Genomic DNA, 230,686 nt, shown 5'->3' on the forward strand with positions numbered 1-230,686 from the left:
GACGATGACTTCGAGGTCTTCATCGACCCCAACGGAACGACGCACAACTACTACGAGGTGGAGGTGAACGCGCTCGAGACCGTGTGGGACCTGATGCTCCTGAAGCCCTACCGCGACGGCGGACCGGCCGTCGACGCCTGGGACGTACGGGGCATCGACGCGGCCGTGCACGTGCAGGGCACACTCAACGACCCCTCGGACACCGACGACGGGTGGACGGTGGAGATAAAGCTGCCGTGGTCGTCGTTGGAAGAGGCCGCTCCCGGCGGACGTCCGCCCCAGGCCGGCGAGCAGTGGCGCCTCAACTTCTCGCGGGTCGACTGGCCCCTTGCCGTCAAGAATGGCACCTACGAAAAGGACCTCGACACCACGAAGGCGCATCCGGAGCGCAACTGGGTGTGGTCGCCGCAGGGAGCCATCGACATGCACCGGCCCGAACACTGGGGCATCGTGCAGTTCGCGGACGCCGAGGTCGGCACCGCGACCGTGTCCGTCGACGAGCGCCCCAATCGGCGCGTCAAGGCGGCCCTGCGGCGCCTCTACCACCGTCAGCGGGCGCACCACGAGGCGCATGGCACGTACGCCGGGTCCCTCGCGGCCCTCAACGCCTCGAACGTGCAGCTTCCCGAGCGCGATTTTGCCCCCACGCTCCGCACGACCCAGACGATGTACGAAATCGCGGCGCCCGGGGCGGAGGGAACGACCGTGCACATCCGTCAGGACGGAAAGGTCTGGGTGACCGGGGAGTGAGGCCGGAGGAGGACGGCGCCCACACGTCGAACTGAGCAGCCGTTTTGCGTCTCGCCATGACCAGTTGGCAGCGATCTTTGGACCCCACTGTGGAGCCGGCTCGGACTGTGAAACTCGGGGCCCGGACCGATCCGAATACCCGAAATCGAGCGGAGGAAGAGGGCGTTGAGTCACAGTCGTCGACCGGCGGGCCCTGGGCGCGCCGCCGTGGACGCTCCCGCATGGGACGGCCCGTGCCCGAGGCCGCCTGACCCCTCCGCCCGCGCCGTCTCTCTGTTTGTTTTTCCTGGTTGGCCCCGCCCCTGTCCGTGACAAGCTTCGACTGGTTTTTTGTCGCCGCCTACCTGATCCTCTCCTTTGGCATCGCGCTCTACTTCTACCAGCGGGCCGGGGAGGACACCTCGGAGTTCTTTCTGTCGGGCCGCGCGATGCCCTGGTGGCTGGCCGGGACGAGCATGGTGGCCACCACGTTTGCCGTCGACACGCCGCTTCTGGTGACGGAGATTGTGGCCCAGAACGGCATCGCGGGCAACTGGCTCTGGTGGAACGCCGCCATCGGGGGGATGCTTACCGTCTTCTTCTTTGCCCGCCTCTGGCGCCGAAGCGGCGTCATGACGGACGTGGAGTTCGTCGAATTCCGATACAGCGGGCGGGTGGCCGCGTGGCTGCGTGGCCTGAAGGCGCTCTTTTTCGGCCTTCTGCTGAACATCCTCATCATCGGGTGGGTGTCGCTGGCGATGGAGACGGTGATCGACCGGCTCTTCCCCGACCTCACCCTGTTCGGGCAGGCGGCGTTTTCGGTGCTGGGGCGGGAGATGAGCGCGGCGCTCGTGGTGACGGGCGGGCTGATCCTGCTGGTGGCCGTCTACGCGCTGCTGTCGGGGCTCTGGGGCGTGATGGTGACGGACCTGTTCCAGTTCGTGGTGGCGATGGGGGGCACGATTGCGCTCGCCGTGCTCGTGCTCGACATGCCGGAGATTGGCGGGGTGGCGGGCCTTCGCGAGCAGCTTCCGGACGAGACGTTCAACCTGCTGCCCACGATCGGCGGGGCGGCGGAGGGGGCCGCCACCTTTTCGCTCTCGGCGCTGGCCTTCGCGGCGTACGCCGGGGTGCAGTGGTGGGCCAGCTGGTATCCAGGGGCCGAGCCGGGCGGCGGCGGCTACATCGCGCAGCGCATGATGAGCGCGAAGGACGAGCCGAATGCCCTCTTCGCCACGCTCTGGTACACCATCGCCCACTTCTGCCTGCGCCCCTGGCCCTGGATCATCGTGGCGCTGGCCGCACTGGTGCTGTACCCGGACCTCGACGAGCCGCGCGCCGGGTTCGTCCTGGTGATGAAGGACGTGCTGCCGCCCGGCCTGCTCGGGCTCCTCTTCGCGTCCTTCCTGGCGGCGTTCATGAGCACGGTGTCCACGCAGCTGAACTGGGGCGTTTCGTACCTCGTCAACGACTTCTGGGGGCGCTTCGTGCGGCCCGACGCGGACGAGGCCCACTACGTGCGCGTCTCGCGGGTCCTCACGTTCGGGGTGGCCCTGCTGAGCCTCGTCGTCACCCTCTTCCTGGACACCATCGCCGAGGCGTGGGGCCTGCTGCTGTCCGCCTCCGCCGGGCTGGGGCTCGTTCTCATCCTGCGCTGGTACTGGTGGCGCGTAAATGCGTGGAGCGAGATGGCGGCCACCCTGGCCCCGATCGGGCTGACCGTGACGGCCCTCGTGCTCAACGTGTTTGGGGTGCAGGTGCCGGGCCTGCAGGCGGACTTTCCCCTGAACCTCTACTCGGTGGTCGGGTTTACGACGGTCGTCTGGCTCGCGGCCACCTTCCTCACGCGCCCGACCGACGCGGAGACGCTCGATGCGTTCTACCGGACGGTCCATCCCGGCGGGCCCGGCTGGACGCCCGTGGCGGAGCGACACCCCGACGTGACGCCGGACTCCGGGCTCGGGCGCCTAGCGCTCGACTGGCTCGTGGGGGTCGTGCTCGTGTACAGCACCCTCTTCGGCACCGGGTATCTCATTCTGGGGTGGACGCTCTGGGGCGCCGGCTGCATCGCGGTCGCGCTGACGGCGGCGGCGTACCTGTGGCGGGACCTGCAGCGGGACGAGATCTCGCTGATTGAAATGAAAGAGGAGAAGGACGCGACGGAAGAACGATAGGGGGAAAGAGGGGGAGTCTGCGTGTTTTCTGAACGGCTTGTGCCACCATGATGTCTTCGTCTCGACGCTCGTTCATGGCCGCGGGGCTCGTGGTCATTCTCGCGGTCGCCGCTCTAATTTTTGGGGCGCCGGGCCCGGTCCCCCTCTCGGCGGGGCCCTCGATGTCGGATCGGGGGGCTGCGGACACGGCGGAGGCCCCGCCCAAATCGAGCTGGGCCGGGCGCCAGTTTCGGGACATGACGCTCGACGAGAAGATCGCGCAGCTCTTCGTGGTCCGGATCGACGGGGAATTCCAAAACGCGAATACCCCCTCGTACCGCGAGACCGTCGCGCTCGTCGAGGAGTTTGGGGCGGGCGGGCTCATCTTCGGGCCGGGCACGCCGATGACCCAGATTGCGATGGCCAACGACCTGCAGGCGAAGGCCGAACGGCCCCTCCTCGTGGCGCAGGACACGGAGTGGGGCGTGGGCATGCGCATCGACGCGGCCACCTCGTTCCCGCCGGCCATGGCGATCGGGGCCACGCGGGACGCGTCCCACGCCTACCGGGTGGGCTACGCAACGGCCCGGGAGGCCCGTGCGCTCGGTGTGCACCAGCTCTACGCGCCGGTGGCGGACGTCAACAACAACCCCAAGAACCCCATCATCAACGTCCGCTCGTTCGGCGAGTCGCCCTCCCTGGTGGGGACCATGGCGTCGGCCTTCACCCGGGGGGCGCAGCGCGGCGGCACCCTCGCGACGGTGAAACACTTTCCCGGCCACGGCGACACGGACGTGGACTCGCACATCAATCTGCCCGTGCTCCGCTTCGACCGGGGGCGCCTCGACACCCTTGAGTTGCCGCCGTTCCGGCAGACGCTCGACGCAGGGGTGCGGAGTGTGATGACCGGGCACCTCGCGCTGCCGTCCCTGGCGCAGTCGGACAGTGTGCCCGCGACGCTTTCGCGACCGGTCACGCACAATCTTCTGCGGGAGGAGCTCGGGTTCGACGGGCTCGTGGTGACCGACGCCCTGAACATGCAGGCCGTCACCCGCACGTTTGGCGTCGGCGAGACGGCGGTGCGCGTGCTGGAGGCGGGGGCGGACCTCGTGCTCATGTCCACCAACCCGCACGCGGCACACCAGGCGGTCCGGCAGGCGGTGACCAGCGGGCGCATCGACACGACCGAGATCAACGACTCGGTGCGGCGGCTCCTGAGGGTGAAGCAGGACCTCCGCCTCCACGAGACGCGGCGGGTCTCGCTCGACACGACCCGGCACCGCGTGGCGCAGCGGTCCCACGAGGTGCTGGCCCGCACGGTGGCCCGCGAGTCGCTCACGCTCCTCGCCAACGCGGATTCCCTCCTGCCCCTCACGCCGCCGGAGCAGCACGACGCCCTCGTCGTCACGCTCAGTGACAGTGAATATCCGGGGACGGGCGACACGTTTGTCGACCGGCTTCGGGCCCAGCCCGCCATCGAAACCCTCGACACGCGTCGTCTCGACCCGCGCTCCGACTCGACGGACGTAAACGACCACCTGGCGGACGCCGCAGACTACGACGTCGTGGTCGTGCCGTCTTTTCTCCGCGTGCAGGCGTGGAGTGGGTCCATCGGCCTCAGCGACATGCACCACGACTTCCTCGAGGACCTGGCGGGCACGGACACGCCGGTCGCGTTCGTAGCCTTCGGCAACCCTTACGCCCCGACGGGCTTAGAGCCCGCCCCCGGCGCCATCCTGGCCGCCTACGGCTCCGGCGAGGCGTCGCAGCGGGCCGCCGCGCAGGCGCTCGGGGGCGGCGCCGGCACGCCGGGGCGTCTGCCTGTCACCATTCCGGGGGTGGCCGAGAAGGGAGAAGGGCGTCGGCTCGCCCCGGTCGCGCCCCGTGAGGGCCCCCCTGAATCGGTGGGCATGGACGGCGCGCAGCTTGCCCGCCTCGACACGCTGCTCCGCTCGGCCATGCTCGACGGCGCGTTTCCGGGCGCCGCCGTGGCCGTGGGGCGCGGGCCGGCCCTCGCGCGGCTCGACGCCTACGGCTACCATACCTACGACGAGACGAAACCGGTCCAGACGGGCACCCAGTACGACCTCGCCTCGCTCACGAAGGTGGTGGCCACCACCACCGCCGTCATGAAGCTCTACGAGGCCGACTCGCTGGAACTGGACGCCCCGGTCGCCCGGTACCTCCCCGACTTCGCCCAGAACGGCAAGGAGGCGGTCACCGTGCGCCAACTGCTTGCCCACTCGTCGGGCCTGAAGCCGTACCTGGACCCCGACGAGCGCGGCCCGACGCGCGCGGCGCTCCTCGACACCCTCATGGCGCAGCCGCTCACGTACACGCCCGGCACCCGGTCCACCTACAGCGGGCTCAACGCGATTGCGCTCATGCGCATCGTGGAAACGATTAGCGGCCGGCCGTTCGATGCGTTCTGCCGAACGCACATCTTCGAGCCGCTCGGGATGGACCAGACGGGGTTCTACGACACCGATGTCACCCGGGCGTGGGTGGCGCCCACGACCGACACCGCGGGCACGCGGCGCCGGGGAAGCGTCCACGACCCGATGGCCCGCGACATGAATGGAGTCTCGGGGAACGCGGGGCTCTTCTCCACGGCCGCCGATCTGGCCCGGTTCGGGTACATGCTGACCCACGAGGGGCGAATCGATGGACGACAGTTCCTGGAGCCCAAGACGATCGAGACGTTCACCGCCCAGGCCGACGTGCCGGGCAGCACGCGGGCCCTCGGGTGGGACACCAAAAGCGCGGAGGGATACTCCTCGGCCGGGGACGAATTTTCGGCAGCGAGCTTCGGGCACACCGGCTACACGGGCACCTCGTTCTGGGTCGATCCGGCGGAGGACCTCTTCTTCGTCCTGCTCACGAACCGCGTGTATCCGGACGACACCGCCGATCAAATCACGCAGGTGCGTCCGCGGGCGGCCGACGTCGTGCACCGCGCGATCGACGGGCCGCCCCGCCCGCTGCTTCCCGGCCCCGCGCCGGAACAGTGACGGTGCGACTGCGGGCAGGCGCCCGCGGGGGGCGACCCCTGAGGGCGCGGCTCCGGTGTTGGACGGCGGCTCAATGGGAAAAACGGCGACTTGAGAGACGGCCGGCGGAGGAGCCCGCCTGGAACCGGTCCCTGTTTTGCTTTCCGTTCCCGCCCAGGCCGGCCGAGACGGCCCTTTGAGCGAAAGGGGGGGGGTGGAACCGCTTCCATCTTCCACGGGGGCGTTCCAGTTCTATGCCCCAGTGCCTATACTGACCCCCGTTGTAACAGAACCGTTGACTAGACGGTGGCTGTGGGCGGAGCGCCCGCACGCACCCCGCATCTCACTTTCGACACTGGCCCTCTCTCCGTGTCTGCCAATCCCTTCTTCGTCGGCCTTGACGCCGGTGGCTCCACGACGCTGTTGCTCGCCGAGTGCGAGGAGTGTCCGGGACGGATCGACCGTCATGGACCCGCCGCCAACCCGCAGCGGGTCGGGATGGACCAGTCGGTCCAGGTGCTGTCCGCCCTGGTACAAAAAACCCTTCGGGCCCAACGGCCCGTCGATCACCTGTCGGTCTGTGCGGGCGTGGCCGGGGCCGGCCGCCCCGACGAGCAGCAGGCCCTCGCCGACCGGCTCCGCCGAACACTTGGGGACGACGCCCGGTCGGTCTCCGTCGAGGTCGTGCACGACGCCTGCATTGCCCTGGACGCGGCCTTCGGTGCGGAGAGCGGGCTCGTGGTCATTGCGGGCACCGGCTCCGTCGTGCTGGCCCGGACGCGGGGGGGACGGCCCGTCGGGTTGGGGGTGGGGGCACCTTCTGGGGGATCCCGGCAGCGGGTACGCCGTGGGCCAGGCGGGCCTGCGGGCCGTCGCGGAGGCCCTCGACGGCGGGGCCGACACGATCCTGCGCCCCCGCGTCGCGGAGGAGTACGGCGTCGACGAACGGGCCGCCCTCATTCATTGGGTGTACCAGGACCGGCCCCCTCTCCAGGACGTGGCGCCGCTCGTGATCGAGGCCTCGGCGGACGGGGACACGGTGGCGACGGACATTCTGACCGCTCAGGTGAACGAGCTGGTGCGCCAGGTCGAGTGGCTGCTTGGTGAGACGGACGACGTGGCCCCCCGCATTGCCCTGCTCGGGGGGATGCTCCAGAACGAGCACTACGCGGCGGCCCTCCGTCGCGCGCTTGCCGACCGGGTCCCGGACTGGTCCGTGGAGGTGCTCCGCCACGAGCCGGTCGTGGGGGCCCTGCGCCGTGCGCGCCGCCTGGACGAGTGAGAAAATTCGATGCGTGCGCCCGGTGGGGGAGACGCACGATGGCGCCATCCGGTGCCCCTGGTCCGACGAGGGGGCGGTGGCACTGCCGACACGCGGGACGGCCTGCCACATCGGCCACAACGGGAGGCGTGCAGAACCGGCGTGAGCCCACCGGGCCCCACCGCCCAGTCCGCCGTGTGGTGCCGCGGCGTGCAGGCGCGCGAGTCAGAGTCGGGCGGAGGAGGCTGGAGGGCGGCCAGGAGGATAGGAGGCCGTGTTCGCGCTTCTGCGCTCTCACCGTGACGTTGTCCGATGCGAGAAGAGCCCCGCGTCCATCGCTCCTGAGTTCCCACGTGCCGCTCCGGCCTATGCTTACGACGCTCGATTTCGTCGTCCTGACGGTATACCTGCTCGGCGTGGCGGCCTTCGGCGTCTGGGCGGGCGGGGCCCAGGAGTCCACCGAAGATTACTTTCTCGGGGGGCGGGACCTGCCGTGGTGGGCGGTGTGCTTTTCCGTGGTGGCCACGGAGACGAGCACGCTTACGGTGGTGGGGGTGCCGGCCGTGGCGTACGGGGGCACGCTGACTTTCCTGCAGATTACGCTCGGGTACCTGGTGGGGCGCATTCTCGTCGGGGCGTACGTCCTGCCCCGCTACTACGCGGGCCAGTTGGAGACGGCCTACGCGTTCCTTGGTGACCGCTACGGCTCCACGATGCAGGGGGCCGCGTCGGTCACGTTTCTGGGAACGCGCCTGCTGGCCGACGGCGTGCGTCTCTTCGCCACGGCCATCCCGCTGAAGGTGATTGCGAACATGTCGGGGTTGGACGCCACCTACTTCCAGATCATCCTGGTCATCGGCGTCGCGACGGCCGTCTACACGTTGGTGGGCGGCATCCGGGCGGTCGTGTGGATGGACGTGGTGCAGATGGGGCTCTACGTGGGCGGGGCGCTCGCGGCCATCGGCTTCCTGCTGGGCGACGTGCCGCCGGGGTGGTGGGGAAAGGCGGCGGCGGCCGGCAAAACCAATCTGATCGACCTCGGCCTGGATGCGTCGTTCGGGCGCTGGTGGACGCAGCCCTACACGCTGGGAACGGCCGTGGTCGGCGGGGCCATCTTCTCGATGGCCTCTCACGGCACCGACCAGCTCATCGTGCAGCGCCTGCTGGCCTGCCGAAGCGAGGCGGACAGTCAGAAGGCGGTCGTCGGGAGTGCCCTCATCGTCATGGTGCAGTTTGCCCTCTTCCTGGGGGTGGGCCTGCTCCTCTGGGCCCACTACGACGGCGCGCCGGTGGAGGCGCTCGGGCTGCAGCGGGGCGACGAGGTCTTTCCCAAGTACATCATCGAGGGGCTGCCGGCGGGCCTCTCGGGGCTCATCCTGGCCGGCATCGTGGCGGCGGCGATGAGCTCGCTCTCCTCCTCCCTCAACGCGCTGGCGTCCTCCTCCGTCAACGACCTCTACGAGCGCATCTCGGGCCACACCATGAGCGCGGGCCGCGGCCTGCGCGTCTCGCGGCTGCTTACGCTGTTCTGGGGCGTCGTCTTCATCGGCTTCGCGAGCCTCTTCCAGGACAGCAGCAACCCCGTCGTGGAGCTGGGCCTGTCGATTGCCTCGTTCACGTACGGGGGCCTGCTCGGCGCCTTCCTGCTCGGCCTGTGGCACCGCGGCACGCGTCAGGTCGACGCGCTCGTGGCGTTCGTCGTCTCGATTGGCGCGATGGTGCTCGTCATTTTCGGCGTGTGGCACAGCCCCACGGAGGGATGGCTCTTTGTGCTGAACCCGTCGGACGCCCGTGTGGAGGCGAGGAGCCTGCGCACGATCGGCTGGCCCTGGTACACGGCCCTGGGCACCGCCGTCAACCTCGTGGTTGGAAGCGTGCTGGCCCTCCGCCACCGAGACGCCACCAGCGAAGGGGCCGGGTAGAGCACCCGTGGGCCGGCACAATGTGGAACGGCTGCAACAATCTGCGGGGGGCGGATCCTCTGTGTGTCGGCTGCCGTAACGGAATCGGAACGATAAGATAGCGTACGATAAGACAGCGTCTCAAAGGCAGTAGGTTTGTTCTCCTATCTGCCTCCCGCACATTGCGTCTCCCAGAATCCCGATCGGTTCATGACCAATAGCAAAGGGTGGATTTTTGCCGCCGGTGTCGTGGCGCTCGCCCTCTCCCTTTATCTCTGGTTCAGCGGCAGCGATCAAGCCGCAATCTTTGTGGGCCTATGGGTCCCGTCGCTCTGGATTTTAGCTGATCTCGTTGACCAGGCCGAGACCGCCGCTGCCTAATGAAGGTACTCGTCGAGTACTTCGGAATGTTCATTTTCGCGTTCGTCGTCTTCGTTGGGGGGCTCGTGGCCCTTCCGGAGATCGGGGCCCCGGAGACCTCGCTCGGGGAGATGGGAGGGCTTGCCCTCGCGTTTATCGTGATCGCAGGGGGGTTCTCCTGGTTCTACAGCGCCGAGCTGCCGTCGGAGACCCAGAGGCGACCCGGCCGGCGGTCGCGGTCGGACGAGCCGCCCCGGTAGGCGCTAGTCCGTGTCGCCGGTCTCGACCCCCAGCATGAACTCCTCGCCGCAAAAGTCGCACCGCAGCTCGATGGCCTTCTGGGGGCCGCCCTCCATGCCCGTCTTCTGAAACTCCGGCGAGCCGTCCGGGCGGGTCGTCTTGGGGGTGACGTCGTTGAAGGTAAAGTCCCCGGTAAGAACGTTCGCGTGCCCGACGGTCCGCTCACACTCCGGGCACGAGAAGGGCTGCCGCGCAGACCCGTCGCCGGTTGAGGATCGTTCAGGAAGCTCCATGGAGGGAAGGGGAAGATTGGAGAGGACGGGGAACGGCGGCACGTGCAGCTGCAGGGCGAGGCCTCGAATGTCTCGTGTGCCGTTGACTGCAAGAGGGGGGCGGTTAGAAGTGCGGATGGAGCTGGTCGTGGCCCTCGGACGGAACGCCGAGCTCCGCCGTGTTCTGCGTGCCCAGGTGAGGCACCTTGCTCACACTGACGGGGAGCGACGAGACGGGCTCGTCGACGCCCTCAAGATGGAGGGTCATACGGGCCGGGTCCACGTCCAGGAGGGCGTCCTGGAGGGCGTCGGCAAGGGCGGTGCTGTCGGGGGCGAGGGTTAGGCGAACCGAGTAGCCCTTCGGACGGTCGATGGCATCGTCCGGATGGGGGGTAGCGGCGAGCACGCCCTCGTCGACGGCGTCGGTGATGTCGGTGTACGAGTCGGCCGATGCACGTTTCCACTTGGCCTGTTGGATGGAGCGGGGCATGGGCGACCGCGCTGATGCGAAAGAGGAGCCGAGAGGCGTGGTGCCCGGAGGGCCTCGTGGTGCCGTCGGGCACGAGGGGTGGGCCCGGCAGGGCTCGAACCTGCGACCAGCCGATTATGAGTCGGCGGCTCTAACCAACTGAGCTACGGGCCCCGGTCGCCGTAGCTGTGCCCACGAAGTGGGGCCCAGTGGGTTCCGTTTTCTGGGGGGACGGGTACATGGGCCGCAAGAATTCGCCGCCGATCCACGCGGCCCATGCAACACGGGGGTGGGCGACCAATAGGGATACTGTCATACGCACTCGGATCTCTTTCCCACAACCGTTCTTTCGCCTCTCATGAAGTGGAACAGCGCCAAAGACTTGATGACGGCGGACGTGCAGACCGTTGATGCCAGCTGGCCGATCGACCGGGTCGCCCAGTTCTTGACCGACCACGGCATCTCCGGCGCGCCCGTCGTGAAGGACGACCAGCTCGTCGGCGTGATTTCCCTGACGGACATCGCGCGTCACAACGGCACGGCGGGCGAGCCGGCCTCCGACCGGCCCGCCTCGTTTTACCGTTCGGAGCTTGAAACCGAGTATGCTGAGGAGGACCTCGAGAACCTACAGATCAGTGAGGGGGGCGAGACGACCGCCGAGCACGTCATGACCCCGCAGGTCTACGACGTAAACGAGCACACCTCCGTGCAGCAGGTGGCGCAGGTGATGCACCGCGGGGGCATCCACCGCGTCTTCGTCACCACGAACGGGGAGGTGCGTGGCGTCATCACGGCGCTCGACATGCTGGAGGTCGTGGCGGCGATGTAGCGGGCACGGGCGGCGTGTGTTCGCCGCACGCCCGTCCGCCTCCCTACTGGTTTCGGCCGTACCGGGCGGGCGTGCCCTCGTCCGGGATGGACTCTTCGATAAACGTGCGGATGTCCTCATTGGAGGTCGCCAGGTCCTCCGAGCGCAGGTACATCATGTGGCCGCTCCGGTAGCCCTCGAAGCGGAGCCGGTCGCGCATCGTCTCCCGCGTCCCAAGGTTCCACATCACGTACTTGGCCGAGAAGTAGTCCGTGGCCCCGTCGTAGTAGCCGGACTGCACCATGACGTGGAGGTAGGGATTCTGGGCCATCGCCTCGCGGAGCTGCGCGCCGGTGTTGTTTTCCGTCTCGTCCCACGGGTAGACGTTGCCGAAGGTGTTGTACTGCAGGTCCGTCGTGAAGCCCAGGTCGTCGCGGAGGTAGTGGTTGATGGCGGGCGTGAAGGCGTGGTTCCAGGCCGTGAGCTCCGCCGGGTAGTCGTACTCGCTTCCGGCGTTCGTCACGTCGATCCCTTCGTAGCGGGAGTCGAGGCGCCCCACCGTACGCCCCTCGTCCTGGAGCAGCTCCTTCCAGAAGGCATCCGAGGGAACGGCGAGGTTGTGGTCGAGCACGAACGGCTCGGAGAGCCCCGAGTAGCGGGCCACCTGCTGGGCCACGGCCTGCCGCCGGGCGTCCTCGACGAAGCCGCCCCGGGTGACGGCCGGAATGTATTCCTCGATGGTATAGTCCTCCACCTCGGACAGCAGGGCCTGGAGGTCCCGGCTCTGAAGGGCGTCGGGCAGCTGCTCGTGGTACCAGGCCGTCGCCGCGTAGTAGGGCAGCTTGAGCGCCTCGGAGCGCGGGGAGGGGCCGGCCGGCTCCATGCCGAGGCCGGTGGGGGAGACGAGGATCACGCCGTTCAGGTACGTCCAGTGGCTGTTCTGGAGCTCGCCGGCCAGGCCCGCAACCCGGGTGGTGCCGTAGCTTTCCCCAATCAGATACTTCGGGGAGCGCCACCGGCCGTGGCGGGAGATGAACGTGTCGATCCAGTCCGCCAGGTAGTCCACGTCGGCGTTGACCCCAAAGAACTGTTCCGCGTCCGTGTCGTCGTCGATGACGCGGGAGAAGCCGGTGTTGACGGGGTTGACGTACACGATGTCCGCCACGTCGATGATGGACTGGTTGTTGTCCTCAACCCCGTAGGGCTGTACGGGATAGCCCTCGTCGCTGATGAGCAGGTGCTTGGGGCTGGTGTAGCCGAGGTGCATCCAGAGGGAGCCGGAGCCGGGGCCGCCGTTGAAGGAAATCATGAGCGGGCGCCCGGAGCGGTCGTCGACGTCCGACCGGCGGTAGTAGGTATAGTGGAGCGAGGCGACGGCCGTGTCGTCGTCGCCGTACACCGGCTGCGTGCCGGTCGTCACCTCGTAGGGCACCTCTTCGCCCTTTACCGTGACGCGATCGGTCTTCGTAATCGCCGTGTCGGGCGGGAGGCTGCGCTTGAGTTGTTGTTCATTCGTAGTCTGGGCCTGGGCCGGGTCGGTCGGAACGGCCAGCAGCAACAGGGCGATGAGCGTGCCGAGAAGAGTCGTTTGAATCTGATTCATCGGTAGAACGCGAGAGTTGTGTTGGTGGGTGTTGGGGGGCAGGTTGAGGGTTTGGGGGTTGAGGGTTTGAGAGTTGTGGGCTGGTTTGATCGGGACTCGGAGGTGCGAACAGGCGATCCCTCCCCCACAACGCCGGACGCTCAACCACCCCTATTCGATCACGTCGTGCGCGCGGCCGACCTCCGTGAACGCGTCGATGGCGCGGTCGAGCTGCTCCTTGGAGTGGGCGGCGGACATCTGGACGCGGATGCGCGCCTCCCCCTCCGGCACCACGGGGTAGCTGAAGCTAATGACGTAGATGCCGCGGTCGAGCAGCTCGTCGGCGATGGCGCCGCTCGTCTTCGCGTCGTAGAACATGATGGGCACGATGGGATGGTCGCCCGGCTTGATCTCGAAGCCCCGTTCCTCCATCTCGCTCCGGAAGTAGCGGGCGTTTTCCCAGATCTGCTCGCGCCGCTCGCCGCTTTCCTGCAGCATCTCCAGCACCTTGAGGCTGGCGTTGGCGATCATCGGCGCGATGGCGTTGGAGAAGAGGTAGGGGCGGGACTCCTGCCGGAGCAGGTCGATGATCTCCTTCCGCCCCGTCGTGAAGCCGCCGGTGGCGCCGCCGAGCGCCTTGCCAAGCGTGGAGGTGATGATGTCCACCTCGTCGAGCACGCCTTTCGCCTCGCTGGCGCCGCGGCCCCCCTCGCCCATGAAGCCGGTGGCGTGGCACTCGTCCACCATCACGAGGGCGTCGTACGCGTCGGCCAGGCGGCACATCTCGTCGAGCTTCGCCACGTCGCCGTCCATCGAGAAGACGCCGTCGGTGGCGATCATGCGGGTCTCCGCGTCCTGGGCCGCCTGCAGCTTCGCCTCCAGGTCGGCCATGTCGCTGTGCTCGAAGACGTGCAGGTCGGCCTTGCAGAGCCGAATGCCGTCGATGATGGAGGCGTGGTTCAGGGCGTCGCTGATGATGGCGTCGTCCTCGCCCAGAATCGTCTCAAACAGCCCCGTATTGGCGTCGAAGCACGAGTTGTAGAGGATCGTGTCGCCCGTCTCGTGGAAGTCGGACAGGGCGTGCTCCAGGTCCTTGTGCACCGACTGGGTGCCGCAGATGAAGCGGACACTGGCCACGCCGAAGCCGTACCGGTCGACGCCCCGCTTGGCGGCGTCCATGATCTCGGGGTGGTTGGCGAGGCCGAGGTAGTTGTTCGCGCAGAAGTTGATGACGTGCTGGCCGCCCTCAACTTCAATGTCGGCGTCCTGCTGGGAGGTGATCACGCGCTCCTCGTTGTAGGTGCCGGCGTTCTTGATCTCCTGCAGCGTCTGCCGAAAGTCGGCCGCAACGTCGTCGGTCATGGGCATGGCGGTGTAGGGGGGTTGGTTCAGGTTCTACGTGAGCAATCAGGGGGGCGAGGGGGGGCACACGCGGCCGCTTCGAGGGCAGAGACGGCAGCGGCTCGTGGCACGTCGGCGCACTCGACCGCGTGTCTCCTCGCGCCTCATGCGTCCACGCTGCCACTTTTCCTTGTCTCCGCCCGCAGGTGAGAGAGCATGTCTTCGGTCGTCGCCTCCAGGTCGTACTCCGGCGCCCAGCCCCAGTCGGTCCGGGCCGCCCCGTCGTCGACCGAGGACGGCCAGTTCTCGGCGATGTGCTGCCGCTCATCCGGCTCGTAGTGGCAGTCAAACGTGGGCACGCGCGCCCGGATCGTCGCGGCCAGCTCCGCCGGGGAGAAGCTGAGGGCGCCCGCGTTGTAGCTGTCCCGCACCGACAGGGCGTCCGCGTCGGCGTCCATGAGGGCGAGGGTGCCCTGAATGGCGTCCGGCATGTACATCATCGGCAGCCGCGTGCCCGGCTTCAGGAAACATGTGTAATCTTCCCCCGCCGCGGCCCGGGTCAGCATGTCGATGGCGTAGTCGGTGGTGCCGCCGCCCGGGGCCGTTTTGTAGCTGAGGAGGCCCGGGTAGCGCAGGCTCCGCACGTCGAGGTCGTAGCGGCGGTGGTAGTAGCGGCACAGCAGCTCGCCGCTCCGTTTGGTGACCCCGTACATGGTGGTCGGGTCGAGCACCGTGTTCTGGGGCGTGTCCTCCCGGGGGGTGGTGGGGCCGAACACGGCGATCGAGCTGGGCCAGAACACCGTATCGACGGGGCGGCGCCGGGCGAGGTCCAACACGTTCTTAAGCCCGCTCATGTTGACGTCCCAGGCGCGGTCGGGGTGCTGCTCGCCGGTGGCGGAAAGCAGGCTCGCCAGGTGGTAGATCGTGCCGATCTCGTGGCGGTCGAGGACGCCGGCCAGGGCCTCCCGGTCGCGCACGTCCATCACCTCGAAGGGCGCGGCGGCGGACGGGCCGTTGGCCGTCGGGGGCGGATTCAGGTCCAGGCCCACCACCTGCTCGGGGCCGTGCCGCCGGCGCAGGGCCTCAACGAGTTCGCTTCCAATCTGGCCGTTGGCACCGGTGACCAGGATGCGCATGTGCTCGGGCGTGTGCGGCAATTGAACGAGGCTTGTGCGAGGCGTGTCGTACTTGCCCCCGAATCGCGGGTTCGGCGCAGTTTTTCCCGGACGCCTCCTTCCGCAGGGGAAAGAGGGGCCCGCAATTACGCTCGTGCCGTACGGACCGTGTGCCCGTGCGTTCGGAACCGCTTTCAGCCCGTCCCCGCCATTTTCGTAGATGCACGAAGCGCTTCCACCGCGGATCTTTACGGGTTTTGTAAAATTATTTGTCCGTACTGCTTGACAAACCAAAGAAAGTGGCGTAACGTAGAGCCGTAGCAAAAAGAGATAGCGACAGCGAGGCCATGTCACATCGCATCGACGAAATCGACGCGAAAATTCTGGAACTGCTTCAGCGCGACGGGCGCATGCAGCGCAGCGACGTGGCCGAGGAGGTGGACCTCTCCATCTCGGCGGTCAGCGAGCGCATGCGGAAGCTTGAGGAGCGCGATGTCATCGAGGAGTACCGGGCCGTCGTTGACGCCAAGCGACTGCGGCTCGACATCACGGCGTTCATTCGCGTGTCCGTGGACGGGTCGGAGCACTACCCCAACTTCGTCGATCGGGTGGAGGGCATGGAGCAGGTGCTGGAGCTGCACTCCATCACGGGGGCCGGGTCGCACCTGATGAAGGTGCGGACGACGGACACGACCGCCCTGGAGGGGTTCCTCTCCGATATTCAGGCGATCTCCGGCGTCAGCAAGACGACCACGAGCATTGTGCTGAGCACCTTCAAGGAAGAGCGGACCGTGCCCACCGAGCCGATGGAGCTGTACGACTACGACGCGTCGTCCGACGAGTAGGCCCTGGACGGCCGGCGGCCCCGGGGCCCGACCGGTGCGGGCCGGGCCTCCCTCATTCTTCGTTCCCACGAACCAATCCTTCCGACCATCAATGCCGACCAAAACCGACGTCCTTGAGCAGATCGAGGCCAAAGGGGTGGACTTCCTGCGCCTCCAGTTCATCGACATTCTGGGGACGGTTAAAAACGTCTCCGTGCCGGCCCACCAGGCCGAAAAGGCCTTCGAGGAGGGCATCTACTTCGACGGCTCCTCCATCGAGGGCTTCGTCCGCATCCAGGAGTCGGACATGCGCCTGGATCCGGACCCGGACACCTTCGCCGTGCTCCCCTGGCGCAGCCAACGCGGGGACGACACCGTCTCGGCCCGCCTCATCTGCAACATCATCGACACCTCCACCGGCGAGCCCTTCGTGGGGGACCCGCGCTCCGTGCTGCAGCGCGCCATCGACCGGGCGGCCGACATGGGCTTTGAGCTGAATGCGGGCCCCGAGCCTGAGTTCTTCGTCTTCGAGAAGGACGAGAACGGACGGGCCACGACCGAGACCCACGACGCGGGCGGCTACTTCGACCTCGCGCCGAAGGACCTCGCGCAGGAGATCCGGGCGGAGGTGATCTACACGCTCGAAGCGATGGGCTTTGAGGTGGAGGCGAGCCACCACGAGGTGGCCCAGGGCCAACACGAGATTGACTTCAAGTACGACGACGCGCTGACCACGGCGGACAACATCGCCACCTTCCGCTCGGTCGTGCGGGCCATTGCGGAGCTGCACGACGTGCACGCCACGTTCATGCCGAAGCCGATCGCCGGCATCAACGGGTCGGGCATGCACACGCACCTCTCGCTGTTCGAGGACGGGGAGAACGTCTTCCACGACGGCGACGACGAGTTCAGCCTGAGTGACACCGCGTACGACTTCCTCGGCGGCATCCTCGAGCACGCGCCGGCCCTGACGGCCATCTGCAACCCGACCGTCAACTCGTACAAGCGGCTCGTGCCCGGGTACGAGGCGCCGATCTACGTGGCCTGGAGCGACGTCAACCGCTCGGCCCTCGTGCGGAAGCCGGCGGCCCGCGTCCCGGCGGCCTCCCGCATCGAGCTCCGCTCGCCGGACCCGTCCAGCAACCCGTACCTGGCGCTGGCGACGATGCTGCACGCCGGGCTCGACGGCATCGAGAAGGGGCAGTCTGCGCCCGACCCGGTCCGCGAAAACATCTACGAGTTCACCGAGGCGGACCGCGAGGCGCGCGGCATCGAGACGCTCCCGAGCACGCTCGGCCAGGCGGTGACGGCCCTGCAGCAGGACGACGTGGTCCTCGACGCCCTGGGGCCGCACGTCAGCGAGAAGTTTACCCAGGCCAAGACGCAGGAGTACACCGAATTCCTCGCGTCGGTCTCCGAGTGGGAGCTCGACCGCTACCTGGAGACGTTCTAACGGAAAGCGATTTGGGGAGACAACGAGCGTTGAGGCGGCCGGTGCCCCGAGCGGGGCATCGGCCGTTTCTACGGCGGAGGAGGAGACCCGTCGGGCGAACGACGGGCGGTCGACGCGGCGGCGGTTCCCGCGCCCTCGCCGTCCGGGGAGAGCCGGAGCCCCCCGCCCCCCTGCGGGCCCGTCAATTTTGAAGGCCCGCCAATTTTTTGCCTCCGTGCGTTGGTGGGCCCACTCGTCCTGGCATTCCCCGCCTCCGGACCGTTACCTTACGTGCAGAAGCAGCGCCGCGCCGTTCTGTGCCGAGCTTTCCCCATCCCCGAATGATTGACCGCTATACCCGCCCGCCGATGGGCGACCTCTGGAGCGAAGAGCAGAAGTTTCAGTCCTGGCTCGACGTGGAGCTGGCCGCCTGTGCCGCGTGGAGCGAGATCGGCGCCATCCCGCCCGAGGACGTGGAGACCCTCTACGACGAGGCCGACTTCGACGTCGACCGCATCCACGAGATCGAGAAGGAGACGAAGCACGACGTGGTGGCCTTCACGCGGGCGGTGAGCGAGACGCTGGGGGAGGAGAAGAAGTGGGTCCACTACGGCCTCACCTCGACCGACGTGGTGGACACCGCCTACATGGTGCGCATCAAGAAGGCGAACAGCCTCATCCGCACCCAGCTCGACGGGATGATCGAGACGCTGGCGGAGAAGGCGCGGGAGCACAAGCACACCCTCACCATGGGGCGCACGCACGGGGTGCACGCCGAGCCCACGACGTTCGGCCTCAAGATGGCGCGCTACTACGACGAGATGACCCGCCAGAAGGAGCGGTTCGAGCGGGCCGCCGAGGAGATGCGGATGGGCAAGCTCTCCGGGGCCGTGGGCACGTTCGCCCACATCCCGCCCGAGGTGGAGCGCCTCACGTGCGAGCGTCTCGGCCTTAAGCCGGCCCCCATCTCCACGCAGGTCCTCTCGCGCGACCGCCACGCGAACTACCTGAGCGTCATCGCGGGCATCGGCGCCACCCTCGAAAAGATGGCCGTGGAGGTGCGGCACCTCCAGCGGAGCGAGGTGCGGGAGGCGGAAGAGGCGTTTAGCGCCGGGCAGAAGGGCTCCTCCGCCATGCCGCACAAGCGCAACCCCGTCGGCTCCGAAAACATCACCGGCTGTGCGCGGCTCCTGCGCGGCTACATGAACAGCGAGTTCGACAACGTCGCCCTCTGGCACGAGCGCGACATCAGCCACTCCTCGGTCGAGCGCATCGTGCTGCCGGACGCGACGACGCTGCTGCACTACGCCCTCCGCCGCTTCCGCGGCATCATCGACGGCCTCGTGGTCTACGAGGACACGATGCGGGAGAACATGGAGGAAACGCATGGCCTCTACAACAGCCAGCGCCTCATGTTGAAGCTCGTCGACGAGGGCCTCAGCCGCGAGGAGGCGTACGATCGCGTGCAGCCCCTCGCGATGACGGCGTGGGAGGAGGAGCGGCCGTTCCAGGAGGTGGTGGCCGAGTCGGACGCCATTACGGAGGTGCTGTCCGACGACGAGATCGAGGACGCGTTCGACCCGACCTATCACGTGCGGAACGTGGACCGGATCTTCCGGCGGGTGGGGCTGGAGGAATGAGGCAGAGAAAGGCCTGTTGCCGGCCCCGTTTCCGTGGGGGGCGGGACCGTGCCGTGGCACCCCGATATTGGAACGTGGACGACCGCCCGGCCCCGCGGGACGGCCTTCTTCGAGGAGAACGGAGCGGATGGGGGGCGTTCGCCCGGTGGTACAGATCTTGTGCGAGTGGTAGGTAGGAGACGCACGGGCCCCACAAGCAGGCCCGAAGAGGAGCAAATACGCGCCGTGCTTCGTCATTGTCCTGTTCTGAATGCACAGCCCCGACGACCAGTACGCCCCCATCGAGGACTACGCCGTCATCGGCGACTGCGCGAGTGCCGCCCTCGTCGGCACGGACGGGGCGATCGATTGGCTCTGTTGGCCGCGGTTCGACAGCCCGTCCATCTTCGCCGCCCTGCTGGACGCGGAGCGTGGGGGGCGCTTTCAGGTGCGGCCGACGCAAGACTTTTCGGTGGAGCGGCGGTACATGGGGGACACGAATGTACTGGAGACGACCTTCACGACGGACACGGGGGTGCTTCGGCTGACGGACCTGATGCCGGTGGGGCCGCCGGAGGCGTACCGGCGCGAGTTGTGGCCGACCCACGAGATTCTGCGCCGGGTGGAGTGTGTGGAGGGCACGGTCCCCGTTCAGGTGGCGTGCGAGCCGCAGGTGGAGTACGCCCAGCTCGACCTGTCTTTCGAAGACCGCGGGGCACACGGGTTTTTCTACAACTACGACGGGGCCGTCCTCATCGCCCGGAGCGAGGTGCCCCTCACACCGTCGCCCGGGCAAAACGCCCTCCATGCAGAGCAGACGCTCCGGGCGGGCGACCGGCGCTTTCTCTCCCTCACGTACGACGACGAGGCGCCGGCCACACTGCCGCTTTTGGGGGACCACGCCCAGCGAAAGCTGGCCCGGACGATCAACTACTGGCGCGACTGGGCGGGGCAGTGCGAGTACGACGGGCCCTACCGCGACGCGGTGGTGCGGAGCGCCCTCACGCTCAAGCTCATGACCTTCGCCCCCTCGGGTGCCATCGTGGCGGCGCCCACCACCTCCCTGCCCGAAGCGATTGGGGGCGAGCGGAACTGGGACTACCGCTACTGCTGGCTCCGCGACGCGGCCCTGACGCTGCGGGCCCTGTACGAGCTGGGCTACGAAGACGAGGGGCGGGCCTTCTTCTCGTGGCTCCTGCACACCACCCGGCCGACCGCGCCGGAGCTGCAGGTCATGTACGACGTGCACGGCAATACCCACCTGACGGAGCGGACGCTGTCCCACCTGGAGGGCTACCGGCAGTCCCCGCCGGTGCGGGTGGGCAACGGCGCGCACGACCAGCTCCAGCTCGACACGTACGGGGAGCTCATCAGCGCGGCCTACGAATTTGTGCGGCGGGAGCACGAGCTCGACCCCTGGCACCGCCGCCTCCTCGTCAGCCTGGGCAACGAGGTGTGTGCCCGCTGGACGGAGCCGGACGAGGGCATCTGGGAGGTGCGCTCCGGACGCCACCACCACACGTTTTCGAAGGCCATGTGCTGGGTCGCCCTGGAGCGCCTCCTGGCGCTGCACGAGGAGGGATACGTCACCGTCCCGGTCGACCGCTACCGGACGGAGGCCAAGAACATCCGCGCCGCGGTGGAGACGCAGGGCTACAACGAGGAAAAGGAAAGCTACGTCGCCACGTTTGGCGGGGACCGGCTGGACGCAAGCCTGCTCCTGCTTCCCACCTACGGGTACGAGGAGGCGACGAGCCCACGCATGAAATCGACCTTTGCCCGCATCCACGAGGAACTGGCCCAGAACGGGCTCCTCCACCGGTACCCCCCCGACACCGACGACGGATTTACGTCCGAGGAAGGGGCCTTCGGCCTCTGTAGCTTCTGGGACGAGGAGATGTTCGCCCGGCTGGGGCGGCTCGACGAGGCCCGCGAAAAGCTCGGCGAGACGATCGGGTACGCGAACGACCTTGGGCTCTTTGCCGAGGAGATCGATCCGGAGACCGGGGCGTTCCTGGGCAATTTTCCCCAGGCGTTTACGCACGTCGGGCTCATCAACGCCGCCATCACCATCACGAAGGCCGAGGAGGAGGCCCCTACCGCCCTACACGAACAGCCCGATCCACAATGACGTCCCTGCTCGCCCTCAATGCTGGCTCGGCCCTCCTGTGGGGCCTCTTCGCCACAGGCCTGCTCACGCTGCTGATGTCGGGGAGCCAGGGCCTGGGGTGGTCCCGGATGAGCTTCCCGTACATGATCGGGAGCATGTTCACGTCCCACCGGGGACGAGCGATGGGGATTGGCTTCGGGGCGCACCTCGCGTTCGGAATGGGCTTCGCGGTCCTCTACGCGCTGGTCTTTGAGAGTTGGCAGTGGGCCACGTGGTGGCTCGGGGGGCTGCTCGGCGTCTTCCACGGGCTGTTTCTGCTCGCCGTCCTGATGCCCGCCCTGCCGGACCTCCACCCGCGCATGGCGAGCATCCACCACGGGCCCACGCCCACCCGGCAGTTGGAGCCGCCCGGCTTTCTGGCGCTGAACTACGGCCGCAGTACGCCGGTGCTGACGATCGTGGGGCACATCGTCTACGGCATGCTGCTCGGGCTTTTCTATCCGCTCGGGGGTGGGGGGCTGCTGTAGCGACTGCGCGATGCGGCGCGGGGCGGAGTGTCCCGGATGAACCGTTGCGGGGAAAGAAAGGTAGAGATAGTCCCCTCCCCGGCCCCGTGACTGTTTGCAATCTGCCCTGCATCCGTGCTCCGCCTTGGCCTCTACGTTCTTGCCGGGCTTCTTGCCCTCGCCCTCGTCGGCTACTTCGTAGGGGCGGCCCCCATCGCCGACGCCCGGTACAACACCGTCCAGGCCGAGCCGCCCTACGATCCTTCGGGGCGGGCACAGGCCCTGCACGACACCCTGATGGTTGCGGATCTCCACAACGACCTGCTTCTGTGGGGCCGGGACCCGCTGACGCGCCACGACCGCGGCCACACCGACGTGCCGCGGCTGCGGGAGGGTGGGGTGGGCCTCCAGGTGTTTGCCGCCGTCACGCAGGTGCCACGAGGGCGCAGCTACGCGGGGACGGACGCCGATGCCCTCGACCAGATTCCCTTCCTCGCCGCCGCCCAGCGCTGGCCCGTGCGGACCTGGACGAGCCGCTTCGAGCGGGCCCGGTACCAGGCCCGGAAGCTCCGTCGCGCCGCGGCCCGAGACGGGGCCCTATTTCTGCTCCGTACCCGGGCCGACCTGGACGCCCTGCTGGCACGGCGGCGCGAGGCGCCGTCGGCCATGGGCGCCCTGCTGGCCGTCGAGGGGCTGCACGCGCTGGAGGGGAACGTCGCGAACGTCGACACGCTCGTCGACGACGGCTACCGCATGATGAGCCTGACCCACCTGCACGACAATGCCCTCGGCGGCGCGTCGACCGGGCTCGTCAACGGGGGCCTCACCGACTTCGGGGCCGCAGTGGTCGACCGGCTCGCGGCCCGCGACGTGACGATCGACCTCGCCCACGCCTCCGAGGCGCTCATCGACGACGTGCTGGCGCGGACCGACGGGCCCGTGGTGGTAAGCCACACTGGGGTCCGCGCCACCTGCGACAGCCCGCGCAACCTGAGCGACCGGCACGTCGAGGCCATCGCCGCGCGGGAGGGCGTCATCGGGGTGGGGCTCTGGGAGACGGCGGTCTGCGGGACCGGCCCTGCCGCGGTTGCCACGGCGATGCGGCACGTGGCCGACCGGGTGGGCGTGGAGCACGTGGCGCTCGGCACCGACTTCGACGGCACCGTCTCGGTCCCGTTCGACGCCACGGGCCTCCCGCTCCTCACGGAGGCCCTCCTCGACGAAGGCTTCTCGGCGCAGGACATTGAACAAATCATGGGAGGGAACGCCGTGCGCGTGCTCCGCCAGCGCCTCCCTTCTTCCGAGTAAAAGTGCCTCCAGGATTGTGCTGCTGAGCCTTGTGCCCCTGGGGGCAATGGCGCAGGGCACAGGGGGCGTGACGGGCACTACGAGTGGCGCGACGACGTTTTCGTGCCGGTGGGGCGCCCCGTTCAGTACCGGAGCGGGGGCGACATCGAATACTGGGGGCTGGACGTGACGTCGGAGCTGCGGGCCACCGACGCGCTCACCGTCTTCGGCACCACGTCCATCGTGAGTGACGACGCGTTCGACGGGGGGGCCAGGACATCGCCCTGAACGCTCCTGCCTTCAAGGCAAAGGGGAGCGTGGACTACGGGCTTCCACGGAGCAGTACCGTCGGGGCCACCGTCCACCACATCGGCGCCTTTCCCGTCCGCTTCGGGCCCTGCACGGGCGCGGTGGACGATTACACCCTGCTCGACGTGCGGCTGCGGTCCTCCCTCCCGGCGGTGCCGGAACTGAGCGTGAACGTCACGGCCCAGAACGTGCTCGGCATCGACCACCGCGAGTTCGTGGGGAGCCCCGCGCTGGGGCGCATGGTCGTTGCCCGCCTCACCTGCGAGCTTCCGTCGCCTTGAGGGAACGGAGTCCCGAAACGCCCCCCTTGAGATAAATGTGCGCTCGTGCGCAAGGCCGTGGGGGATAGTTCACCGGCTCTTTGGGCGGCTGAGCAGGCGCATCGTTGCATCCGCAACACCTGATCTGTACCGTACACTACCCCCACATCTCGTTCTCAGCGAGACCCTCGTTGCTCCTTGATCGTTCACCCGTGACCGGCCATGTTTGGCGACTTTGTGCCGCTGTTCCTGATGATTGCGCTGGCCCTGGGGCTGGCCCTGACCCTGTTGGCCGCGGCCGCCTACATTGGGCCGAGCCGGCCCAGTGGAACGAAGACCATGCCTTACGAGAGCGGCATGGACCCGGTGGGCAGCGCCCACGAGCGGTACTCGGTCAAATTTTACCTCGTGGCCATGATCTTCATCGTCTTCGACGTGGAGGTTGTCTTCATGTGGCCGTGGGCCGCCAGCTTCCACAGCTTCGTCGAGAGCGGCGCGGGGCTGGGGGTGATCGCCGTCATCTCGCTGTTCACGCTCATCCTGCTCGTCGGCCTGCTCTACGACGTGAAGAAGGGCGGGTTGGACTTTGAACAGTAGCGCCCGGCGGGGCCGACGAGAACGTGACATCTTCCGTACGTTCACGTGCGGTGGGGCGGGGGGGAAACAGGGGGAGACCCGCGTCATTTAACGCGGTGCATCGGAAGCACACGGTTCTATGATCCCGATTGGGTGCACCGTGTGCTCCGTTTCCGAACTTTTCTGAACCGCCCGACTCTCTACTGTCATGGCTGGATCCTCCGGAACCAACGGGCAGGGCTTCTTCACGACCCGTGTGGACACCTTCCTCAACTGGGCCCGCTCCAACTCGCTCATGCCCATGCCGATGGGGCTGGCCTGCTGTGCCATCGAAATGATGGGCTTCGCGGGGCCGAAGTACGACTCGGCCCGCTTTGGCAGCGAGGCCATGCGCTTCTCGCCGCGCCAGGCCGACCTCATGATTGTGGCCGGCTGGTGCTCCTACAAGATGAGTCACGCCATCCGCCGCGTGTGGGACCAAATGGGCGACCCGAAGTGGTGCATCGCGATGGGCGCCTGCGCCTCCACCGGCGGCATGCACCGCTGCTACGGCGTGGTGCAGGGGGTGGACAACTTCCTGCCGGTCGACGTCTACATCTCCGGCTGCCCGCCCCGTCCGGAGTCGGTGTTGCACGCCCTGATGGACATCCAGGAGAAGATCCGCAACGAGTACTCGGTGGTGCAGGACTACGAGTTTGGGAAGGCGCGGGAGCGCGCCCCGATCATGCCGGAAAACACGAACAGGTTTCCGGGGCAGCTTGAGAAGCCGAAAACCTCGACCCTCACCCTGGAGGCCCCGGACGCCGACGACGCGGAGGAGGGCTCTGCGCCGGAGCCGGTCGCCGCGTAGGCAGGCCGCCGTCCCGCCCGCTGCGTTTCCTCTTGCACAATGGCGTCCGAGCGCCCGCGACGCCCCAACACGACGGAGTGCCGATGAGCAAGCCCGACAACCCCCGCGACGAAAACCCCAAAAACCCGGAGGAGCTTCGGTTCCACTACACCCCGACCGATGAGCCCGGGGCCGAGCAGGAAACGCAGAACGCCCACGCGAAGGACACGACCCGCGTCCCGGCGGTCATCGACGCCCTGCGGGAGGAGTTTGGGGCGGTAGTCCTCGACGTGGAGCGCTACGCGAACGAGGATACCATTTACGTCGAGAAGAGCCGCATTCGAGAGGTCTGCCGCTTCCTCAAAGAGGAGGAGGGCTTCGACTACTTCGTCGACCTCGGCGGCATCGACAACTTCACCGCGGAGGACCGCTACGAGGTCTTTTACAACCTTGTGAGCACCGAGCGGCAAAAACGCCTCCGGTTGAAGGTAAAGGTGGACGAGGGCGACATGCAAGTGCCGAGCGTGACGGAGGTCTACCGGGCGGCCAACTGGAACGAGCGGGAGGCCTACGACATGTTCGGCTTCTCCTTCGTCGACCACCCGGACCCCCGGCGCATGTACATGCCGGAGGACTTCGACTACCACCCGCTGCGCAAGGAATTCCCGCAGCTGGGCATTCCGGGCTCGTTGCCGCTTCCCCCGCAGACCCCGGATGGGGACCTGACGATGGATCCCTTTGCCGCCGCTCACGGCTCCCAGCCGGTCAAGAGCTACGAGGAGCCCGCCACCGACCCCGACTCCGAGTAGGCGCTGGGACGCCTCAACGCGGCCCGTTCGGACGCTCTAACGCACAGACGCATACGCCATGCCCCAGACCCACAAGCCCGACTTCCCCGGGAACGACCTTGGCGACCAGTTTCGGTTCTGGCCGAAGCACAACGAGAAGATCTACGAGCGGCTGGAGAACAAGCACGCCTGGCTCGAGGAGAAGCGCGCCGCCGCACAGGGGGACGGGAAGCCGCCGGCGACGCAACGGTCGGAGGTGGACCCGCTGGAAAACGAGATGATCCTCAACATCGGGCCCCAGCACCCGGCCACGCACGGCGTCCTACGCTGCGTCGTGAAGATGGACGGGGAGACGATCGAGAAGTCCGTCCTCGACATCGGGTACCTGCACCGCGGCATCGAGAAGCTCGCGGAGCACAAGACGTACCAGGAGTTCATGCCGTATACCGACCGCATGGACTACCTGTCGCCCTACTCCAACAACGTGGCGTGGTGCCTGGCCGTGGAGAAGCTGGCCGACATTGAGGTGCCGGAGCGGGCACAGTGGATTCGGATGATCATGAGCGAGCTGGCGCGCATCTCCTCGCACTGCCTCTGGCTCGGGGTGGGGATGATGGACGCAGGGGCGGTGTCCGGGTTCGTCTGGACCTTCCAGGAGCGGGAGGAGATCTACTCGATCATGGACGAGGTGGCGGGGGCGCGCTTCACGGTGAGTCACAGCCGCATCGGCGGGGTGGCCAACGACTTTTCCCCCCGCGCAATCGAGATGATTCGCGACTTCGTCGACACGTTCCCGGACCGGATTGCGGGCTGGGAGGGCCTGCTCAACAAGAATCGCATCTGGGTCGAGCGCAACAAGGGCGTGGGCCGCGTGACGAAGGAGGAGGCGCTGGAGCTCGGCCTGACGGGCCCGAACCTGCGCGGCTCCGGCGTGCCCTACGACGTGCGCCGCTTCGAGCCGTACCTGAAGTACGACGAGGTCGACTTCACCATTCCGGTGCGCGAGGAGGGGGACTGCCTGGCCCGCTACTTCCTGCGCCTCGACGAGATGAAGCAGAGCGTGCGCATCATCGAGCAGTGCCTCGACCGGATGACGGAGGGGCCCATCCGCGCCGACGACGCGAAGGAGGCCTACCCCTCGAAGGAGGAGGTCTATTACTCGATGGAGGGCATGATCCACGACTTCATGTACACCGACGTGGGCACCGTGCCGCCGAAGGGCGCCCACTCCTACCACGCCATCGAGGGCCCCAAGGGCGAGCTCGGGTTCTACCTGACGTCCGACGGCACCGGGCGGCCCTGGCGCGTGCGCATCAACGCCCCGTCGTTTACGAACCTGCAGGCGATGGAGCACATGCTTGAAGGGGAGATGGTGGCCGACACGGTCGTCATCATCGGCTCCCTCGACCCGGTCATGGGGGAGGCCGACAAGTAGCCCACGTCCGATCGGCGAATGCCGAGCGTCGAGGGGCCCGGCATCCCGCATCGCATTCGCTCCCTGGTACTTGCCATTCGAAAACCGACACCCGAACATGTCCAGTTTCGACGTTCAGCAGCCCATTGTCGAGCTTCCGGATCAGGACCCCGACCCGGCATTCTCGGACGACGAGCTCGTGTGGACCGACGAGGAAGAGGCACAGATCGAGGCCTGGAAGGGCCAGTATCCGGAGGACCAGGCCGCCATCATGAAGGTGCTGTGGCTGGCCCAGGAGAAATTCGGCTACCTGGCCCCGGAGGTGATTCAGCTCTGCGCGGACACCCTCGACATGACGTTCACGCAGGCCTACGGCGTTGCGACCTTCTACCACCAATACTTCAAGGAGGAGAAGGGCACCTACGTGCTCGACGTGTGCACGTGCTTCACCTGCCAGGTGTGCGGGGGCTACGACGTGTTGCACTACCTGGAGGAGAAGCTGGGCGTTCACGCCGGCGAGACGACCGACGACGGGATGTTTACGATCCAGGAGGCCGAGTGCCTGGGGGCCTGCGGCTCGGCGCCCATGATGGAGATCACAAACGGCGTCTACGTCCACAACCTGACCCCCGACAAGATCGACGACCTCGTCGAGAGCCTGCGTGCGGGGGAGGTACCCTCGTTCACGTCGATGACGCTGCCCCAGGACGAGGAGGAGCTGGACGGCAACCGCCGCACCGACGTCGAGAACACAGAGACGTACCAGACGCAGCCCCGGGCGGAGCACACGGAGTGAGACGTGATGCGTGAGTCGGGAGGCCTGAACGGAGGGCCCTGCCCTGCTTCGCGGGTCCCGCCCCGTCCCTTCGCACTTTCACCTTCGCAACCTGAGACTGCATATGGAAACGAACGGAACGCCCCAAAGCCCGGCCGGCGACTGGCGCTCGTACGAGCGGATGCTGCTGCCGCCCATTCAGGACCTCCACAAGCTGGGGGTGTACGAGGAGCACGGCGGATACGACCGCCTCCGGCGCGTCCTGGAGGACGACGCGTTCGCGCCGAGCGACGTCACGGACGCGGTGAAGACCTCCGGGCTCACCGGGCGCGGCGGGGCCGGCTTTCCCACCGGGATCAAGTGGACCTTTATGCCGGAGCCGGACGAGCGCCCGCGCTTCATCGGGGTCAACGCGGACGAGAGCGAGCCTGGCACCTTCAAGGACCGTCAGGTGATGGAGTACAACCCGCACCTGATGCTCGAAGGCATCCTCCTCGCCGGGTACGCCCTCCACATCGACACGGCCTACGTGTACATCCGAGGCGAGTATACCGACTGGATCGTGCACCTGAAGGAGCAGCTGGAGAACGCCTACGAAGCGGGCTACGTGGGTGAGAACATCATGGGCTCGGACTTTACGATGGACATCGTCCTCCACAAGGGGGCCGGGGCCTACATCTGCGGAGAGGAGACGAGCCTGATGGAGAGCCTGGAGGGCAAGCGCGGATACCCCCGCTATAAGCCGCCCTTCCCGGCCCAGAGTGGCATCTTCGGCTCCCCCACGACGATCAACAACGCCGAGACGCTGGCGCACGTCCCGCTCATCGTGGAGCAGGGGGGCGAGGCGTACTCGAACATTGGGGCGGGGGACATGCCGGGGCCGGCCCTCTACGGGATGTCCGGGCACGTCAAAAACCCTGGCGTCTACGAATTCCCGACGGGCATGCTGCTGACCGACATGATCTACGACGTGTGCGGCGGCATGGCCCGCGACAAGGACCTGAAGGCCGTCGTGCCCGGCGGGTCCTCGGTGCCGCCGGTGCCCGCCGACCAGATCGACGGCATCTCGATGAACGACGAGAGCCTCGGCGAGGTGGGCTCGCGGACGGGGACGTTCTGTCCGCTCGTGCTCGACGAAGAGACCGACATGGTCTCGTTCCTCCGCCGCGTGGCGCACTTCTACCAGGACGAAACCTGCGGGCAGTGCACGCCCTGCCGCGAGGGCACGAGCTGGCTCGAAAAGATCCTCGCCCGCATCGACGAGGGGGAGGGCCGCATGCGCGACATCGACCTGCTCCTGGAGCTGTGCGACAACATGGACGGGGGGCGCACCATCTGTGCCTTCGCGGACGGCGCCGTGGGGCCGGTGCGGGCCACCGTCAAGCGCTTCCGCGAAGAGTTTGTGGCAAAGTGCCAGGCGTCCGTCCACCCCGTCAGTACCGAGGTGTCCGCCGGCGCCGAGTCGGCCGTGGCGGCGACGGAGTAGGCCGTGGCCACGCGGCGGGGGAGCGCTGCCCTTCGTTTCGCCTTCTGTTGCTCCATGCTCCGATGCGCCGCAATCCTTCTCGGTGGGGCTTTGCTCGCGGCCTGCGGCACGGGCGGAACAGAACCCAACGCCACCGGGGCCGACGAGACCCGAGGCACGCCCGTCGACGCGACGGCGGCGCTCCCGGCATCGGCCGTGGCGGCGGAGGCAGGCATCTACGAGGGGCGTCCGGTGACCGTAGACGGGCGCATCGCCGCCGTTGGGGCCACTGGGTGCGAGGTCACCCTCACACCCGGCAGCCGGCCACTCGTCGTGGCGGCCCCGCACAGCGAGGCCGACGGCTGCGCCTGGGCCGTGCCGGGGGCGGCGCGCGGATTCGTGGTCGCCGCCGGCACGCTGCGTATCGCGGACGACACACTCCGCCTGACCGCGAACGGGGTGCGGGTCACGCCCGTTCGTATCTCGGACGCAGGCCCGTCCGGGCCGAGCCCGTAGCGCCGTGTACCCGGAACCTCCTGACTTGTGCCGCCTGTACCGCGTCCGAGGAAGGCACGGGCGGCAGCGAACCGGCTTCGGCGCTGGCCCCTCCGTCACTGAGGCTGAATTTTTTCTCTCTGAGGCCTACCTTACTACATTCAGAGAACAGGGGGCCTCGGAGCCGGGCCCCGAATACCCCCTGATGCTTTCCGCTCAACCCTGAACGTTGACCGCCTACCGCCATGCCGATCGTCACCGTCGACGGAACGACCTACGAGTACGAGGGGGAGCAGAAGCTCTTGCAGTTCTGCCTGAACCAGGGCATCGAGCTGCCCCACTTCTGTTACCACCCCGCCATGTCCATCCCGGCCAACTGCCGGCAGTGCCTCGTGAAGGTGGGCATGCCGACGGAGGACCGGGAGACCGGCGAGGTGATGCGCAACGACGAGGGGGAGCCCGAAATTCAGTACTTCCCGCAGCTGCAGGCCAGCTGTACGGTCGACCTCCAGGACGGCATGGTCGTGAAGACGCACCGCACCAGCGAGGAGGTGGAGCAGGCGCAGACCGACAACCTGGAGTTTCTGCTGACGAACCACCCGCTCGACTGCCCGATCTGCGACCAGGCCGGCCACTGCCCGCTCCAGATCCAGTCCTACAAGTACGGGCCGGAAGGGTCCCGCTTCGAGTTCCGCAAGGTGCACAAGCCGAAGCGCGTAAAGCTGGGCCCCCGCGTGACGCTCGACGCCGAGCGCTGCATCAACTGCACCCGCTGCACCCGCTTTACCGACGAGGTGTCGGAGAGCAACCAGCTCACGATCGCCAACCGCGGCGTCCAGAACTACCCGATTACCGCCCCGGGCGAGACGTTCGACGATCCCTACTCGATGAACACGATCGACATCTGCCCGGTGGGCGCGCTTACGTCGTCGGACTTCCGCTTCAAGGCGCGCATCTGGGAGATGAGCTCCACGCCGTCGATCACGACGACCAACGCCACGGGCGCCAACTGCCACTACTGGGTGCGCGACAACCAGGTGCTGCGCATCACGCCCCGGCAGAACATGGACGTGAACGAGTACTGGCTGCCCGACGAGGACCGGCTCGTCTACAACCAATTCAACGACAACCGCCCGGAGGGCCCCCACATCCGGCGCGACGACACGCGCACGCAGAGCAACTGGCAGCAGGCCTACGCCCGGGCGGCGTCGCTGCTGGGCAGTGCCGATCCGGAGCGCATCCTCTTCCTCGGCTCGGCCTACGCGACGGTGGAGGACAACTACCTGCTCACCCGGCTCGCGGACGCGGTGGGGGCCGACGCGCCGCGCTACATTCCGCACGTGGAGCCGGGCGCGGGCGACGACTGGCTTATCACCGACGACAAGACGCCCAACGCGGAGGGGTGCGAGCGCCTCGGCATCCGCCCGGTTGACGAGGAGCTGGTCGGCTCCCGCATCGCGAGCGGCGAGTACGACCTGGTGTACATGCTGGAGGACGACCCCGTCGGCGCCGGGCTCTGCACCGCGGAGGCGCTGGCCGACACGGACGTGGTGCTCCACTACTACAACACGACGAACGAGACGCTGCCCCGTGCCACCGCGGCCCTCCCCGCGGCGATGGTGGTCGAGACGGTGGGCACCTACGTCAACCAGGACGGCCACGCCCAGCGCGTGCGCCCGGCGAAGGAGATTCAGGGCGTGAACCGCACGCTCATGATGGAGATGGGCACCAACCGCGAGGACGAGCACGGCACGCCGTTCGACCGCTGGCACAACGACGAGAACCGCATCAACTGCAAGCCCAGCTGGGAGATCCTGCCGGAGGTGGCCCGGCGCTACGGCGCCGAGATGGACTATCCGAAGGGGCCGGAGCAGATCATGGACGAGGTGCAGTCCGAGGTGGACGCCTTCGAGGGCGCCACGTACGACGCGATGGGCCTGAAGGGCGTCCCCCTGGAAGACGTGGCGGCGGGAGAGGCGGTGTAGCCTGCCCTCCGCACTCCGGCTTTCACACTGGGGAGACAACTGTGCCTGCCGTCCGGACCTGGACGGGAGGCACTTCTTTTAGGAACGCGCTGTTAGCACCAGTCGTGTGTGATACCCTGTGTATTGTTTGAACCCACCGTCGCTCGCGCCCATGAAGATTGCTCTGGCCCAGATCAATCCCACCATCGGCGACCTGGAGGGCAATCGCGAAAAAATTCTCGACTACGCCCGGCGGGCGGACGACTGCGGGGCCGACCTCGTCGTCTTCCCCGAGCTCTGCGTGACGGGGTATCCGCCCGAGGACCTGCTCGAAAACCCGTTCTTCAAGCGGGCCGTCCAGCGCACGGTCGACCACCTCGCCCGGGCCCTGCCGGCGGACCTCGGCGTGATCATCGGGGCGCCGGTCCCCAACGGCGACCGGTTCGGCAAGCCGCTCCACAACGCCGCGCTGCTTTTGGAGAACGGGGCCGTGCAGGACCGTGTCTACAAGACCCTGCTCCCGACCTACGACATTTTCGACGAGGACCGGCACTTCGAGCCCGCCGAGGAACGGCGCCTCCTGGAGTGGCGGGGCCTGCGCATCGGGCTCCACGTCTGCGAAGACATGTGGAACGTGCACCAGCCCGAAGGGGTCGACCAGAGCGAGCGGTACGAACGCGATCCGGTCGCGGAACTGGCGGCCCTGGACCCGGACCTCTTCGTAAACATCAGCGCCTCCCCGTTCTCGATCGGGAAGCACGAGGTCCGCGACAAGCTCGTCGAGCACATCTGTCGCCGCCACGAGCGCCCGTTCCTGCTCTGCAACCAGGTGGGCGCCAACACCGAGATCATCCACGACGGCGACAGCCGCGTCCACGCCGCCGACGGCACACAGGTTGCGTGTGCGGCCTCCTTCGAGGAGGACCTGCTCTTCTGGGACACCGAGTCCTCCCCCGAGGCCTGCACGACGGGGCGCGACGCGATCGCCGACCTGCACGACGCCCTCGTCCTCGGCGTCCGCGACTACTACGAGAAGACCGGTATCTTCGACAAGGCCCTCGTCGGCCTGTCGGGGGGCATCGATTCGGCGGTCACCTGTGCCCTGGCCGTCGAGGCGCTGGGGCCGGAGCGCGTGGTGGGGGTGACCATGCCCTCCGAAATCTCGTCGGAAGGGTCCGTGACCGACTCCCAGGCGCTCGCCGACAACCTGGGCATCGAGTTCAAGGAGATCCCGATTAAGCCGGCGGTCGACGCGTTCGACGACATGCTAGCGGATGAATTTGCGGGCACCGAGCCCGGCGTGGCCGAGGAGAACATCCAGTCCCGGGCCCGCGGGGTCACGCTCATGGCGCTGTCGAACAAGTTCGGCCACCTGCTGCTGTCGACGGGCAACAAGAGCGAGGTGGCCATCGGCTACGTGACGCTCTACGGCGACACGAACGGGGGGGTGGCGGTGCTGAGCGACGTGCTCAAGACGCGCGTCTACGAGCTGGCCCGCCACATCAACGTGCGGGCCGGAGAGAACGTGATCCCACAGAATACGATCGAGAAGCCGCCCTCCGCGGAGCTGCGGGCGGGGCAAAAGGACACCGACACGCTGCCGCCCTACGAGACGCTCGACGCCATCCTGGAGCGGTACGTGGAGCAGAAGAAGGAGCTGGGGACCATCGTCGGGGAGACGGGCCTCGACGAGGACCTCGTGCGCGGCGTGCTGCGGCAGGTCGACCAGAACGAGTACAAGCGGCGCCAGGCGCCCCCCGGCCTCCGGGTCACCGAAAAGGCCTTCGGCATCGGCCGCCGCATTCCCATCGTCATGGAATGGGACCGCGAGGCCATGGAGGCACTCGCCGCCGAGGAGCCCGTATCGAACCTGTAGCGCTGGAGGGCCGTCGCGACGCCGAGACGGGTCCCTTGCCCTTTCACACCTCCCCCCTGACTGATGCGTGTCTTTTGGATTGCCGGGGCCGTTGTACTCCTCGACCAGGCCACCAAGGCGACGGTCCTCCAGTTCATGTACCGCGAGCAGTCCATCCCTCTCCTCGGGGACTGGCTGCGGCTGACCTTCACGGAGAACCCGGGCATGGCGTTCGGCATCACGATCGGCCCGCCCGGGACCGTAACCGTCCTCTCCCTCCTGGCCACCATGCTGGTCGGGGCGTACATCTACCAGGTGCGCAACGACTACGCGCCCTACCGCTGGAGCCTGGCCTTCATTCTGGGCGGGGCGCTCGGCAACATCATCGACCGCGTCTTCTACGGCGTGCTGCTGGACTACGGCCCCTACTTCACCGGGCGCGTGGTCGACTTCATTCACGTGAGCCTCTGGCAGGGCTTCATCCCTCGGGTCATTCCGGTCTTCGGGGGGGCGTACATGGAGCTGTTTCCCATCTGGAACGTGGCCGATATGTCGATTGTCGTCGGGGTGGTCGGGGTCATGGTCTTCCACCAGGCCTTCCACGAGCGCCGGATTGCGAAACGCCGGGCCGCACGCGCCGGCGGGCGGACGTGGCGGCGCCCCGCGGCGGTCTTCTCGGACTTGGACCTGGAGGCGCCCCCCCCGGCCCCGTCGGCCCTGACGCAGCCGGACGCCCCCGCATCGCGCGGGGAGGCGGCCTCCGGAAGCGGTGCGGCGTCGGCCTCCGCCCGGTCGTCGGCCGTCTCGGAGCCGCACCCCTAGCCGCTGCGGCGAGCGGGACGGGCGCCCCGTCGTGCAACGCGAGGAACGGTGGCCCGTTATACGCCCCGTGAATTGAGGGCCCGGCCGGGTGCAGCCCACCGGCCCGGCCGCCCCGCGGCCCTTCACTGGACGCCCATCCGATGGCCTTTCGTGCCTCATGCCTGACCTTTCGACGATCCGCAACTTCTGCATCATCGCGCACATCGACCACGGGAAGAGCACCCTGGCCGATCGGCTCCTGGAGCGCACCGGGACCATCACCGAGCGCGAGATGAAGGAGCAGACGCTCGACGACATGGACCTGGAGCGCGAGCGGGGCATCACCATCAAGAGCCACGCCGTGCGGATGGCGCACACGGCCCCGGACGGGCAGGAGTACACGCTCAACCTCATCGACACGCCCGGGCACGTCGACTTCACCTACGAGGTGAGCCGCGCGCTGAAGGCCTGTGAGGGGGCGATCCTGCTGGTCGACGCGGCGCAGGGCATCGAGGCGCAGACCATCTCCAACCTGTGGCTCGCCCTGGAGCAGGACCTGGAGATCATCCCCGTCATCAACAAGATCGACCTGCCGGTGGCCCGGCCCGACGAGGTGGCGCAGGCGCTGGAGGACCTGATCGGCGAGCCCGCCGAGGACATTCTCCAGATCAGCGCCAAGACGGGCGAGGGGGTCGACGAGATGCTCGACCTCATGATCGACCGGGTGCCGCCCCCGTCCGGCGACCCGGACGCGCCGCTGCGCGCCCTCATTTTCGATTCCATTTACGACTCGTACCGCGGCTCTGTCGTCTACGCCCGCGTCTTCGACGGCACGCTGGAGGCGGGGGACACGATGGAGTTCATGTCCAACAAAAAGCAGTACGACGCCGAGGAGATGGGCATCCTGCGGATGGGCCGGCAGAAAGTCGACACGTTTACGGCGGGCGATGTGGGCTACATCATCGGCTCCATCAAGGACATCCAGGACGCGCGCGTCGGCGACACCATCACGACGGCCCACGACCCCGCCGAGGAGCCGATTCCGGGCTTCGAGGAGGTGAAGCCCATGGTCTTCAGCGGCATCTACCCCACCGAGACCGACGACTTCGAGGAGCTGCGCGGCGCGCTCGAGAAGCTGCAGCTCAACGACGCCTCGCTGACGTACCAGGCCGAAAGCTCCTCCGCCCTCGGGTACGGCTTTCGGGTGGGCTTCCTGGGCCTGCTCCACATGGAAATTATTCAGGAGCGCCTGGAGCGCGAGTTTGACCTCGACATCATCACCACGGTGCCCAACGTGGAGTACGAGGTGGAGGTCGAGGAAAAGGGGGAGCCCAAGACCGTGACGGTCGACAAGCCCGAGGACATGCCGCACTACGGCGACATTGAGGCGGTCCACGAGCCCTACGTGAAGGCCGACATCATTACGCCGAGCGACTACATCGGCAACGTCATTGAGCTCTGCGAGAAGCGGCGCGGGGAGTATGGGAGTCAGCGCTGGCTCGACGGGCAGACGGTGAAGCTGGAGTACGAGCTGCCCCTCGCGGAGATTGTCTTCGACTTCTACGACAACCTCAAGAGCGCGAGCCGCGGCTACGCCTCGTTCGACTACGAGCTGCTGGAGTACCGCGAGAGCGACCTCGTGAAGCTAACCATCCTGATCGACGAGAAGCCGGCCGAGCCCCTGTCGACCATCGTGCACCGCGACTCGGCCCACGAGGTGGGGCGCAAGCTCGCCAAGAAGCTCAAGGACGTCATCCCCCGGCAGCTCTACGAGGTGCCCGTGCAGGCGTCGATCGGGAGCCGCATTGTGGCCCGCGAGACGATCAAGGCGCAGCGCAAGGACGTGACGGCCAAGTGCTACGGCGGGGACGTGAGCCGCAAGAAGAAGCTGCTGGAGGAGCAGAAGGAGGGCAAGAAACGCATGAAACAGATGGGGGAGATCGACGTCCCGCAGGAGGCCTTCCTCGCCATTCTCTCGGTGGACGAGGACTAGGCCCGTTTCGGCCCCGAGACGCCCGACGGCTCCCCAGGGGGGACGGAGCGCCACTCTTCTTTTCGCCCCGGCACGACGACCCGAGCATGAGACATCCGCCTGGATGGCATCCGCAGGAGGCCCTTCGGTCCGGCGCCCTGTGCGCCGTCTGCGTGGTGGGATGGGCGCTTTTGACGGTAGGGGGGGTGGGGCCGGCCGCCGCCCAGACGACCGGGGGGGACGCCAGCCTCATCGAGCGCTACCAGAACGAGCGGTACCGCGCCCTGGCGCGCCGCCACCTGCGCCAGAAGGGGACATGGCCCGCGCACCCGCCCGTGCAGCTTCCGACCCCCACCGACTCGCTCCACCTCGTCCGCCCGTCCGCCCCGTCCCCGACGGCCCAGCTCCCATCGTTCCCCCTCGACGACGTGCGTCCGGTGCGGCACCTGGAACGAGAGTGGTTCCGGTCGCGATTTGCGGACGCCGAGTGGGCCTTCCTGGGCGGGACCGCCGACTACACCTTCCTCGACACGACCCGGACCCCGGCCCTGCGGGCACGCCTCCAGGCCGAGTTTGGGGACCCGACGCAGACGCTCGCCGACGCCCCGATCGAGGATTCGCTGGCGGGCCGGCCCCAGTTCGAATACTGGTTCGTGGTCAACGACTCCATTCCGGTACAGGTGATGGACGGGCGAGGGCCCCAGGGGCGCGGCCTCATCGTAGCGGCGGACCGGGCGTATCGGCATCGGCTGCGGGGACTGCGGGACACCCTGCTTGCTCCCCTTCAAGACGCGGGGCCGGCGCCGCACGTGGACTACTACTACGACGAGCGTCGCAGGCGGTGGTACCGCACCGGGTACGACGGCCGATCGTTCTTCCTCACCCCCATCTCGCGCGGCGCCATCGTGCCGGGGCGCCGTCCGCGTCTGGATACGACACGCACCTCAGACGCCTCCGCGTCGTCTCCGCCATCGCCGTAACCGGACGGCGGGCGGGCTGAACCACACTCCACCTCATTCCACCCCCACACCAGTATGTCGACCGACGATTCGAGCCGGGACGCCGACGCGCGCAAGAGCGAGCTTCGACAATGGGGCGAGTCCCTCGTCGTGGCTGTCGTGATCGTCCTCATCGTGCGGTCGCTCCTGTTTGACCTCTTCCGCATTCCGACCCCTTCGATGGAAGAAAACCTCCTCGTGGGGGACTACCTCGTCGTCTCGAAGCTGCACTACGGGCCCCGGACGCCGGTCTCGCTGGGCATCCCGCTGACGTCCATTCACCTCCCGGGCGTCACGTTCCCGTACCACCGCCTGCCCGGGTTTTCCGAGGTGCAACGGGGCGACCCAATCGTGTTCAACTATCCGCCGGACGACGAGCCGATCGACCGCAAGGTGCACTACGTGAAGCGGGTCATCGGCATGCCGGGCGACACCCTGTCGGTACGGGACAAGCTCGTACACATCGACGGGGATCCCCTGCCCCTGGGGCGTGGCATGCAGCAGTACTGGACCGTCACCAAGAGCGACGCGCGCTACCAGATCCCGCGGAGACGCATGGAGGAGATGGGCATCAGCGAGGTGCGACGGACCAACCGCGCGGAGACGGTGCGCGTGCTGGCGACGCCCGAGGGAGCGAAGCAAATGTGCCAGCGCTCGTGGGTACGCTCCATCGAGCCCTACGTTCTGAACAGCGACGAGTACAACGACCTCATGTACCCTTCCGGGCGAGGGTACACGCCGGACAACTACGGGCCCGTTCACATTCCGGCGAAAGGGACCACCGTGAAACTCACGGACCGGAACTGGGCCCTCTACAGGCCGGTCATCGTGCGGTACGAGGGGCACGACGCGCGCCAGATGACGGACTCCACCTTTGCCATCGATGGGGCCCGCACGTCCACCTACACGTTTCAACAGGACTACTTCTTCGCGATGGGCGACAACCGGGACAACTCGCAGGACAGCCGGTTCTGGGGCTTCGTGCCCATGGATCACGTCGTGGGCAAGGCCGTCCTCACGTACTTCTCGTGGGACCACGAGGCATGGCTCCCGCGCTTCGGGCGCATCCTGCGCCCCATTGCGGACGCCGGCGTTTTTCGTGAACAGCCGGTCATGAATGAGCTGTCCGGGGGCCAGACGGCCGGCGTTCCCCTGCCCGACTCGTCGTCAAGGGCCCGCCCGCCGGTGGTCACGGACCGGTTCCCCGCGCGCTGAGAACCGCGGGGACGGGCCTTGATGGGTTTCCCTTGCCCCGAACGTTCCGGTGTGGGGGCCCGCTCACCGAGAGGCACGCTGCTCCCGCAGCCGGTCCCACATTTCCTGCTGATTGGTGCCGGCCGGCACGTCGTAGGGGCTGCTCGGCAACTCCACGCGCTTCAGCACCGGGTACTGGGCCCTGTACTCGAACGGCCGCGGGGAGCCCTCCGGGTCGTCGCCCACCACGAGCACCATGGTGCCGGGCTCTATGAGCCTGCCCCGTCCGGACGACGGGCCCATGTGCCCCTTTGTCGTCTGCCAGGGCTCGGCCCAGTCGTAAATCCATTCGGCGTCGGCGTCGACGAGGCGCACGCAGCCGTGGCTCGTGGGGCCGCCCGTGGGCATCGAGTACTGGTGGATGTGGATGCCGCGGGCCGCGTGAAAGTTGAAGACCCAGCGCATCGTCCACTCCTCCCCGGGCGGACTCATCGTTGAGACCCGCTTTTTCTCCTTCCAGTTGAAGTTAAACCGGCCCGTCGGCGTGGCGGTGGAGTCGGGATTGCCGGTGTTTACGATGCCCCAGCGCGCGAGCCGGCCGTACTCGTACGCGGCGAAGGCCTGCACCGTCTTGTGGATGACGAACAGCTTCTTGATGCGGTGGGCCTCCGGGTAGTAGCGGGGGAAGGGAGAGTAGGCCCGGAAGTCGAGCCCAAACTCAGTGGGGACGACGAGCGTGTCGCCGAGGGGCGTGTTCTCGACGGTCTGTCGGTTGAGCAGCTCGACGAGCTGGGACCGCTTGCGGCCCGTCTCGGAGCTTCCCTCCCCGATGCGCTGGTAGAACCGATCGCGGGCCACCACGCTGTTGCCGCTCGGGTCGTCGAGCACGGCGTACTCGTAGTACACCTCCGGCAGGTCATTGAGATTGTCAGCCTGCCGGGCCAGAATGTTCTCGATGGCGTACTGGTCGAAGTACCCCTGCGCCGCGGCCGGGGAGGACAGGCCCGTCAGGAACAGGAGCACGCCGAGACCGACGAGGAGCAACGTCCGGTGCGCGTGCATGGATCGGAGAAGAGCTGTGCCAGAAAGATGAGAACGTGTACCTGCGCCGGGACGGTCCGTTTCTCCACGGCGGGCCCGGCAACTACGGAAGACACACGCGTTCGCGGAGGGCGTCGATAATCTCGGTCTCGCCCAGTACGATGAGAATGTCCCCGGGGTCGATGCGCTCGGTGGGGGAGGGGTTGAACGTCATGGCACCGGTGTCGGCGTCGATGATGCCGATCACGATGGCGTCGAACTGCTGGCGGAAATTGCTCTCGGCCAGGGTCTGTCCGGCCAAGGGCGCGTTTTTATGAATCTGCACCTCGTCGATCTGACGGCTCAGCGCACTGGTGTGGAGGACGCGCTCCAGAAAATCGTCGGTGTGGGGGCGCAGCACGACCTGTGCCATGCGGTCGGCACCCACCTCGCTCGGGGCAATCACCTTGTCCGCCCCGGCGTTGCGCAGCTTGCTCCGGTTGTCGTGGTCGATGGTGCGGGCCAGGACGAAGAGACTCGGGTTCATCTCCCGGGCCGTAAGGGCCACGAAGACGTTGCTGCTGTCCTCGGGGAGGGTGAGGATCAGGCCCCGCGCCCGCTCGATTCCGGCGGCACGGAGGGTCCCCTCGTCCTCGGCGTCCCCCTGCACGTGCAGGCGCTCGGCCTCAGACAGCGAGGCGCAAATCTCCTCGTCGGTGTCGACCACCACCACCGCCTCCCCTTCCCGAATCAGGTCCTCGGTGAGTCGCTCCCCCACGCGCCCGTATCCGCAGACGACGTAGTGGCCCGAAAGCGCGTCGATTCGTTTCATGATGCGGCGTTCTCGGAGGCGGTCGCTAACGAGAAGAAGCTGGGCGGAGCGGACGGCGACGAAGCTGAGGATCCCGATGCCGGTGGCCCCGAGCCCGAAGGTAAAAAACCGACCGACATCGGACAGGGGGCTCACCTCCTGAAATCCGATGGTCGAGAGGGTGATGAACGTCATGTAGAACCCGTCGGCCACCGACCACCCTTCGAGCAGGACGTAGCCCGCAGTGCCGACGGCAAACAGAAGCACCAGCGCCAGCGCCGCCAGAAAGATCTCGCGGCGGGACGGGTCCATCCGCGCCAGCCACGAAATCAGGGCCTCCCACGGGGTCCGAATGAAGGCCATGAGACGGTCGGGCGTGAGCGTCAAAGGGGCGGGCGAGAGCAGTGGAGAGGGCGCCCCGGGCATTTCGTGTGTCGTACGGCGGATTGTTTGGTGTCCTTCTGCACGCGCCCCGCGATGCTGCGCGCCACGCAACACAAAACCCGTACGACGAGTGTCCGGGGCAGGGCTGGGGCTCGCGCTGCACCGGCGGGACGCTGGCGTTCTATGTAAGCACGCAGAAATACGTTTATTCGAGGGTCATTCTGAGCGAACGACGACCGGAGGGAAAAGCGAGTCGACGAATCTTACTGGGTCCAGCGCGAACGCTGATCTGGGAATATACCGGCCCGAAGGTCGCCTCTACTGATCTTCGAAGAGATTAATTTCATCAGTCGCTTCGCTCGTGTCTCGACCCCGCTTCGCTGCGCTCGGAATGACTTGTTGGGAAGGGTCTTTTGCGTGTCTACTTAGCTCGCGGCCGGCGTGCCCAGCAGCTGGGCGTGCCACGACTCGCGGGCGGGCGCCTCGAACGCCCCCTCGCGGAGGGCCCCCAGCGTGGTGAGGCTCGGGTCGAACACAGGCGTGTCCGCCGTCACGGCGCCGTCGCCGGCACGCTGCTGAAAGGTGCGGCGGGAGACGGCGGCGACGCCCCCGTCGGCGGTGCGGTACAGCACGTGCAGCGAGGGGACCCAGTCGACGTCCAGGGCCGACGCCGCGTCGTCGATCGCGTGGGCCAGGTCGTCGATGCCGCACCCAGAAATGTCGCCCCCTCCAACCGGGGCGGCGGCAACAACCAAAAACCGGTCGTCGAGAATGGTCGCGGCCCCCTCTACGGGCTGTTGGTGAGAGGTCCACCCGTCCATGAACGCCGAAAGCCGGTCGAGCAGGGCCGATTGTGTGGCGTCGTCGAGCGGCGCGGCGGTCGCGTGGATCCAGAGGCGCGCGTCGTCCGGAAGGGCGGAGAGGGCGGGCGGGTCGGCCATGGGGCGCAGAGGGGACGGAGAAAAGAAACGGGCGTGTCGTTCTTGTAAGCTGGGCCCGGTCAGTTGTTTGTGGGGGCACGGGGCCCATAGGGCCGGGGGAACGAGGACGGGCCGCCCCCGTCATGTTTATGTGAAGAAAAGGAAAAATGAAACGCAGATGGAGGGCCGCCCACAAACACCCTCCAAGGGACGATCTATTCGCGCCCTGCGCACAATGCACCGTTCCCCCCATGTCTCGCTATCGTGAGGTCGTCGACTGGATCAACGAGCACCGGACGGTCGCCCTTGATCTCGTCCGCGTCTATCTCGGCATCGGGCTCTTCGTCCGCGGGGTGCTGTTTGCGTACGAGAGCCAGGGCGTGGGGGCCCTCGTGGACCTGTCGGCGTTTTCGTTCGCCTCGGCGGCGCTTGCCCACTACGTGACGTTCGCGCATCTGGTGGGGGGACTTCTGCTGGCCGCGGGACTGCTCACCCGCCTTGCGGCGCTCGTGCAGATTCCCATCCTGGCCGGGGCCGTTTTTCTGGTCCACCTGGAGCAGGGCCTCCTGTCGGCCAACCAGTCCCTTGAGTTTTCGGCCCTCGTATTCGTTTTGCTTCTGATTGTGTTCGTCTTCGGGCCCGGCGAGTGGTCGGCCGACCGGTACGTTTTTGAGCGGGAGCCGGAGCTACAGGACGAAGCCCCGGAGCTCTGGTGGCGCGACGAAGACTTTGAGCGGAAGCCCGATCCGGAGCCCACGGAAAATGGGGGCGGGGTGGCCGTGGCCTCGGCGTCGGCGGCGAGCACGAAGGAGGTCCTCGCCGGGCGCGTGGACGAGGCGCCGTGTGCGTGCGGGCACGACCTGACCCACCCCCGCGTGGCCGTGGAGCCCCAGTACGGATGGAGCGCGGGCTTCTTCTTCATGCTCGGGGTCTCGGCGCCCCTGCGGGAGGTCGTGTTCTACTGTGAGGAGTGCGGCACGGTGATGAAGCGCACGCGGGACCCCGAGGTCCTGCGTCGGTATCGATGGCACACCTCCTGAACCCGAAGGCCAGTCGGGCGTGGGAGGAGACGCAACGCCGCGGGCGCCACCCGCGGTAGACTGGGTGCCTCACCGCAAGCTCGCATCCCCCTTCCCTTCGATGAGCGAAGAACCGTCCAACGGGACCGTGGACCCGGCCCCCAGCGGCTCGGCGGAGGCGCCCGCGGCGCTCGTGCTGGGCGGGGGCGGAGCCCGGGCCGCCTACCAGACCGGGGTCCTTCACTACGTGGGGGAGGCGTTCCCGGACGCGTCGATGCCGCTCATGACGGGCGTGTCGGCGGGGTCCATCAACGCAGCCCACCTCGCGGCCGACCCCGGGCCGTGGAAGGCCCGCACCGCACGGCTCGTGCGCTACTGGGAGGGCTTGACGGCGGACGATGTATTTGCGCCGCGCTCCCCCTGGGCAATTGCGCGGTCGATGCTGTGGGGACGGCCGAGCAAAACACAAACCCTTCTGGACACGGCCCCCCTCCGCGCCTACCTCGACCGGCGCCTGCCGACGGACGACGCGGGGCGGCTCACGGGCGTGGCCGACAACCTGGAGGCGGGGCGCCTCCAGGGCCTCGCCATCTCCACCTCCAACTACGCCACCCTCCAGACAGTGACGTGGGTGCAAGGCTGCTCGATGCACGACTGGGAGCGGCCCAACCGGGTTGGGCGCCGGGCACGCCTCGGCCTCGACCACGTGATGGCCTCCACGGCCCTGCCCATGGTGTTTCCGGCGGTGCGCCTCGACGACGCCTGGTACGGCGACGGGGGGCTTCGCATGCTGGATCCCCTCGCGCCGGCCGTCCACCTGGGGGCGGATCGCCTCTTCGTCGTCTCGACCCGCTACGAGCGGTCCCAGGCCGAGGCCAACCGGTCGGCCCGCACGCCGGCCTACCCGTCGCTCTTCCAGATGATGGGCATTCTTGCCAACGTGCTCATGCTCGACGTGCTGGAGCACGACGCCGCCGTGCTGCGCCGCATCAACCGCCTCGTGCGGAAGCTGCGCCCCGGGACGCACGAGCCGCTGCGGCCCATCGACCTGCTCGTCCTGCGGCCGTCGGTCGACCTCGGGGCCCTGGCGGGCGACTACCAGATGGACCTCGGCGGCGCCATGGGGACGCTGCTGTCTTCGGTCCAGTGGCGCACCGATCCCCCGCCCGACTGGTGGAGCATGCTGCTCTTTCACCCCGACTACCTGGACCGCCTCCTCGAGATTGGCTACAACGACGCGCGGCGCCAGCACGACCGCATCGAGGCCTTCTTCGCGCGGGAGCCGGTCGATCAGTCCACGTCCGTCCGCTCGTAGGTGACGAAGCGGAAGCCGTCCCGGGCGTCCACCGCGGTCGCCTCAAACACGTCCCCGACGAGGTGCTCGAACGGCGGAAAATAGGTGTCGCCCTCGTAGTCGCCCTCGATCAGCGTCAGCTCCAGCCGGTCGGCGTGGGGGAGGAACTGCTCGTAGACGGACTCGCCCCCACCGACGAAGACGGTCTCGTCGTCGGGCAGGGCCGCCAGGGCCGCGTCGACGGACGCGTAGGTGTCGACCTCGGGGTGCGCCCCGTAGTCGTCCTGCGTGGTGAGGACGACCATCTTCCGGTCGGGCAGGGGGCCGCCGAACTGGTGCACGATGGACTCGAACGTGCGGCGGCCCATCAAGAGGGGGTGCCCGGTGGTGAGTTGCTTGAAGCGCTTCAGGTCCTCCGGGATGTGCCAGGGGAGGTCTTTGTCTTTGCCGATGACGCGGTTCTCCTCGGCGACGGCGGCGATGAGGACGAGTTCGGGCATGGAGGCGTTGAACGTTGGTGGGTTGGTGCGTTGAGTGTTAGTAGATTGACGGTTGCCGGCGGGCAGGGACTGGAGCGTCTGTCGCCTGACGGAGGGGAAAGGGGGAAGAGGTGAGTCGCAAGAGGGACGCATGGGAGCGGGGCGAGAGGGGAGGGGCGTGTGAACGTGAGAGCTGGGCTGCGAACGTTGCATCCCTAAACCCCCACACGCAGAATCAGAAGCTTTGCCGCGGCGGGGAAAGCCCGCTGAGGCCCCTCCCCGGCAGCCATTTCTCCCAAACGCATCACGCGTCGAATATGCCAAGCACGACCGAGAATGTCACGGATGTACCGCCCTCTGATACAGAATCGTCGTGGTGGGCCCAGGCGGGGGACGCGGTGGCCGAAGAGTTTGGGGTTGATCCGGACGCGGGACTGTCGGCGGACGAGGCGGCCCGGCGGCGCGACGAGGTCGGCCCCAACGACCCGGCGACAGGGCGGCGGGGCGCACGCGCCGGACCACGGAGGCCGGGCAGCCGCGGGTGGACGAGGAGGCGTTCGACACGAACGTGAAGATGATGGCGACGGTGCACGAGCAGGACGGCGGCCCGTACCGGGTGGCCGTGAAGGGGGCGCCGGAGGCCGTCCTCGACGCCGCCACCCACGAGGCGACGGCCGACGGAAAAGAAGAGCTCGACGACGAGGCCCGCGCCCGCTGGCATGAGCGCAACGAACAGATGGCGAACGAGGGCCTCCGCATCCTCGCCCTCGCCCAGAAGACGGTCGACGATCCCGGCGCGCCGCCGTACGAGGGCCTCACGCTCCTGGCCCTGGTGGGCCTCTACGACCCGCCGCGCGACGACGTGCAGCCGGCCATCGAGATGTGCCGCGGGGCGGGCATCGAGGTCGTCATGATTACCGGCGACCAGCCCGTCACGGCGCGGAGCATTGGGCGGGCGGTGGGGCTGGTGGACCGCGACGACGCGCCGGTGGTGCACGGGGCCGACATGAAGCCGCCCGACGCGCTGAGTGACGAGGAGCGACACGAGCGCCTCCACACGCGGCTCTTCGCCCGGGCCACCCCGCGACAGAAGCTGGACCTCATCGAGCTGCACCAGCGGGCGGGCCGCATCGTGGACATGACCGGTGACGGCGTGAACGACGCCCCGGCCCTCAAGAAGGCCGACGTCGGCATCGCGATGGGGCAGCGCGGCACCCAGGTGGCGCGCGAGGCGGCGGACATGGTGCTGCAGGACGACGCCTTCTCCACCATCGTGGCGGCTGTGCGACAGGGGCGCGTCATCTTCCGCAACATCCGGCAGTTCGTCTACTACCTGATGTCGTGCAACGTGGGGGAAGTGGCCGTGGTGGGTCTGGCCACCGCCGTAGGCACGCAGCTCCCCATCCTGCCGCTCCAGATCCTCTTCCTCAACCTGGTGACGGACGTCTTCCCCGCCCTGGCGCTGGGCGTGGGGGAGGGCGACGAAGGCACGATGCGCCGCCCGCCCCGCGACCCCTCGGAGCCGGTGCTGAGCCGGCGCCACTGGATCGGCATCGGCGGGTACGGGCTCGTCTTTTCCGGGGCCGTGCTGGGGGCGCTCTTCTGGGCGACGCAGGGGCTGGGGCTAGAGGGCGAGGCGGCCATTACGGTCTCGTTCCTCACCCTGGCGTTTGGGCAGCTCTGGCACGTCTTCAACATGCGGCAGCCGGAGTCCGGCGTGCTGGTGAACGAGGTGACCCGCAACCGCTACGTCTGGGCCGCGGTGGGCTTCTGTGAGCTGCTCCTCTTCGGGGCCGTCTACCTCCCCGGCGTCGCGGGCGTGCTGGAGATCCAGCCGCCGGGGGCGGACGCCTGGACGATCATCGCGCTCATGAGCCTCGTGCCGCTGGCAGTGGGGCAGGGGGTGTTGGGGGTGCGGGGGTACCTCAGAGTGTCGAGCGAGAAAAGGACTGCGGTGGACTCGTTACGGTAAGAAGAACCGGTTTTTCATTCTAAGAGGTAGAAAAACGATAAGCGCTTACCGCACAGCTAACGCGCGGTTTAGTTCAGAGGGGACTTGAGGGTCGTTCAGGCGATTCTCGGGCATTCCGTGCAGCGCCTGTCGGAACGGTGCGCTCACCTTGCGCCATAAACGCTTGACGCTGCAGCGGATGAGATTTTCGGATAGGACAACATTTTATATAGCAAGGAAAACTAAGACTGGAGGTATTAGACAAAAAAGTACTGGCTTCCAGTATATTCTCAAATTCCATTTTATTATATAAAAATTTTTTTCTATGCATCCTAAGTCGAAATGGTCGTTATTTGCTCTAAAGTAATCGAAATCATCTCTCTCGTGGTTTTGCGCGTACTTGTCTAACACATTGTTATATCTTTTTATTAAATTTTCTATTTCCTCATATTTAACATTTCCTTTATCCAAAACTATATCTAGCTTTCGTAGTAATTTTGCTAATTCTCTTCCACACATTACAAATCGCTCCGACTTTACCATATAGCTTTTCCCAGACTCAAAAACACTTAAGACTAGTATACCTATCGAAGATGTAATAGAGGCTATATACAGGTATCTACTCGTCTCGCCAGTTATGTTGAGCAATAATGGTAGTATAGATATTATCAATACATACAAAGATATTACGCTTATCGCCCCGAGTGACCACCAGTGCATCCTTCGACATCTCCGGTGTGCATTCATTCTTGCTTCACGAGTATACCAAATTTGTCTCCTGAGACGCTCAGCGCTTTGTATTGCTGACTCGCACTCGGACATGTCAATTTTTGGATTTAAAAAGAGGCGAGGGAGCCCAGATGTCCACGACGATGCTCCCCAGCCCAACAGGGGTACTGGAGATCTACGGGCCTCTCGGCCTAAGATTACATGCACTCCAAGCTAACCCAAGAGCCGGCAGCTTGGAGTTTCCCCGTGGAGGGTAATTAACTACCAGCACGGGTAGGCCCCCTCGCCTAACTCAGTGTACCGGCGTCGGATTCAAGAGTTGAAATAACCTGGTCCTTTTCCCTTCTGAACAGTTTTTCTATTTCGTCAGTCGAGTACTGTTCAGACGGATCAACTAAACCGCGCTCCAGAAGATAGTGATACTTCTTCTTTGGGTTGTTGAGAGCATCATAGTTGCGAATGTATCCACCCCGGGGATTACTTTGAGCTTCCCAGTAGGCCCTGGCAATACGTTGGAGCGAAGAGGGTACTTCTTGGAAGCAGGGGGATCGACCAAAAAAGTCTCGAACTATAGCGTCAATACGATGAAGAAGCTCTTCATCATTTATCTCTACATAGTAGAATATCCACCCATATCGTCTATCTTCCGATATCACTCCAGTCAACCTATTGTTAAGCGACTCTACGAATATTCTTTTCAAATCAGAGTCTTCGACGTTATCTCTTTTTCTTTTCTCTTCTTCGAAGTTTTCTCGTATATAAGTGAATTTTGCGGCTAAGGAATCGATAAATTCATCGACACTCTTCTTTCTAACTGTGACGTTTTCTCCCTTAAAGTAATATCCTAGATATTGGAAACCGCTATCAGTCTTTATCGGATGGCTTTTGTCGCTATTTAGGCTAAGCCCCCCTCTATTATTAAGCTCATTACCCAACATAGTCACTACGCTACTCAAGCTGTCAGCTTTCCAGAATATTATAATGTCGTCAACGTATCTCTCGTAAAATGCAAATTTTTGCCTCATATTATGATCGAGTCCCTCTAGGCATATCTCTGCCAGTATGTTCGAAATAGACAAACCTTGGGGGATACCTTTTCCTTTCTTGTATTTGTCTTTATCTGTATATCTATAATTCTTAGGCACTGTGGGTGTTTTTATTGCTCTTAATAATAAATTTATTATTCTTTCTGAGTCTATTCTAGATCTTAGTTTATGTTCCAAATATTCGTATTCAATATCCCCGTAAAATGACTCGATATCCGCTCGATATATTTTTTTGTCGTTACTCTTATCTGATAGATAAAATTCTTTCAATCTTCGTATTACCTGATTAGGAAGACTTCTGTTCACGCAATCGTCGAATATATCGTGTAGTATATCTTTCAAAATTAATAAAACAATTCTATCTCTTACTGTCGGTATAGATATCACACGTGGTTTTTTATTGCGTCCTCTCGATTTCAGAACCTCCCTGTACGGTGTGAATGTATAAGTTCCGTCCCTACACTTGCGTCTTATTATTTGAAATTGTTCAGCTTTCTGCTCTTCAAATCGACTTGGACTCACGCCATCCATACCAGCTCCCCCTCTCCCGGCGATTTCCTCTTCGTATACCGCTCTCAGATTGTCGAGGCTGAAACGGGTATCGAATACTTCGTCTTCCATCCCTTGGAAAATCAGTTTATCGATATTTTACCAACTGGGTATCCCATCTTCGACCCCTCCGCTCAGAACGCCAGATTCACCATATTCGTGAAAAGCAACCTGCCTTGAGCGGCTGCAATCGGCAGCGGTGTCGAAGGTATGGGGTATCCTTTTTGTGCAGTTCTGCACATCTCAATGCTGAATGTCGGAATGGCATTGAATCCCCCACAGAACGCCGGTTAAAGGCGCTCAAGCGCGACTCAGTGGGTGCCAACTAGGACATTTAGAGTAACGACAATGCCGACACGAGGATATTCTAACTCCGTTATGTCTGCTGTCTTTCTATCAGTCCTTCATGCCGACTGATGTTTGCCCTCTCGCATCACTGCCGCCACTCAGAGACCTCGTGTCATGTTCCTAGCGAGATGAGCGACGATTCGCGATTCCGCACTGCAACGACGCGGCAATCCGCAGCGAGAAGCGTCGGGGCCGCCCCGCGTCGGGCGTACCTTCTCCTCAAAATGCCAGATCTCATCCAGTGCCCCGTTCGGGGGACGGGAGTGAAGCGAGGAGACGAGCGGACAGCAGTTCGCAGTGGGAATCGGTGGTTGTAACATATTGTCAGCATCTGGCGTTATATGCCGACGTTACGCCACAAAGTTTGATGGTCTCCCTTCGTAGGGGATCAAGACCAAAATCTGTAGCGGAGCCCGCCGCCGAAATTGTCTCCGACGGATCTCATGCCCGACACGAACACGGATCGGCTTCTTTCGCTGGCCGACAAGCGGGGAATTCTCCGCACTCGTGAGGTGGAAGACGAGGGCATTCCCCGGCAGTCCCTCTCCCGCTTCGTCGACCGCGGCGACCTCGTGCGGATCGGTCGCGGTCTCTACCGGCGCCCCGACCATGAGGTGACCGCGCATCACTCCCTGGCCGTCGCCGCCAAGCGGGTGCCAAAGGGCACCGTGTGTCTCCTCTCGGCCCTCCAGTTCCACGGCCTGACGACCCAGAACCCGCTCGACGTGTGGCTCGCCATCGGCCACAAGGACCGAGAGCCGTCGGTCGACGCCGTGTCACTTCGCATCGTCCGCATGTCCGGCGAGGCCCGCACCAAAGGCGTTGAGACCCACGAGATTGAGGGCGTGTCCGTCCCCATCTACGAGCCCGCAAAGACTGTTGCGGATTGCTTCAAGTACCGCAGCTGCATGGGGCTCGACGTGGCGCTGGAGGCCCTTCGCGACTTTCACGATCAGGGCGGATCGATCGACGTCCTCTGGCACTACGCTGACCTCTGCCGCGTGCAAACAGTCATTCGTTCCTACATGGAGGCCGTCACCTCATGAGCCGCACCAGCGTCGTCGATTCGGTTCGAGACCGCCTGCTCAGCCGGAAGTGGAAGAATTGCTTTCTTCAGAGGTCGCGCTCTGCGATGAGGCAACTGCCCGTTTGCAACCAGAGACGTTCATTTTTCGCTAGATCGAAAAACGAACCAAAAAGATCACGGCTGTGAAGAAAATGCCTGACGCTGCTCCGGCTGCGCTGAAATTCTTCAAACTCCCTCGCACTCTAAAAGCACTCGGTCGCGTTGCTCCCAGCACTTCGCTCGGTCAGGCAGTGAAGAATTTCCGAGCGCTCCGCCTTCGCAGTTGTCCGGGCGGCATTTTCTTCAAGGCCGGAGGAGTAGGGTGCTACCTGGCTGGCGGAAGTTTCGAATTCCATTGTCGCTGAGGGAAATGGAATTCAATCAAGGGGATTGATTCAGCAGTGCACGCGACGATTCGCCACACAGCGCTGAGCCGAGGCGGCGATCCGCAGCGAGCAAGGGACCACAGCGGAGCGTTTACGGTAAAAAGAACCCGATTTTTACCGTAATAGATTCGGTAACGGAAAGTAGTTACCGTAAGAGGGTCTGCGAGAGTAGATTCAGCCTCGTTCTTTCCGCCCGGTGCCCATGACTGAGTCTCGGCCCCCGACCGACACCGTATCTCTCGACGAGTACGAGTCGGGGCGGTACGTCTTGCAGGGGAGCTACGAGGCGTTTATTCCGTCGTCCGTCAATCACGGCTGGGCGTGGGACGATCCGCGCATCAACACGCTGCTGGAAGAGGCCACGCGGGCGCTCGGCGAGCTGAATGCCTTCTCGCGCATCGTCCCCGACGTCGATCTCTTCATCCGGCTCCATGTGGTCAAGGAGGCCACCGACTCCAGCCGCATCGAGGGGACACGCACCGAGGTGGAGGAGGCGATCCGTCCGGAAGAGGAGGTCGATCCGGACCGGCGGGACGACTGGCGGGAGGTTCAGAACTACGTACAGGCCCTGCGGGAGGCCATCGACGCGCTGGATACGCTTCCCCTCTCCACCCGTCTTCTCAAGCAGACGCACCGGACGCTGATGCAGGGCGTGCGCGGCCAGAACCGGCAGCCGGGCGCGTACCGGCGGAGCCAGAACTGGATCGGGGCCAGCCTGGACGACGCAGTCTACGTCCCCCCTCCACACCACGAGATCGATCGGCTGATGAGCGATCTGGAGATGTTCTGGCACAACGAGTCGGTTCAGGTGCCCCGCCTGATCCGCATCGCGATCAGCCACTACCAGTTCGAGACGATTCACCCGTTTCTGGACGGCAACGGCCGGATTGGGCGACTGCTCATCCCCCTGTACCTCATCCGCCACGGGCTGCTCAACAAGCCGTCGCTCTACCTGTCAAGCTACATCGAGCGACACAGGGCCGCCTACTACGACGCGCTGATGACCGTCCGCGCCTCGGATGATCTGGGGCACTGGATCCGCTTCTTCCTCGTGGCGGTCCGCGAGACGGCGCGGCAGGGGTGCGACACGTTCGAGGACCTCCTCTCCCTCCGCGAGCGAGTGGAGGAGCAGATCACGACGCTGGGCCGCAAAGCCGCGAACGCGCGGACCCTGCTCACGCGGCTGTACCAGGAGCCCTACGTCCGATCGGCCAAAAACGTCGCTGAGCACCTGGACGTGACCCCCAAGACCGCCCGGAGCCTCCTCCAGGACCTTGAAGACCTCGGCATCCTGGAGGAGACGACCGGCAAGCAGCGCAACCGCCGCTACGTCTTCGCCGAGTACGTCGCTCTTTTTCAGCGATAGGACAGTCCCTTGGCCTAGCCGGCGGCACGAGTAACGATTCGCCCCGCAGCGCTGCGAAGAGACAGCAATCTGCAGCGAGGAGCGTCGCGTCTGCCACACACCGGGCGTGTGTCTGATGGCTGAGAGTACTGAGTCGGACGCGTTCCGGGAAAGAAATTCGACGGCTGGCGTATGCGTTCCCCCGGATGTCCATTCACGACCTGTTCATAGTACCATGGCTGAAAACACAGAAGGCCTTGCCGAGCGCGGGAATGAGATTTTTGAGCGGCTCGTGCGTCCGCAGGTCGACGCTGAAGAGGACGCCCAGAAGTACGTCGCGATCGACACCGAGTCCGAAGACTTCGAGGTGGACCGTGATGCGCTTTCCGCAGTCGACCGTTTGGAAGAGCGTCATTCGGACGTCCGGGGACGGATCTGGCTTCGACGGGTAGGAAGCCGGGCTGCCCATCATTTCGGGGGGCGTTTTCTAAGCGACGCATTTGACTAACCCCCCCAATGGTGTGAGGGTTAGCTCAGAGTAGCTGCTTCTTGCCCTCTCCCTGCGAGAAGTGTCCATTTTGGCTTGACTCAAAATGGACGAAAAGGTCAAGGCTGTGAACAAATCGGCTGAGGCCTTTCGGCCTCCACTGAAATTCGGCAAACTCCCGCTCTTCCCTTCCGTCAGAGCGCTCGGGCATGCCGAATTTCAGACGTTTCGTCCTCAGGGCCTCCGAGACACCGATTTCTTCGAGGCCGCTTGGCTTCGATTCTATGGCGGGGGGCGAATGCCATCAGACGAAAGCGGCTTAATTCTACAATGTTGACTGATCCCCTGTTGTCTCTTCATCCAGAGAGTGGGAATCACCCTGCTGTCGGAGCAAACGGAATGAGCGACCGCTCGCACATCTTCGTTGCCGAACGGGACTGATCCGCAACGGCAGCAGCGATCACGCCCCCAGCGGGGCCAGCGACGATACGTCCCCCAGCGCCGCTTCGAGGCGCCGTCCCGCCGCGAGCAGGTCAGCGTCCGTTCCCCGCCGGGCGTGCACCTGCAGGCCGATGGGGCGCCCGTCCGACGACCGGCCGGCGGGCAGCGTGAGGATGGGATGGCCCGTCACGGCGGTCGGGCAGTTGTAGGGGGCGATGGGAAGGGCGTAGGGGACCGAGACGCCCTCGATGTCGAGGTCGGCCCCGGTGCGGCGGTGCGTGAAGGCCGGGGTGGCGGCCACAGGCGTGATCCACAGGTCCCAGTCCCGGAAGAACATGTCGAGCGTGTCGGCGAGCGTGTCCCTGCGGGTGAGCGCGTCGAAGTAGCCGCGGGGATGCAGGGCGGCGCCCGTCGCCATCCGCCCGGCGAGGAAGCCGTACTGCGATCGGACGTACCCCTGCCACACCAGCTGCCGGAGCGGCGCCGTGCGCAGGGGGGCGGGCAGGCCCGCCGTCAGCTCGAAGCCCTGGATGCGGGCCCAGGTGTCGAACGCGTCCTCGATGTCGAACGGAGCGGGCCGGCGCTTTACCTCGCACCCGGCGGCGCGCCAGGCCGCGACGGCGTCGCGGAGCACGCGCTGCGTGTCGGTGTCGACGGGCACGCCGCCCAGCTCGGGCGTTACGGCGACGCGCAGGGCCTCGGCGGGGGGCGTGGGGGCGTCGACCGCGTCCGCCGAGCCCGAGAGCGCGGCCCACCCCAGCTGCAGGTCCTCCACGGTGCGGGCCATCGGCCCGGCCACGGCGATGTGGCGCACGGTGGCCGGGCGGTCGGGCGGCCGGATGCCGCGCAGCGGGCCGGTCTCGGTGGGGCGCAGGCCGGCCACGCCGCAGAAGTGGGACGGCACGCGGATGGACCCGGCCACGTCGGCGCCCAGCTCCAGGGGCGACAGGCCCGCCGCGAGGGCCGCCGCGGAGCCGCCCGAGCTGCCACCGGGCGTACAGTCGAGCGCCCATGGGTTGTTGGCACGGCCAAAATTTGGATGGTCGCACTGCCAGTCGTAGGCCGCCAGGGGCAGGTTCGTCTTGCCCATCAGGACGCCCCCGGCCTCTTTCAGGCGCACCACCTGCGGGGCGTCCCCGGCGGGCACAAAGTCGGCGTAGTGGGGCAGCGCGTAGGTCGTGCGCAGGCCGGCGGTCGAGAACTGGTCCTTGACGGTGAACGGGACGCCGTGGAGGGGGCCCCACACCTCGTCCCGGGCCAGGGCCGCGTCGGCGGCCTCCGCCCGGGCGCGGGCCCGCTCCGCGTTCAGCGTCACCACGGCGTTGACGGCCGGATTTTGGCGCTCGATGCGGTCCAGGTGCGCCTTCAGTACCTCGACGGCAGAGACCTCGCGGGCACGAATGCGACGGGCCAACTCGGCGGCGGAGCAGGACGTGAGGTCGGGCACGTTGCGGGACACGAGGAGGCAAAAACCGACGAACCCCTGCTCGTACGGGGGGACGGGCCGCGAGATTCCGTTCGGCCTCCGAACTGCCGGCGCGGCCCAAAAATAAGGACCCGAAGCCCCCGGTCAACCGTCGACCGGGGCACTTCGGGGCCCCACCGCTCGAAAAGTCTGTATGGATGCGTGCAGCCGTCTTCGATGAACGTTGGGCCGCCGGCCGCCCGGGGACACCGCAGAAGCTGGATTCATAAGCATACACGCCATTTTCGGCCAGCGCAAGGAGGCTTCGACGAATGGGGACTGCGGTCGATGAGCGGAAGAATGGCCCGACGAACGATGAGCCCCGGGCGCAGTCGCGGCTCGTCTTTTGACCTTCCCTCGTGGTCGAGGGCGGGACGACGGATGGCCCCGGCCGTGACGCCTACCCAGCGAAGCCCCGCCCCGCTCATTGAAGGGACCCATCTCCCCGCCGGTGCCGGCATGCCGACCCCGTCACGTGGTGCCGACGCCCCTCCGGACCTGACGGCCCACTCGACCCGTTTGTGAACCCTTCCGTTTGAGCCGACACCCTCCCGACGATCTTCCCCCGACGATGTCTCGGAGACACGCCTACTGGATTTGTCAGTTCGGCGGGTGGACCGGATACTCGGTGATGCGCCTCACCCTGTACTCGTTCTTCCAGACCATTACCTGGAAGTGGGGCGTGTCGTACGTCGTGTTCATTGCGGCAGGGGTGCTGTACACCCATCTTTACCGGCACCTCGCGAAGCGCCGCGGGTGGACGCAGATGTCGCTGGGCCAGTTGGCGCCCCGCGTCGTGGGGGCGACCCTCACGGTCGCCCTCCTGTTGCACCTCACGACGGACGGCGTGGGGCGCTACGTGCTGGAGCTGGACTTCTACGAGGAGGTCCAATCGGAAATCGGGATGCTGTTGGCCTCCGTGGTGAACATGTGGATTCTGCTGATGCTGTGGTCGCTCATCTACTTCGGCGTCCACTACTTCTGGAGCTACCGGCAGGCCGAGGTGGACAAGTGGAAGCTGGAGGCCCAGGCCGAGACGGCCCGGCTCAAGGCCCTGAAGCTGCAGCTGAACCCCCACTTCTTCTTCAACAGCCTCAACAGCGTCCGGGCCCTCATCGCCGAAGATCCGGACGGGGCACAGCGCATGGTGACGCGTCTGGCCCGCCTGCTCCGGAGCACCCTTCAGGCCGACGACATGAAAACCGTACCGCTGGAGGAGGAGCTGTCGACCGTGCGCACGTACCTGAAGCTCGAGAAGGTGCGCTTCGAGGACCGGCTCCGTCACCGAATTGAGGTGGACGACGAGGCACGATCCCACCCGGTCCCGTTCATGCTGGTGCAGACGCTCGTGGAGAACGGGATCAAGCACGGGGTGGCGTGCTGCCAGGAGGGCGGCGTCATCACGGTCCGGGGCAGGGTGGTGGACGGGGCCCTTCACATCCGCGTGACCAATCCCGGGACCCTCGATACGGAAGAGGGCGGAACTGGGCTGGAGAATGCCCGCGAGCGCCTGCGGCTGCTCTTCGGGACGGAGGCGTCGCTGACCGTAGAAAATGCGGACGCCGAGACCGTCTCCGCGACCGCGGTGCTTCCGGTCCGGACCGTCCCCGAATCGCCCGTGGTGCAGAGGGAGGTCCCCCTTGCGGCCCGCGACTGACCAGAGAACGAAGCCCGGCTCCGACCTGCTGCACAACCGCACAACCCCGTAGCAACCGGCATGGCGTCTTCCCCTGTGCTCCGTACCCTCATCGTGGACGACGAGCGCCTGGCGCGCCGAGAGCTTCGGCGCCTGCTGGGGCCCCACGAGGCCGTGACGGTGGCCGGCGAGGCCGCCAACGCCGACGCGGCGGAGGCCGCCGTTCAGGAGGAGAATCCCGACCTGCTGCTGCTCGACGTGCAGATGCCGGGCGACAGCGGGTTCGACCTGCTGACGCGGCTCGACGCGGTGCCGCATGTTGTGTTCGTGACCGCCTACGACGAGTATGCCATCCGCGCCTTCAAGGTCAACGCGCTGGACTACCTCGTGAAGCCGGTGGAGCCGGAGCGCCTGGCGCAGGCGATCGAGACGGTGCAGGCGCGGGCCGCGGGGCCGCAGGCCGTGGGGGCGGAGGGCGAGGCGCCCCAAGCCCCCCTCACGGCCGAAGACCAGGTGTTCGTGAAGGACGGGGAGCGGTGCTGGTTTGTGCAGCTGGCGGACGTGCGCCTGTTTGAGGCGGCGGGGAACTACACGCGGCTCTACTTCGACGGGGAGGAGCCGCTCACCCATCGCTCCCTCAGCTACCTCGAGGATCGGCTCGACCCCGACCGCTTTTTCCGGGCCAGCCGCCAGCACATCCTCAACCTGCGGTGGGTCGCCGACGTGACGCCGTGGGCGACGGACAAGCTGAAGGCCACGCTCGAGGACGGGATGGAGGTGGAGCTCTCCCGCCGCCGCTCGAAGCAGTTCCGCGAGCAACTGAGTCTCTAACTCCTCTGGTGCAGTCCGCCCCGACGTGGTGTGCCGAGGAAAAGCATCCGGCCTTGTTCGACATGAGAGTCGGGGAACGGAAGAAAGGAAGCACGGGAGATGCCGGCCGATTGAACGTCGGCGCCGCACCGACTGGAGAACCGTCTCCACCCGTGCCTCATCCCCTGTGCCCCATTCCTTGTGGAGGCAGGCCTCTCATTTGTCCCTTGTCTCGTTCTCCGACCCGCCTCCCTCTCCTCTCACCCGCGCCCCCATTCTCCCTTTCGCCCTTCCACATAAGCACGCGATGACGCCCCGCACCGTCCTCTGTTGCGCTGCGCTTCTGGCCGTCACGACGCTCTCCGCACAGGCCCAGAGCTTCAGCACGGTGACCGGCCGCAATCACCCCGAGATCGACTGGCGTGTGGCGACGACGGAGCACTTCGAGATCGTCCACCCCGCCCGCCTCGGCGACATCGCCGCCGAGGCCGCGCCGATCGCGGAGGCGACCTACGACACGCTCTCGGCCACCCTGGACGTGGCGTTCGACGATCGGATCCGTGTCTATCTGGGCGACCAGGACGGCATCGTCAATGGCTTTGCGGTCCCGTTCGGCACCGGCTATACCGACATCTGGGTCCATGCCAACGACTGGGCCGCCTCTTTCTCTGGGACGTCCACGTGGCTCCGTCTCGTGCTCGCCCACGAGCTGACGCACCTCTTTCACTACGAGGCGGCACGGTCGGGCCTGGGCGTCTGGGCGCTCGCGCTCGGCGGCTCGTTCCCGCGCGTCTGGACGGAGGGCCTCGCGCAGTACCAGGCCGAGACGTGGAACGCCCAGCGGGGCGAGCGCTGGCTCCGCGCCGCCGTCCTCGACGACGCCCTCGCCTACGACGACGGCCGGTCGCTCCGGAACGGGCGCCTCCTCTACGCCTCCGGCCACAGCCAGGTGCGCTACTTCGCCCAGCAGCACGGCGACTCGACGCTCACGGACCTGCTCCATCACAAGACGGACGTGCTGTTCGGGCTCGCCGAGGTGCACGACTTTGAGGCGGCGTTTCGGGCGGCCGCCGGGCAGTCCTACGAGACGTTCTACGAGCAGTGGCGGCGCGACGTGAACGTCTACTACAACACGCTCGCCGGCCAGCTCGAAACGCTCGACTCGCTCCAGACCGACACGCTCGCGGTGCCGGGGCGGTACGTGGACGGCCTGGCATACAGCCCCGACACGTCGCGCATCGCCGCGCTCACCCAGCATTCGCCGGCCCGGCCGGTGCGCCGCCTGCATGTGATCGACCCGTCGACCGGGGCCGTGACGAGGGGGGCGGAAGGCGCGATCGAGCCGCCCGTGGCGTGGCATCCCAGCGGCGAGCGGATCGCGTTTAGCCGGCGGACGCGGGCCGCGCACGGCTCGCTCGTGGACGACGTGTTCGTGGTCGATGCGGACGGGACCGACGAGCGCCGCCTCACACACGGCCGCCGCACCTCGGCCCCCACGTTTGGGCCGGGCGGGGACCGCCTCGCGTTCGTGGCCACCGAGGGCGGCACGGCCAATGTCTACCTGCGGGCCCTGAAGACGGGCGGGACGACGCGGGTGACGGACTACGAGGGCGACGTGCAGATCACGGCGCTCCGGTGGCACCCCACGCAGGACACCCTGGCCTTCGCCCGCGTTTCCGAGGCCGAGCGTGAACTGGTCCTCTACGACCTGGACACGGGGGCGTCGACCGCCCTCACCGATCCCGGCGTGGACGACCGGCGGCCCGTGTGGAGCCCCGACGGCTCGCAGCTGGCCTACACCTCCCTTCGCGACGGCGTCCCCAACGCCTTCGTCTACGACCCGTCCACCCACACGCACCGCCGCGCCACCCACCTCGTCCGCGGCGCCACGGTGCACGACTGGGTGCCCGCCGACTCGGCCTTCGGGGCCGAGTCGAGCCGTGCCGCTCCGGAGGGGGCGCTCGTGACCTCTACGGCCCTCTCGAAGGCGCGCGACGGGGCCTTCCGCATCCCCGCCCCCCGCACGGCGCGGTCCCCCGAGCCCGCGGTGCCGGGGCAGTACGACGACTGGACGACGACCCGGCCGCCCCGCACCATCCCGCAGCAATTGGCCCCCGATCCCTCGCTCATTGAGTCTCAGGGCGACTACGACGCCCTCTCCAACCTCACGCACCGGGCGTCAGGGGCGCTGCCGTACTACACGTCCACCGACAATTTTGGCATTGCGGGGGTGACATCCTGGACCGAGCCGCTGGGCACACACACGTTCAACGCGGCCGGCAGCGTCTCCGTCACCGACCCGGACGAGAAGAGCGAGGTCGTGGCGACGTACCTGAACCGGCAGCTACGCCCCACGATTGGCCTCAGCCTGTTTAGCGCCTCCTCGTCGGCCCGCATCTACGGAAACGACCTGCTCGTGGAGGACCGAACGGGGGGCGCCCTCACGGTGCGGTGGCCGCTCGACTGGCGCGTGGCGCCCTACGTCTCGACCTCGTTTTCCACCCGACTGCGCTACGCCGACCTTGACCCGCTCGACCCGGACGATTTTGCGGCCCTCGGGCCCCTCTCGCCCCCTCAGGCCGGGCAGCAAGCGAGCCTGCGTCTCCAGTTTCTGCGCCGCAAGAAACCGCCGTCCCGGCACCCCCTCGTGCACCCGCTGGACGGGTGGGGCCTTCGGCTCCGGGCCACCGGCGCGGCCGAGGTGCTGGGCGGCGACCGCTCGTTCCTGCGCGGGGACGTGGCGGGATACGCCGTGTATCCGAGCATCGGAGACCACCGGGTTTTCCTCTACGGGCGGCTGCAGGCCCAGACTGGGGCGTCGTTCCCGCAAGACTACATTGGCTTCTCGCGCTACGACGCGATCGACCTGCCCCTGCCCGGTGCTGTGCCGGTCTCGTTGGGCGACGCCGAGCGGGTGCGCGGCTACCGGCGGTACGTGCTGGGCACCCGGGTGGCCTTCGGGCGCGCCGAGTACCGCGTGCCCGTTGCCTCCAGTCTGCAAACCAACGTGCTCGGGGTCGTTGGCCTCGGGTACACGACGCTCTCGGCGTTTGTGGATGGGGGCATGGTGTGGCGGGACGCCGACCTCCGGGGCGGGACGCGGCAGCTCGGGACGGGCGTGGAGGTCAAAAACGCCCTGCGCCTGTTCGGCGTGCGCGTCGGGCACGCCCTGGGGGTGGCGCAGCCGGCCGCGCAGGTGGGGACGCGCGACGACGTGCAGCTCTACTACCGCGTGCAGACGGCGCTGCCGTTCTGACCCCGAGTGGTCTCAACGAATTTTCTCCCTACATGCCGTCGCGGACCGGTAACACTTTTGAGCGTAGCCGGTAGAGATGGTTAACAATTTCGTTACCTCGCAGCTGCCGCTCAACGTTTCGGTTCGATACCTTCCGTATGAGTACTGCCCGCCCACGTCCGTTCGTCGTCCTTCTCGTGGTACTGGGGCTCGTGGGGATGGGAAATGTAGGAGAGGCGCAAACGGACGCCGCGTCGGGGGCGGGCGGAAAGGTGCAGGCGGGCGAGGAGGGATTTCGGGTCGTGTCCGGCGACGGCGCATTTGCACTTCGCCTCCGGGGCGACCTCTACGCCGACGCGCGCTTCTTCCCGAGCACGACGGAGCCGGCGGGGGGCGACCGCTTCTTTCTCCGGCGTGCCCGGCCCCGCCTTCAGGGGCGCGTCTACGACCGGTTTGCGTTCAGCCTCCGGAGCGACTTCGGAATTGGCGGCCCCGAGATCGACGACGCGTTCGTCGAGGCCCGGGTTGCCCCGGCCCTTCGGCTGCGCATGGGGCGGTTCAACGTGCCGGTGGGGCTGGAAGTCCTATCGTCGTCGACGGGCCTGATGCACGTCGAGCGGGGATTTCCGGCGGGGCTCGTCCCGGAGCGCGATGTGGGCGTCATGCTTGCGGGCGATGTGGGAGCGGGGCGGCTGCACTACGCGCTCGGGCTCTTCAACGGGGCGCCCGGAGCGTCGGAGCCAGGAGGGGACGTGGACGACGCGAAAGAGGCCGCGGGACGGGTCTTCGTGGTGCCGCTTGCGGGCACGAACGGGATGTGGAAGGGGCTCGGCGTGGGCGTGGCGGGGACGGTGGGGACGGTGACCGGGACGGCGGCCACGCCGGCGCTCACGGGACTGCGCACGACGGGTCGGCAGTCGTTTTTCGGGTATCGAGACGAGGCGCGGGCGGACGGCCGGCGGTGGCGGCTGGCGCCACAGGCCCGGTTGTACGCGGGGCCGGTGGCGCTGCTGGGGACGTACACGGTGACGACGGAGACGGCACGGCGTGGGCCGCTGACGGAGACGCTCTCACACCGCGCGTGGCAGGCCAGTGCCGCCGTGGTGCTGACGGGAGAGGACGCCCGAGAGGGCGAGGTGGTCCCCGACGATCCCTTCGGCGCCGAGCGGGGGACGGGCGCGATCGAATTGGGAGGACGCGTCCACGGGGTCACGTTCGACGACGAGGCGTTTCCGGCCTTCGCGGCGCCCGCGGCGGCGTCGGGGGCAACGGCCTGGGGGCTCACCCTGAGCTGGTACCCCAACGCCATGGTGCGTGTTATGCTCGGGCTGGAGCGCACTGGGTTTGAGGCCGTCGGGGCGGGGCCCACCCGTGACCCCGAGACGCTGCTCCTCACGCGGATGCAGATCTCGTTCTGAGGCAGGCCGCATGTTCTACACGGCGATTGGGGCCGTCAGGGCGGGGTGGTGCGCGTAGTCCTCGATCGACACGTCGTTGGCGGTGTACTCGAAGATCGAGTCGCGCTGGTGGAGGCGGAGTGTGGGCCGGTCGTAGGGCGTGCGAGATAACTGCTCCTCGACCTGCTCCACGTGGTTTTGGTAGATGTGGCAGTCGCCGCCGTTGAAGATGAGCTCGTGCGGCGTGAGGCCCGCCTGCTGGGCCAGCATGTGCGTGAGCAGGGCATAACTGGCGATGTTGAACGGAAGGCCGAGGAAGCTGTCGACGCTGCGCTGCTGCCACATGAGCGACAGGCGCCCGTCGCCCGGCTCCCCCTCCACGAAGCACTGGAACGCGTAGTGGCACGGCGGAAGCGCGGCGTCCTCAATCTGAGCAGGATGCCAGGCGCTCACGACGTGGCGGCGCGAGTGGGGCGTCTCGCGGAGGCCACGGACGAGCCGCTCGATCTGATCCACCCGTCCCTCCGGCCCTGCAAAGTCGCGCCACTGTGTGCCGTAGACGGGCCCGAGGTCGCCCCACCGCTTGGCGAAGGCGTCGTCTGTGGCGATCCGTTCCTCGAAGGCCTCCTGGCTGATCTCGTCGCCGGTCTCGTCCCGGTACCGCTGCAGGGGCCAGTCCGTCCAGATCGACACGCCGGCCTGCACCAGGGACTGGATGTTGGTCTCCCCGCGCAGAAACCAGAGCAGTTCCTCCGTGACGCCCCGCATCCACACCCGCTTCGTGGTGAGCAGCGGGAAGCCCTCGGTCAGGTCGAACCGAAGCTGTCGCCCAAACACGCGAATGGTGCCCGTGCCGGTGCGGTCCTCGTGCCGCGTGCCGTGGTCGAGGACGTCCTGGAGGTAGTCGAGGTATTGGCGCATCTGGGCGTGGGGGGAGAGAGGAGCAAGGGGCAGCGAGAAGATGGGTCGAGAACCCCAACGCGTCGGCGGGGTGCAGGTTGTGGGGCGCAGAGGGGGCGTGTCTCCGTGTTCAGAATGCCTGGCACCGATTCGGGGCGATCTGGGGTGTGCCCGTGCTTGACGAGGATCGAGGGGCAACAGAGCACGCCCGAACCGTGCCGTGCGTCCCGCTCCTGCGCCCCACCCTTCTATTCTCCACACCCCCATGCCCCCACCCGGGAACGTGCCGCCGAGCCCCCTCGTTGGGCGCAGCCACTCGGTATTCTACGGACGCTGCCGCCTCCGACATGGCCAATCTCGACTCCGACATCCCCGAAAACAAGCACCTCAAGCAGGCGATCAACCACCTCGAGAAGGTGCTCGAATACGCGCCGATGGTCGCCGAGGGCCGGGACGCGACCGTGCACCTCACGCCGGAAGATTGGCAGGTGGTGGCCGACGCGCTGTTCAACATGAGCGCCCCGGACGACACCTTTCCGGACGCGATCACGGACTACGGGCTCACCAACGAGAACCAGACGATTACCCTTACGACCGACGACTACGACATCGAGATTGAGGTCGTGGCGAGTTGATGGGCGCGGCATCCGCTCGGGGACCCGTCACTGATTCTGTGGGAGCGGCGTTCTCTCTTGAAAAGACCGATGCGTACTGCGTGATGCGTACTGCGTAAGATTGACTCCCGCATCAAGCACGAAATACGCAATACGAAATACGCAATACGAAATACGCAATACGAAATACGCAATACGAAATACGCAATACGAAATACGCAATACGAAATACGCAATACGCTCAATTCGCCGCGGCGTGCAGGGGGAACGGGGGGACCGAGACGCGGAACTGCTCCCCGTCGGCCCGCTGCACGAGGTAGTTGCCCTCCACCGTCCCGTTAAACGACTCGATCGTGCAGGACCCGTCGTGGACGTGGGTCTCGCCGGGCGCAATCACCGGATGGGGCCGGAGCGCGCCGTCGCCGGTCAGATCCTGCCGGCTGCCGTTGCCCGCCTCAATGATCCACCGACGCCGGAGCAGTTGGACCTCGTTCGGACTGGTGTTTTCGATTTGGATGGCATACCCGAACGCAAACTCGCGCTCCAGAAGGTCGGACGGCTCGTCCAGGTAGATGGGCCGTACGGTGACCGTGATGCCGCGCGTGGTGGAGGCGTAACTAATCATGGCGTTGGGGACAACATCCAGTGGATCCGAGCCAATACGGAAAAACGAAGGCGTCTCCGAAAAATGCACGGCCACATTGTTACCGGCCGGCAAAGAATTACGCAATGGAGGGGCCCCGGATTTCATAGAACCGCTTTCGCGGGCCCGGTCGGTTGACGACCATCGCGCCAGCCCCTTGTTTTGAACCAATCTGGTGCAAATCGGGTGCCAACCCAGGTTCTCCTGCTCTTCGTTCACGCTCTCTCGCCGCAATGGCCTTCGCCTCCGACGAAAGCGCCTCGCCCTGGTCGAGTACGCGACTGGCGGCCCTGAACGCGCAGTTTGAGCCGCACGGCCCGAAGGCCATCCTCAACTGGGCCACGCACACCTTCGGCGACGACCTGGCGCAGGGGACGGGATTCGGCCCGTCGGGGATCGTCATCATGCACATGCTGGCCGACCTCCGGCCCGGCACGACGGTCTTCTACCTCGATACCGACCTGCTCTTCCCGGAGACCTACGAGCTGTGCGACGACCTGGACGAGCGGCTCGACGTGGACGTGACGCGGGTCCACGGGGGGCTGTCGCTCGACGAGCAGGCCGAGCAGGAGGGGGAAGAGCTGTGGAACCGAAACCCGAACCGCTGCTGCTTCCTCCGCAAGGTGAAGCCGCTCCGGAATTTTTTGGACGACCGCCGGGCCTGGATCACCGGCGTCCGGCGTGACCAGTCCGAGCGCCGCGCCGACACGGACATCCTGTCCTGGGAAGGCCAGTACGGGGTGTTCAAGATCAACCCGCTGGCGAACTGGACGCAGAAGGAGGTCTGGAAGTACCTCTTCGAGCACGACCTCCCCTACAATCCGAAGCACGACCAGGGCTACCCCAGCCTCGGCTGCGTCCCGTGCACCGAGCCGGTGGACCAGGCCGACGGCTATTCCCGGGAGGGGCGCTGGGGCGACCGGGACAAAACGGAGTGTGGGCTCCACACGTCACCGGGCGACGAAGACGGGGCACACGCTGCGGAGTCGTGACCGGCAGAGGCGATCCCGACCGGCGCGCCCTGGCGGCGTGAACCCCAGTTGAAAGCAGCGGGGGGACGACCCCGCACGCGGCCCCGCCCTCGAACCTTCGGGTGGGGGCCAGCGTTGAACGTGCCGCCAATTTAGAACGGATCTAAACGATACGAATGAGCGCGCCCGCCGACACGACGGACACGAAAGAAATCCCCGAAGCTACGGTCCTTTTCGCCGGGGACTCCGGGGACGGAATGCAGATTACCGGGTCGCAGTTTACCCTCGCCTCCGCCTACGCCCAGAACGACCTGGCGACGCTGCCGGACTACCCCGCCGAGATTCGGGCCCCGGCCGGCACCACCTTTGGCGTGAGCGCCTTCCAGCTTCACTTCGGCGCCGAAGAGGTGCGCACGCCGGGCGAGAAGGTGGACCTGCTCGTCGCCATGAACGCGGCGGCGCTCAAGGTGCACCTCCACCGCGTGCGGCCGGGCGGCACCATCATCGTCAACGTCAACGCCTTCGAGGAGAAGGACCTGACGAAGGCCGACCTCGACCAGAATCCGCTCACGGACGGCACGCTGGACGACTACCAGGTGCAGGAGGTGCCGCTGACCGAGATCACCCGCGAGGCCCTGTCCGACACGGACCTGTCGCTGCAGAAGGTCGACCGGTCGAAAAACATGTTTGCCCTCGGGCTGGCCCTCTGGATGTACTCCCGGCCCGTGGAGCCGGCACAGGAGTGGATTCGGGAGAAGTTTGGCGACACGCCGGCGATTCGAGACGCCAACCTGACGGTTCTCGAGAAGGGATTCCACTACGGGGAGACCGTCGACGCCATCGGGACGCGGTACGAGGTGAACGAGGCGGCGATGGCGCCCGGCACCTACCGCGCCGTGCGGGGGGCGGAGGCGCTCGCCCTGGGGCTGGTGGCCGCGAGCGTGAAGAGCGACCTGCGTCTCTTCTACGGCTCCTACCCCATTACGCCGGCGTCCGACATTCTGCACGAGCTGAGCGAACACAAAAACTTCGGCGTCATCACCTTCCAGGCCGAGGACGAGATCGCGGCCGCCACCTCGGCGCTCGGCGCCAGCTTCGGGGGCGACCTCGGCGTGTGTGCCACCTCCGGCCCCGGCGTGGCCCTGAAGACGGAGACGATCGGCCTCGGGGTGATGACGGAGCTGCCCCTCGTTGTGATCGACATGCAGCGCGGCGGCCCCTCCACCGGCCTGCCCACGAAGCCGGAGCAGGGCGACCTCCTGCAGGCCGTCTACGGCCGCAACGGCGAGGCCCCGCTCCCGGTGCTCGCCGCCACCTCGCCGGGCGACTGCTTCCACACCGCCTACGAGGCGTGCCGCATCGCGGCCAAGTACCGCACGCCCGTCCTCGTGCTGGCCGACGGCTACCTCGGGAACGGGTCGGAGGCGTGGCGCATCCCGGACACCGACACGCTCCCGGCGTTCGACGTCGACTTTGAGACGGAGGCGACCGAGCGCACGATGCACAAGGACCAGGACGGGAACGACCAGTTTCTGCCGTACGCGCGCGACCCGGAGACGCTGGCCCGTGCGTGGGCCCGGCCCGGCACGCCCGACCTGGAGCATCGCCTCGGGGGGCTGGAGAAAGCGCACAAGACGGGCAATGTGTCCTACGACGCCGAGAACCACCAGAAGATGGTGGAGATCCGGGCGCAGAAGGTGCAGAACGTGACCCAGGACATTCCGCCAACGCAGGTGTACGGCCATTCCGACGGCGATCTGCTCGTGCTCGGCTGGGGCTCTACGAAGGGCGCGATTGAAGAGGCCACCGAACGGGCCGTCGACCGGGGGCGTCGCGTCGGCAGCGTCGTGCTCCGCCACGTGTGGCCCCTGCCGGCGGACCTCGCCGATGTGCTCGGGCGCTTCGACCACGTGCTCGTGCCCGAGCTCAACAACGGCCAGCTCATCCGCGTCCTGCGCGACCAGTACCCGAGTTGGGACTTCACGCCCCTCAACAAGATTCAGGGCCGCCCCTTCCGGGCGGAGGAGATTGTGGAGGAGATTGGCTCTCTTCTTGGGAGACCGGCCCCTGCATGACTGTCTGCCAGACTGAGATTCGTTTGCCCTCTTCCTTTCGCCGTACTGCGTGTTTCGTATTGCGTATCGGTCCGAGGCGGAGATGCGAAATACGCAATACGAAATACGTCGCTCCAGGAAAGCATCCCCACTGACGGACCCGCTACGAACCGATGAGCACCGACACGCCCGACCCCAGCCCAAACGGCCAGACGCCCGACGGCACCAAGAAGCCGGACCTCCCGCCCGGCCTTGCCGATGACAGCGACGATCAGGACCAGGGCGCGTCCGACCAGGAGACATCACCCGGCACGAAGAAACCGGATCTTCCTCCGGGGCTCGGGGGCGAGAACGGCGAATCGGACGCCCCGGGCACGAAAAAACCGGCCGGGCCGCCGGGGGCAAAAAAACCCGCGGGCCCGCCCTCGCCCGGCAGTGATGGCGATGGGGACGACGGCCCCACGCTCCCGCCCGGCTACGGGGGCGATGGGGCGGGCGAGGCGCTCTCCCGCGAGGACTTCCAGTCCGACCAGGAGGTGCGCTGGTGCCCCGGCTGCGGCGACTACGCCATCTTGTCCACCGTGCAGCGCCTGCTGCCGGACCTGGGGGTGGAGAAGGAGAACGTCGTGTTCATCAGTGGCATCGGGTGTGCGGGGCGCTTCCCGTACTACATGGACACCTACGGCATGCACGGCATCCACGGCCGGGCGCCGGCCATCGCCACGGGCCTCAAGACGAGCAACCCGGAGCTGGACGTGTGGGTGGTGACGGGGGACGGGGACGCGCTCTCCATCGGGGGCAACCACCTGATCCACGTCCTGCGCCGCAACCTCGACACGCAGATCCTGCTCTTCAACAACGAGATCTACGGCCTCACGAAGGGCCAGTACAGCCCGACCTCCGACGCGGGCACCGTCTCGAAGAGCACGCCCTACGGCTCCGTAGACCGTCCCTTCAACCCCGTCTCCGTCGCGCTGGGGGCCGACGCCTCGTTCGTGGCGCGCACGATGGACCGCGACCCGCAGCACATGAAGGCCATGATGCGCGCGGCCCACGACCACGACGGCACCGGCTTCCTGGAGATCTACCAGAACTGCAACATCTTCAACGACGGGGCCTTCTTTGAATTCACCGAGCGGGAGACGAAAGACGAACGCGCGCTCTTCCTGGAGCACGGCGAACCGATGACGTTCGCCAACGGCACGAGGGGCATTCGGCTCGACACCCTCCAGCCCGAGGTGATTGATCTGGAGGCCGACGGCTGGTCGGTCGACGACTGCCTCGTGCACGACGAGACCTCCAAGGAGCTGGCCACCATCCTCGGGCGCATGTCGTGGCAGGACGACGACGGCGACCCGATTCCCCGCCTCGACGAGACCGGCACACAGCTGCCCCGCCCGTTCGGCGTGGTCCACCGCACCGAGCGGCCCACGTACGCGGAGCGCGTCCACCAGCAGATCGACACCGTCACCGCGGAGCAGGGGGAGGGCGACCTCGACGCGCTGCTCCGCTCCGGCGAAACGTGGACGATCGAGTAGGCCCTTCGCGCCGCGCTTCGGGGGGGCTCTTCGACCTGCGACGCGGCACCTGTCCCCCCACGTTGTCCCCGACCGGACGACCCCGCTCGACAAACCGCCCGCCGTTTTCTATACTTGAAGCGGGTTCACCCAGCTTTCTCCAACTGCACGTCGAGCTATGATCTGGACGCACCTCAGCAAGTTTCGCGACCTGGGCCTGCTTCTGCTCCGGGGGACGATCGGGTTGTACATGGCCATCGGGCACGGGTGGGGCAAAATCCTCGGGGGGCCCGAACAGTGGGCCGGACTGGGCGGCACCATGGAGCTTTTCGGCCTCGGCTTCGCCCCAACCTTCTGGGGGTTCATGGCCGCCTTTGCGGAGTTTGCGGGCGCCCTGCTCGTCGTCCTCGGCCTGTTCACCCGCCCGGCCGCCCTCCTGCTCGTGATCAACATGGGGGTCGCCGCCACCGCGCACATGACCGGCATGATCGACGGCAGTCCGGAGAGCGCGCTCGTCTACGGCTTCGTCTTCCTGAGCCTCGTCTTCGTGGGCCCCGGCAAATACAGCGTCGACGAGATCGCGGGATAGCGCCCGTACGGCCCTGGCGGGCGGCGAGACACAGCCCGCAACGGCCCCTCGCATCTACGAACGTTCAGGCAGCAGTGGATATGGATTCGTCCCGGTGGACCTCCGTCGATCTCGCCCTGCTCGTGCTCCGCGTCGGCATCGGCGTCTCGTTCGTGTTCGTGTACGGGTGGGACAAAATGGCCGGCGGCCCGGGGACGTGGGCCGACCTTGGACGCACCATGGAACTCTTTGGGATCACCGTCTGGCCCACGTTCTGGGGCTTCATGGCGGCGGCCACGGAGTTCGTGGGCGGCCTCTGCCTCCTGCTCGGCCTGCTCTTCCGGCCCGTCCTCGGGCTCCTGCTCGTGGTGATGACGGTCGCCTTTTCCAGCCACCTCGCGGCCGGCGAGGGGCCCTGGCACGCCACCGAGATGGCGACGGTGTTCGTCGCGCTCCTGCTGACGGGCCCCGGCCGGTACAGCGTCGACGCGTATTTTCGGTCGTCGACCGGACCGGGGGAGGCCGAGCGTGCCTGAGTCGTCGTCCGTTCTCGTCGTGGGGGCGGGGCTCGGAGGCCTCGTGGCGGCCACGGACCTGCACGCGGCGGGCGTGTCGGTCCGCGTCTGGGAGGCGCGTGACCGCGTGGGGGGACGGTGCCGAAGCCCGGCCGTCGGCCCCGACGGGGGGCGCCTCGACCTGGGGGCCGCCTGGCACTGGGCGGAGCACCGACGGGTGCGCGCGCTGGCGGAGCGCCTCGGCCTTGAGCGGGTGCGCCAGCACGAGCCGGGCGTGGCGGTCCAGGAATGGGCCCGGGACGAGCCCGTGGAGCACTTCGAGTGGCCCGAGGCGCCGCCGCCCTCCTGGCGCCTCGTAGAGGGGACCCAGGCCCTGCACGAGCGCCTCGCCGCCACGCTTCCGGACGCTGCGCTCCGACGTCGCCACCGCCTCCGGTCCCTACGGCGCACGGGGGCGACGGTGCAGGCCACCGCCCGGACGCCCGACGGCCCGCAGACCACGTCGGTCGATGCGGTCGTGCTCGCGGTCCCGCCCCGGCTGGCCGGGCACACCCTTCAGTTTGAGCCCGCCCTCCCGGACGCGCTGGCCTCGGCCCTCCGCGGCACCACCACCTGGATGAGCCCCTCGGCCAAGGCGGCCGTGACCTACGACCGTCCGTTTTGGCGCGAGCAGGGCCTCGCCGGGCGTGTGCGGAGCGCGGCCGGTCCGGTGCACGACTGGCACGACGCCACGCCCCCCGACGGCCCCGCCGCGCTCGTCGGCTTCATGCATCCCCCGGGCCCCGGCTCGCCCACGCCGAGCGATTCGGGGGAGCAGGAGGAGGCCCTCGTTCGTCAGCTCGTGCACTGCTTCGGCGAGGCGGCCGGGGCGCCCACCGGCCTCGCAACGGCCGACTGGCGCCACGACACGGCCACCACGCCGCCCGCAGGGCCCACGCCGGGGCCGCACACGCCGCCGGACCCGGCCCCCATCCTCCAACGCCCGCACTGGGAGGGGCGGCTGCACGTCGCCGCGGCGGAGACGGCTACCGAGCACCCGGGCTACCTCGACGGCGCCATCGAGGCGGGCCGCCGGGCCGCACGGGCGCTGGCGTAGCGTGCCGGAGGGGGCGCGAAGACATTGAGGTCGACCACGCGGCCCGGGCATCGTCGCCGCCTGCCTGGATTCGGTCCCCGCGGGCCGGAGCTTTTGTGTCGGCCGTGCGTTATCTCTTTGTCAGGAATAAAATGCCGTCACAGCTGAACTGGCGCAGAAGCACGCACGATCGCGTTCCTCTCACAAATTTCCCGACGCCGCCATGTCCAAATCCATTCTGATGATTGTTGGCGACTTTGCCGAGGACTACGAGACGATGGTCCCCTTCCAGATGCTCGACCTGGCGGGCCACGAGGTGCACGCCGTGTGCCCGGAGAAGGAGGCCGGCGACACGATAAAGACCGCGATCCACGACTTTGAGGGCGACCAGACCTACACCGAAAAGCCGGGCCACAACTTTGCCCTGAACGCAACCTTCGACGAGGTCGACGCGGCCGACTACGATGCGCTCTGCCTGCCGGGTGGGCGCGCGCCGGAGTACCTGCGCCTGAACGACCGTGTTATCGAGATGACGCGGCACTTCTTTGCGGAGGACAAGCCCGTCGCGGCCATCTGTCACGCCGCGCAGACGCTCGCCGCCGCCGATGTGCTCGACGGCCGCCGCTGCTCCGCGTACCCGGCCTGCGCCCCGGAGGTGGAGGCGGCCGGGGGCACCTACGCCGACGTGGAGATGAATGAGGCGGTGACCGACGGGACTCTCGTCACGGCCCCCGCCTGGCCCGCCCACGCGGCCTGGATCCGGCAGTTCCTGGACGTGCTCGGCACCCGCATCGAGCACGCCGAGCCGGTCACGGCCTAGTGCCGTGGCGTCAGGCCGTGGTTGCTTCGACGAGCATGGAGCGTCGGTCTCCCGGGGACCGGCGCTCTTTTCGATGACGGCGGGGCCCGAGGCGTCCCGGGCAGGGGAACGGACCGAAGGCAAACGGACCGGCCGCACCGCTGGGGGCGCCGGTCGGCCTCCGTTCACCCGCGAACCAGGTCGTCGAGCAGGGAGGGAGGCGACCGGTCCTCGACGAAGGCCCGGCCCTCCTCTTCGCCGTCCTCCCGAATTGTCGTGAGGTCCGGGTCGTTCGTGACGCTTCCGTCGAAGACGATGCCCGCCGCGATGTCGGCGAGGCGCTGCCCGAGGTCGCCGTCCCGGGGGAGGCCCTGCCGGCAGCCCCGCTCCAGCGTGCGGATCGTGTGGTTGCCCACCGGCACGTCCATCGCGCGGCTCACCCCCGCCGTGAAGCCGACGACGTAGGCGGCGGGCTCGGCCTTCAGGAGGTTGGGGGCGTAGTCGCCGGGCAGGTCGCCCACCTGCAGGCGCAGGCCGTCGGCGACGGTTTCGATGACCTTCGCGGAGCGATCGTCGGGCATGGAGCACGAGCCGGTTGATTCAAGATGCAAGCAGTCGGTCTACGAATCGGGCCCCTGGGCGTTCGGGCCCGACGCCGTCGGGCGGACCGATGGGCGGCCCCGCCCGAGCGTTCTCTGGCTTTTTGTTTGGTTCTATACTTCAAACGCCTTTTCGAAAATTATTGAGGTATAAAAGGGACGGGACGAGACGGGAGGCCTTTGTCCCTGTGATTCTTGATAAGGTTGTATGAAAGAGGGGGAGAACACAGGAAACCGTCCCCGTTTCCTAAACATGTTCCCTTCGAGAAGCTAATTAAGTAGAGTCTTGGGAACAGGCGAGAAATGTCGCGTCGGCCTGTCCCCCCGAGGCAGTGCCCGTCCCACCACGCTCACACCCAGCGAACAAGCTACGTACGCCATGGCTGTTATTGAGGCAGAGGGACTCTGGAAAATTTTTGGGGGGGACCCCGAGCGCGCCCGCACCCTTGCGAAGGAGGGCATGTCGAAGGCCGAGGTGAAGGCGGAAACCGGCTCCGTGATCGCGGTCGACGACGCCAACTTTGAGGTCCAGGAGCAGGAGATCTTCGTGGTGATGGGCCTTTCGGGCAGCGGCAAGTCGACCCTGCTCCGGTGCGTCAATCGCCTGATCGAGCCGACGTTTGGGAAGGTGCACGTCCACGACGACGAGGTGACGGCCTTCGATGAGGATCGCCTCCGCAAGCTGCGCCGGACCAAGATGTCAATGGTCTTCCAGAACTTCGGGCTTTTTCCCCACCGGACGGTCATCGGGAACGTGGAGTACGGCCTCGAGGTCGCGGGCATGGACAAAGAGAAGCGGCGTGAGAAGGCCCGCCAGTCGCTGGAGCTCGTGGGGCTGGACGGGTACGAGGACAGCCAGACCAGCCAGTTGAGTGGGGGCATGCAGCAGCGGGTGGGGCTGGCCCGTGCCCTCGTCAACGACCCCGAAATTTTGCTGATGGACGAGGCGTTCAGTGCCCTGGATCCCCTCATCCGGGCCGACATGCAGAACGAGCTGCTGGAGCTGCAGGAGCAGTGGGACCCGGCCTGCACAATTCTCTTCATCACCCACGACCTCGACGAGGCGCTGAAGATGGGCGACCGCATCGCCATCATGAAGGACGGCCGGATTGCCCAGATTGGCACCCCCACCGAAATCCTCACCGAGCCGGCCGACGAGTACGTTCGGTCCTTCGTCGAAAACGTGGACCGCACGAAGATCGTCCCCGCCCGCACCGTAATGCGGTCCCTCGGCGACGACGAGACGGTGGCCGCCGACGGGCCGTCCGTTTCGCCCCACACGCCGATTGCCGAGCTGCTCCCGGCACTGGTCGATGCCGACGGGCCCCTGGCCGTTCGCGACTCGGGCGGCACCCTTCAGGGCGTCGTCAGTCAGGACGCCGTGATGGAGGAGGTCGTGCAGAATGCCGACGGGGCGCGGCGGCGGGACGCCCGCGCCGGCCGGACCGACGAAGACCCCGAAGCAGCGGTGGCCTGATCCCCGACGACGGTCTGTCCCCTCCCTACGCTCATTGCCCTGAACGACCACACTCGAGTGCACAATGCAATTGGACCTCGGCGGCGCCTTTGCGTCCCTCATCAATTGGATTCAGAACAACTTCGGTCCGCTTCTCGACGGGATTGAGCTCGTGATCGGAGCGACCATCCAGGGGGCGAAGGACGTACTGCTCTTCCTCCCAAGCTGGGCGATGATCGTGCTCTTTACCGCCCTCGCGTGGTGGGTGGCGTCCCGCGGCGTGGCCGTCTTTACGGTCGTCGGGCTGACCCTCCTGGAGGACGTCGAGATTGCCCTGTTCGGGATGGAGATTGCCTTCGGCATGGGGCTGTGGGAGTTTGCGATGCAGACCCTCGCCCTTATCGCCACGGCGACGCTAATCTCGCTCCTCGTGGGCATTCCCGTGGGCATCTGGGCGGCGAAAAACGACGTGGTGGACGCGATCGTCCGGCCGGTGCTCGACTTCATGCAGACAATGCCGGCGTTCGTGTACCTGATTCCGGCCGTTGTGCTCTTCGGGCTGGGGGCAGTGCCGGGCGTGATCGCCACCTTTATCTTCGCCACGCCCCCGTGCGTGCGCCTGACCAACCTCGGCATCCGCCAGGTGTCGGAGGAGGCCGTGGAGGCGGCGGAGTCCTTCGGGTCCACCCCGAGCCAGATGCTCTTCAAGGTGGAGCTGCCGATGGCCCTGCCCACCATCCTGGCGGGCGTGAACCAGACGGTGCTCCTGGCCCTGTCGATGGTCGTAATCGCCGCGCTCATTGGGGCGGGCGGGCTCGGGGACCCGGTCGTGGAAGGCATCCAGCAGCTGCGCATCGGGGTCGGGTTTGAGGGGGGACTGGCCATCGTCATTCTGGCGATTTTTCTGGACCGCATCACGCAGGCCGTGGGGGAGAAGGCCGGCGCCTCGACCCAGCCCACGACCGGGTGACCCGCGCGTGCTGCTGAAAGGGGGAGGCTCGTGCAACACGGCCCGGACGAGGGCGTCAGAACTGGCCGTCGTCCGGGCACGCTTCTTCGCTTTGCCGTACCACTTGGACACTCATCATCACAAGCAAAAACCCTAACGCTATGAATCTTTCTTCGACATCACTCCGCTCGTTCATCGCCGTGGTCGCGGCCGTTGGTCTCCTCGGGACCGGGCTTGCCGGCTGCGGCGGGGGCGGCGGGGACAGCCAGGACGTATCGCGCAAGATGAACATGGTCACGGTGAACTGGATCGAGGGGATGGCTTTCACCTACGTCCAGGAGCAGATCATGGAAAACCAGTACGACATGGAGGTTGACGTCCGGGAGGTGGGCGGCGGCGGCATCGCCTTCTCGTCGGTGGCCGAGGGGGACCGCGACTACTTCAACGAGGCGTGGCTCCCCACGACCCACCAGGACCCGTGGAGCAAGGCGCAGGGAAATGCCGCCAAGCTGGGGTACACCTACAAGGGCACCTCGGTGGGCCTGACCGTGCCGGCGTACATGGACATCTCCAGCGTCTCAGAGCTGGAAAACTACCGCGACGAGCTCGGTGGCGAGATCAACGGCATCGAGTCCGGCGCGGCGGTCAACGACCAGACGCGCACGATTCTTGAGAACAACGGCCTCGACGGGTTCTCGGTCGTGGCGTCCAGCGGCCCGGCGACGTGGCAGGCCCTGGAGAACGCGGTCAACAACGAGCAGCCCATCGTCGTTACGGGCTGGTACCCGCACTGGAAGTGGGGCTCGTTTGACCTGAAGTACCTCGAAGGGGCGCAGACCGGTCAGTCGCCCGTCTTCGGAAACCCCGAGGATGTCTTCAAGATCGTGGACAACGAGTTCACGGAGGAGTTTCCGAAGGAGGTCGTGTGCTTCCTGAAGGTCTCGGAGGTGACCGACGAAGAGATTGAGAGCCTCATGGGCGACTTCCGCAACCGCGGCGACATGAGCAAGCGGGAGGCCGCCAACCAGTGGATTGAAGACCATCAGGAGGACGTCAACGCCTGGACCAAGCAGGCCGAGGAGTGCGCTGCGTCCGACGGCGCGGTGGAGACGCTCCCGGACGACGCCACGTTCTCGCGCGAGCAGAGCACGTAGGCGTCTGGCTCTGGTTTTGACGACGCAGCACCCCCGATTGCCGTCCGGCGGTCGGGGGTGTTTTATGGACGGACATGGCGCCGGCGGGCCCGCGCACGCCCTGTGCGGGCGGCCGGGGCACCTTGCCTTTCACGCTACCTCTCTGATTAATGCGTCCTTCCGATGAAACGACTCATCACTGCGGCACGCGCCCTGTGCCGCTCGTACTGCGCGGCGGCCGTTGCCGCGTCGCTCCTTGCGCTGGGCACAATGGGCTGTGGGGGGGATGCCTCCGACAGCGCCGGTGGTGGCGCGTCGGCATCGTCGCCCCCCCTGAAGATGGTGACGGTGAACTGGATTGAGGGCCTCGCCATGAGCTACATGCAGGCCCAGGTGCTGGAGGACAGCCTAAACGTGCCGGTGGACCTGAAGGAGGCCCAGGGCGGCGGCATCGCCTTTTCGTCGGTGGCGGAGGGGGATCGGGACTTTTTCAACGAGGCCTGGCTCCCCACCACGCACCAAAACTCGTGGGGCGACCTCCAGGGCCAACTCCAGAAGCTCGGCTACACGTACCGGGGCACCTCGGGCGGGCTCGTGGTGCCGGCGTACATGGACCTCCGCTCGGCGGCCAACATCGGCGAGTACCGCGAGGCGCTCGGCGAAAAGATCTACGGCATTGAGGCCGGCTCCCCCACCAACGACAACATCCGCCAGGTGCTGGACCAGCACGGCATCGAGGGCTTCTCGGTGGTGGCGGCCAGCGGCCCGGCCACGTGGCAGCGCCTCCGAAGCGCCATTCAGGACCGCCAGCCGATCATCGTGGCGGGGTGGAAGCCGCACTGGAAGTGGAGCGCGTTTGACCTTCGGTACCTCCAGGAGGGGAAGACGAACCAGTCGCCCGCCTACGGGCCGCCGGAGGACATCTTCACGGTCGTCGACAACCAGTTCATCGACGAGTTTCCGAAAGAGGCCGTCTGCTTCCTGCAAAAGTTTGAGGTGACCGACCAGCAGATCGGCAGCCTCATGAACACGTTTCGCACCCGCGGCGACATGAGCAAGAGCGGGGCCGCCGAGCAGTGGGTGCGGAACCACCCGGAGCACGTCACCCAATGGCTCGACCAGGCCGAGGCGTGTGCCGCCTCGGACGAGGCCGTGACGCCCCTTCCGGACGACGCGACCCACTCCCGCGATCAGGAGGCGTAGGGCCGTGCGGCCGGCCGCGGCTCCCGGGCGCCGCCCTGATAACATTATCGCAATCTCTTCCCCTGATCTACACGATATGACCGGATCACCTCCGGTCTCGTTTGTAGCACTACGCTACCCTTTGTGACCCTTTCTCATAACGCACGACGTTCCCATATGAACCGGTACTGCACTGCAGTCCTCGCGCTTTTTCTCACCGCTGGATTGATGCTCCCCGGCTCGGCCCTCGCCGACGACCCGGAGCCCGCCGATGACAGCACCAACGCCACCTCCCTGGTCGCCAACGCTTGGGAGAGCGACACCGACGCGGCGGCGCCCCAGCAGGACGAGCCGACGCTCGACGTGAGCTTTAACGGTTCGCTTCGCTTCAACGCCCTTTTCCGGTCGTATGGCGCCGGCCAGAACGGAAACTTTGAGGACCAGGCCGACAATGTACTCGGAAATGGTGGATTCACGTTCGATACCTTCCGGATTGGGGCCAGTGGGTCCTACGGAAGCCTCATTTTCGACGCCGAGTGGGCATTCTACCCGGAGTCTTTTGGGGGCAACTACATTCACCATGGCTGGGTCGGGTACGAATTCAGTGACGCCCGCCAGATCCAGGTCGGCGTGAGCCAGGTGCCGTTCGGCATCCAGCCGTACGCCTCCAGCAGTTGGTTCTTCAACAACACGTACTACGTCGGTCTAGAGGACGACTACGAGGCCGGCATCAAGGCGATGTACCAGGCCAATGGCTGGGACATCCAGGGGGCCTATTACATGAACTCCGAGCAGACCGATTTCTTCGGCGCTAGCAATGCGGGGCGGTACTCCTACGACGTAGTCCCGAGCACGAGCGCCGGATACATCGACACCCGCGGCGTGACCGAACAGCACCAGTTCAACGCGAAGGTGGCCTACTCCTTTGACCACGGTGGGCTCGGCTTCACGAAGGTCGGTGTGTCCGGGCAGCGGGGCCAGCTCCTGAATGAGGGAACCGGCGAAACCGACTGGCATGCCGCGTACGCCGCGCATCTCCAGGGCCGCTACGGCGGCTTCGAGGCGAAGTTGGAGTTTGCCCAGCAGGAGTTGAACCCTCCAAGCGTGACCGATGACCGCTTCGTCGTGATGGGGGCTTACGGGTCTCCCAACCGGGTGGCGAGTGAGCACAACGTGTACTCGTCCAGTCTGGCGTACCACATTCCGGTGAATGCCGGCCCGATCTCGGAGATCAAGCCGTACTACGACTTCAGTCAGGTGACGAAGGACGTGGACGCGTGGAATGACAACGTCAACCACGACATCGGCTTTCTCACGTCGGCCGGTCCGCTGTTCGTCTACACGGACCTGATTATTAGCAAGGGCCACCCGTTTAACCAGCCGTTTGACGGAACCTTCTCCGGGGTCATGGCGGAGAACAACGACAACGAATGGCGAACGGCCTTCAACGTGAACATCGGGATCTACTTCTAACCGATCCCCGCCGACGGTTCGGCGACACTGAGGTCTCCGTACGGGGACGCAGGCGGCACCGGACGCCCGGTGGCCTGCGTCCCTTTTGTATTGGGGCCGTATTGTATTGGGACCGTATTTTCTTGGGGCCGGACGCATCTACGGAAGGGCCCCGACCGGCCCGGCTGGATGCGCGGCGGCGTCGTGGTTATCCTCTAAAGGTACGCCCGCCACCCTCCCTCCTCGCCCCGCGTGTGCCGCCCGTATGGCCCTCCGCCTGATCGACCTCTACCACCCGGACACGGACGACGCCCTCGACGTGCCCGACGCCCCCCACGACGTGCTCGGGCACTGGACCTACGCGATCGACGATGGGCAGCGCGTGGACCGCCTGCTCATGGAGGTGGAGGACACCGAGCCGTTCCTGGATTGGGTGGAGGGCACGGCGATCACCGAGTATCGGGTGGTGATCCAGGCCGTGGAGGCGACGCTGCCGCGGCCCGAGGTGGACGCGGACGAAGGGGAGACGCGGGCAGGCGGTGAGGCCGCCGAGGAGGAGGACGAAGAGAGCGCCGCGCGGGTGGGGCGGGCCGAGCTCTACGAGTACGCCCGCGACGCGACGGACGTCTCCAGCTACTACTACGCGCTCATCGCCCTTTCGGTGATCGTCGCGGCCGGGGGCATGCTGCGGAACCAGACCGCCGTGGTGATCGGGGCCATGGTGATCGCGCCCCTCGTCGGCCCCAACCTGGCCCTCGCGCTCGGCACCACCCTCGGGGACCTGGACCTGCTCAGGCAGTCCGCCTGGGCAAACGTGACGGGGCTGGCCTTGGCCCTCGGCGGGGCCTTGGGCCTCGGGGGCGTCATGGCGGTCGACCCGGCTACGGGCGAGCTGGCGGGGCGCACGGTCATCGGGATCGCCGACATCGCGCTGGCCGGCGCGGCGGGGGCGGCCGGGGCGCTGGCGGTCACTCGGGGCGGGGCCACGGGCCTTGTGGGGGTGATGGTGGCGGTGGCGCTGCTGCCCCCCGCCGTGGCCACGGGCCTCCTGCTTGGGGCGGGGCATCCCGACCCGGCCCTCCGGGCGGCCCTGCTCACGGTGACCAATGTCGTCGCCCTCAATCTGGCGGCGGTGTGCACGTTTTTGCTGCTCGGTGTGCGGCCCCGCGACTGGCGCGACGTGGCGCAGGCCCGCACCTCCACCCGCATCGCCCTCGTGCTCTGGGGCAGTGCCCTGGCCGTGCTTGCGCTCCTCCTCTGGCAGTTTGCCTAATTCGGGAGCCCGGCTTGCCCTCGGACTACACACGGCCCGCTACGGCGCCTCCGCGACACTCGGGGCGTCGGGCGGGGGCTCCTCCACCGAGGCGAGCGGCGGCTCCGGGAGGCCCCAGTGCACGAGGCCGGCCATGCCGATCATCGCGAGCGCGCCGCCGACGGCATTGCTGAAGAAGCCGTAGGGGCCGTACGTGATGCTGGCCACGAAGCTGCCGAACCCGAACCCGGCCTGGCCCACGCTCATGGCGAGGCCCATGAGGAGACCCCGCTGGCGGTCCGGCACGAGCGCCGTGATAAGCGACTGCAGCGGCCCCACGCGGATCCCGATCAGGCCCATGGCCAGGAAAAAGAGCACGGCCGCGATGAGGAAGCCCGTGATGTAGAGCGGGGCAAACGCCATGAGGAGGCCCAGCGCCAGGGACGCCCACACCACGATCGGCTTGCGCCCGATCCGGTCCGAGAGGCGCCCCCCGAGCGGGGACGCGAGAATGTTGGCGGTGCCCCCGATGGCGAAGAGGAGGGCAATCTCGTAGCTCGACACGCCCACCGTGGATTCGAGCCAGCTGGGGAGGAACGACGTGAAGAGCCCGAAGCCGGAGAACATGAGGAGGTACGACGCGACGGCGTTGACGGCGTCGGAGCCCCGAAGCACCGCCCGGTACTTCTCCACGAGGCGGGCCGGCGTGAGCCGCTGGTCGTCGAGGTCGGCGTCCGGCTGCGGGACGTACAGCCAGATCAGGACGGCCGAGACGGCCATGGGCACCGCAAACATGAGGAAGGGCCACCGGTAGCCGAAGCCGGTTGCGAGCACCTTGCCGATCGGGATGCCGGCCACCTGCCCGAAGGCGGTGCCGCTCATCACCCACCCGTTGGCCCAGCCGCGCTGCTCGTACGGAAAGTAGTCCCCCACGTAGGCCACCGAGCCGCTGGTGAGCATGCCGCCCCCGATGCCCGCCAGCAGGCGCATCGAGAACAGCAGGACGTAGCTCTCCGCCACCGTGTGGAGGGTGAGCGTGACGGCCATCAGGATGGTCCCGTACAGCAGAATGAGCCGGCGCCCAATGCGGTCGGACGCCGGGCCCGTAATGAGGGCCGACACCCCCAGCGAGAGCGCGTAGGCCGTGAGCAGCATGCCCTGCCAGAACGCGTTCACCCCAAGCGTCGCCGCGATCTCCGGGAGAATGGGCACCATGATGATCAACTGGCTGCTGGCCGAGAACATCATCAGCCAGAGCGCAAAGAGGATCAGGTACGGGTTCGAGGTTTTCGTGTCGGGCACGAACGGAGGGGGGCGATGAGGGGGCAGACGGAGCGAGAATTCAAGCCTCTAAAATCAGGAGGACGCGGCCCACATGCAGGATGCACGCCCAAATATTTGACGAAGTTTGTCGCCGGCCCGGGGGCCAGGGGGACGGAAGGGGATGCATTCACGGGCCGGTTGGCGTTCCGTGCGGCCGGCAGCGCGTCGGGGCAGACGCCGAGACGCAGTCGAGTGAAGACATCGGGAAACCGGCCCAGGTAATACAACGGTGATCTGTGCGTAATGGCGGCGTTACACACGCTTCGTATTGTACAATGCGTCGTCTGGTTCGCCTGGCACGCCGCGAACGTCGGCGCCTGCGCCGATGCCCCCCCCACAATTCTACTTCTTTCGATGTCCGAGTCTTGGATGCGACGCCTGGTCGCTGCGGCCCTGATCGTGCTGATGGGAATCGGTCCCCACGCCGCCGTGGCGCAGGACGCGGCATCGGCTGGAGTCGTCACAGGGGTGGTCGTGGAGAAGCAGCGTGGAGCGCCCCTTCCGGGAGCGAACGTAACGATCGAGGGGACCACGACGGGCACGTCGACGGACCTCGATGGGCGGTACCGCATCGACGACCTCGAGCCGGGGACCTATAATCTCGTCGTCTCTTTCGTCGGCTTTCAGCAGAAGACGGTGACGGGGGTAGAGGTGACGTCCGGAGAGACGACCACCCTCGATGTTGCGCTTGCCGGGGAGACCGAACAGCTCGATGAAGTCGTGGTCCAGGCCCAGGCGGCCCGGGACTCCGAGGCGGGCCTGCTCAAGAAGCGAGCGAGGGCGGCGACCGTCGTGGATGCCATCAGCGCCGAGACGATCGGGAAATCAGCGAGTTCGACCGCGGCGAGCGCCATCAAAAAGGTGACGGGGGCGTCGGTGACGGACGGGACGTTCGTGAACGTGCGCGGCCTGGGGGGGCGCTACGTCAACGCACAACTCAACGGCGCGGAGCTGCCCAGTGCGAGCCCGAACACCAATTCGGTGCCGCTCGACCTCTTTCCCGCCGGCCTGCTCGACAACATCGTCACGAGCAAGACCTTCACCCCCGATAAACCAGGGAACTATACGGGCGGAAACGTCAACCTGAGCACCAAGTCGTTTCCAGACGAGCGCACCCTGTCGTTCTCGACGTCGGTCACCTACAACAGCGAGGTGCAGTTCGACACTGTTCTCCGCCCGGACGGGGGATTGGACGAGATCCCGGCCATGGTTCCGTCGTTGCCGGAGGGGGAGCTCACGGCCGAGAACCAGCCCATCCCGCCCTACTTCGGGGCCAATCAGCAGGAACAGCAGTTTCTCGATGAGGTCACGCGAGCCTTCAGCAAAGGAAAGGTGACCCCCCAACGGCGCTCGGGCCCCATCAACCAGGGGTATTCCGCCTCCTACGGCGATCAGTTCCAGGTCTTCGGCGATACGCCACTCGGCCTCGTGACGGGCGTCACGTACAGCCGAAGCACCAGCGCGTCCCGGGACCGGCGTTCGGCGGCGGCGGGCGCCGGGGGAGGGGCCGGCGTTTCTACCGAATTTCGCCTCACGGGAGAAAGTGGCTCCACGGAAGAGGTGCTCGGCGGGATTGCGAATTTTACCCTGAACCCACACCCCAACCATCAACTCTCGTTCAACACCCTGTACAACCGCTCGGAGCAAAAATCGGCGGTTTTCCTGTCCGGGCGGATTCCTCGTGACGACGACTCTCGTACTTTCAACCGCCGCCGCATTGAGCCCATCGACCGGACGGTGTGGAATCTACAGGCCAAGGGGGAGCACATGCTCGGGAGTGACGGCAGCAACACTCCTCGTCTCACGTGGAGCTCGTCGTACTCGCAGACCACGCAGGATGAATCGGACGTCCGCTTCTTCACGGACGACTTTCTCCCCGAGCGCAACGTGCACCGCATCGCGCTCTCGGTCTACGAAGCACCCACCCGGTACTTCCGGAATCTCAAAGAGTCCACCTGGAGCAACGACCTGTCTGTGTCGGTGCCGTTTGGGCCCGGCAGTGTAGAGGTCGGAGGAAGCTACCTGCGCAAGGAGCGAGTCCTTGAGGAACGACGGTTTGTCTACGGAAACTTGGATTCCCCCAACTACGAGGGCGCTCCCGATACCTACTTCGGCGAGTGCATCGGCCTCATCGGTACGGATGGTTGCGATACCGGCCCCTACCAGAACGCCGACCGGCCGGATCTCGGGGTTGTCATTCAGGAGCGCACGGCGAACCAGAATAACCTCGCTGGCAACCGCACGGCCGGCGGCGGATTCGCGATGGTCGACACGGACGTGCCCGGCGTCGCGGACCTGCGGTTCATCGGCGGCCTCCGCGTCGAATACACCGACCAGTTCGTGGAGACGCGGGACGGACAGACCGGACGGATCGAAACGACCGACCTCCTCCCGTCTGCCAATCTCGTCTATGCGCTCCGCGAAAACATGAACGTGCGGGCCGCCTATGGGCGCACGATTGCCCGGCCTACGTTCCGCGAGTTTTCGCCGTCTACGTACTACGACTTCCAGCGACAGGAAATTTTTGACGGAAGCCCCAACCTCGAGCGGACGCTCGTGCACAATCTTGATCTCCGCTGGGAGTGGTTCACGGGGCCCGGCGAGCTGTTCGCAGTGAGCGGATATTTCAAGTCGTTTGACGCCCCCATCGAGCGGGTGGTCGTGGAGCAGGCGATCAATCGGGAGGTGACCTACCAGAACCAGCAGAGTGCCCAGGTCTACGGCGTCGAGATCGAGGCCCGGAAGCGCCTCGGCTTCCTGGCCGACCCGCTTCGGCACCTGGAGGTCGGCGGCAACCTCACGCTCACTGAGTCCTCGGTCACGGACGCGTCGGGGCAGGATCTGGGCCGGCCCCTGGAGGGACAGTCACCCTACCTGATCAATGCCGACGTGTCGTACGACAACCCAGAGCTGGGGACCACGGTCTCGGTCTTTTACAACTACTTCGACGACCGGCTCGATACGATTGAGCGGGAGAACCAGCCGGACCAATATGAGCGGGGGCGCCACACGATCGACGTGGTGGCCTCGCAGGCCCTTCCGTTTGGGGTCGAGATGAAGGGGTCCGTCAAAAACCTGCTCAACGAGGAGACCGAGATCTACCAGGACTTTTCGGGCAACGCGTTTACGACGGTCCGGTACAGGACCGGTCGTACAATCTCGGTTGGATTCACCTACAACCTGTAGCAGCGAATCTGGCGAAGGCAATCCACTTGCAGGCCTTGCGAATCTGGGTGCGAGAGCGCACCCCCTTGAGAAGAGGCGAGCCCTCAGCGGCTCGCCTTTCGGTGTTTTTGAGCCCCCCATTACGGGAATGTTATGCCGCCGGGCATCGGGGCGGCGTCGGCTCGGAGACGGAATTGCGTTGAACGCTCATTCACTCAACAACGATAGCATGACTCAGGCGAACCCGAGCAGCACACACATGCGCACCTACGTCCAGTTGGGAGTGGCGGCCCTTCTCCTGCCCGCCCTGGTCTTCCTCACCGGCTGCGACAGCAGCGGAGGCGGAATGGAAGATCCAGAAACGAACGATCCGTCCTCCGCGGCCAACCTGGCCAATTACGACACCACGGAGACGGCCATTGTCTTCAACGAGGAGGGGAATGACCTCGGCGTGGTGCCGAGCAATCAGGACGTTATCGACAACAACGCGAACGTCCGCTCCAACTACGTGAAGTGGACGAGTGACAACACGTATCATCTCGACGGGCGGACCTTCGTCAACCCGGGGGACACGCTCGAAATCGAACCGGGGACCGTCGTGAAGGGCATCCCGAACCAGGACCCGACGAACGCGAGCGTGCTCGTGGTCGCGAACGGCGGAACGATCATCGCCGACGGCAACCCCGGCAGCGACGATCCCAGCCAGGCGGACCCGATTATCTTCACGACCCGAGAGGACGACGTGAGCGCCCCGAACGATCTCTCGGCGGGCCTCGACGGCGCCTGGGGCGGCGTGATTATCCTGGGCAACGGCCCGAAGAACTTTCCGGGCTCGCGCAACGTGGAGGGCATTCCGAGCGACGTGAGCCGCGCCTCCTTCGGGAGCAGCAGTCCGGACCCGCAGCACGACGCGGGCACCTTCCGTTTCGCCTCGATCCGGTACGGCGGGATCTCCATCGGCCAGGGCAACGAGATTAACGGCCTTACGATGGGGGCGCTGGGTGCCGGCACCACGATCGAGTACGTCGAGGTCTTCAACAACCAGGACGATGGCTTCGAGTGGTTTGGCGGCAACGTCAACGGTCGGTACCTCCTGTCCTCCCGCAACGGGGACGACTCCTTCGACATCGACCAGGGCTACAGCGGGAACCTTCAGTTCCTCCTCGCCATCCAGACGCCGAACCGCGGCGACCGCACCGGAGAGCACGACAGTGGCGACGACGGATACGGGGGCAACAGTGGCGCGACTGGAGAAGGCGACACGCCGATCTCCGACCCGCAAATTTACAACGCCACGTACATTGGCTCGGGGCCGAATGGCTCGGGCGACGTCGGGTTGAAGCTCCGGGACAATTTCGGCGGCAACTACTTCAACTCGATTTTCTACGACTTCCCGCTTCAACTCATCGAGGTCGAGAATAAAACAGACGACCAGGGGAACGACATCGGCCCCGACGCTCGGGACCGCTGGGAGTCGAGCCAAGAGCCGGGCCGGCTGACGGTCGAGAGCAGCATCGCCTGGAAGTTTCAGTCGGTGTCGGACGCCAGCGCTCCCTTCGAAGACCTCGTCGAGAACGGCGGATCGTGGGGGGCGACGGTGGCCGACGACCTCGAAAACAACTACGACGTGACGTACGAGGACCCGGGCCTCTCGCGCTCGCTGGGCGGCACCTTCCAGACGGTGGGCGTGGTCCCGACCGGTGACGTCAGCGGGGGACAGTCTCCGCAGGGCAGCTACTTCGAGTCGGTGACCTACAAGGGCGCCTTCGACCCAGGGGGCAGCAACTGGGCGAAGGGCTGGACCTTCTCCGACGAGGTTGGAATGTTCGAGTAGTGCGTCGCTGAGGATGACGTACTGCGTGCCTGTCCGCCGGGCATCCCCGATTGACGGGGGTGCCCGGCGTTTTTGTGTTGGGGCCCCAGGGCGGGGCCGGAAGGCCACTCGCCGATTGGGAACGGAGCACCCGCATCTCGTGTGCGTGTGGTAGTCCAGTCGGAATGTCCCACCCACCATGCACCGGCGACGCAATGGCGCTGCGCTGTCTTTTTGTCGTCCAGGGCGAGGGCCGCGGCCACCTCACGCAGGCGATGGCCCTGCGGCGCCTGCTCCGGGACGCCGGGCATCGGGTCGCCGGGGTCGTCGTGGGCAAGAGCGACGACCAGGCGGTGCCGGCCTTCTTCCGGGCGGCGTTCGAGGCCCCCGTCACGGACGTCGAGAGCCCGGGCTTCGTGTCGGACGACGCGGACCGCTCGGTGCGGCCGTGGGCCACGCTGCGCCGGGCGCTCGGGCGCACGCCGACCTACTGGCGCAGCCTGTCGGCCCTCGACGCCGCCATCAGGCGCCACGACCCGGACGTGGTGGTAAATTTCTTTGAGCCCCTGATGGGCCTCCACGCTGTGACGCATTCGCCGTCCGTGCCGGTCGTGGCGGTGGCCCACCAGTATATGTTTTTGCACCCCGCCTACCAATTTCCGCCGGGGCGCAGGGACAAACGGTGGGCGGCCCGCGCGTTTGCCCGCCTCACGGCCTGCGGCGCCTCGCGGCGCCTCGCGCTCTCGCTCTACCCGGCCCCCGATCGGTCCCAGGACGACCTGGCGGTGCTGCCGCCGCTCCTGCGGCCGGGCGTGTTTCGGCAGCCCCGAGACCGAACCGAGCCCTTCGTTCTCGTCTACATCCTGAACAGCGGGTACGCCGACGAGGTGATCCGGTGGCACGAGCAGAACCCGACGGTGCCGCTCCACTGCTTCTGGGACCGGCCGGACGCGGCCCCTGTGGAGGCCTACGACGAGACGCTGACCTTCCACCAGCTCGACGACGAGAAATTCCTCCGCCTCATGGCCCGGTGCCGCGGCTTCGTGTCCACCGCCGGCTTTGAGTCGATCGCGGAGGCGATGTACCTGGGGACGCCGGTTCAGGTGGTGCCGGTGGAGGGGCACTACGAGCAACGCTGCAATGCCGTCGACGCGGTGCGGGCCGGCGCGGGGGTGCGCAGCACGCAATTCGACATTGGGCACCTCCGGGCTGCGCTGGCCCGCGGATCGACCCCCGAGGCGCGCTTCCAGGCGTGGGTGCGGCAGGGGCGCCACCGGTTCGTGCGGGAGCTTGAGGCGGCCGCCCGCCGCCCTGTCACCGGGTCGTTGGGGCCGCGGGTGGCGGAGCGAATTCTCGAGGCGGCCTGATGCAGGGCCCGTCCGTCCGTTGAACGTTCGCAACGAGGCATTGCCATGGGGGTCCGACGCGTATTGCAGGGGCTGGCGTGGAGCGGGGCCGGGCTGCTGGTCGCCGCGTTCCTAATCGGGTACGCGGCGCCGTACCTCCCGCCGGCCCGCTTCTGGTGGACGGACCTGTTTGCCGTGCTGCTTCCCGCCCTCGCCGCGGCGGTCGGCCTGCTGGGCATTGGACTGGTGGGCCAGGGGGCCTACTCGGGACGGTGGGGGCGCCTGGGGGGCGGGGGGCACTGCTCCTGCTCGTCGCACTGCGGTTTGGACCGGTGCCAACGGGGGAGGCGTCGGGGCACGACGCGGACGCGCTGCGGGTGATGACGTTCAACCTGCCCCCTGCATTCGCCCGCGGGCCGGACCGCGAGCGTACGCTGGCTGAGCTCGTCCAGCGGGAGGCCCCCGCCGTGCTGAGCGTCCAGGAGACGTGGATGAAAACACGGTCGGCGTCGGACGACGGGGGGCTGTTTGTGTCCTGGCCGCTCCGGGTGCTCCTGGAAGACTCGGTCGGGTACGCCCTGCCACGGGCCCGCCCCCCCGAGACCACGATCTACCGGCCGGTGCTGGGGCAGGTGCGATTGGACTCGATGCGTGTGCACCCGCTGCCCCCGTCCGGGGCGTCCGACCCGCGTTCCCGCTATACGCGTACGTTCTTCACCTGGCAGGGGCGCCCCGCCGTGCTCTACAACGTCCACCTCCACACGGTGGGCACCCGCCCCTGGGACCTGCCGGGCACGGCCGCGTCGCTTGCGCGCTGGCGCACCGTCCTGCGGACGTACCGGGCGGGGGCGCTGCACCGCGCCGACCAGGCCCGCCGCATCCACCGGCACATCGAGCAGGAAACGCGCCCGGTGCTCCTAACGGGCGACTTCAACAGCACCCCGCACCAGTGGGCCTACCGCCACCTACTGCAGGGCCTTCGGGCGGCGGGCGGGGGCGCCACCTTTCCGGCCGGGTGGCCCCTCGTGCAGATCGACCACGTCCTGGTCGGGCCGGCGTGGCGCGTCGGGTCGGCCACCGTTCCGGGGCTGGACACCACGGACTTTGTGTCGGACCACCGTCCCGTCGTCGCCCGGGTCCGGTGGCGGGACGGCTACGAGGAGTAGGAGGAGCGGAGGGGCGATCTGCTGCCGGGGGCCATCTCCTCCTGCACGCTGGCGTGGCGGATGTCGACGCCCTCGATGAGAAAGACGACGCCCTTCGCGATGTTGGTCGAGTGGTCCGAGATCCGCTCGATGGCCTTGCTGGCGGTGATCAGGTGGGCGGCCACCTCGGCGTGCTCCGGGTTCTTCTGGATGTAGTCCACCAGCCCCCGAAAGTTTTCGTGGTGGAGGCGGTCCACCTCGTCGTCCAGATCGGGAATGCTGCGCGCCAGCTCTGCGTCCTGGTCCAGGAAGGCCTGCTTCGCCTCGTCGAGCATGCGGCGGGCCGCCTGGCTCATCTCGCGGATTTTGACCGCGTCCAGGACGCCGGGGGCCTCGGTCACGTGCTCCGCGTTGCCGGCCAGGTTGCGGCAGTGGTCCCCAATCCGCTCCAGGTCGGTGTTGATCTTTTCGACCGTGAGCAGGGTGCGGAGGTCGGTGGCGACGGGCTGGTGGCGGGCCAGGATGCGCTGGCAGTACTCGTCGACCTCCAGCTCCAGGGCGTCGACCTCACGGTCACGGTCCATGATGCGCTCGGCCTGGTCCACGTCGTGGGCGAGCAGGGCGTCGACGGCGTCGGTAAACTGTTCGGCCACGATGGTGGCCATGTCGAGCAGGCGGCTGCGGAGCTCCGTAAGTTCGCGGGCGAGGCGGTTCGGCATGAGGGTCCCGGTCGGGTCGTCGGAGGATATTTGAGCACTGTCATACGACCGGGGCAGAGGAATGTGCCGTCGGGGCGTAGAAGCCCGGGCCCCGTCGTTCCCGACGGCGGCCCGAGTGGCAGGCGGCCCCGCCTGGCGGGCCGCTATCCCGCCGCGCGGGAATGGGCAGGGGGGCGATCGGTCGTGTCGGGGGCGGGCGGGGTGCCCTGCCGCCAGAGGGCGCGCAGGACCGACAGGTACGTGTCGGCGACGGCGGGCCACCCGAACGTGCCCTCGGTGTAGTGGAGGGCCCGCTGTGCGGCGGCGTCCAGGGCCTCGGGGTCGTTGCGGTACGCCGCGATGGCGTCCACGAACGCGTCGGGGGACTGGGGGGCGACGAGGTGGCCGTTCACGCCGTCGGCAATCACATCCTGGATGCCCTCAAGGCGGGCGGCGACGGCGGGGGTGCCGCACTGCCCGGCTTCGAGAAGCACGATCCCGAAGCCCTCCATGTCGTCCTCGACGGGCACGTTGGGCATCAAAAACAGGTCGGCCCCGCGGTAGAGAGCGCCCAGGGTGTCGTTCGGAACCCGGCCCAGGAGGCGGACGCGAGGAGCCAGGTCGTGCCGCGCGACGGCGGCCTCGATCGTGTCGAGCTCAGGGCCGTCGCCGGCGACCCAGTAGTGCACGTCGGCGGGGAGGCGGGGCATCACCGTGTCGACGAACCAGGCCGTGCCCTTGCGCTCGACCTGTCGGCCCACGCTGCAGAGCAGGAGCCCGTCGGGTGGGGGGGAGGGGGGCGACGCCTCCACACTCGCGCCCAGGGCCCGGCGGGCCGTTGCCCGATCGGCGGGCGCCTCGAAGCGATCCGTGTCGGTTCCGTTGGGCACCACGCGGAGTTGATCGGCCGAGGCGCCGCGGTCGAGGCAGGCCTGGCGGGTGGCCCGGCTGACCGGGAGCACCGCGTCGAGGGCGCCGAACACCGTCGGGACGAACCACTGGTAGGGCGGGAACGGGGTCGTCACGTCCAGCCCGTGCACGATGGCGGCCGTCCGCACGCCATGGCGGCGGAGCAGGCCCCGCAGGGGCACTGCGAGGCTGGCCGTCACCATCGAGGAGAACAGGACGACGTCGACGGCGCTCTGCCGGGCGGCCCGGGCAATCTGCCAGCCGGCGCGGGCGAGAAACAGGGGCGTCTTCAGGTGCACCGTGCGCCAGGCGCTGCGCAGCAGCAGGGCGTCGTAGTCGAGGGCGTTCGCGTCGGCCCGGGCCTCCAGGGTCTCGTGGAGCTTGAGGGCGACGCGCTGCATGCCGCCCACGTTGGCCAGGGGGCGGCCTTCGGGCGGAAGCGAATGGGAGACGAAGAGAAGGCGCACGGGGGCGGCCGACCGGTGGTGGGAAGACGTTACGCAGTTGCGCCCGTCGGGGCCGGATCTGGCGGAGAAGAAGACGGGTGGTGCGGGAGCACCTCGTCGTAGTACCGGCTCATGCGGTGCAGGACGGCGGGCCAGGTGAAGTCCTGGGCGCGCCTGCGGGCGGCGGTGCCCATCCGGTCGCGACGCCGCTCGTCGACGACGAGGGTGCGCACCGCCTCGGCAAACGCCTCGACGTGACCGGGGGAGCAGAGCCGGCCCGTGGTGCCGTCGTCCACAAGGTCGCGGCTGCCGGCCGCGTCGGCACAGACCGTCGGGAGGCCCGATGCCATCGCCTCCAGGGTCACGTTGCCGAACGTTTCGGTGTCGCTCGGAAACAGAAAGACGTCGGACGAGGCGTAGGCCCGGGCCAGCTCGGGGCCGTCGAGGAAGCCGGGAAAGGTGGCGTTCGGCAGGCGGGTTTCCAGCTCCTCCCGCGCCGGGCCGTCGCCCACAACCACACTGTGGTGGGGGACGCCCTGGCGCTCCAGCCGATCGATGACGTCGGCGTACACGTCGAGCCCCTTCTCCCACACGAGCCGACTGACGAACGCGACCACCACCTCGTCGGGGCCGATGCCGTGGGCCCGGCGCCACGCGGCAGAGCGGCGGCTCGGGGCGAAGCGGTCGGTGTCCACCCCGCGGGGCCAGAGCCGAAGGTCGCTGTCGATGCCGTGTCTCCGAAGCGCGTCCGCCATGGCGTGGGTGGGGACGTAGACCTGCCGGCACTGGTTGTAGAACGAGCGCAGGTAGCCCCAGACGGGCGCCTCCAGCAGGCCGAGGTGGTAGTACTTGAGGTAGGAGCTGAAGTGGGTGTGGTAGGACGTTACGACGGGCGTGTCGGTGGCCTGGGCGCGCTGGAGGGCGTTGTGGCCCAGGAGGTCGGGCGTGGCGATGTGGTACAGCGTCGGGGCGAAGTCGTCCAGCGCCTGCCGAACGGAGGGGGTAAGGCCCAGGGACAGCCGGTATTCCGAGCGGCCGGGCACCGGCAGGGAGGGCACGGACGTGAGCGTGCCGGCGTGGTCCTCGATGGCCGGGTCCTCCACCGTGGGGGCGAAGACGCGCACCTCAGCGCCCTGTTGCTCCAGGTGCTCGACGAGGCGGTTGAGCGTGAGTGACACCCCGTCGGCGATGTGGGTGTAGGCCCCGGCAAAGAGCGCGATGCGCCGGGACGAGCGGCGGGAGGGACGGTCGGCGCGTGAAGGTTGCGAGTCGGCGGCCGGGCTCATACAGGTGGGGCAGAGGCAAAGGGGGGCTACGCGAAGCGGCGCCAGGGACGTAAACGCAACGCCCGTACGGCACTTGTAGTTGGGAAAGGATCTTCGAAATTACACGGCCGCCCTCAACCAGAAGAAAGTAACGCAGGCCGTCCTCCGGACGCCCAACACGAGGGACCGGCACCAAAAAGGCCCCAGGGAGCAGCCGTCCCTGGGGCCTCTGGCGTTTTGGGATGTCGCCGCCGGGGAGACGCGGACTGCTTTTCCCGCGGCCGCCACGCACTACTCGGCGGCGGTGGCCGCGTCGATCAGGTGAAGCACGTGGTCGGTGTGGGCGCGGGTCTCGGCGTTGACGCCGCGCTTGCGATCAATCATGCGCTCGATCTCCTGCAGGCTCTGGAGGGCCGCGCTCTGGGCCACGTTGTCGTACCGGGCGTCGCCTTCCTCGCCCACCACGGTCGCCAGGGACTCCACGTACGAGACCTGCAGGTTCTGGCGGAACGTGTTCACGTTGCCCTGCGCGTCGGCCGCAAAGACGGCGTCGGTGAGGTCGCGCATGTACGCGGCCAGCGTGTACTCGTTGCCGTAGAGGCGCGTGTCGGTCATGCGCTCCAGCACGTTCGGGTGCAAGAGGTGGGCCAGCACATTTTCCTGAATGCCGAGCACGCGGGCGTGGACCTTCGGGTCCTCCGACGCGCCGAAGAAGTTAAACCCGCGTCGCTGCGGCTGCAGGTGGCGGTAGAGCTCGTTCGGAATGATCTCGAAGGCGTCCGGTGCGAACAGGTGCTCGTTCAGGAGGTCGAGGGCCCGCTGTTGCTTCTCGAGGGGCACCGGGCGGTACGGCTCCGTGGCGCCCTCCTGCCCGATCAGCGCGCGGTCGACGTGAACGCCGCCCACGTAGCGGGAGGCGACGGCGGCCATCTGCGCGTGCTGGCCGGTCACGCTCAGGAAGGCATTCCGCAGCTCCTGGTACGACTGTCCGGGGTCCTCGTACTTCTCCAGAAGATCCCCCATCAGGTCCTCCACAAGCTGCATGCGCCCCTCGGCGTAGTCGAGCGCTTCGTTCGACATGTCGCCAATCATCACCTCGGGGTCGATGGCCTTGCCGGGGGCGCGCATGTCGTCCGCGTCGTTCCCGAAGGCGAGCGCCGGCTCCGTGGAGCGCGACAGGATGGCGTCGAGCTCCGTCTCGGAGGCGTCCGGCGTATAGCCGTACTCGACGGCCCACTCGTCGTAGGGACCGGGGCGGGTCGTGTAGTACTGCCCCTGATCGGCGTCCGGCGGGGCCACGTTCACGGCCGGGTAGTCCATGACCGAGCCGACGAGCCCCTCCTCCCGGGTGACCGAGGCGTCGTGCACCTCGTCGGTCGGGTGGAGCTGGGACGCCTTCATGTTGTGCTGCAGGCCCAGGGTGTGCCCCACCTCGTGCAGGGCGAGATAGTGGAGGGCCTCCTCCATGAGCTGCGTCATCTCGCCGTTGAGGTCCGAGGGGCCGCTCTGTTCGGGGCTCGGGGCCGCGGCGGTGGGGGCCAGGGCGGCCTTGCCGAAGAGGGTATTCATGTGCAGGAAGCCGGGCAGCGTGCAGGCGTGCTTGGGCAGGGTCTTCGGCCGCTCGCTGGCGGCCTGGAGCGGCAGCCCGGTCTCCTCGAAGAGCTTGTTCTGGTTGACCTGGTTGGTCAAGAACGCGTACTCCAGCATCACGTCCGCGCCCATGATCTGGCCCGTACGCGGGTTCACGAAGCTGGGGCCGTATCCGCTAAAGGGCGGGTTGGGGGAGGAGGTCCAGCGTAGCACGTTGTAGCGGATGTCGCCCGCGTCCCAGGAGGCGGTGTCTGGCTGCACCTTGACCTCGATCGCGTTCTTGAAGCCGGCTTCGCGGAAGGCGGTGTTCCACTCCAGCACCGCGTCGCGGATGATCGGCCGGATGCGCTCGGGGGTCGTATTCTCGATCCACCACGTGATCGGCTCCACCGGCTCGGAGAGCTCGGCGTCGGGGGTTTCCTTCTTCAGGTGCCAGCGGTTGATGAGGTCGTGGTAGGGCGTGGCGCTGGTGGAGGTCAGGTTGTCTTTCTGCTGGGTGAAGTACCCGACGCGCGGGTCGGCGAACCGGGGCTCGAAGTCGTTCTCCGGCACCTCAATGAGGCTGTGGCGCAGGGTGATCGTCACGTTGCGCGCGTCGGTCACGGCGTCGGAGCCCGGGTTGATGGGGCGCGGGTTTTCGAAGACGTAGTCGACGACCACGTCGGTATTTTTCGGATAGTTGTGGACCCCCTCCACCTTCGACTTCTTTTGGCTCTGGCGGCCCAGCTTAAAGTCGGTAGGGGACCCTCCAGGGGTTGGAGACGGCTTGACCTGCGTGAGCGACTCGGTGAGAAACAGATCGTCGGCACTGATGAGGAGGCGGCCGGTGGAGTCGTTCTCGGCCACAATCTTCTCGACGTGGAGGACCGACGGGCTGACGTTGGCGTCCGAGGCGCGGCTGAGCGTGCTCTCGTCGTTGAAGTGGAAGTTGGTGTTCACCTCCACGAACTCGATCTGGTCGTAGTGGCGCCGGACCTTGAAGACGGTGTTGTCGCGGTAGGCCCCGCGGAAGGTGCCGGCCTCCAGCACCCCGTCGACGATGTGGGTAAAGTAGATGTACTCCTGGCCGATCTGATCAGCGTCGAGCGCCATCTGGAGCGAGCCGTCGGTCGTGTCGCGGTAGACGGTAAAGAGGCCGCCGAGCGAGTCGCTCTTGGCGATGGCCTTTTCAAAGTCGCTTTTTTCCTCGTCGGCGTTCTCGGCCTGCTGTGTCGCCGTCTGCGCCGCGGCGGACGAGTCCGTCATCTGCGCCGAGCTGCTACAGCCGGCGATGAGGAGGAGCGTGAGGGGGAGGGTCCAGAGGAAGGTACGGGGACGCATGTCGAGTCGAAGGAGCTGAGTTTGGGGGAGGCTATGGAAAGGGGCGGAAAGACGACCGGTATCGCCCGCAGAGGGCGGGGCGTTTCCCACGAGCCGTACGGGGAAATTGTGGGCCTCAATTTTGGTTCCCGCCCCAACGGGTGCTAAGTAGACAAGGCGAAGGCAAAGATGTAACGCCTACGCCATGCGTCGCGGCGAGTGGGAAGGGGTGGGTGGCGAAGCATCCTGACCCTGTGGTGTGTCCCTACGGGAGGGGGATACAGATGAAGGGCTAACACGAGATTCGAAGACGGCGTCGCGCCTCCGGTTGTTACAGGGGGCGGGAAGAGGAGTCTACACGAGAACCGTCAAGACCCAACGGACGAGGTAGGACAGCGTAACGGCATATGCAAAGCTTACGAGGGGTCCGATGATGATGTACTCAGCGTGTCTCCGCTGCTGCTTCCCAGTGACGTCTCCGAATCGAAACAGCGGCTTTGCGGTCACGAGAATCCCGATAGCACTTGGGGCCCCGGCCAATACGAACACGTAGATCAAAAGGCGCTCGGCCATACCGACTGATTTGTCCGCCACGAACGAGTCCCGGCTCTTCGTCGAGTTGATCGGCATACGGCGCCACGATTTGAGCGACCGCAGGACTCCCTCCTCACACCACGAGCACAGCGCCGATAAGGACGAGGGGGATAGGTATCCAGAGAGTGCTCGTTGCCCTTGGGGATCGTTGGAAGAGGGCAAGGGGGGAGAGGTCAGGTGTCGTCTGCGATCACGTCAATGAGTTGACGGAAGGTGGAGGCTGTGCGCTCTACTTGCGACCAGTTGGCCCGCTGGAGATGCCGATTGACCGACTGACGAGTGATCGGCTCAGGTGACCACCCATCGGCGACGGCTTGTTGCGTGACGGATCTTTCGGTTCCGACGCCTCGAAGCATACCGGCCACGGCCCGGGCCTGCGCCTCCGTCCACTCGTGTAGAAGGAGATCCATCAGCTCAAACAGACTCTTCACCGCAAGGGAGCTGGTGATTGACTCCGACTTCGGAAGGACACACACGGCCCAGCAATCGTCGTCGAGCGTGTCCAATGCCCGTCCGGACTGTCGGAAGGCGGCCCCATCACTTTCGCTTAGGTTTTCGTCGGACACAAAGTCGACTGTATCCACCGCGACCGCAAATCGGGAGCGCAGGCCCCTCGCACAGAGGCAGGTCCAGAAATGAAGGACGCGCGGAAGCGCCTGCGACGGATCCGCGATGTAGCACTGCCATCCATCGCCCCCCCACAATCGCCAGATCATACGGAAATGCGTCTGGGCCTGCCTCTCTCGCCGCCACATAGGCCGTGCGGACCCGCTCCGGCAGATGACGCCGCTCGCCCGCCGATAAGTCTGACGATGCGATAATGTCCCCCGTAGCAACCGCGTGTAGGTCGGACATGACTGCGTTATTGTAAGCCGAAAACATCTTCTATCCATAGAAGAAGCCTATAATGGCTTACAAGCACAATCGATCTCTAGGTGGAAGCAGTCTCCCTGATATCTTTCAATGCAAAATGCCCGATGCAAAACGCTCACCGCAGCACGTCCCGCAGAAACCGACCGGTGTGGCTTTCCTCGCACGCCGCCACCTCCTCCGGCGTCCCCGCCACCACGACCTCACCCCCGTCGTCGCCGCCCTCCGGGCCGAGGTCGATCACGTGGTCGGCGTACTTCACCACGTCGAGGTTGTGCTCGATGATAAGAACCGAGTGGCCGCTCTCGACCAACTGTTCGAAGGCGCTGAGCAGCTTCCGGATGTCGTCGAAGTGGAGCCCGGTCGTCGGCTCGTCGAAGATGTAGAGCGTGCGGTCCGAGGCGCGGCCGCTGAGGTGGCTGGCGAGCTTGATGCGCTGGGCCTCTCCGCCGCTCAGCGTCGTCGACGGCTGGCCGAGCGTAAGGTAGCCGAGCCCAATGTCCTGTAGGACCTCCAGCTTGTTGATGATTGCCCGCTCGCCCTCGAAGAAGTCGGCGGCCTCGTCGACGGTCATGTCCAGCACGTCGGCTATGTTCTTGCCGTCGTACGTGACGTTGAGCACCTCTTTCTTGTAGCGCTGGCCGTTGCAGGCCTCGCACTCCAGGTAGAGGTCGGCGAGAAACTGCATCTCCACCTTCACCACGCCCTGCCCCTCGCACTCCTCGCAGCGCCCGCCCTTCGTGTTGAAGCTGAAGGTGCCCCGGTCGTAGCCGTGCACCTGCGACTGCCGCGTCTGGGCGAAGAGCTTGCGGATGCCGTCGAAGGCGTTCGTGTAGGTGGCGGGGTTGGAACGGGGCGAGCGCCCGATGGACGACTGGTCGACCATCTCTACGGCGTCGACGTTCTCGTGGCCGCGGATTGTGTCGTGGGCGCCCACCTTGCCGTCCCCGCTGCCGCCCTTGCGGCGGTGCAGGCCCTCGAAGAGCGTCTGGTTCGTGAGGGTCGACTTGCCGGAGCCCGAGACGCCCGTGACGCACACGATCTGGCCGAGCGGGATCTCCACGTCGACGTGTTTGAGGTTGTGCTGCCGGGCGTTCTCGATCACGAGCGTGTCGTCCGGGTCGACCGGGCGGCGCGCGTCGGGGACCGGCACCTCCTTCCGGCCGCTCAGGTACTGGCCGGTGAGCGAGCCCTCGGCCTCCAAAATCTCGTCGTAGGGGCCCTGAAAGACGACCTCGCCCCCGAAGGCCCCGGAGGCGGGCCCGAGGTCCACGAGCTGGTCCGCCGCCTCCATGGTGACCGGGTCGTGCTCCACCACCAGCACCGTATTGCCGAGGTCGCGCAGGCGCTGCAGGATGTCGATGAGGCGCTCGTTGTCGCGGGGATGGAGGCCCACCGTCGGCTCGTCGAGCACGTAGAGGGAGCCCACGAGCGAGGACCCGAGCGAGGTGGACAGGTTGATGCGCTGCGTCTCCCCGCCGCTGAGGGTTTGGGCGAGGCGGTCGAGCGTGAGGTAGTCGAGCCCCACGTCCACGAGGTAGCGGCTCCGTTCGCGCAGCTCCTCCATCACCCGCCCGGCCACCTCCTGCTCGTAGTCGGTCAGCTCCAGGGCCTCAAAGTAGTCCCGGGCGGCCCGCGTCGTCATCGCGCAGATCTCGCCGATGTGCTTCTGCTCCACGGCGTCGCCGCCCACCTTCACGTACAGGGCGTCGTCGCACAGGCGGTGGCCGCCGCAGTCCGGGCACTCCGAGTAGCCGCGGAAGCGGGCGCGGAAGATGCGGTAGTGACGCTTGTACGAGTTCTCCTCCAGAAACGCGAAGAAGCCGTGCAGGCCGATGTAGTTGTCCGTGCCCTCCCACACGAGGTCCCGCTCCCAGTCCGCCAGCTCGTGGTAGGGGCAGTCGATGTCGAGCCCCACGTCGGCCGCCACGGCAATCAGGTCCTTGAAGTGCGTGCCCCACTTGTCGCCCCGGAACGGCGCGAGGGCGCCGTCCCGGATCGAGAGCTGCTTGTTCGGGACAATCAGGTCCTCGTCGAGCCCCGGCACGCGCCCGAAGCCCTGGCAGGTGGGGCAGGCGCCGACCGGGCTGTTGAAGCTAAAGAGCTGCGGTGTCGGCTCCTCAAAGCGCATCCCGTCGCGCTCGAAGTGCGCGCTGAACTCAAACAGAGGAATGGGGCCCTGATGCTGCGAGGCGTCCGGGTGGGCGGTCTCGTCGTAGCCGCCGCGGGGGGCGGGAATGACGGTGCAGTAGCCGTCCCCCTCGTCGAAGGCCTGCTCCACGGACTCGGCGATGCGGGAGCGGGTGTCCGCGTCGCCCGTCCTCACCTTGAGGCGGTCGATGAGGACGCGCAGCCGAGCGCGGCCGTAGTGGTTGACGCTGCTGGGGGCCTCCTGGTTGAGGTCGAGAAGCTCGGGGGCCTGTCCCTTTTCTGCCTGCCGCTCGGTGGGCAGCCGCAGGATGCGGTAGAAGCCCCGCTCGCGGAGGCTCGTGAGCTGGTCGCGCAGGGCCATGTCCGCGTGCTCCGGGATGGGGGCGCAGAGGTAGAACCGCTCCCCGTCGTCCAGCGCGTCGTCGACCCGGTCCGCCACGTCGTGCGGCGTGTCCGTGCTCACCGGCTCGCCGCTCACCGGCGAGTAGGTGGTGCCGATGCGGGCGAAGAGGAGGCGGAGGTGGTCGTAGATCTCCGTCTGCGTGGCGACGGTCGAGCGCGGGTTCTTGCCCGAGGTCTTCTGCTCGATGGCGATGGCCGGGGCGAGGCCCGTAATCAGATCCGCCTCCGGCTTGTCCATCCGCTCCAGGAACTGGCGGGCGTAGGCGCTCAGGCTTTCCACGTAGCGGCGCTGGCCCTCCGCGTAGATCGTGTCGAAGCAGAGGCTCGACTTGCCGGAGCCGGACGGGCCGGTGAAGACGATGAGCTCGTTGCGCGGCAGGTCGAGGTCGATGTCCTTCAGGTTGTGCTGCCGGGCCCCGCGGATCACGATGTGGTCCTGCGCCGACTCGCGGGCGGTGACCGACGCGTTGGCGATGACGGGGTCCTGCGTGGGAAGGCGTTCGGTGGTGGGCATTGCGGGTGGGGCGTATGGGTGTGTCGGGGAGGCCTGTAGGGCGAGATGCGGTCCGGTAGCGCGGTGCCTGAGGAGATTAGGGAACGATTGAACGTAGTGGCAACGGGACTTGTATGCCACGCGGAAGCGATTGATGCCTGCTCGTCCGTTCAGAAATGATATCCGCGTAACCCATGTGCCCTTCACGTTACGGGCGGGAACGGCGAGAGGGGGGGAGCGTGCAGAACTTCTCACAACAAGTGCGTTCCTCACGGCCCCTCATGTCCAGCCCCCCTGTCATTCCGATGCGTACCCTCGTCGGCCTCCTCGCGCTCGTTCTTTGCGCCTGTACCCCCGGGAACGGGTCGGAGGCGCCCGAAGCCCGTTCGTCGTCTCCAGACAAGGAGGTCGTCCTCGAGCGCGTCGAGTCGGAGGAGGAGACGTTTCAGGTCGTAGAAATGGTTGAGGACCTGGAGCACGCCTGGGCGGTCGACTGGCTCCCCGACGGGCGGATGCTCGTCACCGAGCGGCCCGGCCGCATGCTTCTCGTCGACGGCGACGGCCGCACCCAACTCACCAACGTCCCGGAGGTATGGGCCCAAAACCAGGGCGGGCTGCTCGACGTGCGCGTCGCGCCGAACTACGAGGACAGCGGCTGGATCTACGTTACGCACTCCGTGAAAGACGGGGACACGGGCGGCACGGTGCTCTCGCGGGCGAAGCTTGACGGCACGTCGCTCACCGACGTGGAGGAGCTCTACCGGCAGACCCCCTTCCTGGAACCGGACTACCACTTCGGGTCCCGCATCGCATTCCTCGACGACGGCACCCTGGTCGTCTCGATGGGCGAGCGGGGGCAGCGGCGCGAGCGCACCGTCGACATCCCCACGCCCACCACGTCGGTCGGCACGACGGTCCGCCTCAACATGGACGGGTCGGTGCCCGCCGACAATCCGTTCGTGGGGACCGACGAGGGCCTCGACGAGGTCTACGCCTACGGCCACCGCAACCAGCAGGGCATGGCCATCCACCCCGAGACGGGCGCGATCTGGCAGCACGAGCACGGGCCGCACGGCGGGGATGAGCTCAACCTCGTAGAGGGCGGCAACAACTACGGGTGGCCGGCCGTCTCGTACGGCGACGCCTACACCGACCAGTCGCCCATCGGCGGCACCACGGCGCCGGGCATCACCGACCCGGTCGAGTACTGGGACCCGTCGCCCGCCCTCTCCGGCATGGCGTTCTACACCGGCGACCAGTTCCCGAACTGGGAGGGCGACCTCTTCATGGGGGCGCTCGCCCACCAGAAGGCGATGCGCGTGGAGCTCGACGGCGAGGACGTGTCGGACCAGGAGGAACTGCTGCGCGCCGAGCTGGGCCGCATCCGGGACGTGGCGACGGGGCCGGACGGATACCTGTACCTCCTCACCGACGCGCCGGAGGGCGGGCTCTACCGGCTGGAGCCGGCGGAGTAGCGAGCGACCGTCCGGGCCGGCGCGACGGCTCCGTTCGGGCCGCGGGAGGGGCGTCCGTGCTCATCGGGTCCGAGAACCGGGGCGCAGCGCCCGCAGCAGCACGCCGCCGACAAGGACGCAACCGACCCCGATGGGAGCCCGGAGGAGAAGCGGCATCCAGGTGGTTGACGGGCCGACCACCACGGCCCCGGCGGTGGCGGCGGAGAGGGATAGCATGCAGGCGGCGCCCGCTACGGCCCAGAGCGTGGCCCACACGTAGCCCCACGGACGGCCCCGCCAGAGCCACGCCCCGGCCAGGAGCGCCACCGGCACCACCATCGTCAGGTCGAGGGCGGCGATCAGGTCCGTGTGCAGCCCGATCGCATCGAGGGTCGCCGGCACCCGTCCAGTGGCGACGTACCGCAGCGAAAGCGCCGCGTAGCCCCCGCCCAGCGCAACGGCCACGAGCATCATAAACCCGCTGATCCACGGGGTGGGAAGGCCCGGCTGCACCCGCCGGTGCAGGGCGGGTGCGTCGATCGACAGGAGGCCGAACACCAGCGCCACGCCGGAAAGCGCAACCAGGGCGGCGTAGACGAGGAAGAGGCTGTTGACCGCGGCCCCGAAGAGGTATAACGCGGAGTTGTACAGCGAGTAGGCGAGCAGGCCCATCCACACGAGGAGCGCCCGCCGGGACCCGCCCCAGGTGCCCAGCAGGGCGACCCCCAGCAGCGGCGTCGCCACGACGAGGGTCACGAGGTCGCTCCCGTACCAGCGTGCCGCGACCAGTGCGTTGTCCCGGTACAGGTCGTGGGCAAACAGGCCGGCCCCCGACGACAGGGCCATCAGGAGGACAACGGCCACGGAGAGGCGCCCGGCAATTCGGCGGGAGGCGGAGTTCATGGTCGCTACAGAGGAGTGGAACGGAACGGCTTGCTTCTCTCACTGCCGCGCGGCCCGCAGCCTGTCGTTGCGGATCGGAAACCGGCCGTCGAAGGTGATCGGGCGCGGGTCGGCATCCAGGAGTGTGGACGCGCCTACGGAGTCCTGTGCGCTGACGTGGAGGTGCGGCTCCCAGCTGTTGCCGCTGTTGCCCACCCGCCCGAGGCGGGTGTCGGGGGAGACGGAATCGCCCGGTTCCACCCGCACGCTTCCCTGCTTCAGGTGGGCGAGGAGCACGTACGCGTCCGGCGCGCAGCGGAGCAGTACGTGGTTTCCGGCCTTGCGGGCCGTATCGCGGGCCGGCGGGGAACGGTCGGGAAGTGAGCCCGCCGTCGCCTCGACGGCCCCGTCGCACGGGGCGTACACCGGCGCCCCGAAGACGGCGTAGCGCGCGAGAGCCGTCGGGTAGAGGCCGCTCGCGCGGTTGCCCGACGGGTGGAGCTGGACGAGATCGAGGCCCCACCGTTGCCCGCGCCACGCCTGCAGATTGGGGGCGTCCACCTTGAGGTGCGGGTTTGTGATGGACCGGCTGCCGCCACTCGCCACGTAGACGGGCCCGTCACGCAATGGAACGGTCAGGTTCACCGGTGGGGCGGGGATTTCGCGTGCCTGGTTTCGCTGGCGCAGCCCCACGATGCTGAGGAGGAGCAGAACTGCCGCGAGCCCCGGCCCGGCCCACTGCCACCCTCTCGGCCGCGTCCAGAATACCTGGTGCCGCATGCGCCAGCCCCCGCAGCCGGCCCCCACGGCGAAGAGCCCGAGGAGCCCGTACCGGCCGTGGGTAGAGAGCACGTACCAGCTCCCGAGATGATACGTGAGCCCCACGTACCCGCCCACTGCTGCGGCCTTCAGGCCCCACAGGAGGCGACACGGGCTGCGGCGCGTGAGCCAGACGAGCGCGGCCCCGGGCAGAACGAAAAGGGTGAGGAGGGCAGAGGCAATCAGAAATGTCATATCGGAACGGGAGCTCCCATGGACGGCGCATCCGGGCTGGTTTGGGCCCTGTGCCCGACGTCGATTCCAGCGTCGGGCGTCTCCCCGCACAAGTATCGTAACGAGCCCCACGAACATACGAGAGGTATGCGGACGCAGAACCCTTTCGCTACATACCAAATTAAAGACATACATTTGCCTTCCCAAGTCTTCCCGGCCCCATGGAGCCCCTGGACCCCGACGCCATCGTCTCGCTCGACCCCGAGCAGTCGTTTTGGGAACGCTTCTACATGGTTGCGCCCCTGATCGTGGTGGGCACCCAGAACGAGGACGAGTCCTACAACCTGGCCCCGAAGCACATGGCCGCGCCCATGGGGTGGGACGACTACTTCGGGTTCGTCTGCACGCCGCGCCACAAGACGTACCGCAACGCTGTGCGCACCGGCGTGTTTACGGTCAGTTACCCGAAGCCGTCGCAGGTGGTGTTGGCGAGCCTGTCGGCCTCGCCCCGAGTGGGCGCGCCGGAGGGGCCGCGGCGCAAGCCGGCCCTCAACCAGTTGCCCATGCGGGCGGCGGCGGCGGTGGACGGGGTGTTTCTCGACGATGCGTATCTGCTGCTGGAGTGCACGATGGAGCGGCACGTGGACGACCTGGGGGAGAACAGCCTGCTCATCGGGGCGGTGGAGGCGGTGCACGTGGAGAAAGACGCGCTCCGCGTCTCCGGAAAGGAGGACGACGCCGTCATCCGCGACAATCCCCTTCTCGCGTACCTGCCCCCCGACCGGTACGCGGCCATCGACGAGACCAACGCCTTCCCCTTTCCCGCGGGCTTCGAGAAGTAGGCCCCGGCAGGCGCGTCCCCCGTTCTTCTGTGCTGACTGGAATTGCGCTATGGACTCCGCCGTAGACGCCGATCGGGCCCGCGTCTTTCACGACTACCTCGCCCGCCACCGTGGGCAGATGCTCGCGGTGCTGGAGGCCCTGGTGCGGGCCGAGTCGCCGACGGACGTGCCCGCGGCCCAGGCGGAGGCGCAGGGCATGTTGGCCCGTCTTCTGCGGACGCTGGGCTTTCGGGTGCGGTCCCTGCCCGCGGCCGAGGAGGAGCGCGGCCACCTCTACGCCCGCCCGAAAGACCGACCGCGGGGCCGGCCCGTCCAGCTCCTCGTGGGCCACAGCGACACCGTGTGGGCCCGCGGCACCCTCGACGAGATGCCGTTCGAGGTGGAGGGCAACGAGGTGCGCGGGCCGGGCGTCTTCGACATGAAGGGCGGGCTGACGCAGATGCTGTTCGCCCTCGCGGCCCTGCGGGCGGCGTCCGTCGAGCCGGCGGTCGTGCCGGTCGTGTTCATCAACTCCGACGAGGAGCAGGGCAGCCCCACGTCGCAGCGTCACCTGCGCCGGCTCGCCCGCTGTGCGTGCCGGGCGTTCGTGCTGGAGCCGGCCCTCGGGCTCGACGGCAAGATCAAGACGGCCCGGAAGGGGGCCGGGCGATTTACGGTCCGGATCCAGGGGAGGAGCGCCCACGCGGGCCTCGATCCGGAAGGGGGATCGAGCGCCATCCTGGAGCTCTCGCACACCGTGCAGGCCCTCCACGCCCTCAACGACCCGGAGGCCGGCGTGTCCGTGAACGTGGGCACCATCGGGGGCGGCACGCACGCCAACGTGGTGGCCGACGCCGGGTCCGCCGAGGTGGACGTGCGCGTCGCGACCCGTGAGCAGGCCGACGAGCTGGAGGCGGCCATCCGGGGCCTGGAGACGACCACGCCCGGCACGTCGCTCACCATTGAGGGCGGCATCGGGCGCCCGCCGATGGAGCCGAGTCCCGACGCTCGCCGGCTGTGGAAGCGGGCGCGCCGGGCCGCTACGCTCCTCGACCTCGACCTGGAGGAGGGCCGTTCCGGCGGCGTTTCCGACGGCAACATCATCAGCCAGTACGCCCCCACGCTCGACGGCCTGGGGGCGGTCGGGGACGGCGCCCACGCCCGCCACGAGTTCTGCTACGTGGACCGGATGGTGGAGCGCAGTGCCCTCCTGGCCCTGCTGCTCGCCCAGCCGCCCCTGCCGACGACGCCGGACGATGCGGCCCCCACGACCGAGACGCTCGACGCGCCCGCCTCCACGCAGATGTCCTGACCTCGGACGGCCCGCGCTGTTCTCGCCTCCCCGACTCGCCCCCAATCCCATGATGTCCCCCATCTTCGACCGGTGTATCTTTGGCTCCCTCGCCCGCATCACGGACCTCAGCGCCCGGCCCTTCGAAATCGAGCCCCGCGTCCCGTCAGAGTGGGACACCGGGGATTACGTCGTGGGCATCGTCACCGACACGTCGGGCTATCGGGCAGTCGAGCTGCCCAGCGGCCGGGACATGGAGGTGGCCGAGGGCGACGCCGTCGTGGGCGCCTTCGGGACGCGACACGCGACGTTGGAGATGACGGGCTCGTGGCGCGAGATTGGCAACGATCAGCTCATGCACGCCCTCACCCGAGCCGGGCTCTTCGGGCACGTCGAGTCGCGGTCGACCCTGGTGCAGCCGCCCCTCGAACTCCGGTATCACGGACACGTCTGCCGGGACGCCACCAAGGTGACGATGGGCGGGGCCGTCGCCCCCGTCGACGAGCAGCCCTACACCACGCCCACCATCCTCTTCGCCGGCACGTCGATGTCCGCCGGCAAGACCACCGCCGCCCGCATCGTGACCCGCCGGCTGAACCGGATGGGGCTGGACGTGCTCGGGGCCAAGGTGAGCGGGGCCGGGCGCTACCGCGACGTGCTCTCCATTCAGGACGCCGGGGCCGACTGGGGGCTCGACTTCGTGGACGCGGGGCTGCCGTCCACGGTCATCCCGGAAGAGGAGTACCGAACCGCCGTGCGCCAACTGCTGGCCCGCATGGCCCAGCCGCCGGCCGACGTGGCCGTGGTGGAGATCGGGGCGTCGCCCCTGGAGCCGTACAACGGGGCCATCGCCGTCGAAGAGATGCAGGAGGCCCTGGCCATGACGGTCCTCTGCGCGTCGGACCCCTACGCCGTCCTCGGCCTGGAGACCGCCTTCGACATGCTGGCGCCCGACCTGGTGACGGGCATCGCCACCAATACGGCCGGCGGCATTGACCTGCTCACCCAGCTTACCGACCTGCCGGCCTTCAACATCCGCGACAACGACACCCACGACCGCCTCGACGCCCTGCTGCGCGACCGGCTCGGCCTCGCCGAAGAGGTGCGCACGGGCTGACGGCCGAGGCCTTTCGGCTCCAGAGACGAACGCGGGGCGCAAGTCGTCGAACGCCGCCAACGGACACGCAGGAGGCGCCCCGTGGACGGCCACAAGAAAGCGCGACGGTCCCAATCCATTGCACCGGTGGCTAACGAACATCCGCCTGCGCCGCGGCGTTGAGTCTTGTCGTTGCCGTTTCACTTCCGCATCCCCGACGACCCCCATGGCGCAGTTCGACACGCCCGACCAGCTCTCGCTCCCCGACCTCGAAGAGGACGTCCTCGACTGGTGGCAGGACCAGAACATCTTTGAGCGCAGCATCGAAGAGCGGGACGGGCAGCCGGCGTTCACGTTCTACGAAGGGCCGCCCACGGCCAACGGCACCCCCGGCATCCACCACGTGCTGGCCCGGGCCATCAAGGACATCTTCTGCCGCTACAAGACGATGCAGGGCTACCAGGTGGACCGCAAGGCCGGCTGGGACACCCACGGCCTGCCCGTCGAGATTGAGGTGGAGGAGGAGCTGGACCTGGAGACGCGGGCGGAGGTCGAGGCGTACGGCATCGAGAAGTACAACGCGGCCTGCCGCGAGAGCGTCCTGGAGTACAAGGACCTCTGGGACGACCTGACCCAGCGGATGGGGTACTGGGTCGACCTGGACGACCCGTACGTCACGTTCGAGACCGACTACATCGAAACCGTCTGGTGGCTCCTGAAGCAGATCGAGGAGGAGGACCTGCTCTACAAGGGGCACAAGATTCAGTGGTACAGCCCCGGCTCCCACACCGTGCTGTCGTCGCACGAGGTGAGCCTCGGCTACGAGGAGACGCAAGACCCGAGCGTCTACATCCGCTTTCCGGTGGCCGGGGAAGAAAACACCTACTTTCTGGCGTGGACCACGACGCCGTGGACGCTCATCTCCAACACGGCGCTCGCCGTGGGGCCGGAGCTCACCTACGTCAAAATCCACCACGAGGACCCGCACCAGGGCGCGGAGACGTTGATCCTGGCCGAGGCCCTGCTCGACGACGTCATCGGCGAGGACTACACGGTCGAAGAGGCGATCTCCGGCGAGGAGCTGGTCGGGCAGCGCTACGAGCCGCCCTACGACTACTTTACCGACCGGGCCGAGCCGGGCGAAGACGCGTGGTACGTCCTCGGGGCCGACGTCGTTTCGACGGAGGAGGGCACCGGCGTGGTGCACATGGCGCCGGCCTTCGGGGAGGAGGACCACGCGGTGGCGCAGGACGAGGGGCTGCCGCTCTTCAACCCGATCGACAAGGACGGCGAGTTTACCGACGCGGCGCCCCTCGTGGCGGGCACGTGGTTCAAGAACGCGGACAAGACGATCACCGACGACCTGAAGGCCCGCGGCCGCCTCTACAAGCATGAGACCTACCTCCACAACTACCCGCACGACTGGCGCAAGGGCACGCCCTTGATGAGCTACCCGGTCGAGAGCTGGTTCATCGAGACCACGAAGCTCAAGGACCGGATGGTGGAGCTCAACGACACGATCAACTGGCAGCCCGAGGCCATCGGCGAGGGGCGGTTCGGCGAGTGGCTGGAGAACAACGTCGACTGGGCGCTCAGCCGGCGCCGCTACTGGGGCACGCCGCTGCCGGTGTGGGAGAGCGACAAGGAGGGCTCCGACCACTACGAGGTCATCGGCTCCGTCGAGGAGCTGCGCGAGAAGGCCGGCGACCAGCTGCCCGAGGACGACGAGGAGATCGACCTGCACCGCCCGTTCGTCGACGAGCTGACGTGGGAGGGGCCCGACGGCGGCACCATGCGCCGCGTGCCGGACCTGATCGACGTCTGGTTCGACTCCGGCGCCATGCCCTACGCGCAGTGGCACTACCCCTTCGAGAACGAGGAGGACTTCGAGGCCAACTTCCCGGCCGACTTCATCGCCGAGGGCGTCGACCAGACGCGCGGCTGGTTCTACTCGCTGCACGCCATCGCGACGGTCGTCTTCGACGAGGTCGCCTACGAAAACGTCGTGGTCAACGGCCTGGTGCTCGACGAGGACGGCAACAAGATGTCGAAGTCGGTGGGCAACACCGTCGAGCCGTTCGAGGTCATCGACGACTACGGGGCCGACGTGGTACGCTGGTTCATGATGAGCAACGCGCCCCCGTGGGAGAGCATCCGTTTCAGCGAGCGCGGCCTGCGGGACCTGCGGCGCACGTTCTTCGGCACCCTCGAAAACGTCTACAGCTTCTTCGCCACCTACGCCAACATCGACGGCTTCCAGTATCAGCGCGAGCGCATGCCGGTCGCGGAGCGCCCGGAGCTCGACCAGTGGATCATCAGTCGCCTGCACACGACGACACAAACGGTCGAGGACGCGCTGGAGGACTACGACCCGACCACCGCGGCCCGAGCGGTCGAAGACTTTGTCGAAGAGCTTTCGAACTGGCACCTGCGCCGCTCCCGCTCTCGGTTCTGGGCGTCGAAGAAAGGCGAACAGAACGGCCCGGCGGGGCAGGGCGGCACCGTCTCCGCGGCGAAGAAGGAGGCCGCCTACCAGACGATCTACGAATGCCTGGCGGCCACGGCGAAGCTGATGAGCCCCATCGCGCCCTTCTTCGGCGAGTGGCTCTACGGCGCCCTCACCGACGTGACCGGCGGCGAGGCCGACTCGGTGCACCTGGCCTCGTTCCCCGACGTGGCTGAGGACGAGCGCGACGAGGCCCTGGAGCGCCGCATGGGGCTGGCGCGCTCCATCGCGTCCAGCACGCTCTCGCTCCGCAACCAGGCCGAGATCAACGTGCGCCAGCCGCTGCCGCGCCTCCTGGTGGTGACCGGCACCGGCGTGTCGGAGGCGGAGGTGGAGCAGGTGAAAGACGTGATCCTCGACGAGGTGAACGTCAAGGACATCGAGTACGTGGAGCACAGCAGCGAGGTCGTGCGCCGCTCCGCGAAGCCCGACTTCAGCCGCCTCGGCCCGCGCCTCGGCGACCTGGTGAAGGCCGTGAACCAGAAGGTGCGCCAACTCGACGACGAGACGATCGACGAGTACGTGGAGACCGGAGCGCTCACGCTGACGGTCGACGGGGAGACGGTCGAGCTCGGCCCCGAGGACCTCCTCATTCAGAGCGAGGGCATCGAGGGGTGGCTCGTGGAGCAGGAGGGAGACGTGACCGTGGCCCTCGACACCGACATCACGCCGGCGCTCCGGGCCGAAGGGCTCGCCCGCGAGGGCGTCAAGCGGATTCAAGACCTTCGCAAAGCGGCGGGCTTCGAGGTCACGGACCGCATCGCGGTGGCCTACGACGGCTCGGCCCAGATTGCCGACGCCGTGGCCGCGTACGCGGACTGGATCCGGAACGAGACCCTGGCCCTGGAGTTGCAGCCGTCCAATGAGCCGACCGGGGAGGCGGTCGAGACCTTCGAGGTCGGCGACGAGCGGCTCACGATCGGGGTCCGTCGCGTTGAGGCCGACGAAGCACTGAATGCCTGAGCCCTCCCCGGGCCGGACGCAGGCCCGTGGAGCGCACGCCACGCATCACTTCCACTGATAGGCCCACTCTGAACGCCATGGCGAACGACGATGCACAGCCCGAGGGGGATGCGCCCGACGCCCCGCTTCACGCACAGTCGGACACGACCGAGGACGGGGAGGCGCGCACGACGCCCTTTTCCGACGACGAGCTGGAGCACTTCCGCGAGCTGATTCTCCAGCGCCGGCAGGAGGCGAAGTCCGAGATCGAGCAGATGCGCAAGCAGGTCGAACAGGCCAAAGAGCAGTCCGACGACAACACCGCCTACGGCATCCACATGGCCGACGCCGGGACCGACGCGATGGAGCGGGAGAAGCTCCACCTCATGATCGCCCGCCAGCAGAAGTACGTCGGGTACCTCGACCGCGCCCTCGAGCGGATCGACAACAAGACCTACGGCGTCTGCCGCGTGACGGGCAAGCCCATCGCGAAGGAGCGGCTGGAGGCCGTGCCCCACACCGAGATCTCGATCGAGGCGAAGCGCAAGGAGAAGGCCGCGGGGAGCGGGGAATAGGCCCCACCGCGCTGCTAGGGCGTCGGGGCATTGGGGAGGACTTAAGTCTCGTACCACCCGTCGGACGCGAACCCGGCCGGCCGCGCCGGACTGTGGCCGTCCGCCCCTTCAACGCCCCACCACAGACATGATCGACTACGTCTCCGGCACGCTCGTCGACAAGACGACGGACTCGGCCCTCGTGGACGTGAACGGGCTCGGCTACCGGGTGCACGTCCCCACCTCCACCTACAAGCGGCTGCCGGACACCGACGAGGAGGTCACCCTGCACACGTACCACTACCTCCGGGAGGACGACGAGTCGCTGTACGGCTTCGCCACCAAGGCGGAGCGGACGGTCTTCGAAACGATGACCGGCGTCTCGCGCGTGGGCCCGAAGCTGGCGCTGTCGGCCCTCTCGGCGATGACCCCGACCGAGCTGCGCGACCACGTCATGGAGGGGGACAAGAGCCGACTGACGCAGATTTCGGGGGTCGGCACGAAGACGGCCGACCGCCTCATCGTCGAGCTCCGCGACCGCCTCGCAGACCTGGACGTGCTCGAGGACACAGCGCCCCTCAGCGGCGGGTCGGACGCGCGGGCCGAGGCGCGGGCCGACGCCCTGGAGGCCCTCACCGAGCTGGGGCTCAGCAAGGCCGACGCCGAACGGTCCATCCGTCAGGTGCTGCGCGACAACGCCGGCATCCAGTCGGCCGACGAGCTGGTCCGGCGGGCCCTGAAGGCGGACCAAGAATAACACGTCTCACCGTACCCGACGCACTTCCACCTCCCCCATGCCCGACGCCCTTCGCCTCTTTGCGCTCTCCGAGAGCCGGGGCTTCGGCGAGGCCATCGCCTCGGCGCTCGACACGGAGCTCGATGCCCACCACGAACGGACCTTCACGGACGGGGAGCACGAGGTGCGTCCGGAGGTGAACGTGCGGGGGCGCGACGTCTTCGTCGTCCAGTCCCTCTATGCGGACGACACGTGGAGCGTAAATGACAAGCTGTGCCGGCTTCTCTTCATGCTCGGGGCCCTGCGCGATGCCTCGGCCAAGCGCGTGACGGCGGTCATTCCGTATCTCTGCTACCAGCGCAAGGACCGCAAGACGCGCCCCCGCGGGCCGGTCACCACCCGCTACGTGGCGGGCCTGTTCGAGGCCGTCGGGGTCGACCGCGTTCTGACGATGGACGTGCACAACCTGGCGGTTCTCCAGAACGCCTTTCAGGCCCGCACCGAGCATCTGTTAGGGCATCCGCTGTTCGTGCACCGGCTGACCGACGTGGTCGGGGCCGAGGAGATGGCCGTGGTGTCCCCAGACGAGGGCGGCGTGAAGCGCGCCGGGAAATTTGCCGAGGGACTGGGGGCGGTGCTCAATTGCGAGGTGCCAACGGCGTTCGTCGAGAAGATGCGGAAGGACGATGGGGTGACGGGGGGAGCGTTGGTCGGGTCGGTGGAGGACCGCACGGCCGTCGTGGTGGACGACATGGTCAGCACCGCGGGGACGATGACGCAGGCCATCCGGTCGTGTGCCGAGGAGGGGGCGGAGTCCGTCTACGCCGTGGCCACTCATGGCCTCTTCGTCGGCGAGGCAGACGAGCGGCTGGAAACGGCGCCCCTGGATGCCCTTTTCGTCACGAACACGGTAGCGCCGCGGCTCACGGGCACGGCGGCCGAGCGCCTGCAGATCTGCAACGCGGCCCCTCGATTCGCGGCTGCCATCCAGGCGGTGCACACCGAAACCTCCGTGAGCGCCCTGAACGAGGTGTAGCCGAGTGAGGAAGTGCTCGTGGGGTGCGCCCTGAACGAGGGGCAATCGAACACGGGGCCCCTGCCGGACACGTCCCGGCAGGAGGGCGAACGAAAGGGAAGCCGGCCTCGGGCCGCGTCCCGGACGAAGGGGCGGGGGACGGAGTCCCCATCCACGTCTGCGCGCAGGGCGCGCTGGGCCTATAGGGGCCGAAGCTGGACCTGAATGCGGGCGTTTGCGCGGTCGAGATGGTTGCGAGCCATGGCGCGGTACCAGCGCCAGCGCCCGTTTCCGGTGCGGAGGCGCAGGAGCCATCGGGTCCGCTGCGTCCGGTGACTCACCATGTGTGCCAGGTCCCGCATCACGCGGTGCAGGTTGCGGCCGTGGACGTGGGAGAAGAAGCAGGGCTCGAGCGTGTCGTCGATCCCGTACTCGAGGGCGCGGCGGGCCGACTCGTTCGCCCGCTGAATGGTGCCACTGCGGTCCAGATACAGCATCGGGGTGTGGGGCGACTCCTTCTTTCCGGAAGCGCTTCCACAATCGGGGCGGAATACAGCGGGTGTGGATTGCGTGGACATGACGGGGATCGGGGAACGTTGGCGGTGGCGAAGGAGGGGGCAGACGCGTGTGGCGCCGTCTTTCCGCCCCGCAGTACAACGACAGTACGACGAAGAGACCGAAGAACGAGAAGCCTCCCTGTACGACGGAGCGGACCGGCGTTTGTAGGTTTTCCCCAACAGGGAAGGATTTTCAGCTCCACCCATTATAAAGTAGCAAATCAACCCAGATACGTCAAGTCATTCTCCGGAAAACGAACAGGGAGTGCATTCGCGAACGAAAGGGACCAGATATGGATGAGGACCGTTGCGCCTCAGCGCCCAACCGGGCCCAAACAGTCGAACCTGAAGGCGCTGGGGCTGGTTTGAGGTCCCCTCAACGCGTTTCCACTCATCAGCACCGTCCCTGCGCAATGGACACCGCGAACGTCCTCGCGTCCCAGCTCGACGGGCTCGTTCACCTCGACACCCAGCGGGCCTCCACTGGCATCGACCTGACGGTCGATGCGGTCTTCCGGACGACCGGGCCCGGCCAGCTCGACTTTGGCGGGGGCGAGTTCCGGGCCGTGCCCCGCGAGCGGATTGGGGCGACCCTCGACGATCCGGACGACGACTACGGGTGGTGGACCCTGGAAAAGGGGGCGTACGTCGTGCAGTACAACGAGTCGCTGCGCCTGGACGACGGGCAGCAGGCGGTCGTGACGCCCCTGGAGCGCACACTACGTGCGGGAGCGCACCACGGTGCGTTCGTATTGGATGCGGGCCGAGACCCGATTGAAACCCTCCTCGTGGTGAGCCGCATGGGCTGCCGCCTCAAGGAAAACGGCCGCGTCTCTCGCCTCGTGGTGCTCGACTGATTGCCGAGAGCCACGCTGCTTCTGCGCCCTCGACTCCCGCGCCCTACGCCCTTCACCCCTACGCCCTCCTCCCCCCTCCCCACGTCCCCCGACGCCCACGCCCACACGCATGCCCGAACTGCCCGACGCCGTCGTCTACCGGCGGCGCCTTGCCGACGCGGCGCTCGACCGCCCCATCGCCGACGCCACGGTCGTCGATCCACGGATTCTCGGCGACGGCCTGGAGCCGCATCGCCTTGAGGAGGTGCTCCGGGGCCGCCCGCTGACCGACACCCACCGCCACGGCAAGCACGTCTTCGCCCGGTACGGCGACGAGACCGGCTGGCTCGCCCTCCACTTCGGCATGACCGGCCGCGTGCAGGTCGTTCCGGACGGCACGATGCCCGAATACGCGTACGTCCAGGTTCACTTTGAGGACGGAGGCGCCCTGGCGTTCGAGTGCCCGCGCAAGTTTGCCCGGGTGCGCCTCATCGACACGCCGGGCGCGTTTGTCGAGGCGAAAGACCTCGGCCCCGACGCGCGCCGCGCCGACGTCGATACTTTTCTGGCGCCCTTCGCGTCCCGCCGCGGTGCCATCAAAGGCCGCCTGCTGGACCAGAGCGTCGTGGCGGGCCTCGGCAACATTTACGCCGACGAGGCCCTCTACCAGGAGGGCATCCACCCGCGGACGACCGTGCCGGAGCTGTCCGAGACCGACCTCCGCGGCCTCTACGACGCAATCCAACGGGTCCTGGACGCCGCCATCGCGGTCGACGCCGACCCCGAGGCCCTGGACCCGGACCGCTTCATGCTGCCCCACCGGTACGGGGACGAGCACTGCCCGAAGACCGGCGTGCCCCTCAACACCGAGACCGTCTCCGGCCGCACGGCCTACTTTTCCCCCACCCGCCAGTCGCCCCCGACGTAGACCCGGTTCCCCCACCCTCTACCCCCACGCTCTCCACTCCCCCACGCGCCCGTGCCCTCTACCCACATTGGCACCTCCGGCTGGCAGCACGACCCCTTTGCCGGTCGCTTCTACCCCGACGACGTGCCTCAGGACGACTGGCTCGCCCGGTACGCCGACACGTTCGGCACCGTCGAGGTGAACAACACCTTCTACCAGAGCCCCGAGGCGGATACGCTCCGTGCCTGGCGGCGGCAGACCCCCGACGGCTTCACGTTCGCGGTCAAGGCGAACCAGTACATCACCCACTTCAAGAAGCTGAAGGACCCGGACGAACCGGTGCAGAACCTCTACCGCAACGTGGAGCCGCTCGGAGATGCCCTCGGCCCGATCCTCTTCCAGTGCCCGCCGAACTGGCACCAGAACCTCGACCGCCTGCACACCTTTCTGGAGACGCTCGACGACGCCCACCGGCATGTCTTCGAGTTCCGGGACCCCACGTGGCTCAACGAGGAGACCTACGGCGCGCTGCGGGCGCACGACGCGGGATTCTGCGTCTACGACTTCGGCGACCGCTCCACCTACCGCGTGGTGACGACCGACTGGGCGTACGTGCGCCTGCACGGGAGCGGGGAGGCGTACCACGGCCGCTACACGGACGCCGAGCTCGACGACTGGGCCGACGCCATCGCCGACTGGCGGGCCGACGGGCGCGACGTGTACGTCTACTTCAACAACACCGCGGGCGAGGGCCACGCCCCCCACGATGCCCATCGGCTCGCGGCCCGGGTCCAGGACCATGCAGGGCAATGAGGGGGCCGGTGTACCGATGTCGCGCGAACTGTTCGTCTCCCCATGACCCTCGCCCTCCCCGAGCGCTTCCGCGACGCCACGTTCGAGAGCTACGAGCCGCAGACGCCGAGCCAGGCCGAGGCCCTCCGGGTCGCCCGCGCATTCGTGACCGAACTGCGCCGGACCCCGTCGTGGGCCGAGCGGCTCAGGGCGCTCCTGGGCGCGGCGGACGAGCGGCTGCCCCAAGGGCTGTACCTGGTGGGGCCGGCGGGGACGGGCAAGACGCACCTGCTGGCCGCGACGTGCAACGCCCTGATGCCCGAGAGGGCCTGTGCCTTCCTGCACTCCAGCACGCTGTTCCGGCAGACCGAGCCGCCGGAGGCGTTCGCGCACCGACTGGCCGACGAGTACGCCGTCTGCTGCCTCGACGAGGTGGAGATCGACGACCCGGCGAACGAGATGCGCCTCGCAGGGGTGATGAAGACGCTGGCAGCCCGGGACGTCCCGCTCCTGGCCACGAGCAACGTGGCGCCGGAGGAGTACCTGGCAACCCAGCTCGGCGACGGTCGCGTCCAGCGGTTCCTGCGAACGGAGGTGCGGGACGCGTATCGTGTGGTTGGGGTTCGCGGGGACGACTACCGGCGCACGCGGGCGGTGGAGCAGTCCGGGCGAGGGTGGGTGGGGCCCCCCGACGCCACGCAGCGGGCCATGCGGCAGGCACAGGCGGACGCGACAGGGGCGGCGCGGTGGTGGGCGTTTGCGGAGCTGCGGCGGGCGACGACGGACACGGCCCATACCGACCTCATTGAAGACCTGGTCGGGCTCGACCACCTCTTTATCGAGGGCGTCGCCATCGCGGACACGGACGACGCCTTCCGCCTCCTTCGCGTCGTCGACGCGCTGTACCTCCACGAGGACGCCCCCACGCTCTACTTTACCGCCGCCCGGCCGCCGGACGACTGGTTCGATCCCGACCGGCACGCCGGCCTTGCGCGGGCCGTGGCCGAGAAATTCGACCGCACCGTCTCGCGCCTCCACGCCCTGTGTCAGATTCGCCCCGTTGAGCAGGAGGAGGCCGGACAGCCCTGATTCCACGCCGACACGCTACTCCACGCTCGGCACCGCCGCCCACGAAGTCTACGGCAATTCGGCCCCGACGCCCTGTTGGGGAGGCCGGGCAATGAACGTCTGCCCGGTGTGTGGGTACTACTCATCTATCTAATGCCAATCTGCGCGGGCACGCCGTTCCAACCCGGCGCAGTGCCCCGCAGGACCATTCCAACCGTTGCCCCGCCATGAAGCAGACCGATCTTCGCGACATCGCCATTGTGGCCCACGTCGACCACGGCAAGACCACGCTCGTGGACTCGATGCTGTGGCAGAGCGGCATCTTCCGCGACAACGAGGAGGTGCAGGAGCGCGTGATGGACACGATGGACCTGGAGCGGGAAAAGGGCATCACCATCATGGCCAACAACACGGCCGTCCGCTACGAGGGCACGAAGATCAACATCGTCGACACGCCGGGCCACGCCGACTTCGGGGGCGAGGTGGAGCGCACGCTCCGCATGGTCGACGGCATCATGCTCCTGGTGGACGCGGCGGAGGGGCCGCTCCCGCAGACCCGCTTCGTGGTGCAGAAGGCGCTGGAGTTGGACCTCCCGCCCATCGTGGTTCTCAACAAGATTGACCGCAAGGACGCCCGGCCCGAAGAGTCGCTCGACGCGATCTACGACCTCTTCATCGATCTCGGGGCGGACATGGAGCAGCTGGAGTTTCCGGTGCTCTACACCGTCGCCACGGAGGGCCGTTGCAAAACGGACCTCGACAACGAGGAGTGGTCGACGCTCCGCCCCCTCTTCGAGACCATGATCGACGAGATCCCGCCGCCCACGGGCGACCCCGACGGCACGCTGCAGGTGCTCGTCACCAGCGTGCAGCGCGACGACTACCTGGGCCCGGTCGCCATCGGGCGCGTGGAGCAGGGCGTCCTACAGGACCGGCAGAAGGTGAGCCTCTGCCACCGGGACGGCAGCACGGAGCAGGCAGAGGTAACGGCCCTCTTCACGTACGAGGGACTCCAGCGCGAGGAGACCGACGCGGCCGGGCCCGGCGAGATCGTGGCCATTGCCGGGGTGGAGGGCATCGGGCTGGGCGAGAGCATCTCGCACCCGGAGCACCCGGAGCCGATGACGCCCCTCGACGTGGACCCGCCGACCATGTCGATGGAGTTCCGGATCAACGACGGGCCCTTCAGCGGGCAGGAGGGCGAGTTCGTGACCTCGCGCCAGCTCCGGGACCGCCTCTTCGACGAGGCCCGCAACAACCTGGCCATCCGGGTGGAGGAGACCGACTCGGCCAACGTCATGCGCGTCTACGGGCGCGGCGAGCTGCAGATGGCCATTCTCATTGAGCAGATGCGGCGCGAGGGCTACGAGTTCTGCGTGGGGATGCCGCAGGTAATTACGAAGGAGGTGGACGGCGAGCCCCGCGAGCCCTACGAGACCGCCGAGATCGACATCCCGGAGGCGTACATGGGCGTGGTGATGGAACGCCTCGGGGAGCGGAAGGGGCAGATGGAGCACATGGTGCACCAGGACAGCGGGCGCGTGCGGCTCACGTTTCGGGTGCCGAGCCGCGGCCTCATCGGGTACCGCTCCAAGTTCCTCACGGACACGAAGGGGACGGGGCTCCTCACGCACCGTTTTGAGGAGTTCGGGCCGTGGGCGGGCGAGATTCCGCACCGCACCTCCGGCGCCCTCGTGGCCGACCGGGAGGGCGAGACCACGCCCTACGGCCTCATGGAGCTTCAGGACCGGGGTGATTTCTTCGTGGCGCCCGGCGACGCCGTCTACAAGGGCATGATCGTGGGCGAGAACAACAAGCCTCAGGACCTCGACCTCAACGTGACGAAGGAGAAGCAGCTCACCAACATGCGCGCCGCGGCGGGGACCGAGCTGGAGCACGTCCCGCCCCCCCGCGAAATGTCGCTGGAGGACGCGATCGAGTTCATCCGCGAGGACGAGCTCGTGGAGGTCACCCCGGAGGCGTACCGGCTCCGCAAGCGCCACCGCAAGCCGAAGGCCCGTCGCCGCGCCCAAGAGGAGCGCGCCGCGGGATAGGTCCGGATGCGGTGGAGACAACGGGTGCCGTCCCGCCCGGCCCGCTGCGCTACGCAGTGGCCTCCATCACCTCCTCGTCCTCCTCCGGCAGGCCCTCCCCGTCCGGGCCGGCCTCGTACTGCTCCTTGATGTTGGGAAAGGCCGTCTGGAACATGTCGTTCACCTCTTCGGCCTCCCCGTCGTGCTCCGCACGGGCCTCGTGCAGGCGGGCACAGGCCTTCCACACCGCGCGGCGCAGGTTCCACTTCCGGACGGAGTAGGCCGCGCTTCGGCGCGTGTCGTCCTCTTCAAGCCAGCTGAGCTGCACGTACGGCTTGGGCGTGCCGCTGCCGTCGTCCTTCCAGCAGAAGTTGAGGCCGATGACGCCGGTCGTCGAGCGGGCCTCCGCCGAGCGCCGGACCGGATCCATCGGCTCGGGCAACTCGTCGAGCAGCTCGTCCCGGTACTCGACGGCCTTTTCGAGGGCCTCCTCGCGGCCGCCGTGTCGCTTGTCGGAAAAGTACTTCGTATATTGCTCTTTCTGACGCTTAATGCGCACCTGCCAGCCGTGGGTGGGGTGACGGTCCGGATTGTCTTCGGTGGGCTCGATGTCGATGCGAAAAACGTTCTTCGGCTTGTCGGACATGGGTGAGAAAACTCAGGGCGATCATTTTGTGGTGGTGGGAGAGGGGGCCTAAACCAGGCCCGAAGTCGTCGCAGTGCGGACGCAGACAGGGGCCCCGACGTCCGGGCGCTGCCGTTGAGGGATAGGTCTTCTCGTCGGGATTGAGAACAGGAGGGGGACCGACAAGACGTCAGACAGCAAAGGGTCATAGAAGCGAACATTCGCCAGACCGAGGTGGAGGCGCCAACGCCTGAATGAAGGCGTCGACGTCCGTTTCGGGGAGCGGACCCCTAGAAACGAAGGCCTCTGGGTGGTGTCGGGGGCGATTCCGTCCGGTGTAAGTGTTGCGACGATCAAATATGCAAAACAGCACCGGAGAAGTGCAACCGGCATCGTCGCGGCGGCTCCTGGGCGGGGGCCCTGCTTCGGAGAAGTGGAGGGGGAAAAGACGGCGCAGAAGCCACGACAGCGCGGACGCTACAGCAGATCCGCGTCTTCGGCCGCCTCGTGGAGCACAGCGCGCTGCTTCCGGGAGAGATTGTCGGGGATGTTCACGTCAATTTCGACGTACAGGTCGCCGGCCCCGTCGTCGGTCTTCACCCCTTGGCCCGTCAGGCGCAGCTTCTCGCCCGGCTGTGTGCCGGCGGGCACCGAGAGCTTGAGGTGCTGCCCGTAGGGCGTGGGAACGCGGATGTCCGTCCCGAAGACGGCCTCGAACATGCCGATGGTCTCGGTCCGGTGAACGTCGTCGCCCTTGCGGTCGAAGTGAGGGTGGTCCCCCACCTCGAACGTCACGTACAGGTCGCCGCGCTGCCCCGTGGGGCCGGGCTGGCCCCGGCCCTTCAGGCGAATCTTGAAGCCGTCCCGTACGCCCTTCGGAATCTTGAGGCGGATGGACTCGCCGGAGGGGAGCTCAACTTGCTTGCGGCCGCCCTCAAGGGCCTCCCGAAACGAAAGGCGGAGGGTCGTTTCGAGGTCCTGACCGCCCTGGCGCCCTTGTTGCCGCTGCTGTCGCTGCTGCTGACGGCCCCCGTCGAAGGGATTCTGGCGCTGCGTGCGGGCGCCCCCGCCGAAGCCGCCTCCGCCGCCGAACCGGCGCTGGGCGTCGTACTGCTTGCGCTTCTCCTCGTCCGAGAGAACGGAGTATGCCTTCTGGATCTCCTTGAACTTCTCCTCGGCGTTGGGGTCGTCCGGGTTGCGGTCCGGATGGTGCTTGCGCGCGAGTGTGCGGTACGTTTTCTTGATCTCCTCCTGGCTCGCGTCTTCGTCGACGCCGAGCACGTCGTAGAGATCTTCGGTCTGCGGCATAGCGGCGGGGAGGGCACTGTGAAACCAATCGGCGAGCCGGGCCCCGGGCCCGAAAGCAACGGGCAGGGCCTTTGCGGCGGGATCCTCATAACAGAATTCATGCCATTACGTTCAACAAGACGAAATGACGGACTCGACCGCGACATCCCGTCCCTTCGACAACGTTCTCGTTGCCAACCGCGGGGAGATTGCCGTGCGGGTCCTGCGCACCTGTCACGAGCAGGGCCTCAACACGGTCGCCGTCTACAGCACGCCGGACCGCTCCGCGCCCCACGTGCGGCGGGCGGACGAGGCGTACCACATTGGCCCGGCGGAGGCCGCACAGTCGTACCTCGACCCGGAGGCGATCCTGGAGGCGGCGCGCCGCAGCGGGGCCGATGCCATTCACCCCGGCTACGGCTTCCTCTCGGAAAACGCGGCCTTCGCGGAGGCCTGTGCGGAGGCCGGCGTCCACTTCGTGGGGCCGCCGGCGGCGGCGATCCGGGCGATGGGCGACAAGACGGCCGCCCGCCAGCTCATGAAGGAGGCGGGGGTGCCGATGGCCCCGGGCACCACCGACGCGGTGGCGAGCACGGAGGAGGGAGAGGCGATCGCCGAGGACATTGGCTATCCGGTGCTCATCAAGGCGGCGGCGGGCGGCGGGGGCAAGGGCATGCGCATCGTCCACGAGCCGGAGAACTTTGCCGGGGCGATGGACCGGGCGCAGGGGGAGGCCGCGTCCTCGTTCGGCGACGGGCGCGTCTTTATCGAGAAGTACATCGAGGAGCCCCGCCACATCGAGTTTCAGATCCTGGCCGACCACCACGGGAATACGGTCCATCTCTTCGAGCGGGAGTGCTCCATCCAGCGCCGCCACCAGAAGGTGATCGAGGAGGCGCCGTCGTCGGTGCTCACCCCCGAGGTGCGCCGCGAGATGGGCGCGGCGGCGGTGGCCGCGGCCGAGTCGTGCGGCTACCGGAACGCCGGGACGGTGGAGTTTCTGGTGGACAAGGACCTCAACTACTACTTCATGGAGATGAACACGCGCCTGCAGGTGGAGCACCCGGTCACCGAGTGGGTGACGGGCGTGGACCTGGTGGCCGAGCAGCTGCGCGTGGCGCAGGGGGAGGCGCTGGGCTACACCACCGACGACCTGTCGATCAACGGGCACGCGATGGAGAGCCGCGTCTACGCGGAGGACCCGGCCTCGAATTTCCTGCCCGACCCCGGCCCGCTCAAGCGGCATTCCGCTCCCTCAGGATTCGGCGTACGGGTGGACGCCGGTGTGGAGGAGGGGGGCGAGGTGCTGATCCACTACGACCCGATGATCTCGAAGCTCACCACGTGGGGCTGCGACCGGGAGGCGGCCATCGACCGCATGATCCGCGCGCTCGACGAGTACGAGGTGGCGAGCATGGCCACCACGATCCCGTTCTGCCGCTTCGCGATGCAGCACGAGGGCTTCCGCGCGGGCGACTTTACCACCCACTTCGTGGACGAGGAGTTTGACCCCTCCGCCCTCCAACTGGAGGACCCGGAGCGGGACGAGCTTGCGGCCCTCGCGGCGACGCTCTACTACGCCGAGGCGCAGTCCGAGGAGGCCCCAACAATCGCGGCGAATGGCCGGGAGGGCGGGAGTCCGTGGCGCCAGCGGCGGCGCCCCTGATTCAGAGGCCCCGAGCTGCCGGCGAACGTGCCCGCCTTCGGTCCGGTGATTGGGGCCGGACCTGCGACGCCGTCAAGGACCGTCGTCGAGGCGAGGGGGCGGGGCACGTGGCGGGCTGTGGCAGCCGAACGACGAATCGGCTTCCGATCTGTTGCTCCGCCTCGACTTCGACTGTGCCGATCATCCGGTCGTGACGCGTGCTGCTGGCTGCCTGCATTCCGGCGGGCCCAAACAGGGAGGGTTGCGATCCGGCCTCGGCAGAACGCCCTGGGCGTCAGTTACGGATCCCCCACCGGCCCACCCTGACGACGCGGGCTTTAGCTCTTGGTCGGTCCCTTCAATCAGGGCGAGTCGACGTGGCTTCGCGGTGGACCTGCCTGAGGACCACGGGCCACGCGAGGAAGCGAGAGCAAGGACTTGTGGGGCCCTCTCGTGTTGCGGAGCTGTGCCACAACGCTGACGGCTCGCCCCCATACCCCCCATCATGCCCTTACCAGTCCACCCCAAAGTCTTCGTCCCCGTCCGACTCCGACCTGTTCTCTGGCGTTGAGTCATCTCGGAGAGACGACGAATCGTCGCCCCCTGGCGTCTCTGCTGGACCAGGCGCCCCCAGCTGCTCTTGCTCGGGCCGGTTCACCAGGGGCTTTCCGCCCGTGTGGTGGGACGAGAGGTAGAAATCTGGGGGGCGAACCGACGCCGGCACTGTCCGTCCTGGAGAGCCATCTCCCCGTTCCGGAGAAACGGGTGTCACAAACGACCCCCTCACCTCACTTACCGTTCCGGTGAACTGCGCCCCGAGCTTCACCTCGAGTGTCGCCCTCTGAAGGGTCAGGATGCCCCCCTGCACGTGTGCCATCTTCAGAATCAAGAGGTGGTCGAATACGAGGATCGCCCCCTGTAGCGTACCACCGATGTGCAGATCCGAAGCGCGCACAGTGCCGCTGACCTGGGCGCCCTCAGCCACGCGCACCTCTGAGGCGCAAATGGAGCCGTGGGTGGAGCCGCTTCCAGCGATGTACACGGATCCCTCGGTCGTGATCGGTCCCTGTACGTGCCCCTCCACGAGGAGATCAGAGGTGCCGAGACGAAGCGTTCCCTGGGCTCTGCCCCCCTCGCTCAAGACCGAGCCGGAAAACGAATCAGGGACGGGGGCGAGTCCCTCTCCATCTGAGGGGGAGTGGCCACTGAACGGATACATAAGAAATCTGAGAAGGGAGTGGTGCTACGTCAACCGCGATTGTGAAGGCAAGAGCGACCCCACAATCCAATTCCCGGCCCGCCATCATGAGCGACGCCGAGAGATTTCTTCGAAGAAGCCGGACCCCTTCGAAGAGGCCCTTTGGGGGGCTCGGGGCAACCCGCATTAGGATGTTGAGACCGCGCTGGCAGGCAAAAAAATGGGGGCCGACAGACCGGTAGAACGTAGGGCCGAAAGCAGTATCGAGGGAAGACACGGGCCGGCCGTTTGCGAACAGGCTGCGTGCGCGGCGCCGGCGCACACCATGACCGCCCTCTGCTGTGCCTCAACAGCATTTGCTGTGCCTCAACAGCAGTTGGGCCCGCTGCCTCCAGCGCGCCCCAGAGGCGACCCGGCCGCTGGCCCTCTAGCACAGGAGCCCCCCGGACGTCTACGTCCCCCTACACGCTTTCTTCGTGGAGGAGGTTGATGACTGTGTTGGCGTTGCCGATGTCGAGCCCCACAGCCCGCTCTCGATGGCCGCCGTTCGCATTCGCGGCGTGCAGCGCGTACCCTCGGCTGATGAACGACGCAGGGTTCGGAACAACCTCCAGAGACAGAACATCCCCGAATTCATCGGCGAAGGCGTCGACAAGCTCATCGAACAGTGCTCCTCCACCCCCAACGTACATCTTCCGTGCACGGCCAAAATCGGCGTCGTCGAAGGCCCGCTTGAGCGTCGGGGAGACGATGTCCTCGTAGTAGGTCGACAGCACGTCCTGGCGCATTTCGGTAAGGTCCATCTTTCTGCGACCGATCACAATACGGCCCTTGCGCATCGCCATGTCGAGCTGGTGCTCCGTGACCAGGTCCAGATAATGCTCCTTCTGAAGGCGGTCCGACATGAGTTGGGTGGCGTACTGGAGGCCGCTGGCCGAGGCGGTGGTCCGCTGTACAATCCCGGACGGAAGGCTGAGGGCCGCCTCCATGGTCCCGTACCCGAGCCCGACGGCAAAGAACGGGTCGCGCTCGCTCGGCTCTCCCTGCCGCACCCCGAAGGTGAAGCCCTCAATTTCGGGAATGATCTCTACCTGGTCGACCTCAACTCGAATGCTGGTGTCCGGGCTCTTCCCGAAGGTGCGACCGTCCAGGTCGATGACGTGCGTTCCCTGTACCAGGTCTTCAGCCGTGTCCCGGTGAGCGGCATACGTGGAGGCGGGAAAGCCAGTAGTGACGCACATCGGCTCCTCAGCCCCGGCTTTGGTCACCGCAAGGGCGGCCTGAAGCAGGAGGCGGTAGTCCAAATCGGACGGCGCATTGTTGATGCCCTTGTGCGGAGCATTCCCTTCTAGCAGGGCAAGCTCCCCGACGACGTAACTGCGCCCGTTGTGCCCGATCTTTAAACCGGTGAGAAGGCTGTCCGATACGTCGACAAGCTCAGCATTGCTGGCCTCGAATACGCTTGGTAGGGTTTTGGTCTTAAACATATAAGGGGAGGATGCGGTGATAAGAGCGTCGGAGTTCGTTTCTTATAATCAGAAAAATTAAAATTACTATTTGGTAGTAGATAGAACAAAAATTTTTGTTAGTCCGACCTGTGGTACAGATAGACAACAGCTGTTATTATGAGTGCTACTATTAAAGAAAGATCTTCAGGAGAAAAAATGGACTTTCGATATTTACAAAGTGTACAGTTGTATAAAGTACAGTTGTATAAAAAAGACTCGTCGCGGCGGAAAAGAGGGCGTGGGCAGTTCCTTCTGCCGAGGGGGTAGCAAGGGGCCGACTTTAGCCGGGGGGCACAGAAGCCCCGGGAACAGCACCGGAGTCCACGACCGGAAAAGATTTCCGCTAAACGTCTTGCAATAAACATGCCGAAATTTTGGAGAGCCGACTACGTTTATTGACTCTTCACGGAAGGGGCGGGGAAGCTACGCCCTGCGGCGCCGAGGCCGGGTCGTGGACGCAGGCGTGGACCGCAACGCCCCGGCTCAGGAGCCACTGTTCTCACCGGCACGGATTGCAAAAAGACGAAATGACTCTACAGCGGTAAATTCGTACCGGGTCCCTCCCCAATTTCTTTGGATTGAGGAACAGCCCATCGAAGAGATCGGTGGTGCCACGGGAACGCAGATCGTGCAGGTCTAATCGTCTCCGGCCGTCCCGCCCGGCGGCTGGTCCTTTTCCGGCAGTGGGTCGGAAGGGCGGGCCCGGACGCCGTCACCGTCTCGAACAAAGCACGGGCAAGCCCGGTCGAGGTCTCAGAGGGCCGGCCAGGAACGGCCCAGTGACCCGCCGGTGGCGTCGCGGGTGCATGGGATCACGGGCGCACAGGGAGGCTTCGATCATCGGCCGGACCGGTCTTAAAAAAGAATCCTACCCCTGTACAGGGGTTCTCCTCAACACGTAGGTCCCACGCCGCCTTGTGGCCCAGGTCGTTCAGCGCTCCGCATCATCCACATCGCCATTGCCCGTCTCTCTGCTCTCTTCTTTCGGCATCCGGACGCGAACCGTAGTGCCCTTGCCTTTTTCCGTCTCCATCTCGATTGAGCCGTTCATCTGCTCGACGGCCTCTTGCGCCACCGCCAGCCCAAGCCCGGTGCCCTCGTACTCCCGGGCCACCCCCTCGGAGGCCTGCCGGAAGGGCCTAAACAGATCCTCGACCTTTTCGGGGGCCATCCCAATGCCGCTGTCCTCCACCTCGATTATCGCATGCCCGGTTTTTTCGTAGGCGTGGAGCTGTATTTCCCCGTCTTTCGTATACTTGATGGCATTGGAGACCAGGTTGCGGAGCACGATCTGCACGCCGCCGCCGTCGGCCCGGGCCCAGGTCGGCTCGCCTCCGGACTGGACCTGCAGGCGCAGCCCTTCCGCCTCGGCCTGAGGCCGAAGCTCGCCGGCGACCTCACCGACCTGCTCGGCCAGGTCCACGGGCTCGGCCCCCAGGTCCATTTCCCCGGCCTCCAGCCGCGAGAGGTTGAGCACGCCGGTGAGCGTGTCCATCAGCCGCTGCCCGCTCTTCTGAATCAGGCCTGCAAACTCCACAGGGGGCTTCAGGTCGTCTGCCGCGGCCGGGGGCTCTAGCCCCTCGATCTCCTCCTCGATCGCCTCCGCAAACCCGAGGACGCTCGTCAGCGGCGTGCGGATCTCGTGGCTCATGTTCGCGAGAAGGGACGACTTCATCCGGCCGGCCTCCTCGGCGGCTTTCTTGGCGCTCATAAGCTCGCGCTCCTTGCGGACGTTCTCCGTAATGTCCTGCGCCAGCATCAGGCCTTCTGCCTCGGTGTCGCCCTGGAGGGGCACGACGTGGACGCGCAGCGTGCGGCCGCCGACCCCGATCCGTCGGTCCGTCCGCTCCCCCGCCAGGGCCGCCTCGAAGCGGTCTACAATCGGGTGCCGGCCCCCCTCGATGCCGACGAGGACGGTCCCGGCCTGTGCCCCGAGCAGGTCGGACTCCTCCAACTCGTACGTGCCGAGCAGCTCGCCGGCCGCCAGCGTGTAGGCAAGGTTCTCATCAAACAGGAATACCGCCCCGTTCGGAATATTCTCGGCGAGGGTGCGGTAGCGGCGCTCACGTGCAATCAGGTCGTGCGCTCGGGTGAGGGATTCCAGCGCCTTTCGGAGACTCTGCGCGACGGTTTCCAGAAGGCGAAGGGCCCCGTCGTCGAGACCGTTCGGGGCAGCGGTGCCCACGACGAGCACGCCGCGCTGTCCCAGCGGCACGTACGCGCAGCCCGTGAGGCCCGACCGGTCTACGCCGTCGTCGATGGTGCTGGGATCGGGGTGCACCTGCGTGTCCTCCTCGTCGAGGGCGGTCCAGAGCGGGGTGTGTCCCTGCTCGACCCGGGGCATCGAGCCGACCACCTCACTGTCGATGGCGCCGGCCCGCACCAGCACGTCGCCGTCCCGCAGGTACACGGCGGCCTCTTGGAAGTTGAGGGTGTCGCCGAGGGCATCGGTGACAATCGACGCGGCGCCGGCTTCCGTGCCCACGGCGAGAAGGTCCCGCGTCACGCGGTAAAGGCTTCGAAGCCGCCGCTCCCGCACTTTCTGGTCGGTCACGTCGGTGGTCACGCCGGCGAGCCGCTGAAGGGTCCCCTCGTCGTCGTAAATCCCGTCGATCTGCGCTCTGAGCCACCGGCAGCCCCGGGTGGGATGCAGTACGCGGAACTCCTGGTGCTGCGGCCAGCGTGCCTCGCCGTCGCCCTGCGCCTCAACGGCCGAGCGGAGGGGCCCGAGGTCCGCAGGGTGGACGTGACGGGTCCAGGCACTCGGGGCGTCGCGCAGCGTGTCCCGGTCCACGCCGTACAGCGTTTCGGTTGCGCTGTTGGCGTAACGGAGCTCCGAGTAGTCGGGCGTAACGATATAAAACGCGTTCGGCACCGCCTCCGCGAACTGCTCGAACCGCTGGTTGGCACGTCGCAGGGCCCGGCGTCGCTCCTTCTGCGGGGTCACGTCGCGTCCAACCCCACACAGGACCCAGCCCCGTGTCGGGTCGTCGAAGGCATCCCCCACAAACTCGTGGGGCACCCGGTGCCCGTCCTTGGTGATCAGGGGGGCTTCCACCCGAACAGCCTGACCCGCGGCGCTTTCCTCGATGGCGTCTCGGATGCGGGCCGCATCGTCTTCGTCGAAGAGGTCAGGGGCCGTCATGGCCTCGAGCTCCGCGTCCGTGTAGCCGGTGACCTCGTTGAGGCGGCGGTTCCAGAACAAGAGGTCTCCCTGCTCGTCGAGCAGATAAAACACGTCCTCAATCGTGTCGAGGATCTGATCGAGGAACGCCTTCTGGTCGGCCAGGTCCTGTCGGCGCTCCTCGCGCTGGGTGACATCGTGGATCACCGAGAAGAGAAGCGTCCCGCCCCGATCCAGATCCGGAACCGGCGCCGAAAGGACCCGCACCGTCCGCACCTCTCCGGACGCGAGTTCGTGCTCGAATAGGAACTCGTCGCCGTCCTTCGCCGCTTCGCGGCGCTCCCGGGCCACCGCCTCCGCCGGAAGTTGATTGATGTCCTGGATCGACATGGACGTCAGGACGTCCCGGTCGTATTCGTAGAACTCGGCGGCCGCCGCGTTGGCCCGCTCAATTGCGCCTGTCTCCTGGTCGATGAGCAGCATCGGGGCGTTGTGGCCCTCGAACATCATTCGGAACCGGCGCTCCCGGCGGGTGAGGCGCTTCTGCATGGCCTTCCGTTTGGAGATGTCCCGGAAGATCCGGTACACCACGCGCCCGTCGGGGAGACCTACGGTGGTGGCGTTGAGTTCAACGGGGACAGCGGTGCCCTCGTCGGTGACGACTTCAATCTGGGTTCCGTCCGGGAGGGCCCGTCTCGGGCCGTCTTCGTCGAGGCTCTGACGGAAGAGCGACGCGTACGCCTCGGCCCGGCCCGAGGGGTGGAAGTCGGTCTGGTGGGCCCCGATGATCTCCTCGCGGGGGCGCCCGAGCAGATCTGCAGCGGCCGCGTTCGCCTCCACAATCTTGCCGGTCTCCATGTCGGCCCCCAGGACCGGATTGGGGTTTGCCTGGAGGAGGGCCTGGTGGCGCTCCCGGCTGGCCGCGAGATCGCGCCGGCGTTCCCACTGGGCCGTCACGTCGGTGGCGATGCCCAGGACGCGGACGGCCCCTCTCTCCTCGTAGACCGGCGTCGCCCGGAGGTGCATTCGAGCAACTCCTTCCTCGGGGTGGAACAGCCAAAAGTCACCCTCCCACGATTCGCCGGTGCTGGTCATGTCCTCGAGGGCCGCCTCCACATCGGGCAGATCATTGGGATGAACGATTTCGGTAAAGGCCTCGAACGTCTGTGGGTCGTGCCCGAACAGGTCCTGGAGGGTCTCGTCCCACTGCATCTCGCCGGACTGCAGGTTCCACTCGAGGACTCCCGTGTCGGTCCCCGTTAGGGCCAAGTCGAGCTTCTGCTGGCGCTCTTTTCGCTCGGTCACGTCGGTCCCCGACGCGAGGAGGCGGGCCACCTCGCCGTTCTCGAAGATGGGAATGACCAGCGTCTCGATCCAGCGGGTACGCCCGTCCCCGTCCTCGATTCGGAACTCCCCGTTCCAGGAAGACGCGCTGTCGACGACGGAGTCGAACCCGTCCCGCACCCGCGAGCGGTCCTCCGGATGGATCAGGGCGAAGAAGGCGTCTGTGCTTTCCGGTGCCCGTCCAAAAATGTTGCGGAGCATCCCGTCCCACCGGATCTGGCCGGCCCGCAGGTCCCACTCGGCGATGCCGGTCTCACTCGCGGTGAGGAGCAGTTGGCGCTTCCGGTTCCGATCCTGGCGACCGGTCATGTCCCGCACGGTACACACGAGCCGTCCCGCCTCCGTAACGGTGAGGGACAACGCCGCCGGAAAGGTGCTGCCGTCCGGGCGCTGCCCCGTCACGAGGCCCTGCCAGTGGCCCTCCTCCTCAAGCACGGGAAACACCGTTTCTTCGAGGCGCTCGATCTCGTCCTCCCCGTAGAGCATCCGCCAGGTGTTGCCCAGGAGCTGCTCCTTGTCGTCGAACCCGTACATGTCGGCGTGGGTCTGGTCCACGTACACGTACTCGTCGCCGGCCAGCACCGCCATGCCCTCCGCAGAATCCTCGACGGCCTGATGGAGCACCTTCAGCTCGCGCCGCTGGTCCTCGCGAGCGGTGACGTCGCGGCCCGATACAATGAGGGCGGTGACCGTTCCGTCCTCGTCGGGGACGGGGCGGATGCTGCCACGAATCGTGTACTGGAGCCCATCCGGCCTCAGGTGCTCGGACTGGTACGTCACGTACTCGCCCGCCGCCGCCCGTGCGATCCAGTCCTGAAGGTCCGCCTGGAGGGCAGAATCGTGGTCCCACCAGGGCGTCTCCCAGAAGGATTGCCCGACTACCTCTTCCCGGCCTGCGTTGATGAAAGAAAGGGCCGTGTCATTGACCCTGCGGAGCGTCCCGTCCAGGTCGAGGAGGCCGGTCAGGAGGTTCGGGTCCTGAAAGACCGCTTCGAACTGCCGCTCACGGCGGCGCAGTTTTTGTCTCCGTCGCCGCCTCTCGGTTACGTCCTGGTAGGTGCCGATCAGTCGCTCCGCGTCACCGTCTTCGTTCCGGAGGATGCGCGCACGGGCCTGCACATGCCGGTCTTCTTCGTTGGGCCGGCGAACTCGGTATCGGACCTGGCAGGTCTCCTTGTCGGGATCCTCCAGGACGCGAGCCATTGTGTCCTGGAGACGTCCCCGGTCGGCCGGGTGGACGTGCTCGAGGAGTGCTCCGGTTGTCTGCGGGGCCGAATCGACCCCGAAAAGGGCCTGCGTGCGCTCGTCCCACACGCGCCGGTCGTCCGGAATGGACCACTCGAACACGCCCGCGTCGGCGGCGTCGAGGGCCACCCGGAGGCGCGTCTTCTCCTCGGCGAGGGCCGCACTTTTCTCCTGTACGGAGGCTTCTGCCTGCTTGCGCTGATGAATGCTCCGGGTGATGCCGGCCAGCTTCACGGGCGCCTCCAGCGTTGTTTTATCGGCGTCAGAGAAGGAGGGCCGGCCCACGACGCGCACAGCGGTCTCGACCCACCGCACGGTCCCGTCGGGCTGAAGAAGCCGGTACGCCCCGCGCCAGCGCTCGTCTTCGAGCAGGTCGTGGGCGGTTGGCAGGCCGGGCTGGTCCTTGGGGTGCGCCGCCGACCGCCAGAGCATCGGGTCTCGGACAAACGCGTCGGTGGGGCGGCCGAAAATGGACTCTTCCGAGCTGTTCACGTAGGCCAGCTCATGCCGGACGGGCCCCGCCTCGTTCGGGCCGGCAGGATGAATCTGCACCTCCCAGACCGCATCGTCGAGGGACGCAAGCAGCTCATTGAGCCGTGTCGCGTCCAACTCGGTGGGGCCGGCCCGGTCGACCGCTTTGGTTTTCTGACGGCGCCGCCGTTCCAACTGATCGACCGCCATCTGCGCAAGGTCGTCCAGCCCTTCGAGTTGTCGCTCCGAGGGCGCGCGCGGCTCGGTGTCGAGCGCGCAGACGGTTCCCAGCACATGGCCGTCCGGGGTAATCATGGGGGCGCCGGCGTAGAAACGGACGTGGGGCTCCTCCGTGACGAGCGGATTGTCGTCGAACCGCTCGTCTTCGGTCGCGTCCTCCACCACGAGCCGCTGCCCATCGTCGAGGGTGTGCACGCAGAAGGAGGCGTCGAGCCCGAGCGCCTGCGCGTCGAGCCCGACACAGGCCTTGTGCCACTGTTTCTGATCGCCAACAAAAGTGACCAGCCCGATGGGGACGTCCAGCAGGGCCGCCGCGAGATCCGCAATGCGGTCGAACGTCTCCTCCGGGGCGGTGTCGATGACGTCGTACCGGCGTAGGGCCTGGAGGCGACGGGGATTGATTCGTGCGTATTTGCTGTCTGAGGGGGAGAGGTCCGGATCGGAGGGACCAGCGGGCATGGAGCGTGTCGGGGGCGGGGTAGAGAAAAGTGCAGAACCTCCGGGTCGTGTGTCCCCTGAGCCCGCAGGGCCCGCTTCGTGCACACGTTTGCGGGGCCTCCCCTAGTCGTCGACCTGGTGGCAGGGCGCGAGGTGCCGGCGAAGGGCCGCCCGGTCGGGGTCGGACAGGTGCGTGTACCGGACGACGCCGATGCCGTCCAGGTCGGCCACGGCCATTGCGTCGGACCGGGTTGCCGAGAGGCTCAGCACGACGCTTCCGTCGGCGAGGGCCCACTGCTCTTCCGTCGTCGCAGGAGAGCGGTCCACTACGCAGAACCAGTCCGTCACCGGAGGGGCCGGTGGGTCGTCCGAAGGCGCTTCCGATTGGCGGAGGATAACGGTTGGGCAAATGCGAACGGGCCTGAAGGGGGATAAAGAAGAACACAAGCGGGGACGCCCCGGAGCAAAGTCCGGAAAATCTTCCGCTTCTATCGGCGCAATAAATATACCAGTGATTGTCTTTTAGGCCCACTCCCCGCGCTTACATGCTCCTTTTATGCTTTATTTAAAGTAGTCCTTGTTCCAGAAGATGAGGGGCGCCCTCATGCTTCGGCACACGCGCCGCTGTCGTCTCGAAGAAGGATGCCGCCCCGATACGACCGCTACTCCGGTAATCCTACCCTTTTCGCTGAGAGGATTTGGAAGGCAGGCGGTCCAGCTGCGTGTTCTATTAGAGTATTGAGGATGCGCGAAGGAGCAGTAAACCCTCCGGATTCATCCGGGGGATGTGGACCTGTCGGTCCGTGACTCCTTCGCAGTGAGAATGCGAGTTCAAAACGAGTATTCTCTTCCGGAACTCTTCCGGCGTTTCTGTCTGACGCATAATAGTTTTGAAGGCGGACGTGGAACTCCGCAAGCAAGGCGTTGTGAGTATTGATGCCCTCGCGTTTCTGGCAGCCGGGTTGCCTTGCACCCAGTTCCACCTGCCGGAAGCTGCGAGGGCTTTTGTTTTGCAGTATGTATTTGACCCGCAAATTCCATATTGAGGGCACCGATCAGCTTGAGCGGTTGTCCCGGTCGTCTGCGGATCTGTGGAACCAGATCTGCACGTGGTACTGGCGAACGGTCGACCGGCAGAACCACTGGCTCAGCAAGACGGCGACGCGGCGATGGCACTGCAAAGGGCATGACGTACTGCCCTCTCAGACCGCCCAGGAAGTCGCGGAGCAGTTTTACGAAGCGGTGAGCTCCTGGCATGACAACGACCGCAGGGGCAACCCACCAAAACGTTGTGACAAAGAGTACAACGTGCTCCGGTGGACCTATCAAGGCGTCACGCTCCGTGACGATGGCGTTCTCCGTCTGTCCACGAAACGCGGAGAGGACTCGATTCTGATTGATTGGCCCGTCGACGAAGAACCCAGAACCGTCGAGATCGGGAAGAGCTCGGGTGGTTTTGTCGTCCGTGCTCAGTATGACACAGAGCCTGTCGACCGAACGACCGGAGACAAGATCGCCGGAATCGATCTCGGAGAGAAACACCTCGCTGCTGTCTTCACGGGTCAAGACGCATTCACGATCAACGGCGGTGAACTTCGCGCTCTCCGTCACTACCAGAATAGCCTGAAAGCCAAGCTCGATGCGAAGATCGATCGTAAAGAGCGCGGCTCGAGCCGCTGGACGAAGCTGGTTCAGACGAAGAACAAGCAGCTTGACCACATCGACAACAAGATCACGGACCTTCTTCACAAACTGAGTCGGAAGGTCGTGGAGATGCTCCTTGAGCGACGTGTCTCTGCGATCGGGATCGGTGATGTTCGCGGCATCCGTGATCGGATCGATTACGGCAGCCAGATGAACCAACGGCTGCACCAGTGGGCCTATGGCGAGTTTGCCCGGATGATCGAGTACAAAGCCAAGCTCGCTGGAATCACAGTTGAACGAGTTGATGAAGCGTATACGTCCCAAGAATGTCCACAGTGCGGCCACCGGAAGAAGCCGAGTGGCCGGGAATACGCGTGCAGTGAGTGTGGTTTTCGTGGGCATCGGGACGTGGTAGGTGCCGCGAACATCAGGCGACGATATGTCGCCAAAAGGAAGTATGTCGGGAACGACAACAGTTCCCGTCTACCTGGTGTTATGGCTTCCCCCTCGGGAGTGAGGTTTCATCCTCATCTCTCGTGTAGCTCGCGGAGCGAACGTAAGACCAACAGGCAGTTCGCGTAGAACGCGAAGAATCTCCCGGCTTCAGCCGGGAGAGAAGTCAATGCAGTTGATGACCCGGAGTCCGAAGCCGGTCGTCTTCCCGCGGGGCCGCTCCGGGCCCGGTCGACTTGCTTCGTGGCGGTTCAGTCTGGAGCGACCTACGTAAACGGATCTTTTGCTCTTTCTGGATTCAACTATCTTATTATAAAGAATACTTAAGAGAAAAATATGATCCAAAAGATTTCCTGAAAGGCGGGGCGCACTCACACGTCACCAAGGGGGCAGGCAACGCCCGCCTGAATGCGATGGCCTCGCAAAATTCAGCCGCGTCTGTCTGCTGCTCTATCTTTCACGCCGCCCAAGCGCTGAGCTGCCGTGGTGCCGCAGGCGGCCCAAGAAAGATGCGCCCAACTTCTTTTCCAGGCTGCCCAGAGACGCGGGCATCGCCTCCGTTCCCGTTCGGATCTCCCCGTGCGTCTGTGGACGTCCCCAAGACTGGCTTGCCGCGGTTGCACAGCGGCAGGGCAATCGCACGAAGGAGGGAAAGTTGCCCCGAGCTTTTCTTGCAGCCCCTGTGACGACGGCCGAAGTCTTCTCGTCCTGTCGGATGAGTCCTACACGAGCACGGGAGGCAAGTCGGGGGGCTCCGGTACGCGACCCGGAAGAAACGCCACAAAAATACGACTCAGACTCGTGCCGGATCGTGCGGAGCCCCAGGCCTGTACGTCGCCTGGTGAGGGGGGGACGAGAAATGAGGCTTTGAGAAAACGGAGTCCTCGAGATGTGGAGTCTGGTGGCGGGGCAGGAGGGCCTCCTGTCTGTAGCATGGCCCCCTGGACCCGGACGGACGACTACGAGCGAATTTCGACCCCGTCAAATTCAAACCGGGCCCCGCCATCGGGGGACTCCGTAAGGCGGACGGCCCAGCCGTGCGCCTCGGCGATGCGCTTCACGATCGAGAGCCCGAAGCCGGTCCCCTGTTCCCGTGAGGTTTCCCCGGGCTTGAAGGCCGTCTCGCGCCGGCCGGGCGGAACGCCGGGTCCGTCGTCCTCCACGTACAGGACGGCGTCGTCGGCGCGCCCGACCCGCACCGTGACGTCGCCCTCGCTGTGCTCGACGGCGTTGCGGAAGAGGTTCTCGAAGACGTGCCGGAGGCGGTCCGGGTCGCCCTCGATCGTGCACGCGTCGTCGACGACCAGGACCGCCGCGCTGGTCTCGACCATGTCCCAGCACTGCTCCGCGATGGTCGTCACCGAAACGGGCTCGAGGGATTCGGCCTCGTTGCCGCGCCGGGCGAGAACCAGGGTGTCGGAGATGATGTCCTCCATCCGGTCGAGGGCCTCGTGCACCTTCCGGCGGTGGAGGTCCTCGTAGGCGGGATCCTCGACGGACAGCGTGGTGCGCATCTGCGCGACGTTGAGCGGGTTGCGGAGGTCGTGGGCCACGATGCCCGCAAACTCGTCGAGGCGCTCGTTCTTGCGGCGGAGCTTTTCTTCGCGGTGCACCTGGGCGGTGACGTCGCGGGCGATCCCGACGATGCGGGTCACCGTGCCGTCGACGACGACGGGCGCGAGCTTGGTCTGCCAGATGCGCGTCCCCGCGGGCATGTCCAGCTCCTCCTGGTAGGAGATGGGCGCCCCGGCCTCCACGCAGCGGTGGTAATTTGCCTCGAGCTCGGCGCCGAGGTCCGGGCCCAAAACCTCCCGGGGCGTCTTGCCCCGGACCGACTCCGAGTCGAGTCCCGTCGCGGCCTCGTGGTACGGGTTGAGCCGCTCGAAGCGAAACTCCGTGCCCGACTCCTCTTCCTCTACGTCGACGAAGAAGATGGCGTCCTCGGCGTTCTCCAGGAGCGCGTGGTACTCCTCGGTGAGCGCCCTGAGTTTTCGCTCCTTCTGGAGCTGCTCCGTCACGTCCCGGCTGAGGGCGATAAAGCGCTTCTCGCCGCCGATCTCCGTCTTGTCCACCCACACCTCAATTGGGAACGAGGAGCCGTCCTTCCGGCGGTGGCGGCCGCTTTTCTTCGCCCGGTCGCCGACCTCCATGGTCGTCCAGGTCTCTCGCAGCTCCTCCGGCGACAGGCCGACCTCAAAGTCCGCCACGTTCATGGACCGCAGCTCCCGGTACGTGTAGCCGAGGTCGTCGACGGTCTGCTCGTTGACGTCCAGAATGTGCCCCTCCGCGTCGTGGATCACGACGGAGTCGGGAAGATTCTCGAACAGCGACTTCAGGCGCTGGCGACTGCCCTCAAGGGTCCTCTCGCGTCGCTTTCGCTCGGTGATCTCGCGGCTGATGCCGACAATGCCCACGATGGCGCCGTCCTCGTCGCGGTGCGGATACCGATTCTCCAGAAAGACGTGCTTCGTGCCGTCGATGAACCGGGTGGCCTCGTAGGAGTCCGCGGTCCCGTCCGCGAGAATCTGTGCGTCGATCCGGCGGATCTCGGCGGCACTCTCGGCGTCGAACAGGTCCCCGGCGCGCTTCCCGACGGCCTCCTCCGGGGTAAGCCCGACAAGATCGGCGGCCGCCTCGTTCACGAACTGGTAGCGGCCCGCCCGGTCCTTCAGGTACACGGCCTGAGCGGTGTTTTCGACGAGCGCGCTGAGCTGGCGATTTTTCTGCGCGAGCTCTTGCTCTGAGGCCTTGCGGTCTGTGATGTCGGTGAAGTAGAGCGACAGCCCGCTCTCGTCGGGGTAGACGCGGACCTCGAACCAGCGGTCCAGGCCCGGGTCGTACCGCTCGAAGGACTGCCGCTCCTGAGTCGCCATGGCCACGTCGAGGGCGTCCTCCGCGGCGGTTCCCTGCGACTCCGGGAAGGCGTCCCACACGTGCCGGCCGATCAGTTGCGCCCGGTCGGCGTCCAGGATCTGTTCGGCCCGGTCGTTGACGTAGGTGTAGCGGAGGTCCGTGTCGAGGGCCACGACGCCCTCGCTTACGCGCTCAAGAACGGTGCTTCGTCGCAGCGCCTCGTCGTCGTCAAGGTTCTGCACGGCAGGAGAGATCATGTCGTCGGAGAACCGGGTGGGGCGAAACGGATGCGTGCTCGATCTGTCACGAATCACCTCGCAATGACCGTACCACCCCGGTGGGCCGCCCGGTCACGTTCTGGGTGCCTCCACCCCCCGGACGGGCGCTCGCAGGAAGCAGGCGGGCGGCCGTTGGTTGCGCGGGCCGGTCCGGAAGTGGGAGGGGCCCCGGACGGAAACATTTGCCGTTCCCCGTTCAGGCGGACGGGGCCTCCGAATGCCGCTCCTCGTACGGCCCGAAGTGCTTCACCGGCTCGTCGTAGCCGAGGAGGCGGGTCTGCACCCACCCGACGGCACGGTCCTGAAACATGGCGATTGAGGGGACGATCATCATGAGGACGGCCGTGCCGAAGACGATGCCGACCCCGAGGCTCACGGCCATCGGGATGAGGAACTGGGCCTGCACGCTCTGCTCCACGATGATGGGGAAGAGGCCCAGGAACGTGGTCAGGGACGTAAGCAGGATGGGGCGGAAGCGCATCTGCCCGGCCCGGACGAGCGCGTCGGGCCAGTCGCGGCCCTTGGCGCGCTCCTCGTTGGCAAAGTCGAGCATCACGAGCGCGTCGTTTACGATGACGCCGCTGAGGCCCACGATGCCGTAGATGCTGAGCAGGCCGAGCTGGATGTCGAGCATCAGGTGGCCCAGCAGGGCCCCGATCCAGCCGAACGGAATGGTGCTCATGATGACCAGGGGCTGGAGGTACGACCGGAAGGGAATGGCCAAGAGGGCGTAGATGGCAAACAGCGCGAGCAGAAACCCGATCACGAGGGCGCTCTGCGCCTTGCGCTGCTGCCGCTGCTGCCCGCCGAAGGTAAAGGTGGCCCCCGGAATCTCGCGCTGAATATTGGGGAGCACGCTGGACTGGAGGCTCGCTTTAACCGCGTTGCCGGTCGTGACGCCCGGGTCCACGTCGGCCGTCACCGTGACGACCCGGCGGCCGTCCTGCCGGTTGATCTGCGAGGGGCTGTACCCGAACGACACGTCCGCCACCTCTTCCAGGGGCACCTGCGCCCCGGCGGCCGTCCGGATGCGGTAGTTGCTCAGGTCCTCGATGGAATTGCGCTGGTCGTCGGGCAGCCGGGTGTAGACGCGCACCTCGTTCTGCCCGCGCTGGAGCCGGTAGGACTCCAGCCCGAAGAAGGCGGCGCGGACCTGGCCGGCGAGGTCGTTGAGCGAGAGGCCGAGCGTCCGGGCGCCCGGCTTCATCGCCAGTTCCAGCTCCCGCTTGCCCTGCTCCTGGTCGGACTTGATGTCGAACACGCCCCCGAAGCGGGCCAGGGAGTCCTGGACGGCGGCCACCGTCCGGTCGAGCTTGTCGGACGTGGGGGCCGACAGCTCCACCGAGACGGGCTTGCCCACCGACACCACGTTGGCGGTAAACGAGAGCGAGCGCGCGCTGGGCACCCGTCCGGTCTCCGCGCGCCATCGCTCCTCAAACTGGGCGGACGTGATGTCCCGCTCCTCCGGGTCGATCATCTCGAAGCTCACCTCGGCCACGTTGGCCTGTGTGGCGGTGAAGCCGCCCGCGCCGGGGTCGCTGTTGGCCTGGGGCTGACGGCCGACAGCCACGTACACGTTTTCGACGAGGTCCTGTCCGGCCTTCGCCTCGAGGGCCTCGATGGCCTCGTACCCCGTCTCTTGCAGGCGGGCCGTCATGCGCTCGGTGGCCTCCGGCGTGGTGCCCACCGGCATCTCCAACTGGGCGGTCACCAGCTTGCCCTGCACGCTGGGGAAAAAGGAGAACCCGATGTACCCGTTGCTGGCGAAACTGAAGGAGATGAACAGCATCGACACGCCCGCCGCGAGGGTGACCCCGTAGTGCCGGGTGGCGAACCGGAGGGCCGTCGTAAGCGGGCCGCGCACGAAGGTCCAGAGCTGGGCGGCCACCCACCGCCGCACCCGGTTGAGCGTGCGGATCGGGAGGGTGGGGGTGCCCGGTTCCTGGTCCGGGCGTTCCGACAGGTGGTACGGGAGGATCAAGAGCACCTCCACGAGCGACAGCAGCAGGACGATGATGACGATCGTGGGGATGTCCCCGAGAAATTTGCCGATCGTGCCGCCGATGAAGAGCAGCGGGGAGAAGGCGGCGACGGTCGTCAGGACGGCGAAGATGACCGGGATGCCGACGCGCTGCGTTCCCCGAATGGAGGCCTCCAGCGGGTCGCCTGTACGTTCCTGCTCGGCGTACACGTTCTCGCCCACCACGATGGCGTCGTCGACCACGATGCCGATGGACAGGATGAAGCCGAAGAGGGACAGGAGGTTGATCGACACGTCCAGGTACTGCATGAGGATGAACGTGCCCGTAAACGACAAGAAGATGCCGACCGAGGTCCAGAAGGCCAGCCGGGGGGCGAGGAAAAGGGTGAGCGTGAGGACGACGAGGAACAGCCCCAAGATGCCGTTTTCGATCAGCAGGTTGAGCCGGCTGCGGAGGCTCTCGGCCTGGTTCTGCCAGATGGCGGCCTGAACCCCGGCGGGAAGAGACGCCTGCAGGTCGTCGTCGAGGTAGGTCTTGACCGTCTCCTCGATGTCGAGGACCTGCTCCTGGCCCGTGCGGAAGACGTTGAGGATGGCGGCCGGCTCGCCGTTGAAGCGCGTGATGAGGTCGGAGTTCTCGGCAAATCCGTCCTGAATGTTTGCGACCTCACCGAGGCGCACCTTCGTGCCGTCGTCGCGGGTGAGGGCCACGATCTCCTCGAAGTCCTCCTTCGTGTAGTTCTGGCCCTCCGTCCGGATGACGATCTCCTCCTCGTCCGTCTCCACGCTTCCGCCCGGCAGGTCGAGGCTCCCCTCCCGCACGATCCGCGAGACCCGCGCGAGGCTCATGCCGTACTTGCGAAGCGCCTCGCGGGGGGCCTCCACGGAGATCTCGTAGTCCCGCACGCCCCCGATGCGCACGAAGGAGATCTGCGGGTTGCGCGTCAGGTCGTCCTTCACGCGCTGGGCGAGCTCCTTCAGGGTGCGCTCGCTCGCGTCGCCGTAGAGGGCAATCTGGAGCGCCTGCTGCCGGTTGGTGACCTCCGTGACGATCGGCTGCTCGGCCTCCTCCGGAAACGCGGTGATGCGGTCCACCTCGGACTTGATGTCGGTGCGGGCCCGCGAGAGGTCGGCACCGCGCTTTAGCTCGGCGGTCACCACGCCGCTGTTCTCGGTGGCGGTCCCCAGAATGCGGTCGATGCCCTCGACGCCCTCGATGCGGTCCTCGATGCGGCGCACGATGGACTGCTCCACCTCTTCGGGCGAGCCGCCGGGGTAGGTGACCTGGATCTGCACCGAGTCGAGACTAAACTCGGGGAAGACCTCCTGCACGGTGGTGAAGGCCGCCGCGCCGCCCCCCAGAAGGAGCAGAAGCATCAGCAGGTTGGCCGCTACGCCGTTGCGGGCAAACCAGTCGATTGCTCTGTTCATCGATCGAAGATTGGAAAATTACAGGTGGGCAGATTGAGGAAAGGAGACGCCAATTTTCAATCTGCAAATGTTTTATTGGCTCACGCGAATCCTCATGCTGTCGGTCTGGACGCGCAGGTCCGTTGTGATCACGCGGGTGTCCGGGGCGAGCGTCGGGGCGAGGTAGGTGTTCTCCTCCACCGTCTGGATGGGCTCGACGGTGCGCTCAGCCAGCATCGAGTCCCCGACCGCCGTCCAGACGACCGGCGGCTGGTCCGGCGCGCGGGTGTGGACCGCCCGGCGGGGCACCACGTGGTAGGTGCCGTTCCGACGGCCTTCGATGTCGACCGTCGTGTAGGTGCCAATGGCCAGCGGGGGGCGCGTCCGGCCCCGTGGTGCCGGGGGCTCCTCGGGCCGCCGCGACTGGATGGTGGGGGCCTGGTTGTACGGCTCCGGCACGCGCACCACCACGTCGACCGTCCGGGTCTGCTGGTCGATGGCCCCCTCAACCCGATGGACGCGCCCCTCCCACGCGTACGTCCGGTCGCCGTACGCGCTGGTCACCGTGGCCGGGAGCCCGGCGTCGGCGGACTGCCCACTCGTCGCCCACAGGTTTTCGATGAGGGCGGCCTTGCGGGACGGCAGGGACACGACGACTTCGGCCGCTTCCGTGCCGTAGACCGTAGCGACGGGCGTGCCGGGGGCCACGTACGCGCCGAGGTCGGCCTGCTTCCGGCGCACCATGCCGTCGAAGGGCACCTGGAGGCGCGTGCGGCCCAGGTTGGTGCGCGCGTTTTGGAGGGCGGCCCGGGCGCTTTCGAGGGTGGACTGGGCCTGTGCCACCTGCGGCTCGTTGAAGACGAGCCGCCCGAGCTCGGTGCTGTCGGGGGCGGGCGGCTCGCCGGTGCGGCCCCGGAGGCGCTCGTAGTCCTCCCGGGCGGCGCCCGCCTCCTCCTGGGCCTGCAGGAGCTGCACCCGGGCCTGCGTGACCTGCGCCTCGGCCTGCTGCACGGCGCTTCGGTAGTCGGCGGGGTCGATGCGGGCCAGGGTCGCCCCCGCGTCGAACCGGCCGCCGCTCACGAGCGCATCGGAGACGTCGACGAGGCGCCCCCCGACCTCGGCGGTCAGCTCAATCTCGCGGACGGGCCGCACGGTTCCGGTGCCGCGCACGAGGAGGCTGCCGGCACGCACGTCCACGGGAACCGTCGAGACCAGGGGGGACTGCGGCGGCGGGTCGCTCGTCTCCGGCGCCGGGGCGAACACGGTGAGCAGGGCCACGACGGCGGCGGTGCCGAGAAGGAGGCCGCCCCCGATGAGGGACCACTTGAGGGTGCTGGTGTCCATAAATCGAAGGGGTCAGTCAGAAAAGAGGCCGGACGATGGCAAGTCAGGAATCCCTGGGGGCTACCGGAACAGGCGCGGATCGTCGACAGGCTCCGCGTCCGTCCACGGCCCGCCGAGGGCACGATGGAGCGCGAGGCGCGCGTTCACGACGGCCAGCCCCACCCCGGCGAGACGCGTCTGCGCCTGCACGAGGGTGCGCTCCGCGTCGATCAGGGCGAGCACATCCCCCACGCCGCGCTCATAGCGGTCGCGCTGGGCCTGGAACGCATGTCGCGCGGTCTCCACCTGCCGCTCCACCTCGCGGTACCGTCGTCGCTGCTTCTCGTAGGCCACCAGGGACGCCTTCACCTCCTGAAAGGCGGTCAGGACCGTCTGCTCGTAGCGTGCGGCCTGCTGCTTGTAGCGCGCCTCGGCGGCGTTTAGGGCGGCGCGGAGCCGGCCGCCCTGAAACAAGGGGGCCGTCAGTTGGGCGGCGAAGCTGGCGAACACCTGCCCGGGATCCACCAGGTCGGCCAGCTCGCTGCTCTGGGTCCCGCCCTGCCCGGTCAGCGACAGGCTCGGCAGCATCTCGGCGCGCGCCACGCCGATCTCCTGGCGGGCCGCCTCCAGGCGGAGGGCCGCCCCGCGCACGTCGGGCCGCTGCATCAGTAGGTCCGCGGGCAGGCCCGCCGGCACCGGCTCGGGGGCAAGGGGAACGGTCATCGAGTCCGGGAGGAGCGCGCGCTGCTCCCCGGCGAAGCGGCCGAGGAGCGTCGCAAAGCGACTCTGGGCCTCGTAGAGCCGGCGCTCGAGGTCCGGCTGGTCGGCCTGGGCGGCCTGCAAGCTCTGACGGACGGTGTACAGCTGAAACGACGGCACGAGGCCCCGCGCGTAGCGGTCCTCGGTCACGGCGACGCGCTCCTCCAAGAGGCCGACCGTGCGCTCTCCGAGGCGCACCTGCCGCCGGAGGGACGCGATTTGGGCGTACGTCGAGATCGTCTGACTGATGACCGAGAGGCGGGCGGTCTGGAGGTCCGCGGCCGTGGCGAAGTACTGGCTGAGGGCCGCCGTGCGCTGGCTCCGCACGCGGCCCCAGAAGTCGAGCTCGTAGGAGAGGCCGAGCGTGGCCTGGTAGTCGGTAAACTCGAAGCGGTCCGGGCCCTGCCCCCCGCCGATGGCGCCGCCGATGCCGGTGTTGGCGGGCTGGTTCTGGTAGTTGCCCTGCCCGTTGGCCGTGACGCTCGGAAACAGGGGGGCCCGTGCAATCCGGAACTGTGCCGCCAGCTCCTCAACGCGCCCCTGGGCCTCCTCCAGATTGAGGTTGGCGGCAAGGGCGGTGTCGACGAGGGCCGTGAGGGACGAGTCTTCGTAGGCCGCCCACCACCGCGTGGCGTCGTAGGCGGTCGTGTCGGCGGCCGCGGCGGGCAGGGTGGTGTCGCCGGGAGCCGCCTCAAACCGGTCCGGGAGATCCCGCTCGGCGTCCGGGGTGGACATCTCCGGGGTCATCGAGCATCCAGCCACAGTGAGCGTCCCCAACAGAAAGCTGGCGATGAGCAAGCGAGGGCCTATCATTCAGTAGACGTTTCGACGTTGAACGGTTGAACGGATAACGCTACTCACGGGGGGCGGCCCGGGAGCCACTTCCCCCCTTCGGTCGGGGCGCAAGGCCGTGGTAGATGAGGTCGAACAGGTGCTCCTTCCGGGCCTCCACGAACGCGCCCCAGTCGTCCTCCGCGTCGGGGTGCATGATCTGCACGGTCGGCCGCGCCACGAAGAAAAAGAGGCAGGTCGAGACGACAGAGAGCATCGTGTGCTGCGGGTCGACGTCCCGAATCTCCCCGGCGTCCACGGCCGACGCGATGGTATCCACCAGAATTTGGGGCGGCGCATCGCTGGCGTTGGTCGGCTCCTCCAGGTGCGTGCCAAGCAGGCGTCCCCCGGTGAGGTTCTCCTGTACCATCAGGCGCATGGCCGCCTCGTCGGACCGGACGAATTCGACGTACCCGTCGATGAATGCGCGCAGGGTGTGCTCGAAGGTGGAGGCCTCCCGGAGCGACGTGCCGAACGAGGCCATGAACCGCTCCACCGTGTAGGTGAACACCTCCTCGTACAGTGTCCCCTTGTCCTGAAAGTAGTAGTGCAGCATCGCCTTGTTGATGTCGGCGGCGTCGGCGATCGCCTGCATCCGAGCCCCGTGCCGGCCCTCCCGGGCAAACACGTGGAGCGCCGCGTCGAAGATCTGCCGCTCCGTCTCGGAGTACTCGGAAGGAAAGGGGGAAGGGGGGGCCATGGAGAGCGCATCTGAGGCAGAAGCGATTGCTGTAATCGAAGGCCCACTGCTTGGTTCAACCAAATGGTTAACTGTCATGTAAAGAGAGGCGCCTCCCCGGCGGGGCCTGGCGGACCGGGGGCGACGTGAAGGCGGCGCGGTTTCGCCGAAGGGGACAGGGGCCGTCCAGGCGCGCTCCGGACCCGTCGCCGGGGCGGCAATGGGCTTTCCGGAAAGACGACGGCGGCCCCGAAACACCACCCCGTGCCTGCCGTCGGACAGGCGCAGTTGCGTTTTCCTTTTTGCCGATGTCCTCTTCTCGCCATGGCCGACCATCCGCAGTGGGACCACCCGCCCGACCTCCAAATCGAAACGGACGCCGTCTACGAGGCGGCCTTCGAGACCAGCAAGGGCACGATCCACGCTGAGCTCTATCCCGAGCACGCCCCCCACACGGTCAACAACTTCGCCTTCCTCGCCGACGAGGGCTTCTACGACGGCACGCCGTTCCACCGGGTCATTGAGGGCTTCATGGTACAGGGCGGCGACCCCACCGGCACGGGCCGGGGCGGACCGGGGTACGAATTCGACGACGAGATCGACAGCAACCCTCTCACGCACGAGACGGGCGTCCTCTCGATGGCGAATGCGGGCCCCAACACGAACGGCAGTCAGTTCTTCATCACGCGGGCGCCGCAGTCGCACCTCGACGGCAAGCACACCGTGTTCGGCGACGTGACCGATGGGCAGGATGTGGTCGACGCGATCGAAGAGAGCGACACGCTGAAGAGCGTCACCGTCGAGAAGCAGTAGCGCAGGCGACGCGCCGGCCACCGGCCTAGCTGGTTCTTCACAATCGAGCGTTGACATTGCCGGACGCAGCGCCTAGCATTGACGCTGCTACATTACTGGTAGCATCACATTCATCCAGAAGGGTGAAGGGAGCAGGCCCGATGAAGCCCTGGCAACCGCCGTCGGCACCCCCGACGGAAAGGTGCCCCATCCTGCCTCGACCGCTGTCGAGGAAAGATGAGTGGGATCCGCGACCCTCTTGGTTGCTGATCCCCATCTGCTTTCCTGGCGGCTGGGGATTTTTCTTTTGTCTCCGGTCGCGTCGGCACATAACGGAGCGCCCTCCGGGCCTGTCCACGGCTCTTCTGGATGAGCACTTGCATCCTCTTCATCCAGAGAGCCGATCTTTTTATGAGTGCCCAGAACGGACAGCACGACCCTCAGGAATCCGAGCGGCCCGACGCCCCCGAGTCGCCCCGCTACGAAACCCGTCAACTCCATGCGGGGCAGGAGCCGGACCCGGCCACCAACGCCCGGGCCGTGCCCATCTACGCGACCACTTCCTACACCTTCGACGATGCGGAGCACGGGGCCGACCTCTTCGCCCTCGAAGAGTTCGGCAACATCTACAGCCGCATCATGAACCCGACGAACGACGTCTTCGAGAAGCGGGTGGCCGCGCTCGAAGGCGGCGTCGCGGCCGTCGCCACCGCCAGTGGGCAGTCCGCCCAGTTTCTGGCCCTCAACACCCTCTGTGAGCACGGGGACAACATCGTCTCCACGAGCTACCTCTACGGCGGGACCTACAACCAGTTCAAGAACTCCTTCCCCCGCCGCGGCCTCGACGTCCACATCGCCGACGGCGACGACCCGGACTCGATCGAACGCCTGATCGACGCGGATACGAAGGCGGTCTACCTGGAGACGATCGGCAACCCGCGCTTCAACATCCCGGACTTCGAGCGGATCGCCGACATCGCCCACGCCCACGGCGTGCCGCTGGTGGTGGACAACACGTTCGGGGCGGCGGGCTTCCTCTGCGCGCCCATCGAGCACGGGGCCGACATCGTCACGGCCAGCGCGACGAAGTGGATCGGCGGGCACGGCACCACCATCGGCGGCGTCATTGTGGACGCGGGCACGTTCCCGTGGGACAACGGCCGCTTCCCCGAGTTCACCGAGCCAAATCCCAACTACCATGGCCTGCAGTTCTGGGAGACGTTCGGCCCGGACGGCGTGCTCGACACGAACGTCGCCTTCGCGATGCGGGCCCGGGTGGAGGGCCTCCGCGACTTCGGCCCGGCCCAGAACCCGTTCGGTTCCTTCTTGCTGCTGCAGGGCCTCGAAACGCTCTCCCTGCGCGTGCAGCGGAGCTGCGACAACGCCCTTGCGCTGGCGACGTGGCTCCGAGAGCAGGACGCGGTGTCGTGGGTCAGCTACCCGGGCCTGGAGGACCACCCGTACCACGAGCGGGCCAATCGGTACCTGGAGAACGGCTACGGCGCGGTCCTCACGTTTGGCGTGGAGGGGGGCGTCGACGGCGGCAAGCGCTTCGTCGAGAACGTGGAGCTGGCCAGTCACCTCGCCAACGTGGGGGACGCGAAAACGCTCGTTATCCATCCCGCCTCTACCACGCATCAGCAGCTGACCGAGGAGGAGCAGCAGGCCTCCGGCGTCGAGCCCGACATGGTGCGGGTCTCCGTCGGCATCGAGCACATCGACGACATCAAGGCGGACTTTGATCAGGCGTTTGCGGCGCTGCCCTCGCCGGCGGCTGCGTGAATTGAAGCGTGAAGCGTGATGCGTGAGGGGACGTCTCGGCTCACGTTTCACTTCTCACGCATCACGTTCCTCCCATCCTGCTTGTGCTGTGTAGTCTTTTCCGCCTCTTCCGATGCCAAAGACTCTCACCCTTCCCGAGTTCACCCTCGAAAACAGCACGACGCTGCGGGACGTGCCCGTGGCGTACCGGACGTGGGGCACCCTCAACGCGACCGGCACCAACGCCGTCCTGGTGTGTCACGCCCTCACCGGCGACACGAACGTGGCCGACTGGTGGGGCGGGCTCCTCGGGCCCGGCCGTGCTCTCGATCCCACGGAGGACTTCGTGGTGTGTCTGAACGTGCCGGGGTCCCCCTACGGCTCGGTGGCGCCGGTGACGGTGAATCCGGAGACCGGCGAGCGCTACGGGGCCGGCTTCCCGCCGTTCACGACCCGCGACACGGTCCGGCTTCACCGGCGCGCGCTGGAGGCCCTCGGTGTGCAACGGGTGGCGTGTGCCGTGGGCGGATCGATGGGGGGCATGCACGTGCTGGCGTGGGCCTTCGAGGCGACCGACGGCGGGGCGCCGTTCGTGCGGTCGCTCGTGCCCATTGCCGTGGGGGGGCGCCATACGGCCTGGCAGATCGGATGGGGGGCGGCGCAGCGGCAGGCCATCTTCGCCGATCCGAAGTGGCGGGGCGGTCACTATTCGCCGGACGCCCCCCCGACGAGCGGCCTCGCCACGGCCCGCATGATGGCGATGGTGTCGTACCGGTCCCGGTCGTCCCTCGACGGCCGGTTCGGGCGGGACGCAATGCCGGAACAGGACGGCACGCCCTACGCCGTGGAGAGCTACCTACGCCACCACGGGGACAAGCTCGTCGACCGCTTCGACGCGAACTGCTACGTGGCCCTGACCCGTCAGATGGACACCCACGACGTGGCCCGCGGCCGCGGCGACTACGCGGAGGTGCTGCGGGGCATCGAGCAGCCAAGCCTGGTCGTGGGCATCGACTCGGACGTGCTGTATCCGTTGTCCGAGCAGGAGGAGCTCGCGGAGCACCTGCCCAGCGCCACCCTGAAGGTGCTATCGGCGCCGCACGGACACGACACGTTCCTCATTGAGCTCGATGCCCTCAACGATCTTGTGTCGACGTGGCGGGCCAGCACCTGTTCGTCCGTGGCGGCCTGAGCCGCGATCCGGGCGTGGACAATGGCTGGACGACAGCCTCCCCTCTCCCCGGCGCCCCGGTGGAGGCATCCGCCACGGCACGTCATACCGCCCCACTACGCATCATCCCTCGCGACAGCACTGACTGATCATGCCTGATCGTTCCTTCTCTTCGACGGAATGCGCGTCCCGTCCCGTCCGCGTTCTCAAATTTGGAGGCACGTCGGTCGGCTCCGCCGAAGGCATAAAAAATGCGGTCCGCCTCGTCTGCACCGCCACCGAGACCTGTCGGCCGGTCGTGGTGGTGTCTGCCGCGGCGGGCGTGACGGACGCCCTCGTGCAGGCCGCAGAGGAGTCCCGGGCCGCCCGGGGCTCCGTCGAAGCCTGGACGCGGCGGGTGGGGCGGCGCTACCGCGCCCTGGCCGCGAACACCCTTGCCGACGAGGCGCTGCGGGCCCGCTACGACACCGCCTTGCGGGCAGAACGCTCGAAGCTGCGCCGCGCGCTGCGGGAGATGGCGGGGCCAAACGCCGCCGCGGCTCGTGACGTTGTGCTGGCCGCCGGCGAACGGCTGATGGTGCCGCTGCTGGCCGCCGCCCTCGACGCCTCCGGGTGCACATCGCAGGCCGTCGACGCGGCAACACTCATCCGCACCGATGCCGCGCACGGCGACGCGACGGTGCAGTGGGCCCCCACCCGGCGGCAGGTGCGCGACTGGCATCGGACGCGGGCCGCCGGCCTGCCGGTCGTCACGGGCTTCGTGGGGGAGACGGCCGACGGCAAGACGACCACGCTCGGCCGCGGGGGAAGTGACTGGTCCGCTGCCGTCCTCGCCTGGGCGCTGGAGGCGGAACGGATGGAGCGCTGGACCGACGTGGAGGGCCTGTACACCCGCGACCCGGATGCGCACAGCGACGCGCGGCCCCTCCAGCGCATCGACTTCGAGCAGGCCCGCGCCTGGACAAAAGCCGGACGGCTCGGCATGCACCCGTGCACCCTCGATCCGCTGATGGACGCCGGCATTCCGCTCCGCGTCCGGTGTACGCACCGCCCCGCGGCCCCGGGCACCCGCATCGTCCCCGCCTCAACCCTCGCTCAGGGGTAACTCTGCATTGATACACCCATAGGATGGCTTCTCATTCGTTCTCGACCTCTCCCCCAGTCGCCCCGTCAACGTCCTCGTGTTCGTCCCCGGTTCATGTATACGTGGCAGGCGTGGGGGACGTGGGGGCGGCCCTACTACGACAGATCGACGCCCGCGGGGACGCCGGGCGGGATCTCCGTGTGGTCGGCGCCTGCACGTCGCGCCGCGCCGCGTGGGGCGCCCCCAATCGCGAACCGGAGGCCCCGCTCGCCGGCGTGGACGAGGCCGCGCCGCCCGACTGGCCGGCCATCGTGGATCGTCTTGCGCAGGAGACGCCGCGCCCGCTCGTCTTCGTGGACGCGACCGGCAGCCCCGACGTGGCGGACTACTACGAACCACTCCTCCAGGCCGGGGTCCACGTCGTTACGCCGAGCAAGCTCGCCAACACCCGCTCGCAGGCCGCCTTCGACCGGCTGCGGGAGGCGGCGGCGGAAGCGGGCGTGCAGTACCGCTACGAAACGACCGTAGGGGCGGGGCTGCCCGTGGTGCAGACCGTTCGGAACCTCGTCGCCACCGGCGATCGCGTTCGTTCGATCCGCGGGGTCGTCTCCGGCACGCTCACCTTCTTGTTCAGCGCGCTGCGAGACGGGTCCTCCTTCAGCGAGGCGGTACGGGCCGCCGTCGACCGGGGGTACGCCGAGCCTGACGTGCGCGACGACCTTTCGGGGACGGACGTGGCGCGGAAGTTCTTGATCCTGGCGCGCACTGCCGGCTACGCCGTCGAGCCCACGGAGGTACAGGTCGAATCCCTGGTGCCGGATTCACTCGCCGATGCGCCCTACGAGGCCTTCCTCGATCGCCTCTCGACGGTGGACCCACACTGGCGGGAGCGGTCGGCGGCCGCGGCGGCCGAGAGCGCGGTCCTTCAGTACGTGGGCCGCTTTTCGCCGGAGGGGATTGAGGTGGGGGTTGAACCGGTGCCGGGCGATACGGCCCTTGGGCAACTGGGGGCACAGGAGAATCTGTTCGAAGTCACGACGGACCGGTACGCCGCCGTTCCCCTCGTCGTGCGCGGGCCCGGGGCGGGCCCGTCTGTGACGGCCGCGGGGGTGCTGGCGGACGTGCTCACGGCGGTTCGGGAGGCCCGTCCACCGTCGCCCCCGGCGTAAGTGGAGGTCCGCGTGGGGGGGGGAGGGCCGAGGTCGGCTCGGGCCCGTTGATCTCGATTCCCCGTGATGCCCCCTCGTTCGTCTGGCGTCTGGCGGTGCCTTCCTTTTTGGGATGAGAGTCGGGGCGTGTGCACGCCGCTCCGAACCGGTCCGGGCGCCTGCTTTTCCGCAGCGACTACGCGTCGGGGGCCGAGCGGTCCTCAGGCGGGGAGGCGGCCGTCCTCGCCTCGTCGGGCGCAGTGCCAAGGTCCAGGGCCTCGGCCAGCTCGTCTTTCCGAATCGGCTTGCTGAGAAACGCGTCCATCCCTGCTTCCAGGCAGCGCCTGCGGTCGTCCTCCGTGACGGAGGCCGTGAGGGCCACGACGTAGGGCTGTTCTTCAGACGGCATCTCGTTCCGGAGGCGGCGCGTCGCCTCCAGTCCGTCCAACTCCGGCATCTGCACGTCCATCAAGATGGCGTCGTAGGCGCGGTCGCGGACCGCCGCCAGGGCCTCCGCCCCGTCGGATGCGGTGTGAACCTCGTGCCCCATCTTCTCCAGCAGTTGCGTCGTCATCGTTCGGTTCACGGCATCGTCCTCCGCGAGGAGCACACGACGAGACGGCGAATCGGGGCCGGACCGATCGCCGTCCTGTCCCGAGCCGGCATTCTCACGACCTGTCAGAAGCGCGGTCAGCGTGTCGTGGAGGCTCGACTGCTTGATCGGTTTGTGGAGCCGAGAGGTGGGGGCCGTGGGGTCGGGTGTGGCGGCCGGCCCGGCCCCGAGGAGGACGACCGGAAGCTCCGTCCCGGACGCTCGTTCTCGAAGCTGAGTCGCCAGCGCGTGTCCGCTCATCTGCGGCAGGTGCTCGTCTATCAGGGCCACCTCGTGGGGACGGTCCGCGTCCAGCTGTTGGAGCGCCTCGTCTCCGGATGCGAAGACGATCGCCTCCATGCCCCACGTCTCCGTCTGCTGCCGGAGGAGTGCACGGGTGGTGTCGTTGGGGGCGACAATGAGAACCTGCACGCCCTGCATGGCGGAAGACGATCCGGTCGCGACTCCGTTTTCGTCGGACTGCTCGGCGTCTTCCGCTTCTTCCGCCTCAATCGTGAAGTGGAACGTGGACCCCTCCCCGACCGCACTCTCGACCCACATCTCGCCGCCCATCGCTTCTGTCAGTTGCTGCGAGATGGAGAGGCCGAGCCCGGTCCCTCCGTGCTCCCGGCTCTTCGACGCATCGACCTGGCTGAACGACTCGAAGAGCCGGTCGCGCTCCCCCTCCGGAATGCCGATGCCGGTATCCCGCACGCTGAAGTGGAGCTTATGCGTGCGGCCCGGCGTGGCGGGCGACGACGCCACCCGGACCCGGAGCGCAACCTCGCCCTCTTCGGTGAACTTGACCGCGTTGGACAGCAGGTTGAGAAGAATCTGATGGAGGCGGGTTCGATCTCCGCGGATCACGGACGGGACCGCCGGGTCGATCAGGTAGGTCAACTCGATGCCCTTCTCCGCCACCTTGGCGGCGAGCGGATCCAGCGCCTCCTCGATGCAGGCTTGTACGCGGATGGGCGCCTCGTCCAGCTCCGTCTCGCCGGCCTCCAGCTTCGAGAAGTTGAGGATGTCGTCGATGATTGAAAGGAGCGTGGTCCCACTGCTCTGGATCGCGTCCACGAACTGCTGCTGCTCGGGCGTCAGGTCGGTGTCGGAGAGCAGGTCGGCAAAGCCGATGACCCCGTTCATCGGCGTGCGGATCTCGTGGCTCATGTTGGCGAGGAACGTGCTTTTGGCCTCTGCTGCCGCGAGCGCCTCTTCACGGGCCTCTTCGAGCTCTTCTGTCCGCTCGGCCACCTTCGCCTCCAGAAGACGCTGCCGTCGTTGTAGGCTCCAGGTGCGCCACCGGATGAGCCCAGTCACCAGCCCGATGCCGCCGATCGCGCAGAGGAGGTAGAACCATGTCGTCCGCCAGAACGGCGGTGTGATGGTGAAGGAATAGGCCTCCACCGGGCTCCATACGTCGTCACTGTTGGCGGCCTGGACCTGAAAGGTGTACGAACCGGGGGGCAGATTGGAGTAGGTGGCCCGCTGTCGTTTGGTGGCCGTTGACCATCTCTCGTCGAGCCCCTCCAGGCGGTACCTGTACGCGACCCGCTCCGGAACGGTGTAGTTGATGCCGATGAAGCGAAAAATGAGGTGGTCCTTGTCGTACGGAAGCGACAGATTGGTCGGAAGCTGCTCCCACGGGGTGGTGCCGTCCGCGTACCGGCCCCAGTCGGGGTCTTCGGGATAGAGCTGAACGTCCGTCAGGTGGGTCTGAGGCGGCGCAGGCCGTCCCCGGTCCTGTGCGGGATTGTAGCGCACGAGGCCTGTGCTCGTCCCGAACCAGAGCACGCCGCCGTCGGCCTCGTAGGTCGCATGCTCGGTCGCCACGCCCCCTCGCAGATCGACGTCCTTGTCGTAGGAGCGAACCGACACCCGCCCCGTCCGGTGGTACGCGTCCACGTCAATCCGGTTGAATCCCCCCTCATTGCCGACCCAGAGGTTGTTGTGCCGATCGAGGTGGAGATTCACTGCGCTCGTGCCGTTGAGCCCATCGTCCGGGGTGATGCGGCGGAGGGAGGCCGCTTCGCCCTGTTGCGGGGGCGGATGGACGAACACCCCGCGCTGCGTCCCAATCCACAGGTGCCCCTTTGCGTCCACCTCCAGGCTCAAGACGCCCCCGAGATCTGCGCTGTCGACGGCCGGGGTGGGGTGAAACGAGTCCCCGTCGAAGCGGCTTGCGCCCTCTCCGGCCCACACCCGGCCCGTATCGTCAACGGTCACACTCCGGACCTGGTCGCTCGTCAGCCCATCGGCCGTTGTGAAGCGGGCAAAGCCGGAGCCGTCGTACCGGAGAAGCCCACGCTCGGTGGTCGCAAACCAGAGCGTGCCGGAGCCGGTCTCCACGATGCGGGTCACTGTGCCGACGGGATCGCCCTCGACCCGGTCGTACGAGGTGTAGGTGTCTCCGTCGTACCGAAAGAGCGTCGACCGGGCGGCGATCCAGAGAACATCGTCCTGGGTCCAATGGATCGAGGTGAGCTCCTGCCGCAGTTGGTCGTCCGGGCCCGGCACGTCGGTAAAGGAGGTGCCGTCGTAGCGGCTCAGCCCGTTGCGGGTTGCAATCCACAGGTTCTCGCTGGGTCCCTGATCGACGTCCCACGAGATGTCTCCGGGAAGGCCGTCGGCCGTGGAGAAATGGTCGAAGGGGGTGTGCGGGTACTTGTAGAGGCCCTCCGAATCGGTGGTGACCCAGACATTTTGCTCCTGATCCGCGAAGAGGCCCTGTACAGACACATCGCCGATGGCGGTAGGCCGGAGCCGCCCGTCCCGCCAGCGATACAGGCCGGACCGGGTTCCGAGCCAGGGGGCCCGCCCCGACGGGGCCAGGATGGAGAGCACGTCCCGGTCCGACGTGCCGGGCAGCTTTTCGAAGCGGGAGCCGACGCGCCGAAACAGTCCCTGCCCGGTCTCGACCCAGAGACGACCGCTTGGCGGGGCGGCAAGCGTGGTCGCCGACGCCGTGGCCCCGCCGTCCACGACGGACAGGGCGGTCAGTGTGGAGTCGGTGTACCGGTACAGGCCGTCGCTCGTCCCCACCCAGAGCGTGTCGCCTCGGCTGGCGAGGCCGTCGGGGTAGAGGTTCTGAAGGCGGTCCGGGGCGAGAGGCCGCAATTCCTCTCCGTCGTGGACGTACACGTTGTCGGATGTGCCCACCCATACGGGGGTGCCGTTCGTGCCCCCCACGATCGACTGAATGCCGTTCTGCACGAGCGCGCTGTTGCCCGCCGTAAGCGTTGTTATCTCCCGCCCGTCGTAGCGGGCCAGTCCGCTCATGGTCCCGACCCAGATCGCTCCGGTCGAGTCGGTGTGAACGGCTGTGGACAGGTTGCCCGGAAGGGCGTCCGTCATCGTGAAGTGCCTAAACTCTTGGCCGTCGAATCGGGCCAGTCCCCCTCCGTACAGCCCCAGCCACAGGTACCCTTCCGGTCCCTGAAGCCCATCCCATACCTGCATTTTGGGCAGGCCGTCCTCGGTCTCGTACGCGGTAATGCGCTTGTTTTGAGCGGCGGCGGGACTGGACAGCAGGAGAGCGCCCACGACGATTCCACACGCGAGGCGGATCCCGTACCGTTTCAAGGCACTGTGCAGCATCCACACGACGTCATCGCTTCGGTGCACGGGAACGAGTCTCCTGGAAGAAGAAGGGAACCCCAAATGCTCTGCGGCGCCCGGCTACAAACACTCACAAATACAAAGCCAGGTCCGCATCCGGGACAGATTTCTCTGGTGATGTTCCAGAAAAGAAAATGTGTGGCGGGGTCGTTCTGTTGATCGGGCACGCTGAGGCGTGCGTTTATCCCCGCGTCTCGGCAGCCCTGTCGGTTCTGTTTCCGGATCGCCGCAAGGAGGGCTGCCGTGTAGCGCCCCCCGGTCGACCTGATTGAGAATGCCAAGCCCCCTTTGTCACCAATTTCGCTGGCCGTTCGGAGGCCCCGTGCGTCGCGTTGACGATCGGCCGGTGGACCGGCCAGCCCCGTATCGCTGGGCGCGTTCCGGGACGCACCCGGCGGCGTGGGGGACGCCGACACGAAAAAAGCCTCCTGCTTGGGGGCAGGAGGCTTCGGTGGAGACAGAGAATCGGGCAGGGCCCCTGTGGGGGCGCGGCTAGGCCGTCGTGGACGCCTGGGACGTCGCGGCGCGGCGCTTCAGGGCCGAGAGCCAGCGCGTGATGTCGATGTCCTTGGGGCAGGCCTCGTTGCAGTTGAAGATGGTGTAGCACTTCCAGAGGCCATCGGGCGAGTCGACCACGTCGAGGCGCTCCTCGGCCCCGTCGTCGCGGCTGTCGAAGGTGTAGCGGTACGCCTTCAGCATGGCCGCGGGCCCGAGGTAGTCGGGGTCGGCCCAGGTAGAGGGGCAGGCGTGCGTGCAGGCGCCACACATGATGCACTTCGTGGCGTCCTCGATCATGGCGTGCTCCTCGGGGCTCTGCTCCCGCTCCCGTTCCGGGGCGGGCCCGTCGGTGATGAGCCACGGCTTCACCTCCCGGTACTTCTCGAAGAAGCGGCTCTGGTCGATGATAAGGTCCTTCACCACCGGGGCGGAAGGGAGGGGGGCATACGTGATTGTGTCACCATCCTCGTCTACCAGATCCTGCACCAGCACCGAGCAGGCGAGCTTGTTCTCGCCGTTAATCTGCATGGCGTCGGACCCGCAGATGCCGTGCGCGCAGCTCTTGCGCAGCGAGAGGGTGCCGTCGATGTGCCACTTTACGTGGAGCAGGAGCGACAGGGCGCTGTCGAGCGGGTCGGCCGGCACCTCGTACGACTCCCAGTGTGGCTCGTCGTCCTCCTCGGGGTTGTATCGCTTGATTTCAAGATTGAGCTGCATCTCAGCCATAGGTCCAAAAAACGCTGTGCGTGTGGAGACATCTGCGGAAACAGGGTGCGGGGCCGGATTGCCGGGCCCACGGTCGGGTCGAGTGCCCTAGTAGCTGCGCTCCTTCGGCTCGAACCGGGTGATGACGACCTCCTTGTCGTCGAACTCGTAGCTGCCGTTGGCGTCGCTGTGGAAGAGCGTATGCTTGAGCCAGTCCTCGTCGTTGCGCTCCTCGTAGTCTTCGCGGGAGTGGGCCCCTCGGCTCTCCGTGCGGTGACGGGCCCCGGCGGCGATGGCCTCGGCGTAATCGACCATGAAGCCCACCTCCACCGCGTCCATCAGGTCGGTGTTGAACCGCTTGCTCTTGTCGTCCACGACCACGTTCTTCGCGCGCCTCCGAAGGCCCTGCAGGTCGTCGAGGGCCGTGGAGAGCGTGTCGTCGTTGCGGAAGACGGACACGTTCTCCATCATCGTCTCCTGCAGCTCGCTCCGCACGTTGACGATGGGCTCGCCCTCATCGCGGGTGTTGGAGAGCAGGTCGTCGAGCATGTCGCGCGTGTCCGCCTCCGGCTTCTCGGGCAGCGGGGCGTAGTCCTTACCCTGGCGCACCTGCTTGGCCATCTCGATGCCGGTGCGGCGGCCCATCACCACGAGCTCCAGGAGGGCGTTGGTGCCGAGGCGGTTGGCGCCGTGGATGCTCACGCAGGCGCACTCGCCCACCGCGTAGAGGCCCGGCACGTACTCGCCCCGTTCGCCCACCTCCACGTGGCCGTCCTCATTGGCCGGAATGCCGCCCATCGCGTAGTGGCAGGTGGGCACCACCGGAATGGGCTCCTCCTTCGGGTCCACGCCCATGTAGGTCCGCGAGAACTCGGTGACCTCCGGCAGCTTGTTGTCGAGGATCGCGTTGTCGAGATGGGTCAGGTCGAGGTGGACGTAGTTCTCGCCCTGCACGCCCCGGCCCTCTCGGATCTCCTGGTAGATGCACTGGCTCACGAGGTCGCGCGGGGCGAGGTCCTTCACCGTCGGCGCGTAGCGCTCCATGAAGCGCTCCCCCTCGCTGTTGCGCAGGATGCCGCCCTCCCCCCGGGCGCCCTCCGTGATGAGGATCCCGAGGCGGTAGAGGCCGGTCGGGTGGAACTGGACGAACTCCATGTCCTCCAGCGGGATGCCGTTGCGCAGCATGATGCCCATGCCGTCGCCCGTGCCGGCATGCGCATTGGAGGTGGTCTCGAAGGCACGGCCGTAGCCGCCGGTCGCGAAGCACACCTGCTTGGCGTGGAAGGTGTGGATTTCGCCGGTGAGGATTTCGTAGGCCACCACGCCGGCGCACTCCCCGTCCTCCGTCATGATGAGGTCCAGCACCTGAAACTCGTCGTAGAACCGGACGCCCTGCTTCGTGCACTGGTCGTAGAGCGTGTGCAGGATTGTGTGGCCGGTGCGGTCGGCGGCGTGGCAGGAGCGCTTGACGGGCGCCTCGCCGAAGTTGCGGGTGTGGCCCCCGAACCGTCGCTGCGAGATCTTGCCCGCCTCGTTGCGGCTGAAGGGCACGCCGTAGTGCTCCAGCTCCACGATTGTGCGGGGCGCGTCCTTGCAGAGCGCCTCGATGGCGTCCTGGTCCCCCACGTAGTCGCTGCCCTTCACCGTGTCGAAGGCGTGCCACAGCCAGTGGTCCTCCTCCTCGTTGCCGAGGGCCGCGGCGATGCCGCCCTGCGCCGCCCCGGTGTGGGAGCGGAGGGGGTGCAGCTTCGAAACCACCCCCACGTCGGCCCCGCCCTCGCGGGCATACAGGGCGGCCATCAGGCCAGACCCGCCCGCTCCAACAACGACGACATCGTGCTCAAAAGTCATGGTGTTCGATTGCGTTGGTCGAGTTCAAGTAGAATGCCTTCCCAAGTCATCGTCGCCAGTTGCCAGTCACGAGTGGACCTTGAAGCGTCCGTCGCACGGAAAAAGTGCTCGTAACCCATGGGGCATGGCTCGCCGTCACCACCCGGCCGTAAGCACCGAGTAGGTTCCAATGATGAGCAGCCCGAGGGCCACCGTCCACGACAGCGACTTGGCCACCAGTCTTCCCATCGGGTCGCGGATGTAGTCGGTCATCACGTTGTTCAGGCCGTAGAAGCCGTGGTGGAGGGCCACGACGAGGAACAGGATGTTGAACCCCTTCCACAGCACCGCATAGACCGGGTCGGCCAGCCGCTGCATCACCACCTGGTACGGGGTGGCCTCGGCGTCCGGCCCGAAGCGGGCCTTCACCCCCTCCTTCGCCTCGTCCGGGTAGTCCGGCATCTCGTTTTTCTCCGTCACCACCTCGTGGGTCACCGAGGCGGCCTGGTGGTCGTAGTGCTGCACCCAGAAGTGGGTGATCAGCATGAAGATGAGGAAGGTGCCGGTGATGCGGTGGAGAAACCAGTTCAGCGCGTTGGTCTGAGCCATAGCAACAGGGGGCCGGAGGGTGAGCTGGGGGCGGAAAGGCGGGCCGGGGACGCTACAGGAACAGGGTCGGCATCGACCCGGGCCCGAGGAGCCACTCGCCGAGCGCGTAGATCGACGGCCAGCCGCCCACGGCGATGATGACGGCCGTCACGGCCCCCAGCGTCCAGAACAGTTTTTTCTGCTTCGGGCTCCATCCCAGGAAGTCGATGAGCACGAGCCGAAGGCCGTTCATCGCGTGGTAGGCCACGGCCACCAGGAGGGCAAACTCGCCGACCTTAAAGATGGGGCTGTGGTACTTGGCGATGAGCGCGTTGAAGGTCTCCGGGTCCGTCAGTGCGGTCAGGCCCCAAATGTGGACGATGAGGTACACGACCAGGCCCACACCGGTAAGGCGGTGCATCAGCCAGGCAAACATGCCGGTCCGGATGCGATAGGACTGGAACCGACTCTCCTGCTCGGCGGTCGCGTTCGTCTCTTGAGGCGCCGAGGGGCGTTCTTTGGTGTCAACGGCCATGGGGCTGATGGGGATTGTGACGTGGCAAAACAACCGGGGCAGGCGAGGGCACGCGTCAGATCGTAACTCGCCCTATACAACAATACCCGCAGTAGGGATCAAAATGAAGGGGGAGAGGCAGAGGTTTCGGGAACCGAAGATTTGCTTCGGCCCCCGAGCGCCTCCTACCGCTCCGCAAGGGGCGCCACAGTCCGGTCGCGAGCCCCCACGTACTGGGCGCGCGGTCGGATCAGGCGGTTGTCGGCCCACTGCTCCAGAAGGTGGGCGGTCCAGCCGGCCGTGCGGCTCAACGCAAAGATGGTCGTGAAGAGGTCGGGGTCGAGCCCGAGCTGGTAGTAGGTGGGGCCGCTGAAGAAGTCCACGTTGGGGGCGATGCCCGTCTCCTCCGTCATCGTCTCGTGGATTTTCGTGGTGTACTCGTACCACTTCATGTCGCCGGCCTCTTCGCTGAGCTCTTTCACCATGGTGCGGAGGATGGCGGCGCGAGGGTCCATCGTGTTATACACGCGGTGGCCGAAGCCCATCACGCGCTCGTCGGCGTCGAGGCGGTCCTGGATGTACGACGTCGGGTCCGCGCCCTTCTCGTCGATGTCGAGGAGCATGCGCATCACCTCCTGGTTGGCCCCGCCGTGCAGCCGCCCCTTCAGGGCGCCGACCGACCCGGAGACCGCGGAATACATGTCCGAGAGGGTCGACCCGATGACCCGGCTGGTAAACGTGGAGGCGTTCAGGCCGTGGTCGGCGTGTAGCACGAGGCACACGTCGAAGGTGTCCTCGGCGGCCGCGCCCGGTTTCTCCCCGTTCAGCATGTAGAGGAAATTGCGGGCCATCGAGCCGTGATCCAGCGGGGCGACCGGCTCCTTGTCCTTCCGCAGGCGATCGAACGCCGCGATGATGGTCGGAATCTGGGCGAGGATGCGGTCGGCCTTGCGGTGGTTGGCGCCCTCCGCCATCGTGTCGGCCTCCTCGTCGTAGAGGGCGAGGGCGGACACCGCCGTGCGGAGGACCGCCATGGGGTGGGCGTCCGCGGGCGTCTCGCGCAGGAGATTCAGGATGGGGGCGGGGAGGGCCCGCTCGCTCCGCAGGTGGGACGAGAAGTCGTCGAGCTCGGACTGGGTGGGAAGCTCGCCGTGGCGGAGCAGGTACACGACCTCTTCGAACGAGGCGTGGTCGGCGAGGTCGTGGATGTCGTAGCCGCGGTAGATGAGTTCGCCCTTGTCCCCATCGATGGAGGACAGCTCTGATTCGAGGGCAATGACGCCCTCGAGTCCTCGGGCCTTGATGGGGGCCTTGTCGGTTGTCAACTCCGTTACAGATTCTTGGTCAGCCATATCGAAGAACGTGTGTGGTGAAAGCCGAAGTGGAATGGAAACAGCATGGCCGTCACGGCCGAAGGGACGGACCCGGACGCAGGCAGGCGGGGCGCTGCGAAAGACGATGTAGGAGGGCGGAGCGGAGGGCTCGCGTTCAGTGAGTCCGCCCGGGAACGCTTTTGCAGAAAGCCCCGAGGGCCCGCCCACGCAGGGGGCTTCCCACTGCAGAGCAACATTTGGAGCTGTCCTATTATACAAACGACGGCGCGGCGGACTCACGAATTTTGATTTAAGGGAGGGCTCAGGGGGCGCTGGCCGTCTTGCGTCCCCCTGGGGATCATTCAGGCCGGAAAGACAATACTCTTAGGTGACATTCGGCACTTACGGGAAGCGTTCCCGAAGGTGCCAGGGATGTGTTCATGCACGCGAGCAGCCGAAAACACGCAATCGACCACGGCATGGCTCGCGGGGCGAATCCGGGGACACAGGCGCGCGGGCCGACCGCTCTGCACAGCAGAAACACGGCCTGCGCCCCGTCGCGGTCCCCATTCGGCTTCGTCTACTGACCCGCATCCCATTCCGTTTGGCTGTGTCCGGACACAGGGAGGCAGCCCCGTTCGAACCCATTGCTCACGAGTCAATCCGTGCCCGAGCACTCGGTGCCGGTTCAGGGTCCGGTGGGCGCCGCACGGCGGTGCCTCGCAGCCAGTCGTCACATCACGCCTGGCCGACCCTGGTGGCAGCTCCGCTTGGTCCCTTCGCTGTTGTTCCGTTTGTACTGATGGTGCGAAGCGCCCGTTGGACCCACTCCCGCCCGCCGGCACAGGGGCAGGCACACCCCGACCCCACATATGTCCAAAGAAATTGTCTTCAACGTCGGCAACGAGCAGACGCGCATCGCCATCGTCGAAGATGGCAAGCTCGTCGAGCTCTACATTGAAAACGCCGAGCACAAGCGCACGATTGGCAACCTGTACCTGGGGCAGATCCGAAAGGTGATGCCCAGCATTCAGGCGGCCTTCGTCGACATCGGGCAGGAGCAGGACGCCTTCCTCCACTTCTCGGACCTGTCCGACAACCTGCCGTACCTGCTCGACTTCCTGGGGCTCGAGGCGCCGACGGTGGAGGCGATCGATGTGCCGACCGGAAAGAAGGACTGGGACAAGCGGCCGTCCGACCTGCTGAACCGCGGGCAGACGATCCTCGTCCAGGTCACCAAGGAGCCCATCTCGAACAAGGGCAGCCGCATCTCCACGGACATCTCGCTCGCGGGGCGCTTCCTGGTGCTGGTGCCCCTTCAGAACTACGTTGCCGTCTCCCGCAAGATTACCGACGACGAGGAGCGCCGCCGCCTCGAGTCCCTGGCCAGCAGCCTCGTCCCCGACGGCGTGGGGGTCATCGTGCGCACCGTGGCCCAGGACCGTGACGCCAAGTCGCTGGACAAGGACATGAAGCTGCTGATGGAGCGGTGGCGCCGCGTGGAGAAGCGCCTCAAGGACAAGCCGAGCCCCCCGGAGCTCGTGCACGAGGATGTGGACATGGCGTCCTCCATCGTGCGGGATGAGTTTTCGGAGGAGTACGACCGCATTCTGGTCGACCACGAGGGGCTGTACAGCAGCATTCAGAGCTACGTGCGGGCCGTGGGGCCGCAGCTGGTCGACCGCGTGGAGCTGCACAAGGGCAACCAGCCGGTCTTCGAGTCGGTGGGCATCCAGCACGGGGCCGACCGCGCGTTCAAGGACCGTGTGGAGCTGCCGTCCGGCGGCTACCTCTTCATCGAGAAGACCGAGGCGATGCACGTGGTCGACGTGAACTCGGGGCGCTCCGGGAAGGGCAAATCGCAGGCCGAAAACTCGCTCAACGTGAACCTGGAGGCCGCCCGCGTGATTGCCCGGCAGATTCGGCTCCGCGACCTGGGGGGCATTATCGTCGTCGACTTCATCGACCTGCGGGACGAGGACGACAAGAAAAAGGTCTACGACGAGGTCAAGAAGGGCTTCGAGGAAGACCGGGCGGTGACGAAGGTGCTGCCGATGAGCGACTTTGGGCTCGTCGAGATCACCCGCCAGCGGCTCCGCCCCAGCATCACGACGACCTTTTCGTCGGCCAACGGGACCCCGTCCGACGACGGCGACGACGGGGCCGACCCCGAAGAGCTCCGCCAGGCCGAGCGCAAGATTCAGAGCCTGGAGAAGGAGGTGGAGAAGCGCGAGCGCGAGGTGGAGCGCCTGAAGGCGGAGGACGACACCCCGGACGAAGAGGTGACGGCCCTGCGGCAGAAAATTCAGGCGCTCGAAGACAAGCTCGAAGCGGCCCGGGCCCAGCAGACGGCGGAGAACGCAACGCCACGTCCGTCTTCGTCGGATGGACCCGCCGCCTCCGCAGAGGGGGACGCCGCCCCCGACGAACTTGTGGAGGACATCGAGCAGTGGCTCGTGGCGCACAGGGACACCCACCGCGCCGTGACGCTCCGGGTGCATCCGTTCGTCGCGGCGTTCCTGCGGCGCCCCGTGCCCACGTACACGACCCGCTGGTTCATGGAGCACCTGGTGCGCGTCCACGTCGAGGCGGACACCGGGGTGCCACCGCACACCTTCCAGGTCACGGATGCGTCTGGGGAGCCCCTTCCGGAATCGCCGTAGCGGGGGCCGGCGACGGGGAAACAACTGGGGGGCAGCCCAGGATGAAATGGCGCACGTTTCTGTTGGAGTGTGACTGTGCGGTATGGACACCACTACGATTATCGACGAACTGGAAGGGGTTGCGGCCCGGCTGGGGATCGAGGTGCGGGCCGAGCCCGGCAACTTCCGCGGGGGCCGTTGCGTCGTGGCGGGGGAGGAGGTGATTATGCTCAACACGAACGACCTGCCCGAGACGCAGCTGGTGGTGTTGGCCGAGGCGTTGCGGGACGCCCCGCTCGACACCATCTACCTGAAGCCGGCGGTGCGTCGGGCCCTCGAAGCGGCCTGGGCGGAGCACATGTCGGCGGAGGCCTCACATGACAATTAGCCCCAGCGTGTCCACAAACGTGTCGCCGGCCGACCGCCACGCCCGTACGCCCCCGGTTACCGCCACCTTGTTGGGGACGGGCACCTCCACCGGGGTGCCCGTCATCGGGTGCGACTGCGAGGTATGCACCTCCGCTGACCCCCGCGACACGCGCACCCGCTGCGCCTGCTACGTGGAGGTGGGCGACCTGGGCCTCCTCATCGATACGGGCCCGGACTTTCGGGCGCAGGCGCTCCGCGAACGCATCGACCGCATCGACGCGGTCTGCTACACCCACCACCACTTCGACCACGTCGTGGGGCTCGATGACCTGCGGCCCTACTTTCGCGACAACCACCGCGTGATGCCGTGCTACGCCCACGCCGAGACCGCCGCGGTGCTCCGGCGCAACTACGACTACGTCTTTGGGGGGGACCCGTATCCCGGCGCCGCGAACGTGGAGCTGGAGGTCGTGGATGGCCCGTTCCGCGTCCCGAGCCGCACCGCCGCCGACACCGCGGTGCCCGTCGACCCCATTCGGCTCCAGCATGGCGACGTGCCGGTGTACGGCTACCGCCTCGGCCGCTTCGCGTACCTCACGGACGCGAGCACCATCCCCGAGGCCAGTTACGAGCAGCTGCAGGGCATCGACACGCTCGTCCTGGACGGCCTCCGGCCCCGGCCGCACCCCACCCACTTCTCGTTCGACGAGGCCGTGGCCGCCGCCCGCCGCATCGGGGCGCGCGAGACGTACCTCGTCCACATGACCCACGACGTGCGCCACGCCGAGGCGGAGGCCGCGCTGCCCGACGACGTCCACCTCGCCCACGACGGGCTCACCCTGGAGGTGCCGGCGTACGACACTGCGTAGGACAACAAACCTCCGCCCGGAGGCTTCCGGGCGGGGGCGGTGCTTGTTCGGGCCGATGTGAACGTGGAGAACATCCGTGCTGGAGTTACCGCACGACGGTAATCTGCTCGGTCGTAGCGAAGTCCTCGCCGGTGGCCCGCAGGAAGTAGGTCCCGCTCGTAAAGCCGGTTGACGAGACATCCAACCGGAGGCGCTGCAATTCCTGCGCCGGCAGTGGGCCGTCGTGTAGCGTGGCCACCCGGCGGCCGAGCAAATCGTAGAGGCGTACGCTCACGTTCTGCCGCTCCTTGACCGCCAGCTCGACGCTGGCTCTCTGCTGGACCGGATTCGGATACGTGGAGAGCCGGTAGGCCTCGTCCATCGCGATCTCTGCCGTCACCGGTTTCGTATAGCGCCGAACGTTGCTCGTCTCGCTGTTACCGACTGCTCTGAGGGGGGAACCGGTATCCTGCGGCAGGCCGACGCGGAACTGGTGCGTGCCAATCTCCAATTCGTCGGTGCGGTAGCGATAGGTCACAGCTTGTGACGAATCGGTGCTCATTGAGTCGCCGGCCGGCACGGTGCCGAGCGTAGACCACTCAGCCGTTGAATCGGCGCGGTGCTGGAGGGCAAATTCAGAGGGAAGGTCCGACTCGCCTACCGCCTTCCAACTCACGTGGATGGACCCGTTGGTGTGCGTCTCCGCTCGGACGTTGCCAAGAACGAAGGATCCCTCGCTGGCTGCCAGACAGATTCGGTTTAGCCCGACGGCATTACAGCCTCCACCCCCGCCGCCTCCACCCCCATTATTGTTGATGGTCACTTTCGTTTGTGCTGAGGCGGTCTCACCGTTCTTGGAGGCCTCTACCTTAATGTCGACGATTATGGTACTGGAGATATAGTCCTGGCCCCAACTGACCGAGGGACCAGAGCCGATTTGATACCATCCGCTTCCCTGGTCGACAGACCATGTGTATGACGCGCCGTCGCGGGAGGTGTAGGCGGTCCAGGTCCCCTGCTCGCCCTCGTCCAGGTACGTTGGGCCGGAGAGGGAGGCTTCTAAAGGCGGAGGTGGTGGAGGACCTTCTGTACCTACCGCTGTGTAGGCAATGTTAAAATTTTTAGAAACTTTCGGAATCCGCTGGTCCTTCGCGCACCGTCTGCCCCAGCTATCGAAGAAGTCAGCCTCCCAGTAATACCCGCGAATCGTCAGTCCGCGTCCGTCGGCATCAACCACACGGACCCCTTCAATGAGAGGATTGAAGTACGATACCTGACCGATTCGGCTGTTGTACCCGTTGCTCTTCCCCCAGCGGACCCATACGTCAGGAGTGCTCGAGAACGTTTGAGAGTAGGGCACGCGGGCCTTGAATTCGTAGAGATATCCCTGAGCGACGGGGCAGTTCTGGAAACCAACGGGGGTAAAGTTCCAGTATCGGTTTCCTTTCAGGTCGACGGCACTGCGGATCTTCTTTTTGGAGATCACAGACTTCACAGATTGCCGACTGCGCTGCACGTCATTGTTGCGAACAAAGGATAGAGCCGCATCTGCATCGATGGCACCGGCACCTGTATAGTCGTCCCGTCCGGGGGAGCCTGCGTCGCGGGCCGTTCGCTTCAGAATTTCCTCAATGTCCTCGCCGGTGAGGGTGGGCATCTCGGCTTTGAGGAGACCGGAGACCCCTGCACCGATGGAGGCGGAAGCGGCAGTGGTAGTGAATTCGGTGTCGTACTGGTCCGACCCGGTGCCGGAGATCCCTACCGTTTCTTCGGCGAAGGCCGATACGTCTACGTAAGCGGCCGGTCGGGTGCTGTCCCATTTGACAAGCGTGTCATCAGCGTCCTGATCTACTCCACCGACTGTCACCGCGTACGGGTCAAACATACCGGGGAGGTGCCGGGGGGGGATATCGCCGTCTCCATCGAGATTCCCCGCAGGTGTCACTACGACCCCACCGTCTTTCGCTACCGCAAATCCAACTTCGTCCCGAAACAGGGATCCGGGATCGGGAGGCGTCGTACAGCTGCCAAACCACCCCCCACAAATTGCTTGTCCGATACTTTTAATCGTGTTCCAGGCGGCAGTCGCTAAGGTTTTGTATGGGTCCGGGTCATCTAAGTCGTCGGGATCTCGATCAAACAAGTCCATGGACTCATCAGGATCCGGCGGTCCCTCCAAGGTTGGATCGTAGTCGGCAGGGTCACCGCTGGGAAGTCCATATGAGAAAAGATGAACGTCGACTCCGTTGCTTCGGCCCTTACTGAGTTGATCGCTGAGCCGATAGAGGTTCAAGTAGTAGGTCTCCTGCGTTCCATCGGGCCGCTCGAAGGTAACCGTGTCTTCTTCGTCGCCGCTACATCGAGAGTCACTTCCACAGGTGCTGTTTTCCGTCAGCACGCTATAGGACTGCAGAGTAGCGGCCCGGTCGATGCCGGTCATGCCAACATTGTTGTTCGTGCTGGCGCCGACAATGCCGGCCATTTCGCTGGCGATGTCGAGTTCGGGCTCCAGAAGCGTCCCAACCGGGGACGCCAGGCGGCTGGAGGAAAGGTCCTCGTGGTTTTGGATGAAGCCCGTCTGGGAGTAGACGCCGATTTTCACGTTTGAGGAGCCGGTCGTATAACTCCAGGCTTGGTCCACCCGGTGCACGTCGAAGAGGTACTGCTGCTGGTCGACGAGAGGATCGTTTGTCTGGTTTTGAGCAAGAAGAGCGCTCGGCGCTGCGAGCAGGCCGAGGAGGATTGTGAAGAAAAATGCGCGCGAGAGTGTATGTAGAGCGTTCATCGTGGCCCTCTTGGTCTGATGAAAAAGGAACAAGAGGGACTGGGTTTGAGTGCCGCACACGCAAACGAGGGGCGCCTCCCGGCGATGAGCCGGAAGCCAGTCCCGTGTGCCCCGTTTGCGGTTGAAGTCCCTGGCGTGCCGGCAGCACGTCAGGGACTTATTTGTTGATTATAGAACGGCAATCACCTCCGTGGCGTCAGTTTGTTGAGCGATTGCGTCGAGAGGGTGGGAAAGTCGGGCACTGAATCGGGGAGGGTCGGCCAGAGCGGCTCGGCTTCCATCGTCTCCAACTCGAAACGAAAGGGCACGTAGCGGGCGCCCTGGCCTTGATTTACATCCCGGCGGAAAATGAAGTACGAACCATTAGATCCGCACCGGGGAATATCTCCTCCTAGTGTTGTGATTTGTCGAGCATTCTCACCGCGAGATTCCATTATGAATAGCTGTTTTGCGTTCTGAACCTCTCTGGCTTGGAAAATATAATTCGTTCCTGGACATGCCACTGGGGTGTCGACCAGATCGAGCGAGTCTTCTGGAAAATCAGTAATCCACTGCCAAGTGCTATCGGCAAAGTTATACCGAGCGAAATTGCCGCTTGGCGGGCTGTTATCGCGAAGATATTTTTTTCCAATCGCATACTCGTGGTTTTTCCCGAAAGAAGCTGATTCAAAAAGTTCTGCTAGTGGACCGATAGTCGTCGAGTCAGAGGTATCAACAATGTAGAGTCCTCGTGGAAATGGCTGCTGATAGGCCTTCTGGTGAGCGAAGACCAAAAGTCGATGGCCATCCTCGAACCACCCAGAGCTACTCACGACGGGAAAAGAAAGTCGCTGATGGTTTTTGCCAGTCCACTGTCTCGTCTCCATCGTCTCCAAATCAATCGTGTAGACGTAAAAATCAATTCCAGTAGCAACTGTAACTGCGAGTCTATCCTCAGTCGGATGCCAGTCAGCACCTAAAACATTGACACCGATGAGACGGGCATTTTCCCCGTTCCGGTCAACGATCCAGAGCTGATTTTGTGGATCGGATGGTTCACCAGGTGTTCGTTCCCGAATGAGTGCAACTTGATCTCCATTCGGGCTCGGAAATAGCTCTGGAATGTGTTCAGTATTCGGCAGCGGATCCCCGCCGTACTCACCAGAATCAAAGATTGGCTCTTTGGTGGGCGGTTCGGTGGGCCCGGTGCAGGCGAGTGCCACCAAGAATGTTGCGAGCAGGGCGAGGCCGAAGGTCGAGAGGAGGCGAGGCATCGGATAGCACGGAAAGTTGAAAGTCTGCGGAGATGTCTACCGAGGGAGCGTAATCGTTTTTTTTTTCGAGCGTTTGCGACGAGAGCGGGGGAAAGTCGGGAACCGAATCGGGAAGGGCGGGCCAGAGGGGATTATCTTCCATCGTGGCCATGTCGAAGCGAAAGGGGACGTAGCGGGCACCTTCGTTCCGGTTTACGTCACGACGGAAGACGAAATACGAGCCGCCGTAGCTCCACCGCGGATTGTCGCCCCCTAGTTCTGTGATTTGCCGAACCTTTTCCCCGCGGTGATTCATGAAGAAAAGTTGAGGGGCATTTTTGACCTTCCGGCTCTGAACGAGCGTCGTACCGGTCGGACTTGGCACAGGCGGGTCGACGTGCCGGATGAACGAGTCTTTCTGAAGGTCCGAAATCCAATGCCAAGTGCTATCGGCGAAATTATAGCGAATGAAATTGCCGCTCAGTGGATTATCGTTCTGGAGATATTTTCGTCCTGTGGCATACCTGTCCTTGTTGCCGAGAAAGGCAGATTGCATAAATTCAAGAAGAGGTCCAGTAGTCGTGCTGTCCTGAGTGTCGATGATGTAGGTGCCCCGGGAGAATGGCTGCTGGTAGGCCTCCTGAGCTACGGATACCAAGAGGCGGTTTCCATCATTGAACCATACTGGATTGTTCACAACCGGAAATGACAGCCGCTGACTGTCTTTTCCAGTCCACTGTGTGGCTTCTCCAGTTTCCAAATCAATCGTGTACGTATAGACGTCAATTCCACTCACAACTGTGACTGCCAGTGACCTCCCGTTCGGCGACCAATCAACAGTTCCAGTATTCACGGAGATGAGGCGTGGATTGCAGCCATCTCGATCCACAATCCAGAGTTGATTCCGCGGGTTGGACGGCTGACCGGGCGTGCGCTTGCGAACAAGGGCATAGCGGTCCCCACTCGGGCTCGGCTTCACGTTCGAGAGGTGTTCGGTGCCCGTCAGAGGGTCGCCGCCATACGCGCCCTCTTCGAAGGTCGGCTCTTCCTTTTTTGGTTCGGTAGGTGTCGAGCAGGCCGCGGCGATGACCACGGCGCCGACGACAGTGCTTGCGAGGATGGGGAGCAAAAAACGTCGCATGGCAAAACTATCATCGAAGAAACACAAGCAAGAAAACGAAGCGTGAATCGGACCGGTCTTCGGAACCGCCTTCCTTCGAAGACCCGCTTGGGAGCCCCTCCTTCCTTAACAACTGTCTGCTTACAGCTGAACTGGGTTCAAAAGGTAAGACCGACTGTTGCCATGATGCCCCGATTCTGGGCGGAGAACCGCAGGCCGGGAACGTCGGACAACCCGAGACCGAACCGGGCATCCACGGTCACCGTCCCTGCCTCAGTCTCGACATCCGCACCGGCCCCGAAGTCCAGGCTAATGGCATTTCCCCCCAGATCATCGCCGACGTTGATTCCCTGCGACTCTCCTCCGAGTGTGACGTCGGCTGCCGTGTTGACGCTGAATCCAAGGGTCGGCCCCGCGAGCACGTGAGGGACGACCGCTCCAATTTCCGGAAGCTCGGCCCGAGCGAGAATCGGGACCTCCACGTAATCGGCTTTGCTCGTGATGCTCCCCGATTCTGGCTCCCCATCGGAGTTCGGAACGGTGAACGTGGTCTGATCGCCCTTCTGGATGTATCGCACTCCGGGCTGAAGGGCCAGTAGCCCGCCAAAGTCGGCAACGATAAACCCGCCCACCATGAACCCCGTCCGCCGTCCCGCATCTGTTTCGGAGACGGTCGGGACCCCCCGCAGGAGGGTCTGAATTGTTTCGGCCTCGTCGCCCCCAAAGGTGGCGAAGTTGAGGCCAACCCTAATGCCGGGCTGGAGGTCCACAGGACTGGACTGGGCACCGGTCGAGGCGTCGGCGCGCCGAAGGGATTCGATTGTCTGTGCGTCTCGGCGGCCATCAAGAGCGGAGGCAAAGAGGGAGGTGTGCGTTTGTCCGGACGCGGGGCTGGGCAAAAACTGCAGGCAGAGACCCACCAGAAGAACGAATCGGCAGCTCAAGCGGAGCCTAAGAGCAGGCATCGGGCTACTGAATTGAGGGCAAACGACACGAATCGTCGCGCGGCAGAACCAAGTGAGCGGAGTGATCGGATAGATGTGCAACTCGGCCTCGCACGTCACAATTACTTACAACGTAACCCCCCCCTAAAAGAATTGCAAATGTATGGTTCGTTCGCAACAATCCATCGCGCCGACTGTCGATCTCAGCCCCGCGGCGGGATCGGCACCCGACAGAACAAGCCGCGAACCTTTCCAGGCCCTCGGCAATTGATGGGGGCGAGCATTTTTCGTGTTCACACCCGCCCAGCGCCACGTGACCCTCCTCGTCCTCAACGGCCCCAACCTGAATCTCCTCGGCGTCCGCGAACCGGAGACCTACGGCACCACCACGCTCGCCGATATCGAGTCCGATCTCGATGAGGCGTTTCCCGAGGTCACGCTCCGCTTCGCGCAGGCCAACAGCGAGGGGGCGCTCATCGACCACCTGCACGCGGCGCACGAGGACGGGATCGACGGCGTCGTCTTCAACCCGGGCGGGTACACGCACACGTCCGTCGCCCTGCGGGACGCCGTGGCCGCCATCGAGCCGCCGGTGGTGGAGGTGCACCTCTCCAACGTCCACGCTCGTGAGGACTTCCGGCGCACGTCGCGGATCGCCCCGGCCTGCGTGGGGCAGATGAGCGGGTTCGGGGCGGCGGGGTATCGGCTGGCGGTGGGGTTCTTTCTAGATCGTATTGCGTAGTTCGTATTGCGTAGAGCGTATTGCGTGGAGAGGGCCAGTGGGGAGGAGCGAGTCTGGGGGACGGCTGCCTTTTTGGGTGAGGATTGAGGATCGAGGGTCGGGGAGGGATGATTGGGGCTTGTTGCTCAGAACGTCCCTTGCCCTTCGCCCTGCCCCTCTCGAAATTCGACATTCGCGAATCGACATTCGCCACTGATCCGATGGCGGGCTACAAGGGGCACATTGCGGGCGCGGCGGTCTTTGGGGGCGGGTACTTGGCGGCCCTCGGGTACGCGTTCTCCGTCGACGCGGCCTACCGGCAGTTTACGGCGCTGGAGCAGGTGGGCTACCCGCTTGCCCTCCTGGCGCTGGCGCTCCTGTTTGGGCTCTGGCCGGACGTGGACACCGATTCGAAGGGGCAGGAGATCTTCTACTCGATCTTCTTCGCCGTGGACCTGTTTTTGGTGGTGACGGAGCAGTTCCGGGCCGCGGCCTACCTGGGGCTCGTGGCGGTGCTGCTGGTGCTCAGCACGCACCGGGGCTGGACGCACACGTGGTGGGCGATGGTGCTGGTGCCGTCGCCACTCCTCATTTTGCCGTACCTCCACGTGCCGGGGCGGCCGCTCGTGGGGCTGCCGTTCTACGGGGCGGCCGTGGTGGGGTATTTGAGCCACCTTGTCGTGGATCGGCTGTGGTAGGGGGTGTGGGAAGAGGGAAGGGGGAAGAGGGGATCGTCAGTGCTTGGGTTGTTGAGGTGTGCGATGGGTGACGAAGCGGAAACCGCATCGGCGGAGGCAGCGTCCGCGTCGGACGCGGAGGGGGAGAGTGCGGCGGGATCGGTGGCGGGCGGCATTTTCCTGAGCCGGATGTTTGGGCTGCTGCGGGAGCGGGCGGTGGCTTACTTCTTTGGGGTGGGGGCCCACGCGGACGTGCTGCAGGTGGCGTTCAAGTCGCCCAACCTGCTGCAGAACCTGCTGGGGGAGGGCACGATCTCAGCGGCGTTTATTCCCATCTACAGCCGCCTGCTCGACGAAGACCGGCCCGAGGCGGCGGGGCGCTTTGCGGGGGCGATCTTCGGGCTGCTGCTGGCCGCGGCGGGCGGCGTGGCGCTCCTCGGGGTCGTCTTTGCGGAGCCGATCGTGACGGTGCTGGCGCCGGGCTTTCTGGACGACGCGGCCCGGGTAGCGGCCGGGGACCTTCCGTTCAACCGGTTTGACCTCGCGGTGCGGGCCGTGCGCCTTATCTTTCCGATGGCCGGGGTGCTCGTGCTCTCGGCGTGGGCGTTAGGGGTGCTCAACAGCCACCGCCAGTTCTTTGTCCCCTACGTGGCGCCGGCGCTGTGGAACGCGGCCATCATCGCGACCCTTTTCGGCGGCGGGTACGTGCTGGCCGGCACGCCCGGCGCGCCGGACGCCCTGTCGAGCGACGCCCTCACGCCGCTGCTCCTGGTTGCCTGTGTGGGCGCCCTCGGGGGCGGACTGCTCCAGTTCGGGGTGCAGGTGCCGTTCGTGGTGCGGGAGATGGAGGGCTTCTCGTTGTCGCTGTCGACGCGCGTGGAAGGGGTGCGCGAGGCGCTCAGCGCGTTCGGGCCGGTGGTGGCGAGCCGGGGCGTGGCGCAGCTGTCGGCGTACCTCGATCTGTTTCTGGCGTCGTGGCTGGCGGTGGGGGCCCTCAGCGCGCTCCGCTACGCCCAGCTGCTTTACATGCTGCCCATCAGCCTCTTCGGCATGTCGGTGGCCGCGTCGGAGCTGCCGGAGCTGTCGCGCCTGACGCAGGAGAAGGTGGCGGCGTTCTCGGCACGCCTGCGGCGCTCGCTGCGGCAGATCGCGTTCCTCACGGTGCCGACGGTGGTGGGCTACCTTGCCTTCGGCGTGCTGCTGGTGGGGGCGCTCTTCCGGACCGGCCAGTTCCAGGCGGCGAGCACGTGGCTCGTCGCGATCGTGCTCGGCGGGTACAGCCTCGGCATCTTGGCGACGACCTTCTCGCGCCTGCTCCAGAACGCGTTTTACGCGATCGGCGACACCACGACGCCCGCCTGGATTGCCGTCCTGCGCGTCACGGTCTCGACGCTCGTGGCGGTGCCCGCGATGTTCTGGCTCGACACGATTGCGCTCGAACGGGTCGCGGGCCCGCTGCCGGGCGACGCGCTCTTCCTCGGCGCGCTCGGGCTCAGCCTGGGGGCCACGGTCGGGGCGTGGGTGGAGGTCGCGGCGCTGCGGCACTGGCTTCGGGGGCCGCTCCCCGACGTGCGCATTCCGTGGGCCTCCGTCGGGCGCATGGTGGGCCTCGCGCTCGTGTCGCTCGGGCCGGGGGCGGCCGCGTGGGGCCTTCTCCCGAGCTGGCACGTGCTCCTCGTGGCGCCGCTCGTCGTGGCGGCGTACGCGGCTGCCTACCTCGGGGCGGCCTGGGGGCTCGGCGTCGGCGAGATTGAGGCGTGGACGCGGCGGTTCTTTGGGTAGCGGCGTGGAGGGGCCCGATTTGGCAAGAATGGCCGCAGATTTGCGGGGTGTGAACCATGCGCCAGGGGCATCAGTAGCACCCTGCTCGGTAGCGCGTAGCGCGATGTTTTCAGCCCATCCCGTCTTCTGTCCGTCCGATGCCTGATTCCGACGAGGTCGACCTCGGCCCCGGCACGCTGCTTATCTCGGCCCCAATGATGCAGGATCCGAACTTCCGCCGCTCCGTGGTGCTGCTCTGCGAGCACAACGACCGGGAGGGCACCTTCGGGCTCATTCTGAACCGCGAGCTCGACGTCCAGCTCGGCGACGTGCTTGACGAGTATGTCACCTACGACCCGCCGCTGTACATGGGGGGGCCCGTGCAGCGCGAAACCCTGCACTACCTCCACACGCGGGAGGACATTCCGGGCGGCGTGGCGCTGCCCGGCGACATGACGTGGGGCGGCGACTTCGAGGCCGTGCAGCAGCTCGCCAAGGGCGGGGACGCCGCGCCCGACAACCTGCGGTTCTTCCTCGGCTACGCGGGGTGGGGCCCCGGTCAGCTCGAAGGCGAGCTCGGGGAGGAGGCCTGGATTCCGGCGCCCGGCGCCGCCGAGTTCGTTTTTGACACCGATCCCGATCAGCTCTGGCGCGCCATTCTGCGGCGCATGGGTGGGGAGTACGCCGTCCTCGCCAACTTTCCCGACGACCCCCGGATGAATTAGGGGCTTCGCGTTGAGGGTTGTGCACCGAGGAGAGGGTATGAACGGGTTTTTGACGGCACGATGGAATCCTTCCTCCCGCAGTGCGTATACCCCACACTTCTGAAGTGAACCCCCTGGCGCCTGCATCCCCGACTCCAAACCCTCACCCCCCAATCCCCATGCCTGGCACGCCCGAGAACACAAAGAAAGAGAACGAGCGGGACCTCAATTTCTGGGAGAGCCTCTACCTGCCGGAGCTGTTCAAGGGGCTCGGCTACTCGTTCGACCGGATGGCCAACGAGCCGACCTACACGTTCGAGTACCCGGAGGAGCAGTGGTACCCGCCGGACAGCTACCGCGGGCGGCCGGTGCTCGTGGAGGAGGACGATCGGCCGCGGTGCGTCTCCTGCAACCTGTGTGCCCGCGCCTGCCCGCCGCTCGCCATCTCCATGCAGTCGAAGGAGGTGAACAACGTGAAGGAGCGGGAGCCGGAGTGGTTCGAAATCAACATGCTCCGCTGCATCTACTGTGGCTTCTGTGAGGAGGTGTGCCCGGAGGAGGCGATCGTCATGTCGAAGGAGCACGACCTCACCTTCCAGAGCCGCGACGAGGCGGTCTTCGACCTCGATGACCTGCTGCGGCCGAGCGAGCAGATGCAGGATCGCCTCGAGTACCTGGATCAGTACAAAAACAAGCAGTTCGGGCAGCAGTGGGACTTCAAGAAGGAGAACAACCTCCACAGCGTGAAGGACCAGCACTTCCTGGACTGGCTGGCCGAGGAGGGCATGGACGACCTGGACACCACCCACCAGCGTGAAGATCGCATGGCCACGGAGGGCGATCAGGACTGGGGGGGCGACCGGCAGGGCCCGCCGCAGACCACGCACGCCGCGGAGTAGTCGGGAGGCGGCTGGCCGCACCGCCATCGCAAAGCCGAAACAGTCGCCACGGTCGGATGGGAACGGGTCCCCCCGTCTCGGCACGTCCCCTTTCTCCCCAAAACACGTCCGCACGCAGATGGAAGAGACCATTGACATTGCCGAGGCGCGGGCCGAGGACCCCGAGGCCCTACGAGACGCCCTGGTGGACCAGTTCGGGTACCTCGTTGACGAGATTACGGCCCTCCGGACGGTGGTGGACGGCCTGCCCGACGAGATTCTTGGCGGACGCCCCGAGCCCGACGCCCTTACGATGAAAGAGTTGTACGGGGCCATCGCGACGCTCGACGCCGAGGTGCGTCGGACGCGGGTCGACCGGATTGTTGACGAGGAGGAGCCGGACCTGGCGCCGGTCGACGTGGACGCGGAGGTGTACGACGCGGGCTGGAATGACCGGGCCATCGACGACATCCTGCAGGAGGTGAAAGGGGCCCGGCGTGCGCTCACCGAACGGCTGGACGAGTTGCCCCTCGACGCCTGGCACCGCGCCGCCACGCTGGAGGACGAGCCGCTCACCCTCTTCGGGCTGGTCCACCGCATGACGAAGAACGATTTCCAGCGGCTCCGCGATCTCGGCTACCGGCTCCACGGGGCCCACCTCTCCGAGGACGACGAGCCCCTGCCGACCTGACGCCCGCGGCGCGCGAACGGGGCGCATCGGGGGGGGCACGAGCGCGTTCATCCGCAATTCGGCATTGACCCACGCCAATGGCAAAAGACACGGGCCCGTCCTACGACGATCTGGCCACGGCCTTCCGGCACCAAAACTTTGAGCCCCTCTATTTCTTCTTTGGGGAGGAGACCTTCCTGATCGATGAGCTGCAGGAGCTGCTCATCGACGAGGCGCTCGACCCGAGCCAGCACGACTTCAACCTCGACGTGGTGTACGGGTCGGAGACCGAGGCCTCGGAGGTGATCGGGCTGTGTCAGGGCTTCCCGGCGGGGGCGCCGAAGCGGGTCGTGGTGGTCCGCGAGTTCGAGAAGCTCGAGAACAACCGCCAGTTCAAGGACTACGCCGCCCAGCCCAACCCGCAGTCCATCGTCCTGCTCGCCTGCACCAGCAAACCGAACCTGAGCGCCCATCCGTACCGCGCGCTGAAGGAGCACGCCGCGTGGTCCGAGTTCGAGTCGCCGTACGACAACGAGATGCCGGGCTGGATCCAGGACTACGTACAGGGCCAGGGGCACGAGATCAAGCCGAAGGCCGTCCAGATGCTCGCCGATTACGTGGGCACCGACCTGCAGCGGGCGGCGAGCGAGATTGAGAAGCTCATCACGTTTGCCGGCGACGCCACGCGACTCACGGCCGACGATGTGCTTGCCGCCAGCGGCCAGACACGCGAGTTCAACGTCTTTGAGCTGCAGAGCGCCCTGGGGGAGGGGCGTCCCGCCGACGCACAGCGCATTGTCGACCGCATTCTGCAGCAGGCGTCCAACCCGCGCAGCGAGGCCATCATGATGGTGGCCGTGCTCAACGGCTATTTCGACAAGCTCTGGAAGTTGCAGAAGCCCGGGGCCCTGCGCGAGAACAAGTACGACCTCGCCGGCTACATCGGGGTCAGCCCCTACTTCGTAGAGGAGTACAAGCACGCCGCCCAGCGCTACGACCGCTCGGCGATTGCCGACGCCTACTCGGCCCTCGTGGCGGCGGACTACGAGCTCAAGGGCGGGGCGTCCCGCGAGGCCTCGCTCGTGATGACGCTCCTGTTGCGGCGGCTGCTCCCGCCGGAGGCCCGTCCGGTGGCGGCGTAGGGAGAGAGCGTTTCCGAACGGGGACGCGTCGTCTCCACGGCGCCGTTCAGATCCGTTTGCGCCGGCTAGGCCCGGAATTCACGGAAACAAGGAGTGCGTAGCCCGAATACGTACCGACGACGGGCCGTCCCCCGAATCCGCAGTGCGTGTTCGCACCGCATGGGACGATCGTTTCCCCATGTCGTAGGGCCCGAGGGCGGCTCGACGAAGGATCTCGTGCCACGGTCTCCGACGCAAACGTACATCCGGCGAGCCACTGTTTATGCAGTTCCCCGAGCGACCCTTTGACGGAGAGGCGTCCGGCGACGGGGCCCCTTCCTACGAGTGGCTCGACGAGTGGCTCTGCGAGTACGTGGACGGGACCATGGACCCTTCGGTCGAGGCCGTCTTTGAGCAGTACGTGGAGGCCAATCCTGAGCTGCGGGCCCACATAGAGCGCCTTCGCCAGACGCGCGAACTGCTCTGCGGGGGCGAGGACACCGGGGCGCCGCACACGGCCCCGGTGGAAGCCGCGCGAGAGGCGGAAGAAAATCTTCTCCGAGACGCCGCTCCAGAACTGATTGCGTCGGAGGAGACCAGTCGGTCTGTCGTGGCCCTCGGGCTTGCGTCGTCCATTGCGGTGGCCCTCGTCGTGGGGTTTCTCGCCGGGTCGATGCTCGTGGAGCCGTCTACGCTCTCGTCCGGACCGGCCACTGCGATTGAGCGACAGGCCGCGCCGTCGGAGGGGCGAGGCGAAGCATCGCCGCGCCGGGGCGCAGCCGACCGGGGCCGACCGCCGCGCGCCTCGTCGTTCTCGTCAGACGACCGACTCTTCACGCTCCCGACGGGCGTTTCGGCACCGAGCACCGATACAAGCCGCCCGCCTCCGACGTTTATGACGGCTGGGGAGCGCTGAGGCCGACGGGAGAACTTTGCTCCATTTTGGTCGAACACGGTCCAGTCACCTCCGTTAGCACCGATCCAATTTGAACGGGCTCTTAGCTCAGCGGTTTAGAGCGCTCGCCTCACACGCGAGAGGTCCCTGGTTCAAATCCAGGAGGGCCCACCGCTTCCCCTCAAGCCTCCGGATGCCGGGGGCTTGTTGTGTTTGGGACGCCCTCGGCCTGCGGGGGCTGGAGGCGTGGGCCAATCCTCCCGATCCTGTCCCGTCACTCTGCCGCCCAGACAGCATGCCGTCGCGGCGGACCGTCCGACAGAGCACGCTGCGCTGTGCTTTCCGTCCTCATTCGACTTGACTTCGTTCTCGCCACGGTCCTTCTGGTGGTTGCGCCGCTGGGGCTCCTGCTCGCGTCGGTGCGGCGGCCCGCGGTGCGAGGCCACCTGCTGGCCTACTGGCGGGCCTCGTCGCTGCTCATGGTGACGGTCTACCTGATGGTAGACGGCCGCCCCGAGGCCTTCGTGGCGGGCAACACGGCCCTCGTCGTGATCCCGCTCGTGCTCCAGGCCGGCGATGTTCTCTTTGTGCCCGGGCCGGCGGCGCCGGGGGAGGGGCCCGTGGCGACCTGGGTTCGGCGCTGGCAGACGGGGGCCACGGCCTTCTGTGGCGTGAGCCTGCTGCTCACGGTGCCCGCGCTCCGGTGTGCTTGGGGGCCCGAGCAGAATTCTTTCTGTGCGGCCTGGCTGGCGCCCCCGCGGGCGCTTCACCGGGCCCTTCATCCGTCGGTGGATCCGGCAACGCTCGGCGATGCCGCCGTCATTGGGGGGCTGATCTACGGGGCATACCTCGTGGCGTCCGTGATCCGCGTCGGGTGGAGCCGCTGGGGGGCGTAGGGGGCCCCACGGCAGGCACTGGCTATGCCCCTCGACTCCGCATCCGATCCCTGAAGGCCGACCATGAGCGTGCAACTTCTCTTCGTCTGCACCGGCAACACGTGCCGCAGCCCCCTGGCCGAGGCCCTTGCGGAGGCCCGGGGCGTAGCGGCCGAGAGTGCAGGGGTGTCCGCGGCGGCGGGCGACGGGGCGGCGCCGAATGCAGATCGAGCCCTGCGCGAGGCACGAGGGCTGTCGCTACGGTCCCACACGCCCCGTGACGTGTCCGCGGTGGACCCGTCGGCGGCCGAGCGGATCGTGGCCATGAGTCCGGCGGTGGCGCGCCGACTCCGAGACGATCACGGCTGGGCCCCCGACGCGATGGTCACCTGGGCCGTCCCCGACCCCTACGGCGGGTCGCTCGCCGACTACCGGTGGTGCCTCGAAGAGATCAGCGCGGCCCTGGACGATCTGCTCGCATCGGGGTAGCGGCCCACTCCCGACGCCCCCACTGATGAAGACGGGGCCACGAAGCGGGCGGGGGCCCTGTGCGTTGCGGGTCGCACGTCGCAAGCCCCTAGTCCCACTGCTCGTAGTGGTCGACGATCTCGTTCAGGTTGTCGTGGTCGCCCTCCACAATGCCGACGACGAAGAGTCCCGTTTCGTTTTCGAGCTGGGCAAGCGCTTCGGTGTTGGGGGGGCGCCGGCCCTGGGTCTTGATGAACGTGTCCTGGATGGCCTTCTGGGCCGCCTCGGTGGGGGTGTCGGCGGTCGCGACGCTCGAAAAGGGATCGAAGCCGTCCTTCTCGAAGCCGATGATCGTGTAGGTGGGCATGGGAGCGAAAGAAGAATGAGAGGCACAGACTTGAGGTGAGCAGCCGTCGGTCCCCAATGCGTGTGGGTCGTCGCCGTTTCCAGGCCCCCACCCACAAGGCGGCGGAGGGAGACGAATCGTTCGGGAAAGGACCGCAAAAATTGCGTACCGGCATAGAAAAAAGCCCGGACCCCCACCAAGAGACCGGGCTTTGGGAGAAATGTGCCCCAAATGAAATGCATCCGGTAGACACGCGGGCCGCCCGGGACCTAACGTCGTTTCTTATTTCTTAATGGTTGTCCGGCACAGCGGATCTGCGGTCAGGGGCCGAGCCACTCGTACAGGAGAATCCCACCGGCGACGGCCACGTTGAGCGACTCGGCGGCGGGGCGATCGGGGGCGCCCGGGAGGGACACCGTCAGGTCGAGGCGGTCGAGCACGGCGGCACTGAGGCCGTGGGCCTCGCTGCCCAGCACGAGGGCCGAGGGCCGGTCGGGGCCCCAGGCATCGGCGCGGGTGCCCTGGAGGTCGGCCCCGTAGAGGGCGGCCCCGTGGCGGCGAAGGCGGTCGAGGAAGGGGCCCGGGGCGTCCGTGCGGGCGAGAGGCAGGGCCCAGTGACCCCCGGCCCCCGCGCGCATCACCTTGGGGCCGTACAGGCCCGCAGTGCCGGGCCCGGCCACGACGGCCTGGGCCCCGAACCACGCCGCCGTGCGGAGCAGCGTGCCCACATTGCCCGGGTCCTGAATCCCGTCCAGCACGAGAACCGTGCCGGCCTCGCCGATCTGCTCGGGCATCGTGGCGGGATCCCGAAGGCGGCGCTCCGCTACGGCCACGACGCCCTGGGGCGTCTCCACGTCGGTAAGGGTCGTCATCGTGTCGGGGTCCGTCTCGTACACAGAGACCGACAGCTGCTCCAGGAGGGCCTGAACGGTCGGGTCGCCACGCCCGTCCGGGGTCACGACGGCCTCCACGAGGGGGGCGTCCGCGTCGAGCGCCGCCCGGAGGGCACGGGGCCCTTCGACGAGCGTCCGGTCGTGCCGCCGGCGGCCCCGGCGGCGGGTGAGGGCGGCGATGGCCTTGCGGCGGCGGTTGGACAGGGGCGTGGGCATGAAAATTGAGCGACAAGAGGGAAAGGGAACGGCGAACGACGCGGCGGAGCAACTGAAGGCGCCGCGGATCGTTCGCTTCAGGAGGAACCGTCGGCCGTTCGACTTTTTGGCGGAGAATCCGGATCTTCCTGGTTCCCCGTCCGGCTTCATTCGGGAAGGCAGAAAGGCCTTCTGTTCACCATCATCGCATTTTGGTCCGCAGTCCCATGCCGTTCAACTTTGACGTCTACGAACGGTCGGCGTATCGTGAGCCGGCCCCGATCGACCACGACAGCCCGTTCCAGTCCATGATGGAGCGGTTCGACGTGGCCGCCGAAATTCTCGAACTGAGCCCCGGCTTCTACGAGTATCTGTGCCGCCCGGCACGGATGCACGTAACGTCGATTCCGGTGGAGATGGACTCGGGCCGCGTGAAGATCTTCGAGGGCTACCGGGTCATCCACAACAACGTCCTGGGGCCCAGCAAGGGCGGCATCCGCTTCGCGCCGGACGTGACGCTCAACGAGGTGAAGGCGCTGGCCGGTTGGATGACGTGGAAGTGCTCGCTGGTGGACCTGCCCTTCGGCGGCGCGAAGGGAGGGGTCGCGTGCAATCCGGAAGAGATGAGCCCGGGCGAACTGGAGCGGCTCACGCGGCGCTACACCGCCGACCTGTTCGACGTGTTCGGCCCGGACAAGGACATCCCGGCCCCCGACATGAACACGAACGAGCAGATCATGGCCTGGGTGCTAGACACGTACTCGATGCACGCCCGCCAGACCGAAAATGCCGTCGTGACGGGCAAGCCCGTTGGCCTCGGGGGGTCGAAGGGGCGTCGGCAGGCCACCGGCCGGGGCGTGATGACCGTGACGCTCGCCGCGATGGAGCAGATCGGGCTTGCGCCGGGCGACTGCACCGTAGCCGTACAGGGCTTCGGCAACGTCGGGGCCACGGCCGCCGACCTGCTGGGCGAGCAGGGGTGTACCGTGGTGGCCGTCAGCGACATCACGGGGGGATACTATAACGAGAACGGCCTCGACCTGAAGGCGATGAAGGCCTACACCCAGCAGAACGGGGGGACGCTGGCGGGCTACGAGGAGGCACAGCACATCACCAACGAAGAGCTCCTGACGCTCGACGTGGACGTGCTCGTGCCGGCGGCCAAGGAGGATCAGATTGACCGCGAGATCGCGGAGGACCTGCGGGCCCGGATCGTGGCGGAGGGGGCGAACGGACCCACCCATCCGGCGGCCGACGAGGTGCTGGCGGAGAAGGAGGTGCTCGTCATCCCGGACATTCTCGCGAATGCGGGGGGCGTGACGGCGTCGTACTTCGAATGGGTCCAGAACCGACAGGGCTTCTTCTGGACCGAAGAGGAAGTAAACCGCCGCCTCGACCGCATGATGGGGGAGGCGTTCGACAAGGTCTACACGGCGGCGGACAAGTACGACGTGTCCCTCCGCATCGCGGCGTACGTGGTGGGAATCCGTCGGGTGGCCGAGGCGCTCCGGATGCGCGGGATCTACGCGTGAACGACGCCCCGACCAATCCCGGATGTGCAGTTCTCTGGTCTCGATTGATGGGTGTGACGAGGATGGACGGAATGTTGGGGTTGGGTAGCAGCGGGGGGGGCTGGGACGGAGGCACTAAAAATGGGAGCCGGTGTGCCGTCGGAAGTGCCTTCGGGCTGCTGATTGGGCTCCTCGTGTCCTGCGCCAATCCGCAGGCCCCGAGCGGCGGCCCAAGGGACAGCACGCCCCCCTCGGTCGTCCAGACACGTCCCGTACAGGACACCGTCGACGTGTCTACGGACGTGGGGGCGCTGCGTGTCGAGTTTTCGGAGTACGTGGAGCGGAGCACCCTTTCCCAGGCCCTGTCCATCACCCCGACCTTCGAGCAGCGGCCCCAGTTCAGCTGGGACGGACGGGCGGTCGAGATTCAATTTCCGTCCGCGCTTCGCGACAGCACGACCTACATCTTCACGTTCGGCACGACCCTGAGCGACGCCCGGGGCGTCTCGCTCGACACCCCGATCACGGTGGCGTTTTCGACGGGGAAGCGCATCAACCGGGGCCAGATTGAAGGCCGTGTCGTGAACGGCCCCGCGGGCACCACCCAGCAGGGCGTGGATGTGTTTGCCTACGCCCTCCCGCCCGGGGCGTCGGCCGTCCGGCCGCTGCCCGACGCGCCCAGCTACCGCACACAGACCGGCGAGGGGGGGCGCTTCTCGTTCGACTACATGCGGGAAGGGCCCTACTATGTTCTTGCCCTCCGCGACAACAACCGCAATCGCCAGCCCGATCCCCAAGAGCCGGTGGCCGTGCCGCCCCGGCTGTCGATCCGGGCCGACAGTGGGGCCGCAGCGGTGCCGGTGCCCTGGCTCCTGGCGCGGCGCGACACGACCGCCCCGCAGCTCCAGCAGGTGCGGCCGGTGAGTCGGCAGCGCCTGCGCCTGCGCTTCGACGAGCCGGTGCGGCTCGGGACGCGAGCCCCGACGGCATGGGCCCCGCGCGACGCGGCCACCGGCACCCCGGTGGCCGTGCGGGGGGTGTACAACGCCCCCGATCGCCCGAACGCGATCGTGGTGCGCACGGCGTCGATGCCCGACGCGCGCCACGCCCTCCCGCTGCGGCGTGGCGCGGTGGTCGATACGCTGGGACAGCCGCTCAGGCCGGACACGGCCCGGTTCGGGGCGGCCGCGCGGGCCGACACCCTGCGCACGCGGTTCCGAGGGTTCGTGCCGACCGGCCTGGGGCAAGACTCAACGGGGGCGCGTCCCCTCCTGCCGGGCGTGCAGCCGGGCGTCCGATTTAATCAGGCCCCGGACAGTGCGGCACTGCGGGAGGGCGTGGACGTTCGGGACACCACCGGCGCCCCCCAGTCTGTCTCGTTCGCAACCGACGACGGCACCACCTACCGACTTCGGCCCGACCCGCCCCTTTCGCCGGGGAAGGTCGTCGACGTGCGGGTGGCGGGGGACGTATTTGCCCAGCCGGATACGACCGTCCGTCGTCGCTTCCGGCGCGTCACCGGCCGGGTGCTCGGCGAGCTTGCGGGTCGGGCCCGCGTCGTCGACACGACGCGCGCGGCGGCGGAGGGGGGAGAAGCGGACGGGGACGCCCCCGCGGCCCGCCCGTCGCCCATTCCTGCCGACTCGGCCCGGGCCGACTCCCTCGCCGCCCCCGAAGGCTCGTTGGGGACGCAGCGGGACGCGACGCCCCCGGACTCGCTGCTGGCCGGCGGCCCCGTTGCGGTCGACCTGACGGCGGTCGAGTCCTCCATTCCGGTGGCCCCCCGCCGACTGACCACGCCGCCCGACAGTCTGTTTGAGTTCGCGGAGCTGCCGGAGGGCCGGTATCGATTTCGGGCGTACCTGGACCGCAACGAGAACGGGCGGTGGGACGGCGGCCAGGTTCAGCCCTACGTGCCGGCGGAGCCGGTGACGTGGCTCCGAGAGCCGCTGGAGGCGCGCCCCCGGTGGACGACGGAGCTGCCGGTCCCGCTGCGGATTCCGGTTCTCGTGCCGGAGCCGGCCCGGCCCAACGCGTCGCCGCCCGACACGTCCGGATCCGCTGGGCGGGGCCGCTGAGACGACTTCCGCGCAATTGGTTGAACCGCAACACACTGCCCGACATGATGGCTTCTTCCGACGCTGAAGCACTGTGCCCCCCCGTCCTTACAGCGGGTGCCATGCAGGCGGCCGACCGCTACACAATTGAGGAGTACGGCCTGCCGAGCTTTACGCTCATGGAGACGGCCGGCCGGGGCTGTGCCGCGCGCATTCAGGACGCCTACGGGCCCCTGGAGGACGAGGCCGTGGTGGTGCTCTGCGGCAAGGGCAACAACGGCGGGGACGGGCTCGTCGTGGCGCGGCACCTCGTGACCGACGGGGCGCGGGTCCACGTCGTCCTGGCGAGCGCCCCCGACGCGCTGAGCGACGACGCGGCCCACAATCTGTCGTTGCTGCGGCACCTCCAGGCGGACGGGGCGGTCGGGGGGCGACTGACCATCGGGGAGCTGGAGGACGTGGAGACACTGACGGCCGCGACGGCGCCGCTTCGGCCTCGCCTCTACGTCGACGCGCTCCTGGGGACGGGGCTCACGAGCGACGTGCGGGAGCCCGTCCGCAGCCTCGTGACGTGGGTGAATGGGCGGACGGCGCCGACGGTGGCCCTCGACGTGCCCACCGGCCTCCACAGCGACACCGGGGCGGTTCTCGGCGTCGCCGTCCGGGCCGACCGCACGGCGACGATGGCTGCGCCGAAGGTGGGCCTGCGGGTCGGCAAGGGGCCCACGCGGGCCGGTTCGGTAGAGGTCGTCGACATCGGCATGCCTCCGTTCGTGCTCGACCGTGCCGCAGAGAAGCCGGGCTGTGCGCGGGAGACGACGGACGCGGCGGTGCGGGCGTGGTGGCCGGCACGAGACCCCGACGCCTACAAGTACAGTGTCGGGACGGCTCTGGTCGTCGGGGGGGCGCCTCCGTTTGCGGGGGCGCCGGTCATGGCGGCAAAGGCGGCGGGGCGCAGCGGCGCCGGGTACGTGCGGTGTGCGGGGCCGGAGACCATCCACGCGACGCTCGCCGGGGCCCTTACGACGATTCCGACCCTTCCACTCCCGACCGACGACGACGGCATTGCCCCAGACGCGGCCCTCGATGCGCTGGCCGAGGCCGCAGACACTGCGGACGCTATTCTTGTGGGACCGGGTCTCGGGCGCGCCTCGGGAACGGCACAGTTCGTGCGACGACTGGTGCGGACGGTCGATGCGCCCCTTGTGCTCGACGCCGACGGCCTCAACGCACTGGCCGGTCACATCGACGAGTTGGCCGATCAGCGACAGGCGCCGTGGGTCTTGACGCCGCACGCCGGGGAGTTCCGGCGGCTTGCGGGGGAGGAGGGGGCCCTCACGGACCGGGTGCGCGCCGCACAAACCTACGCGGAGCGGTGGGACGCCGTGTGTCTGCTGAAAGGCATGCCGAGCGTCGTTGCCGGGCCGTCCGGTCGGACCGTCCTCGGACGCATTGCCACGCCGGCCCTGGCGACGGCGGGCACGGGCGACGTGCTGGCCGGCCAGTGCGTGGGGCTCATGGCCCAGGGGCTGTCGCCGCTCAATGCTGCCGCGGCGGCCCTGCATGTGGGCGGGGCCGCGGCCGAGCGGTACGGCACCACCCACGACCCCCGGTCGATGGTGGCGACCGACCTGCTCGACATGATTCCCCGTGTGGCCGCCGAACGGTTCGGAGGGGGGCGCCGGCAGAGGTAAATCTCGCGCCTTCTCTGAAATATCTGTTCTTCCCTGATACGCCTCCGCCCGATGCGCATTCTGTCGTCCCTCCGCACCGTTCACTACCGCCTTCTTGCGACGCTCTGGACGGTCGGCATTCTCGTTGCGTTGACCCTCCCCACCGGAAGCATGCCGGACGCCCAGGCCACGGGTCTCGACAAGGTCGTGCACGCGGGGCTCTTCGCCGGATTCGGAATTCTCTGGCTGCGCGGCCTGTGCCCGCCGGACACCGAGAGGCTCTCGGCGTGCTTTCGTCGGCGCGGCGGAATGTTTTTCGTCGGGGGGCTGCTGTTTGCGGTGGGAACGGAGGTGTACCAGCACCTGCTGCCCGTCCAGCGGATGGCGGATCCCTACGACGTTACGGCGGACCTCCTTGGGTTCGGCGTTGCATTTGTAGGATACTACGTCTACCATGTGCGTCGAACGGATCGGGCGTCGGCCTAAGCCGTGGCGCTACACTGGAGGGCAGGCGGGCCGACGGGGCCCCTCGGCGAGCCCGATCCGCGTGACGGGGGCGCCCCAAAGTTGAAACATCGAGAAAGGGTCGGTGTATTCATCTTCGCCTCGCGTATCGCTCAACATCCGGCCGTGTGCCCGCGCGGCGGCACTCGCATCGTCTCACAACAAGGTGACCCACCATGGCCTTGCGCAAGGAAGAAGGGGCAGATCTACGCAAACAGTACCCGCTGTACGTAGAGATCGGTCTGGTTCTCTCGCTTACGCTCCTCATCGTGGCCTTCCGGGCCGACTTCTCGAACGAAAGCTCGTTCCAGGTCCAGATGGAGGAGCAGGAGACCGTGGACATGAAGCAGATCCAGCAGACCCAGCAGGAGAAGGAGCCGCCGCCGCCCCCGAAGCCGCCGGTGCCCCAGGAGGTGCCGAACAACGAGGTTATCGAGAATGAGACCGACTTTGACGCCTCGCTCGACATGGACGAGCGGCTGGACACCAGTCAAGGGCCGCCCGACGACGGGGAAGAGGAGGAGGAAGAGGAGCAGGAGATCTTTATGGTCGTCGAGAACCAACCCGAACTGGTCGGCGGCATGAGGGCGCTCCAGCAATCGGTCGAGTACCCCGAATTTGCGAAGAAGGCCGGCATCGAGGGGCGTGTGATCGTTCAGTTCGTCGTGGACGAACAGGGCAACGTGAAAAACCCGAAGGTGACGCGAGGCGTCCACAAGCTCCTGAACGAGGAAGCCGTCAAGGCGGTGAAGGAGCAGAGCTTCAAGCCGGGGAAGCAGCGGGGACAGGCCGTGAAGGTCCAGATGTCCCTCCCCGTGACGTTCCGGCTTCAGTAGCGCGGCCTCCGATTCTCGTCTGATCCGTTTCAGCGCGCACCGTGGGAGTCCCCGCGGTGCGCGTTTTTTGTTTGCGTGGAGGGCGAGCAGTTGGCCCGCCCCTTCGGGCTAGGACGCCGAACGGTGGTCTACGGACTCGTCGGGACGGCCCACGAGGACATCGGTCGCCATGTCGAGGAACAGGCCGTGGTCGAGCACGCCGGGGCGGTCGTTGAGCCGACGGTCGAGAGCGTCGGGGGCCTCGATGCCGTCGGGGAACCGGGCGTCGATGATCCACAGGCCCTGGTCGGTGACCACCGGGCCGTCCTTGGCGTCGGCCGTGCGGAGCGTCGGCGTCGCCCCCGCCGCCTGTAGGGCGTTCATTACCGGCGTCGCGGCCATGGGGAGCACCTCCACGGGCACCGGGAACTGGGTGCCGAGCCGGCTCACCTCTTTCGTCGGGTCGACCAGCACCACGAACCGGTCGGCCTGGTGGGCCACCACCTTCTCGCGGGCGTGCGCCCCGCCGCCGCCCTTGATGAGGCGAAAGGCGTCGTCGACCTCGTCGGCCCCATCGAGCGCAAGGTCGAGGCTGGGGGTGTCGTCGAGCGAGGTGAGCGGGATGCCGTGGGTGCGGGCGCGGCGCTCGGTGGCAAACGAGGTGGGGACGCCCTGCACGTCGAGGTCCTCGGCCTGAATGCGGCGGCCGAGAAATTCGAGGGCGTAGGCGGTGGTGGAGCCGGAGCCGAGGCCTACGTGCATGCCGTCGCGGACGAGTTGAACGGCGGCCTCGGCGGCGGCCTGCTTGGCGGTGTCGCGATCCATAAAAGAGCGTGTGAGGGAAGGGGGAGCGTCGGAGATGTGTTGCGGGGGGCGCCCGTCGATTGCGTTCTGGCACCGCCGGCGCGGTCCCTGGTCCGCCCGAACGTCATGCCGCGTCGAAGGCGCACGCAAAGCGGAGCCGGTAGTCCTGGTACTTGGCGCTGTAGCCGGCCCGAATCACGTCGAATCCTTCGTCGAGGCCGAGGACCGTCATCCCGGGGTGCTTGTTTGGAAACGTATCGTACACGAATCGCTCGTAGCCGCGGCCGGCCACGATGTCGAGCATGTCGTAGAGAAGGGCCCGGGCAATGCCGTTGCGACGATGGGCCGGGTGGACGCCGCCCTTGGCGCTGTAGAACGCGGCCTCGTTGAGCCGGTAGCCCAGCTTAAAGCCCACGTCGGTGCCGCCCGACCGGGCGAGCAGCATGAGCAGGTCGTCCCGCTCAAACGTCTCGATGATGTGGGCGTCGTCGAAGATGGCGACGTTGAGGCGCCGGATTGCATCGAGTTGCTCCATGCCCACCTCCAGGATCTCGAGGGGGACCCTGGCCGCCTCGTGCGCCTCGGGCGACGTGGAATGTTCGTGTGGCGTCCGCATGATGAAGCAGTGGGGGAGAGCAGGTCGGAAGCGTGTCGTCTAAAACGGAAGGCCGTCGGCGTCGGCAGGGTCGTCGGGGGGGGCGTCGTCCCGCGTGGATTCGGGGGGCGCCGGGGCCTCCCCGTTCCGGGAGGGGGGCAGTGTGTCGCCCCCCTCAGGCGCATCCGGGGCGTTCTCGTCCACGGCGTCTTCTTCGACGAGCTGCACCGGTTCGAGGACGTCGTCGGGCAGGCCCTCGACGAAGCGGCTCGGGGTCGTCATGTACTCGCCCTGCCCCCGCCGGTACTGCGTCATCGGGTAGGAGATGAACAGGTCCTCCTCCGCCCGCGTCACGGCCACGTAGAAGAGGCGCAGCTCCTCGTCGACCCCGCCCGGCTCGCGGAGCGCGTGGCGCGAGGGAATGGTGCCGTCGAGCGCCCGGATCAGGAAGACGGTGTGGAATTCGAGGCCCTTCGCCGAGTGGATGGTCGACAGCACGAGGGGGGGCTCGTCGTCCTCCCCGGTCTCCTGGTCCAGGGCGGTCAGCTCGATGGGATCGAGCGTGAGCGAGGAGAGGAAGCGCCGGCGCGACTCGTGGTTGGCGGCGAGGCCGGCCAGGTGCTCCAGGTCCGGGGCCCGCTTCGGGTGGTCGTCGGCGTACTTGTTTTCGAAGAGCGGCTGGTAGTAGTCGAGGATGGCCTCCACCTGCTCGTTCACTGAGGTGTCGTCCTTGCGGACGTGGCGGAGCGTCGAGAAGAGCTGTTTGAGCCGTGCGGCGTACCGGTCGGAGAACGGAGCGCCGTCCCCGAGCGTCAGGGGGTCCTCGGCCGCCTCCGTCGTCCACTCGATGAGGGACTGGGCCGTCTTGGGCCCGATGCCGTGGATGAGCTGGAGCGCCCGGTTCCAGGAGGCAGCGTCCTGCGGGTTCTCCACCACCTTCAGGTGGGCCAGCACGTCCTTGATGTGGGCCGCCTCGTTGAGCTTCATTCCGCCGTACTTCACGAACGGAATGTTGCGCTGGTTGAGCTCCACCTCCAGGTCGTACGCGTTGTGGCTGCTGCGGAAGAGCACCGCCACGTCGCTGAGGGGGATCCCGTCCTCGCGCAGGCGCAGCACCATCTCGGCCACGAACCGGGCCTCCATGTCGCCGTCGGCGGCCGGGACGAGGGCCGGGAGCTCCCCCGCTGTCTTCTCGGTAAAGAGCGTCTTGTCGTACGAGCGCTCGGCCTGCTCGATGACGCGGTTGGCCAGGTCCAGGATCGGCTGGGTCGAGCGGTAGTTGTGCTCCAGCTTCAAGACCTCGGCGTCGCCAAACTCGTCGGGGAAGCGGAAGATGTTGCGGAAGTCGGCGCCCCGAAATTTGTAGATGCTCTGCGCGTCGTCGCCCACCACGGTCACGTTGCCGTGAACCGACGAAAACTTTTTGACCAGTTCGGCCTGGAGCGCGTTGGTGTCCTGGTACTCGTCAACCAGCACGTGCCGGCAGCGGCTGGCCACCTGGTGGCGCACGTCGTCGTCCGTCTCGAGGAGCTCCAGCGTGCGCTCCAGCAGGTCGTCGAAGTCCATGAGCCCGTGCTCCTTTTTGTACCGCCGGTACGCGTCGCGGAGGGCCTTCAGCTCCGCGTGCAGGCTCGTGAACTGGGGGTAGCGCTTCGTAATCGTCTCGCCGAGCGTCTCGTCGCGGTTCGTGGCCGAGGAGAACATCGAGTAGAGCGTGTTCTTCTGGGGGAAGCGTTCCTCCCCGTCCCCGTACTCGCCGCGGGTGCGAATGACGCTGAGCACGTCGGCGGCGTCCGCCGCGTCGAGGACCGTAAAGTTGCGGGGGAAGCCGAGGGCCTCGGCGTGCTGCCGCAGGACCTCCAGGCAGAAGGCGTGGAACGTGCCGCCGCGCACCTTCTCGCAGCGCCCGTCGAGCAGATTGGACGCGCGGGCCGTCATGTCGTTGGCCGCCCGTCGGGTGAAGGTGAGCAGCACGATCTGCTGGGGGCGCGTGCCCGTCTCCACCAGGTAGGCGAGGCGGTAGATGAGGGTGCGCGTCTTGCCGGTGCCCGCTCCGGCCACGATGAGAAGCGGCCCCTCCCCGGCCGTCGCCGCCGCATACTGCTGCTCGTTGAGGGCCTCCGCGTACTCGATCGCAAGGTCTTCGGTCGACCCCGACGGCTCGTCCCGGTCCGACGACAATACAATGCGGCGCGCCATGGTGGGGGGCGAGGACGTGGGTGAGACAGCGACGGGGCAGGGGAGCCGGGCCGGCACGGCGCCCGCGGTGGGCAGAACACTGGCCGGCAGCGGCCGGTTGGGAGACAGTCCCAAGACCAGGGGCCGGGCCAAAAGAACCATGTACTAAACCTCCGTGCCGGGACGAGTGATCCGGTCGCGGGGGGTAGACATTGGGGGGGCGTGGTTCGTAGGTTGTAGCCACCCGTCGTCATGTCCGGGCCCCACTCCGGGCCCGTCGTCGAGCGTGGGGCCGGGCGAACCTCTTTGCGAGCGAGATTGTCTTCGGTAGTTTACTATGGGAAAAGTTATCGCGATCGCCAACCAGAAGGGCGGGGTGGGCAAAACGACCACCGCAATCAACCTGGCCGCCTCCCTGGCGGCGACGGAGCACCCCACCCTCCTGCTGGACATCGATCCGCAGGCCAACTGCACCTCCGGCATCGGCATCGAGTCCGACGAGGTGGACAACTCCATCTACGAGGTGCTCATCGGGGAGGTGGATGCGTCCGACGCGGTGATGAGCACGGCGATGCCGTTCCTCGACATGATGCCGAGCCACATCAACCTCGTGGGCGCCGAGGTTGAAATTATCGACGAGACCCAGCGCGAGAAGCTGCTGAGCGCCGCCCTGCCCCGCATCCGGCGCAAGTACGACTTCATTGTCATCGACTGCCCGCCCTCGCTGGGGCTGCTCACCCTCAACTCGCTCACCGCCTCGGACTCGGTTCTCATCCCGGTGCAGGCCGAGTACTTCGCGCTGGAGGGGCTGGGGCAGCTGCTGAACACGATCAAGATTGTGCGCCAGCACCTGAACCCGGACTTGGACATCGAGGGCGTGCTTATGACCATGTTCGACACGCGCCTTCGCCTGTCCAACCAGGTGGCCGACGAGGTGCGCCGGTACTTCGGCGAGCGGGTGTTCGAGACCATCGTGAAGCGCAACGTGCGCCTCTCGGAGGCGCCCAGCTTCGGGAAGCCTGCCCTGTTGTACGAGGCGTCGAGCACCGGGGCCCAGAACTACATGGCCCTTGCCCGCGAAATTCTGGCCCACAACGAGGAGTACCTCGATTCTGCACCGGACAGCAACGGCCGGGGCGACGCGGAAAGCATCGAGACGCCGTCCGCTGGCGACCAGGAAACCCTGTCGGACGCGATCGGGGCGTCGTCCGAGGCCGACGAGGACGCCGCCACGCCGGCCGACGAGTTCTCCATGTAGCCCTGGACGCTGCGATCGCCGCACCTGATTGCTTCGCTCTCCTTTTTCGTCGATCCCCGGTTTCGCATGGGTAAGAAATCAGCACTAGGCAAAGGCCTCAACGCGCTCCTGCCCGAAGACCAGGACGAGCAGGCGTCGGGGGACGGCGAGGGCCCAACCGACGAGGCACCGGAGGAGCAGAGTCAGTTGTACCAGTTCGAAGACGGGACCCGCCTGCTGGGGCGTGTCGCGGAGGTGGCGGTGGAGCGCATCCGCCCCAATCCCTACCAGCCGCGCCAGGAGTTCGAGGAGGGGGCCCTCGACGAGCTGGCGGCCTCCATCGAGCAGATCGGCATCATCCAGCCCATTACGGTGCGGGCGCTGGGGGACGGCGAGTTCGAGATCATCTCGGGCGAGCGCCGCCTGCGGGCGGCCCGGCGGGCGGGCATGGAGCACCTGCCGGCGTTCATCCGCGAGGCCGACTCGGAGGAAATGCTCGAGATGGCCCTCGTCGAAAACGTCCAGCGCGAGGAGCTGAACCCCATCGAGATTGCCCTCGGCTACCAGCGCCTCGTCGAGGAGTGCGACCTGACGCAGGAAGAGGTGGCCGAGCGCGTGAGCAAGAGCCGAGCGACGGTGTCCAACTTCCTTCGTCTGCTCCGCCTGCCGCCCCGCATTCAGGCCGCGCTCCGAGACAAGCAGGTGAGCATGGGCCACGCCCGCGCCCTCATTGCAATGGACGACGACGAGGCCCAGGTGGCGCTGCTCGAAGACACCATCGCGGAGGACCTGTCGGTGCGTGAGGTGGAGCGGCGGGCCCGCCAGTGGCACGACGACCAGGGGGCAACCGACTCCGAAGCAGCAGAGGGGACCGACGAAACCGCGGTTCCCGAGACGGCCCCCGACCGGGACGATCTTCAGTTCGAAGAGCTCCGAAACCGGCTTCGGTCCCGGTTTAGCACCCAGGTGCAGATTCAGCACCGGAAGGACGGCGAGGGAACGATCGAAATTTCTTACTACTCGGAGGAGGACCTAAATCGTCTCGTGGAGCTCCTGGCGAGCGAGTAGGTGGGGGCCACTGCTTTGAAGCGGGGGGGAGATCGGGCCCCCGGCCAAGGACTGTGAACGGCCGGGGGGAGACGCCTCTCCTGAGGACACACCGTGTTGTTTCGTTCGTCGATCGGGTGCCTGTGATCCAGATGCGCCGTGTCGGACTCGGCTTGGGACTGCTCGTTGTGCTCCTGGGAGCGAGCCTAAGCGCCGGCACGGCCTCCGCGCAGCCGGACAGCGTGCGCGCCTCCATCCTGGAGAAGAAGGGATTTTCGCCGGATCACTCCCCCCGCGGGGCCCTCTGGCGCGCGGCCGCCGCGCCCGGATGGGGGCAGTTCTACAACCGTCAGTACTACAAGATGCCGTTCGTCTACGCGGGCCTGGCGGGCGGCGGGTACGCCATCTACACCCTGACCCGGCGCTACCGCCTGTTCCGGGACGCCAACCTCTACGTGATTGGACGGAACCGAGCGCAAGAAAATGGCGGGGACAATCCGTACGGGCAGTTCGAAGGGGCGTACGACGAGGCCGTTGTGCGACTGGGCGGCGACCCGCAAAGCAGCACCGTCGGGGGGCGTCAACTCCGCGACCAGCGCGATCAGTATCGGCGCTGGCGCGACCTGTCGATCCTCGGCACGGGCCTGTTCTACGCCCTCACTGTTCTGGACGCGTACGTCAGTGCGCACCTGTTGAGCTTCAATGTGGGGGACGTCGCGCTCGACGTGCGTCCGAGTGGGGGGGAGCCCGTGGTCGCGGGACGGCAGAACGGGACCGCCCGGGCGCCCGAAGAGGCGTCTTTGCGAGATATTAATGGCATTGGGGTTCGCCTCCACCTTCGGTTTTAGCGGCGCGCCCGATCACGCCCGCGGCGAACAAGATGTAAAACTGCCCCAAAATTTTGGGCATGGGGGAGAATGGAAGCCCTTCGATGCCGGAAATTGGTGAAACCCCTGCGCCGCGAGACGTACTGATCAATCACGTTTTGTTAACCGCCGGGCCCGAGAACCGTGACACTCCACGCAGCGGGAAGCCCCGGGCGTCGCGTGTTACTTTCGTTCGGAGCGGCGCGGCGACACTTAGATGCAGAAAAATCGTGACCAGTCGCGGGCACCCACGAACGCGCGACACCCCTTGCGTCCTTCGCGTCCTGAACTACCCACTGCGTTCCCGCTTTTATGACGACACCCGATCGCCCCCCCCGCCAGTCCACCCGGCCCGAGGAGCCCGAGCAGGCGTCTCCCGCCCAGGAAGAGCCGTCTCTGTTTGAGAAGTGCCACCGCTTCTTCGATCCGTCGGGCGACTACGCCAAACTGAAGCAGGCAGACTTGTATCCCTACTTCCGGCCCATTGAAGAGAGTGAAGGGTCCCGGGCCGTCATGAACGGCGACGAGCTGGTGATGGCAGGGTCGAACAACTATCTTGGGCTCACCGCGGACCCCCGCGTGAAGGAGGCGGCCCAGGAGGCAACGGCCACGTACGGCACTGGCTGTACCGGCAGTCGCTTCCTCAACGGAACGCTCGACCTGCACCTGGAGCTGGAGGAGAAGCTCGCCGACTTCATGGGGAAGGAGGAGGCTGTGTTGTTCTCCACCGGCTACATGACGAACGAAGGGGTGCTCGAAGCCGTGGCGGGCCGTGGCGACATCATTTTCTCGGACAAGGACAACCACGCCTGCATCAATGCGGGGGCACAGAAAAGCCTCGCGGAGACCAGGCGGTACCGTCACAACGACTTTGACCACCTCCGCAAAATGCTCAAGCGGGCCCATGAGGAGCACCCGGACGCGGGCAAGCTCATCGCCACGGACGGCGTCTTCTCCATGAGCGGCAAAATCGCGCGGGTGCCCGACCTGCTCGACCTCGCGGACGAGTTCAACGCGGCCCTCATGCTCGACGACGCCCACGCGATCGGGGTCATTGGCGACGGCGGGCGCGGATCGGCCTCCACGTTCGGCCGCAAGGACGATGTCCACCTCATCACGGGCACCTTCTCGAAGAGCTTTGCCTCCATCGGGGGCTTCTGCGTGGGAGACCGCGACGTGGTCGAGTACATCCGGCACGAAGCGTCGACCCACGTCTTCAGCGCGTCGATGCCGCCGTCGACCGTGGCCACCGTCCTGAAGTCCCTCGAGATTCTTCAGGACGAGCCGGAGCGGCTCGACCGGCTGCACGAGATCTCCGACTACATGCGCGACGGATTCCGGAACCTGGGCTTCGACGTGTGGGAGAGCGAGACGCCCATCATCCCCGTCGTCATCGGCGACATGGAGCTGTGCTTCCGCTTCTGGCGGGAGCTGATCGACGAGGGCGTCTTCGTCAACGCCGTCGTGCCGCCCGCCGTGCCGAAGGGACAGGCGCTTATGCGCACCTCCTACATGGCCACGCACACCGACGAAGAGCTCGACCAGATTCTCGATGCCTTCCACAAGGTGGGCAAGAAGCTGGGCGTAGTCGGGACGAACGGCCACGAGGTCCCCGCGGGCGCGTAGTCGGCCCCTGAACAGCGGCCCCGTTCGGCCCGTAACGACGCCGTCGTTTTCCGATTCGCCGTCGGAAAGCGGCGGCGTTTTCGCATGGTCCTCCCACAGCTCCCGTTTGTCCCGCATGCCGGCTCCGACTTCCGCCGTGACCGTTCGTCCCGTCCGTGGCGCGCGCGACCGGACACGGTTCATCGACGTCCCCTACGACTTCTATCCGGGGCGCTACCCGGAGTGGGTGCCGCCGCTGCGCCGCGACGTGAAGGACACGCTCGACCCGTCCTCGAATGCGTTCTTCGAGCACGGTGACATGCAGCTCTTTCTGGCGGAGGATGCCTCCGGCGCGGTCGTCGGGCGCATCGCGGGCATCGTCAACGGCATGCACCTGGAGAAGCACGAGGACGAGACCGGGTTCTTCGGCTTCTTCGAGTGCGTGGAGGAGTACGCCGTCGCCGAGGCGCTCCTCGACGCCGCCGCCGACTGGCTCCGCGGGCAGGGCCTCCGCCGCATGCGCGGCCCGGCCAACCCGTCGCTCAACGACACCGCCGGCCTGCTGGTGGACGGGTTCGACCGGGCGCCGTCCCTGCTCATGCCCTACAACCCGCCGTACCACGAGGCCTTTCTGGAGCGCTACGGCTTGGGGCGGGCGATGACGATGTGGGCGTATTACCTCCACGAGAAGTACGCGAAGTACGAGCGGCTGCAGCGCGGCGTGGATCTGGTCAAGCGGCGCACGCCGGGCCTGTCGCTGCGCACACTCGACATGGATCGCCTCGAAGAGGAGGTGCGCACCGTCCGCGACATCTACAACGACGCGTGGTCCGACAACTGGGGGTTCGTGCCCATGACGGAGGGGGAGCTCCAGCAGCTCGCCGACGAGCTGAAGCAGATTGTCGACCCGGAGATCGTCTTCTTCGTCGAGCACGAGGGCACGCCGGTCGGCTTTTCCGTCGCGCTCCCGGACGTGAACCAGGCGCTGCGGCACGTCCCCGACGGGCGCCTCTTCCCGTACGGCGTGCCGTCCGGCCTCACAACGCTGTTCCTCCACATGCAGTACGGGATTCACGAGTGTCGCATGCCGCTGATGGGCATCCGGAAGGACTATCAGGGCAAAGGGCTGGACAGCATGCTCGTCCTCGCCACCATCGAGAATGGACCGGCAAACGGCTACGCGGCCTGCGAGATGAGCTGGGTCCTCGATACGAACGACCGACTCAAGAACCACGTCGAGTCCCTGGGGGCCGTCGTCGACAAGGAATACGCGATGTTCGAGGCGCCCCTTTTCCAGAACCACTGAAGACGCGAACGGCCGACTGCACACCGACGCCCGCCCCTCGAACCCGAACGTTGTCCCTCCGACGATGGACCCTGAATTCGTGTACTTCGACCTCGACGACACACTGCTCGACCACCAGACGGCCGAGCGGCAGGCCCTCGCCGACGTGCGGACCCGCTATCTGACTGTCTTCGGCGCCCTCTCGGTCGACGAGCTGCAGGAGACCTACCACACCATCAACGCCCCGCTCTGGCGCCGGTACGCCGACGGGGAGATCGACAAGCGGACCGTGCAGCAGCAGCGCTTCGAGCGGCTGCTGGAGGCAGTGGATGCCCCCCACGCCGACGCGACCCTTGTTGCCCGGCACTACATGCAGCGCTACGCCGAGCATTGGGCCTTTATTCCGGGGGCACGAGAGACGTTTGAGGCCATCGCCGATCGGCACCCGGTGGGCGTCATCACGAACGGCTTCGCCGAGGTGCAAGAGAAGAAGTTCGACCGGTTTCCCCTGCTTCGCGAGCGGTCCGACGCCCTCGTGATTTGTGAGGACGTTGGCGTCCTCAAGCCCGACCCGGACGCCTTCGACCACGCCACAGAGACGGCAGGGGTCGCCTACGAGGACGTGCTCTACGTGGGGGACTCCTACTGGTCCGACGTGGAGGGCGCGGAGCCGGTGGGGTGGCGGGTGGCGTGGTACGCCCGGAATGGTACCAACGGCCACTCGACGAACGAGCGGGGCTTCGCCTTCTCGGACTGGGCCGACCTGCGCGCCCGGGTGCTCTAAGCTACCCGAGAAGCTGCCGGAACGACTCCAGAAAGACCTGCACGGAGCGCGGCTCCAGCAGGATTGTGAGCACGACGCCCGCGAGTGCGCCCCCCACGTGGGCCTCGTGCGCAATCCAGTCGCCCACGCTGCCGCGGGCACCGCTCCGGCTGCTGCCTCCCATGGCGTAGATCGACCCAAACACGTACCCGAACGCAAAGAGAATGGCCGGGATGGGCAGCGCGAAGAACAGGTAGAGGTTGCGAAGCGGAAAGAACACGCAGAACGCGAACACGACCCCGCTGATGGCGCCCGACGCCCCGACCGCCGAGTAGTTCGGATCGTCGCGGTGCGCGGCGAACGTAAGGGCGTGGGCCGCTAGCTCGGAGCCGAAGTAGAGCAGCAAGAACGCCCCGATCCCCAGGATCCCTTCCAGCAGGGGCCCGAAGAAGTAGAACGTGATCATGTTGAAGGCCAGGTGCGTGCCGCTGGCGTGCACGAACCCGGCCGTGAGAAACCGGTAGCCCTCCCGGTGGGTCCGGATGCGATGGGGGCGAAAGGACAGCTCGCGGAGGAGGGACGGGTCGGTGAAGGCGTACAGACTCACGCCTAGGTTGGAGAGCAGCAGCGCGAGCGTGATGGGGGCCTGAAGCAGACGCTCCATTCGGGGGGCGCAAACGCGTGCCGACAAGCCGCAGGACATGCGGAGGGCTCTAGAGGAGACCCCTCACGGCTCACGCATCACGGCTCACGCATCACGCCGCGACGGTAGAGACGTGGTTCAGGAGCGACTCGAAGATGAGCCGACCGTCGTCCCCTCCGAGCAGCGACTCTACGCACCGCTCTGGATGCGGCATGAGGCCGCACACGTTGCCCGCCTCGTTGACGAGGCCGGCGATGCCGCGGGCCGAGCCGTTCGGGTTGGCCGCGTCGGTGACCGCGCCCTCCGCCGTGGAGTAGCGGAAGAGCACCTGGTCGTTGGCCTCGATGCGGGCGAGCACATCCTCGTCGGCGTAGTAGCGGCCCTCGCCGTGGGAGACCGGAATCGTGACGACCTGCCCCTCCGTGAGGGCGTTTGTGAAGGGCGTGCCGGCGTTTTCGACGCGGAGCGGCGTGTCCTTGCAGACGAAGCGGAGCGACTCGTTGCGCATGAGGGTCCCGGGGAGGAGCCCCGCTTCGCAGAGCACCTGAAACCCGTTGCAGATGCCAAATACGAGCCCGCCGTCCTCGGCGAACCGCACCACGTCCTGCATGATGGGCGAGAAGCGCGCCACCGCGCCGGACCGCAGATAGTCGCCGTACGAGAACCCGCCCGGCACGATCACCACGTCCACGTCCCCGAGCGACGCCTCCTCGTGCCAGATGAAGCGTGCCTCCTGGTCGAAGACGTCGTGGGCGGCGTGGTAGGCGTCGTGGTCACAGTTCGACCCCGGAAAGACGACGACACCGAAGCGGGCAGACATGAGGAGGCAGGGCGGTGGGCAAACAAGAGGATGAGCAGGGGCCGCAGAGGGGACCGCGTCCGGCTTTCAAAATCCGCAGCGGCACGGGTTGGGACTACGCCTTTACGAAGTCGAGCCACGCGCTTCCCTCCACGTAGTCGTCGATCACAGACGGCGTTTGTGAGCGTCCGTACGAGGCGAGCAGGCGTTCGACCTTCTCCTGGAACGACTGCAGGCAGTTGGAGATCAGGTCGCTCCGGAAGCCCCGATCGCCGAGCTCGATGACCATCTCCATCGTGACGACGCGCCCCAGGACGCGCCCCAGGTCCACGAGCTTGCGCTGCGGAAGCGACTGGTCGACCTCAAAGTCGAGCGCCCCGGAGAAGTAATCGGTTGCACGGGCCGTCAGGTCGTGGTCCTCCAGGAACGAGCGGAGGTTGCGCTCCTTCGCCTGGCGCATGGACTTGAGAATCGACTCCGTAATTTGCTGGTAGAGGACGTCATTCGAGCCCTCGAAGATCTGGAACGGGCGGCTGTCGACCACCGAGCGGCCGGCTACGTGGTCGAGCCGGTAGCCCTTGCCCCCGGTCAGCTGCAGGAGCGACTGGGCGGCGTTCTGCATGAGGTCCGTTACCACCGTCTTGGTGGCGTTGGCCGAGAGGGCCTCGCCGGCAAGGTTGTTGTCGGTGTGGGCGTGTTCACTGGTGTGGAGGCACATGGCCGAGCACGCCGTGTAGGCGGCCTGGATGTCCGCCACGCGGCGCTGCACCTGGTCGTACTCGAGGAGCGACTTGCCGCCCACGAAGCGCTCCTTGCAGTGCGCCAGCGCCTCGTCGAGAATGCGCTGGAGGAAGCCCATGCCCATCCCCGGAAACTCGATCCGGCTCCGGTGCAGGATGTCGAGCATCATCTTGATGCCCGTGCTCTTGGGCTGAAGACGATGCTGGCCGGGCACCTGAATGTCGACGTGGTTGCGCCCGTACGGAATCATGTAGAGGCCCAGGTTCTCGTAGAACTCCTCGACCTCGATCATCTGCTCGGGCTGGTTCATGTCGGCGACGAAGAAGTCGATGTCGCGCCCCAGGTCGCCGTCGGCGCCTTGACGCCGGGCCGTGACGAGCCAGAAGTCGGCCCAGCCCGTGAGGCCGGCCCAGTGCTTCGTGCCCGTGAGGTGGTAGTCGCCGTCCCCTGTCTCCGTGTAGGACGTCTCCATGCTGAGGGCGTCGGTCCCGTAGTCCGGCTCCGTAATCATGAGCCCCCCCAGGTTCTTTTCCTCAATAAAGCGCTCAAAAATTGGGGGCTTGATGGACTCGGCGCCGTACTTCGTGAGGGGCTGCAGGAACAGGGCGCCGTTGATGCCCAGGGTGAGGGAGAGGGCGAGCGACTCGTAGGAGGCCGTGGCGAGGATGGACTGGCACTCGTGCACGTGGCCGCCCCGTCCCCCATACTCCTCGGGGATAAAGACCGAGAGCGGAGTCATCGACTGAATTTCCCGCATCATGAACGGCGGGAGGCCACGCTGCGTACTGACCGCATCGAAGTCGCCGCGCATGCGGAAGACCTTGTGGAGCTTCTTCTGGAAGGCGTCCCGGAACGTCTCGAATTCGACGGAGGTCCCGAGGTCCTCGGACAGGTAAGAGGCGATGCTCATTGTACTGGGGTCTGAAGGAGACAGTGGGCCCAAATTGAGGGCCGTGACAAAGTGTGGTTGTTGCGTTGTCGCCCTACCGCAACGAGCATACAATGCAAAAGATCGACCGCAGAGGAGCAATCTGCAAACGAAGCTGCAACAAATCGCCGGGGGAGGCCGCGGAAAAAGGCGGTCTCCGGGTCCGCGTCCCCGATGCCACGAGGCACGATCCCGAAAGGGCAAGACCCCGAAAGGGCAAGACGGCGGACGGACAAACACACGAAGAGGAGGAAGGCCGAGGCAATCTCGACCTCCCTCCTCTCACCTCTCAAGACGCACGATGGCGGGAAGCTGTGCCGGAACGATCCCCAACTAGAAGATCGTCGTATTCAAAACGGAAGATCATCGTCCGGCTCGAACGTGTCCTCGTCCTCGCCCCCGGACGACGCCTGCTGCCCGGGCTGCGGGCCGGAAGAGCCGGCGGGCTGCTCCTGGCGGGTCTGGTCCAGGGAGTCGTCCCCACGGGTCTGGTCGAAGCCGTCCATGTCCGCCCCGCCCTGGCGATTGCTGTCGAGGAACATCATCTCCTGGGCCTTTACCTCCGTCGAGTAGCGCGTGTTGTTGTCGCGGTCCTCCCAAGAGCGGGTCTGGAGCTTGCCCTCGAAGTAGACCTGGGAGCCCTTGTCAAGGTACTCGTTGCAGATCTCTCCGAGCCGCCCCCAGGCCACGACGTCGTGCCACTCGGTGTTTTGCACCTCATTGCCGTCGCTATCGGTGTAGGTTTCGTTGGTCGCGAGCGACATGTTGCAGACCGCCGTCCCGCTGCCGGTGTACCGCAGTTCGGGATCGTCGCCGAGGTTGCCGATGAGAATAGCCTTGTTGACTCCGCGTGCCATGATGACCACCTAGCCGTGTTGTTCGAAGATCGATGAGTGCCCGCGCCCCCGTACGGTCCCGTTTCGTGATTCTCTATACGACGAGCCGCGAAAAGTGTCCCGGGACGGTGCTGCGGCACGGGCGAACGCCAAAAGAAGAGCGCGAGCCCTTGTTCGTTCCACAGACACACGGACGGCCTGCACCATAACTTCTGTACCAAACAAAAGAAATGCATCGGGCGGTCCCGGTGCCTGCAGGCCCTTCGGTGGCGCTCGCGGCACCCCTCACAAAAAAAGCCGGGCAGATGCGCTCACCCAAAGACGCACCTGCCCGGCAAGGATGGAGGCCTCCTAGGGACTGTAACGTCCCGCACAACGTGACCGCGCACGCGACCGACGCTGTGCCGTAGAAAACCTGCAATGTGTGTGCCAGGCAGGAATCGGTCGGCGCTTCTGCGGATGAGCGCCGTCTACAGGGGGGGCGGCGTGCGCTTCGCCACACAGCTGTCCGGCCGATTGGACAGCGCGGGCCCCTAGCGGCCAGACGGGGGCGTGAGGGGGGCCTCCTCGGCGAGCTCCTCCAGGAACTCGAGCGTCAGTGCGTTAAACGTATCCGGGTGTTCAATCATCGGGGCGTGCCCGCACTTGTCGATGAACTCGAGGCGGGCGTCCGGCATCCGATCCCGAAACTCCTCTCCCACCTCGGGCGGCGTGATGATGTCGTCGCGGCCCCACACCAGAAGCGACGGCATGTCAAGTTGCGAAAGCTGCTCCGTGACGGTCTCCTCGTCGGCCGAGCGGGCAATTTTGAGCAGCCGAAAGGCCCGCGGCCGATCGTTCACGATCTCGAGCATCTCGTCGACCAGCTCCTCGGTGGCGTGAGCCGGGTCGTAAAAGGTCATCTCGGTGCGGTCCCGGATGAACTCGCGGTCCTGGCGCCGAAAGAACGACGAGCCCATTGTGGTCTCGTAGATGCCGGAGGACCCGGAGAGCACCATGGCGTGGACCTTCTCCCCCTGGTTGAGGGCGTACAGGAGGGCGACGTGCCCCCCAAGGGAGTTGCCCACGAGGACGACGCGATCCAGGTCGAGCGTATCCACGAAGTCCCGGACGTGCGTCGTGAGGCGCGGCACCCCCGTTTCCGACAGCGGGAAGTCGTAGACCGGAAGGATGGGGGCGAGCACCCGGTAGCCGTTGTCCGAGAGGGCCTCCACGGTGTCGACCCAGTTGCTTAGGTCCCCCAGCATGCCATGCAGGAGGACGACCGGGGGAAGGGGGGAGTCGGTGGGGCCCTCCGCGTTGTAGCGGAAGGAGCCCGTTTCGTAGATGGGGAAAGGGGTTTCGTGCATACGTCGTAGGCTCGTCGTCAATGAGGGCGGGGCAGTTCGAGGCCGCGCCGAGCATCGCTCCCGGCGGAACGCCCGGAACGACCCTCAGGCCCCAACGAAGGGCGACGCGTACGACCTGCGGGGTACCGTCACAGAGACGGGCGGGGAGGCCCCGGCCCGGTCGGTGGGGAACAGCAAGATCGGCCGACGCGCGTAGGCAAAGGCCGTGTAGATTCCCAATTACGTGTTGCAAGAAACGCACGAGGTCGATAATATTCAAAGCCCCGAGCCCAAAAGGGTTCGTTTTTCGTCCTGTCCCCCGCCCGGGCACAACGAGGAACGCAACGAAGATTTGTGGAAGAGGCTCGTTCCGGCCGGGGGACGCGACCGCCGTGCACCCGCGCCGGGTCCCCTGGTGAGAGAAACTGGACCGTCGCTGTGCGGTAGAACACCATTCAGCTCCCCTACACGTTTTCTCGCCCAGCACGCCGATTGTTCATGAAGGAGACGTCACGGAAACGCATGACTCGAATTGGGGTGTGCAGTGCATTGGCGGGCGGGGCTGTCGGGTTTGCCCTGGGCATGCTGTTTGCCCCACAGCGGGGCCCCGACGCGCGCCGCCGCATCGCGTATCAGCTCGAACAACTGTCGGCCCAGACGGGGATGCTGTTCCGTCGGCTCCTTCAATCCGGGGGGGAGAGCGAAGGGCGCCGCAACAGCGCCGCCGTCGTCGAGGACGCAGAAACCCGAGCCGATCACATCCGCGACGACATTGACGCGTTGATGGAAGAGCTCCGCCAGGCGTCGCAGGCCGACGACGCAGACTGACTTCCGTCTCGTGCCGGGGCACCCTTCTCTTCGGCCCCGCTCTCCATTCTGTCGCCATCGATTGACCCACCCCCCTACATGCCAGACCTGACCGTCCTGCTCTCCCCCGCCGACCAGAAGCAGCCCGGCGGAAATCCGTTCGCCCCGGACATGTTTGACTACCGCACATCGGGGACGTTCAACTATTTCGACGACCTGAACCCCGACCGGCGCGAACTCATCGACACCCTGCAGGCGGTGGTCGACGAGGAAGGCGACGAGGCGCTCGGCGAGGTGTTTGGGGTGGAGGGCTACGAGCTGGAGGAGGCCATCCGCGTCAACGACGAAATCTACGATGCCCCGCTCATGTCGGCCCTCGACCGGTTCAGTCCGGGCGTGATGTACGCCGCCATGGACTTCGCAAACCTCCCCACGGGGGCGCAGCGTCGCCTCCTCGAAAACGGAGTGATCCTGTCGGGGCTGTTCGGGCTCCTGCGCCCCGACGACCTGATCCCGAACTACCAGCTCGGCATGGAGGCGTCCCTGCCGGACGTGGGGCCGGTGGCCGACTATTGGCGGCCCATCATCAGCCCCATGCTCAACGAAAGCCTCGAGGACCGGTGGGTGTGGGACCTGCTGCCTGAGGTGCACCGGAACGCCTGGACCGACGAGCACACGTACACGGCCCGCGTTGAGGTGCAGTTCGAGCGCGTCGAGGACGGGGAGCGCGTGCCCATCACCGGAGAAGACCTGGAGGTGCAGCGCGGCCAGTTCGTGAACTTCATCGTGCAGGAGACGGCCGAGGAGATGGAGGACCTTCGGGAGTGGTCGGAAGAGGAGTCCGACGAACTTACGTTCGACGAAGACGCCTCCACCTACGACGAGGACACGAAAACGTGGGAAATCATTATGGTACAAGACTAGCCCCAATTGCTCGGTGGGGCCGTCCCGGCCCCCGTCCTGACTCGCCTACTGCCTGCGCATGCCTGCCCCTCGCGTCCCGATGCCCATGACCCCCCCGGTCGTTATTGGCATTGCCGGTGGGTCCGGATCGGGCAAGACGACGGTCCTGAACCACATCCTCGAAGAGTTTGGGGCCGACCCGATTGCGATCCTCGACCACGACGCGTACTACCACGACCTCTCGCACCTTTCCCGAGAGAAGCGGGCGCAGTTTAATTTCGACCACCCCGATGCGCTGGAGACGTCGCTCATGCGCGAGCACCTCGACCGCCTCATTGAGGGGGAGGCGATTGAGAAACCGGTGTACGACTTCACCACGCACACGCGCCACGACGAGACCGAGACGGTCGAGCCCCGCCCGGTCATCATCATCGAGGGCATCCTCGTGCTGGCCGAGTCGGCCCTCGAGGAGCGGATGGACATCAAGATCTACGTCGACGCGGCCGACGACATTCGGCTCATGCGCCGCATCCGGCGGGACATGCAGGAGCGGGATCGGTCCATCGAGGGCATTCTGCGCCAGTATGAGCGAACCGTCCGCCCGATGCACCTCGAGTTCGTCGAGCCCTCGAAGCGGGAGGCCGACATCATTATTCCCCGGGGCGGGCACAACGAGGTGGCCATCCAGATGGTGATGTCGCGGATTCAGGAGCTGCTCCGCCTGGTGGAACAGGGAACGCTGCAGGCATAGCACCGGCACGCCGCCCCAGCGGGCGAGGGCTATGCGCGGTTTTCCTCCGCAAGCAGCCGCACGCCGCGCAGCACGAGGTGGGGCGCGTGCGTGGCCTCGATCGTAAGCCGGTCGGCGAGGAGGCCGCCCCAGCCGCCCGTGAGGACGAGCCGGGGCGCGTCGGGGAGCCGGTCGGCGAGGCGGGCGGCCATCCCCTGGACACTGTCGATCAGGCCCCACAAGATGCCGCTCTGTAGGGCCGTCTGCGTAGAGGGGCCGACCGGCGTCTCCGGAAGGTGCAGGGGAACGTCGGGCAACTGAGCCGTGCCGGCCCGAAGGGCGTTCCGCATGAGGGCGGCCCCCGGCCCGATCGCCCCGCCCCGGTAGGTGCCGTTCCGGTGCACCACCTCGTAGTTGACGGCCGTTCCGGCATCCACCACGATGACGCTCCGGGACGCGTCGCGCCCGTACTGGGTCCACCCGGCGGCCGCCGCGGCCAGCCGGTCGGTGCCCAGCGTATCGGGGGTGTCGTAGTCGAGCGTGAAGGGGAGGGTCATTTCGGGGGCAACGATCGTCAAAGGGGCGTCCACGACGCCCCGAAGCCCGCGGGCCACGGCGTCGGTGCGGGCGGGGACGACGGACACGAGCCCTGCGTGCTCGACCGTCGCGTCGGCGAGGGCCGAGGCGAGCTCCGTTCGCCAGTAGGCGGCGTCCGTCGCGTCGCCGTCCGGAGGATCGATGGAGAAGACGCGGACGAGGGCATCGCCCGAGAAAAGGCCCGCCTTCACGGCACTGTTTCCGACGTCGAGGGCGAGGAGCATGTTTGGAACGGAGGGAAAATGAAAGACTCAGCGCCGGGTCGTGACCTCGCCCGCGTGCACCGTTTTCTCCGTACCGTCCGCCGTGCGCAGCCGCAGGGCCCCGGTCGCCGTGATGCCCTGCACGGTGCCCGAGAGGGTCTCGTCGGTGCCGGGGAGGCGCAGGGACAGGGACGACCCAAGGGCGGCAAGGCGCTCCCGGAACGCGTCGCGGACCGCATCGGCCCCGTTGTGCTGTACGGCGTCGTACCGACGTTCGAGGGCCCGGAGCAGCCGGGCCAGGAGGGGAGGGCGCGGCACGGCACGGCCGCCGGCGAGGCGGAGCGACGTGGCCGTATCGGCGAGGGCGTCGGGAAAGTCGGTTTGGTTCACGTTGAGGCCGACCCCCAGCACGACCACGGCGTCGGTGTGGGGCGGGCCCAGAGACGACTCCAGCAGGATGCCACAGGCCTTTCGGCCCTCCAGTAGAACGTCGTTGGGCCACTTGAGGGCGGCCGAGTGGGGCGAGACGAAGTCCTCAATCGCCTCGGCCACGGCCACGCCCGCGGCCACGGTGAGAAGCCCAAACCGGTCCGGCGGCAGCGTGGGACGGAGCACCACGGAGAAGAGAAGATTGCGGCCCTTGTCGGCCGTCCAGTCGCGCCCGTGGCGCCCCCGCCCGGTGGTCTGGTATTCGGCAAGCACCGTGGCGCCCTCCGGCGCGCCCGCCGCGGCCCACTGCGCCGCCCGTTCGTTCGTCGAGCCGACCGTCTCGAATCCGCGCATCGACCGGCCGAAGCGGTCGGTGGAGAGCCGATCCCGCGTGTCCGCGGCGAGGGAAAGGGGCATGAGACGAAAGCGTCGGTGCGGGGCAATCGAGACGAGGCGTGAACACCGCCCTGCGGCCCGCTGCTAACGGGCGGCGTACCCGCGGTACGCCGACACCGTCCGGAACTGGCGCGGGGCGCGAAGGGGCACGTCCACGACGGCCCGGACGCGGGTCAGGTGGGGCACCCAGGCCGCGTCGGGGGCGCGGCGGAGGCGGAGCGTGATCTGGCTCCGTTCGCGGAACAGCAGAATCCGGCTGGCCCGGGTCGTGGTGAGGCCCACCAGTTCGTGCGACGCACGATCGACCGTGAGGCGGGCGTACCGGATGCTCCGGTCGGCGCCCCGTTCGCCCGAGCGCACTTTCGCCTCCACCACGTGGGTCGGCGTGCCGTCCAGAAGCGAGTCGCGCCGGAGGGCGTAGCGATAGGCCTCCTGCGTGCGGGGGGCGAGGTAGGCCGGCTGGTCGGCGAGGGCCTGCCCCGCCAGGTTGCCGGGACGGGCGCGGGGGGACTGCGAAGGGGTGAGGCGTGCCAAAACCCCACCGGCCTGGAAGCGGCCGGCCGAGTCGGCCCGCTGGATCGTTCCGGGGCCGGGGCCGGGCGGGTACCGGAGCGTGCGCGTCCGGTAGGCGGTGGTGGCCCCGGTCGTGTCCAGCTGCTCGGTCCGCACGGTCCGGGTGACGGCGTACGCGTCGAGACGGGCAAAGGCCGAGTCGAACGCCGTCCGGTTTAGTTGCGCAAGGACGGCGAGGGCCGAGTCCCGAGGCGTGTCTGTGGCCTCAATCGTGTCGAGGGCGCCGAACGCGGCGTACGTCCCGCCGTGCTCGGGGGGGGACGTACAGCCCAAGCCCCCGAGCGCCAGGAGCCACCCGCCCACAATGATATGTAAAAAACGGGCGCGTTTGGAGGGGGCGGGCTGCATCACTCATCGTCGGTTTATATGTTGGGACGCATTCCGGTACCGCTAGCCTAGAACCGGACAAAAGTTTCGGCCCGCGCAATGGGCTTCGTAAAGTCTTCGGGGCGCTCGGCCCCCGGCGCCCGCAATCAACCGTGCACAGATGGACCCCCCTACGCACGACTCGCCGTACGACCTGCTCCTCGACACGGCCGTGCAGGCGGCCCGCCGGGCCGCCGCCGTCATTCAGGAGCAGGCCGGCAGGCCCGGCGGCGTGCGCGACAAAAGCCGCAACGACTTCGTGACCGATGCCGACGAGCGGGCCCAGGCGGTCATCGTCGAGTCTCTCCGGGAGACCTTTCCCCGAGACGCCATCCTCGCCGAGGAAGGGGCGGCGGGCGACGGGGAGGCGCCGGTCGTGTCGGGGCGGCGCTGGATCGTGGACCCGATCGACGGCACGACAAACTTCATGCATCAGGTGCCGCCCTACGCCGTCAGCATCGCGCTGCAGGAGGAGGACGAGATTGTGGTCGGCGTGGTGCTCGACGTGCCGCGCGACGAACTCTTTACGGCGGTGGCGGGGCACGGGCTTCAGGTGAACGGGGAGGAAGAAGAGGTGAGCGCGACGGACGCGTTTGGGGAGGCGTTCCTGGCGACGGGGTTTCCCTACCGCCGGTTCGAGCACACGGACCGGTACCTGGACGTGCTGGCCGACATCCTCCGCGACGCTCAAGGGGTGCGCCGGCACGGATCCGCAGCGGTTGACCTGGCCTGGACGGCCTGCGGCCGGTTCGATGGCTTCTTTGAGACCGGGCTCAACCCCTGGGACATCGCGGCGGGCGCCCTGCTCGTGCGTGAGGGCGGCGGACGGGTCACAAACTATCACGACGACGCCGGGCTCACGCCCGTATTCGACCAACAGATGTGCGCCACCAACGGGCCGGTGCACGCCGCCCTCCTGGGCCACCTGGCCCCGATGGACGACGTGCGACTGTAGCCGGCCGCGCGGGGCCTCTCCTTGCTCATTTTCTTCCAACTACGACTTCGACTGTCATGGACGGTTACGACCTGCTCGACGGAAAGACGGGCGTCATCTTTGGGGCCCTCAATGAGGACAGCATCGCCTGGTCGGTTGCCCAGGCCTGTCACCGCGAGGGGGCGGACTTTGTCCTCTCCAACGCCCCGGTGGCTCGCCGCCTCGGCTCCCTCGACGCGCTGGCGGAGGAGACGGACAGCCCCATCATCTGGGCCGACGCCACCGACGACGAGGAGCTCGCCGCGCTCTTCGAAGAGGTGAAGGACGAGTACGGCTCGATCGACTTCATCGTCCACTCCATCGGGATGGGCGTCAACGTGCGCAAGGACGTGCCCTACGAGGACCTCAACTACAACTGGTACGAGCAGACGCTCGACGTGTCCGCCGTGAGCCTGCACCGCATCGTGAACCACGCCCTCGACACCGAGGCGATCGACGACGGCGGGTCGATCCTGGCGATGAGCTACATCGGCGCCGAGCGCATCTTCTCGAAGTACTCGGAGATGGGCGACGCCAAGGCGCTGCTGGAAAGCATCGTGCGCTCCTTCGGCTACCGGCTGGGCGAGCGCGACATCCGCATCAACGCCATCTCCCAGAGCCCGACGAAGACGACCGCCGGCTCCGGGATCGACGGCTTCGACGCGATGTACGAGTTTGCCGAGCGCGTCGCCCCCCTCGGCAACGCCGACGCCGACAGCTGCGCCGATTACGCCGTGACGCTCCTCAGCGACCTCACGCGCATGGTGACCATGCAGACGCTCTACCACGACGGCGGCTTCTCCACCATGGGCATCTCCGACGAGATCGTGGAGGCGATGAAGGAGTCGTTTGCTGGGGACGAGGAGGACGCGTCGTAAAGCGGGGAGCCGACCGGGTACGCCCTGCTTTTTCGTAAAGTGCGCGCTGAGTGATGCGTGAATCGTGAGCCCCACAAGACGATTTGCTTCACGCCTCACGTCTTCATGCACCACGCTTGCTCGTCCATGATTGGGGACACCGGTTGCCCCGGTGCCTTCCGTTCTTGCTCGAACGATTTTCTGCCGTGACCAAGTTGTTCATTGCCGATATTGACGGGTGCCTGGCGTCGCCCTACGAGGCGTACGACCTGGCGGGGCTCGACACGCTCCGTCGGCTCCCACACGAGGCGGACCCGGCCCCGGCCCTCACCCTCTGTTCGGGCCGCTCCTACCCGTACGTGGAGGCCATGACGCAGGCGCTCGCCCTCACCACGCCGGTGCTGTTCGAGGCCGGCGGGGGGCAGTTCGACCCGGTGGTGGCCCAAACCGCCTGGAGCCCGCACCTGACCGACGAGGTGGAGGCCAAGCTGCGCGTCGTGGAAGAGTGGTTCGTGACGGAGTGCGTGCCGGGCACCCAGATCTCGATCGACCACGCCAAGCGCACGCAGACCGGGGTCGTCTCGCCGAAGGCGGACGAAATTCGGGCCCTGCAGCCCCGGGCCGAGCAGTTCGTGGCCGAGGAGACCCCCGGCCTCCACGTCTTTGCGACCGACATTTCGGTGGACGTCGTGCCGCCCGGCATCACGAAGCGGGACGGGGTCGAGTGGCTGGCCGACCGCCTCGGGCTGGCGCTCGACGAGACGGCGTACATCGGCGACGCCGAGACCGACCTGGAGGCCCTCGACGCCGTCGGAACGTCGTTCGCCCCGGCCAACGCCGACGCGACGGTGCGGGCCCAGGTGGACCATGTGACGGAGGGAACGGTTCTTGACGGCGTCTTGGAGGCCTTCCGATATTGTCGGGCCCGGAACGACTCCTAATTCGAGCCCCTACGCACCGCTCCGAGCGTCCGCGTCTCACCCTCGTCAGCCGACGTGTCATGCGCACGATAGGATGGTTGCTTCTTCTCCTTGGGGGACTGGCGGGCGGCCTGTCGTCGGCCGCCGGCCAGCCGAGCGCCCCGCCCGATACCACCCAAAGGGACGCCGTGGCGCCATCGCCGGCCCCCGCTTCGGGCGACCTCGCAGGGCAGGGCGGCGCCCTGGAAGCGACGCCGCTGTTTTACGTGGCCGAAGAAGCGGCGACCCTGCACAACCGCTCCGGCCTGAACGCTCCGGTGACCCGGTTGGCGATGCGCACGCCCGTCCGGCGCCTGTCGTGCGATGGAGACTGGTGCCGGGTGCGGACCGACGGGGGCACGACCGGGTACGTCGCCGCCGGCGCCCTGTCCAACGTGTGGATCCGCGTCTCGAAGCGGAAGCGGCGCGTCTACGTGTACCGCGGGGCGGCGCTCGCCCACGCCTTCGAGGCGGACATGGCCTACAACGCCTTCGCCGACAAGAAGCGAAACGGCGGCACAACCCGCCCCGACCACTGGCGCACGCCCGAGGGGACGTTCTACGTGGTCCACAAGAACCCGCAGAGCGAGTTCTACAAGGCGCTCGTGCTCAACTACCCGAAGGTGGAGGACGCACGCCGGGGGGTGAACGCGGGGCTCATCTCCCGCGCCCAGTACGAGGCCATCCGGCAGGCCCAGCAGGAACACCGGATGCCGCCCATGGGCACGGACCTGGGCGGGTGGATTGAGATTCACGGCGACGGCACGGGGGACGCGACCGCCTGGACGCAGGGCTGCGTGGCCATTCGCAACGGAGCCATGGACGTGATCTGGGAGCAGGTGCGCGTCGGGACGCCGGTGCTCATCGAATAACCGGACCCGGCCGACCCCGCCCCGACCCCGCCCCGAGCCGGCCCCACGCCGGGAACGCCTCCGGACCGGGCTCCTAACATCGTAGCACAATTTCACCCATCTCACTGATTACAGGATTGTATCATGTTTTCGACCCGCAACATCGCCACAGCGCTCGTCGGCGTTCTCTTCTTCGTTGTCGTCGGGTGCGGCGGCGGCAACAGCCCCACGGCGCCGCCGGACGGCTGGCAGACGTCGGACATGCACTGGTGGGCGGAGGGGGTAGACACCTCGGCGGTGTTCATCACGCTCGACAGCCTCTCCAGCATGGGCGTTGAGAACGCAGAGGTGCAGCTGTCGGCGAGTGGCGACGTCAATCAGGAGCAGTTCCAGGCGGCGATCAAGCGCAGCCTCCTGCCGCTCTACCGCAACAATCCGATGGTCGTCGACTCGCTCTTTGAGGAGTACGCCGCCCCGCAACTGGAGGAGGTGGACCTGGGCGGGAACGTTCTGCAGAGCAACGGGGAGCTGCAGTCGGACCTGTTGAACAAGAACCAGAAGGTGGCCTACGAAGCGATCACCGAGTACTTCCGCGAGCCCCAGCGCGATCAGTCGCCCGACAACATCACGTGGCCCGACAGCCTGCGGTCGGAGGAGTACTCCGGCGTCGTGCAGCTGCAGGTACACCTTGACGTGGAGGGCGAGGGGGAGAACGCGACCTCTCGGGCCGACGCCGTGGAGGTGCTCTCGGGGCCGCACCCGACGCTGAATCGCATTGCCCTGAAGGCCGCGACCCAGGCCACGTGGAAGCCCGCCTACGTTCTGGAAGACGGCAGCTGGACCCCAACTGAGAGCTGGGTCCAGTTCAACATTCCGTTCCAGATGCGGTAGGGCCGCCTTCCAGGCCGCAGCCGGTCCGTCCGGGCCGGCCCGCCCCGCGCCCCCTGCACTCGGCCCCTCGGCCCCCCGGCGGAGGGGCCGAGCGTATGTGGGGCCGAGCGTATGTGGAGGCGATCGGCGCGGAGAAAGCCCCCGTCCGCTGGGTCACGGCTAGGCCACGAGGACGCCGGCGACCGTGGCGGTGAGCCACGAGGCGAGCGCGCCCCCGAGCACGGCCCGCAGGCCGAGCGCCGCGATCTCGCTCTTGCGCGACGGCGCGATGCCCCCGAGGCCCCCAATCTGGATCGCGATGGACGAGAAGTTGGCGAACCCACACAGGGCGTACGTGCCGATAATCGTGGACCGCTCGCTGAGGGCCCCCTGGAGGTCGCGCAGCGAGGCGTAGGCCACGAACTCGTTCACGGCCACCTTCTCCCCGAGCAGCGTGCCGAACTGCAGGATGTCGGCCGCCCCCACGCCCATCGCCCACGCCAGCGGGGCGAAGAGGAACCCGAACACCGCCTCCAGCGAGAGCGCGTCGAAGCGGCCGCCGGACGCCTGCGCCACGAGCTCGTTCACGTTGTAGAGCTCAACGCCGTACACCACCGGCGCGCCCACCCACTCGAACCCGGCGTTGATGGTGCCGATGAGGGCCAGAAAGGCGAGCAGCATGGCGCCCACGTTGAGGGCCAGGCGCAGGCCGTCGGAGGCCCCGTTGGCGGCGGCCTCGATGACGTTGTCGGCCTCCTCCGTGTCCTGGATTTCGGCCCCGCCCTGGGTCGCGGGGGTCTCGGTCTCCGGCACCAGAATCTTCGCCATCACGATTGCCGCGGGCGCGCTCATCACCGACGCCGACAGGAGGTGCTTCGCGAACAGCTGCCGCGACTCGGGCGAGCCCCCGCCCAGAAACCCGATGTAGGCGGCCAGCACCCCGCCCGCGATGGTCGCCATCCCGCCCGTCATGAGCGTCATGATCTCGCTGCGCGTCATGTCCTCCACGTAGGGCTTCACGGCCAGGGGCGCCTCCGTCTGCCCGATGAACACGTTCGCCGCGGCGGCCAGCGATTCGGCCCCGGAGATGCGCAGGGTCTTCTGCATGACCCATCCCATGCCGTTCACGAGCGGCTGCACGATGCGCAGGTGATAGAGCACCCCCATCAGCGAGGCAAAAAAGATGATCGTCGGCAGCACCTGAAAGGCAAAGTTGTTGCCCTCGTCCGGGTTGCCCAGGTCGCCGAAGATGAACTCCGACCCCTCGTACGTAAACGACAGCAGCGTGTCGAAGAAGGTCGCGAGGGTGTCGAACAGCATCTCCCCCGGGCCGGTCTTCAGCACGAGGACCGCGAAAACGAGCTGCAGCCCGATCCCCGCGCCCACGAGCCGCCAGTTGATGGCCTTGCGGTTGGTGGAGAACAGCACGGCGATGCCGACGAAGACGACAAGGCCGATGAGGCCGCGAAGCAGGGCGACGGGAAACGACATGAAGGCGCGTGTGGATGTAAGACGAGGGGAGTACGGCGGAGCCCTCCCTCCGAGCCGAGCGTAAGATAACCACCATGGACGCGAACACAAGTCGCCCCGGCCCGAGCGTTCGTCGCCCCCGCAACACAACAGGGGCCCCGGCGGACGGCCGAGTGCCCCTGTGGATGCTTCCCGGAATGGAGTGTCGTTCCTCTAGCGACCCGAGTCCGAAGCGGACTCCGTCTCCGTAGACGACCCCGTAGACGACCCCGTGGACGACCCCGTAGACGACGATTCCGTGGCGTCCGACGGCGTCCAAATGTTGTTGCCCCGGTTCATGTCCGGCAGGATCTGGTTCGGGTCGAGGGCGATGCGCTGCAGAGGCCCGTCCGTCACGCGCAGGGTGTTGGTGTCCCGCGTGTAGAAGGCCGCGGCGGGGATGCGGCGCTGCTCCGTAGAACCGTCCGCGTAGGTGAGCTGCACCGTTACCGGCAGCATCAGCTGCTCATTCTGCGAGACCGTCACCATCGTCGTGTCGCCGCGGGCCACCGAGTCGACGGCCTGGTCCAGCGCGTCGGTCTCGTAGAACCAGCTCCGCCAGAACCAGTCCAGGTCCTCGCCGCTCACGTCCTCCATGGTGCGGAAAAAGTCGGCGGGCTTCGGGTGCTTGTAGGCCCAGCGGTCGAAGTATGCCTTGAAGGCGGAGTCGAAGCGCTCGGGCCCCAGCACGTGTTCGCGCAGCACCATCAGGCCGTAGCCCGGCTTCAGGTAGGCAAGAAACCCGAGGGCGTCGTCGCGCACGCGGTCGGCGTACGTCATGATCGGCTGGTCCCCGAAGGGGGAGCCCATCTGCTTCGTCACGTATTTCGAGAGGCCGCCCATTACCTTCGCCGGCGGCACCCGGCCCTGGCCGTAGAAGTCGAGCGCCGAGTACTGGTTCAGGAAGGTGTTGAGGCCCTCGTCCATCCAGGCCCAGCGGCGCTCGTCGGACCCGACGACCATCGGAAACCAGGTGTGCCCGAACTCGTGGTCGGTGACCTGAAAGAGGGAGCGCCCGCGCGAGTTGACGTCGCAGAACACGATCTGCGGGTACTCCATGCCCTGCACCCGCCCGGCCACGTTGATCGCGTTGGGGTAGGGGTAGGGCGCCACGAAGTCGGAGTAAAACTCGACGGAGTGCTGGGTGTACGCGGTCGACCGCTCCCAGCCGGGGTTCTGGTCGGTGCCGAGTCCCTCCTTCGGGTAGAGCGACTGGGCAAGCACCGTGCGGTCCCCGGCGTCGGCCCGGGCCGCGTCCCAGATGAAGGCGCTGGAGGCCGCCCACGCAAAGTCGCGCACCCGGTCGGCCTCGTACCGCCAGGTCAGGCGGCCCGTCCCGTCGGGCCGGGTGGACGGGGCGCCCACCTCCGTGCTGTCGATAATCATGACCGGCTCGCGGCTCTGGCGCGCCTCGGCCAGCCGCTCGCGCTGCGTCTCCGTGAGCACGTCGTCGGGGTTCTGAAGGCGCCCGGTGCCGCCCACGATCATGTTGCGCGGCACGGTGATGTTGACGTTGAAGGTGCCGTACTCCAGGTAGTACTCGCCCTGGCCCAGGTAGGGGAGCGGGTTCCAGCCGTGGACGTCGTCGTAGACGTACATCCGCGGGTACCACTGGGCGAACTGGTAGACGGTGCCGGCCTCCATTGCCATCCAGCCGTGGCGGTCGGCGCCGTCCGCCGGGAGCGTGTACGCGAAGTCGAACGAGAGCTGAAGGCTGTCGCCGGACGCGAGCGGCTCATCGAGCGACACGCGCATCCGGGTGCCGTCGACGAGCGTGTCCGGCGTCGTGGTCTCGCCCCCGCGCCGGAGCTGGAGGTTCGAAAGGTCGTACCCGGCCTCCTCGAAGAAGCCCCCGAAACGGGCGTCGGCGGGCACGGCGGCGTTGCCGCGGCTGCCCGTCTTGAAGTAGTTCTGCTCCAGCTGCACCCAGAGCCGCTCCAGGGCCTCCGGGGCGTTGTTGGTGTAGGTGATGGTCTCGGTGCCGGTGACGCGCTTGCGCGCCGTGTCGAGCGCCACGTCGATCTGGTAGTCGGCCTCGTTTTGCCAGTAGGCGCGGCCGGGGCTGCCGTCGGCGTCGCGGTAGCGGTTCGGGTCGGGAAAGTCGACCGGCTCGAACGCCTCGAGGTTGTGCTCGGGCACCTGGTCGGGGGACTGCTGGGCGAAGGCCCCGCCCCAGAGCATGGGGACGAGCGCCGCGACCAGGACGCAGGGAAGCAGGCGAGGACGGAGACGCATGGCGGGAGGGAGGGGGATTGATGAGAAAAAGCGCCAACACCCTGTAACGTAATCCTTCTGTGGGCGAATTAGAAGGACGAAAACGTTAAAGCATGGTTAGGGCCGGCCCGGCGCCCGGCCCGGCGCCCTGGGCCCGGCGCCCGAACGCCACCGTGCCCCGGGCGTACAGACGCATGTCGATAGGCCTGCCTTACACTGATTCCTGCCCCGCCGCATGCGCCGCATTCCGATCCGCCGTTCCACGACCCACACCCAGGTTGACCCCGACCCCGAGGCCGAGCAGCGCATCCTCGACGGGCTCAACGACAAGCAGCGCGAGGCCGTGACGACCACCGAGGGGCCGGTCATGATCATCGCCGGGCCCGGCTCCGGCAAGACGCGCGCCCTCACGCACCGCATCGCCTACCTGCTGGCCGCGGGCCAGGCCCAGCCGCGCGACATCCTGGCCCTCACCTTTACCAACAAGGCGGCCAACGAGATGCAGGAGCGGGTGGAGGCCCTCGTGGGCGACGACGCCCGGGGGATGTGGGTGGGCACCTTCCACTCCTCCTTCGCCCGCCTGCTGCGGATGGAAGGGGACAAGATCGGCTACTCGGAAGACTTCTCCATCTACGACACCACCGACTCGAAGCGCCTCATCCGACAGCAGATGAAGGGGCGCAGCCTCGACACCGACGTGGTGAAGCCGCGGTCGGTGCAGCGCATGATCTCCAGCGCCAAGAACGAAATGATCGACCCGCAGGAGTACGCGGACCTGGCGCGCGGGGACCAGCAGGAGATCGTCGCGGAGGTCTACCCCGCCTACGAGCGGGCCCTCCAGCAGGCCAACGCGCTCGACTTCGACGACCTGCTGCTGAAGCCGATCGAGCTGTTCGAGCAGCACGAGGACGTGCTCGAAAAGTACCAGCGGCGCTGGCAGTACGTCCACATCGACGAGTACCAGGACACGAACCAGGCGCAGTACGTCCTCGCCCGCACCCTGTCCGGCCGCCACAAAAACCTCTGCGTGGTGGGCGACGACGCGCAGAGCATCTACGCCTTCCGCGGGGCCGACATCACCAACATCCTCAACTTCGACAACGACTACCCGGACGCCACCACGATCCGGCTGGAGCGCAACTACCGCTCCACCGAGAACATCATCCGCCTGGCCGACTCGATCATCGAGGAGAACGACGACCAGATCGAGAAGAGCCTCTGGACGGACAACGCGGAGGGGGAGTACGTGGCGCTCATGGAGGCGCTCAGCGAGAAGGACGAGGCGCAAAAGATCGAGCGCCGCGTCCGCGACCTGCACCTGCGCGACGGGATGGAGTACGGCGACTTTGCGGTCCTCTACCGCACCAACGCCCAGAGCCGGGCCATCGAGGAGGCGCTGCGCAAGGAGAACGTGCCGTACCGCGTGATCGGGGGCACCTCCTTCTACGAGCGGAAGGAGATCAAGGACGTGCTGGCGTACCTGAAGCTGCTGGTGAACCCGAACGACACGGCCAGCCTGCAGCGCGTCATCAACTACCCCACGCGCGGCATCGGCGACAAGACGCAGAAGCGCCTCCAGCGCTACGCCCAGCAGCAGGGCCTCTCGCTCTGGCAGGCCGTGGAGCGGGTGGAGGAGATCGAGACGCTGGGCACGCGCGCCGAGCGGGCCGTCGGCAAATTTCGACGCCTCATCGCGCGCTGCGCCTCGAAGGCGGGCACCGGCAGCGTGCCGGCCGACGAGCTGGCGCGCGACCTGATTCAGGACGCCGGCCTGCTCAGCGAGCTGCGCAAGGAGCACACCCGCGAAAACCTGCAGCGCTGGGAGAACGTGCAGGAGCTGATCAGCGCGCTGGCCGAATACGTCGAGTCCACCGAGGACGCCACGATCAGCACGTTCCTGCAGGAGGTGGCCCTCATGACCGGCCAGGACGAGGCGGAGGGGGGCGGCGACAAGGTGACGCTCATGACGCTCCACGCCGCGAAGGGGACCGAATTTCCGGTCGTGTTCGTGGCGGGCCTGGAGGAGGGCCTCTTTCCGCTGGAAAAGGCGACCCAGGAGAAGGCGGAGCTGGAGGAGGAGCGGCGCCTCTTCTACGTCGGCGTCACGCGGGCGGAGGAGCGCCTCTACCTCAGCTGGGCGCGCAGCCGCTACCGCTACGGCGAACAGACCTCCAACACGCGCAGCCGCTTCCTGGAGGAGGTCGACTCCGACGTGGTGCGCACCGAGGCGGGCGGCGAGTTGGAGCAGCAGACCGATCGCTTCTCGGCGGGCGACGGCTCGTCGCAGGACTACGACGAGATGGACCCGCACTACTACCGGCAGGACCTGAGCGGCGACGGCGGGACGACCTCCTCGTCGGACGGCCTCCGGCGCATCGAGTCGACCGACGGGGGCGGCGGGCGGCGCGTGGTCTACGACGAGGGGCACGGCGAGATCGTGCCGGGCGCCCGGGTGGAGCACCAGAAGTTTGGGCGGGGCAAGGTGCAGTCCCTGGAGGGGGAGGGCGACAAGGCCACCGCGGTCGTCTTCTTCGGGTCGGACGTGGGCAACAAGAAGCTGAAGCTGAAGTACGCGAATCTTCGGGTTGTGGGGTAAGGGGGAAGAGGGAAGAGGGAAGGGGGGCGTTGGGGGCACTGGAGAGTGGGAGAGAGGGAGAGTGAGGGTGTCAGTTTAGATCGGGGAGGTCGTCCGATCGATAGCTGACGGAGTGCATCTGTCCCTGGTCGTCGATGACGTTGGTCTCCGCGCCCGGGGCTACGTCGGTATTTTGGGCGGCGACGCAGCGCCAGTCGTCGTCCGTGCGGCGCACCACGAAGGTAAAGATGGTGCGGCGGGGCCGGGGATCGTCCACCTCGGCCACGGCGGTTTGGCCCTCCAGCTTTATCTTGGCGTGCACGACCGCCACGGCTGGAGTAGTGTCCGCGCCGCCCGCGAGCCACCGGACGCGCCGCTCTACGAGCGCGATCGTCGACTGGTCGAAGATGGTGCGGAGGCCGTAGTCGTGGGCCTGGCGGATGGCCTCGCGGTCGTGCCACCAGAGCCCGGTCACGTTCACGAACTCGGCGTCCTCCGCAAACAGCTCCGCCAGCCGGTCCGCGTCGCGCCGGTTCCAGGCCTCGACCCAGATCTCGGCGATGCGCTTGGGGTGGTCGAACGGGGGATAAGGATTTTCGGACGGGAGAGATGGATGCCGCACCTGTATGTGGTTCATCGTGGGACGTACGTCGTTTCCCTGACGTGTTTGGAGACGCGGGGCTTCACAACGGAACGACGTGCAGGTGGGCATGCTCGACGGTTTTCGGGGCCGGCTGGTCGAGGTTGAGTCCCACCCGGAAGATGTTGGATGCCCCCTGTTCGCGCAGCATGCGTTGGGCACGGTTCACCAGCAGCCAGCACGCCCGTTGCTCGCGCTCGGCGAGGTCGAAATAGTTGATCACGTGTCGCTTGGGGAGCACGAGAGTATGTCCGTCAGCGGCGGAATCGTCGTTTCTCACCGCTACGGACTGCGCGGACTCCGAGACCAGCGTCGTTTCTGATGGTGGATTGCAGAGCACACAGTCGGTCTCGGGGTCGGAGGGGCGCTGCGGGTACGGGCGATACTGATAGATCTCGCAGAACTCGGTGCGCACGACGGTCTCGTACGGCAGGCCCACGTTGGTCTGATAGGTCGGGACGTTATGCTTGTAGTGCTGGCGGTACCCGGTGCGCTGAAGGTCCCGGCGGACCGTGTAGAAGGCAGTACCATCGGGGCGTAGCAATTCAGACACGTCCATCAGCACGTCCGTCTGTTCCCGCTGAAGCAAGACGTTGAGGACGTAGTGGCACAGGATGGTGTCGAACGTGCCGTCCGGGCGTTCCGGGGCGTAGTGGGGATCGTAGCCCTCAACCTCAACCCCCTTCTCGCGCAGAAAGTCAACGTCGGCCCCATGCCCACAGCCGTAGTCGAGCACGCGACCCTCGATGTGGCCGAGCCCGAGGAGCTTGCGGGTGGGAAAGGAGGGCCGGTCCCGCTCCTTCGCTGTAAGGTGCGCGTATGGATTTTGGCGGCGGGGCACGAGAGTTAGGGACCCAGTGACGGTGAGGCCGGTCGGGAGAGTTGGATGATGCTACTCCGCGCTCCACTCGGCAATTTGCTGGTCCGTCCGAAGTCGAACGCGTTGGCGTCGGAGACCAGTTAGAAGATCGTCAAGCGTGGTCTCGTCCGATCGGAGCGGGAGCGCCGCATTCGCCTCCTCGTAGAACCGGGGCTCGTAGCGGGTTTTCTGGTAGGCTCGGTGCCACCAGTCCTGTATGCGATCGGCGGCTGCTTCCACCTGCTGTGCCGAGGGAAGACGATCGGACTTCTCTGCGTTCAACTGCGATGACGCTGGCAGCAAGTTCCAAAGATGGTTGTTCGGCCAGTGCTTGAAGGGGAAACAGTGGTCAATTTCGTATCCGCTGTTTAGGCGTTCTCCGGACCACACGCAGTACAGAGGTTCTCCTGACTGCTGGAGCTGTATGGCCAGTTTGCGGACTTCCTGGGTTGAATGCTCCACGTTGGGCCAGGCTAGTGCATCGCGGTACGCACCGGGGGACGCAGTGCCGTCGTAGGTTTCGAGCAACTCCACCCAGCGGCTCAAAATGGACGGTTCGATCCAACTGGCGTGCCGAGCGAGTGCATCCCATACATGTCGGGGCACGCGAAGCGTCCCCACCGTACGTAGGAATTCGAGGTCGAGGGTGAGTTCATCTGACGAACGGATGTGCCCACTTCCATACTCAAATACCTGATCGCTCGTCCCTGGGTAGGTGATGAAGTGAGCAGGCCCCTCCCGGATGGTGTCTCGAATGGTCCGGAACGTCTCGATGAGGTGGCGGGCCTCGTCCCCAGTAAAGCGCCGACCGAGCCGAAAGTCCGACTCAGAAAGCCGCCGCAGAAATTGAAAGTGTTCGTCGTCAAAGGCGGGGGGGCCATTTCCCGGGGGCATTTGGTGATATCCCCGATTCAGAATGAGCCAACGATACATGCGCAGCCAATACAGCGCTACCATCCCAAGGGGAATATCCACGTGGTCCTGGGTTTCCTCCAAGACGGCGCCCTTCGCGTTATCGGCCACCCGGAGGATGGAGCGCAGCAGGGCAGGCTTATAGGTGGCGGATGTGTTGTCGTTGATTAGAATATGTCGGATCAGCGGCAGGGCGCCGGTGCCGTCGTCCGGCAGTCGGAAGACGACCGTTGTCCATTCCAGGGCTCGATCCAACTGGTCGTCAGTTTGCGTCGCGTCCAGGAGCTCGAGTGCGAAAGAACGTGACAGATCGCGCAGTTCAGACGTCGAGGTTTCGTAGGCCGTGCGATTGCCATCCGGCAGTTCGGAGCGGAGCGTAATGACGAGGTGGCCGCCGGGCTTGAGGCGTTCCGTGAGCTTGCGGAAAGCGCGCTCTCGCTCCGAGGGAGGAACGTGCATCCAGACGGCACTCAGCAGGATGACGTCGAACGTGTAGTCGAGATCGTGGACGGCGTCCAGCGCCGGAAGCTGGTCGTCGAGCCACTGAATGCGGGGAGACGGATGTCTCTCCTGAGCGCGCTTCCGCAGTGCGTCTGCAGGCTCGACCGCAACTACCTCATGATCTTGATCCGCAAACCAGGCGGCGTCGCGGCCCGATCCTGCTCCCACGTCGAGCACCAGAAGCTGCGTGCTTGGAAGCAAGGGGAGCCAGTCGCCATGCACCACTTCGGTATCAGTACGCTCGTAGCGTCGAAAAAAGTCGTTGGGCCGCTGTTTATACGCGGACATCGGCTATAAATGGGCGTTATCGAGCGATGCCTCCAAGTAGCGAAACGGTGCCGTAATCGGCGCACGCCAGCGCTATGTGGCGGACATCGCAATTATTTTTCGGGATGTGAAACTAAAAAAACAAAGTACGGGCCGTGGGTTCAAGTTTTGGCACCGATTGACAGAGAGACTCCGGGGAGATGCAGCACCCACACGCCCCGATCCGCCGCTCTGCGCTCCGCGGAGGGCCCGACCGCGGCCCTACGCCGGCTCCAGCGCCCGAAAGGCCTCCAGCAGCTCCTGCGCCACGGGCCCCGGCGTGCCGTCGCCCACCGTCCAGTCGTCCACCTGCACGATCGGCATGATGCCCGTCGTGGTGCCCATCAGAAACAGCTCGTCGGCCTCGGGCAGGGCGTCGACGGCCACGGGAAACTCCTCCACGGGACGGCCCAGGGCGTCGCACAGCTCCAGCATCACGGTGCGCGTGATGCTCGGCAGGGTGCGGTTCGTGAAGGGGTGGACCGTCACGGTGCCGTCGAACACGGCCGCCATGCTGGAGTGGCTGCCCTCCGTCACGAACCCGTCGCGCACCAGCAGCGCCTCGTAGGCCCCGGCCTCCTGGGCGGCCTGGTTGGCGAGGACATTGGGGAGGTAGTTGAGCGACTTGATGTCGCAGCGGGCCCAGCGCTGGTCGGGCCGCAGGATCACCGCCACGCCGTTGCGCCACTTCTCAAGCGGCGGCTCGTGGGCCTCGGCACGGGCGTAGACGGTCGGCTCGGGGGGCGGGTCGGGAAAGGCGTGCTGGCGCGGCGCGGCCCCGCGGGTGACCTGCAGGTACACCTTTGCGGGGCCCGCGTCCAGGCCGTTGCGGGGCAGCAGCCCGCGGACGCGCTCCCAGAGGGCGTCGGGGTCGACATCGTGCAGCCGAATGGCCTCCAGGCTGCGGGCGAGGCGCCGGCGGTGGTCGGCAAGCCGAAACAGCCGCCCGTCCTCGGCGCGGGCCACCTCGTAGACCCCGTCCCCAAACACGAACCCCCGGTCGTCGGGGGAGATGGACACGTCCGCCTTGTCCATGTAGCTGCCGTTGAAGTAGACCGTCATCGGAATGGGTGCGTCTAGCCGAAATTGAGCGCGCGCTGCCCTGCGGGGGACGACTCAACGTAAGGGGTTCAGGGGAGAAACGCAGTGGGGGACGGAGCCCATCCCCCAGGAGGAGCAGGCAATCGGGATTTTCGCCGCCGGAGTTGACGTTTTGCAAAGAAATAGTTAACCATAACACAGGGCTCGGGCCGATCCGATGCCACAGCGGTCCTCGTTCATCCGCCCCTTCAGGTGCCGTGTCCCGCGATCGATCCACCGAAGAGACCACCGTGTTCGCCATCTACTCGACGCGCCGCGACGCGGAGGTGGCAAAAGAGTACCTGCGGGAGGCGGACATCGAAGCGTTCGTACAGGCCGACGACGCGGGCGGCATGCACCCGCAGATGCAGCGGCCGCACGGGGTCAAGCTGGTGGGCATGAGCGGGGCGGCCCAGGACGCCTACGAGGCCCTCGACGCCGCCGACCTGTTGCCGCAGCCGGTGGACCGGCCGGACGAGCCCGACGGGACGGGGGAGCCGGCAGCCCTCACGATGTCGACGGGCGGTGTGGCGGGCGTGCTCGGGGCCGCCGCGGTCGTGCTTCTCGTCCTCTACCTCCTGCTGGCGTAGCCCGCCCCGCCGTCCGCATACGAGGGGCTCGGTCGGCATTGGGCGACGTTCGACGAGGAGGGTGAGCTTGCTGTGACCGTCGCCCACGGCGCACCCCGAGAGCACTTCCTCGCTTTGCTCAGGGCGCACCCCGAGAGCACTTCCTCGCTATCGCTCACGGCGCACTCTAAAAGCACTTGCTCACTTCGTTCACGGCGCACTCTGAAAGCACTTGTTCACTTCGTTCACGGCGCAAGGCGTTCGAGGGTCCAGTCGCCTGCCGGGTCGGACCGGCGGTAGCGGAGGCGGTCGTGGAGGCGATTGGGGCGGCCCTGCCAGAACTCGACCTCCGTGGGGCGCACCACGTAGCCGCCCCAGTGGGAGGGCCGGGGAATCTCGTCTTCGTCTCCGTATTCGGCCTTCACGGTGTTCAGGTTCTCCTCCAGGTCGGCCCGGCTGTCCACCACGCGGCTCTGGGGGGAGGCCCAGGCCCCCATCTGCGCCCCGCGGGGGCGGCGGTGAAAGTACTCGGTCGACTCCTCGGCGGGCAGGCGCTCGACCGTGCCCTCAATGCGCACCTGCCGTTCGAGCGGCTTCCACAGGAAGACGAGTGCCGCGTGCGGGTTTTGGCTCAGGTCGGTGCCCTTGCGGCTTTCGTAGTTTGTATAGAAGTGGAAGCCGCGGTCGTCGAGGCCCTTCAGCAGCACGATGCGGGCGGAGGGCGTGCCGTCCGTGGCGGCGGTGGCGAGCGTCATGGCGTTTGGCTCCTCCAGCTCCGCGTCTTCGGCCTCGTCGAACCAGTCCCGGAACTGCTCGATCGGGTCGTCGGTCACGTGGGTGCGCGAGAGCTCGGCCCGGGCGTACTCCTGGCGTAGATCAGCGAGCTTGGACATGGGCAAAGCGAGTTGTGGTCGAAAACAGCAAATTCAGAACGCCCCGGTGTAACCCCTCGTTTCGGGCGGGCCGCATCTTTTGCGGGGGTGTAATACGGCCGTGCTCCCGCCCGGCTCGAAGCGCGGCTACCGCCAGATCTCCATCCGCAGGCCGCGGTCGTTGCGCGGCGCGGCGGCGTCTCCGGACGGACACCGCTCGGCCGTGCCCGTGTGGATGCGGCGGGCCGTCCAGCACGCCGCGTGGGCGTCGAGCACGTCGTCGGCGCCGACCGGGCCGCCCGACAGTCCGTCGGTGACCGTCTCGACCTCCGGAAAGCCGTGGGTGGCCAGGAGTGCCGTGCGGGCGGCCCGGCCCGCGTCGGTGTGCTTGCTGTCCGCGACGGGGGCATCGCCGTTCATCGCGTAAAAGGCGAGCTCCGGGTGCACCTCGCGGATGCGGTCCTGCCGGGCGGGCGTCATGCGCTCGGCCAGGGCCCGCATCTTGGGAAGCAGGTGGAAGGCCTGCTTCGTGAGGCCCGGGGCGTCGGGGCCGCTGGCGCGATTGCGGCGCTGGGCCTCGTCGTAGGTCTCGGCCCCGAGCACGGCATGGGCGGGCGGCGAGAAGACGCTGGCGCCCCGCGGGTGGCCCAGCAATTGGCGGGCGGCCCGGTCGCACGTGCGCCCGCCGGGGACGGCCCGGTCGGGCAGGCCGACCACCATGTCGACGCCGAGTACGGCCGGGGCCTCGGGCAGGTCGAGCAGGGCGTCGACGCCGTCAACGGTGCGGCACCGCGTGGTGCCGGTGTGGGGACGGTGCAGGACGACGACCCAGCCGTCGCGAAAGCCGTCCGTTCCGGCCACCCAGGCACTGGGTTCCGTAGAAGCGGTTTCCGTAGAAGAAGGCATTGCGGGAAACGGTTGAGAAATTGCGGACCACTTTACGTCGTCCGTCCAACTTCTTTGATTCCGGGGTGTTGGGAATGATAGCGCTTTCACCCTAGATCCGTGCCGCACGCTGTATGAAACTGCCCTTCTTCCTCGCGAGCCGCTTCGTGGCGGGCGAGACGCTCGAGACCTCTCTTCCGGTCGTGGACGATCTTAATCAGGACGGGCTCCATGTGGCCCTCGACAAGCTCGGGGAGCACGTCCAGAACCGAAGCGAGGCGATCGCGGCCCGGGACGCCTACATCGACCTCGTCCGCACGATGGCCGAGCGGGACGACCACGGGCAGCGGAACCGCATCTCGATCAAGCTCTCGATGATGGGACAGCTCATCGACGAGGACTTCTGCGAGGAGAACCTGCGGCGGCTCCTGGAGGTGGCCGCCGAGCACGACCTGTTCGTGCGGCTGGACATGGAGGGCAGCGACCTCACCCAGTCGACACTCGACCTTTTTGAGGCCGTCTACCCCGACTTTCCCAACCACGTGGGGCCGGTCCTGCAGGCCATGCTGAAGCGCACGGACCGCGACGTCGACCGCATGTGCGAGCTTGGCGTGAGCGTGCGCCTGTGCAAGGGCGCCTACGCCGAGCCGACCTCGCTCGCGTACCAGGACATGAGCCAGATCCGGGAGCGGTACCTCGACTACACCGAGCGGCTCCTGCAGCACACCGACGGCTCCGGCATCGCCACGCACGACGACGAGCTCATCGAGGCGACCAAGTCGTTCGTCGACCGTCGCGGCATCGACCGGGACGACTTTGAGTTTCAGATGCTCTACGGCCTGCGCCGCACCACGCAGCGGGAGATGGCGGCGGACGGCTACAACATGCTCGTGTACGTGCCCTACGGCACGGAGTGGTTCCCGTACTTTTCCCGCCGCCTCCGGGAGAAGAAGGAAAACGTCTGGTTCGTCCTGCGCAGCCTGTTCCAGGGGTAGCGCGGCGCGTCGGGGGGGCACGTGGCGCGAACGGGCAGGCTGGACGGCGTCCCGGTCCGGCTGGGCCAGGGGAGGAGGGGAAAGACACGGGCGACGGGGCGAATGCCCCCTGCGCTACGGACCAGTCTCGTCCCGGACGGCCGACAGGGCCTTCTCGTGGACCGAACGGGCGGTTTCGTCGAAGAGCACGAACCGGACGTGGGTGACCGAGTCGAGGTCGGGGGCCGCGTCGAGGATTGTCTCTAGGGCGATGCGGGCCGCCTCGTCAAGCGGATACCCGAAGGCGCCCGTCGAGAGGGCCGGAAAGGCGACGGACGCGATTGTATTCTCCTCGGCCTGCCGGAGGGCGTTCTCGTAGCCGGTCCGCAGCAACTCGTCGGACGGGTCCTCGCGCCCGTAGACGGGCCCGAGGACGTGAATGACGTGGTCGTTCGGAAGATCATGAGCCCCGCTAATGACGGCCTCTCCGGGCTCGATCGGGGCCATGGGGCGCGTCTCCGTTGCGAGTCCGGGCCCGGCGGCCGAGTGGAGGGCGCCGGCCACGCCGCCGCCCGTCCGCAGCTGTGCGTTGGCCGCATTGACGACGGCCTCCACGTCGGACTGCTTCGCGATGTCGCCCGTCGTCAGTTCGACCGTGACCCCGGCGTGCACGTGCGTCATGAGAGCTGTGGGGGCGTCGAAGAAAGCAGGGACGAACAGGGTTGATGCTTCAGGGTACAGACTGTAGTCTCACGTCCCTGTTGTGTTCATTCTCTCGTGACCGTTTGCGTCCCCCTCCGTTCGGGCGCGCCCCCGTCCCATGAAGTACGATCCCATCAAGGACCGGCTCGGCGACCTCGCGAGCCGCCACCCCCTGCTGCAGCGACTGCTTTTCGGGCTCCTCAACCTGCTTTTCCTCCGGGCGTGGTACGTGCGCCGGGAGGTGCGGCGGCTCCTCGGTGCCCGCCCGGACGACCGCCCGGTGCGGGTGCTCGACGCCGGCACGGGGTTCGGGCAGTACGCCTACTTCGTCGCCCGCACGTTTCCGAACGCGCAGGTGCGGGCCGTCGACGTGAAGCGCGAGTACCTGGAGCGGGCCCGCGCATTCGTCGATCAGACCCCGCAGGCCGATCGGGTGGACTGGGCGATTGACGACCTGACGGCCCTGCAGTCGGAGGGGCCGTTCGACCTGATCCTGGCGGTCGATGTGATGGAGCACATTCCCGACGACGAGGCCGTGTTCGAGCACTTCGAGCGTGTGCTGCGGCCTGGGGGGCACGTCGTCATCAATACGCCCTCGGACCAGGGCGGCTCGGACGTGCAGGACGAGGGCGACGAGAGCTTCATCGGGGAGCACGTGCGGGAGGGCTACGGGCGGGCCGAGCTTGCGGGCAAACTTCGGGCCGCGGGGCTGGAGCCGGTGCGCGGGCTCTACACCTACGGCCCGTACGGCTCCGCGGCGTGGCGCGGGCTCATCAAGTGGCCCATGCAGATGCTGGGGGCCACCTGGGCGTCGCTCCTCGCGCTCCCGTTCTACTACGCCGCGGCCCTGCCCCTGGGCCTGCTCCTCAACGCAACCGACGTGAGACGCGACAACGCCCGCGGCACGGGGCTCTTCATGGTCGCCCGTCGCCCGCCGACGCCCGAGGCGCGGAACGGAGGATCGGGCGGGCCGTAGCCTCACAGAGTGTTCACATTTCCTTTGTGGAGACTGGATTTGCACGCCCTGTGTCCACCGAACACCGGCACGATTTGCCGGTTGCGGACGGCGGCACACGAAGTGCCGCGGAGCCCCGGCGTCGCCGTGTGCCCTCGTCCATCTCTTCGTTGCGCTTCTGTCCCGAGACGGGCGGCTCCCTTGCCCGCACGCCGACCCTACGGTCGTCCGATCACGTTCTCCTGACCCCGACCCCCCCGCCTGACCATGATCATCGACCGCATCATGAGCCGCGACGTCGTCACAGTCGCTCCGGACGCGGCCCTCATCGACATCCGCAAGCGCCTGCAAGAAGGCGGATTCAACCACATGCTCGTCGTTGAGGACGGCGCACTGTGCGGCGTGATCTCGGACCGGGACGTCCTGAAGGCGATCAGTCCCTTCCTCGACACCTACAGCGAGAAGCATCGCGACGTAAAGACGCTCAGCCGGCCGGCGTCGGAGATCATGCAGGGAGACCCCATTACGGTCGCGCCCGGCACGCCGATCGAGGAGGCCTCCCAGACGCTGCTCGACAACCGGGTGTCGTCACTGCCGGTGGTGGAGGGGGGCGACCTCATAGGCATCGTGACCGGAAAGGACATGCTGGAGTATTACGTGTCGGAGGCGGCGTGAGCGCCCCAACCGCGGGGTGCCGGGGCGAGCCAACCGGCACGCCGCCGCATGTGGTTGCGGGCGTCGACGGCCGGGCCCTCGGGGCCGGCCGAAGAAAACTGAGTCATGATTGCGCGGTGCGGGGCCGACGTCGACGGGTCGAATTGATAAAGCCCCACGGGGGCCCCTATCTTGAGGGCGGACCTCACAGATCGGGGGTCCCGTCGTCTTTCCTCCCTCCAATCTTCTTTCGTGCCGTGCAGACCAAGTACATCTTCGTCACCGGTGGCGTCACGTCCTCCCTCGGCAAGGGCATCTTCAGTGCCTCCCTGGGGCGGCTGCTCTCCGACCGCGGGCTCGACGTGACGATTCAAAAGTTCGACCCGTACATCAACGTCGACCCGGGGACGATGAACCCGTACGAGCACGGGGAGGTGTACGTCACCAACGACGGGGCCGAGACCGATCTCGACCTCGGGCACTACGAGCGGTTCCTCGACCAGCCCACCAGCCAGGCCAACAACGTCACCACCGGGCGGGTCTACATGGAGGTGATCAGCAAGGAGCGGGAGGGGGCGTACCTGGGCAAGACCGTGCAGGTGGTGCCCCACATCATCGATGAGATCAAGCACTGGATGCTGAAGCTCGGCGAGACCGGCGACTACGACGTCGTCATCACCGAGATCGGGGGGACGGTGGGCGACATCGAGGGGCAGCCCTACCTGGAGGCCATCCGCCAGCTGCGCAACGAACTGGGCCCGCGCAACACGATGATCGCCCACCTTACGCTCATCCCTCACCTGCGCGCTGCGGGCGAGCTGAAGACGAAGCCCACGCAGCACTCCGTAAAAGAGCTCCTCGCCCACGGCCTCCAGCCGGACACCATCGTCTGCCGGTCGGAGCGGTCCATCACCGCGGAGGTGCGGCGCAAGATCTCCCTCTTCTGCAACGTCGAGGAGGAGGCCGTCATCCAGATGCTCGACGCGGAGTCGATCTACGAGGTGCCGCTCCTGCTCCGCGACGAAGGCACGGGCGAGCTCGTCGTCGACCGCTTCTACCCCGAGAGGGGCGACGAAAATGAGAAATGCAGCGACACGCCCGACCTCAGCGACTGGATTGGGTTTTTGAAGCGCCTGAAGAACCCGGAAGAAACGATTCCCATCGCCCTCGTGGGAAAGTACGTAGAGCACCAGGACGCCTACAAGTCCATCACCGAGAGCTTCATCCTCGCCGGGGTGCCCGACGAGGTTCAGGTGGAGGTGAAGTACGTGCCCTCGGAGGACCTGTCGCCGGACACCGTAGAATCCCAGCTCGGAGACGTGGCGGGTGTCCTCGTGGCGCCCGGCTTTGGGGACCGGGGCGTGGAGGGCAAAATTTTGGCGGCCCAGTACGCCCGGGAGCACGACGTGCCCTTCTTCGGCATCTGCCTGGGGCTGCAGTGCGCGATCGTCGAGTTTGCGCGGCACGTGTGCGGGTGGGACGGGGCCCACTCCACCGAGTTCGACGAGGACACCGCCTACCCCGTCATCGACCTCATGGAGGAGCAGAAGGAAATCTCCGACAAGGGGGGGACGATGCGCCTCGGGCAGTACGACTGCCGCATCCAGGACGGCTCGCGCGCCCACGAGATCTACGAGGCCGACATGGTCCAGGAGCGGCACCGGCACCGGTACGAGGTGAACAACGTCCTCCGCTACAAGCTGCTGGAGGAGGGCATGCGCTTCAGCGGCGTGAACCCCGATACGGACCTGGTCGAGATCATGGAGCTGCCCGACAAGCGGTGGTTCCTGGGCGTGCAGTTCCACCCGGAATACCGGACCACGGTGGGGGATCCGCACCCGCTGTTTCGGTCGTTTGTGCGGGCCTGTACGGCCTACGCCCACGAGGAGGACCTCGTCACCTCGCCCCAGCCGCCCGAGCGAAAGGCGGTCCCGCTCGCGTCGGTCGACATGTAGATCGCGCTGGGACGCCGGCCCGTCGGGACGCCGGCGCGTTGTAGGTCGGGCCGTTGTGTGGGTCCGTTCTGGCGAGGGCGGGGGCACGCGGCCCTCCGCCTCGTTTGTGCCCGGCCCCGTTCTTCACGGGCCTCCCCGCAGGCGCCTGCTAGTGCATGAGAAGCTGTTTGGTGGATGGGTATTCAGCCGAGACACGGCGGGCGACGTGCACGAACGGGGCCCAAACGAGCCCTGTGCGGGGGCCGAGCAGAAGCGGGGTCATGCCTCCGATGCGCTACCGGGCGCGTGCAGAACCCGTTCTGCGCTGGGAGCGCAACGACCGAGTACCCACCGGGGGGCCATAGTCAGTCCGCCAAACAGCTTCTAAACGTTCAACGTTCTGACGCACCAACCGGCCAACCTAGTCAGAGCGTGCGGATGAGGCCCAACACGCGACCGACGACGTAGTAGTCGGATTCGGTCGGGGAGAACGTCTCCTCGGCGTAGTGGGGGGCGGTGGGGCGGAGGTGAATCTTTCGGTTGGCGAACTCGAATTCGCGCGCCAGCAACTGGTCCTGAAGGAGAGTGGCCACGAGGGTCCTATTGTCCAGGTCGTCCCACTCCCGCTCTTCGATCAACAGGAGGTCCCCCTTCTGAATGCCCGTCTCGATCATTCCATCGTCGCCGGCCCGTCCGAGCAGACAATCGTCGGGCGTTCGGGCGTTGCGCAAGAGCTGGTGGTCGACGGACAGGGTGCCGGCGGGCCGTTCCCGGAGCCGCTCCGGGTGGTCGCTGGGCGTGCGGCTTACGATGGGAAGGGTCGGGGGGCCCCCGCCCTGCCCAAGTGGGTCCTGCTCCCGCCCCGCAAGCTGAATGCTCCGGGCCTTGTGCTTCTCGCGCTCGATCCAGCCCTTCTCTTCGAGCTTCTGGAGAAGCTTGTAGACGCCGTTCGTCGACGCGATGCCCAGGGCGTCCCCAATCTCTTGTAGGGTGGGGGGCTTCCGGTGGCGGTCAAGGTACTGCTCGATGAAGTCGTACGCCTGATTCTGGCGCTGGGTGAGGGGCTCCTTGCTCATAGAGAACGAGGCAGGCTGAGGCGGAGGGCGGGGGGACGGACGGGAACGTTGTCGTGAGGGACTACAAACATATGTGCGCCCGCCCCAGCTGGGCAAGAGCAAAGAGGTGAAAATATTTTCTTCAAGGGGTGAAAACATTTTTATTCTGCCGCCGACAGGAGGGAGCCGGCCTGTATTTCGATATGTGCGGGCGGCTCAGCCCGGGGGGAATGGGGGCGATAATCGGCTTTTGGCGCCGCTGAGCCTTGACATTGGCCCGGAACCGCGTACATTGTGAGGCGCGTGGGGAAATGTGGGGAATCGTCCCAGGATGGTTTTCGCTTCTCCGTTCTCGTTTGCCGTTCCGCCGCGCCACTCGTGGGGCATGTTCAGTCATGGCGTTCAAAGGACAGGCCGAATATTCCGTCGACAGCAAGGGCCGGGTCGCCATTCCGGCCAAGATGCGGAAGTCCCTGTCGCCCGCGGCGAACGAGACGTTTACGATCACGCGGGGGTTCGAGGATTGCATCTTCCTCTACCCGATGGACGAGTGGGCCGACATTGAGGAGGAGATCGACGAGCTGAGCATGTACGACCGGGAGGTTCGAAATTTCGTGCGTCTCATCATGCGGTGGGCCAGTGAGGTGTCCCTGGACGGGCAGGGGCGCATCAGCATTCCGAATCCGCTGATCGACTTTGCCGGGCTCGACGACTCGGCCCTTATCTTGGGGGCGTTCGACCACATTGAGATTTGGGACCCGGCGCAGTTCGACGGGTACCTCAACGAGCAGCCCGACGACTACGAAACGCTCGCCGAGAGCGTCATGAGGTAGACGACTTTCCGCAGGGACGTGGACCCGAACCGATGTCAGACGACGATTCTCAAGACGATTCCGTTCCGGAGGGCGATCCTCGCCGGTACGCGACCGACTTTCACGCACCTGTTCTTTCACACGACGTACAGGCCCGGCTCGTCACCGACGCATCGGGGCGCTACGTCGATGCGACCCTCGGGGGGGGCGGGCACGCCCGAGCCCTGCTCGAGGGGCTCGACCCCGACGGGGTTGTCCTCGGCATCGACCGGGACCCGGAGGCCCTGGAAACGGCCCGCGACCGCCTGGCCGACGAGCGCGAGGCGGGGCGCTTCTGGGCGGTGCACGGGACCTTCGGAAACCTACGGGATGTGCTGGCGGCCGAGAACCTGATCCCCATCGACGGGCTGTTGCTCGACCTCGGCGTCTCGTCCCATCAGATCGACGCGCCCGAGCGGGGCTTTAGCTTCCGGGACGAGGGCCCGCTCGACATGCGGATGGACCCGCAGGGCGGCCTCACTGCACGGCAGATCGTCAACGGCTGGGGCGAGCGTGACCTGCGCGATGTGCTTCGCGAGTACGGGGAGGAGGGGCGGGCGGGACAGATCGCCCGGGCCCTTTGCGACGCCCGCCCGCTCGACACGACGCGGGCCCTGGCGGCGGTGGTAGAAG

187 protein-coding genes, 2 tRNA genes, 2 pseudogenes and 1 riboswitch (2 of these 192 only partly in view) are annotated in these 230,686 nt (G+C 66.8%); of the genes and pseudogenes, 120 read left to right on the top strand and 71 right to left on the bottom strand.

Going from position 1 to position 230,686, the window contains the following annotated elements; translation table 11 throughout:
• The 7 genes and pseudogenes from OJA40_RS09950 to OJA40_RS09980 all read left to right on the top strand — a co-directional run.
• Positions 1-750, top strand: the 3' portion of a protein-coding gene (locus OJA40_RS09950) for a carbohydrate-binding family 9-like protein (RefSeq protein WP_259081615.1). 381 nt of this gene lie to the left of the window's left edge; only the last 750 of its 1,131 coding nucleotides appear in the window; the start codon falls outside the window, past its left edge; its stop codon occupies positions 748-750.
• Between the two features lie 308 nt (positions 751-1,058).
• The gene (locus tag OJA40_RS09955; protein WP_103017419.1) at positions 1,059-2,903 is read left to right on the top strand and encodes a sodium:solute symporter family protein; all 1,845 of its coding nucleotides are present in this window, start codon (positions 1,059-1,061) and stop codon (positions 2,901-2,903) included.
• 47 nt (positions 2,904-2,950) lie between these two features.
• Entirely contained in the window at positions 2,951-5,893 is a 2,943-nt protein-coding gene (locus OJA40_RS09960) for a serine hydrolase domain-containing protein (RefSeq protein ID WP_263810547.1), read from the top strand.
• A gap of 348 nt (positions 5,894-6,241) precedes the next feature.
• Positions 6,242-7,154 (top strand): annotated as a pseudogene (locus tag OJA40_RS15495) (N-acetylglucosamine kinase).
• A gap of 347 nt (positions 7,155-7,501) precedes the next feature.
• Positions 7,502-9,055, top strand: a complete 1,554-nt coding sequence (locus tag OJA40_RS09970) for a sodium:solute symporter (protein ID WP_263810551.1) — start codon at positions 7,502-7,504, stop codon at positions 9,053-9,055.
• 189 nt (positions 9,056-9,244) lie between these two features.
• On the top strand, positions 9,245-9,415 hold the full coding sequence (locus OJA40_RS09975) for a hypothetical protein (RefSeq protein ID WP_162862933.1): 171 nt from the start codon (positions 9,245-9,247) through the stop codon (positions 9,413-9,415).
• Positions 9,415-9,654 (top strand): hypothetical protein, encoded by a 240-nt coding sequence (locus tag OJA40_RS09980; protein ID WP_208427420.1) that lies wholly within the window; start codon positions 9,415-9,417, stop codon positions 9,652-9,654. Before OJA40_RS09975 ends, OJA40_RS09980 begins: the two co-directional genes overlap by 1 nt.
• A gap of 3 nt (positions 9,655-9,657) precedes the next feature.
• Here the strand turns inward: OJA40_RS09980 and OJA40_RS09985 are convergent, their stop codons facing one another.
• From OJA40_RS09985 to OJA40_RS09995, 3 genes are all read right to left on the bottom strand, one after another.
• Positions 9,658-9,927, bottom strand: coding sequence for a hypothetical protein (locus OJA40_RS09985; RefSeq protein WP_240316138.1), 270 nt, complete (start codon positions 9,925-9,927; stop codon positions 9,658-9,660).
• A gap of 103 nt (positions 9,928-10,030) precedes the next feature.
• Complete coding sequence (locus tag OJA40_RS09990; protein ID WP_263809546.1) at positions 10,031-10,396, bottom strand: hypothetical protein; 366 nt, start codon at positions 10,394-10,396, stop codon at positions 10,031-10,033.
• Positions 10,397-10,475: 79 nt separating this feature from the next.
• Positions 10,476-10,549, bottom strand: a tRNA-Ile gene (locus OJA40_RS09995).
• 184 nt (positions 10,550-10,733) lie between these two features.
• Between OJA40_RS09995 and OJA40_RS10000 the strand changes: the two genes are divergently transcribed.
• Complete coding sequence (locus OJA40_RS10000; protein WP_103016508.1) at positions 10,734-11,204, top strand: CBS domain-containing protein; 471 nt, start codon at positions 10,734-10,736, stop codon at positions 11,202-11,204.
• 43 nt (positions 11,205-11,247) lie between these two features.
• Here OJA40_RS10000 and OJA40_RS10005 read toward each other — a convergent pair whose 3' ends face one another.
• From OJA40_RS10005 to OJA40_RS10015, 3 genes are all read right to left on the bottom strand, one after another.
• Complete coding sequence (locus OJA40_RS10005; RefSeq protein WP_263810552.1) at positions 11,248-12,786, bottom strand: S10 family peptidase; 1,539 nt, start codon at positions 12,784-12,786, stop codon at positions 11,248-11,250.
• A gap of 150 nt (positions 12,787-12,936) precedes the next feature.
• Entirely contained in the window at positions 12,937-14,127 is a 1,191-nt protein-coding gene (locus OJA40_RS10010) for a glycine C-acetyltransferase (RefSeq protein ID WP_263819041.1), read from the bottom strand.
• A 143-nt stretch (positions 14,128-14,270) separates the two neighbouring features.
• Positions 14,271-15,242 (bottom strand): NAD-dependent epimerase/dehydratase family protein, encoded by a 972-nt coding sequence (locus OJA40_RS10015; protein WP_263809549.1) that lies wholly within the window; start codon positions 15,240-15,242, stop codon positions 14,271-14,273.
• Between the two features lie 326 nt (positions 15,243-15,568).
• On the opposite strand from OJA40_RS10015, the gene OJA40_RS10020 reads away from it, so the two are divergent.
• The 21 genes from OJA40_RS10020 to lepB all read left to right on the top strand — a co-directional run bounded on the left by OJA40_RS10020 (position 15,569) and on the right by lepB (position 38,715).
• Positions 15,569-16,066 (top strand): Lrp/AsnC family transcriptional regulator, encoded by a 498-nt coding sequence (locus OJA40_RS10020; RefSeq protein ID WP_263809550.1) that lies wholly within the window; start codon positions 15,569-15,571, stop codon positions 16,064-16,066.
• A 91-nt stretch (positions 16,067-16,157) separates the two neighbouring features.
• The gene (gene glnA, locus OJA40_RS10025; protein ID WP_263809551.1) at positions 16,158-17,498 is read left to right on the top strand and encodes a type I glutamate--ammonia ligase; all 1,341 of its coding nucleotides are present in this window, start codon (positions 16,158-16,160) and stop codon (positions 17,496-17,498) included.
• Positions 17,499-17,818: 320 nt separating this feature from the next.
• Complete coding sequence (gene purB / locus OJA40_RS10030) at positions 17,819-19,117, top strand: adenylosuccinate lyase (RefSeq protein WP_263809552.1); 1,299 nt, start codon at positions 17,819-17,821, stop codon at positions 19,115-19,117.
• Between the two features lie 250 nt (positions 19,118-19,367).
• The gene (locus OJA40_RS10035; RefSeq protein WP_263809553.1) at positions 19,368-21,227 is read left to right on the top strand and encodes a glycoside hydrolase family 15 protein; all 1,860 of its coding nucleotides are present in this window, start codon (positions 19,368-19,370) and stop codon (positions 21,225-21,227) included.
• Positions 21,224-21,733, top strand: a complete 510-nt coding sequence (locus tag OJA40_RS10040) for a DUF1440 domain-containing protein (protein ID WP_263792502.1) — start codon at positions 21,224-21,226, stop codon at positions 21,731-21,733. The genes OJA40_RS10035 and OJA40_RS10040 overlap by 4 nt, the downstream gene beginning before the upstream one ends.
• Before the next feature lie 114 nt (positions 21,734-21,847).
• On the top strand, positions 21,848-23,020 hold the full coding sequence (locus OJA40_RS10045; protein WP_263810553.1) for a dipeptidase: 1,173 nt from the start codon (positions 21,848-21,850) through the stop codon (positions 23,018-23,020).
• Positions 23,021-23,128: 108 nt separating this feature from the next.
• On the top strand, positions 23,129-23,287 hold the full coding sequence (locus OJA40_RS10050; protein WP_263810555.1) for a hypothetical protein: 159 nt from the start codon (positions 23,129-23,131) through the stop codon (positions 23,285-23,287).
• Positions 23,288-23,316: 29 nt separating this feature from the next.
• A complete protein-coding gene (locus OJA40_RS10055) occupies positions 23,317-23,589 on the top strand; it encodes a hypothetical protein (RefSeq protein ID WP_263810557.1) in 273 nt (90 codons plus the stop codon).
• Positions 23,590-23,790: 201 nt separating this feature from the next.
• Complete coding sequence (locus OJA40_RS10060) at positions 23,791-24,165, top strand: NADH-quinone oxidoreductase subunit A (RefSeq protein ID WP_011403171.1); 375 nt, start codon at positions 23,791-23,793, stop codon at positions 24,163-24,165.
• A 187-nt stretch (positions 24,166-24,352) separates the two neighbouring features.
• The gene (locus OJA40_RS10065) at positions 24,353-24,994 is read left to right on the top strand and encodes an NADH-quinone oxidoreductase subunit B (protein WP_208427104.1); all 642 of its coding nucleotides are present in this window, start codon (positions 24,353-24,355) and stop codon (positions 24,992-24,994) included.
• An 83-nt stretch (positions 24,995-25,077) separates the two neighbouring features.
• Positions 25,078-25,782 carry an NADH-quinone oxidoreductase subunit C gene (locus OJA40_RS10070; protein WP_208427105.1) on the top strand — a complete coding sequence of 235 codons (705 nt, stop codon included), beginning with the start codon at positions 25,078-25,080 and terminating at the stop codon, positions 25,780-25,782.
• 58 nt (positions 25,783-25,840) lie between these two features.
• Positions 25,841-27,196: an NADH dehydrogenase (quinone) subunit D gene (nuoD, locus tag OJA40_RS10075; RefSeq protein ID WP_208427106.1), complete on the top strand. Its 1,356-nt coding sequence runs from the start codon at positions 25,841-25,843 to the stop codon at positions 27,194-27,196.
• 97 nt (positions 27,197-27,293) lie between these two features.
• Entirely contained in the window at positions 27,294-27,971 is a 678-nt protein-coding gene (locus tag OJA40_RS10080; RefSeq protein ID WP_208427107.1) for an NADH-quinone oxidoreductase subunit NuoE family protein, read from the top strand.
• A gap of 103 nt (positions 27,972-28,074) precedes the next feature.
• A complete protein-coding gene (nuoF, locus tag OJA40_RS10085) occupies positions 28,075-29,436 on the top strand; it encodes an NADH-quinone oxidoreductase subunit NuoF (protein ID WP_208427108.1) in 1,362 nt (453 codons plus the stop codon).
• Positions 29,437-29,490: 54 nt separating this feature from the next.
• A complete protein-coding gene (locus tag OJA40_RS10090; protein ID WP_208427109.1) occupies positions 29,491-29,931 on the top strand; it encodes a hypothetical protein in 441 nt (146 codons plus the stop codon).
• A 224-nt stretch (positions 29,932-30,155) separates the two neighbouring features.
• Entirely contained in the window at positions 30,156-31,895 is a 1,740-nt protein-coding gene (locus OJA40_RS10095) for an NADH-quinone oxidoreductase subunit G (protein WP_208427110.1), read from the top strand.
• Positions 31,896-32,046: 151 nt separating this feature from the next.
• Complete coding sequence (locus OJA40_RS10100) at positions 32,047-33,750, top strand: NAD+ synthase (RefSeq protein WP_263810558.1); 1,704 nt, start codon at positions 32,047-32,049, stop codon at positions 33,748-33,750.
• Between the two features lie 63 nt (positions 33,751-33,813).
• A complete protein-coding gene (locus tag OJA40_RS10105; RefSeq protein ID WP_259059362.1) occupies positions 33,814-34,551 on the top strand; it encodes a signal peptidase II in 738 nt (245 codons plus the stop codon).
• 157 nt (positions 34,552-34,708) lie between these two features.
• Positions 34,709-36,523 carry a translation elongation factor 4 gene (gene lepA, locus OJA40_RS10110; protein WP_011403183.1) on the top strand — a complete coding sequence of 605 codons (1,815 nt, stop codon included), beginning with the start codon at positions 34,709-34,711 and terminating at the stop codon, positions 36,521-36,523.
• 86 nt (positions 36,524-36,609) lie between these two features.
• Complete coding sequence (locus OJA40_RS10115) at positions 36,610-37,482, top strand: hypothetical protein (RefSeq protein ID WP_251965182.1); 873 nt, start codon at positions 36,610-36,612, stop codon at positions 37,480-37,482.
• A 54-nt stretch (positions 37,483-37,536) separates the two neighbouring features.
• The gene (lepB, locus tag OJA40_RS10120) at positions 37,537-38,715 is read left to right on the top strand and encodes a signal peptidase I (RefSeq protein ID WP_263810562.1); all 1,179 of its coding nucleotides are present in this window, start codon (positions 37,537-37,539) and stop codon (positions 38,713-38,715) included.
• A 63-nt stretch (positions 38,716-38,778) separates the two neighbouring features.
• Here lepB and OJA40_RS10125 read toward each other — a convergent pair whose 3' ends face one another.
• From OJA40_RS10125 to OJA40_RS10135, 3 genes are all read right to left on the bottom strand, one after another.
• Complete coding sequence (locus OJA40_RS10125; protein WP_103016491.1) at positions 38,779-39,756, bottom strand: L,D-transpeptidase; 978 nt, start codon at positions 39,754-39,756, stop codon at positions 38,779-38,781.
• Positions 39,757-39,838: 82 nt separating this feature from the next.
• A complete protein-coding gene (locus OJA40_RS10130; RefSeq protein ID WP_263810565.1) occupies positions 39,839-40,888 on the bottom strand; it encodes a potassium channel family protein in 1,050 nt (349 codons plus the stop codon).
• A gap of 446 nt (positions 40,889-41,334) precedes the next feature.
• Positions 41,335-41,850 carry a hypothetical protein gene (locus tag OJA40_RS10135; RefSeq protein WP_263810566.1) on the bottom strand — a complete coding sequence of 172 codons (516 nt, stop codon included), beginning with the start codon at positions 41,848-41,850 and terminating at the stop codon, positions 41,335-41,337.
• Positions 41,851-42,080: 230 nt separating this feature from the next.
• Between OJA40_RS10135 and OJA40_RS10140 the strand changes: the two genes are divergently transcribed.
• A complete protein-coding gene (locus OJA40_RS10140; RefSeq protein WP_263792489.1) occupies positions 42,081-42,869 on the top strand; it encodes a DoxX family membrane protein in 789 nt (262 codons plus the stop codon).
• Positions 42,870-42,969: 100 nt separating this feature from the next.
• A complete protein-coding gene (locus tag OJA40_RS10145) occupies positions 42,970-44,163 on the top strand; it encodes a patatin-like phospholipase family protein (protein WP_208427297.1) in 1,194 nt (397 codons plus the stop codon).
• Here the strand turns inward: OJA40_RS10145 and OJA40_RS10150 are convergent.
• Complete coding sequence (locus tag OJA40_RS10150; RefSeq protein WP_208427298.1) at positions 44,139-44,642, bottom strand: dihydrofolate reductase; 504 nt, start codon at positions 44,640-44,642, stop codon at positions 44,139-44,141. The two genes, OJA40_RS10145 and OJA40_RS10150, sit on opposite strands and share 25 nt — an antisense overlap.
• Before the next feature lie 296 nt (positions 44,643-44,938).
• Here OJA40_RS10150 and OJA40_RS15615 point away from each other — a divergent pair, with 296 nt between their 5' ends.
• Positions 44,939-45,193 (top strand): cation-transporting P-type ATPase, encoded by a 255-nt coding sequence (locus OJA40_RS15615; RefSeq protein WP_263820926.1) that lies wholly within the window; start codon positions 44,939-44,941, stop codon positions 45,191-45,193.
• Positions 45,154-46,593, top strand: a pseudogene (locus OJA40_RS15500) (cation-translocating P-type ATPase); the annotation flags it as partial. The gene OJA40_RS15615 and the pseudogene OJA40_RS15500, both read left to right, overlap by 40 nt.
• A 204-nt stretch (positions 46,594-46,797) precedes the next feature.
• Here OJA40_RS15500 and OJA40_RS15620 read toward each other — a convergent pair.
• Together OJA40_RS15620 and OJA40_RS10170 are read right to left on the bottom strand one after the other, a co-directional pair.
• Positions 46,798-47,394, bottom strand: a complete 597-nt coding sequence (locus tag OJA40_RS15620) for an SLATT domain-containing protein (RefSeq protein WP_423816491.1) — start codon at positions 47,392-47,394, stop codon at positions 46,798-46,800.
• 194 nt (positions 47,395-47,588) lie between these two features.
• Positions 47,589-48,968, bottom strand: a complete 1,380-nt coding sequence (locus tag OJA40_RS10170) for a reverse transcriptase domain-containing protein (RefSeq protein ID WP_263810569.1) — start codon at positions 48,966-48,968, stop codon at positions 47,589-47,591.
• Positions 48,969-49,687: 719 nt separating this feature from the next.
• On the opposite strand from OJA40_RS10170, the gene OJA40_RS10175 reads away from it, so the two are divergent.
• From OJA40_RS10175 to OJA40_RS10185, 3 genes are all read left to right on the top strand, one after another.
• The gene (locus OJA40_RS10175) at positions 49,688-50,290 is read left to right on the top strand and encodes a type IV toxin-antitoxin system AbiEi family antitoxin domain-containing protein (protein WP_263810570.1); all 603 of its coding nucleotides are present in this window, start codon (positions 49,688-49,690) and stop codon (positions 50,288-50,290) included.
• A 608-nt stretch (positions 50,291-50,898) separates the two neighbouring features.
• Positions 50,899-52,062 (top strand): Fic family protein, encoded by a 1,164-nt coding sequence (locus OJA40_RS10180; protein WP_263810571.1) that lies wholly within the window; start codon positions 50,899-50,901, stop codon positions 52,060-52,062.
• 214 nt (positions 52,063-52,276) lie between these two features.
• Positions 52,277-52,549 carry a hypothetical protein gene (locus OJA40_RS10185; protein WP_208427127.1) on the top strand — a complete coding sequence of 91 codons (273 nt, stop codon included), beginning with the start codon at positions 52,277-52,279 and terminating at the stop codon, positions 52,547-52,549.
• A gap of 439 nt (positions 52,550-52,988) precedes the next feature.
• On the opposite strand, the gene OJA40_RS10190 is transcribed toward OJA40_RS10185, so the two are convergent.
• Positions 52,989-54,416, bottom strand: coding sequence for an amidase (locus OJA40_RS10190; RefSeq protein WP_263810573.1), 1,428 nt, complete (start codon positions 54,414-54,416; stop codon positions 52,989-52,991).
• Between the two features lie 589 nt (positions 54,417-55,005).
• Between OJA40_RS10190 and OJA40_RS10195 the strand changes: the two genes are divergently transcribed.
• The 4 genes from OJA40_RS10195 to OJA40_RS10210 all read left to right on the top strand — a co-directional run bounded on the left by OJA40_RS10195 (position 55,006) and on the right by OJA40_RS10210 (position 61,533).
• Positions 55,006-56,091: a sensor histidine kinase gene (locus OJA40_RS10195; RefSeq protein ID WP_263810575.1), complete on the top strand. Its 1,086-nt coding sequence runs from the start codon at positions 55,006-55,008 to the stop codon at positions 56,089-56,091.
• 60 nt (positions 56,092-56,151) lie between these two features.
• Entirely contained in the window at positions 56,152-56,901 is a 750-nt protein-coding gene (locus tag OJA40_RS10200) for a LytTR family DNA-binding domain-containing protein (protein ID WP_208427126.1), read from the top strand.
• Positions 56,902-57,187: 286 nt separating this feature from the next.
• Positions 57,188-60,136, top strand: a complete 2,949-nt coding sequence (locus OJA40_RS10205) for a hypothetical protein (RefSeq protein ID WP_263809273.1) — start codon at positions 57,188-57,190, stop codon at positions 60,134-60,136.
• Between the two features lie 137 nt (positions 60,137-60,273).
• Positions 60,274-61,533: an OprO/OprP family phosphate-selective porin gene (locus OJA40_RS10210; RefSeq protein WP_208427655.1), complete on the top strand. Its 1,260-nt coding sequence runs from the start codon at positions 60,274-60,276 to the stop codon at positions 61,531-61,533.
• Positions 61,534-61,548: 15 nt separating this feature from the next.
• Here the strand turns inward: OJA40_RS10210 and OJA40_RS10215 are convergent, their stop codons facing one another.
• Complete coding sequence (locus OJA40_RS10215) at positions 61,549-62,433, bottom strand: thymidylate synthase (RefSeq protein ID WP_208427656.1); 885 nt, start codon at positions 62,431-62,433, stop codon at positions 61,549-61,551.
• Positions 62,434-62,759: 326 nt separating this feature from the next.
• Here OJA40_RS10215 and OJA40_RS10220 point away from each other — a divergent pair, with 326 nt between their 5' ends.
• A complete protein-coding gene (locus OJA40_RS10220; protein WP_231847297.1) occupies positions 62,760-63,047 on the top strand; it encodes a hypothetical protein in 288 nt (95 codons plus the stop codon).
• Between the two features lie 220 nt (positions 63,048-63,267).
• Here OJA40_RS10220 and apaG read toward each other — a convergent pair whose 3' ends face one another.
• Positions 63,268-63,651 (bottom strand): Co2+/Mg2+ efflux protein ApaG, encoded by a 384-nt coding sequence (gene apaG / locus OJA40_RS10225; protein ID WP_263792477.1) that lies wholly within the window; start codon positions 63,649-63,651, stop codon positions 63,268-63,270.
• A gap of 251 nt (positions 63,652-63,902) precedes the next feature.
• On the opposite strand from apaG, the gene OJA40_RS10230 reads away from it, so the two are divergent.
• The 7 genes from OJA40_RS10230 to OJA40_RS10260 all read left to right on the top strand — a co-directional run bounded on the left by OJA40_RS10230 (position 63,903) and on the right by OJA40_RS10260 (position 71,189).
• A complete protein-coding gene (locus OJA40_RS10230; protein WP_103017508.1) occupies positions 63,903-64,661 on the top strand; it encodes a phosphoadenylyl-sulfate reductase in 759 nt (252 codons plus the stop codon).
• 155 nt (positions 64,662-64,816) lie between these two features.
• Positions 64,817-66,715, top strand: a complete 1,899-nt coding sequence (locus OJA40_RS10235) for a 2-oxoacid:acceptor oxidoreductase subunit alpha (RefSeq protein ID WP_263810577.1) — start codon at positions 64,817-64,819, stop codon at positions 66,713-66,715.
• Positions 66,716-66,867: 152 nt separating this feature from the next.
• Positions 66,868-68,232 carry a 2-oxoacid:ferredoxin oxidoreductase subunit beta gene (locus tag OJA40_RS10240; RefSeq protein ID WP_208426906.1) on the top strand — a complete coding sequence of 455 codons (1,365 nt, stop codon included), beginning with the start codon at positions 66,868-66,870 and terminating at the stop codon, positions 68,230-68,232.
• 157 nt (positions 68,233-68,389) lie between these two features.
• Complete coding sequence (locus OJA40_RS10245) at positions 68,390-68,800, top strand: DoxX family protein (protein ID WP_208426905.1); 411 nt, start codon at positions 68,390-68,392, stop codon at positions 68,798-68,800.
• Positions 68,801-68,880: 80 nt separating this feature from the next.
• The gene (locus tag OJA40_RS10250; protein ID WP_263792474.1) at positions 68,881-69,315 is read left to right on the top strand and encodes a DoxX family protein; all 435 of its coding nucleotides are present in this window, start codon (positions 68,881-68,883) and stop codon (positions 69,313-69,315) included.
• Entirely contained in the window at positions 69,308-70,390 is a 1,083-nt protein-coding gene (locus OJA40_RS10255; RefSeq protein WP_263810578.1) for a flavin monoamine oxidase family protein, read from the top strand. The genes OJA40_RS10250 and OJA40_RS10255 overlap by 8 nt, the downstream gene beginning before the upstream one ends.
• 202 nt (positions 70,391-70,592) lie before the next feature.
• Positions 70,593-71,189 carry a DJ-1/PfpI family protein gene (locus OJA40_RS10260; RefSeq protein ID WP_208426903.1) on the top strand — a complete coding sequence of 199 codons (597 nt, stop codon included), beginning with the start codon at positions 70,593-70,595 and terminating at the stop codon, positions 71,187-71,189.
• A 164-nt stretch (positions 71,190-71,353) separates the two neighbouring features.
• Here the strand turns inward: OJA40_RS10260 and OJA40_RS10265 are convergent, their stop codons facing one another.
• Complete coding sequence (locus tag OJA40_RS10265) at positions 71,354-71,749, bottom strand: hypothetical protein (protein ID WP_263810579.1); 396 nt, start codon at positions 71,747-71,749, stop codon at positions 71,354-71,356.
• Between the two features lie 397 nt (positions 71,750-72,146).
• Here OJA40_RS10265 and OJA40_RS10270 point away from each other — a divergent pair, with 397 nt between their 5' ends.
• From OJA40_RS10270 to OJA40_RS10295, 6 genes are all read left to right on the top strand, one after another.
• Positions 72,147-73,244 (top strand): quaternary amine ABC transporter ATP-binding protein, encoded by a 1,098-nt coding sequence (locus tag OJA40_RS10270; RefSeq protein WP_208426901.1) that lies wholly within the window; start codon positions 72,147-72,149, stop codon positions 73,242-73,244.
• A gap of 64 nt (positions 73,245-73,308) precedes the next feature.
• Complete coding sequence (locus OJA40_RS10275; protein WP_263810580.1) at positions 73,309-74,193, top strand: ABC transporter permease; 885 nt, start codon at positions 73,309-73,311, stop codon at positions 74,191-74,193.
• Between the two features lie 140 nt (positions 74,194-74,333).
• Positions 74,334-75,326 (top strand): glycine betaine ABC transporter substrate-binding protein, encoded by a 993-nt coding sequence (locus OJA40_RS10280; protein WP_208426899.1) that lies wholly within the window; start codon positions 74,334-74,336, stop codon positions 75,324-75,326.
• 162 nt (positions 75,327-75,488) lie between these two features.
• Positions 75,489-76,508, top strand: coding sequence for a glycine betaine ABC transporter substrate-binding protein (locus OJA40_RS10285; protein WP_208426898.1), 1,020 nt, complete (start codon positions 75,489-75,491; stop codon positions 76,506-76,508).
• 156 nt (positions 76,509-76,664) lie between these two features.
• On the top strand, positions 76,665-77,960 hold the full coding sequence (locus OJA40_RS10290; RefSeq protein ID WP_208426897.1) for a porin family protein: 1,296 nt from the start codon (positions 76,665-76,667) through the stop codon (positions 77,958-77,960).
• 244 nt (positions 77,961-78,204) lie between these two features.
• On the top strand, positions 78,205-79,212 hold the full coding sequence (locus OJA40_RS10295) for a TIGR00341 family protein (protein ID WP_263792469.1): 1,008 nt from the start codon (positions 78,205-78,207) through the stop codon (positions 79,210-79,212).
• 39 nt (positions 79,213-79,251) lie between these two features.
• Here OJA40_RS10295 and OJA40_RS10300 read toward each other — a convergent pair whose 3' ends face one another.
• The gene (locus OJA40_RS10300; RefSeq protein WP_208427445.1) at positions 79,252-80,493 is read right to left on the bottom strand and encodes an MFS transporter; all 1,242 of its coding nucleotides are present in this window, start codon (positions 80,491-80,493) and stop codon (positions 79,252-79,254) included.
• 375 nt (positions 80,494-80,868) lie between these two features.
• On the opposite strand from OJA40_RS10300, the gene OJA40_RS10305 reads away from it, so the two are divergent.
• The 5 genes from OJA40_RS10305 to OJA40_RS10325 all read left to right on the top strand — a co-directional run bounded on the left by OJA40_RS10305 (position 80,869) and on the right by OJA40_RS10325 (position 88,004).
• Positions 80,869-83,700 (top strand): TonB-dependent receptor, encoded by a 2,832-nt coding sequence (locus OJA40_RS10305; protein ID WP_208427444.1) that lies wholly within the window; start codon positions 80,869-80,871, stop codon positions 83,698-83,700.
• A gap of 238 nt (positions 83,701-83,938) precedes the next feature.
• Positions 83,939-85,513, top strand: a complete 1,575-nt coding sequence (locus tag OJA40_RS10310) for a T9SS C-terminal target domain-containing protein (RefSeq protein ID WP_208427443.1) — start codon at positions 83,939-83,941, stop codon at positions 85,511-85,513.
• Positions 85,514-85,677: 164 nt separating this feature from the next.
• Positions 85,678-86,859, top strand: coding sequence for a glycosyltransferase family protein (locus tag OJA40_RS10315; RefSeq protein WP_263810581.1), 1,182 nt, complete (start codon positions 85,678-85,680; stop codon positions 86,857-86,859).
• Between the two features lie 45 nt (positions 86,860-86,904).
• Positions 86,905-87,219: a hypothetical protein gene (locus tag OJA40_RS10320; protein ID WP_263810582.1), complete on the top strand. Its 315-nt coding sequence runs from the start codon at positions 86,905-86,907 to the stop codon at positions 87,217-87,219.
• Positions 87,171-88,004 (top strand): endonuclease/exonuclease/phosphatase family protein, encoded by an 834-nt coding sequence (locus OJA40_RS10325; RefSeq protein WP_263810583.1) that lies wholly within the window; start codon positions 87,171-87,173, stop codon positions 88,002-88,004. Before OJA40_RS10320 ends, OJA40_RS10325 begins: the two co-directional genes overlap by 49 nt.
• On the opposite strand, the gene phoU is transcribed toward OJA40_RS10325, so the two are convergent.
• From phoU to uvrA, 7 genes are all read right to left on the bottom strand, one after another.
• Positions 87,992-88,702, bottom strand: a complete 711-nt coding sequence (gene phoU / locus OJA40_RS10330) for a phosphate signaling complex protein PhoU (RefSeq protein WP_013060977.1) — start codon at positions 88,700-88,702, stop codon at positions 87,992-87,994. The two genes, OJA40_RS10325 and phoU, sit on opposite strands and share 13 nt — an antisense overlap.
• Positions 88,703-88,845: 143 nt before the next feature.
• Complete coding sequence (locus tag OJA40_RS10335; protein WP_263810584.1) at positions 88,846-90,057, bottom strand: glycosyltransferase family 4 protein; 1,212 nt, start codon at positions 90,055-90,057, stop codon at positions 88,846-88,848.
• Between the two features lie 29 nt (positions 90,058-90,086).
• Positions 90,087-91,322, bottom strand: coding sequence for a glycosyltransferase family 4 protein (locus OJA40_RS10340; RefSeq protein WP_263810585.1), 1,236 nt, complete (start codon positions 91,320-91,322; stop codon positions 90,087-90,089).
• 270 nt (positions 91,323-91,592) lie between these two features.
• Entirely contained in the window at positions 91,593-94,211 is a 2,619-nt protein-coding gene (locus tag OJA40_RS10345; protein ID WP_263810587.1) for a zinc-dependent metalloprotease, read from the bottom strand.
• 333 nt (positions 94,212-94,544) lie between these two features.
• Positions 94,545-94,820, bottom strand: coding sequence for a hypothetical protein (locus tag OJA40_RS10350; protein WP_263810588.1), 276 nt, complete (start codon positions 94,818-94,820; stop codon positions 94,545-94,547).
• A gap of 137 nt (positions 94,821-94,957) precedes the next feature.
• On the bottom strand, positions 94,958-95,500 hold the full coding sequence (locus OJA40_RS10355) for a hypothetical protein (protein ID WP_208426524.1): 543 nt from the start codon (positions 95,498-95,500) through the stop codon (positions 94,958-94,960).
• A gap of 272 nt (positions 95,501-95,772) precedes the next feature.
• Positions 95,773-98,721, bottom strand: a complete 2,949-nt coding sequence (gene uvrA, locus OJA40_RS10360; RefSeq protein WP_208426525.1) for an excinuclease ABC subunit UvrA — start codon at positions 98,719-98,721, stop codon at positions 95,773-95,775.
• Between the two features lie 260 nt (positions 98,722-98,981).
• Here uvrA and OJA40_RS10365 point away from each other — a divergent pair, with 260 nt between their 5' ends.
• Positions 98,982-100,175: a PQQ-dependent sugar dehydrogenase gene (locus OJA40_RS10365; protein ID WP_208426526.1), complete on the top strand. Its 1,194-nt coding sequence runs from the start codon at positions 98,982-98,984 to the stop codon at positions 100,173-100,175.
• Positions 100,176-100,235: 60 nt separating this feature from the next.
• Here OJA40_RS10365 and OJA40_RS10370 read toward each other — a convergent pair whose 3' ends face one another.
• Both OJA40_RS10370 and OJA40_RS10375 read right to left on the bottom strand, forming a co-directional pair.
• Entirely contained in the window at positions 100,236-101,057 is an 822-nt protein-coding gene (locus OJA40_RS10370; RefSeq protein WP_263810589.1) for a hypothetical protein, read from the bottom strand.
• A 39-nt stretch (positions 101,058-101,096) separates the two neighbouring features.
• Positions 101,097-102,050 (bottom strand): M23 family metallopeptidase, encoded by a 954-nt coding sequence (locus OJA40_RS10375; RefSeq protein WP_263810590.1) that lies wholly within the window; start codon positions 102,048-102,050, stop codon positions 101,097-101,099.
• A gap of 200 nt (positions 102,051-102,250) precedes the next feature.
• Between OJA40_RS10375 and OJA40_RS10380 the strand changes: the two genes are divergently transcribed.
• From OJA40_RS10380 to OJA40_RS10410, 7 genes are all read left to right on the top strand, one after another.
• The gene (locus OJA40_RS10380) at positions 102,251-102,871 is read left to right on the top strand and encodes a flavin reductase (RefSeq protein WP_263810592.1); all 621 of its coding nucleotides are present in this window, start codon (positions 102,251-102,253) and stop codon (positions 102,869-102,871) included.
• 49 nt (positions 102,872-102,920) lie between these two features.
• Entirely contained in the window at positions 102,921-104,162 is a 1,242-nt protein-coding gene (locus OJA40_RS10385) for a M20 family metallopeptidase (protein ID WP_263810594.1), read from the top strand.
• Positions 104,163-104,211: 49 nt separating this feature from the next.
• Entirely contained in the window at positions 104,212-105,258 is a 1,047-nt protein-coding gene (locus OJA40_RS10390) for a P-loop NTPase family protein (protein WP_208426531.1), read from the top strand.
• Positions 105,259-105,463: 205 nt separating this feature from the next.
• A complete protein-coding gene (ileS, locus tag OJA40_RS10395; RefSeq protein ID WP_208426532.1) occupies positions 105,464-108,706 on the top strand; it encodes an isoleucine--tRNA ligase in 3,243 nt (1,080 codons plus the stop codon).
• 77 nt (positions 108,707-108,783) lie between these two features.
• Positions 108,784-109,260, top strand: coding sequence for a TraR/DksA family transcriptional regulator (locus OJA40_RS10400; protein WP_208426533.1), 477 nt, complete (start codon positions 108,784-108,786; stop codon positions 109,258-109,260).
• Between the two features lie 127 nt (positions 109,261-109,387).
• Positions 109,388-109,996, top strand: coding sequence for a Holliday junction branch migration protein RuvA (ruvA, locus tag OJA40_RS10405; RefSeq protein WP_208426534.1), 609 nt, complete (start codon positions 109,388-109,390; stop codon positions 109,994-109,996).
• Positions 109,997-110,033: 37 nt separating this feature from the next.
• Positions 110,034-111,011 carry a ribose-phosphate diphosphokinase gene (locus tag OJA40_RS10410; protein ID WP_208426535.1) on the top strand — a complete coding sequence of 326 codons (978 nt, stop codon included), beginning with the start codon at positions 110,034-110,036 and terminating at the stop codon, positions 111,009-111,011.
• 179 nt (positions 111,012-111,190) lie between these two features.
• Here OJA40_RS10410 and OJA40_RS10415 read toward each other — a convergent pair whose 3' ends face one another.
• Positions 111,191-111,487 (bottom strand): PAS domain-containing protein, encoded by a 297-nt coding sequence (locus OJA40_RS10415; RefSeq protein ID WP_263793169.1) that lies wholly within the window; start codon positions 111,485-111,487, stop codon positions 111,191-111,193.
• 473 nt (positions 111,488-111,960) lie between these two features.
• Between OJA40_RS10415 and OJA40_RS10420 the strand changes: the two genes are divergently transcribed.
• The 5 genes from OJA40_RS10420 to typA all read left to right on the top strand — a co-directional run bounded on the left by OJA40_RS10420 (position 111,961) and on the right by typA (position 117,204).
• Entirely contained in the window at positions 111,961-112,404 is a 444-nt protein-coding gene (locus tag OJA40_RS10420) for a dCTP deaminase/dUTPase family protein (protein ID WP_263810595.1), read from the top strand.
• 109 nt (positions 112,405-112,513) lie between these two features.
• On the top strand, positions 112,514-113,311 hold the full coding sequence (locus OJA40_RS10425) for an Fpg/Nei family DNA glycosylase (protein ID WP_263809768.1): 798 nt from the start codon (positions 112,514-112,516) through the stop codon (positions 113,309-113,311).
• Between the two features lie 51 nt (positions 113,312-113,362).
• Positions 113,363-114,103 (top strand): DUF72 domain-containing protein, encoded by a 741-nt coding sequence (locus tag OJA40_RS10430; protein ID WP_263810597.1) that lies wholly within the window; start codon positions 113,363-113,365, stop codon positions 114,101-114,103.
• A 42-nt stretch (positions 114,104-114,145) separates the two neighbouring features.
• Positions 114,146-115,171, top strand: a complete 1,026-nt coding sequence (zapE, locus tag OJA40_RS10435; RefSeq protein ID WP_263810598.1) for an AFG1/ZapE family ATPase — start codon at positions 114,146-114,148, stop codon at positions 115,169-115,171.
• A gap of 206 nt (positions 115,172-115,377) precedes the next feature.
• The gene (gene typA, locus OJA40_RS10440; RefSeq protein WP_208427637.1) at positions 115,378-117,204 is read left to right on the top strand and encodes a translational GTPase TypA; all 1,827 of its coding nucleotides are present in this window, start codon (positions 115,378-115,380) and stop codon (positions 117,202-117,204) included.
• Between the two features lie 49 nt (positions 117,205-117,253).
• Here the strand turns inward: typA and OJA40_RS10445 are convergent, their stop codons facing one another.
• On the bottom strand, positions 117,254-117,829 hold the full coding sequence (locus OJA40_RS10445; protein ID WP_208427636.1) for an AP2 domain-containing protein: 576 nt from the start codon (positions 117,827-117,829) through the stop codon (positions 117,254-117,256).
• A 456-nt stretch (positions 117,830-118,285) separates the two neighbouring features.
• On the bottom strand, positions 118,286-119,116 hold the full coding sequence (locus tag OJA40_RS10450) for a J domain-containing protein (protein ID WP_263810600.1): 831 nt from the start codon (positions 119,114-119,116) through the stop codon (positions 118,286-118,288).
• A 124-nt stretch (positions 119,117-119,240) separates the two neighbouring features.
• Between OJA40_RS10450 and OJA40_RS10455 the strand changes: the two genes are divergently transcribed.
• Positions 119,241-120,761, top strand: coding sequence for an acetyl-CoA carboxylase biotin carboxylase subunit (locus OJA40_RS10455; RefSeq protein WP_263810602.1), 1,521 nt, complete (start codon positions 119,241-119,243; stop codon positions 120,759-120,761).
• Positions 120,762-121,251: 490 nt separating this feature from the next.
• Here the strand turns inward: OJA40_RS10455 and OJA40_RS10460 are convergent, their stop codons facing one another.
• From OJA40_RS10460 to OJA40_RS10475, 4 genes are all read right to left on the bottom strand, one after another.
• The gene (locus OJA40_RS10460) at positions 121,252-121,782 is read right to left on the bottom strand and encodes a bactofilin family protein (RefSeq protein WP_263810603.1); all 531 of its coding nucleotides are present in this window, start codon (positions 121,780-121,782) and stop codon (positions 121,252-121,254) included.
• Positions 121,783-122,399: 617 nt separating this feature from the next.
• The gene (locus tag OJA40_RS10465) at positions 122,400-123,425 is read right to left on the bottom strand and encodes a ParM/StbA family protein (protein WP_263810604.1); all 1,026 of its coding nucleotides are present in this window, start codon (positions 123,423-123,425) and stop codon (positions 122,400-122,402) included.
• Positions 123,426-124,377: 952 nt separating this feature from the next.
• The gene (locus OJA40_RS10470) at positions 124,378-130,329 is read right to left on the bottom strand and encodes a PAS domain S-box protein (RefSeq protein ID WP_263810605.1); all 5,952 of its coding nucleotides are present in this window, start codon (positions 130,327-130,329) and stop codon (positions 124,378-124,380) included.
• A 102-nt stretch (positions 130,330-130,431) separates the two neighbouring features.
• A complete protein-coding gene (locus OJA40_RS10475) occupies positions 130,432-130,635 on the bottom strand; it encodes a hypothetical protein (RefSeq protein WP_263792845.1) in 204 nt (67 codons plus the stop codon).
• 690 nt (positions 130,636-131,325) lie between these two features.
• Here OJA40_RS10475 and OJA40_RS15505 point away from each other — a divergent pair.
• A complete protein-coding gene (locus OJA40_RS15505; RefSeq protein WP_208425502.1) occupies positions 131,326-132,534 on the top strand; it encodes an RNA-guided endonuclease InsQ/TnpB family protein in 1,209 nt (402 codons plus the stop codon).
• A gap of 830 nt (positions 132,535-133,364) precedes the next feature.
• Here the strand turns inward: OJA40_RS15505 and OJA40_RS10485 are convergent.
• From OJA40_RS10485 to OJA40_RS10505, 5 genes are all read right to left on the bottom strand, one after another.
• Entirely contained in the window at positions 133,365-135,515 is a 2,151-nt protein-coding gene (locus tag OJA40_RS10485; protein ID WP_263808981.1) for a PAS domain-containing protein, read from the bottom strand.
• Positions 135,516-135,732: 217 nt separating this feature from the next.
• Positions 135,733-138,948 carry an efflux RND transporter permease subunit gene (locus OJA40_RS10490; protein WP_208425500.1) on the bottom strand — a complete coding sequence of 1,072 codons (3,216 nt, stop codon included), beginning with the start codon at positions 138,946-138,948 and terminating at the stop codon, positions 135,733-135,735.
• A 72-nt stretch (positions 138,949-139,020) separates the two neighbouring features.
• Positions 139,021-140,271: an efflux RND transporter periplasmic adaptor subunit gene (locus OJA40_RS10495; protein WP_263808980.1), complete on the bottom strand. Its 1,251-nt coding sequence runs from the start codon at positions 140,269-140,271 to the stop codon at positions 139,021-139,023.
• A 60-nt stretch (positions 140,272-140,331) separates the two neighbouring features.
• Complete coding sequence (locus OJA40_RS10500; protein ID WP_208425499.1) at positions 140,332-141,822, bottom strand: efflux transporter outer membrane subunit; 1,491 nt, start codon at positions 141,820-141,822, stop codon at positions 140,332-140,334.
• A gap of 40 nt (positions 141,823-141,862) precedes the next feature.
• The gene (locus OJA40_RS10505; RefSeq protein WP_263808979.1) at positions 141,863-142,540 is read right to left on the bottom strand and encodes a TetR/AcrR family transcriptional regulator; all 678 of its coding nucleotides are present in this window, start codon (positions 142,538-142,540) and stop codon (positions 141,863-141,865) included.
• A 303-nt stretch (positions 142,541-142,843) separates the two neighbouring features.
• Here OJA40_RS10505 and OJA40_RS10510 point away from each other — a divergent pair, with 303 nt between their 5' ends.
• From OJA40_RS10510 to OJA40_RS10530, 5 genes are all read left to right on the top strand, one after another.
• A complete protein-coding gene (locus tag OJA40_RS10510) occupies positions 142,844-143,332 on the top strand; it encodes a peptidylprolyl isomerase (RefSeq protein ID WP_263808978.1) in 489 nt (162 codons plus the stop codon).
• A 107-nt stretch (positions 143,333-143,439) separates the two neighbouring features.
• Positions 143,440-143,555, top strand: a riboswitch (SAM riboswitch).
• Between the two features lie 125 nt (positions 143,556-143,680).
• Positions 143,681-145,093: an O-acetylhomoserine aminocarboxypropyltransferase/cysteine synthase family protein gene (locus tag OJA40_RS10515; protein WP_208425498.1), complete on the top strand. Its 1,413-nt coding sequence runs from the start codon at positions 143,681-143,683 to the stop codon at positions 145,091-145,093.
• 112 nt (positions 145,094-145,205) lie between these two features.
• Positions 145,206-146,264 carry a homoserine O-acetyltransferase MetX gene (gene metX, locus OJA40_RS10520; protein WP_208425497.1) on the top strand — a complete coding sequence of 353 codons (1,059 nt, stop codon included), beginning with the start codon at positions 145,206-145,208 and terminating at the stop codon, positions 146,262-146,264.
• A gap of 130 nt (positions 146,265-146,394) precedes the next feature.
• Positions 146,395-147,348, top strand: coding sequence for an aspartate kinase (locus OJA40_RS10525; RefSeq protein WP_208425496.1), 954 nt, complete (start codon positions 146,395-146,397; stop codon positions 147,346-147,348).
• A gap of 23 nt (positions 147,349-147,371) precedes the next feature.
• Positions 147,372-148,496: a homoserine dehydrogenase family protein gene (locus tag OJA40_RS10530; RefSeq protein WP_208425495.1), complete on the top strand. Its 1,125-nt coding sequence runs from the start codon at positions 147,372-147,374 to the stop codon at positions 148,494-148,496.
• 175 nt (positions 148,497-148,671) lie between these two features.
• Here the strand turns inward: OJA40_RS10530 and OJA40_RS10535 are convergent, their stop codons facing one another.
• From OJA40_RS10535 to OJA40_RS10560, 6 genes are all read right to left on the bottom strand, one after another.
• Positions 148,672-152,664, bottom strand: coding sequence for a hybrid sensor histidine kinase/response regulator (locus tag OJA40_RS10535; protein WP_263810606.1), 3,993 nt, complete (start codon positions 152,662-152,664; stop codon positions 148,672-148,674).
• A gap of 513 nt (positions 152,665-153,177) precedes the next feature.
• Positions 153,178-153,909, bottom strand: coding sequence for a succinate dehydrogenase iron-sulfur subunit (locus OJA40_RS10540; RefSeq protein WP_011403262.1), 732 nt, complete (start codon positions 153,907-153,909; stop codon positions 153,178-153,180).
• Positions 153,910-153,996: 87 nt separating this feature from the next.
• On the bottom strand, positions 153,997-155,739 hold the full coding sequence (gene sdhA / locus OJA40_RS10545; protein ID WP_208425494.1) for a succinate dehydrogenase flavoprotein subunit: 1,743 nt from the start codon (positions 155,737-155,739) through the stop codon (positions 153,997-153,999).
• A 135-nt stretch (positions 155,740-155,874) separates the two neighbouring features.
• Positions 155,875-156,327, bottom strand: coding sequence for a succinate dehydrogenase hydrophobic membrane anchor subunit (locus tag OJA40_RS10550; protein WP_011403264.1), 453 nt, complete (start codon positions 156,325-156,327; stop codon positions 155,875-155,877).
• 52 nt (positions 156,328-156,379) lie between these two features.
• Complete coding sequence (gene sdhC / locus OJA40_RS10555) at positions 156,380-156,841, bottom strand: succinate dehydrogenase, cytochrome b556 subunit (protein WP_118830168.1); 462 nt, start codon at positions 156,839-156,841, stop codon at positions 156,380-156,382.
• Between the two features lie 164 nt (positions 156,842-157,005).
• Positions 157,006-158,172 (bottom strand): citrate synthase, encoded by a 1,167-nt coding sequence (locus OJA40_RS10560; RefSeq protein WP_263808976.1) that lies wholly within the window; start codon positions 158,170-158,172, stop codon positions 157,006-157,008.
• Between the two features lie 833 nt (positions 158,173-159,005).
• Between OJA40_RS10560 and OJA40_RS10565 the strand changes: the two genes are divergently transcribed.
• From OJA40_RS10565 to OJA40_RS10575, 3 genes are all read left to right on the top strand, one after another.
• Positions 159,006-160,796, top strand: a complete 1,791-nt coding sequence (locus tag OJA40_RS10565; protein ID WP_208425493.1) for an Rne/Rng family ribonuclease — start codon at positions 159,006-159,008, stop codon at positions 160,794-160,796.
• A gap of 82 nt (positions 160,797-160,878) precedes the next feature.
• The gene (locus tag OJA40_RS10570) at positions 160,879-161,163 is read left to right on the top strand and encodes a hypothetical protein (protein ID WP_208425492.1); all 285 of its coding nucleotides are present in this window, start codon (positions 160,879-160,881) and stop codon (positions 161,161-161,163) included.
• Positions 161,153-162,013 (top strand): MBL fold metallo-hydrolase, encoded by an 861-nt coding sequence (locus OJA40_RS10575; RefSeq protein ID WP_208425491.1) that lies wholly within the window; start codon positions 161,153-161,155, stop codon positions 162,011-162,013. Before OJA40_RS10570 ends, OJA40_RS10575 begins: the two co-directional genes overlap by 11 nt.
• Before the next feature lie 85 nt (positions 162,014-162,098).
• Here the strand turns inward: OJA40_RS10575 and OJA40_RS10580 are convergent, their stop codons facing one another.
• From OJA40_RS10580 to OJA40_RS10595, 4 genes are all read right to left on the bottom strand, one after another.
• Positions 162,099-164,777, bottom strand: a complete 2,679-nt coding sequence (locus OJA40_RS10580) for a S8 family serine peptidase (protein WP_263810607.1) — start codon at positions 164,775-164,777, stop codon at positions 162,099-162,101.
• Between the two features lie 182 nt (positions 164,778-164,959).
• Entirely contained in the window at positions 164,960-166,030 is a 1,071-nt protein-coding gene (locus tag OJA40_RS10585; RefSeq protein ID WP_208425489.1) for a TolB family protein, read from the bottom strand.
• Positions 165,924-167,150, bottom strand: coding sequence for a TolB-like translocation protein (locus tag OJA40_RS10590; RefSeq protein ID WP_263810608.1), 1,227 nt, complete (start codon positions 167,148-167,150; stop codon positions 165,924-165,926). Before OJA40_RS10590 ends, OJA40_RS10585 begins: the two co-directional genes overlap by 107 nt.
• A 137-nt stretch (positions 167,151-167,287) precedes the next feature.
• Complete coding sequence (locus tag OJA40_RS10595) at positions 167,288-168,028, bottom strand: porin family protein (RefSeq protein ID WP_208425487.1); 741 nt, start codon at positions 168,026-168,028, stop codon at positions 167,288-167,290.
• A gap of 358 nt (positions 168,029-168,386) precedes the next feature.
• Here OJA40_RS10595 and aroQ point away from each other — a divergent pair, with 358 nt between their 5' ends.
• From aroQ to OJA40_RS10650, 11 genes are all read left to right on the top strand, one after another.
• Positions 168,387-168,815, top strand: coding sequence for a type II 3-dehydroquinate dehydratase (aroQ, locus tag OJA40_RS10600; protein ID WP_208425486.1), 429 nt, complete (start codon positions 168,387-168,389; stop codon positions 168,813-168,815).
• Between the two features lie 200 nt (positions 168,816-169,015).
• A complete protein-coding gene (locus OJA40_RS10605; protein WP_208425485.1) occupies positions 169,016-169,492 on the top strand; it encodes a metal-dependent hydrolase in 477 nt (158 codons plus the stop codon).
• A gap of 63 nt (positions 169,493-169,555) precedes the next feature.
• Positions 169,556-171,253: a murein biosynthesis integral membrane protein MurJ gene (gene murJ, locus OJA40_RS10610; protein WP_208425484.1), complete on the top strand. Its 1,698-nt coding sequence runs from the start codon at positions 169,556-169,558 to the stop codon at positions 171,251-171,253.
• A 137-nt stretch (positions 171,254-171,390) separates the two neighbouring features.
• The gene (locus OJA40_RS10615; protein WP_183990658.1) at positions 171,391-171,957 is read left to right on the top strand and encodes a YqgE/AlgH family protein; all 567 of its coding nucleotides are present in this window, start codon (positions 171,391-171,393) and stop codon (positions 171,955-171,957) included.
• Between the two features lie 158 nt (positions 171,958-172,115).
• Complete coding sequence (locus OJA40_RS10620) at positions 172,116-172,835, top strand: NuoI/complex I 23 kDa subunit family protein (protein WP_208425483.1); 720 nt, start codon at positions 172,116-172,118, stop codon at positions 172,833-172,835.
• Between the two features lie 118 nt (positions 172,836-172,953).
• On the top strand, positions 172,954-173,505 hold the full coding sequence (locus OJA40_RS10625) for a DinB family protein (protein ID WP_263808969.1): 552 nt from the start codon (positions 172,954-172,956) through the stop codon (positions 173,503-173,505).
• Positions 173,506-173,582: 77 nt separating this feature from the next.
• Positions 173,583-174,626: a DNA polymerase III subunit delta gene (holA, locus tag OJA40_RS10630; protein WP_208425482.1), complete on the top strand. Its 1,044-nt coding sequence runs from the start codon at positions 173,583-173,585 to the stop codon at positions 174,624-174,626.
• A gap of 262 nt (positions 174,627-174,888) precedes the next feature.
• Positions 174,889-175,521 carry an anti-sigma factor gene (locus OJA40_RS10635; protein WP_263810609.1) on the top strand — a complete coding sequence of 211 codons (633 nt, stop codon included), beginning with the start codon at positions 174,889-174,891 and terminating at the stop codon, positions 175,519-175,521.
• A gap of 76 nt (positions 175,522-175,597) precedes the next feature.
• Positions 175,598-175,671, top strand: a tRNA-Val gene (locus OJA40_RS10640).
• A gap of 164 nt (positions 175,672-175,835) precedes the next feature.
• Entirely contained in the window at positions 175,836-176,396 is a 561-nt protein-coding gene (locus OJA40_RS10645; RefSeq protein WP_208425481.1) for a DUF3177 family protein, read from the top strand.
• 63 nt (positions 176,397-176,459) lie between these two features.
• Positions 176,460-176,864, top strand: a complete 405-nt coding sequence (locus tag OJA40_RS10650) for an arsenate-mycothiol transferase ArsC (RefSeq protein ID WP_208425480.1) — start codon at positions 176,460-176,462, stop codon at positions 176,862-176,864.
• An 88-nt stretch (positions 176,865-176,952) separates the two neighbouring features.
• On the opposite strand, the gene OJA40_RS10655 is transcribed toward OJA40_RS10650, so the two are convergent.
• The gene (locus OJA40_RS10655) at positions 176,953-177,210 is read right to left on the bottom strand and encodes a hypothetical protein (RefSeq protein ID WP_263790559.1); all 258 of its coding nucleotides are present in this window, start codon (positions 177,208-177,210) and stop codon (positions 176,953-176,955) included.
• A 299-nt stretch (positions 177,211-177,509) separates the two neighbouring features.
• On the bottom strand, positions 177,510-178,298 hold the full coding sequence (locus OJA40_RS10660) for a TrmH family RNA methyltransferase (RefSeq protein ID WP_208425478.1): 789 nt from the start codon (positions 178,296-178,298) through the stop codon (positions 177,510-177,512).
• 206 nt (positions 178,299-178,504) lie between these two features.
• Between OJA40_RS10660 and OJA40_RS10665 the strand changes: the two genes are divergently transcribed.
• The 5 genes from OJA40_RS10665 to OJA40_RS10685 all read left to right on the top strand — a co-directional run bounded on the left by OJA40_RS10665 (position 178,505) and on the right by OJA40_RS10685 (position 184,858).
• On the top strand, positions 178,505-179,809 hold the full coding sequence (locus OJA40_RS10665; RefSeq protein ID WP_208425477.1) for a Glu/Leu/Phe/Val family dehydrogenase: 1,305 nt from the start codon (positions 178,505-178,507) through the stop codon (positions 179,807-179,809).
• 71 nt (positions 179,810-179,880) lie between these two features.
• On the top strand, positions 179,881-181,866 hold the full coding sequence (locus OJA40_RS10670; protein WP_263810610.1) for an Ig-like domain-containing domain: 1,986 nt from the start codon (positions 179,881-179,883) through the stop codon (positions 181,864-181,866).
• A gap of 47 nt (positions 181,867-181,913) precedes the next feature.
• Positions 181,914-183,539, top strand: a complete 1,626-nt coding sequence (locus OJA40_RS10675; RefSeq protein WP_208425475.1) for an NAD(P)H-hydrate dehydratase — start codon at positions 181,914-181,916, stop codon at positions 183,537-183,539.
• A gap of 51 nt (positions 183,540-183,590) precedes the next feature.
• The gene (locus OJA40_RS10680; protein ID WP_011403285.1) at positions 183,591-184,004 is read left to right on the top strand and encodes a VanZ family protein; all 414 of its coding nucleotides are present in this window, start codon (positions 183,591-183,593) and stop codon (positions 184,002-184,004) included.
• 194 nt (positions 184,005-184,198) lie between these two features.
• A complete protein-coding gene (locus OJA40_RS10685) occupies positions 184,199-184,858 on the top strand; it encodes an energy transducer TonB (protein WP_103015638.1) in 660 nt (219 codons plus the stop codon).
• A gap of 108 nt (positions 184,859-184,966) precedes the next feature.
• Here the strand turns inward: OJA40_RS10685 and rpiA are convergent, their stop codons facing one another.
• The 3 genes from rpiA to OJA40_RS10700 form a co-directional block, all read right to left on the bottom strand.
• Entirely contained in the window at positions 184,967-185,662 is a 696-nt protein-coding gene (gene rpiA, locus OJA40_RS10690; protein WP_208425474.1) for a ribose-5-phosphate isomerase RpiA, read from the bottom strand.
• 103 nt (positions 185,663-185,765) lie between these two features.
• Positions 185,766-186,257, bottom strand: a complete 492-nt coding sequence (locus OJA40_RS10695; protein ID WP_208425473.1) for a GNAT family N-acetyltransferase — start codon at positions 186,255-186,257, stop codon at positions 185,766-185,768.
• 39 nt (positions 186,258-186,296) lie between these two features.
• The gene (locus OJA40_RS10700; protein WP_263810612.1) at positions 186,297-188,435 is read right to left on the bottom strand and encodes an ATP-dependent helicase; all 2,139 of its coding nucleotides are present in this window, start codon (positions 188,433-188,435) and stop codon (positions 186,297-186,299) included.
• A 316-nt stretch (positions 188,436-188,751) separates the two neighbouring features.
• Between OJA40_RS10700 and OJA40_RS10705 the strand changes: the two genes are divergently transcribed.
• The 6 genes from OJA40_RS10705 to OJA40_RS10730 all read left to right on the top strand — a co-directional run bounded on the left by OJA40_RS10705 (position 188,752) and on the right by OJA40_RS10730 (position 195,238).
• Positions 188,752-189,672, top strand: coding sequence for a ParA family protein (locus OJA40_RS10705; protein WP_011403290.1), 921 nt, complete (start codon positions 188,752-188,754; stop codon positions 189,670-189,672).
• A gap of 66 nt (positions 189,673-189,738) precedes the next feature.
• Positions 189,739-190,719, top strand: a complete 981-nt coding sequence (locus OJA40_RS10710; RefSeq protein ID WP_263790584.1) for a ParB/RepB/Spo0J family partition protein — start codon at positions 189,739-189,741, stop codon at positions 190,717-190,719.
• Between the two features lie 131 nt (positions 190,720-190,850).
• Positions 190,851-191,546 (top strand): DUF5683 domain-containing protein, encoded by a 696-nt coding sequence (locus OJA40_RS10715; RefSeq protein WP_263808961.1) that lies wholly within the window; start codon positions 190,851-190,853, stop codon positions 191,544-191,546.
• A 330-nt stretch (positions 191,547-191,876) separates the two neighbouring features.
• Positions 191,877-193,190: an aminotransferase class I/II-fold pyridoxal phosphate-dependent enzyme gene (locus tag OJA40_RS10720; protein ID WP_208427302.1), complete on the top strand. Its 1,314-nt coding sequence runs from the start codon at positions 191,877-191,879 to the stop codon at positions 193,188-193,190.
• 115 nt (positions 193,191-193,305) lie between these two features.
• A complete protein-coding gene (locus OJA40_RS10725) occupies positions 193,306-194,475 on the top strand; it encodes a hypothetical protein (RefSeq protein WP_263810614.1) in 1,170 nt (389 codons plus the stop codon).
• A gap of 64 nt (positions 194,476-194,539) precedes the next feature.
• Positions 194,540-195,238: an HAD family hydrolase gene (locus tag OJA40_RS10730; RefSeq protein WP_208427301.1), complete on the top strand. Its 699-nt coding sequence runs from the start codon at positions 194,540-194,542 to the stop codon at positions 195,236-195,238.
• Position 195,239: 1 nt separating this feature from the next.
• On the opposite strand, the gene OJA40_RS10735 is transcribed toward OJA40_RS10730, so the two are convergent.
• From OJA40_RS10735 to OJA40_RS10755, 5 genes are all read right to left on the bottom strand, one after another.
• Positions 195,240-195,881: a rhomboid family intramembrane serine protease gene (locus tag OJA40_RS10735; protein ID WP_208427305.1), complete on the bottom strand. Its 642-nt coding sequence runs from the start codon at positions 195,879-195,881 to the stop codon at positions 195,240-195,242.
• A gap of 91 nt (positions 195,882-195,972) precedes the next feature.
• A complete protein-coding gene (gene purQ / locus OJA40_RS10740) occupies positions 195,973-196,680 on the bottom strand; it encodes a phosphoribosylformylglycinamidine synthase subunit PurQ (RefSeq protein ID WP_208427079.1) in 708 nt (235 codons plus the stop codon).
• A gap of 94 nt (positions 196,681-196,774) precedes the next feature.
• Positions 196,775-198,310, bottom strand: coding sequence for an acyl-CoA dehydrogenase family protein (locus OJA40_RS10745; protein ID WP_208427078.1), 1,536 nt, complete (start codon positions 198,308-198,310; stop codon positions 196,775-196,777).
• Between the two features lie 368 nt (positions 198,311-198,678).
• On the bottom strand, positions 198,679-199,185 hold the full coding sequence (locus tag OJA40_RS10750; protein WP_208427077.1) for a single-stranded DNA-binding protein: 507 nt from the start codon (positions 199,183-199,185) through the stop codon (positions 198,679-198,681).
• A gap of 512 nt (positions 199,186-199,697) precedes the next feature.
• Positions 199,698-200,513, bottom strand: a complete 816-nt coding sequence (locus tag OJA40_RS10755) for an alpha/beta fold hydrolase (protein ID WP_208427076.1) — start codon at positions 200,511-200,513, stop codon at positions 199,698-199,700.
• Positions 200,514-201,014: 501 nt separating this feature from the next.
• Between OJA40_RS10755 and OJA40_RS10760 the strand changes: the two genes are divergently transcribed.
• The 3 genes from OJA40_RS10760 to udk all read left to right on the top strand — a co-directional run bounded on the left by OJA40_RS10760 (position 201,015) and on the right by udk (position 202,953).
• Positions 201,015-201,320, top strand: a complete 306-nt coding sequence (locus tag OJA40_RS10760) for a YtxH domain-containing protein (protein ID WP_263808957.1) — start codon at positions 201,015-201,017, stop codon at positions 201,318-201,320.
• Between the two features lie 78 nt (positions 201,321-201,398).
• Entirely contained in the window at positions 201,399-202,223 is an 825-nt protein-coding gene (locus OJA40_RS10765; protein WP_208427074.1) for a YaaA family protein, read from the top strand.
• 85 nt (positions 202,224-202,308) lie between these two features.
• Complete coding sequence (udk, locus tag OJA40_RS10770) at positions 202,309-202,953, top strand: uridine kinase (RefSeq protein WP_272506867.1); 645 nt, start codon at positions 202,309-202,311, stop codon at positions 202,951-202,953.
• A gap of 29 nt (positions 202,954-202,982) precedes the next feature.
• On the opposite strand, the gene OJA40_RS10775 is transcribed toward udk, so the two are convergent.
• The 3 genes from OJA40_RS10775 to OJA40_RS10785 form a co-directional block, all read right to left on the bottom strand.
• Positions 202,983-203,753, bottom strand: a complete 771-nt coding sequence (locus OJA40_RS10775) for a type III pantothenate kinase (RefSeq protein ID WP_208427072.1) — start codon at positions 203,751-203,753, stop codon at positions 202,983-202,985.
• Between the two features lie 27 nt (positions 203,754-203,780).
• Positions 203,781-204,578 carry a biotin--[acetyl-CoA-carboxylase] ligase gene (locus tag OJA40_RS10780; protein WP_208427071.1) on the bottom strand — a complete coding sequence of 266 codons (798 nt, stop codon included), beginning with the start codon at positions 204,576-204,578 and terminating at the stop codon, positions 203,781-203,783.
• A 63-nt stretch (positions 204,579-204,641) separates the two neighbouring features.
• Positions 204,642-205,478: a hypothetical protein gene (locus tag OJA40_RS10785; protein WP_208427070.1), complete on the bottom strand. Its 837-nt coding sequence runs from the start codon at positions 205,476-205,478 to the stop codon at positions 204,642-204,644.
• A gap of 139 nt (positions 205,479-205,617) precedes the next feature.
• On the opposite strand from OJA40_RS10785, the gene OJA40_RS10790 reads away from it, so the two are divergent.
• The 5 genes from OJA40_RS10790 (at position 205,618) to OJA40_RS10810 (ending at position 210,027) form a co-directional block, all read left to right on the top strand.
• Positions 205,618-206,451: an inositol monophosphatase family protein gene (locus OJA40_RS10790; protein WP_208427069.1), complete on the top strand. Its 834-nt coding sequence runs from the start codon at positions 205,618-205,620 to the stop codon at positions 206,449-206,451.
• A 56-nt stretch (positions 206,452-206,507) separates the two neighbouring features.
• Positions 206,508-207,347 (top strand): enoyl-ACP reductase FabI, encoded by an 840-nt coding sequence (locus tag OJA40_RS10795; protein WP_208427068.1) that lies wholly within the window; start codon positions 206,508-206,510, stop codon positions 207,345-207,347.
• 185 nt (positions 207,348-207,532) lie between these two features.
• The gene (locus OJA40_RS10800; RefSeq protein ID WP_263810619.1) at positions 207,533-208,267 is read left to right on the top strand and encodes an HAD family hydrolase; all 735 of its coding nucleotides are present in this window, start codon (positions 207,533-207,535) and stop codon (positions 208,265-208,267) included.
• A gap of 59 nt (positions 208,268-208,326) precedes the next feature.
• Positions 208,327-209,157, top strand: coding sequence for a L,D-transpeptidase family protein (locus OJA40_RS10805; RefSeq protein ID WP_263810620.1), 831 nt, complete (start codon positions 208,327-208,329; stop codon positions 209,155-209,157).
• A 123-nt stretch (positions 209,158-209,280) separates the two neighbouring features.
• A complete protein-coding gene (locus OJA40_RS10810) occupies positions 209,281-210,027 on the top strand; it encodes an energy transducer TonB (protein WP_263808948.1) in 747 nt (248 codons plus the stop codon).
• A 159-nt stretch (positions 210,028-210,186) separates the two neighbouring features.
• Here OJA40_RS10810 and OJA40_RS10815 read toward each other — a convergent pair whose 3' ends face one another.
• Both OJA40_RS10815 and OJA40_RS10820 read right to left on the bottom strand, forming a co-directional pair.
• The gene (locus OJA40_RS10815; RefSeq protein ID WP_208427505.1) at positions 210,187-211,497 is read right to left on the bottom strand and encodes a NupC/NupG family nucleoside CNT transporter; all 1,311 of its coding nucleotides are present in this window, start codon (positions 211,495-211,497) and stop codon (positions 210,187-210,189) included.
• A 192-nt stretch (positions 211,498-211,689) separates the two neighbouring features.
• Positions 211,690-213,750, bottom strand: a complete 2,061-nt coding sequence (locus tag OJA40_RS10820) for a M1 family metallopeptidase (protein WP_208427504.1) — start codon at positions 213,748-213,750, stop codon at positions 211,690-211,692.
• Between the two features lie 214 nt (positions 213,751-213,964).
• Here OJA40_RS10820 and OJA40_RS10825 point away from each other — a divergent pair, with 214 nt between their 5' ends.
• On the top strand, positions 213,965-216,325 hold the full coding sequence (locus OJA40_RS10825) for an ATP-dependent helicase (protein ID WP_208427503.1): 2,361 nt from the start codon (positions 213,965-213,967) through the stop codon (positions 216,323-216,325).
• A gap of 70 nt (positions 216,326-216,395) precedes the next feature.
• Here OJA40_RS10825 and OJA40_RS10830 read toward each other — a convergent pair whose 3' ends face one another.
• The 4 genes from OJA40_RS10830 to OJA40_RS10845 all read right to left on the bottom strand — a co-directional run bounded on the left by OJA40_RS10830 (position 216,396) and on the right by OJA40_RS10845 (position 220,584).
• Positions 216,396-216,941 (bottom strand): YybH family protein, encoded by a 546-nt coding sequence (locus OJA40_RS10830; RefSeq protein ID WP_208426933.1) that lies wholly within the window; start codon positions 216,939-216,941, stop codon positions 216,396-216,398.
• Positions 216,942-216,987: 46 nt separating this feature from the next.
• A complete protein-coding gene (locus tag OJA40_RS10835) occupies positions 216,988-217,785 on the bottom strand; it encodes a bifunctional class I SAM-dependent methyltransferase/HIT family protein (RefSeq protein ID WP_208426934.1) in 798 nt (265 codons plus the stop codon).
• Positions 217,786-217,836: 51 nt separating this feature from the next.
• Positions 217,837-219,504: a class I SAM-dependent methyltransferase gene (locus OJA40_RS10840; protein WP_208426935.1), complete on the bottom strand. Its 1,668-nt coding sequence runs from the start codon at positions 219,502-219,504 to the stop codon at positions 217,837-217,839.
• A gap of 240 nt (positions 219,505-219,744) precedes the next feature.
• Positions 219,745-220,584 carry an aminotransferase class IV gene (locus OJA40_RS10845; RefSeq protein ID WP_208426936.1) on the bottom strand — a complete coding sequence of 280 codons (840 nt, stop codon included), beginning with the start codon at positions 220,582-220,584 and terminating at the stop codon, positions 219,745-219,747.
• Between the two features lie 236 nt (positions 220,585-220,820).
• On the opposite strand from OJA40_RS10845, the gene OJA40_RS10850 reads away from it, so the two are divergent.
• Complete coding sequence (locus tag OJA40_RS10850; RefSeq protein ID WP_263809160.1) at positions 220,821-221,192, top strand: hypothetical protein; 372 nt, start codon at positions 220,821-220,823, stop codon at positions 221,190-221,192.
• 224 nt (positions 221,193-221,416) lie between these two features.
• Here the strand turns inward: OJA40_RS10850 and pdxH are convergent, their stop codons facing one another.
• Together pdxH and OJA40_RS10860 are read right to left on the bottom strand one after the other, a co-directional pair.
• Positions 221,417-222,064: a pyridoxamine 5'-phosphate oxidase gene (gene pdxH / locus OJA40_RS10855; protein ID WP_208426938.1), complete on the bottom strand. Its 648-nt coding sequence runs from the start codon at positions 222,062-222,064 to the stop codon at positions 221,417-221,419.
• Positions 222,065-222,190: 126 nt separating this feature from the next.
• A complete protein-coding gene (locus OJA40_RS10860) occupies positions 222,191-222,949 on the bottom strand; it encodes a DUF429 domain-containing protein (RefSeq protein ID WP_208426939.1) in 759 nt (252 codons plus the stop codon).
• A 113-nt stretch (positions 222,950-223,062) separates the two neighbouring features.
• On the opposite strand from OJA40_RS10860, the gene OJA40_RS10865 reads away from it, so the two are divergent.
• Entirely contained in the window at positions 223,063-223,923 is an 861-nt protein-coding gene (locus tag OJA40_RS10865; protein ID WP_208426940.1) for a proline dehydrogenase family protein, read from the top strand.
• Positions 223,924-224,037: 114 nt separating this feature from the next.
• On the opposite strand, the gene OJA40_RS10870 is transcribed toward OJA40_RS10865, so the two are convergent.
• On the bottom strand, positions 224,038-224,583 hold the full coding sequence (locus OJA40_RS10870; protein WP_208426941.1) for a macro domain-containing protein: 546 nt from the start codon (positions 224,581-224,583) through the stop codon (positions 224,038-224,040).
• A gap of 139 nt (positions 224,584-224,722) precedes the next feature.
• On the opposite strand from OJA40_RS10870, the gene OJA40_RS10875 reads away from it, so the two are divergent.
• From OJA40_RS10875 to OJA40_RS10885, 3 genes are all read left to right on the top strand, one after another.
• Positions 224,723-225,580 (top strand): class I SAM-dependent methyltransferase, encoded by an 858-nt coding sequence (locus OJA40_RS10875; RefSeq protein WP_208426942.1) that lies wholly within the window; start codon positions 224,723-224,725, stop codon positions 225,578-225,580.
• A 246-nt stretch (positions 225,581-225,826) separates the two neighbouring features.
• Entirely contained in the window at positions 225,827-226,234 is a 408-nt protein-coding gene (locus OJA40_RS10880) for a CBS domain-containing protein (protein ID WP_263810625.1), read from the top strand.
• Positions 226,235-226,470: 236 nt separating this feature from the next.
• Complete coding sequence (locus OJA40_RS10885) at positions 226,471-228,168, top strand: CTP synthase (protein ID WP_043551907.1); 1,698 nt, start codon at positions 226,471-226,473, stop codon at positions 228,166-228,168.
• A gap of 404 nt (positions 228,169-228,572) precedes the next feature.
• Here OJA40_RS10885 and OJA40_RS10890 read toward each other — a convergent pair whose 3' ends face one another.
• Positions 228,573-229,223 carry a LexA family protein gene (locus OJA40_RS10890; protein WP_263809164.1) on the bottom strand — a complete coding sequence of 217 codons (651 nt, stop codon included), beginning with the start codon at positions 229,221-229,223 and terminating at the stop codon, positions 228,573-228,575.
• A 374-nt stretch (positions 229,224-229,597) separates the two neighbouring features.
• Between OJA40_RS10890 and mraZ the strand changes: the two genes are divergently transcribed.
• Positions 229,598-230,035, top strand: a complete 438-nt coding sequence (gene mraZ / locus OJA40_RS10895; RefSeq protein ID WP_103015609.1) for a division/cell wall cluster transcriptional repressor MraZ — start codon at positions 229,598-229,600, stop codon at positions 230,033-230,035.
• A gap of 32 nt (positions 230,036-230,067) precedes the next feature.
• Positions 230,068-230,686, top strand: the 5' portion of a protein-coding gene (rsmH, locus tag OJA40_RS10900) for a 16S rRNA (cytosine(1402)-N(4))-methyltransferase RsmH (RefSeq protein ID WP_208426944.1). 389 nt of this gene lie beyond the right edge of the window; 619 of the gene's 1,008 nt are visible here — the first part of the coding sequence; it begins with the start codon at positions 230,068-230,070; its stop codon lies off the right edge, out of view.

This window comes from Salinibacter pepae (genome assembly GCF_947077775.1).
GTDB classification, from domain to species: domain Bacteria; phylum Bacteroidota; class Rhodothermia; order Rhodothermales; family Salinibacteraceae; genus Salinibacter; species Salinibacter pepae.

Coding starts and splice junctions, on each gene's coding strand:
- OJA40_RS10795 (WP_208427068.1), top strand. CDS start 206,508: ATGGACGGTTACGACCTGCTCGACGGAAAGACGGGCGTCATCTTTGGG.
- OJA40_RS10700 (WP_263810612.1), bottom strand. CDS start 188,435: ATGGCGCGCCGCATTGTATTGTCGTCGGACCGGGACGAGCCGTCGGGG.
- OJA40_RS09960 (WP_263810547.1), top strand. CDS start 2,951: ATGATGTCTTCGTCTCGACGCTCGTTCATGGCCGCGGGGCTCGTGGTC.
- udk (WP_272506867.1), top strand. CDS start 202,309: ATGACCCCCCCGGTCGTTATTGGCATTGCCGGTGGGTCCGGATCGGGC.
- OJA40_RS10860 (WP_208426939.1), bottom strand. CDS start 222,949: ATGCCTTCTTCTACGGAAACCGCTTCTACGGAACCCAGTGCCTGGGTG.
- OJA40_RS10750 (WP_208427077.1), bottom strand. CDS start 199,185: ATGGCACGCGGAGTCAACAAGGCTATTCTCATCGGCAACCTCGGCGAC.
- mraZ (WP_103015609.1), top strand. CDS start 229,598: ATGGCGTTCAAAGGACAGGCCGAATATTCCGTCGACAGCAAGGGCCGG.
- murJ (WP_208425484.1), top strand. CDS start 169,556: ATGGGTGACGAAGCGGAAACCGCATCGGCGGAGGCAGCGTCCGCGTCG.
- OJA40_RS10500 (WP_208425499.1), bottom strand. CDS start 141,822: ATGATAGGCCCTCGCTTGCTCATCGCCAGCTTTCTGTTGGGGACGCTC.
- OJA40_RS10675 (WP_208425475.1), top strand. CDS start 181,914: ATGGCTTCTTCCGACGCTGAAGCACTGTGCCCCCCCGTCCTTACAGCG.
- OJA40_RS10760 (WP_263808957.1), top strand. CDS start 201,015: ATGACTCGAATTGGGGTGTGCAGTGCATTGGCGGGCGGGGCTGTCGGG.
- OJA40_RS09990 (WP_263809546.1), bottom strand. CDS start 10,396: ATGCCCCGCTCCATCCAACAGGCCAAGTGGAAACGTGCATCGGCCGAC.
- OJA40_RS10445 (WP_208427636.1), bottom strand. CDS start 117,829: ATGTCCGACAAGCCGAAGAACGTTTTTCGCATCGACATCGAGCCCACC.
- OJA40_RS10080 (WP_208427107.1), top strand. CDS start 27,294: ATGTCCAGTTTCGACGTTCAGCAGCCCATTGTCGAGCTTCCGGATCAG.
- sdhC (WP_118830168.1), bottom strand. CDS start 156,841: ATGGCCGTTGACACCAAAGAACGCCCCTCGGCGCCTCAAGAGACGAAC.
- OJA40_RS10205 (WP_263809273.1), top strand. CDS start 57,188: ATGACGCCCCGCACCGTCCTCTGTTGCGCTGCGCTTCTGGCCGTCACG.
- OJA40_RS10310 (WP_208427443.1), top strand. CDS start 83,939: ATGCGCACCTACGTCCAGTTGGGAGTGGCGGCCCTTCTCCTGCCCGCC.
- OJA40_RS10875 (WP_208426942.1), top strand. CDS start 224,723: ATGAAGTACGATCCCATCAAGGACCGGCTCGGCGACCTCGCGAGCCGC.
- typA (WP_208427637.1), top strand. CDS start 115,378: ATGAAGCAGACCGATCTTCGCGACATCGCCATTGTGGCCCACGTCGAC.
- OJA40_RS10305 (WP_208427444.1), top strand. CDS start 80,869: ATGTCCGAGTCTTGGATGCGACGCCTGGTCGCTGCGGCCCTGATCGTG.
- OJA40_RS10315 (WP_263810581.1), top strand. CDS start 85,678: ATGTCCCACCCACCATGCACCGGCGACGCAATGGCGCTGCGCTGTCTT.
- OJA40_RS10370 (WP_263810589.1), bottom strand. CDS start 101,057: ATGAACTCCGCCTCCCGCCGAATTGCCGGGCGCCTCTCCGTGGCCGTT.
- OJA40_RS10635 (WP_263810609.1), top strand. CDS start 174,889: ATGCAGTTCCCCGAGCGACCCTTTGACGGAGAGGCGTCCGGCGACGGG.
- OJA40_RS10060 (WP_011403171.1), top strand. CDS start 23,791: ATGTTTGGCGACTTTGTGCCGCTGTTCCTGATGATTGCGCTGGCCCTG.
- OJA40_RS10385 (WP_263810594.1), top strand. CDS start 102,921: ATGGACTCCGCCGTAGACGCCGATCGGGCCCGCGTCTTTCACGACTAC.
- OJA40_RS10145 (WP_208427297.1), top strand. CDS start 42,970: ATGAGCGAAGAACCGTCCAACGGGACCGTGGACCCGGCCCCCAGCGGC.
- OJA40_RS10560 (WP_263808976.1), bottom strand. CDS start 158,172: ATGGCTGACCAAGAATCTGTAACGGAGTTGACAACCGACAAGGCCCCC.
- OJA40_RS10375 (WP_263810590.1), bottom strand. CDS start 102,050: ATGACATTTCTGATTGCCTCTGCCCTCCTCACCCTTTTCGTTCTGCCC.
- uvrA (WP_208426525.1), bottom strand. CDS start 98,721: ATGCCCACCACCGAACGCCTTCCCACGCAGGACCCCGTCATCGCCAAC.
- OJA40_RS10695 (WP_208425473.1), bottom strand. CDS start 186,257: ATGCGGACGCCACACGAACATTCCACGTCGCCCGAGGCGCACGAGGCG.
- OJA40_RS10780 (WP_208427071.1), bottom strand. CDS start 204,578: ATGCCCCTTTCCCTCGCCGCGGACACGCGGGATCGGCTCTCCACCGAC.
- OJA40_RS10455 (WP_263810602.1), top strand. CDS start 119,241: ATGACGGACTCGACCGCGACATCCCGTCCCTTCGACAACGTTCTCGTT.
- OJA40_RS09980 (WP_208427420.1), top strand. CDS start 9,415: ATGAAGGTACTCGTCGAGTACTTCGGAATGTTCATTTTCGCGTTCGTC.
- OJA40_RS10810 (WP_263808948.1), top strand. CDS start 209,281: ATGTTTTCGACCCGCAACATCGCCACAGCGCTCGTCGGCGTTCTCTTC.
- OJA40_RS10125 (WP_103016491.1), bottom strand. CDS start 39,756: ATGCACGCGCACCGGACGTTGCTCCTCGTCGGTCTCGGCGTGCTCCTG.
- OJA40_RS10775 (WP_208427072.1), bottom strand. CDS start 203,753: ATGCTCCTCGCCCTCGACGTCGGAAACAGTGCCGTGAAGGCGGGCCTT.
- ileS (WP_208426532.1), top strand. CDS start 105,464: ATGGCGCAGTTCGACACGCCCGACCAGCTCTCGCTCCCCGACCTCGAA.
- OJA40_RS10665 (WP_208425477.1), top strand. CDS start 178,505: ATGCCGTTCAACTTTGACGTCTACGAACGGTCGGCGTATCGTGAGCCG.
- OJA40_RS10805 (WP_263810620.1), top strand. CDS start 208,327: ATGCGCACGATAGGATGGTTGCTTCTTCTCCTTGGGGGACTGGCGGGC.
- OJA40_RS10185 (WP_208427127.1), top strand. CDS start 52,277: ATGGCTGAAAACACAGAAGGCCTTGCCGAGCGCGGGAATGAGATTTTT.
- OJA40_RS10400 (WP_208426533.1), top strand. CDS start 108,784: ATGGCGAACGACGATGCACAGCCCGAGGGGGATGCGCCCGACGCCCCG.
- OJA40_RS10150 (WP_208427298.1), bottom strand. CDS start 44,642: ATGCCCGAACTCGTCCTCATCGCCGCCGTCGCCGAGGAGAACCGCGTC.
- OJA40_RS10565 (WP_208425493.1), top strand. CDS start 159,006: ATGTCCAAAGAAATTGTCTTCAACGTCGGCAACGAGCAGACGCGCATC.
- OJA40_RS10670 (WP_263810610.1), top strand. CDS start 179,881: ATGTTGGGGTTGGGTAGCAGCGGGGGGGGCTGGGACGGAGGCACTAAA.
- OJA40_RS10530 (WP_208425495.1), top strand. CDS start 147,372: ATGGCTTCTCATTCGTTCTCGACCTCTCCCCCAGTCGCCCCGTCAACG.
- OJA40_RS10495 (WP_263808980.1), bottom strand. CDS start 140,271: ATGGACACCAGCACCCTCAAGTGGTCCCTCATCGGGGGCGGCCTCCTT.
- OJA40_RS10100 (WP_263810558.1), top strand. CDS start 32,047: ATGAAGATTGCTCTGGCCCAGATCAATCCCACCATCGGCGACCTGGAG.
- OJA40_RS10865 (WP_208426940.1), top strand. CDS start 223,063: ATGAAACTGCCCTTCTTCCTCGCGAGCCGCTTCGTGGCGGGCGAGACG.
- OJA40_RS10575 (WP_208425491.1), top strand. CDS start 161,153: ATGACAATTAGCCCCAGCGTGTCCACAAACGTGTCGCCGGCCGACCGC.
- sdhA (WP_208425494.1), bottom strand. CDS start 155,739: ATGACTTTTGAGCACGATGTCGTCGTTGTTGGAGCGGGCGGGTCTGGC.
- OJA40_RS10815 (WP_208427505.1), bottom strand. CDS start 211,497: ATGTCGTTTCCCGTCGCCCTGCTTCGCGGCCTCATCGGCCTTGTCGTC.
- OJA40_RS10510 (WP_263808978.1), top strand. CDS start 142,844: ATGGCCGACCATCCGCAGTGGGACCACCCGCCCGACCTCCAAATCGAA.
- metX (WP_208425497.1), top strand. CDS start 145,206: ATGCCAAAGACTCTCACCCTTCCCGAGTTCACCCTCGAAAACAGCACG.
- OJA40_RS10135 (WP_263810566.1), bottom strand. CDS start 41,850: ATGGCCGACCCGCCCGCCCTCTCCGCCCTTCCGGACGACGCGCGCCTC.
- OJA40_RS10590 (WP_263810608.1), bottom strand. CDS start 167,150: ATGCGACGTTTTTTGCTCCCCATCCTCGCAAGCACTGTCGTCGGCGCC.
- OJA40_RS10250 (WP_263792474.1), top strand. CDS start 68,881: ATGGATTCGTCCCGGTGGACCTCCGTCGATCTCGCCCTGCTCGTGCTC.
- apaG (WP_263792477.1), bottom strand. CDS start 63,651: ATGATTAGTTACGCCTCCACCACGCGCGGCATCACGGTCACCGTACGG.
- purQ (WP_208427079.1), bottom strand. CDS start 196,680: ATGTCTGCCCGCTTCGGTGTCGTCGTCTTTCCGGGGTCGAACTGTGAC.
- OJA40_RS10825 (WP_208427503.1), top strand. CDS start 213,965: ATGCGCCGCATTCCGATCCGCCGTTCCACGACCCACACCCAGGTTGAC.
- OJA40_RS10870 (WP_208426941.1), bottom strand. CDS start 224,583: ATGACGCACGTGCACGCCGGGGTCACGGTCGAACTGACGACGGGCGAC.
- OJA40_RS10230 (WP_103017508.1), top strand. CDS start 63,903: ATGGCCTTCGCCTCCGACGAAAGCGCCTCGCCCTGGTCGAGTACGCGA.
- OJA40_RS10735 (WP_208427305.1), bottom strand. CDS start 195,881: ATGGAGCGTCTGCTTCAGGCCCCCATCACGCTCGCGCTGCTGCTCTCC.
- OJA40_RS10220 (WP_231847297.1), top strand. CDS start 62,760: ATGGCCAATCTCGACTCCGACATCCCCGAAAACAAGCACCTCAAGCAG.
- OJA40_RS10420 (WP_263810595.1), top strand. CDS start 111,961: ATGGACACCGCGAACGTCCTCGCGTCCCAGCTCGACGGGCTCGTTCAC.
- OJA40_RS10720 (WP_208427302.1), top strand. CDS start 191,877: ATGACGACACCCGATCGCCCCCCCCGCCAGTCCACCCGGCCCGAGGAG.
- OJA40_RS10015 (WP_263809549.1), bottom strand. CDS start 15,242: ATGCGCATCCTGGTCACCGGTGCCAACGGCCAGATTGGAAGCGAACTC.
- zapE (WP_263810598.1), top strand. CDS start 114,146: ATGACCCTCGCCCTCCCCGAGCGCTTCCGCGACGCCACGTTCGAGAGC.
- OJA40_RS15615 (WP_263820926.1), top strand. CDS start 44,939: ATGCCAAGCACGACCGAGAATGTCACGGATGTACCGCCCTCTGATACA.
- OJA40_RS10260 (WP_208426903.1), top strand. CDS start 70,593: ATGTCCAAATCCATTCTGATGATTGTTGGCGACTTTGCCGAGGACTAC.
- OJA40_RS10265 (WP_263810579.1), bottom strand. CDS start 71,749: ATGCCCGACGATCGCTCCGCGAAGGTCATCGAAACCGTCGCCGACGGC.
- ruvA (WP_208426534.1), top strand. CDS start 109,388: ATGATCGACTACGTCTCCGGCACGCTCGTCGACAAGACGACGGACTCG.
- OJA40_RS10290 (WP_208426897.1), top strand. CDS start 76,665: ATGAACCGGTACTGCACTGCAGTCCTCGCGCTTTTTCTCACCGCTGGA.
- OJA40_RS10425 (WP_263809768.1), top strand. CDS start 112,514: ATGCCCGAACTGCCCGACGCCGTCGTCTACCGGCGGCGCCTTGCCGAC.
- OJA40_RS10655 (WP_263790559.1), bottom strand. CDS start 177,210: ATGCCCACCTACACGATCATCGGCTTCGAGAAGGACGGCTTCGATCCC.
- OJA40_RS10140 (WP_263792489.1), top strand. CDS start 42,081: ATGTCTCGCTATCGTGAGGTCGTCGACTGGATCAACGAGCACCGGACG.
- OJA40_RS10235 (WP_263810577.1), top strand. CDS start 64,817: ATGAGCGCGCCCGCCGACACGACGGACACGAAAGAAATCCCCGAAGCT.
- OJA40_RS10540 (WP_011403262.1), bottom strand. CDS start 153,909: ATGGCTGAGATGCAGCTCAATCTTGAAATCAAGCGATACAACCCCGAG.
- OJA40_RS10605 (WP_208425485.1), top strand. CDS start 169,016: ATGGCGGGCTACAAGGGGCACATTGCGGGCGCGGCGGTCTTTGGGGGC.
- holA (WP_208425482.1), top strand. CDS start 173,583: ATGGCAAAAGACACGGGCCCGTCCTACGACGATCTGGCCACGGCCTTC.
- OJA40_RS10070 (WP_208427105.1), top strand. CDS start 25,078: ATGAGCAAGCCCGACAACCCCCGCGACGAAAACCCCAAAAACCCGGAG.
- OJA40_RS10490 (WP_208425500.1), bottom strand. CDS start 138,948: ATGAACAGAGCAATCGACTGGTTTGCCCGCAACGGCGTAGCGGCCAAC.
- OJA40_RS10755 (WP_208427076.1), bottom strand. CDS start 200,513: ATGCACGAAACCCCTTTCCCCATCTACGAAACGGGCTCCTTCCGCTAC.
- OJA40_RS10350 (WP_263810588.1), bottom strand. CDS start 94,820: ATGCCGATCAACTCGACGAAGAGCCGGGACTCGTTCGTGGCGGACAAA.
- OJA40_RS10580 (WP_263810607.1), bottom strand. CDS start 164,777: ATGAACGCTCTACATACACTCTCGCGCGCATTTTTCTTCACAATCCTC.
- OJA40_RS09970 (WP_263810551.1), top strand. CDS start 7,502: ATGCTTACGACGCTCGATTTCGTCGTCCTGACGGTATACCTGCTCGGC.
- OJA40_RS10010 (WP_263819041.1), bottom strand. CDS start 14,127: ATGACCGACGACGTTGCGGCCGACTTTCGGCAGACGCTGCAGGAGATC.
- rpiA (WP_208425474.1), bottom strand. CDS start 185,662: ATGGATCGCGACACCGCCAAGCAGGCCGCCGCCGAGGCCGCCGTTCAA.
- OJA40_RS10105 (WP_259059362.1), top strand. CDS start 33,814: ATGCGTGTCTTTTGGATTGCCGGGGCCGTTGTACTCCTCGACCAGGCC.
- OJA40_RS09985 (WP_240316138.1), bottom strand. CDS start 9,927: ATGGAGCTTCCTGAACGATCCTCAACCGGCGACGGGTCTGCGCGGCAG.
- OJA40_RS10685 (WP_103015638.1), top strand. CDS start 184,199: ATGGCCTTGCGCAAGGAAGAAGGGGCAGATCTACGCAAACAGTACCCG.
- OJA40_RS10890 (WP_263809164.1), bottom strand. CDS start 229,223: ATGAGCAAGGAGCCCCTCACCCAGCGCCAGAATCAGGCGTACGACTTC.
- OJA40_RS10095 (WP_208427110.1), top strand. CDS start 30,156: ATGCCGATCGTCACCGTCGACGGAACGACCTACGAGTACGAGGGGGAG.
- lepA (WP_011403183.1), top strand. CDS start 34,709: ATGCCTGACCTTTCGACGATCCGCAACTTCTGCATCATCGCGCACATC.
- OJA40_RS10115 (WP_251965182.1), top strand. CDS start 36,610: ATGAGACATCCGCCTGGATGGCATCCGCAGGAGGCCCTTCGGTCCGGC.
- OJA40_RS10320 (WP_263810582.1), top strand. CDS start 86,905: ATGGGGGTCCGACGCGTATTGCAGGGGCTGGCGTGGAGCGGGGCCGGG.
- OJA40_RS10280 (WP_208426899.1), top strand. CDS start 74,334: ATGAATCTTTCTTCGACATCACTCCGCTCGTTCATCGCCGTGGTCGCG.
- OJA40_RS10615 (WP_183990658.1), top strand. CDS start 171,391: ATGCCTGATTCCGACGAGGTCGACCTCGGCCCCGGCACGCTGCTTATC.
- OJA40_RS10515 (WP_208425498.1), top strand. CDS start 143,681: ATGAGCACTTGCATCCTCTTCATCCAGAGAGCCGATCTTTTTATGAGT.
- glnA (WP_263809551.1), top strand. CDS start 16,158: ATGCCGACCAAAACCGACGTCCTTGAGCAGATCGAGGCCAAAGGGGTG.
- OJA40_RS10210 (WP_208427655.1), top strand. CDS start 60,274: ATGAGTACTGCCCGCCCACGTCCGTTCGTCGTCCTTCTCGTGGTACTG.
- OJA40_RS10130 (WP_263810565.1), bottom strand. CDS start 40,888: ATGGCCTTCATTCGGACCCCGTGGGAGGCCCTGATTTCGTGGCTGGCG.
- OJA40_RS10295 (WP_263792469.1), top strand. CDS start 78,205: ATGGCCCTCCGCCTGATCGACCTCTACCACCCGGACACGGACGACGCC.
- OJA40_RS10790 (WP_208427069.1), top strand. CDS start 205,618: ATGGACCCCCCTACGCACGACTCGCCGTACGACCTGCTCCTCGACACG.
- OJA40_RS10175 (WP_263810570.1), top strand. CDS start 49,688: ATGCCCGACACGAACACGGATCGGCTTCTTTCGCTGGCCGACAAGCGG.
- OJA40_RS10090 (WP_208427109.1), top strand. CDS start 29,491: ATGCTCCGATGCGCCGCAATCCTTCTCGGTGGGGCTTTGCTCGCGGCC.
- OJA40_RS10745 (WP_208427078.1), bottom strand. CDS start 198,310: ATGAGCATCGCCTCTTACCTGTCCGAGGACCTCGGGACCTCCGTCGAA.
- OJA40_RS10450 (WP_263810600.1), bottom strand. CDS start 119,116: ATGCCGCAGACCGAAGATCTCTACGACGTGCTCGGCGTCGACGAAGAC.
- OJA40_RS10505 (WP_263808979.1), bottom strand. CDS start 142,540: ATGGCCCCCCCTTCCCCCTTTCCTTCCGAGTACTCCGAGACGGAGCGG.
- OJA40_RS10245 (WP_208426905.1), top strand. CDS start 68,390: ATGATCTGGACGCACCTCAGCAAGTTTCGCGACCTGGGCCTGCTTCTG.
- OJA40_RS10345 (WP_263810587.1), bottom strand. CDS start 94,211: ATGCGTCCCCGTACCTTCCTCTGGACCCTCCCCCTCACGCTCCTCCTC.
- OJA40_RS15620 (WP_423816491.1), bottom strand. CDS start 47,394: ATGTCCGAGTGCGAGTCAGCAATACAAAGCGCTGAGCGTCTCAGGAGA.
- OJA40_RS10040 (WP_263792502.1), top strand. CDS start 21,224: ATGACGTCCCTGCTCGCCCTCAATGCTGGCTCGGCCCTCCTGTGGGGC.
- OJA40_RS10415 (WP_263793169.1), bottom strand. CDS start 111,487: ATGCTGTATCTGGACCGCAGTGGCACCATTCAGCGGGCGAACGAGTCG.
- OJA40_RS10195 (WP_263810575.1), top strand. CDS start 55,006: ATGTCTCGGAGACACGCCTACTGGATTTGTCAGTTCGGCGGGTGGACC.
- OJA40_RS10570 (WP_208425492.1), top strand. CDS start 160,879: ATGGACACCACTACGATTATCGACGAACTGGAAGGGGTTGCGGCCCGG.
- OJA40_RS10535 (WP_263810606.1), bottom strand. CDS start 152,664: ATGCTGCACAGTGCCTTGAAACGGTACGGGATCCGCCTCGCGTGTGGA.
- OJA40_RS10005 (WP_263810552.1), bottom strand. CDS start 12,786: ATGAATCAGATTCAAACGACTCTTCTCGGCACGCTCATCGCCCTGTTG.
- lepB (WP_263810562.1), top strand. CDS start 37,537: ATGTCGACCGACGATTCGAGCCGGGACGCCGACGCGCGCAAGAGCGAG.
- OJA40_RS10730 (WP_208427301.1), top strand. CDS start 194,540: ATGGACCCTGAATTCGTGTACTTCGACCTCGACGACACACTGCTCGAC.
- OJA40_RS10715 (WP_263808961.1), top strand. CDS start 190,851: ATGCGCCGTGTCGGACTCGGCTTGGGACTGCTCGTTGTGCTCCTGGGA.
- OJA40_RS10340 (WP_263810585.1), bottom strand. CDS start 91,322: ATGAGCCCGGCCGCCGACTCGCAACCTTCACGCGCCGACCGTCCCTCC.
- OJA40_RS10240 (WP_208426906.1), top strand. CDS start 66,868: ATGAGCACCGACACGCCCGACCCCAGCCCAAACGGCCAGACGCCCGAC.
- OJA40_RS10830 (WP_208426933.1), bottom strand. CDS start 216,941: ATGAACCACATACAGGTGCGGCATCCATCTCTCCCGTCCGAAAATCCT.
- OJA40_RS10725 (WP_263810614.1), top strand. CDS start 193,306: ATGCCGGCTCCGACTTCCGCCGTGACCGTTCGTCCCGTCCGTGGCGCG.
- nuoD (WP_208427106.1), top strand. CDS start 25,841: ATGCCCCAGACCCACAAGCCCGACTTCCCCGGGAACGACCTTGGCGAC.
- phoU (WP_013060977.1), bottom strand. CDS start 88,702: ATGCCGAACCGCCTCGCCCGCGAACTTACGGAGCTCCGCAGCCGCCTG.
- OJA40_RS10000 (WP_103016508.1), top strand. CDS start 10,734: ATGAAGTGGAACAGCGCCAAAGACTTGATGACGGCGGACGTGCAGACC.
- OJA40_RS10380 (WP_263810592.1), top strand. CDS start 102,251: ATGGAGCCCCTGGACCCCGACGCCATCGTCTCGCTCGACCCCGAGCAG.
- OJA40_RS10765 (WP_208427074.1), top strand. CDS start 201,399: ATGCCAGACCTGACCGTCCTGCTCTCCCCCGCCGACCAGAAGCAGCCC.
- OJA40_RS10585 (WP_208425489.1), bottom strand. CDS start 166,030: ATGCCTCGCCTCCTCTCGACCTTCGGCCTCGCCCTGCTCGCAACATTC.
- OJA40_RS10410 (WP_208426535.1), top strand. CDS start 110,034: ATGCCCGACGCCCTTCGCCTCTTTGCGCTCTCCGAGAGCCGGGGCTTC.
- OJA40_RS10275 (WP_263810580.1), top strand. CDS start 73,309: ATGCAATTGGACCTCGGCGGCGCCTTTGCGTCCCTCATCAATTGGATT.
- OJA40_RS10680 (WP_011403285.1), top strand. CDS start 183,591: ATGCGCATTCTGTCGTCCCTCCGCACCGTTCACTACCGCCTTCTTGCG.
- OJA40_RS10180 (WP_263810571.1), top strand. CDS start 50,899: ATGACTGAGTCTCGGCCCCCGACCGACACCGTATCTCTCGACGAGTAC.
- OJA40_RS10525 (WP_208425496.1), top strand. CDS start 146,395: ATGCCTGATCGTTCCTTCTCTTCGACGGAATGCGCGTCCCGTCCCGTC.
- OJA40_RS10705 (WP_011403290.1), top strand. CDS start 188,752: ATGGGAAAAGTTATCGCGATCGCCAACCAGAAGGGCGGGGTGGGCAAA.
- purB (WP_263809552.1), top strand. CDS start 17,819: ATGATTGACCGCTATACCCGCCCGCCGATGGGCGACCTCTGGAGCGAA.
- OJA40_RS10365 (WP_208426526.1), top strand. CDS start 98,982: ATGTCCAGCCCCCCTGTCATTCCGATGCGTACCCTCGTCGGCCTCCTC.
- OJA40_RS10625 (WP_263808969.1), top strand. CDS start 172,954: ATGGAAGAGACCATTGACATTGCCGAGGCGCGGGCCGAGGACCCCGAG.
- OJA40_RS10710 (WP_263790584.1), top strand. CDS start 189,739: ATGGGTAAGAAATCAGCACTAGGCAAAGGCCTCAACGCGCTCCTGCCC.
- OJA40_RS10170 (WP_263810569.1), bottom strand. CDS start 48,968: ATGGAAGACGAAGTATTCGATACCCGTTTCAGCCTCGACAATCTGAGA.
- OJA40_RS10465 (WP_263810604.1), bottom strand. CDS start 123,425: ATGTTTAAGACCAAAACCCTACCAAGCGTATTCGAGGCCAGCAATGCT.
- pdxH (WP_208426938.1), bottom strand. CDS start 222,064: ATGTCCAAGCTCGCTGATCTACGCCAGGAGTACGCCCGGGCCGAGCTC.
- OJA40_RS10650 (WP_208425480.1), top strand. CDS start 176,460: ATGAGCGTGCAACTTCTCTTCGTCTGCACCGGCAACACGTGCCGCAGC.
- OJA40_RS10785 (WP_208427070.1), bottom strand. CDS start 205,478: ATGCAGCCCGCCCCCTCCAAACGCGCCCGTTTTTTACATATCATTGTG.
- nuoF (WP_208427108.1), top strand. CDS start 28,075: ATGGAAACGAACGGAACGCCCCAAAGCCCGGCCGGCGACTGGCGCTCG.
- OJA40_RS10550 (WP_011403264.1), bottom strand. CDS start 156,327: ATGGCTCAGACCAACGCGCTGAACTGGTTTCTCCACCGCATCACCGGC.
- OJA40_RS10845 (WP_208426936.1), bottom strand. CDS start 220,584: ATGACGGTCTACTTCAACGGCAGCTACATGGACAAGGCGGACGTGTCC.
- OJA40_RS09975 (WP_162862933.1), top strand. CDS start 9,245: ATGACCAATAGCAAAGGGTGGATTTTTGCCGCCGGTGTCGTGGCGCTC.
- OJA40_RS10840 (WP_208426935.1), bottom strand. CDS start 219,504: ATGTCCGCGTATAAACAGCGGCCCAACGACTTTTTTCGACGCTACGAG.
- OJA40_RS10270 (WP_208426901.1), top strand. CDS start 72,147: ATGGCTGTTATTGAGGCAGAGGGACTCTGGAAAATTTTTGGGGGGGAC.
- OJA40_RS10215 (WP_208427656.1), bottom strand. CDS start 62,433: ATGCGCCAATACCTCGACTACCTCCAGGACGTCCTCGACCACGGCACG.
- OJA40_RS10285 (WP_208426898.1), top strand. CDS start 75,489: ATGAAACGACTCATCACTGCGGCACGCGCCCTGTGCCGCTCGTACTGC.
- OJA40_RS10200 (WP_208427126.1), top strand. CDS start 56,152: ATGGCGTCTTCCCCTGTGCTCCGTACCCTCATCGTGGACGACGAGCGC.
- OJA40_RS10620 (WP_208425483.1), top strand. CDS start 172,116: ATGCCTGGCACGCCCGAGAACACAAAGAAAGAGAACGAGCGGGACCTC.
- OJA40_RS10065 (WP_208427104.1), top strand. CDS start 24,353: ATGGCTGGATCCTCCGGAACCAACGGGCAGGGCTTCTTCACGACCCGT.
- OJA40_RS10485 (WP_263808981.1), bottom strand. CDS start 135,515: ATGATCTCTCCTGCCGTGCAGAACCTTGACGACGACGAGGCGCTGCGA.
- OJA40_RS10035 (WP_263809553.1), top strand. CDS start 19,368: ATGCACAGCCCCGACGACCAGTACGCCCCCATCGAGGACTACGCCGTC.
- OJA40_RS10470 (WP_263810605.1), bottom strand. CDS start 130,329: ATGCCCGCTGGTCCCTCCGATCCGGACCTCTCCCCCTCAGACAGCAAA.
- OJA40_RS10660 (WP_208425478.1), bottom strand. CDS start 178,298: ATGCCCACGCCCCTGTCCAACCGCCGCCGCAAGGCCATCGCCGCCCTC.
- OJA40_RS10880 (WP_263810625.1), top strand. CDS start 225,827: ATGATCATCGACCGCATCATGAGCCGCGACGTCGTCACAGTCGCTCCG.
- OJA40_RS10355 (WP_208426524.1), bottom strand. CDS start 95,500: ATGATCTGGCGATTGTGGGGGGGCGATGGATGGCAGTGCTACATCGCG.
- OJA40_RS10820 (WP_208427504.1), bottom strand. CDS start 213,750: ATGCGTCTCCGTCCTCGCCTGCTTCCCTGCGTCCTGGTCGCGGCGCTC.
- OJA40_RS15505 (WP_208425502.1), top strand. CDS start 131,326: ATGTATTTGACCCGCAAATTCCATATTGAGGGCACCGATCAGCTTGAG.
- OJA40_RS10390 (WP_208426531.1), top strand. CDS start 104,212: ATGATGTCCCCCATCTTCGACCGGTGTATCTTTGGCTCCCTCGCCCGC.
- OJA40_RS10020 (WP_263809550.1), top strand. CDS start 15,569: ATGTCACATCGCATCGACGAAATCGACGCGAAAATTCTGGAACTGCTT.